We start from the raw sequence: 181,128 nt of genomic DNA on the forward strand, positions 1-181,128 counted from the left end.
GTGCGCCTCGAGCGCGAGGTAGCCGAGGGAACCGGAACCGGGCACGACCGGCGTGACGCCGCGGTTCAGCAGCTCGCGGACGAGTTCGAGGGTCTGCAGGCGTGTGCCGGAGTACCCGCGACCGAGGTGTCCGAGCATCGTGACGAGGATCGCCCTGACCTGTTCGTCGGGGATCGGCGCGCCGACGGACACGGCGTGGGACACGATGATGTTCTCCTGGAGCCGCCGGGTGTCCTCAGGGGAGATCGTCTCGGTGTAGTTGTCGCCGAACCCGGTCGTGACGCCGTAGACCACGCGCCGGTCGGCGACGAACTTCGTCACGAGTGCCGCCGCGGCCTCGACGCGGGCTTCGTACGCGGCCGAGAACGAGACCGCGGCGCCGTGCCTGGCGACGGCGACGACCTGCTCGATCGACAGTTGCGCGTCGTCGAGGTGCACATCGGTGGGCTGCATCGGACGTCGTTCCTTCCTGCGGGACGGAGGGGGTCAGCGGGCGGGTTCGTACACCGACGCCGCTTCGCGGACGAGCCATCCGCCGATCCGGGCGACGTCGTCGGTGGTGGTCAGTCGGTAGCTCGGGACCAGGCAGGACATCGCGGCGACGACCCGGCTGCCGGCGGAGATCGGCACGGAGACGGCGGTGACGTCCTTCTCGGCGCCCTCGACGACCACGACGTACCCGTCGGGCCCGACGTCACCGAGCAGGACCCTGCCGACCGCCGTGTCCTCCACGGGGATGGCGCGCCCGACCCAGCCGACGTGACGGATGGACTGCGTGCCCTCCGCGATCGCGAGGTGCACCGCGGTGTTCCCCGTCCCGAAGACGCTGAGGTAGCAGGACTCGGTCGTGCCGTCCGCGACGCGTCGCATCGCATCGCGGGCCTGGACGACCAGGGCCGTGTTCGAGAGTGCTGCGGCGCCGAGCTGCACCAGGTGCGGGCCGGCGGTGAACAGCCCGTCCTCGTCGCGGCGGACGAACTCGTGCGACTCGAGCGAACGGAGCAGTCGGAGCGCCGTGCTCGCGGACAGGTCGGCGCGCCGTGCGACCTCGGTGAGGGTGAGTCCGTCGGCGTCGCACACCAGTCCGAGCAGGCGGAGCGCTCGGTCGATCGTCCGCATGCCGGGCCCGCCGGTGGGTTCCTGCTCCATGCTGCCACCCTATGCAAACGTGCTGCCACTGAGTAGCAGTTGTCGTTTCAGGCGGATTAAATCGGATCGCTCACTTCTGCGGTGGAGCATCGGCGCCGCCGATCCGCCGTGACAGCTCCCCCGCGACGCGCGTGACCTCCTGCACCAGACCGTCCGGGGCCGCGCCGTCGTCATCGGACCGGTACGTGCACGCCACGCTCGCCACCGGCCACCCGCTCCCGTCGAGCACCGCGACGCCGACGGAGGCGAGTCCCTGCGTGACGGCGCCGACCTCGGTGGCGACCCCTGCCTCCCGGATCGCGGCCAGCTCGGCCCGGAGCGCGCGACCGTCGGACGGCCCGGTGCCGGTCCGCGACACGAACGCCGAGTCGGACGGGTACAGCGCACGGAGCTGCGCCGGTGGCAGCGCGGCGAGCATCGCCTTGCCGCTCGCGGTGAGGTGTGCCGGCAGCCGGACCCCGACCTCGGTGACGAGCGTCGGCCGGTGCCGCGCACGCTCCTCGACGACGTACACGACCTCGGCGCCGTGCATGACCGCCAGGTGCGCACTCTCCCCGGTCCGGTCCACCAGGGTCGCGAGCAGCGGTGCGCCGAGCAAGGACAGCGGCTGCTGGCGCGTGAACCCGGACCCGAGCTCGAACGACGCGAGCCCGAGCGCGTACCGCCGGCTCTCGGGGAGGTGGATCACGAACCCGTGGTCGACCAGCGTGGCCAGGAGTTGGTAGACGGTGGAGCGCGGGAGTCCGAGCCGCGTCGCGATGACGGCCGCCGCCATCGGACCACGCTGGGAGCCCAGCACGGTCAGGATGCGCAGCGTCGAGTCCGCCGCAGGGGCCTTGGGCACGGTCCTCCTGTCGCCGCCGTGTTTCGTGTCCGGTATCCCGGACACTACCTGCCGTGGAGCACCCTGCGGACCGCGGCGTTCGTGTCGGATGGACGTGGCAGCCCCGGCCACCACACGCCCTGCCCCGGCCCCAGCCACGACGCGACGACGCACAGCCCGAGAAGGAGCACCATGACCCGCACCGGACAGTCCACCCCGAGCACGGTCGGCGCACGCCCCGTCCGAGCGGCGCGCGGCACGGAGATCAGCGCGAAGAGCTGGCAGACCGAGGCGCCGCTGCGGATGCTGATGAACAACCTCGACCCGGAGGTCGCCGAGCGCCCGGACGACCTCGTCGTCTACGGCGGTACCGGCCGCGCCGCCCGCAGCTGGGAGGCGTTCGACGCGATCGTGCACGCACTCCGCGACCTGGACTCGGACGAGACGCTCCTGGTGCAGTCCGGCAAGCCCGTCGGGATCTTCCGCACGCACGAGTGGGCGCCGCGGGTGCTCATCGCGAACTCGAACCTCGTCGGCGACTGGGCAACGTGGCCCGAGTTCCGCAAGCTCGAGGCAGCGGGCCTGACGATGTACGGGCAGATGACCGCCGGGTCGTGGATCTACATCGGCACGCAGGGCATCCTGCAGGGCACCTACGAGACCTTCGCCGCCGTCGCCGACAAGCGGTTCGGGGGCACCCTCGCCGGCACGATCACGCTCACCGGCGGCTGCGGCGGCATGGGCGGCGCGCAGCCGCTCGCGGTGACGCTCAACGGCGGTGTCGCCCTGGTCGTCGACGTGGACGCGAGCCGTCTGCAGCGCCGTGTCGAGCACCGGTACCTCGACGAGATGACGGACGACATCGACGACGCGATCGAGCGGGTCACCCGCGCGAAGGCGGAGCAACGGGCGCTCTCGGTCGGGCTCGTCGGCAACGCGGCCACGGTGTTCCCCGAGCTCCTCCAGCGCGGCGTCGCGATCGACGTCGTCACCGACCAGACCAGCGCGCACGACCCGCTGAGCTACCTGCCGGAGGGCTACGACGTCCAGACGTGGCACGACCGCGCCGAGCAGGACCGCGACACGTTCATCGACGACTCGCGCCGGTCCATGGCGAAGCAGGTCGAGGCGATGGTCGGGTTCATGGACGCGGGCGCCGAGGTGTTCGACTACGGCAACTCCATCCGCCGCGAGGCCGAACTCGCCGGCTACGACCGGGCGTTCGCGTTCCCCGGCTTCGTGCCCGCGTACATCCGCCCGCTCTTCGCCGAGGGCAAGGGCCCGTTCCGCTGGGCCGCCCTGTCCGGCGACCCCGCCGACATCGCGGCGACGGACCGGGCGATCCTCGAGCTCTTCCCCGAGGACGAGAAGCTCCGCCGCTGGATCACCTCGGCGTCCGAGAAGGTGCAGTTCGAGGGGCTCCCGGCGCGCATCTGCTGGCTCGGGTACCAGGAGCGCCACCTCGCCGGCCTGCGGTTCAACGAGCTCGTCGCGGACGGCACGATCTCCGCGCCGATCGTGATCGGCCGCGACCACCTGGACTCCGGGTCGGTCGCGTCCCCGTACCGCGAGACCGAGTCCATGCAGGACGGCTCCGACGCGATCGCCGACTGGCCCCTCCTGAACGCCCTGCTCAACACCGCGTCCGGCGCGACCTGGGTGTCCATCCACCACGGCGGCGGCGTCGGCATCGGCCGGTCCATCCACGCCGGACAGGTCGTCGTCGCGGACGGCACCGACCTCGCCGCGGAGAAGATCGCACGCGTGCTGGTGAACGACCCGGGCACCGGTGTCATGCGCCACGTCGACGCCGGCTACGAGCGTGCCGAGGAGGTCGCCCGCGAACGTGGCCTCCGCGTCCCCATGTGGGAGGTCTGAGCATGACCGACTCGGGCGCGACGGTCCTCCCGGGGCTGGCCGAGATCGCCGAGGTCGGGCGGGACACCGTCCGCGGCGGGTACTCCAGGCACCTGCTGGACGACGCCGAGCGCGACCTCCGCGACTGGTTCGTCGAGCGTGCGGAGCGCCTCGGTCTCGACGTCGAGCACGACCGGAACGGCAACACCTGGGCGTGGTGGGGCACACCGGGGCCCGATGCGTTCGTCACGGGCTCCCACCTCGACTCGGTCCCCGGCGGCGGCGCCTTCGACGGCCCGCTCGGCGTCGTCTCGGCGCTCGACGCCGTCGCACGTCTGCAGCAGGAGGGGCACCGCCCGTCGCGACCGACGGCGATCGCCGTCTTCGCCGAGGAGGAGGGCTCACGCTTCGGCGTCGCCTGCCTCGGGTCGCGCCTGCTGAGCGGTGCCATCAGCCCGGAACGCGCGCTCGCGTTGACCGACGTGGACGGCACCAGCCTGGAGGCAGTGCTCACCTCCGCCGGCATCGACCCGTCCGCCGTCGGTCCGGATCCGGATCGCCTGGCCGGCATCGGCACGTTCGTCGAGCTGCACGTCGAGCAGGGGCGCGGACTCGTCGACCTCGGGTCGCCCGTCGCGCTCGCGTCGAGCATCCTCGGGCACGGCCGCTGGCGCTTCCGCTTCTCCGGGCAGGGCAACCACGCCGGCGCGACGCTCATGACCGACCGGCGCGACCCGGTCGTCGCGGCCGCTGCGGCCATCGCCGCCGTGCCCGGGATCGCTCGTGCGGCAGCGGACGCCCGGGCGACGGTCGGACGGCTCCGAGCGGTCCCGGGCGGGACGAACGTGATCGCGTCGACCGCGGAGTTCTGGCTCGACGCCCGGGCCGGCGAGGACACGGTGACCCGCACCGTCGTCGGGGCGATCGTCGCCGCGGCCGAGGACGCCGCCACCGCGAACGGCTGCGCGCTCGAGGTGACCGAGGAGTCCTGGTCGAGCCGTGTCGACTTCCCGGAGGGACCGCGGGCGGCGATCGACCGCGTGCTCGCCGGCGACGTGCCCGTGCTGCCGACGGGCGCGGGGCACGACGCCGGGGTCCTCTCCACGCACGTCCCGTCCGCGATGCTCTTCGTCCGGAACCCCACCGGCGTCTCGCACGCGCCGGAGGAGTGGTCGGACGCCGACGACTGCGCCGCCGGGGTCGAGGCGCTCACGACCGTGATGCGGGCGTCGACGTGACCGGCGGCACTGCCGGTGCGACCACGGTGCACTGCGCGGCCGCGGTGCACTGCGCGACCGCGGTCGTCGACGGCGTCGCACGGTCCGACGTCCGCCTCGACCTCGACGGAGCCGGTCGGATCACCGCCGTGACGGTCGGAGTCTCGCCGCGCGCCGGGGACCTGCGGCTCGGCACCGTCCTCGCCGGATCGGGCAACGCCCACTCGCACGCGTTCCACCGGGTGCTCCGCGGGCGGACCCACGCGGACGGCGGCGACTTCTGGCAGTGGCGCACCGCGATGTACCGCGCCGCCGCAGCCCTCGACCCGGACACGTACCGCCAGCTCGCGGTCGGCGTCTTCGCGGAGATGCTCGCCGCCGGGTGGACCGCCGTCGGGGAGTTCCACTACGTGCACCACCGCCCGGACGGGTCCCGGTACGACGACCCGAACGCCGTCGGCCTCGCCATAGCCGACGCCGCGCGCGAGGTCGGCATCCGCCTGACCCTGCTCGACACCTGCTACCTCACCGGCGCGCCGGGGCAGCCCCTCGCTGCGGAGCAACGCCGCTTCGGCGACGGGTCCGCAGCGGCTTGGCTCGACCGCTGGCACGCGCTCCGAGCCGCGATCGGCGACGACCCGCTCGTGACGGTCGGCGCCGCGGTGCACTCCGTCCGCGCCGTCGCGCCCTCCGACGTCGCGGTGATCGCGAGCGGGCTCCCCGACGACGTCCCGCTCCACGTGCACCTGTCCGAGCAGCCCGCCGAGAACGAGCAGAGCCTCGCCGCGTACGGCGTCCGGCCGACACGGGTGCTCGCCGACGCCGGGGCACTCGGTCCTCGGCTGAGCGTCGTGCACGCCACGCACCTGACCGACGACGAGATCGTCCAGCTCGGGAGCGCCGGGGTCTCCGCGGTGATCTGCCCCACCACCGAGGCGGACCTCGGCGACGGCATCGGTCCGGCCAGGCGACTCGCCGACGCCGGTGCGACCATCGCGCTCGGGTCCGACCAGAACGCCGTCGTCGATCCGTTCCTCGAGGTCCGCGGGCTCGAGGCGGGCGAACGCCTCCACGCCCGACAGCGCGGGGTCTTCCCCCCGCGGGAGCTCGACGCCGCACGGTCCACCGCCGGCTACCGAGCGCTGGGCGTCGCCGGGGGCATCGGCGTCGGCGCCGTGTGCGACGTCGTCGAGATCGACTCCGCGACCGTCCGGACCGTCGGCGCCCGGCCGGAGCAGCTCGTCCTCACGGCGACAGCGTCCGACGTGCTCCGGGTGGTCGTCGGTGGCCGGATCGTCGCCGACCGCGGCGTGCTCGTCGACGGCCGCTCCCCCGCGGCGCTGCTCCACGATGCGATCGACGTGATCGGCGCTGCCGAACCGACCGACTCCGCCTCGACGAACGGACCCCGCGCATGACGAGCGAACTCATCACGGACATCGGCGAACTCCGCGCGATGGACCCCGCGGACGCCGACGGCTCCGACGCGGCCGCCGCGTCCGTCGTCCGTCACGACCAGGCCGTCGTCGTCGAGGACGGCCGCGTCGCGTGGATCGGCCCGGCCGCCGACGCTCCCGCCGCCGACCACCGCACGAGCGTCGGCGGCCGCGCCTGCCTGCCCGGCTGGGTCGACTCGCACACGCACCTCGTCTTCGCCGGTGACCGCGCGACCGAGTTCGTGGACCGGATGGCCGGGCGCCCCTACGAAGCGGGCGGGATCATGACGACGGTCGCGGCGACCCGGGACGCGACCGACGACGAGCTCAGCCGGAGCGCCGCGGCCCTCGTCGACGAGGCCGTCGCACAGGGCACGACGACGATCGAGGCGAAGACGGGCTACGGCCTGGACGTCGACACCGAACTCCGGCTCGCCAGGATCGCCGCGCAGGTCGCGGACGTCGTGACCTTCCTCGGCGCGCACGTGGTGCCGTCGGGAGTCGATCGACGGACGTACCTCGACCTCGTCACCGGCCCGATGCTCGACGCCGTGCGCCCCCACGTCGGGTTCATCGACGTCTTCTGCGAATCGGGGGCGTTCTCCCCCGACGAGTCGCGTGCCGTGCTCCTCACCGGCCGCGCAGCGGGGCTCGGGCTCCGGGTGCACGGCAACCAGCTCGGCGAGACCGGCGGCGTCGCACTGGCCGTCGAGCTCGGCGCAGCGAGCGTCGACCACTGCAACCACCTGTCGGCGGCCGACGTCGACGCGCTCGCGGGGTCCGGCACGATCGCCACGCTGCTGCCGGCGTGCGACCTGTCGACCAGGGCGCCGTTCGCGCCGGCCCGAGCACTGGTCGACGCCGGAGCCCGGATCGCGCTCGCGTCGAACTGCAACCCGGGCACGTCCTTCACGTCGTCGATGCAGTTCCAGGTCGCCACCGCGGTGCTCCAGCAGCGGCTCACGCTCGAGGAGGCGCTCGGTGCGGCGACCCTCGGCGGTGCGGCCGCGCTCGGCCTCGACACCGGCACGGACGCCGTCGGCAGCATCCGCGTCGGCGGGCCGGCCGACCTCCAGGTGATCGACGCGCCGACGGCCGCACACATCCCCTACCGGATCGGCACGCCGCTGACGGCCGCCGTCTGGCGACGCGGCCGACGGACCACCGGGGTCACCGCCGTGGGCGGGCCCCGGTAGCCCGGTCAGACCGCGACGGTCTCAAGCGTCGCCGCGAACGGGTCGAAGTCCTCGGGGAGCGAGGCGATCGGCTCCACCGTCGACTCGACCTCGACGAACGCCCGCGCGGCGATCGACTCCTCGACCGCCACCATCGTGTCGAGCACGTGGTACCCGACCTCGCCGGTGGCGATGTGCGAGCCACCGCCGCGGATCGCCCGCGCCATGTCGAGGACGCCGAGACCACGACCGACCGTCGGCTCCTCGTCGAGGAGCGTCTCGAACGACTGCTCGAACGGGAACGTCGCGTCCTTCGTCAGCGGCCGCGCGATCCGGATCGGGTGCCCACCGCCGAACGTGTTCGGATCCGGCAGCACGATCGTGCCCTCTGTGCCGTTCACCTCGAACACGCCGTGCCGGAACAGCGGGGTGTCGAAGGACAGCAGCGACTGCGCCTGACCGCCCTGCTCGAAGGCCGTCAGCACGGACACGTGCGTCGGGACCTCGACCGGGAAGGACTGCCCGGCGTTCGGCCCGACCACCAGGTCCCTGGTCTCCCGGGACCGCGAACCGGTCGCGACGACGGACGCCACCGGGCCGAGCAGGTGCACGAGCGCCGTGAAGTAGTACGGACCGATGTCGAACAGCGGGCCTGCACCCTTGGCGTAGAGGAACGACGCGTTCGGGTGGAACACGTCAGGTCCCTGCCACTGCATGCTCGTCACGGCGGTCAGCGGGGTGCCGATCGCGCCGGACTCGATCGCGCGCTTGGCGGTCTGCCATCCGGGGCCGAGCACGGTGTCCGGCGCGATGCCGAGCTGCAGCCCGAGTTCGTCCGCCAGGGCGACGAGCCCCGCGGCTGACGCCCGGTCGACCCCGATCGGCTTCTCGCTCCAGACGTGCTTGCCCGCGCGGAGCGCAGCGGTCGAGACCTCGACGTGGGTGGCGGGGAGCGTCAGGTTGATGACGATCTCGACGTCGGGGTCGGCGAGGACGTCGTCACCGGTGCCCGACGCGGGGACGCCCCACTTCGCTGCCGACGCCGCGGCGCGCTCGGTGTCGATGTCGCCGATCCGGACGACCTCGACGTCCGGGAACGTCGTGAGGTTCGTCAGGTACTGCTCGCTGATCATGCCGGCACCGATGAACCCGATGCCGACCCTGCCCGTGCGCGTCATGCCGACACCGCTTCCTTGTCCAGCGTCGCGGCGAGCCACCGGTAGGACTGCTCGACGGCGTCGAAGACGTCCAGCTCCGAGTGGTCGAACTCGATCACGGCGTACTCGAGGGCTGGCGCAGCGGCGAGGACCTCGGCGATCGGCACGTCGCCCTGTCCGGCCGGGGTCTGATCATGCGGGATCTCGGCGGTGGAGATCCCCGAACGCATCGGGCCGTCCTTGACGTGCACGGCGACGATGCGGTCACCGAGCTCCTGGACGAAGGCGACGACGTCGACGCCGGCGGCCGACGCCCAGTACAGGTCGAGCTCGAGCACGACGCGGGGGTCGAGGAGTTCGGCGAGCACCTGCAGTGCGGGCTTGCCGTCGATCTGCGGCCGGAGCTCGTGGTCGTGGTTGTGGTAGCCGACGCGCAGGCCGTGCTCGGCCGCCTCGTCCGCTGCAGCGTTGAGACGCGCTGCGACGCGCTCGACGCCCTCGCGGGTGGTCCACTCGTCGGGTCCGACGAACGGGTCGATGACGATCTCGAGGCCGAGCTCCTTCGCCGCGGCGAACGTGTCGGCGTGCGACGGTGCGGTCATCGTCGTGCCGTCCGGCAGGGGGATCTCCTGCTGGACGAGGAAGGCGTGGCCGGTCGTGGCGGTGATGCCGTGGGCGTCGAACGCCGACTTGAGCTCCGCGGAGCGGCCGACGAAGGCGAACGCCTCGACGGTGTCGAAGCCGATCGCGGCGAGCCGTGCGACCCCGGCGTCGAGGTCCGGCTCCAGCGCGGCGTTCACCGTGTAGAGCTGCAGCGAGATGGCGGGTGCCATGGGGAGTCCTTTCGTTGGTGCCAGGACCGGCTAGCGGACCGACTTGATCGGGAGGATGACGAGCGCACCGAGGAGCACGGCGACACCGGCGCCCCAGAGCATGAGCGTGTAGTTCTGCCCGCCGCCGATGCCGAGGAGGAACAGGCCGACCGCCGGGGCGAGCGACTGCGGCAGTGCGTTGGCGATGTTGATGACGCCGAGGTCCTTGCCGGGGCGCTCCGGGTCCGGCAGCACGTCGACGACCAGCGCGGTGTCGATGGCGGCGTAGATGCCGTAGGCGAAGCCCATCACGATCTCGGCGAAGTAGAACCCGCCGACGCTGTCGACGTGCGCGAGGATGACGAGACCGACCGCGGTGAGCGCGGTGGAGCTCCACACGAACACCTTGCGGCGGCGGACGCGGTCGGACACCCATCCGGAGACCGATGCGCTGACGAGCAGTGCCACCGTGTAGAGGAGCACACCGAACGCGACGACCCCGACCGCTTCGGCCTGCGGGAGCCCGACGCGGTCCTCCATGTACAGCAGCCGGTAGGTCGTGAACATGAACGTGCCGAAGGTGATCAGGAAGCGGCCCCACCAGGCGAGCCCGAAGTCGGGGTGCTTGATCGGGTTGGTCCAGAACGACGAGATCAGGTTGATCCAGCTGAACGGCTTGATCGTGCTCGTCGGCAGGTCGTCACGGGCGACGAACGAGTAGACGAGGATCAGGGCGATCGCCAGGATGCCAGGTGCGATGAAGAGCAGCGGGAGGTTGCCCACCAGGTAGACGGCGAGGTACAGGCCGGCGAGGATCGCGAGGTTCTGCGCGAGGGCGATGACACTCGACGCCTTGCCGCGCTGGAACTCGGGCACGTTGTCGGCGAAGCTCGCGGTCAGCGCAGCCAGCACGGCGTTCGCGGACACCTGCGCCAGGACCCAGGCCACCGTCAGCTGCGGCACGTTCGGCGCGAAGGCGATCCAGGCGAGCGCGACGACGAAGACCACGATGCCGCCGACCATCCACGGACGCCGACGACCCCACCGGGTGCGGGTGCGGTCCGAGAACGCGCCGACGAGCGGGTTCGCGAAGAGTGCACCCAGGGCACCGAACGGCAGCACGGAGCCGACGATCGTCTCGGGGCTCGCGGGGTTCAGCTCGGTCGCCTTGATGGTCATCCCGACGAACACCGGGGTGAGCAGTGCGGCGAAGAGCCCGAACTGCGCGAGACTGAGCGCCCACATGTACTTCCGCCCGACACGCACGGTGCTGACGGACTGCGTGAGGCCCTCGACCGAGAACGCACGGGATGCCGCTGCCGGATCCGTGCTCGTCGCGCCTGCGGCGGCGGTGACCGGCGGGGTTGCGGTCCCGGCGAGACCGGACTGCGGTTCTTCCTTCGACGTCGGTGTCGACATGACTCCTCCTCGAGCCATCAGGGGCAGATGCCCTCCTGGATTCCTAGCCTCGCTAGGTTTTGAGGGACAGTAGCACCGAAAACATCCGCGCGGAAGTATTGCGTCACGATTCCGTAGCAGTTGCCTTGAGCAACAGGTGTCACCGAGACGGCGCGGCCGTCCGCGGTAGCCTTCGACGGTGAGCTCCAACGACGGATCCGGCGCGCGAGGCCCCTACGCCAAGGGCGTGCAGCGTCGGAAGGAGATCCTCGACCGGACGCTCGACGTCGTGGCGTCGAAAGGCATCGACGGCACCTCGCTCCGGGCGATCGGCGAGGCCATCGGGGTCTCGCACGCGGCACTGCGGCACTACTTCGACTCGCGTGAGGCGCTCCTCCTCGAGGTCCTGCGGGAGCGTGACGCGGATTCGACCCGTCGGCTCGAGGGTGTCGACGGCGTCCTGAACCGGATGGCCGAGGCAGCCGACCACAACGTCAGCGTGCCCGGGCTCGTGACGATGTACACGACGCTCCTCGCGACGTCGGTGGAACCGGGCAACGAGACCTCCCGCGCCTTCTTCGCGGAGCGGTTCGAGATCGCCCGCGCGGACCTCGCCGGGCAGCTGCGCGACGAGCTGCAGGCATCCGGTCGACACTCCGACGCCGATCTCGACCAGGTCGCGTCGCTCATCGTCGCCGCGTTCGACGGCCTCCAGGTCCAGTGGCTGCTGGACCGCAGCGTCGACATCGCCGGGACCCTGCGCCTGCTGGAGCGCGTGCTCTGACGAACCCCCGGACGCCCCAGCCGGCCGTCCGTACTGTCGGGCGCATGAGCACCCCGCCGCGCGCACCCGGCCTGCCCCGGAACACCTGGATCGCGCTCGGCGTGGTGGTCGTGTAGGTGCTGCTCGCTGCTGGACTCGGCAACGCGCTCGACGGACTCGCCCCGAGGACGACGTCCGAGCGCAGTTCGCCCTGGGACACCTGATCCCGCTGCCGATCGGGATCGCGCTCGTCCTGCTGTTCCTCCGCGTCGCCCGATGGGGCAGGGGCGTCTGGCGCAAGACCCCGACGCCGGCACTGACGCCCCGTCGCTGGTGGCTCGTGTCGATCCCGGTCCTCGCGGTGCTGGTGCCGATCAGCCAGCTCGACACGGTGCCGTGGGGTGCGCGGAGCGTCTGGTTCCTGGCGCTCATCGCGCTCGGCACGCTCCTGGTGGGGTTCGGCGAGGAGCTCGTGATGCGCGGCGTGCTGCTCACCGCGGTCCGCGAACGGCACGGCGAGTTCGTGACGATGCTCGTCACCGCCGTGGTCTTCGGCGTGGCGCACGCCCCCGGGAGCCTGATCGCCGGTGTCCCACCGGCGTTCGTCCTCTTCCAGGTCGGCGCGCTCGTCGGGACGGGGGTCGCCTACTACTGGGTGCGTCGGGTGACCGGCCGGATCTGGGTCGGGATGCTCGTGCACGCGTTCACGGACTGGGTCCTGTACGTCGCCTCCGACGCAGGCACGCCGACGGCGGCACTTACCGTGGGCACGGGCGACCTCGGCGGCTCCGTCTTCACCGCCGTCGTCTCGGTCCTGCTCCTCCTCGCGACGCTCGTCAGCGTCATCAGCGTCATCCGCGAGGACCGGCGCACCCGACGCGACTCGAAGTACGGGCGCCCCGCGCCCTGACGGACGTCCGGACACGGACAGGAGGCTCGGTGCCAGCTGGCACCGAGCCTCCTGTCTGTCGCCTGGTCGCGTCAGACCGTGATGGTCTCGCCGTCCGGGACGGTGACCAGCTCGACACCGGTCAGCTGCCCCGTGAACTGCGCGAAGGAGCCCTTGCCGGCGTCGCTCAGCATGAGGTCGTGGATCTGCACGGCACGGGCGGGGTGCACGGCGCGCACGAAGTCGACCAGCTCGCCGAGCTTCGCCCAGGGACCGGAGGTCGGGACGAGGAGCGTCTGGACCGATTCCTCGGGCACGAAGTACGCGTCGCCCGGGTGGTACACGTTGCCGTCGACGACGTAGCCGACGTTGCGCATGAGCGGGATGTCCGCGTGGATGACCGCGTGGTCACCACCGACGACCTGCACGGCGAAGCCGGCGGCCTCGAACGCGTCGCCTGCGGTGACCGTCGTGACGCGGCCGTCCCGATCGCCGAGCTCGGCAGCGACGTTCGCCGGAGCCCAGACGCGGAGGTCGGGCTGGGCGTCGAGCGCCGCACCCAGGATCGTGGCGTCGAAGTGGTCGGGGTGGTCGTGGGTGACGAGCACCGCGGTGGTGTGCGCGACGAGTTCCGCGGAGTTCGGCGTGTAGGCGCCCGGATCGATCACGAGGGTCTGCTCGCCCTTGGTGAGCACGACGGTGGCGTGGGTGTACTTCGTGAGTTCCATGCCCGTAACTGTACAGGCTGCCTGTACAGTTTTCCCATGGGCATCGATGAGCAGACGTTCACGCTCGACGACGCGAACGAACTCCGACGGGCGATCGGCGAGAGCGTGCGCGCGATCCGCCGGACGGAGACCACGCCGGAGGGGCAGATCGAGGTGCTCGGGTTCCTCGCCCGGGACGGCGCCTACAGCATCGCGGCGCTCGCGCGGCTGCGACGGGTGCGCCACCAGACGATGCGGGTGACGGTGGCGGACCTCGAGGAGCAGGGGCTCGTGGCGCGGACCCCGGACCCGGCCGATGCCCGGGGCGTGCTCGTCGCACTGACCGACACGGGGCGGGAGGTGATCGCGTCCTCGCGCATCCGCCGGTCGACGCGGATCCTGGCGGCCGCCGAACGTGCGCTGACACCGTCCGAGCGAGCGGTCCTCGCGCAGGCCGCCGCCGCGCTCGACAAGCTGACGGCGGCGCTGCACGCCGACGGGCAGTGACCGGGGCGCTGCGGCGGCGGCCCGGCACCGCGACTGGTCGGCGACTCCTCAGACGCTGCGGAGACGGCCGGGCCCGACCGGGAGCAGCCCGCCGCGGTACTCGAGGACGTCGTCGGACGCGGTGACGGTCACCGACGCGGCACCGAACCGCCACGCCCGGTTGAACAGGTAGACGCCGAGGGCCGTCGTGCCCTCGTCGGGGACCGCCCACGTGCCCGTCCCCCACTGCGCCGGGTGCCCGACGCCGTCGATCGTCACGGTCGGCCGGGCGAACCACGCGAACGCGGGCTTCACGATCCGGAGCTCGACGCGACGCCTGGTCATCCCCGAGGGCAGCACTGCATCCACCGCCGAAGACTACGGGACGATCAGAGCTGCCGGAGCAACCGTGCGAGCTCGTCGAGGTCGTGCTCGGACCACCGCGAGAGCGCGCCCCGGAACTCGTCCCGAGCGGTACTCCGTGTGCGCTCCATCCGTTCGATCGCGTCCGCGGTGGCCGCGACGATGATCGCCCGCCGATCCGTCGGGTCGGTCGACCGGGACACGAGCCCGAGCTCCTCGAGCTGGTGCAGCTGCCGGCTGAGGACGCTCTTGTCGAACCCGAGGGCCTCGGCGAGGTCGCGCGCACCGGTCGGACCACCGACGACGAGCTCCACCAGTGTCCGGTACCCGGACGGCTGCAGGGCCGGATCGATGTCGTCGGAGCGCTGTCGCATCTGCTGGCGGTACGCGTTGTACAGGGCGGCGAACTGCCGCTCGAGCGTGTCGATGCGGGTCGCGATCCCGTCGGGGACCCCGGGCCCGGCCGACTCCGTTGGCTTGGTCACCTCACGAGTGTCGACCATGTGTCCTGCCACCGCCCTGCGAACCACTGGTCTCGATCACCGGGTTCGAGCCCGTGACGGTCCCGACGCCGGCGAAGTCCTCGGCGGATCCCGCGAGCGGCCCCTGGTCGGTGGAGCGCTCGGCGACGGTCTTCGTGGTGAGCGGCTTGTTCGGCATGAAGACGATCGCCAGGACGAGGAGGATCGCGATCGGAGCGGCGATGAGGAAGATGTTCGCGACCGCCTGGCCGTAGGCGGACTCGATGATCTCGCGGACGCCGTGCGGCAGCTGGCTGACGGCCGGGATGCTGCCGGAGGCGAGCTCCTTCGCGACGGCTGCGCCCTTCTCGCCGAGCGCCGCGATCGCCTTGCCGAGCTCCGCCTGCTTGTCACCGATCAGGTCCGATACCCGGGTGCCGAGGACGGTCCCGAGGACGGAGACGCCGAGCGCACCACCGAGCGACCGGAAGAACGCAACACCGGCGGACGCCGCACCGATGTTCTTCGGCTCGGTGGTGTTCTGCACGACGAGGACGAGGTTCTGCATGACCGAGCCGACCCCGGCGCCCATGACGAACATGTAGACCGCGACGACGACGTACGGGGTGTCGTACTGGATCGTGCCCATCAGTGCGAGACCGACCACGAGTGCGATCGACCCGATCGTCATGATCGGCTTCCACTTGCCCGTCTTCGTGACGAGCATGCCGCCGACGGTCGAGGCGATGAGCAGACCGCCGATCATCGGGATGGTGAGGAGGCCGGACTGCGTCGGGGTCGCCCCGCGGGCCAGCTGCATGTACTGCGCCAGGTAGACCGTCGCGCCGAACATGGCGATGCCGACGGCGATCGAGCCGATCACGGCCATCGTGAAGGTGCGGTTCCGGAAGAGGGTCATCGGGATGACCGGCTCCGTGGCGCGCAGCTCGACGAACACGGTGGCGACGAGCAGGACGACCGCGCCGATCACCATGACGAAGGACGTGGGCGACACCCAGTCGAAGTTCTTGCCGGCCAGCGTGACCCAGATCAGCAGCAGCGAGACGCCGCCCGCGATGAACGCGATGCCGAGGTAGTCGATCGAGACCTTGCGCTTCGGCAGGGCACGCAGCTTCAGGGTGAGCTGGAGCAGGATGATCGCGGCGATCGCGAACGGGACGCCGACGAAGAAGTTCCAGCGCCATCCGAGGCTGTCCGTCAGCAGACCGCCGAACAGCGGGCCGCCGACGGTGCCGACCGCCATGACGGCACCGAAGTAGCCGCCGTAGCGCCCGCGCTCGCGGGGGCTGATGATGTCGGCGAGGATGATCTGGCTCAGCGCGGTCAGACCACCGGCGCCGAGGCCCTGCACCACGCGGAAGGTGATGAGCGTGCCGGGGTTCTCCGAGAAGCCGGCGAGTGCGGAGCCGAGGACGAAGATCACCAGCGACAGCTGGATGAGGAGCTTGCGGTTGAAGAGGTCGGCGAGCTTGCCCCAGACCGGGGTCGACACCGTCGTGGCGAGCAGGGTCGACGTCACCACCCACGTGTAGGCGCTCTCGCCACCACCCAGGTCGCCGATGATGCGCGGGAGCGAAGTGCTGACCACCGTCGACGCCAGGATCGCGACGAACATGCCGAGCAGCAGGCCGGACAGGGCCTCGAGCACCTGACGGTGCGACATCGCGGGTGCTGCAGACTCTTGGTCGTGCACGGCTGCTGGTGGTGTGTGTGACATCGGGCTCCCTCGGTGGAACGGGATGCCACGCTGCATCCGAAAAGTTGACAGACGTCAATCATCGCACATGGTTGACCGATGTCAACGAGTGCGGCCGACATGGTTGGCCGCTAGATTGTTGAACAACTTCGGCGACGACAGGGGGTACGCGTGACGACGATCGACCTGAACAGCGACCTCGGCGAGGGCTACGGCGCCTGGACGATGGGCGACGACACCGCGATGCTCGACGTCGTCTCGAGCGCGAACGTCGCCTGCGGCTTCCATGCCGGCGACCCGACGATCATGCTCGCCACGGCCCGCGCTGCGGCATCGCGTGGGGTCGCGGTCGGGGCGCACGTGGCCTACCGCGACCTCGTGGGCTTCGGTCGCAGACCGGTCCAGGTCACGCCGGACGAACTGCACGCCGACGTCGTCCACCAGCTCGGCGCGATGGCGGCCACCGCACGGGTCGCCGGCACGACCGTGACCTACGTGAAGCCGCACGGCGCGCTGTACAACACCGCGTGCGCAGACCCGGTGCAGGCCGACGCGGTGACCCGGGCGGTCGCCGACGTCGACCCGTCCCTGGCCGTGCTCGCGCTGCCGGGGTCCGAACTCCTCCGTGCCGCCGAACGCCAAGGACTGCGCTCGGTCACCGAGTCCTTCGCGGACCGCGCGTACGAACCGGACGGGTCGCTGGTGTCGAGGAGCACGGCGGGCGCGGTGCTGCACGACCCGGACGTCGTGGCGGCCCGCGTGCTCCGGATGGTCACCGAGGGCGTCGCCACCGCTGTCGACGGCTCGGAGATCCCGGTGCGCGCCGACTCGGTCTGCGTGCACGGTGACTCACCGGACGCCGTCGCGATGGCCCGCGCGATCCGTGCACTGCTCACCGAGCAGGGCATCACGATCGCGCCGTTCGCCCCGGCGCCGTGATGCCCGACGTGCGACCAGCGGGTGGCACCGCCCTGCTCGTCACGTTCGGGTCGCTGGCCGAGGTCGTGGCGTTCCGCGCGGGGATCACCGCCGCGGTGCTCCCAGGCGTGACCGAGGTCGTGTCCGGCGCCCGCACGCTCCTCGTCCGGTTCGACCCGGCCAGGACGGACGCCGGGCGGCTCCGCGCCGACCTCGCGCGCGTTGAGCCCGCGGACACCGAGCGGGCCGGCGACATCGACCCGCTCGTCGTCCCCGTCACCTACGACGGCGACGATCTCGACGCGGTCGGCTCCATCACGGGCATGACGCGGGACGAGCTCGTCGCGTGGCACACGGATCAGGTCTGGACGAGCGCGTTCTGCGGCTTCGCCCCGGGTTTCAGCTACCTCACCGGCACCTCGCCCGCGTTGGACCTCCCCCGTCGCGACACCGCGCGCACCGCCGTCCCGAGCGGGGCCGTCGCCCTCGCGGGCGAGTTCAGCGCGGTCTACCCGCGGGTCTCGCCCGGCGGATGGCAGCTCATCGGCCGCACCGACGTCCCGATGTGGTCGGTCGACCGCGACCCACCGGCGCTCGCCCCCGCTGGCACCCGGATCCGCTTCGTGAGGGCCGACTCGTGAGCACGCTCACCGTCCTGCGCGTCGGCTTCGGCGTCACGACCCAGGACCTCGGTCGCCCCGGCCTCAGCGACATGGGCCTCGGCGCAGCAGGTGCCGCCGATCGCGGGTCCGCAGCACTGGCCAACCGCATGGTCGGCAACCGTCCGGACGCGGCCGTCCTGGAGGCCCTGCTCGGCTCCGTCACGCTCCGCGCCGATTCGCACGTGGTCACCGCCGTCACCGGGGCCGCTCCCGCGGTCCACGTCACGCGGGCGGACGGCTCGGTCCGCGGCGCGGCCGCGCACGAGGTCGTCACGCTCGACCCCGGCGACACGCTCGACATCGGCGTGCCGGACGCCGGGCTGCGCACGTACGTCGCGGTCCGTGGCGGGTTCGGGGTCGCGCCGGTCCTCGGGAGCCGGTCGTGGGATTCACTCGCGCGGCTCGGTCCGGCGCCCGTGGTCGCCGGCGACGTACTCGACATCGGGAACGCCGCGGACGCGTGGCCCGTCGTCGACGCCGTCGCCCCGCCGCTCGGGCCCTGGCCGTGGGAGCCCGTCGTGCTCGACGTCGTGCCGGGGCCCCGCGACGGCTGGTTCACGCCCGGGTGGCGGACGACGCTGACCGGCCAGGACCACCACGTCACGCAGGACAGCGACCGTGTCGGGGTCCGGACGACCGCCGCCGAACCATTGGTCCGGGCGGTCACGCACGAGCTCCCGAGCGAAGGCGTCGAGACCGGCTCGCTGCAGGTCCCACCGGCGGGCTTCCCCGTGCTCTTCCTCGCCGACCACCCGGTGACCGGCGGCTACCCGGTCGTCGCGGTCCTCACGCCGGGGTCCGTCGACCGTGCGGCACAGCTTCGCCCGGGCGACACGGTCCGCTTCCGCGTCAGCGGATGAGCGCGGCGACGGCGTCGACGACGATCTGCCGCCGCCGTGCCGGGGTGACCGCTCGGACGAGTGGCTCGAACCCTGCCGGTGTCGTGCTCCACATCGCCGCCGTGGTGAGGACGAGCGCGAGGAGTACGGCCGGCCGGTAGCTCCGCGGGACGACGCCGGCGCGCTGCGCGTGCTCGATCGCCGACACGACGGCCTCGTTGGCGACGACGACGTCCTCGACGGGGCTGGCGTCCTGGCGTTCCAGGCGGTACCAGGTCGCCAGACGCAGTGCCCAGGGTCGACGGGCGTAGCTGTCGTGCAGTCGCCCGGCGTACTCCGGGAGGTCGTCGGTGTCGAGCGGCACGTCCTCGAGCGTCTCCGCGACGGATTGCGCGACGACCGCGTCGAACAGCCCTTCCTTGCTCCCGAAGTAGTGGAAGATCTGCGCCTTGTTGCTCGACGACGCCGCCGAGATGCGCTCGATCCGGGACGCTGCGAGCCCGACGGCCGCGAACTCGTCACGCCCGGCGAGCAGGAGTCGTGCCCGGACGGCGTCGGCGGGCGGGGGCGTGAAGGCGGCCATGGCCACCACGCTACCGACTCGCGTCAGCGCTTCGCCGCACAGGTGACGGTGGCCGCACTCTGCCCGGAGACGTCGGCCGGGAGCGGCGACGAGGTGGGCGGAGCCGATCCCCCTGGTGCCGATCCCCCTGGTGCTGTTGCTCCCCCCGGTGCGGCCGACCCGTCTGGTGCTCCCGACGGCGGGGCCGACGGGTCGCGGACTGCGGAACGACCGAGGCTCTCCGCTCCGAGCACCACCGGCTGGTCGTGCTGCAGCACGGCGTTCAGGGTGCTCGCCGGCCCCTTCGCGACCAGGACCCGCGCGGGATCCGTCGGGTCGTCGACGACCGGGTACTGGACGAAGGACATGTTCGACAGCCCGACGGAGTTCACGGCGAGGGCCAGCCGTGCGAGCGTCGTCGGGTCGGCCAGCGTGTCGGAGAGCGTCATGTGCTTCGACGCCGTCGTGGCGAGCCGCAGGACCTTGCCGGGGTCGGTCAGCGTGTGGGCGGACACGGTCTGCCGCGCCAGCGCCGCCATGAAGGTCTGTTGGTTGCTGATCCGGGCGAGGTCGCTGGAGTCACCGACCCCGTAGCGCGACCGGAGGAACGCGGCCGCCTCGGCACCGTTCAGCTCCTGGTCGCCCGCCTGCAGGTCGAGGGCCGGGGTGACGTCGGTGTCGTGGATCGGGGTCGCGAGACACACCTCGACCCCACCGACGGCGTCCGCCATCGCCACGACGCCGTCGAAGGTGATCATGCCGGCGTAGCCGATCTGGAGCCCGGTGAGCTGGTCGATCGTCTTCGCGACACAGGCGAGCCCGTGCTGCTCACCCCCTCGGCCGAGCGCGGTGTTGAGCATCGCGGCCGGGACCGCGGGCGTGACCGTGCCCTGGTCGTTCTCGCACGCGGGGATCGGGACCACGAGGTCGCGCGGGAAGCTGACGACCGCCATGTTCGTGTGGTCCGCGGAGATGTGCACGAGCAGGTTCGAGTCGTTGTGCCCGACACCCGAACTCGCACGGCGGTTCGCGGCGTCGTCGAACCCGGCGCCCTGCCCGTCGCGGGTGTCGGTCGCGACGAGCAACATGTTCACCTCGCCGCTCGCGGCCGTCAGCTGCGGCGCACGGGTCTGGTGGCTGCCGGGCATGGCCAGCGAGACCGTCGGCTTCGCATCGCGCACCACCTGCCACGACGCGATCGCGGCGACGGAACCGACGCTCACCAAGCCGATCGCGGCGACCGCGGCGACGGCCTTGACCATCGGTCCGAGCGTGCCGTGCCGTCGCTGCCGACCGTGTCGCGCAGCGGGTACCCCTCCGCGCGTCACCGGATCGTCCCCGTTGCGAACCCCTCATCGTGCATGTCGTCAGTCTCGACCAGCGCCGGCGGACGCCGGATCATCCTTTGGTCGATGATCCGGGACCGATGGTCTGAATCGCTCCGTCCGCGTTGCCGGCCCGGGACGGCGCTCGTAGTGTCGACGTGTCGCTGGCGGACGAGCCGTCGAGCGGACGAGGAGCGTTGCATGTCGAACCGCGAGACCGGCCCCCGGAACACCACCGGAGCGGCGTTCCGACGCTCTGCCGCCACCGTGGCGGTCGCCTGCGCCGTGGCCGGATCGCTCGTCGGCCTCGGTTCCGTGGGCGCGCTCGCCGCTCCGGAACGCACGTCGGCGCACGCTTCGATTCCGACTGCCCAGCCGACACCCGTGCCGAAGGTGCAGTACGGCGATGCGGACATCGCGCGGTTCCGGGCGTCGCCCTACGCGGACGACGCGGTCGCACTGGCCGCGGTGTGGGGCACCGACCTCGCGACGGCGAAGGGCCGAGCGGGTGCCGATCTCCGCACCGGGACCGCGCTGCCCTTCGCGGCGGGGGACGCCGCGAGCTACCCGTTCACGCCGGAGCAGCAGCGGGACGCCTTCTTCCTCGGCTACGGCGACTTCCGACAGGCGCTCGGGCTCGCCGTGCAGTGGGGCGTGCCCGACGTCTACGCCGTGAAGTCGAAGCTCGGGTCGAAGATGCTCGCCCATCTCCCCGTGCCGTTGGCCCCGACCACCTACACCGAGGCCGAAGAGGCCCGGGCGTTCACCGCGAGCGGGTACGACGAGGGCGACGCCGCCCGACTCGCGGCGCTCTGGCAGAGCCCCTCGACGTACAGCGCAGAGGTCCGTGCCGGGCAGGCGCTCCTCGCCGGCGACGCACTGCCCGTCTGAGCGTGCCCGCCCCCGACGCCCTCACCACGCGGACCGGATTCGAGATCGAACTGCTCGCCCCGGTCGGCAGCAGTCGCCGTGCACTGGCAGAGCGCATCGCCGACGAACACGGCGGGAGTGTCCTCCGGGTGTTCCACGTCGACTCCGAGCCGTCGCTCGTACCGGGCATGGGCCAGTTCTGGCACCTGACACCCGGGTACCGGATCGACGACGCGACCGGGACCGAACTCGCCACCCTGGTCGACGACATCACGATCGTCGAGGACATCCGACGCGACCAGCTCGCCGCCCGGTGCGGGGAGACCGGCCACCAGGGGTGCCCGCTCTGTCGGCCGGATCCGGACCCCGACGCGTTCCGGATCCTGTCCGACGACCTCCGGCTCCTCCGGCTCGCCGGGGACACCACCGGCGCGCAGACACGCTTCGAACACGTCCTGGACGGCATCGCCCGGGTATTCGACGTCCCGGTCGAGACGGTCGGCGCGGTGCGACGGGTCCGCGACCGCGCCGGAGCGAGCATCGCCATGGCGACCGCGGTCGCACCGGGGCGTGAACGACCGTGCGAGATCGTGACGCCACCGATCCGCTCCGGGCACACCGAAGCGCTCGAGGCACTGCTCGGACCGGCGCGGGCGCTCGGCTTCCGGGTCCCGGTCGAAGCAGCCGTCCACCTGCACCTGGATGCCGGTCCGTTCCGGAGCGTCCCGGCGTTCGCGAACGTCGTCCGGTTGTTCACCGGGTACCGCAGCGGGATGCACGCCGCCCTCGGGACGAACCCGCACTGTGTCCGGACCGGCGCACTCCCCGAGGCCCTCACCACGGTGGTCGACACCGAGTCGCGGTCCGGCGCGGACTGGCCGCGACTGCAGGAAGCAGTCCGCACGCTCGGACTCACGAAGTACCTCGACGTGAACCTCACCGCGCTCCTGACCGACACCCCGCCCCGTGACACCATCGAGGTCCGGATCCTGCCCGGCATGCTGGACGGCGCAGACATCACGGGGCGGGCGGCGATCGTGGAGGCCCTCCTGGAACGGTGTCTGGATCCGACGCCGCTCCCGCAGCCACCGCGTGGGGTGCCGTCCGAGGAGGCGCTGCTCGTCCTCCTCGCCGACGCTCGGGCCCGACAGCTGCAACGCATCCGTCCGGCGTTAGCGTGAGACCCGTGCGACGGCGACGCGAACCGATGGTCCTGCTCCGGGGACCCTCGCGACGACGGCTCGTCGTCATCGCAGCGGGCACCGCCGCGTACTTCGTCGGACTCGCCGTGGCGCTGCACCTGGCCTGGTACCCACAGGGGCTCCCCGGGTACGTGTTCTTCGGGGTCGCCGCCGCCGTCGCCGCGGCGACCTGTGTGCGATGGCCGTTGGAGACGTTGACGAACCTCACCGCCTTCACGGCGTACGTCTGTCTCGCTCCGCTGCCTGAGGAGATGTACGGCTTGTACGTCCGGCCGCCGGAAGCGCTGATCCCGCTCGCCCTCGTCACCTTCCTGATCATCTCGAACGGCGGTCCGGTGATCGCCCCCGCTGCCACGTTCGGCACGCTCGCGGTCCTGACGATCGTGCCGTGGAAGGACGTCGTGCAACTGGCCACCGAACACCGTCCGTGGTCCGAGGCCGCCCTCATCGACTCCGGGACCGATCGGTCGGTGCTGCTCGGCGAACTGATCGGCTGCGCGCTCGTCGTGCTCGTCGCCGTGATGCTCCGGCGGCAACGGCGGGTCACCGCGCAGCTCGCCGAACAGAACCGCGAGCTGACACGCCTGCAGGCCGCCACGATCGCGCACGCCGCCGAACGCGAACGCACCCGCGTCGCCCGCGAGGTGCACGACGAGGTGGCGCACCACGTCGCCGCACTCGTCATCCACGCCCAGTCCTCCCTGCGGATCGCCGACCGCGACCCCGGACAGCTCGTCGACGCCATGCGGGTCGTCGCCGAGGGCGGCCAGGACGTCCTCGCGCGCATCCGCTCGGTCGTCCGCGTCCTCCGCGTGCCCCCGGAGACGGCACCGGCACTCGGCAGCCTCACCGACGAACTCCTCGCCCTCTCCGAACGGATCCGCGCGATCGGGTACGACGTGGACAGCAGCGTGACGGTCCGTGGAGAGGTCCCCGAGCGCGAACGCGCCGCCATCCTCGGCATCGTCCAGGAGAGTCTGACGAACGTCATGCTGCACTCGTCCGCGCGGACGATCTGCATCACGGTGCAGGAGCAGCAGTGGTCCTGGACCATCGACGTGACCGACCCTGGTCCGAAGCAGGAGCGGTTCCCAAGCGTGCCCCGAGGCGGCTCGGGGATCCCCTCGATGCGGGAACGGGCCGGTACGTTCGGCGGCGGCGTGGTCGCCGGACCGAACGGGGACGGGTCGGGGTGGTCGGTGTCGGCCACGATCCCGATGATCACCCCCTCTCAGAAGGAGACGACCAGATGACGCTGCGGGTACTCGTCGTGGACGACCAGGCGATCGCACGAGCAGGCCTCGCGACGATGCTGGACGCCGAGGACGACATCGACGTCGTCGGCCAGGCGCACGACGGCGAGAGCGCGGTGCGGGCGGCGCTCGCGACCGAGCCCGACGTCATCGTGATGGACATCCGGATGCCCGGCCTCGACGGCATCGGTGCGACGCGGCGGATCCTCGCCGCACAGGCCTGCGCGGTCGTCCTCATCACGACCTTCGACGACGACCAGTACCTCTTCGACGGCATCGCAGCCGGTGCTTCCGGGTTCCTGTTGAAGGACTCCGGACCGGACCTCATCGGCGCCGCCGTCCGCGCCGCCGCCCGTGGGGACTCCCTCATCGACCCGGCGATGACGCGTGCGCTGATCGACCAGTCGATCGCCCCCGCTCCGGCTCGGCGGGCCGACGCGGTCCAGCAAGCCGCTCTGGCGTCGCTCAGTGACCGCGAACGTGACGTCCTCAGCGCCGTCGCCCGCGGCCTGAGCAACGGGGAGATCGCCAGCGAGATGTTCCTCAGCACCGCGACCGTGAAGAGCCACATCTCGAGCGTCTTCGCGAAGACGGGCACGAAGACCCGCGTGCAGGCGGTGGTGTTCGCATTCGCGACGGGCTTCACGGATCCGAGCACCGGCGAGCCGGTTCCACCATCGGGCTGACCGCGAACCGCGGTGATTCCGACGAAGGGAGGAACGCGAGGCCGCCAGGACGCGCACCGTGGAGACATGCGCACCATCCGGATCGGTCTCAGTCTCCTCGCCGCCACCGCAACCCTGGCGGCACTCTCCGCCTGCTCGGGCACCGGCACCCCGACAGCGTCCCCGACCGCCACGTCGACCGCCGACGCCACGACCACGACCGCCACGCAGCACGCGACTCCCCCGACGTCCCCGTCGTCGTCGGCAACAGCACAGGGGTCGTGCGGCACCGAGTCCGCTGCGACGGCCGTGCAGCAGGCGGTCGCGACCCTGCCCCGCCCGGTCCCGAACCTGCCGGACGCAACGTGGGACGCATCCCACGCGGACACATCCGGGTACGACTCGTGCGCCGCGCTCGCGTGGTCCGTCGTCTCGGTGGCCGACGGGACGCCGAGCTCCCCGAACGCCATCCTGCTGTTCCACGACGGCAAGTACCTCGGCACCGCCACCAAGGTGCAGTACCCGTTCGAGCCGACGGTCACCCGGAAGTCCGACACCTCGATCGCGGTCACCTACCGGTATGCGAAGCAGACCGACGCGAACGCGAACCCGTCGGGCACCGCGGACGCCACCTTCACGTGGGACACCGCCGCCGGCAAGGTCGAGATGGCGGGTGCGGTTCCTCCGGCGTCGTCCTGACCCCGTCGGGACGCACGCCGCCCGGGTCGTCAGCGGGCGGCGTGCTCCCGCGCTTCCATCGCGTCCCAGGCGAAGCTCGCGAGCCAGTGCGTCGAGTAGTACTCCTCGCCGACGCTTGCGGCCAACCCCGACGCGAGGAGCCGATCCGCCGCGTCGTCGAGCACCGCGGCGAGCGGCTCGCCGTCACCCAACGCGTCTGCGATGCGACGGGCCGATCCGGCACGCGACAGGTCGAGCCCGAACAGGTGCACCTGCTGCGGGTCGTTCTCGTCGCGGACGGTGGTCGAGCTGAGGATCGCGTCGCCCGGCTGCACCTCGGACAGGAAGGCACGGGCCCAGCGCGCGAACTCCGCCGCCGGCAGCACCGCGCGCATGAGGTCCGCCTCGGCCAGGCCCGCGGACAGGAAGTCGTGCCCGCTGCGTTCCCAGGCGAACGGCCACCCGGCGTCGTCGCCGAACCACTGCCGCGCAGCGCGCTCGCACGTCGCCGCGAGTTCGTCGCGCCCGAGGGACCGTGCCGCCTCGAGCACGAGCAGCAGCCCGAACGCGGAGTTCGCGTGCACGCCGTGTCGCACCGGGTGGGCGGCACCGTCGACCCAGTTCGTGACGAGCTCCTCGACGACGTCGACCAGCGGGACGAACCCGGGCGCGAGGGACCGGATCGCCAGGACCTCTGATGCGGTGACCTCGGCGGCGAGCCGCATCAGCCAGGCCCATCCGTACGGGCGCTCGTAGTGCGGCGTCCCGCGGAGGTACGCCGCTTCCGTCGCGAGGTGATCCGCGCTGAGGTGGGCCTGCAGGACGGAGGTGAGCCGTGCCTCCAGTCCGGTCGGCAGACCGAACGCGACCAGGCGCGCTGCGAGCCAGTGCATGTGCACCGAGGAGTGCCAGTCGTAGGACGTGGCGAACGCGGGGTGCAGCTCGACGGGGAGCGCCCGGTCGTCCGGACCGGACGTCGTGTGGTGCGCCGCGTAAGGGTACTCGCGGGTGGTGTTCTCCACGGCGACGGCCGCGAAGCGGTCGGCCCAGGCGGCGCGGGCCAGATCAGAATGCGACAAGGTACATGACTCCCATGTTGACGACGAGCAGGATGGCGGCGGTCGGGATCTGCGCCTTGATCGGCCCGTACTTGTCCCGCATCTCGAGCAGGGCAGCGGGGACGAGGTTGAAGTTCGCGGCCATCGGGGTGACGAGGGTGCCGCAGAAGCCGGCGAGCATGCCGATCGCGAAGATCGCGGCCGGGTTGCCGTCGAAGCCCTGGACGAGCACCGGCCAGCCGATCGCGGCGGTCATGATCGGGAAGGCGGCGAACGCGTTGCCCATGATGATCGTGAACAGCGCCATGCCGAGGCAGTAGACCACCACCGCGGCGATCAGGGAGCCGCCGGGCAGGATCGTCTTGATGATCGTCCCGACGGCGTCGCCGACCCCGGCCTGGGTGAAGACGATGCCGAGCGTGGAGAGCATCTGCGGCAAGAGCGCTGCCCAGCCGATGGCCTGCAGCAGGCGGCCGCCCTCGCGCAACGGCGTCGCGACCTTCGGCGGCCGCAGGATGAACACCGCGACGACGACCGCGAGCACCGACCCGATGCCGAGTCCGGTCAGGGTCGCGCTGCCCTCGGCGAGGAGCGGCTTGCCACCGATCGACACGAGGGGGCCGAGCGTCGCGACGAGCACCGCCACGACCGGCACGACCAGCGCCGGCACGAAGAGCCGGTTGCCGTACCGCGCGGCGAGGGTCGCGCGTTCCGCGGGGCTGGTCGTCGCGAGCACGCCCGTCGCACTGCTCGGACGAACGGTCACGCCGGTGGGTTCCGCGGGCCCCGTCTCCGCCCCCGCGCCCGCTCCGGGAACGGTCGCGACCCGGGTGCGGCTCGGCCGGCCGCCCCGTGCCGTCGTGCCGGTGAAGCCGAGCCCGGCGAGCGCGACCATCACGAGGACCGCGGCCCCCAGCACCCACGCCGGGGCCGTCTTCGCCGTGACGAACGTGCCGTAGAAGAAGGACAGGCCGAGGATCCCCCAGAAGCCGGCGTTGCCGAGACGCTTGGCGTGCGTGGTGTCCGTCACGATGAGGACCGCGACGGCGATGAAGAACGCCCCGATGAGCCAGTAGAGCCATTCGCTGGTGATCACGCGGTCGCTCCGATGCTCGCCGAGGTGTCCGAGTTCCGCATGTCCGCGGCCATCCGGTCGAGCTTCCGGTCGAACAGCAGCAGCCGTGTGCCGTGCACCAAGAGCGCGGCGATGCCCGTCGGGATCGCCCACAGCGCCAGGTCGATCGGCTCGAGCGACAGCCCGTACGTCGCGTCGACGAAGGTCGTGATGAGCAGGATGGAGCCGACCGCGACGAAGACGTCCTCGCCGAAGAACACCCCCACGGTGTCCGACGACGCCGAGTAGCCCTTGATCTTCTCGCGCATCCGCTCGTCGATCCGGCCGTACTTCTTCGTCGCCGCGCCTTCTGCCATCGGGTGCACGAGCGGACGGACGGTCTGTGCCGGACCGCCGATGCTCGTCAGGCCGACGGCCGCGGTGATCTGCCGGACCGCCAGGTAGCCCGCCAGGATCCTGCCGGTCGTGAGCTTGTCGAGCTTCGCGATGAGTCGCTTGGCCTGGTCCTGCAGGCCGTAGCGCTCGATCAGGCCGATCACCGGCAGGACCAACGCGAAGGTGGTGACGGACCGGCTGGAGGCGAACCCGTTGCCGAACGCGTCGAGGATGCCGACGGGACCGATCCCGCCGATGGCCGCGGTGACGATGCCCGCGACGGTCACGACGAGCAGCGCGTTGACACGCAACGCGAACCCGACGATGACGACGGCGACGCCGATGAGGACGAACATGCGGGACAGTCTGGACGCGATTGTTCAACAATCGCAAGACCCTGCCGGGATCTGTAACACCACGGTCACACGCCTGCCCTGTGGAGGGATCGTGCCAGGATCGTCGGCATGACCCGAACCGTCGGCACCGCTGAGTCCGTCGCCGACCGGCTCCGTTCCGCCATCTCAGCCGGGGACTTCTCCCCAGGCGCGCAGCTGTCCGAGGAACGGCTGAGCGAGCAGCTCGGGGTCTCACGGAACACCCTGCGCGAGGCGTTCCGGCTCCTCGCGAGGGATCGTCTCGTGGAGCACGTGTTCAACCGTGGGGTGTTCGTCCGCCGGCTCTCCGCGGACGACGTCGCCGACCTCTACGCCGCCCGACGGGTGCTCGAGGACGCGGCGGTCCGCGCGATCCCGCCGGACTCCCCCGCGCTGGCGTCCGCCGCTGACGCCGTCGACGCCGCACACGCAGCAGCAGCCGCCGGGAACTGGCGCGCCGTCGGCACCGCGGACATCGCGTTCCACTCGGCGCTCGTCCGGGCCGTGCCGAGCACCCGGGTCCACGCACTCATGGACTCGTTGCTCGCGGAGATGCGGCTGGCGTTCCTCACGACGGACGACCCCGCGTCGTTCCACGCCGGGTTCGTGGAGCGGAACGCCGCGATCGTCGCGGCGCTGCGCGCCGGGGACACCTCGACTGCGTCAGCGCTGCTGACCGACTACCTCGACGACGCGGAGCGGACGCTCCGGACGGCCGCGGGTACAGACGTCACCGTGCGGACGGGAGCCACTCGCTGAATCGGGGGCCGACCACCTCCACGTGACGTTCCGGCACCAGGGCGCCCGCACGGAACGCCCGACCGGTCCGTCCGGGGATCCGGAGTGGCACCGGCACGAGCCCGGGAAGGCGCATGGCCCGCGTCATCTCCCACAGCGTCGTGGTCTCGGGACCGGCGACCTCCACGACCGGGGCCGTCCGCGCGCCGACCACGACGTCCGCGATCACCCCGGCGACCGCGTCGAGGGAGACGGGAGCGATCGTCATGCCCGGGACGAGCACGAACGGCCCGAACCGCATCCGCTCGGTGTTCTGCCGCGCGAACTCGAACCACTGCGTCGACCGGACCACGGTGAGCAGGGGGCTGACCGCGGCTGCCGCCTGCTCCTGCGCCGTCTTGCCCGCGAAGTACCCGTACCCCTGCACCTCGGGTCGCGTGCAGTTGACGATCGAGAGCAGCACGTGCCGCGCGCCGCGTCGGGCGGTCGCGGCACCGATGGCTCGCGTCGACCGTGTGAAGAAGTCCGTCGCACGCCTCCGGCTCGTCGTGAACAGCCCGGTGGCCTCGACGACCACCTCCGCATCCCCCAGGGCGGCGTCGACGTCGTCGCGCACGACGTCGAACCCCGTCGACCGGGACAGCTGCGTCACCGTGCACCCTCGCGCCGCCACCGCATCCGCGATCGCCTTCCCGGAGATGCCCCCTCCGACCACTACCGCACGCATGACACAGTCCGTTCTCTACACATGTAGAGAACACTACGATGGTAGAGACGGAGAGGGAAGTGATGGGACGACGCGAGGACCTCGCCGACGCCGGCGTGCGGCTGACGGCACGAGGGGGAACCAGGGCACTCACCCACCGGGCGGTGGACGCAGAAGCCGGCGTGCCGTCGGGATCGACGTCCTACTACGCGTCGACACGACGCGAACTCACCGCGCTCGTGGTTGCCCGAATCACGTCGCAACTCGCCGAGGACCTCGTCGCCCTGCAGATCCCCGAGCAGGTCGACGAGGACGCGGTGGTCTCGATCGCGGTGGGGTTCCTCGAGCACCTCGCTGCCCGTGACGTGGCACAGTCCGTCCGACTGGCGTTGCTCCTCGAACTCCGGGACGATGCGGAACTCCGCGCACCCCTCACCGCGGCCGACCCGGTCCGGGCAGCACTCATCGACACGGCGCGAACCCTGTTGGAGCGGATCGACGTCGTCGCACCGGAGCGGTGCGCCATCGATCTGGTCGGGCTCGTCGACGCACTCCTGCTGTACCGCACGGCGGCCGTGGCCCCCGTGGACGAGGGGTCGATCCTCGGGGCGTACGTCGCCGGGCTCCCGCGACGTACGGCACCAGGACACCGGACGCACTGATCACCGCGCCGACGACGCGGTCATCTTGATGAGCAGGAGTAATAGGTATGAGCACCTTGACCGGAGCACATCGAGGCGTCGATCATCGGGTCCGTGACGGGCAACGCCGCCCGCCACGGAACGATCCCCGGAGGACGCAATGCCTGCACGATCCACCTCGTTCGGTCTCTCCCGCCGGTCCCTGATCGTCGGTGCCTCTGCCGTCGCCGCACTCGCGACCGCCGACACCGTCGTGGGCCCCTGGCGAGCAGCGGCCGCAGCTCCCACGGACTTCGCGCGGTACCGGTCGCAGTGGCTGGGCACGCTGATCGCGGACTACGACGCATCCGACCCCGTCCTGGTCGCCTACGTGCAGGACACCGCCACGGCAGCGAACGTGTTCTGGCACGGCGCGACGCCGCTCGACACCTCGGCGAACCGCACGACGCTCTGGGCCGACCTGGCGAGCCCCACCACCTCGTCGACCGTGACGAGCACCGCCAACCGACTGCGGCAGCTCGCACTGGCGCTGCGCTCCCCCGGCTCGAGCCTGTCCGGCAACAGCGCCCTGCGCGCCGACCTCGTCTCGGCGCTGGACTGGTTCCTCGCGCACAAGTACGACGCGACGTCGTACTACGACAACTGGTGGGACTGGCAGATCGGGACCCCACTGGCGCTGAACGACTTCGTCGTGCTCATGTACGACGACCTGTCCGCCGCGCAGATCAGCACGGCGATGGCCGCGATCGAGCACTACGAACCCGACCCGAAGGTCACCGGCGGCGCGACCTCGACGGGCGCGAACCGCAACTGGGCCTGCGCGGTGACGATGCTGCGCGGTGCGATCAGCGGCGACCAGGCGGTCATCGACGGTGCACGCCACGACCTCGAGACGATCTTCCCGTACGCGACGTCGGGCGACGGCATGTACACGGACGGCGGGTTCGTCCAGCACGTGACGTACGCGTACACCGCGGGGTACGGCCTGTCCCTCCTGCAGGTCCTCAGTTCGATGATGGTCGCGTCGCTCAGCACCCCGTGGGCGTTCTCGACCGCGCAGGTCGCCGAGGTGTTCGACTGGACGCAGGACAACTTCGCCCCGTGGGTCTACGGCGGCGGCTTCATGGACATGAACCACGGTCGCGGGATCTCCCGGTTCTACGAGACCGACCGCCGGCAGGGCAGGCTCGTTCTCGGCGTCCTGCTCCAGCTCGCCGCCGTGTTCCCCACGACGGGAGCACAGCAGCTCCGGTCCCAGGTCAAGGGGTGGCTCACCGCCTACGACTCGTACACGTTCGCCGGGAGCACGCCGGGGGAACGCCAGCCGGGGTTCTTCACGTACGACCCCGTCCCCATCCAGCAGGTCCTGCTCACGTCGGTGGTCCTCGGGCGCGCGCTGATGGCCGACACGGCTGTGCCGGTCGGCGACGAGTCGACCAGGACCGTCGTCGCGACCTCGATGGCACGAGCGGTGCACCGCCGACCGGGGTTCGCGATGGGGTTCGCGATGGAGACCACCGCGATCAAGCCGTACGAGTGCGCCAACGGCGAGAACCGGATGGGCTGGTACCAGGGCGAGGGAGCGGTCTACCTGTACCTGCCGAACCAGCTCGGGCACTGGGCGAACGAGTGGTGGCCCACCGCGGACAAGACCCGCATCCCCGGGACGACCGTCGTCCAGAAGACCCCGACCGTCGGCGTCGGCGTCCGCTCCACCGTCGCGAACACCTGGGCCGGCGGCGCGGTGCTCGACGGCGACGCGGCGATCGGGATGGGCCTGTCGTTCAAGACACAGCCGCTCCGTGCGCGGAAGTCGTGGTTCTGCATCGGCGACGCGGTCGTCTGCCTCGGCGCGGGGATCACGAGCAGCGACGGCAACGTCGTCCAGACGATCGTCGAACAGCGCAACGTCGGACCGTCCGGCCGCACCGCGCCGATCATCGACGGCGCGACCTTCGACACCGTCCGGAGCACCCCGACCGCGTTCGCACCGAAGTGGGCGTACATCCCGAGCACCTGCGGGTACCTCTTCCCGCAGGATGGCACCACGGTGCAGGTCGTGCGTGAGGACCGCGCCGGCAAGTGGACGGACATGGACGACCGTGGCACGTACGAGGACGGCACGACGTACTCGCGGCGGTTCATCGGGTTCTGGATCGACCACGGCACCGACCCGACCGACGCCCAGTACGCGTACATCCAGCTCCCCGGCGCGACCCAGGCGCAGGTCGCCGGGGCCGCAGCCACGATGGCCGACGTGACCATCGCCGCGAACACCGACGACGTGCAGGCCGTCACCAGGAAGACCGGCGCGGCCACGAGCACCGACCACGTCACGATGGCGAACTTCTGGAAGGCCACCACGCCACCGAAGGCCGCCGGCATCCAGGTCGACCAGCGGGCGTCCGTGGTGCTCAGCCGACAGGGCGACCAGCTGTCCGTCGCCGTCAGCGACCCGACCCAGCGCGTCACCGGCGAGGTCGTCGTCACGCTCGACAGCGCCGTGCTCGAGCGCGACCCGGCGGATCCGGGCGACACCGAGGTCCGCGTGGTCTCGACGAGCCCGCGGCTGCAGATCGCGGTCCCGGTCGGCGGCGCAGCAGGGAGGTCGTTCGTGGCCCGGTTCCGGACCTCCTGAACCGGCGAGGAGATCATTTTCAAGATATTTCGCTGCTCATACGTATGAACGAGCGATATCGCGTACGGTCATCCGTATTACCTCATCGACGAGGTCGACAGCCCCGGAGCAGAGCCCATGCCAGCACCCCACGCACGCGTCACACAGCGCATGATCGCCGACATCGCCGGCGTGAGTCAGTCCACCGTGTCGCTCGTGCTGAACGGCAAGGCGGACGAGACCCGTCGGATCCCGGCGGCGACCCGGGACCGCGTGCTCGACGTCATCCGCGAGACCACCTACGTCGCGAACCCGGTCGCGCGGAGCCTCGTCGGCGCGACGAACGACCTCATCGGCGTCTTCACGTACGAGCCGGCGTTCCCGAACCGCTCGTCGGACTTCTACACGCCGCTGCTCACCGGCATCGAGAGCGCCGCGGAACACGTCAGGGCCGACCTGCTCGTGTTCACGAGCACCCCCGTCGTGAACGGCAGGCGGCGGCTGTTCCACGAGTCGAACCGCCTGCGGCTCGCGGACGGCTGCATCCTGCTCGGCCGCGAGATGGACGCCGACGAGCTCGAACGGCTGCTGGACACGGACTACCCGTTCGTGGCCATCGGCCGTCGCGACGCCGCCGGTGGCCGGGTGCCCTACATCGGTGTCGACTACGCGGCCGCGACGCGGGCGCTCGTCCAGCGTGCGCTCGACCTCGGGCACGCCCGGTTCGGCCTGCTGCGCCTGCCACTCGGTGCCGAGTCGTCCCGTGACCGGCGTGCCGGCATCGTCGACGCCCTCTCCGGAGCCGGGCTCGACACGGCGGACGCCCTGGTGGAGACCACGGTGACCGACCACCGGACGGTGGCCGACGCGTGGGAGGCGATCAGGGCCTCCCGTCCGACCGTCGTCCTCGTCGAGGACCCGGATGACGGCGAGGAGCTGCTCGAACTGCTCGCCGACGACGTCCCTGCCAGGGTGTCGGTCGTCGTGCTCGGTGAGCACACCCGTCACCGCGACCGCGGGACGGACGTCACGCGGCTCAGCGCGCCGCGGACCGAACTCGGCGCCCGCGCCGTCGCCGCGCTCACCGAGCGCATCGCCGCCGTCCAACGCGGCGATGCCCCGGATCCGGTGCAGGAGCTCCTCGCCTGCACACTCGTCGCCGGCACCACACTCGGCCCGCCGCCGCGCTGAGCCGAACGCGCCCGACCGCACGCCGACGCGGCCGCCCGCGCGCACCCGATCCCGTCCGACCCCGCTCACTCCCCGAACCGCCCCGATCCGTCAGGAGTCGCTCCACCATGCCCGGAACCACCCCAACACCGCCGCCGACCGTCGACGCCACCACGGACGCCGTCACGACCGACGTCGTCGTCATCGGCGGCGGCCTCGGCGGCGTCGCTGCCGCGCTCGCCGTCTGCCGAGCGGGTCGACGCGCCGTCCTCACCGAGGAGACGGACTGGCTCGGCGGTCAGCTGACCAGCCAGGCCGTACCGCCGGACGAGCACCCGTGGGTCGAGCAGTTCGGCGTCACCCGGAGCTACCGTGCCCTGCGCGACGGCATCCGCGACCACTACCGCCGGGCGTACCCGCTCCGCGCCGAGGCAGCCGCGCTCGCCGACCTGAACCCCGGTGCCGGCCGCGTGAGCAAGCTCTGCCACGAGCCGCGCGTCGCGCTCGCGGTGATCGAGGAGATGCTCCAGCCGTACCGCACCGCCGGACTCCTGACGGTCATGCTCGACCACCGCCCCGTCGCCGCGACGGCCGACGGGGACCGCGTCACGAGCGTCACCGTCGAACGGACGGACGGTCGCCGGACCGAGCTCCGTGGCGCGTTCGTCCTCGACGCGACCGAGACCGGCGACGTCCTGCCGCTCGCCGGCGTCGAGCACGTCGTCGGCGCCGAGTCGCGCGACGAGCACGGCGAGCCGCACGCACCGGAGGTCGCCGACCCCGCGAACCAGCAGGGCATCACGTTCTGCTTCGCCGTCTCGCACCACGAGGGCGAGGACCACACCATCGAGCGCCCCGAGATGTACGACTTCTGGCGCTCGTACCAGCCGGACTTCTGGCCGGCGCCGCTCATCGGGTTCCTCGCACCGGACCCGCGCACGCTCGAGGCACACCCGCGCACCTTCGAGCCGAACCCCGACACCGACCCCCTCGCCGTCAGCGCCGACCAGAGTGCCGACGCCGGCGACAAGGAGCTGTGGGGCTTCCGGCGGATCGTCGCGCGGAAGCTGTTCGTGGACGGGGCGTTCGAGTCCGACATCTGCCTCGTCAACTGGCCGCTCAACGACTACTGGCTGAAGCCCGTGATCGGGACCTCCGGTGACGCCGAGGCCGACGCGGAGACCACCAGGCAGGCGCTGTACGAAGCACGACAGCTCTCGCTCTCCGTCCTGTACTGGCTGCAGACCGAGGCACCCCGGCCCGATGGCGGAGCAGGCTTCCCCGGTCTCCGACTGCGCGGCGACGTCACCGGCAGCGAGGACGGTCTCGCCAAGGCCGCCTACATCCGCGAGTCCCGCCGGATCCGTGCGGTGACCACGATCGTCGAGCAGGACGTCTCCGCCGAGGTCGTCGGCGTGACCGGCCGGACGCGCTACCGCGACTCGGTCGGCGTCGGGAGCTACCGGCTCGACCTGCACCCGTCCACCGGCGGCGACAACTACGTCGACATCGCGAGCGTCCCGTTCGAGATCCCGCTCGGTGCCCTCGTCCCGCAGCGTGTGACGAACCTGTTGCCTGCCGGCAAGGACATCGGCACCACCCACATCACCAACGGCTGCTACCGGCTGCACCCCGTCGAGTGGAACGTCGGTGAGGTCGCCGGCGCACTCGCGGCCCACTGCATCGCGACCGACTCCACCCCCCAGGCCGTCCAGGCCGACGACGACCGCTTCGCCGCATTCGCCGCCGGTCTCGACCGCGACGGCGTCGAGCGGCGCTGGCCAGCGGTCCAGGGCTACTGACGCACCCTGGCCCAGCGGTCCAGGGCTACTGACGCACCCTGACGCTCCACCTCACCCGAAAGGTCACAACGACGTGAAACCCAACGCACTGCGCATCGGCATCGACGTCGGTGGCACGTTCACCGACGCGGTCGCCATCGACGCCGCCACCCTGCAGCTCATCGGGCAGGCCAAGGTCCCGACCAGCCACGACCACCCCGACGGCGTCGCACACGGCATCGTCGAGGCGCTCCACCAGCTGCTCGAACGGATCGGTCGTTCTGCCGAGGACGTCGTGTTCCTGGCGCACGGCACCACCCAGGCGACGAACGCCCTGCTCGAGGGCGACGTCGACCCGGTCGGCCTCATCGGCGTCGGGACCGGTCCGGCCGGCTTCTTCGCGAAGCGGCTCCGACGGCTCGCGAAGATCGAGATCGCGGACGGCAAGAAGCTCCCCGTCGCGTACGAGCACGTCCCGCGCGCCGACGACGACCGGCACGTCGACGGTGTCCTCGACCGCTTCGAGCAGGCCGGGATCCGTTCGATCGTCGTCACCGAGCCGTTCTCCGTCGACGACCCCATCGGCGAGGAACACATCACCGAACGAGCGCGCGCCCGCGGCTTCCTCGTCACCGCGACGCACGACATCAGCTCGCTCTACGGCCTGAGCAAGCGGACGCGGACGGCGGTGCTCAACGCGGTCATCCTGCCGCGGATGTTCGCGACCGCCGACCTGGTGCAGTCGAGCATCGACGCGGCGGGGATCACCGCCCCGCTGATGGTGATGCGGTGCGACGGCGGCGTGATGTCGCTCGACGAGATGCGGCGGCGGCCACTGCTCACGGTGCTGTCCGGTCCGGCCGCCGGCGTCGCCGGGGCGCTCATGCAGGAGAAGCTCTCCGACGGCGTCTTCCTGGAGACCGGCGGGACCTCGACCGACATCTCGGTCATCCGCCGCGGCAAGGTCGCGGTGCAGTACACCGAGTTCGGCGGCAGCTCGACCTACCTGTCGGCGCTCGACGTCCGCACCGTCGGCGTCGGTGGCGGATCCATGGTCCGGATCCGGACTGGAGGCTCGGCGCAGGTCACGCACGTCGGCCCACGCAGCGCACACATCGCGGGACTCCCCTACGCGTGCTTCGCGACGCTCACCGACCTGGACGGCGCCACGCTGTCCACGGTCGCGCCGGTCGCCGGCGACCCGGCCGACCACGCCGTGGTCGACGCGGCCGGTGGCCGCTTCGCGATCACGATGACGTGCGCCGCGAACGCCCTCGGCCTGGTGCCGGACACCGACTACGCGCACGCCGACCAGGCGGTCGCTCGCGCTGCCCTCGCACCGCTCGCGAGCGCACTCGGCACCGACGTCGACGGGGCCGCACGTGCCGTCCTCGATGCCGGTGTCGCACCGGTGCGTGCCGTCGTCGAGCGCATGGTCGAGGACTACCGGATCCCCGAGGAGACGGTGCAGCTCGTCGGCGGTGGCGGTGGGGCCGCCTCGGTCACGCCGCACACCGGGCAACGAGCGGGCAAGCCGTGGCGGATCGCCGACCACAGCGAGGTGATCAGCCCGATCGGCGTCGCGCTCGCCCTCATCCGCGAGCAGGTCGAGCGGGTGATCCCCGGTGCGACCGACGAGCAGATCCTCGCGGTCCGTCGCGAGGCCGAGCAGGCCGTGATCAAGCAGGGCGCCGCCCCGGCCGAGGTCTCCGTCGACGTCACGGTCGACCCGCAGTCGAACACCGTCCGTGCCGTCGCGACGGGCGCCACCGAGCTCCGCACGCAGGACCGCACGGCACGGCTCACCGAGGACGACCTCCGCGCGGTCGCCGCTGGGAGCCTGGGCGTCGACGCGCGAGCGCTGACCGTCCTCGCGGCGACCGACAGCCACGTCGTGTTCGGGTCGCCGGAGGAGCGTCGCTTCCTCCGGAAGCCGAAGCACCCGGTGCGCGTGCTCGACCGCGACGGCGTCATCCGCTTCGCGTCGAGTGACGCGCTGGTGGACCAGACCACGGCGGGAGCCGGTGCCGAGGCGATCCCCCGGCTCATCACCGAGCACACCTCCTACGGTGACGGTGGATCCCGTGCGCCGGCGCTCCAGCTGCTCGTCGGGCCGCGGATCGCCGACCTGTCCGGGGTGCTCGACGAGTCGCAGCTCGTGTCGCTCGCGCGCACCGAGGTCGAGGGGCACGACCGGGCGGAGTCGCTCGTGGCCGTGCTCGAGGTCCGGTCGTGACCGTCGTGGCCGAGGCGGCGGCGATGCGCGCGCTCGAGGACCTGGACGACGGCGAGCTCGGCGCGCAGCTGCTCCGTGGCGTGCCGACGAACGAGCTCCGCAGCGACGAGGAACTGCTGCGGCACGCTGCCAGGGCGACGGCGTTCGGGACCGAGTTGGCCGGTTCGACGGCTGGTTCGACGCCGTCCGGTTCGACGGCGTCCGGTTCGACGGCTGGCTCGACGCCGGCGATCGTCGAGCACGACGGCGGGCTCGACGCCGCGCTGCTCGCGCAGTACGACTCCAGGCACCACCGGATCGACCTGTTCACCGACACGATCGCGTTCTGCGAGCGGCTCGTCGACGAGCTCGGGTGGCGACACCTGTTCCCGGTCGGCTCGGTGCGTGCAGCGGCCGTCGAGCACGAGCGGGCGCACCACCTCGTCACGGCCGACCGCTCCCGTGGCCTCCGCGCGGCGCTCGACCACCAGGTCTTCCGCCTCGGACGCTTCCGCCGGCTCGCCTACATCGCGGGCACCGACGAGGTGGCCGCACACGCGTTCGCCGCCAGGAGCCTCGGACTCACCCGATCCCCGCTCCTCCTCACCCGAGCGGCGACGGCCGCGATCCGGACGCGCAACGATGCGCGCTCCGCTTCGAACCCGAAGGAGAACTGACCAATGGGCATCGCAATCATCGTCATCATGGCGATCGGGGTCGCCCTGATCCTCACCGGCAAACTCCCTACGGCGTTCGCCCTCGTGCTGCTCGCGGTGGCGATCGCGCTCGCGGGTGGTGCCTCGTTCGTCGGCGCCGAGAACAGCGTGCTGACCACCGTGGTCCAGAACGGGGCGATCACGCTCGCGTCCACGATGGTGGCCATCCTGCTGGGCTCGTGGCTCGGCTCGCTGATGCGGGACACCGCGATCGCCTCGACCCTGGTCCGCAAGACCGTCGAGTTCGGCGGTGACCGTCCCGTCGTGATCGCGCTCGGTGTGCTGGTCATCTCGGCCCTCTGCGGCGCGGTGACCGGCTCGGCCCCCGCTGCCCTGCTCGCCGGCGTGATCGGCATCCCCGCCATGATCGCCGTGGGTGTCCCGAAGGTCACCGCTGCCGGCACCATCCTGATGGGCATCGGTGCCGGGGTGCCGTTCGAGCTGCCGGTCTGGCAGTTCTTCTCGACCGCGCTGCACCTCCCCATCCCGCAGGTGCGCTCGTTCATGATCCTGCTGTTCCCGTTCGCCGCCGCAGCCGCCGTCGCCTACGTCATCGTCGAGACCCGGCGACGCGGCACCGTGCACGCCTGGTCCCTCGCGGCCCCGGCCGACGGAACCCGCGTCGTCACGAGCCGGCGTCGACGACTCGGTGATGCGCCGTGGTTCGCGCTGCTGACCCCGCTCGTGCCGATCGTCCTGGCGCTCGTGCTGCAGGTACCGATCATCCCGTCGCTCCTCGCGGGTGTGCTGTTCGCCGTCGTCACGACGACCCGACCGGCGCTCTGGGGCACCACGATGCTGCGGTCGCTCTACGACGGGTTCAAGGTCGCCGCTCCGCCGATCACGCTGTTCATCGCGATCGGCATGCTCCTCGCCGCCGTGGGCCTGCCTGGTTCGGTCGCAGCACTCCGTCCGATCGTCGAGGCCGTCGCGCCGACGAACATCTGGCTGTACGTCATCGTGTTCTCGGTGCTCGTCCCGCTGTGCCTGTACCGCGGCCCGCTCAACATCTTCGGCCTCGGCGCGGGGATCGCCGGCGCGATGACCGCCATCGGCTTCTACTCGCCGATGGCCGTCCTCGGGCTGATGACCTCGTACAACCAGGTGTTCGGTGTCGCGGACCCGACGAGCACCCAGACGGTGTGGGCGTCGCAGTACGCGGGCGTCTCACCGCAGGCCGTGATGCTCCGTGTGCTGCCGTACGTGTGGGTCGTCGCCATCGCCGGCATCATCCTGTCGGCGGTCAAGTATCTCTGACGGCGGGCCGCGGGCGGCCGGCGGCGGGCGGCGGACGGCGGGCCGCGGGCGGCGGGCGGCCCCGGCTCCGGCTGGCCGCCCGCGCGAGGAGATCGAGTGCGCAGAAATGGGGACGTGCGACGCGAGCACTCCCCCACGTCTGCGCACTCGATGTACCGACGCCGCCCGTCGCCGGACAGCGGACGACCGCCGCCCGTAGTGTTCGGGTGTGCCCACCGATCCGCGTCATTGGTTCCTCGCTCGCGATGAACGCGGCAACCTCGCCACCGACGTGCACGCCGGCGGGGACGACGCCGCACCGTGGTCCGAGGGCAACGCGGTGCGCCCGCTCGTCCACGGCGCCCCGTACTTCGAGCGCATCCACGCGGAACTGTGCGCGCTGCAACCGGGTGACCGGGTGTGGTTCACGGACTGGCGCGGCGACGCGGACGAGCGGCTCCTGCCGGACGGCCCGACCATCGGCGACCTGCTCGCCGAACGCGCACGGGACGGCATCGAGGTCCGCGGCCTGATCTGGCGGTCCCACGGCGAACGCGTCTCGGCATCGATCAGCGCCCGCTCGAACGAGTTGCTCGGCCGGAAGATCAACGACGCAGGCGGCGAGGTCCTCCTCGACCAGCGCGTCCGCGTCTTCGGGTCGCACCACCAGAAGTTCTTCGTGATCCAGCACCGGGACGACCCCTCGCGGGACGTGGCGTTCGTCGGCGGGATCGACCTCTGCCACAGCCGCCGCGACGACGCCGCACACCAGGGCGACCCGCAGCCCGTCTCGATCGACGCCAGGTACGGCGAGCGCCCGGCGTGGCACGACGCCTCGATGGAGCTCCGCGGGCCGGTGGTGGCCGACGTGCTGGCGGTGTTCGCGGAACGGTGGGACGACCCGCACCCGCTCGACCGCAGCCTGCCGTACCGGATGCTGCTGCAGCGCCTCACGCACATGCCCCGTCGGCCGGAGCCGCTGCCCGAGCGAACGCCCCCGCCGCCCCGTGCCGGTGACCACGCCGTGCAGCTGCTGCGCACCTACGGGGTGAAGCGCCCGCCGTTCCCCTTCGCGCCGGAGGGTGAGCGCAGCATCGCCCGCGCCTACGCGAAGGCGTTCTCGAAGGCGGAGTCCCTGCTCTACATCGAGGACCAGTACCTGTGGTCCCGCGAGGTCGCGTCCGGGATCGCCGAGGCCCTCGAGCGGAACCGGGACCTCCGGGTGATCATCCTGGTGCCGCGGTACCCGAACTCCGACGGCCCGCTCGGTGGTCCGCCCAGCCGGCTCGGACAGATCGAGGCGCTGCGCTCCCTCCGTCGGACCGCGCCGGACCGGGTCGGCGTGTTCGACCTGGAGCACGAGTCCGGTCGGCCGATCTACATCCACGCAAAGATCTGTGTCGTCGACGACCAGTGGTTCACGATCGGGTCGGACAACTTCAACCGCCGGTCGTGGACGTCCGACAGCGAACTCACCTGTGCCGTCGTGGACGCCTCGACTGGCGACGGTTCACTCGCCCGGGACCTCCGGCTGCAGCTCTGGGCCGAACACCTCGCAACGACACCGGACGACCCGAGCCTGATCGGCTCCGGGGCCGAACTCCTGGCGCTCTGGCGCACCCGTGCCCGCGCGCTCGACCACTGGCAGGAGGACGGCCGCCCCGGCGAGCGCCCTCCAGGTCGCATCCGGCGGCACGAACCCGAGCCGGTGTCGGCGCTGCAGCGCCTCTGGGCGCGGCCGGCGACGCGCCTGGCGGTCGATCCCGACGGTCGACCGCGTCAGCTCCGCGGCTCGACCCGCTTCTGACTGGAGGCTCCCTACCGACCGGCACCGAGCCTCCCGTCCGATCCGTGGCGGCCCCACGGCCGCCGATCAGAACCAGCGGAGGGCGAACTGCTCGACGACGTTCCGGACCACGCCGACCACCCCGGTCGCGGGTTCGCCGGAGTCGCGGCCGACGGCCCGGCGCAACGCGGCCTGCGCGGCCTCGTACTCGCTCCGTTCCTCAACGGAGAAGTCCTCGGGCGCCGTGGTCCTGACCGTGCTGATCGCCTCGACCCGACGGATCCCGTAGCGGAACCCGATGGGTCGTGGTGCGGCCTGGATGATCTGCAGGAGCTGCTCGTGCGAGTACCGGTCGGGGCAGTCGGCCGCCGCGGCGATGAAGTCCGTCAGCCCTCGGAGCCCGGCGTCGGAACTGACGGACCGGACCTGCACGAGGCGTGCGCGGCTGCAGAGGTCGTACATGAGTGCTTCATCCATCGCGGTCCCCTCCCGACTGCCTGGTCAGAGCCTGCCACACGCCGCCCGGTCGATGCCGTGCGCTCAGGCGGTGACGTGCGCGGCGACGACTGTCTTGATCGCATCGACCACGTGCTCGACCGTCATCCCCCGAGCAGCGAGTGCTTGGTCGGCCGGTGCTGAGAGGCCGAACCCGTCGATCCCGACGACCATCCCGCGCGGACCGGCGATGCCCTCCCAGCCGAACGTGCTCGCGGCCTCGACGACCACGCGCGCGGTCCGGTCGCTCGGCAGGACCCGTTCGCGGTACTCCGCGTCCTGCTCGGCGAACCACTCGCGCGACGGCATCGACACCACCCGCACGGGCAGGCCGACGGCATCGGCTGCCGCGAGTGCCAGCGCGACCTCGCTGCCGGTCGCGATGATCACCACGTCGGCCCCCTCGTCGTCGCGGACCACGTAGGCACCTCGTGCGACTCCTTCGCGGACGGCACCGGCCGGGGTCGATGCGACGGGCAACGGCTGCCGCGCCAGCACGAGACCGGCTGGCGCGTTCCGCTCCAGGATCGCGAGCCACGCGGCGGCGGTCTCGTTCGCATCGGCCGGACGGACGACTGCGAACCCCGGCAGGGCACGGAGCGCGGCGAGGTGCTCGACGGGCTGGTGGGTGGGCCCGTCCGCTCCGAGGGCGACCGAGTCGTGCGACCAGAGGTACGTGACCGGGAGCTGCATCAGCGCAGCCAGGCGGATCGCCGGCTTCTGGTAGTCACTGAAGACGAGGAACGTCCCCGCGAAGAACCGCGATCCCCCGACGAGCGCGATCCCGTTCATCGCAGCGGCCATCGCGTGCTCACGGACGCCCCAGTGCACGTTGCGACCCGTGCGGTCGGCCGGCAGGAACGAACCACCTCCGACGATCGCCGTGCGGTTCGGCTCGGCGAGGTCCGCGGACCCACCCCACAGCTCCGGCATCGCCGACGCGAGCGCCTGGATGGTCGCACCGGAGGCATCGCGTGTCGCGAGGGTGTCGCCCGCGTCCCAGACCGGAAGTGCTTCGGCGAGCGCGGTGGGGAGCCGTCGGGACCGGGCGCGGCTCCGCTCACGGTCCGCGTCGACGTGCGTGCTGGCCCATGCACGGTGGAGTTCGTCCCACGCTGCGTGCAGTCGTCGGCCTCGGTCGACGGCGGCCCGCGTCGTGTCGAGCACCGCTGACGGCACGTCGAACGGCGCGCGGTCGATGCCGAGGACACGCCGGGTCGCCGCCACCTCGTCGGCGCCGAGGGGCGCTCCGTGCGCCGACGCGGTGTGCTGCGCGTTCGGGGCGGGCCAGGCGATCCGGGACTTCAGGACGACCAGGTGCGGCTTCCCCGCGTGCGGACCGACGGACAAGGCCGCGTCGAGCGCGTCGACGTCGACGTCGCCGTCGGGAGCGAGTCCGACCAGGTCGACGTGCCAGCCCTGCGCGCGGAACCGCGCCGCCGTGTCCTCAGAGGAGGTGAGCGTCGTGCTGCCCTCGATCTGGATGTCGTTGTCGTCGTAGACCACGACGAGGTTGTCCAGATGGTGGTGCCCGGCGAGCGCTCCGGCTTCGTAGGAGATCCCCTCCTGCAGGTCCCCGTCGGACACGAGCACGAACACGCGCTGTCCGAACGGCGACTCGTCCGTGCCGGGATCGAGTCGAGCCCGGTCCCGCTGCAGCCCCATGGCCATGCCGACGGCGGTCGCGAGACCCTGGCCGAGCGGCCCGGTCGTGGTCTCGATCCCCGGGGTGTGGCCGTACTCGGGGTGGCCAGGGGTCCGCGACCCGAACGACCGGAAGGCCCGGAGGTCCTCGAGCGAGACGTCGTACCCCGTCAGGAACAGCTGGGTGTACTGCAGGATGCTCGCGTGCCCGCACGACAGCACGAAGCGGTCCCGTCCGGCCCAGTCCGGATCCGAGGGGTCGTGGCGGACGTGCCGCTGGAAGAGCAGGTGGGCGACCGGTGCGAGCGCGGCCGCGGTCCCGGGGTGGCCGGAGCCGGCAGCCTCGACCGCGTCGAGGGCGAGCATGCGGGCGGTGTCGATGGCGAGCCGATCGGCGTCGTTGACCATGCGGGACTCCTTGAGCGTCTGACCCGCTTCGAGGCGGATCGGGCTACCGTAACAACATGGATCATGTCGTCATGACGTATTAGGACGACTCGCCCGCCGGCTTGCATTCCGAACGTGATCGCGACTAACGTCCGAGACGTCAAGTCGTCATGACGACCGAATGACAGTCCTACCGGCGCGACCCGCGCCACACAACGACGTGGAGGAACCCCATGCGCACGATGAGCGGAACGAGCAAGTACGTCGCCGTCCGCGAGCACCTGCTCTCGCGCATCGTCAAGCTCGCGCCGGGGACGCGGCTCGCTCCCGAGCCGGTCCTGTGCGAGGAGTACGGCGTGAGCCGGATCACCCTCCGGCATGCCGTGGACGGACTCATCGCCGACGGACACCTCGTCCGCGAGCAGGGCCGGGGCACCTTCGTCACCGAGCCGCAGTTCCGCACCCACTACCGGGAACGCTTCGCCGACGACGTCAAGGGGTTCTACGTCCAGCAGACCGAAGAGGGCTTCACCGTGACGAGCCAGGTCCTCCGGCAGCGGGTCGTCCTCGCCGGCGAGACCGTCGCCGCGCAGCTGGACCTCTCCTCCGCCGACCAGGTCGTCGAACTCCTCCGGCTGCGGTTCGTGAACGGGTCACTGCACCACCTCGTGACGACGTTCCTGCCGTTCGACCGCTTCCCGGCGACCGAGACCCGCGACTTCACCGACGGATCGCTCTTCGAGTTCCTGCGCAGCGAGTACCAGGTCGCCCTCGGCCGGAACGACCTCCTCGTCTCGATCGCCGCCGCCGACTCGGTCACCGCCGACGCACTCATGCTCGACCCCGGCGAGAAGCTGCTCCGGGTCGCCTCCACCGTCTTCGACCACGACGACCGCGCCGTCGCCTACGGCATCTCCGACTTCACGCCGCAGAACTCCGAACTGTTCTTCGGCCTGCACAGCTGACGACCCGAAGGAACCACTGATGCTCACCGAACTCCTCACCCCCGACCGGATCCGGTTCGCCGACGACGTCGGTTCGTGGCGCACCGCGATCACGCTCGTGTCGGAGCCGCTCGTCACCGACGGGACGATCACCACCGACTACGTCGACGCCGTCACGGAGTCGATCGCGGCACCGGGCGGTACCTACATCGACCTCGGGTTCGGGTTCGCGCTCGCGCACGCCCGCCCCGAGCGCGGCGTGGTCCGCCCTGGCCTGTCGTACCTCCGCGTCCGACCGGCCGTCGACCTCGCCGACGACCCGGCGCACCCGATCGACGTGTTCCTCCTGCTCGCCGCCACCGGGTCGGCCGAGCACGTCCAGACCATGCAAGAACTCGCGATGCTCCTCACGGACGAGGACGCACGCACCCGGCTCCTGGAAGCCGTCAGCCCGGCCGACGTGACGTCGGCACTCCCCCAGATTGGACAGAACGCATGAAGATCCTCGCCGTCTGCAGCACCGGCCTCGGTTCGAGTTTCATGACCCACCTCAACATCGACAAGGCGCTGAAGACCCTCGGCGTCAGCGGGGTCGAGGTCGACCACGCCGACCTCGGATCGGTCAGCGCCGACTCGGCCGACGCGGTCTTCGTCGGTCGCGACATCGCCGAGGCCGCTCAGGGGCTCGGTGACGTCGTCGTGCTCGACAGCCTCATCGACCAGAACGAGATCCAGACGAAGGTGGCCGCGACCCTCGAGCGCCACGGGATCGAGGTCCCCTCGTGAACGGCGTCCTGAGCGTCCTGCTCGACATCTTCCGGCAGCCGTCGATCATCGTCGCGCTCATCTCGCTGATCGGTCTGACGATCCAGCGCAAGAGCGGCAGCGACGTCTTCAAGGGCACCGTCCGCACCCTCGTCGGCTTCCTCGTGCTCGCCGCCGGCGCCGGTGTCGTGAGCAACTCGCTCGCCCCGTTCGGCGAGATGTTCCAGCACGCCTTCCACGTGCAGGGGGTCGTGCCGAACAACGAGGCGATCGTCGGCCAGGTCCTGGTGCAGTACGGGTCAGCAGCCGCGCTCATCTTCTTCTTCGGGATGATCGTCAACGTCGCACTCGCGGCGACGACCCAGTACAAGTACATCTACCTGTCGGGGCACGTCGCCTTCTACATGGCGGCGATGATCGCGGTGATCTTCGGCGTCGCCGGCTTCACCACGTGGCAGGTCATCCTGTGGGGATCGATCGCGCAGGGCCTCGTCATGACGGTCTCGCCCGCGATCGTGCAGCCCTTCATGCGGAAGGTCACGGGCACCGACGACGTCGCGCTCGGACACACCGGGGGCGCCGGCATCGCGCTGTCGGGTCTGGTCGCGACCCTGACCCGCAGCAAGACGAAGCCGTCGAAGTCCACCGAGGACATCAAGTTCCCGTCCGGACTCGGCTTCCTCCGCGACACCACCGTGATCGTGGCTCTGTCGATGGCGGTGATCTACATCATCGTGGCGCTCTTCGCCGGCCCCGAGTTCATCCAGGGCAAGCTGAGCGACGGGCAGAACTTCGTGCTCTTCGCGATCATGCAGGCAGCGACGTTCTCCGCCGGCGTGTTCATCATCCTGGCCGGTGTCCGCGTCGTCCTCGCCGAGATCGTCCCCGCGTTCAAGGGCATCAGCGAGCGCCTGGTCAAGAACGCCAAGCCGGCGCTCGACGTGCCGATCACGTTCACGTTCGCTCCGAACGCCGTGCTCATCGGCTTCCTGTCGAGCTTCGTCGGCGGCATCGTCGGCATGGTGGTCATGGCGGTGTCCGGCACCGCGATCATCATCCCGGGCATCGTCGCGCACTTCATGACCGGCGCTGCCTCCGGCGTCATCGGCAACGGTGCCGGCGGACGACGGGGCGCCGTGCTCGGTGCCTTCACGAACGGCCTCGCGATCACGTTCCTGCCGCTCCTGCTGCTGCCCGTGCTCGGTGACGTCGGACTGTCGAACTCGACGTTCTCGGACGCCGACTTCGGTGTCGTCGGACTCGTGCTCGGCCACATCAGCAGTGGTGGTGGCCAGGTCGCGGTGATCATCGCCCTCGTGGTCGCGCTCCTCGTGGTCTACGGCTCCTCCCTGGTCCTCCGCAACCGCGCGAAGCGTCGTGAGGAACTCGAGACGGTCGCCGCCGACGACAGCCGCGAGGCCGAGACGAGCGCCGCACGATGACGGACCGCCGGGCGCGGGACTCCGCAGGGGGTCCCGCGCCCGCGGTGTTCCCGGTCGACGGCGTCCTGTTCGACTGCGACGGGGTCCTCGTCGACTCGCTCGAGGCCGCCGCCGTCGCCTGGGACCGCTGGTCCACGCGGTGGGCTCCGCACTTCGACTTCCGGACCCAGGTGCGGCACGGCGTCCGGGCGATCGACCTCGTGGCGGAGCTCGTCCCGACCGCCGACGTCGAGCGCGCCGCGGCCGAGCTCGCGTCCGAGGAGCTCGCCACGGTCGCCGGAACGACGGCCGTGCCGGGAGCGGTCGAACTCTCCCGAGCGCTGTCCGACCACGGTGTGCCGTGGGCGGTCGTCACGTCCGGCCTCCGGCCCCTCGCGCTCGGTCGGCTCCGCGCGGCCGGTCTGGCGGTCCCCGACGTGGTCATCACGGCCGAGGACGTCGCGGCCGGCAAACCCGACCCAGAGCCGTACGCCACCGGTGCCGACCGGATCGGAGTCGCACCATCGTCGTGTGCCGTCTTCGAGGACGCCCCGGCCGGTGTCCGCTCGGCACGGGCCGCCGGCGTCACCACCGTGATCGGCGTGGGCCACGCCATCGCGGAGGCCGACCCCGCCGCCGTGGTCCTCGACCTCCGCTCGGTGACGGTCGAGCGCGGCAGGCTCGTGCTCACGCACCCGATCGGCTGAGCGCGCCGACGTTCCTGGACCCGCTCCTGAGCGAACCGGAGGCCCGCGCCCCCGCGCTCCACGGCTTCCTCATCGACGGCAGCGGGACATTCCCGACATGACCACGAACGACCGTGTCGAGCCCCGCCCCGCCCGCTGGCTCCACCAGTCCCGCGGACAGCAGGCCGCCCTCGCCGGGATCGTGCTGCTCGGAGCGGTGCTGACCAGTTGGAACCTCGCCCGTGGCGGCGACTCCGAGTTCTACGCCGCGGCGGCCCGCTCGATGTCCGAGTCTCTGCCGGCGTTCCTGTCCGGGTCGTTCGATCCCGGCGCGACCGTGACGCTCGACAAGCTCGCCGGCTTCGCCGCGCCCCAGGCGATCAGCGTCCACCTGTTCGGCATGTCCACCGCCTCGCTCGCGCTGCCGCAGGTCATCGAGGGTGCCGTCACGACCGTCGCGGTCGCCGTGGTGGCGCTGCGGTGGCTCGGCGCCCGAGCCGGGCTCGTCGCCGCGGCCCTCGCCGCCGGAACGCCGATCTTCGTGTCGATGTTCGGGCACCCGATGGAGGACGGGCTCCTCACCATGGCCCTCGCCGTCGCGCTCGTCTGGTGGCAGCGGGCCGCGCTCACCGGTGCGTGGTGGCCGCTGCTCGTCGCCGGTGCCTTCGTGGGGGTCGGGTTCCAGGCGAAGATGCTGCAGGCCTGGCTGATCCTGCCGGCGCTCGTCGTCGGCACGGTCGTCGCAGCGAGCAGCGGTGGTGCGGGCCGGTGGCGTCGGGCCGTCGCGCACTCGGCGGTGCTCGTCGGCGCGACGCTGGTGGCGAGCCTCGGCTGGTCCGTGGTCGTCTCCCTGCTCCCCTCGTCCGACCACCCCTACATCGACGGGTCCACCGACGACAGCGTCTTCGCGATGGTCCTCGGCTACAACGGCGTCGACCGGTTCCTGCCCGGCCTGTGGCCGGGAGCGGTCGGCGCGATCGGCGCAGCCGTCGGACACGCGGGCACGCACGTCGCCGACCTCTTCCACACGGCCGGCGGAGCGGGTCGCGGCGGCCACTCCGTCCTCCAGCTCTTCTCGCCGCGCTACGCGTCGCAGGTCGGCTGGACCTGGCCCGCTGCGATCACCGGCATCGGGATCGGCGCGGTCCGTTGGTGGCCGCGCCGGTCCGGTCGGGAGGCTCGCCCTGCCTCCGCCGTCTTCCTCACCCTGGTCGTCTGGCTGGCGACGGCGGTCGCGGTCCTGTCCGTCCTGCGGCTCCCGCACACCGCGTACGTCGCCGGCATCGGCGTCCAGCTCGCGGTCCTCGGCGCGCTCGGGTGGTGGGGCGCAGCCGCACTGGTCGACGCTCCCGACCGCCGGCTCCGACTCGTCCCGACGGGACTGCTCGTCGTGCAGGGCGGGTGGTGGATCTGGCTCGCATGGTCCTCCGCCGAACCGGCGGCGCTCTCGACGATCGCGGTCGGTGTGACCGTCGCCGCCCTGGTCGCGCTGCTCGCGCGCCGTCGATCGACGTTCGGGGTCGATTCGGTTCGAGGACGCCGGACGGCCGCAGGACTGCTGGTCGCCGCCGTGGTGCTCGGTCCCGCGTGCTTCTCCATGCAGGCGCTGGACGCGGCACGGGACGGCAGCGGCGCCGACGCCTCGGTGGGGATCGCCACCGGCGCCTTCCCCGGCGCCGGGCACCTCCCCACCCGTGCGTTCGCGTTCGGCAGGTCTCCGTCGCGCGACCGGACCGGCGACACCTCGACGGCGTTCCGGATCTCGGCGCCCGACGTCATCGGCGGCCACACCCGTCTCGACGCGTCGGAAACCGCACTCGTCGCCGACGCCGAGCGGCACGGGGGCGGGAAGGACGGTGCCCCGCTGTTCCTGACGGACTCGTGGCGGATCGCCGCCGACGTCATCGGGGACACCGGCGACGAGGTGCTGACCGACGGCGGGTTCTCCGGCCGGGTCCCGGTGTTCACGACGGCGCAGATCGAGTCGATGATCCACTCGGGGAAGGAGCGGCTCTTCGTCGTCGCGAACGGGACGGCGTCCACCGACCCGGTGCGTCAGGCGACCGCGGCCCTCGGATGTCGGGTCGTCCACCGCTGGGGGTCGACGTTCGCCTCGTCGTCCGGGGCTCCGTGGCGGTCGCCGGCGGACGCGTCGTTCGCGTTGGAACAGTGCTCCTGAGCCGCGGCCGTCCGGCTCAGACCGTCGCCTCCGTGCCCCGCACCCTCCCGATCACGACGTCGACGATGCCGGCGAGGAGCGCCGCGCCGACGAACCCGAGCGCCACGCCGAGTCCGAGCGGAAGCCCGTTCGCGTAGTCACCACGCGAGCTCGCGAGCGCCGAGTAGAAGACGCTGCCGACCGCCGCGATGCCGATCGCCGACCCCACCCGAGCGCCGACCTGGATGAGACCACCGGCCGACCCGCCCTGTGCGACGGGCACCTCGGACAGTGTCAGCGTCTGGTTCGGGGAGATCGTGAGACCGGAGCCGATGCCCGCCACCAGCAGCGGCAGGACCAGCCACCAGCCGAGGTCCGACCGGTAGTGGTTTGCGACGACCCAGATCACCGCACCGAGGCCGATGAGCACGAGGATCGTCCCGATCACGATGAGCTGACGGCCGAACCGGTGCACGATCCGCCCGCCGATCGTCGACGCGATGCCGGAACCGATCGCGAACGGCACCGATGACAGTCCCGCCAGCAGCGCCGAGTAGTGCAGTCCCGACTGCAGCGCGAGCGTCAGGACGAAGAACAGCGGGGTGAACCCGGCGAAGTAGAGCGTCGCGAGCCCCACACCGAGCGAGAACGACCGGCGCCGGAAGAGCGCGAGGTCGACCACCGGCTCCTTCGTCCGGCCGTAGTGCCGCTCCCACAGGACGAACAGCGCGGCGAGCACGACGGCGACCACCACGAGCCACCACTTCGTGCTGCCCTTCCACTCCTGCGACTGCACGAACGGCAGCAGCAGGGCGACCACCGCAGCACCGAGCAGTGCGATGCCGACCGGGTCGAAGTCGTGCTTCTTCCCGCGCTCGTGCGCACTGGCCGCGGGGAGGTACCGCATCGCCAGCAGGATCGTGACGAGCCCGAACGGCAGGTTCACGAAGAAGACGAACCGCCAGCCGTTCTCGGTGCCGAACGCGGTGATGAGCAGGCCACCGACGAGCGGGCCGATCGCGGTGGCGATGCCCACGGTCGCACCGAACAGCCCGAACGCGGTGCCACGCTCCTTGCCGCGGAACAGCTGCTGGATGAGGGCGGTGACCTGCGGCGTGAGGAGGCCGCCCGCAAGACCCTGCACCAGGCGGGCGATCACCAGGACGATGCCGTTCGGGGCGAAGCCGCAGAGGGCGCTCGCGAGGGTGAACAGTCCGACGCCGATGACGAACATGCGCCGGCGTCCGGTCGCGTCCCCGAGTCGCCCGCCGGGGACGAGCAGCAGGCCGAACGACAGCGCGTACCCGGACAGGATCCACTGGACGGCCTCGGGGGTCGCTCCCGGGAGACCAGTCGAGATGGACTGCAGCGCGACGTTGACGATCGACACGTCTAGCAGGACGATGCCGCCGCCGAGGAGGCAGATGACGAGCGCCTTCCAGCGGTTCGGGTCCGGCTGGTCGCCGGAGTCCGCCGGCGTGGCGCGCGGATCGGGCGACCCGCTCGACGGCGCGTCGGAGGTCGCTACGTGATGGGCGCCGTGGTGTTCGACGCTGGGAGCCGCATCGGGCTCGACGGGTTTGCGGTGTTCGGCTGCCATGACGACCCCACGGTAGGCTCGCCAGCCCCGCCCGTCGTCAGCCGAACGGGATGACGCGTACCCCGATCGCCACGCGATGCAGTTGCGCTACGGGGCCGCGGGCTGCGGCTGCCGCAACCCCGTGACCAGGAGCGTCACGCTCGTCCGGACGTCGTAGTCCGGGTCCCGCGGGCTCCACGCGACGAGATCGCCCACGGCACGGAGCAGTTGGTACGGCGCGATCGACGCGACCACCTCCCCCGAGTCCCGAGCGGCCTCGAGCAGCCGGCCGAGCACCGGTACGAGCTCGTCGATGAACAGCGAGTGCAGCGCGGTGAACCCGTCGGCGTCGCCCTCCCAGACCCGCGCCAGCCCGTGCTTCGTCCCGAGGAAGTCGACGAACCGGTGCACCCAGCGCAGGACCGCCACGAACGGCGTGGGCTCCGACGCGAGCAGCGCCGGCCCGGCTTCCACGCAGGCGACGATCTGGTGCCGGTACACCGCGACGACCAGGTCGGAACGGGTCGGGAAGTGCCGGTAGAGCGTCCCCACGCCGACGCCGGCCGCCGCAGCGACCTCGCGCACGGGAGCGCCGACGCCCGATGCGGCGAACACCCCGCCAGCGGCGTCCAGGATCGCCCGCTCGTTCCGCTCGACGTCGCGCCGGCGCCGAGGCGCGTCGTCCCCGGTCGGCAGCGTGCTCACCACTCGATCATCGCATGCCCGGCGCGGAGAACGGAACGGTGCTCCGTTTCCTCTTGCAATCCGGATCAGCGTTCCGTATCGTTCCGGAACGTCGCTCCGTTTCAGCGACCACGGCCTCCGGGAAGGACCATCATGATCACCGACCAGCACCCCATCGGTACCGGCTTCACGGCCGCCACCACCGCGGACGATGTCCTCGCGGGCATCGACCTCACCGGCCGCGACGTCGTCGTCACCGGCGGCCACGGCCGACTCGGTCACGAGACCAGCCGCGCACTCGCCGCGGCGGGAGCGTCCGTGACCGTCGCCGCACGGGACACCGATCGCGCATCAGCAGCGGTCACCGACATCCCCGGCGTCCGAGTGGAACAGCTCGACCTCACCGACCCGGCGTCGATCGACGCCTTCGCCGCACGGTGGTCGGCCTCCGGCCGCCCGCTCCACGCGCTGGTGAACAACGCCTCGACACTCTTCACCCCGGACCGCCAGCTCGACGCGCGCGGGAACGAGCGCTCGTTCTCGACGGCGCACCTGGGGCACTTCCAGCTCACGCGAGCACTCCTCCCCGCCCTCCTGGAGGCTCGTGGTGCGCGGGTCCTCACCGTCACCTCCGGCGCGGCTCGGAACGGGCAGATCCGCTGGGACGACCTGGCGTTCGCCAGCGGGTACGACGCAGGCGCCGCCTACGGGCAGGCGAAGCGGGCGAACGTGCTCTTCACGGTCGAACTCGACCGGCGGTACGCCGACCAGGGCATCAGGGCCTTCGCCGCGCACCCCGGCGTGATCATCGGACCCGGCCCGCACGACCCGAGCCGCGTCGCGTCGTACCGCCAGCAGGGGCTCGTCGACGAGCACGGTGCGACGATCATCGACCCGTCGAACGGCAAGAAGACGATCGAACAAGGCGCGGCGACGCTCGTGCTCGGCGCCGCGAGCCCGTTGCTCGACGGCATCGGCGGGGTGTACCTGAAGGACGGCGACGTCGCCGTGATCGACGACGAGGTCCGACCGCTCACCGCCGACAGCATCCCGGCGGACGCCAACTCGGCGATGCTCGACCCCGACGACGCCCGGCGGCTGTGGACGCTCACGGAGCAGCTCCTCGCCTGACTGGCTCGGGATGCTCTGTTTCGTGGCCGTCAGGCCGCCGCCGCGATCGTCGCTCGGCGTTGACGGGGCGAACCGCGCGCGGCTGACCGGGAGTTCGGAACGGGCCGTGACCGATCCGGTTCTCAGAACCCGGGCTTCGGGTACCGGATCGGTCACCGACGAATCCGAACCTGCCACCTCCGGGGCGGCTGGTCACCGGGATGCCCGGCGCGAGCCGAGCCCTCTATCGTGGACGGATAGGGGAACGACTCGACGCGCGAGCACAGCGGAAGCCGGGCGCAATCGACCTCACCGTGACGATCGCTGCCCTCGCGGTGAGCTACCTCGCCGCGCCGGCCGCGTGGTTCGCCGTGGTCATCAGCCAGATGGCCTTCGACGCCTGCGCGATGCCGTCCCCGGGGTGTGACTACCGCGCCGGCAGCGCCGTGCTCATCTGGCACCCGACCGTGACCGTGCTCGTCCTCGTCCTCGGGACCTGCTGGGCCGTCGTCCGCCGGGTCCGCGGGCGGGCGACGTCACTCGTCGGGCTGGGCACGCTCGCCGGCGTGGTCGTCACGTTCCTCGCGGCCGAGGTCGTGACGCACACCGCGAGTGCGGGCCACCTCTTCTAGGACGACGTCGCGCAGACCCGCGGCAGGGTCGACCAGCACCGCCCGCATCCCGGCAGCACGCGCGCCGGCGATGTCGTGCGCGGGGTTGTCCCCGACGAAGAGACAGTCGGCAGGGTCCACGCCCAACTCGTCGGCCAGCGTCACGAACGCTCGCGAATCGGGCTTCTGGAACCCGATGCGCTCCGACGTGCAGACGACGTCGAACGCGCCGTCGAGGCCGGTCCGCACCAGCTTGTCCCGCTGCTGCTCCTCCGTCCCGTTGGTCAGGACGCCGAGCCGGAACCCGCGAGACCGCAGGTGGTGCAGCAGCGGCAGTGCATCGGGGAACGCCCGCCAGGAGGCCCGGTACGCGCGCACGTAGTCCTCGAACAGCGCGTCCAGCCCGACGTCATCTCCCGGAACGTCGATGCCGAGCGGTGGCAGCACGCTCCGGAGACGCTTCCGTCGCTGCTCCTGGAAGCTGATCTCCCCCGAACGCCACCGCTCGAACTGCTCGTCCTCGGCAGCGAACCACGCGTCGAGTGCCGCCTCGGTGACGTCCAGCCCGAGCCCTCCGAGGAATGCAGACGCGCCGGCACGTGCCGAACCGCGGTGGTCGAAGAGCGTCCCGTCCAGGTCGAACCCGACCGCTCGCAGCGTCCCCACCCCCACAGAGTAGGACCCGGATGGCAGAACGTTGCGCGGGAGCCTCGATACCGCGCGCGACGCCGCAGAATGCGCACGAATCCGCTGGAGATGGGCAACTTTCCGTCCGCCGCTTTTCCCTAGGCTCAGAAAAAGCACGTTCCACGCCGCACCGCAGCGGCCGACCCGATGACGGGAGGTTCGACATGTCGCAATTCGTCCAGAGGTTCACGCAGGACGCCATCGTCGGTGAGCCCGAGGTCGTCGAGGACCGCCTGGACGTGCACGAGGTCGCGGCACTTCCCGTGTGGCACCGCCTCAAGGACGCCGTCGTGTCGTTCCGATCCCTGCAGACGCAGGACGGCTCGATACCCGACCCGTCGGATCACCGGACCGCGTCCGGGTACCTGGCCACGATCCTCCCGGCCGTCGCCGAACTGGCACCGCGCTTTCCGCACGATGCGGCGTACCTCGCTGCATTGCAGCGCGACTTCTCGCGGTGGGAAGAGGAGGGTTTCGGCGTCCCGGACTTCCTGGACTCCCTGAACGCGTTCCAGCCGCAACAGCACCGGGTGGACGGACTCGGCCACCTCGTCGTGTTCCCGATGGTCACGCAGAACGGCAGTTCCTCGCGGCTCGTCGAAGCCGTCCTGGTCGAGGTCATCTGGCCCGATTTCATCGCGGAACTGGAAGCCGGCGACTACGACAACGCACTGTTCGTCGCACTCCGCTTCGTCGACTTCACCCCTGGGTACGACACGAACTCCGCGGTGCTGTTCCCCGAGACCGTGGCGATGCGGGAGATCCCCGCGTTCACATGGGGTGCGATCTTCCAGGACCGCGAAGCCGCACGCTACCGTCGGGTCGTCCGGGCCGCGGCGGACATCACGAAACTCGAGCTGCCTGCCGAAGCGGCCGCGATGCTCGACGACCAGGAACTCACGGAGCGCGTCTTCGTGATGTGGGACATCATCCACGACCGTTCCCACATGCGGGGCGACCTGCCGTTCGACCCGTTCATGATCAAGCAGCGGATGCCGTTCTTCCTCTACTCGCTCGAAGAACTCCGGTGCGACCTGACCGCGTTCCGTGAATCGGTGCGGCTGGATCGGGAACTCTCCGCGCGCCCAGAACTCAGCAGCGCAGAACTCGCAATCCGCGACCATGCGCGGCTCGTGCAGTACGCCGTCGTCTTCGACCGCATCTTCCGGTTCGCGATCACCGGCAGCCGCGTCCGGAACTACGACGGACTCGGCGGCCAGCTGCTCTTCGCGTGGATGCACCAGCACGACGTCCTGCACTGGACGGACACGCAGCTCACGATCGACTGGGACGAGGTGCCGGACGTCATCATCGCGCTCAGCGACCAGATCAACGAGCTGTACTGGCGCTCCATCGACCGGCCGAAGTCGGCGCACTGGCTCGCGGCCTACGAGATGCTGACCCGCACGCTCACGCCGCACCCGGCCTCCCGGTGGGCGCAGGGGCTGCCCGCCGAGACGCTCGCCGGACCGCCCAAGGGCTACACCGACGCGGTGCTCGACGACGAGTTCCCGCTGTCCATGTTCTACGAGGCGCTGAACAAGAAGATGGCCGCGGTCATCGCGTCGACGGCCGGCATCACCGGGGCTTCGTCCGTCGCACCCGCCGACGTCGCGGACGCCGCGTGAGGGCTGGGCCCATGGCCGGCCGCGTGGTGCTGATCGCAGGAGCGACCAGCGCCAGCGGCGCGGCCGTCGCGCGCGCACTCACCTCCGCCGGTGCGGCCGTCGTCGCCGTCGGCACGAGATCCGATGCACTGGAGGCACTGCGCACGTCCGTCCCGGGCGTCACCACCCACACGTGCGACCTCTCGGACCACGGTGCGGTCGTCTCGTTGGCCGCCGCGATCCACGATTCCGTCGGTCCGGTCGACGGGCTGGTCCACCTCGTCGGCGGCTGGCGCGGTGGTGGTGGCCTCGCGGGCCAGTCCGACGAGGACTGGGACTTCTTCGACCGGGGCTTCCGGACCCTGCGGAACACGACCAGGGTGTTCGACGACGACCTCGTCGCGTCGCCGGCCGGTCGGCTCGCGATCGTGTCGTCCACCGCGGTCGACTCCCCCACCGCCGGCGGCGCGAACTACGCCGCCGCCAAGGCCGCAGCCGACGCCTGGGTCCGTGCCGTGGCCCAGGGCTTCCGGAAGCGCGCGCCGCAGGCCGCAGCCGCGATCTTCGTCGTCCGGGCGCTCGACGGACTCGAGGAACGACTCGGCTACGAGGTCGTCCGGCTCTGGTCTGCCGCGCCCGCCGACGTGAACGGCGCTCGTCTCCCCATCTCCCCGTCGGCGCAGCCCCCTGCAGCCCAGCTCCCTGCCGCCCCGCTCCCTAGGATGAACCAGTGACCCTCCAACTCCACGACCTGGACCTGCGGGGCTTCGCCTCCGACAACTACGCCGGCGTCCACCCCGAGATCCTCGACGCGATCGCCGCGGCCAACCAGGGCCACCAGATCGCCTACGGCGAGGACGTCTACACGGCGCGGCTGCAGGAGGTCATCACGGCCCACTTCGGTGCGCAGGCCCAGGCGTTCCCGGTGTTCAACGGCACCGGTGCGAACGTCGTCGGGCTGCAGTCGATGCTGCCGCGGTGGGGCGCCGTCGTGTGCACCTCGACCGCCCACATCCACACCGACGAGGCCGGGGCGCCCGAGCGGGTCGGCGGCATGAAGCTCCTCACCGTCGATGCGCCAGACGGCAAGCTCACGCCCGAGCTGATCGACCGCGAGGCGTGGGGCTGGGGCGACGAACACCGTGCCCAGCCGCTCGTCGTCTCGATCACCCAGACCACCGAGCTCGGCACCGCGTACACCGTCGAGGAGATCCGGGCGATCGCGGACCACATCCACCCGCTCGGCATGACGCTGCACATGGACGGTGCCCGCATCTCCAACGCCGCCGCGACCCTCGGGCTCCCCCTCCGCGACTTCACCACCGACGCCGGTGTCGACGTGCTGAGCTTCGGCGGCACCAAGAACGGGATGCTCTACGGCGAGGCGATCGTCGTGCTGAACCCCGCCGCGTCCGAGGGGCTGCAGTACCTCCGCAAGATGAACATGCAGCTCTCGTCGAAGATGCGGTTCGTGTCGGCGCAGCTCATCGCGCTCCTCACCGACGACCTCTACCTCCGCTCGGCCTCGCACGCGAACGCCATGGCGCAGCGGCTCCGCGGTGCACTCGAGGCGGGGATCGCCGACGGCAGCATCCAGGGCGTCGGGTTCAGCCAGGAGACGCAGGCGAACGGGGTGTTCGCGACGCTGCCGGCAGGCGTGGCCGATCGGCTCCGCGAGCACTTCCGGTTCTACGACTGGGACGCCAGCCGGAACGAGGTGCGGTGGATGTGCTCGTTCGACACGTCGGAGCAGGACATCGACGCGTTCGTGGCGGCCCTCACGCGGGAGCTCGGCTGACGGGCGTCACCGATCAGTCCTGCGCCGTGGGTCGGATGATCACCTCGCCGACATCGACACCCGCCGGCTGGGCGATCGCGTAGGCGACGGCAGCCGCCACCGCGTCGGCGGGCATGGCGATCTCGGCCATCCGGGCCGCGAGGGCGGCGCGCTGCTCGGGGTCGTCCGTCTTCGTGACGCCCTCGGTGGCGGTGAAGCCGGGCGAGACGACCGTGACCCGGAGGTCGGGGCCGGCCTCTTGTCGCAGCGCTTCACTGAGGACCCGCACGGCGGTCTTGGTCGCCGCGTACACACCCTGCGCCGGCACGATGCGGTGCGCCGATGTCGAGGCCGTGTGCACGAAGTGCCCGAACCCCTGCTCGCGGAACACCGGCAGCGCTGCGGCGATCCCGTTGAGGACCCCGACCAGGTTGACGTCGACCATCTGCTGCCAGCCGTCGACGTCGAGGGCGTCGAACGGGGAGACCGCCATGCTGCCAGCGTTCTGGTGGAGCACGTCGAGGCGACCGAATCGGGACCGAGCCGACGCGACCAACGCGTGCAGCGCCTCCCGGCTGCGGACGTCGGTCTCGACCGCGACGGCTTCGCCGCCGGCCGCGGTGATCTGTTCGACGACGGACGCGAGCCGGTCGACGCGGCGGGCACCGAGCACGACCTTCGCGCCCGAGGCGGCGAGGCGGAGCGCTGTCGCCTCGCCGATACCGCTCGATGCTCCGGTGACGGCGACGACCTTGCCCTGGATTCCCTCCATGGTCTTCCCTTCGCTAGAGTGAAGCGGACGCTTGTCCGCTTCATCGAGGGAGACTACCGGACATATGTCCGCTTCGCAATCGCTCCGCCGCGCCGACGCTGAACGCAACCGCGCGCGACTCGTCGACGTCGCGCGGGAGGCGCTGCGCGTCGAACCAGCGACGACCATGCAATCGGTGGCGCGACTCGCCGGCGTCGGTCAGGGAACCATCTACCGTCATTTCCCCAGCCGGGAGGCCCTGCTCGCCGAGGTCTACCGCGAGGACTTCCAGGGACTGGTCGCGTCCGCACGCGCCTCGGCAGGATCGCCCGACCAGCGGACGGCACTCCGGTCCTGGCTCGACGAGCTCGCCGCCTTCGGGTACCAGAAGCACGCCCTGGCCGACGTCCTGGACGCGGCCACCCGTCAGCAGCTGCACGACGAGCAGTACGACGAGATCGTCGACGCGATCGCCAGCCTGCTCGACGCCGGAGTGCGCGCCGACGTCCTCCGTCCGGACGTGTCACCACCCGACCTGCTCGCACTCGTCGCGTTCCTCTGGCAGCTCGGGCCGTCGGCCGCCGACCGGGCACCGCACCTGCTCGACCTCGTCGTGGACGGACTGCGCGCCAGCCGCAACGCAACGTAGAATCCCGTGTGACCTCCGAGCATCCCGAGCCCAGCGGCATCCTCCCCGAGGACCTCCACGCCACCCTCCGGGTCCTCGAGCAGCTGCCGTCGATCGACGAGCGGCACCCCGACTTCGTGCGGGTTCGTCAGGCCACGGCGAAGATGTTCAAGGCGGTGAAGCGGGCCCACCGGCTCGAGAAGCGCGCGGTCATCGCGGAGGCCGACCGCCTGGTGATCGCCGCGACCGCGACCGGCGCCGCCGACCGCATCGACGACGAGACCCGCGGCGTCCCGATCAGTGCCTCGACCAGCGCCTCCACCGCCGGCACCCTGCTGAAGTCCCGCCCGTGCTACATGTGCAAGCAGCACTACACGGTGGTCGACGCGTTCTACCACCAGCTCTGCCCCTCGTGCGCTGCGATGAGCCACGCCAAGCGCGACGCCCGGACCGACCTGACGGGCAAGCGGGCGCTGCTCACGGGCGGACGCGCGAAGATCGGCATGTACATCGCGCTCCGACTCCTCCGCGACGGGGCCCACACCACCATCACGACGCGATTCCCCCGCGATGCGGTGCGCCGGTTCTCGAGCCTCCCCGACTCCGCCGAGTGGATCTCGCGACTCAAGGTCGTCGGCATCGACCTGCGCGACCCGGCCCAGGTCATCGGCCTCGCCGAGGACGTCGCCGCCGCTGGGCCCCTCGACATCCTGATCAACAACGCCACCCAGACCGTGCGCCGGTCGACCGGCGCGTACCAGCCCCTCGTCGACGCAGAACTCGCGCCGCTCCCCGACGGGCCGCTGCCCGAGCTCGTGACGTTCGGGCACACGAACGACCAGCACCCGCAGGCACTCGCCCGCTCCGTCACGGCGCACCCGATCCTCGCGGCCGCTGCTGCCCGCGCCGATGAACTCACCGAGCAGGCCATGGCCCCCGGCTCGAGCTCGCTCGAACGGCTCGCGATGGGGACCGCGATCGACGCCGGTGGTCTCGTCCCGGACCTGCACGACGTGAACTCCTGGACGCAGCACGTCAACGAGGTCGACCCGCTCGAGATGCTCGAGGTCCAGCTGGCCAACACCACGGCGCCGTTCATCCTGATCTCGAAGCTCCGCCCGTCCATGGCGGCGAGCGAGTCGAAGCGCACCTACGTGGTGAACGTCAGCGCCATGGAAGGCGTGTTCGGCCGCGCCTACAAGGGGCCCGGGCACCCGCACACGAACATGGCGAAGGCCGCCGTCAACATGCTGACGCGCACGAGTGCCCAGGAGATGTTCGAGACCGACGGCATCCTGATGACGAGCGTCGACACGGGGTGGATCACCGACGAGCGACCGCACCCCACGAAGGTCCGTCTGGCGGAAGAGGGCTTCCATGCGCCGCTCGACCTCGTCGACGGGGCTGCCCGTGTCTACGACCCGATCGTCCGCGGCGAAGCAGGCGACGACGTGTTCGGCGTCTTCCTGAAGGACTACGCACCCAGCTCTTGGTGAGGCGCTGGCACACGGCGCGCATGGCCGCCCGCCCTCGGTCCTGACGTCGACGCCGATCGACTGCACACGACTTACCGAGACCACAGCCGTGGCTCATGGTCGGCCGATGATGGTCGCTGACGATCGTCGTCATGACCACCCACGCACCCGACGTCACCGCGCCGCACCCACCGTCGGCGAGGGCCGCAGCCAGCGCTGCCCGACCCACGGTCGGCGATCGACTGCGACGACTGGTCCGCGGCCGGGGTGATGCCGCCCGGTGGGAGCGTCCGGCGTTGCTCGGCCTGCTGCTGGCGACGGGTGTGCTCTACGTCGTGAACCTCGACGTGAACGGCTGGGCGAACGCCTTCTACTCCGCGGCGGTGCAGGCCGGAAGCCAGAGCTGGGAGGCGTTCTTCTACGGATCGTCCGACGCCGCGAACGCCATCACCGTGGACAAGCCGCCCGCCTTCCTCTGGGTGATCGGGATCTCGGTCCGGCTCTTCGGGCTGAACTCGTGGGCGATCCTGCTGCCCCAGGCGCTGATGGGGGTCGCGTCGGTTGCCATCCTGTACCGGATCGTGCGTCGCCGCTTCTCAGCCGGTGCGGCACTCATCGCCGGCGCGGTGCTCGCCACCACCCCGGTCGCGACACTGATGTTCCGCTACGACAACCCGGACGCGCTGCTCGTCCTGCTCACGGTCGGAGCGATCGCCCTGGCCCTGCGCGGCATCGAGTCCGGGCGGATGCGCTGGGTCGTGTGGGCCGGCGTGCTCGTCGGACTCGGCTTCCTGACGAAGCAGCTGCAGGCGTTCCTCGTGCTGCCACCCCTGATCGGCGTGTACCTCGTCGCGTCGCCCCGTCCGGTGCTCCGCCGGCTCGGCCACCTCGCGGCCGCTGCCGCCGCGCTCGTCGTGTCCGCCGGATGGTGGGTCGCGATCGTCGAGCTCGTCCCGGCTTCGGCCCGCCCGTACATCGGCGGGTCACAGACGAACAGCTTCCTGGAGCTGACCTTCGGCTACAACGGCCTCGGTCGGGTCACCGGAGACGAGACCGGCAGCGTCGTCCCCGGAGGGACCACCGGCGCGGGCTCCTGGGGCTCGACCGGCCTGACGCGGCTGTTCGGCTCGGAGTTCGGCACCCAGGTCACGTGGCTCCTGCCGACCGCGCTGCTGGTGCTCGTCGTGTCACTCGTCGCCGTCGGCACCCGGCGCCGCAGCGACCCACGCCAGGCGACCGTACTGGTGCTCGGTGGTTCGCTGCTCGTCACCGGGGCGGTCTTCAGCTTCATGGGCGGGATCTTCCACCCGTACTACACCGTCGCTCTCGCCCCCTACATCGCCGGCCTGGTGGGCATCGGTGCAGGACTCTTGTGGCAGCGCCGGGCCGTGCTCGCCTGGCGGATCGCGACGTCCGTGATCGTGGCCGTCTCCGGGGCCTGGTCCTTCGCGCTGCTGACCCAGGCGTCGTCGTGGCAGCCGTGGATCCGCTGGGTGGTGTTGGCCGCGACGGTGGTCGGGGCGGTGCTGGTCCTGGTGCCTCCGCGAGGCCGGCGTGTGGCGTCGGCCACGATCGCGGTGGTGCTCGTCGCGGCACTGCTCGGGCCGACGGCGTTCTCGGTACAGACCACCACGGTGGGGCATACCGGCGCACTTCCCTCCGCCGGCCCGAGCGTGACGTCGGCGGGTCCCGGCGGCGGCGTCGGTGGGCCCGGGGGCGCCGGTGGTGCCGGTGGCGCCGGCGGCGGGCAGCCCGGGCAGCAGCAGGCACCGGGTGGTCAGGCTCCCGGTGGTCAGGCTCCGGGTGGTCAGGCTCCCGGCCAGCTCCAGGGTGATGGCACCGCTGGGGGTGCCGGTGGTGGCACGAACCTGCTCGGTGGTTCGACGGAGGTGTCGGAGAAGGTCGTGGCGGCGCTCTCCGCCGACGCCGACGACTTCACCTGGGCGGCCGCGACCGTCGGCTCGAACAGCGCCGCCACCTACCAGCTCGCGACGGGCGACCCGGTGATGGCGATCGGCGGGTACAACGGCACCGATCCGTCGCCGACGCTGTCGGAGTTCAAGACCTTGGTCGCCGAAGGGCGAGTGCACTGGTTCATCGGCGGCTCCACGAACACCAGCGGCAGCACCGGGAGCGACGCCGCCACGAAGATCGCGGCGTGGGTCGCCGCGAACTTCGACGCGCAGACCGTCGGTGGCGTCACGATGTACGACCTGACGAGCGGTGCTTGACCCGGCAACGGCCGGACAGGAGGCACGGTGTCAGCCCGCACCGCGCCTCCTGTCCGGGGTCGTCAGCGCAGGTTCTCCTCGACAGCCAGGTTCTTCTGCACCGCGAACTGCGTGCGGTGCAGTTCCTCGTACCGGCCGCCGGCAGCCAGCAGTTCCTCGTGCGTGCCGCGCTCCACGATCGAGCCGTCCTCGACCACGAGGATCAAGTCAGCGCTCCGGATGGTGGACAGCCGGTGTGCGATGACCATCGCGGTCCGTCCCTCCAGCGCCTCGCTCAGCGCTGCCTGCACCGCGGCCTCGGACGTCGAGTCGAGCGCCGCCGTCGCCTCGTCGAGGATGACGACCCGCGGCTGCGCGAGCAGCAGCCTCGCGATGGTCATCCGCTGGCGTTCACCACCGGACAGCCGGTAGCCGCGCTCCCCCACCATCGTGTCGAGCTGATCGGGCAGGGACCGGATGAGCGGCTCGAGCCGAGCACGGCGGACGGCGTCCCAGACCTCGTCGTCGGATGCCCCGGGCCGGGCGAGGCGCAGGTTGGAGCGGATGGTCTCGTGGAACAGGTGGCCGTCCTGCGTCACCATGCCGAGCGAGTGCCGCATCGACGCGAAGGTGACGTCGCGGACGTCCTTCCCGGCCAGCCGCACCGCCCCGCTGTCGACGTCGTACAGCCGCGACAGGAGCTGCGCGATCGTGGACTTGCCGGCACCGGAGGTCCCGACGAGCGCGACGGTCTGCCCTGGCTCGATGCGGAAGGAGACACCGTGCAGGACCTCTTCGCCACCGCGGGTGTCCAGCGTGGACACCTCTTCGAGTGAGGCGAGCGACACCTTGTCCGCCGCCGGGTACGCGAAGCGGACGTCGTCGAACTCGACCGACACCGGGCCGTCCGGGACGGTGCCCGCGTCGGGCTTCTCCTGGATCAGCGGTTCGAGGTCCAGCACCTCGAAGACCCGCTCGAAGCTGACCACAGCGCTCATGATCTCGACCCGCGCGTTCGCCAGGCTGGTCAGCGGGGCGTAGAGGCGGGTGAGCAGCAGGGCGAGCGTCACCACGTCGCCGGTGTTCAGCTGCCCACCGAGTGCAAGGGAGCCGCCGACCCCGTAGACGAGCGCGAGCGCGAGTGCGGAGACGAGCGTGAGCGCGGTGACGAAGACGAACTGCAGCAGGGCGCTCCTGACACCGATGTCGCGGACGCGGGCGGCGCGCACCCGGAACTCCTCGGCCTCTTCGTCGGGACGACCGAACAGCTTGACGAGGGTGGCGCCCGGCGCCGAGAACCGCTCGGTCATCTGCGTGCTCATCGCTGCGTTGTGATCAGCGGCCTCGCGGCGGAGCGCAGCGAGCCGGCTGCCCATCCGGCGTGCTGGGATGAGGAAGATCGGGAGCATGACCACCGCGAGCACGGTCACGAGCCACGACGTGCTGAGCATGACGGCCAGGGTGAGGATCAGCGCCACGATGTTCGTGACCACGCCGGACAGCGTGCCGCTGAAGGCCTGCTGCGCGCCGATCACATCGTTGTTGAGACGGCTGACGAGCGCGCCCGTCCGCGTACGGGTGAAGAAGGCGATCGGCATCTTCTGCACGTGGTTGAAGACGGCGGTGCGGAGGTCGAGGATCACACCTTCGCCGATCCGTGCCGAGTACCAGCGGGTCACGAGCGACGCGGCGGCGTCGGCGACGGCGACCAGGGCGATGACGACGGCGAGCCAGACGATCGTGCCGACTGCCCCCTTGGCAGCGATGACGTCGACGACCTGGCCTGCGAGCACCGGCGTCGCGACTGCCAGGAACGCCCCGACGACGGACAGCGCGATGAAGACCACCAACTTGGCCCGGTACGGCACGGCGAACGTCATGATCCGTCGGACGGACTCACGGGAGATGCCGTGCTTGCCGTCCCTGGCGGTCGAGATCTTGTACAGCGAGCTCCAGGCCGCGCCTTCCATGCTCATGGCTGTTCCTTCCGTGGGCTCCGGACCGAGGGGAGTCGGCTCGGCGCCCGAGTGGCAAGGATACGGGCGGCCAGCGACAATCCTGCGACCGCGGCGGGCAACGGACGGGGCCCCGCGTTTCGTGCGCTCGGTAGCATTCCGTCGTGGCACAAGTCGTCGTCTTCGCCCTCCGCGCGTCCCTCGACGCACACCGTGCCGCTCTCTCGGACGCGATCCACGGCGCGATCATGAAGGCGCTCGACTACCCGCCAGAGAAGCGGTTCCAGCGGTTCATCGGCCTTGACCCCGCCGACTTCGTCCATCCGGAAGACCGGGGTCCTCACTACACGATCATCGAGATCTCGATGTTCGAGGGCAGGAGCGAGACAGCGAAGCGAACCCTCATCAGCGAGCTCTTCGCTCGAATCGAATCCGCTGTCGGCATCTCGTCGCACAGTGTCGAGATCACGATCACCGAGACGCCGAAGGTGAACTGGGGCATCCGGGGCCGGAACGCCGCAGACCTCGCGCTCGACTACACCGTCGAGGTCTGAGCCTGGATCGCGCGGTCCTACGCTGTCGACATGGTGGGATCTCGGAACGGGGCGATGACGAGTTGGCTCCGCCGAGCGGCGCTACCGGCTGTGGTCGTCGTCGCCGGCGCAGTCTTCGCGGTCGGGATGTTCAGCCTCGGGAAGATCCGGTACGACTACGTCAGCTGGGGATCGGTGGCTTTCGCATCAGTGGCCGCGATCCCGTTGGGTGTCGCGGTCGCCGCCACCGTCGCGTGGGTCGGGGTCGTCGTGAGGAACCGCGCGGAGCAGAAACTCGCGGCGCATCCGGTGCGCCGCGCATCGGTCGTCGTGGGAGCGCTGGCCTTCGTCGCTGCCGTCATCGGCGGTCTGCTGCTGACTGTCGGCGGGTGGCAACTCGTTCTTCCGGCGGGGGCTGTCTGCGGTTGCCTGGCCGCGGGATGCGCAGGGGTCGTCCTGCGACGACCGAGAGCAGTCACTCGAGACGACGAGTCGGATCGCCACGGGGCAGCGCGAGCCCGTTGGCCGATCGGCCACCGGTCAGGTGGTCAGGTGCCGCTCCGCCACGATCGTCGTGGAGACCAGTGACCTCCACGAGGCTGCGCACGTCGCCGCCCATGCGTCCGAGCACGTCCACGAGGCAATGGGCAACGTCGACGCCTTCACCGTCACTCCCGCGCCGCCGTCACGTCGATGACCGCTCCGGTCGACGACGTCCACCGAGTGCGGTTGCTCCGCGTCGGTCGGGGGTTGGAGTGGTGCACGCTCGCGTGGAACGTGATCGGTGCCGTCGTCCTCGCTGTCCTCGCGGTGCGTGCAGCGTCGGCTGCGTTGGCCGGCTTCGGGTTGGACTCGGTCATCGAGATCGGCGCGAGCGTCGTTGTCCTCTGGGAGCTGGCGGGGACCGGCGCCGCCCGGCAGGAGCGAGCGCTACGGCTTATCGGCGTGGCATTCATCGCCCTCGCCGTCTACCTGACCGCGCAGTCGGTGACGGCGCTGGTCACCGGGCACCATGCCCGTCCGTCCGCGGGCGGGATCGTGTGGTCGGCGATCACGGTCGCGGTCATGTTCAGCCTCGCCGCCCGGAGCGGAGCATGCACACCCGGCACGCCTCCGGCAGCGTTTCGATGTCAGCGACCGGTTCGGTGGTGTCGGCGGACCGGAGGCGGTAGCCCGGGGCGAGGGCTTCGGCCTCGAACCAGTCCAGCAGGAATCGCTCGCCGCGCTGCATCGGTGGGCTGCGCGGTCAGCAGCAGTCGCAGGCGTCGACCTGTCGCTCACCCGTGAGGGCGGAGACGGGTTGCTTGCAGGCGTCGCCCCGCCACGCTTCGAGGCCTTCGCGGACGGCGAAGACGACCACGACTAGGCCGGCGATGGGATCGGCCCAGGTCCACCCGAAGAGGGTGTTCAGCAGCAGGCCGATGAGGACGGCGGCGGAGAGGTAGCTGCACACAAGGGTTTGCTTCGAGTCCGCGATCGCTGATGCGGAGCCGAGTTCCTTGCCGGTGCGGCGTTCCAGGAGGCTGAGGAATGGCATGATCGCCAGGCTGACCGTGGCGAGGACGATACCGACGGTGCTGTGTTCCGGTTCGCGGATGCCGGTGAGTGCCAGGATCGCGTCGACGCTCACGTAGAGGGCGAGACCGAAGAACGAGACCGCGATGACCTTCAACGCGGTGCGTTCGCGCGCTTCGGGGTCGTGGCCGGCGAACTGCCATGCAACAGCCGCGGCGGAGAGGACCTCGACGATGGAGTCCAGGCCGAAGCCGACCAGCGCCGTGGACGACGCGATGGTACCGGCGCTGATCGCGACGATCGCCTCGATGACGTTGTAGGTGATGGTTGCCGCGACGATCCACCGGACCCGGCGCTGCAGGAGCAGCCGCCGCGCGGCGGAGAGTGGCGTGCTGAGCTGGATGGTGGCGCTCATGCGCCGACTCCGCAGCACAGCGGCACGTCGCAGTCCGCGTCGGTGCAGCCGACGCCGTCGTCGACGGCGAGGACGACGTCGACGAGCGCTTCGAGGGCACGCGTGAGGTGCGGGTCGGCGATTTCGTACCGGGTGCTGCGTCCCTCCGGTGCGGCGACGACGATGCCACACCCACGCAGGCACGCGAGGTGGTTCGACACGTTCGTCCGCGTCAGTTCGAGCTCGTCCGCCAATCGCGCCGGGTAGCCGGGGCCGTCCAGTAGCCGGAGCAGGATCCGCGACCGAGTCGGGTCGGCAAGCGCCCGCCCCAGTCGATTCATGACGTCGAGCCTCGGCGCTATGGTCAGCATTCGCTGACTATACAGCGCACGGTGACATGAGGTGAACGGTGAGCGATCGGTCATCGGATCGTTCGGCCGGTGTTCGCCTTGGCCCGCGTCAGCGCGGGCCGCGGGGATCGCGATCCGCGATCCGGGATCGAGAGAAGGCCGCACGAGCACGATTGGAGCAGGGTCTCCTGGTTGACCGAGCATCGTTGCTGTCGCCGCCATGGCTCGAACCGGTCTGCGCTGCACTGATCACCTGATTCGCCGTCGGCCTCGGCCTCTTGCTCAACGCACTGTTCGGACATCGGACGTTCGTCACGGTGCGTGTCGGCCTGAGCTTCTCGGTCAGCAGTTCACTCGGCTTCCTGCTGTTGCTCATCGTTCTTCGCGCGCTGCGTCGACGGGGACGGACATCCGCCTGGAACCCCGATCCGTCTCGCTCACCACTCGGTGAGCGAGACGGCGGCGCGGCCCCTCAGTATTCGAGCGCTGGCCACTCCGACAGACGGGAGAAGCGAGGACGCAGCGGTGCGGGCTCGTCATCGTCCATCACTCGGACCTCCGTGAGCACCGTGACCTCGCTCGTGCCGTACCAGCGGTGCGCGATGCCGTCCCCTTCGTCGATGACCACCGTCACGCGGTCCGCCGGATCGCGCTCGTGCTCGCATGTCACAAGCAGCCAGTGCCCGCGGATCCGTTGCACCAGGATCGGCACGAAGCTCGCGGGCGAACCCCACATCGGCAGGAGCTCCGGGGTGAGCAGCCGAACCGGAGGCGCTACCGTGCCGCTGCGGGCGAAGCCGACTTCCACCGGCCCGTCGATCGAGTGGAGGACACCATCCGCGTACTGATCGCGGTGGCGGTCGCCTTGCCGGTCACACGTCCAGCTCTCGTCGCGCTCGTCGACGACGAGCTGGAACTGCCGCGCCTGCGCCGAGCCGCCCCGCATCATGGTCACCCCGCGAGCGAGTCGTCGAGCAGGGCGCCGAAGCGCGGCGACCTCCGCCAGGAGGTCCGGGGTGTCGGTTGGGGCCAGAACGGTGTCGAAACGCACGACCTCGATCTTGCGCCAACGGGCGCTGACGCGGCGAGAACGGGGTCTCGACAGCCGGTCGTTCACCGGACGTCTGAAGCCGGTCGGCAAGAGGCCATCAGGTGAGGAGTTCGACCGCCACGCGAAGGCGCTCGAGGTACTCCTCGCGTGTGGAGACCTGATGGATCAATCCGACCGACACGCTGTTCAGGGTCTGCGCGACCGACGCACCGTTCGTCATCTCGCGGCACACAGCGGCCTCCACGAAGTCGGCAAACCGGCTTGGCGCTGCGCAGGCAACGTCGTCGAGCAAGAACGGGTTGTCCGCGATGACTGTCGGCACGTCACGCACCATCGGACCGACATACCTCCCCGCCCAGCGATCGAAGGCGGCCACGAGCCGATCCTGGAACCGCATCGTGTCGTCCGCGAAGGTCGCTTCGACGGCGGCGAGATCCGACGACAGTACGTGCGACACGGCCTCGCGGAACAGGGCTTCCTTCGACTCGAACAGGAAGTACAGGCCCGGTCGCGAGATCCGTGCGGCCCTCGCGATCGCTTCCATCGACGCGCCTCGGTAGCCCACGCGAGCGAATGTCTCGAGCGCGGACTCCAGCACCGAGCGTCGGCGGCTGTCTTCGATGTGAGGAGTGGAAGCAGGCACGCCACAAGCCTACCCGCAGCTATGCTTACTTTACAGATAATGTCTACTGTGTATAGTGACGGTATGACCTCCCCGTTGATCACCACCCGGTTCGCCGCGAGCAGCACCGCGGCCGACGTCGTCAAGGGGCTCGACCTCCATGGAGTCCGAGCTGTCGTCACCGGGGCCTCCTCCGGACTGGGGGTCGAGACTGCCCGTGCGCTCGCGGCCGCCGGTGCCTCCGTGACGCTCGCAGTGCGAAACCCCGCCGCCGGCGCGAAGGTCGCGGCCATGATCGAGGCATCGACGATGCGCCGTCCGGTCGTCGCCCGGCTCGACCTGGCCGACGTCGGCTCCATCACGGCCTTCGTCAACACATGGGACAAGCCGCTGCACCTGTTGGTGAACAACGCCGGGCTCGTCGCGGCCGACCTCGAACGCACCATGGCCGGCCGCGAGCTCCAGTTCGCCACGAACCACCTCGGACACCACGCACTCACGTCCGGTCTGCACCGGGCCCTCGCAGTAGGCGCCATGGACCGTGGCGAAGCCCGCGTCGTGGCACTCAGCTCGACCGCGCACATGCGCGCGGGGATCGACTTCGACGACCTCGACTTCGACCACCGCCCCTACAACCCCCAGACTGCATACGCGCAGTCAAAGACCGCGAACTCGCTCTTCGCAGTCGAAGCCACCCGAAAGTGGGCAGATGACGGCATCACTGCCAACGCCGTCAATCCCGGCGGGATCGTCACCGGACTGCAACGCCACTTCTCCGAGCAGCAGAAAGCGTCCCTCAACGCAGCCGAGGCAGCAGGCGTCTTCACCTACAAGACCGTCGAACAGGGCGCCGCGACGACGATGGTCGCCGCGGTCTCGGATGAGTTCGCCCACACGGGCGGCCACTACCTCGACGACTGCCGAGAGGCATACACCGTGCCCGACGACGCAGCGATGGCGGACCACCCGCACGGCGTGAAGGCGTGGGCACTCGACCCCGCACTCGCGCAGCGGCTCTGGACCGTCTCGGACGAGCTCCTCAGCAGCTGAACCGACCCAGCCAGCAGCGTCCCCACGGAGAATCGGTCACCGAGACGGCGGTTCAGGAGAGTGTTCGCTTCCACCCAGGTGCAGGATCGCCCGCTCCTCGGACTCAGTGAGACCTGACCGACGAGGCCGGGGGACGCCACGGGACCGTTCGTCAGCGAGCACATCGGCGAGTGTCTCGTCCAGTGGCCGAGCGACTCCGCCCGTCTCCTGGAACGCGCGAGCCGACCGCTGGGCGAACGCCGCGTCCGAGTGCGGGAGCCACAGTGGCAGCGAACGAGGACCCGCCCAGTACCGGACGTCCTGGGCGAGCAGTGCGTCGTCGTCGACTTCCACGAGGTCATCGTCGAAGCCCGCGATGTCGGCCGCGCTGCGGAAGAAGTCGCGCATCGGGTGCGCCTCCCCGACGGCGTTGACGACACCCGTGCGGCCCGCTCGTCCCGCCTGACCGATCCAAGCGGCGAGGTCGTCGACGTCGATCACCTGGACGAACCGACCGGAGGCCGTCGGCACCAGGGCCGGACCGCTCCTGCTGAACCGCGCTGGCCAGTACCCGAACCGGTCACTGGGATCGCCTGGCCCGACGATGAGCCCGGGCCGTCCGATCAGGAGACGGGAACCGAGACGGGCGGCACTGCTTCGCTCCGCTGCGACCTTCGCATCCGCGTACTCCGTCAGGTTGGTCGGCTCCACGAGCAGTGCTGATTCGTCAGCATCCGGCTCGTCGTTCCGGGCGTACACGGACACGGAGGACACCAGGGTCCAGTGGGCCGCGCGATGCGCGAGTGCGTCGAGGGCGGGCTCGACGAGATCAACGTCGTACGAGAGCTCGATGACCTCGTCCCAGTCGCCACCCAACGCCTCGTACGCGCCTGGTCCTCGACGATCCACGCGGATCAGTTCGGCTCCGTCGGGCACACCGCCCGACTCACCTCGAGCGAGGCAGGTGACATCGGCTCCTGCACCGAGGAGGTCGCGGACGATCGCGCGACCGAGCCACCCTGTTCCGCCCAGCACCAGCGCACGCATACGCGGAGTCAATCGTGCTGGGCGTCGATTCGTCCGCCAGTCCGCGATGAGCGAAACTCGGCTGTCTCGTTCGCGATCGACCGACGGACAGCGAGCTGAGCCTTGCAGCCGCGGTCAACGGAGTGCTACCCCCACTGGTCTCGTTCGTGTGCTCGCTGTCGGACTGGCGGTGATCGGCGTTGTCTGGACCTTCCTCTCCCTCTTTGGCCATCCCGAGTGAACGGTCAGTCGTCGGCGCGAAGTAGTCGACGGCGGCGTCGTCGTCGTCGGACGGCGAGGACCATCGCGAGCAGCGCGCCACCGCTGACGGCGAGCAGGACCCCGCCGACCACGGCACCGGCGGCCGCGTTCCCCCGTTGGTCGTCACTGAAGGACAGCCCGACAGCCCCGAGGAGCAGCCCGAGTCCGACGAACAGGGCGACGGAGCAACCGGCCGCGACCCAGTGCCCGCGACTCGCCCGAGCGGCCGTCTGCCCGCGGCCCCTCCACGCGGCGCCGACGCTCGATCCGTAGCCGGCGAGCACTGCCATGGCGACGGGGAACACCTCGCTGAGGGCGATGAGTGCTGCCGCGCTCACGAGGAAGCCCACGAGCCACGGGACCCACCAACGGGCCCCGTCCGCGCGTTCCGTGCGGTCGTCCGGAGCTGGTTCCATGCTCGGAACCTACATCGCGGTAGCGCTCACCCGAGCGGCTCCACCCCGTAGCCGGTGACCACCGCCCGCAACTCATCCAGGTACGTCTGCGCCTGCACCGTGAGCGGAACCGACGCGTGCGCGATCCAGCCGATCTCGATGCGTTCGTCGACGTCGAGCGGGATGGCGACGATCTCGGGGTCGAGGTCGTCGCTGATGAGCCCGGTCGAGATCGTGTACCCGCCGAGGCCGATCATCAGGTTGAAGATCGTCGCCCGGTCGGACACCCGGATCTCCCGCTTGCTCGACATCGTGGACAGGATCTCCTCCGCCAGGTAGAAGGAGTTGTTCGCACCCTGATCGAACGTCAGCCGAGGGAGGTCGGCGAGGTCGTCAAGGGTCGCACGCGCCTGGGACGCGATCGGGTTCCGCCGGGACACGAAGATGTGCGGCTGCGCGACGAACAGCGGCGTGAACACGACTCCGGCGTCCCGCAGCAGCTTCCCGAGGACCTGCCGGTTGAAGTCGTTGCGGTAGAGGATGCCCACCTCGCTCCGCAGCGTGCGGACGTCCTCGATGATGTCCCACGTGCGCGTCTCCCGGAGCGAGAACTCGTACTCGTCCGCGGCGGCGCCCTCGACCATCCGGACGAAGGCCTCCACGGCGAACGAGTAGTGCTGGGCGGAGACCCCGAGCAGCCGACGTGACGGCTGCCCACCGACGTAGCGCTGCTCGAGCAGGGAGACCTGCTCGACCACCTGGCGGGCGTACCCGAGGAACTCGACGCCGTCGACGGTGAGGACGACACCACGCGCCGAGCGCACGAAGAGCGCCCGGCCGATCCGAGCCTCCAGGTCCTTCATCGCAGCCGACAGCGTCGGCTGCGCGACGTAGAGCAGGTCGGCCGCCGCGCTGATCGAGCCCTCCGTCGCGACCTCGATGAAGTACCGGAGCTGCTGCAAGGTGATGTCGTTCGAGACACGAGCCATAGGCGGAGGCTATACCAGCGCATAGCGTTTGGGGATTACCCGATGGCCGTCGAATCGCGACATCATCGAGGTACCCCTTCCCCAGTGCCTCCGGGCGCTCGACGTACGGACTGCCGACCATGGCGAACGACCTCACCTTCAGCATCACCAGGACCCGCTTCGACGAGGACTACTCCCCTGCCGACAGCTCGCGCTTGACCACGAACTTCGCCAACCTCGCACGCGGGGAGCAGCGTCAGCAGAACCTTCGCCGTGCCATCGCCATGATCGACCGTCGGTGCAACGACCTCGCTGTGGGCGACCCCTCGAGCGACCGGTACCGGGTCGAGCTCGACATCGTCTCGGTCGCCGCTCACTTCGTCGACGGAGGTTCGGACGAGCAGTTCCCCCTGCTCGAGATGCTCGACGTCACGATCGTGGACCAGCACACCGGCGAGCGCCACCAGGGGATCCTCGGCAACAACTTCTCGTCGTACCTCCGCGACTACGACTTCTCCGTACTGCTGCCCACCCTCGACAAGAGCGCCGGCATCCCTGAGCACTTCGGGTACCTGCACGGCCAGCTCTTCCAGCGCTTCCTGGAGTCTCCTGCGTTCCAGGACCACTTCGACGCCGAGCCCGTCGTCTGCATCAGCGTCTCGACGAGCCAGACCTACCAGCAGTCGGGCACCGTCCACCCGGTCCTCGGCGCGGAGTACCTGCACGAGCACTCGTCGCTGACCGACGACTACTTCGGCCGCATGGGGATGCAGGTGCGCTACTTCATGCCCGCCGGCGGGAAGGCTCCGCTCGCGTTCTACACGCGTGGTGACCTGCTGGGCGACTACACGGACCTGCAGCTCATCGGCACGATCAGCACCATGGAGACGTTCCAGAAGATCTACCGGCCCGAGATCTACAACGCGAACACGCCCGCGCCGAGCACCTACCGTCCGACCCTCGAGCACACGGACTTCTCCTCGACCGGCGTCGCCTACGACCGCGAGGAACGCAGCCGCCTCGGCGTCACCCAGGGCCGCTACACCGAGGAGCACCTCGTGAAGCCGCACCGAGCACTCCTCGAGCGGTGGGCAACGCACCCCGCCGCCCTGACCCACTGAACCGTGAGGAACTCCACGAGTATGAGCACCCTTCTGCCCACCTCCATCGTCGGCAGCCTGCCGAAACCGTCCTGGCTCGCCGAGCCCGAGAAGCTCTGGTCCCCCTGGCAGCTCGAAGGGGCAGCACTGACGGAGGGCAAGCAGGACGCACTCCGCGCCGCGGTCCACGAGCAGGAGCGCGCCGGCATCGACATCGTCAGCGACGGCGAGCAGACCCGCCAGCACTTCGTCACGACGTTCATCGAGCACCTCGACGGCGTCGACCTCGACCGCAAGGAGACCGTCCGCATCCGCGACCGGTACGACGCGGCCGTCCCGACCGTCGTCGGTGCCGTCAGCCGCCGGAAGCCGGTCTTCGTCGAGGACGCGAGGTTCCTGCGCGCCCAGACCGACCGCCCGATCAAGTGGGCGCTGCCCGGCCCGATGACCATGATCGACACGCTCTCCGACCAGCACTACAAGAGCCGCGAGAAGCTGGCGTGGGAGTTCGCCACGATCCTCAACCAGGAGGCCCGGGAGCTCGAAGCGGCCGGCGTCGACATCATCCAGTTCGACGAGCCCGCGTTCACCGTCTTCCACGACGAAGTGCAGGACTGGGGCGTGGCCGCGCTCGAGCGCGCCGCCGAGGGCCTCCGCGCCGAGACCGCCGTGCACATCTGTTACGGCTACGGCATCGAGGCGAACAACAAGTGGAAGGAGACCCTCGGGGCGGAGTGGCGCCAGTACGAGCAGTCCTTCCCGCTGCTGCAGCAGTCCTCGATCGACATCGTGTCGCTCGAGTGCATCCACTCCCACGTCCCGCTCGACCTCGTGGACCTCATCCGCGGGAAGAAGGTCATGCTCGGGGCGATCGACGTCGCGACCGAGACCGTCGAGACGCCGGAGGAGGTCGCGGAGGTGCTCCGTCGTGCACTCGACTTCGTCGACGCCGACAAGCTCATCCCGAGCTCCAACTGCGGGATGGCGCCGCTGGCGCGGGGTGCTGCGCTGGACAAGCTCGGCGCACTGGCCGCTGGAGCGGACATCGTCCGGACTGAACTCGCGAGCATCGCCGCACCTGTGGCGCACTGACCGCTGCGAGCCGTCGTCTTCGTTGCGTTGGTCAGGTGCTCGGCTCGCGACACAGCCGGGAGGCTCGACCTGCGTTCGGCTTCCGCGTCGCGTTGCTACGGGGCTCGCCTACCGACGAGCCGAGACCGCCGTCCGGGCGGGTGCGGCTAGAGTTCGAATGATCCGCTCCGAAGCCAACTCGGACGCCAGGTCGGTCATCGTCTGCGTCCGTGCGACACAGGGAGACCAGATGAACGCCAACACACGGACCGCGCTGTGGTTCGCAACACCCGTCGTGCTGATCGCCATCGCGGTGGCGATCCTCCTGTTCGACCTTCCCGGCCTCGCGTGGCTGTCGGTCCTGGTCGTGCTCGGCATCGCGGCCGCAGTCTTCGTCGTCGCGGCACGACGTCAATGACTCCGTCAGCCTCGTGACGCACATCGCTATCTGACCGGCTACCGCGGGCGCAGGGCGTTTACTACGCCCATGATCACGAAGAGCACGATCCACGAGATCGAGAACGCGACCGTCCGGGACCGCGACGGCGCATCGGTCGGCAAGGTCGCGCAGGTGTTCCCCTCCGACTCGGACGGCAGCGCTGCGTTCGTCAGTGTCGCGACCGGGCTCTTCGGAGGACACACCACCCTCGTCCCGGTCGAGGACGCCACGTTCGACGGCACCGACCTGCACGTCGGGTACGCAAAGAGCGCGATCAAGGGCGCACCCTCCCCCGGAGCCGGAAACACCCTGTCCCTCGCCGAGGAAAACGCCGTCCGCAAGCACTTCGGGCTGTCCCCCGCGGGCAAGGCGACCGGTGACATGGGCGATCCACACGAGAACCTCGACCAGGCCGGCACCGGTCCGGCGGGGGCGGACGACACCGAGGGCGCGGGAACGACGCCGCCAGCGTGACGACGCTCCCCACCTCGGCCAGGCTCCAGATCCGACCTGGAGGCTCGACCCGACTCCGCCAGGTGGGCCGCGTTGGTCTCATGGTCACCCGTCAGGCGTCCTCCGCACCTCCTGCTCGACAAGCGCCGCGGCGATCCGATCCGTCGCGCCCGGAGCCTTCGCGAGCGCGTGGACAACGGCGGTGACACCACCCGCACTGGCGATCACCGCCCCCGCAGCTCGAACCTCACCGTTGATCCAGATGGACGTTACGGAGCGCTGCCAACTCACCGTGCGAGAACGCGGAGCACCTGATTCGAGCGCCCAGTCGGCATAGCGGCAGAGATCGTCGAATGTCGACCACACTCCACCTGCCGCCGCGAATGACGACGCACCGAGCGCCCACGGCCGGATCGCGCGGCCGAGGAGCCTCGGCATGACGCGATCCGACGGATCGGGAACGAGCGCGGCCGACGTGATGCCGGCTGGCTGCAGGACGTGATCCCGCACTGCGGCGAACCAGTCCCCGTGCACCTTGTCGAGGACGGCACCCAGGAGCGCGTACCCGAGGTTCGAGTACACGTACTGCCCGCGAGGCGAGACCGGGAGCGCGGCTGCCAGGTCCAGCGGAACACCCACGGCCGAGCGGTACGGGTCGCGGAAGAGACTGTCCCGGATCGTTGCCGGTACCCGTGGAAGCCCGGAGGTGTGGTGGACGAGGTCGGCAACGGCCATCGCGGCATCGGGCACACCGGGGAGGTAGTACGCGACCGGTCGCTCGACCTCGAGGGTGATCGAAGCTGTCGTCCCGACGAGCCCTTTCGTGATGCTGCCCCACTCGAGCAACGATGCGTCAGCGTAGGGCCCTCGGGGCGCGCTGACGGTTCGCCAGCCACCAGTTGTACGAAGACTCCCTCGCCACCGGTCGCCCGGTACTTTGCCGTTCACACTCCAGCACGCTAGCGTCGGCGCCGTGTCAGGAGCAATGGTGTTCGCATTGATGGTGGAGATCGGTGCAGCGGTACTCGTCGCCTGGGTGACGTGGCGAGCCGCAATCGGATCGCTGGGTCGGAACGGGTTCGCGGGGGTCCGGACCAGGAGCACGATGTCCAGCGCCCGGGCCTGGCAGACAGGGCACCGTGCCGCGCTGCGTCCGACGCTGATCTCCGGGACGCTCACCGTCGTCTGGTGCGTGTTGAGCATCCTCATCACCCCGCTTCGTACGCCGTCGTCGGTGATCATCGCCTCGGTCCTGCTCGTGGGCGGAGCTCTCCTATCGATCCCGGCGGCACACAGGGCCGTGCGCCGAGCGACGAGCGACGAGGTCGACACGCCTCAGCCCCCACGCCGCGATGTGTGATCGCTGAACGCCGGAAGCGAGGCGGCCAGGAAGATGGACGAGACCACGCGGACGCGTCGGTCGGAGAGGGCACCGTGACGGACACCACCAGCAACGCCGGACTGCAGGCGATGATCGCCCGCGCCGGGCAGATCACCGCCGAAGAGGCAGAGGCACTCGACGTCACCTGGAAGGCCGACGAGGGCATCCTGCTGCCGGAACCGAGCGCATCGCTCGCGATCCAGGGAGGCGCCGACGGACGGATGGTCACGAACGCTGACCTCGTTGCCGCGTGGCAGCACGCACTTGAGGCCGCTGGCGCTGCGGGACGCGTCGAGGAGATCGAGGCTGCGCAGGAGGCCGGACGCGCGGTGCGGCACTCGGACGCGCACTTGCGGGACCGCGCTGGCGCCGAGGAAGCCGTGCGGTCCGCGGTGCTCGCGACCGGGGTGCGTGATCTCGTCTCCGACGAGGAATTCGCCATTCTCACGGCGGCCTGGCGGAAGGTGCTCGGCGAGGTCTGACCCGTTCGACACACCGTGGGCGCGCCGTGGACAGGTCCTCAAGCCAAGAGCGCTCTGCCATCCGGTCTGAACCTCCACGTTCGGACAAGCACACCGACCTCGTCCGCGCAGTCCCGATCGCTCGGCCGGTTGCCCACCGAAGGCGTCCTTGCACATCGTGAAGTTTCAGCGTTGACACTCTAATCACGAGCCGAGAAGATGAGCTTCCGGTATCCGGGCCGGCATTGGAAGGAGACTACGATGGAGTCGTTCGCCTCGATCACACCGACCAAGTCGGCGATCGTCGCGGCCGTCATCAAGAAGCTCTTCGACGGCCTCGGAGGCGTCGCAAAGGCTGTGCAACTGTTCTGGGGTGCCTCCTTCAAGTGGGAGAAGATCCAGGCCCTCGTTGGGGCAGCGGCAGCTCTCGGGGCCGAGCTCCTCGGAATTGCGGCCGTCAAGCAGAGGTGCTTCTCGTGAAGCGGCGAACGTCAGCGCTGATCACGCTCGGCGGTCTCGCAGCGGCGATCCTGGCGTACTCGCTCTTCGGACCGATGTACGCAGGGATCCTCGCGCTCGCGACGCTCTGCTTCACGGCCTTCGGTTCGCCCATCGTCGGAAGTACCACCACCCTGACGAGGGGACCGATTGACCCCGAAGCAGTCCGACGGTACCGGGAAGCTCACCCCGGCGTCACCATCAGTGAGGCTGCGGCAGTCGTAGCGCGAAAGTAGTCCGCTCTCCATCCGGTGGTCAGAGGGCCAGCAACTGCTGGCCCTCTGACCTGACGCAGATGAGCGGCTCCACGGTCCCGATCGCCGCCGCACCTGGTGCTCGGTGAGCACGGCAGTAAGCCTGTCGGCCGCGTGCAGAGCTCTGGCAAGCGTGTGCGTTGTCAGCGTCACGGTCTGCGCAAGAACTCAGCACGTGCTCAAACTACAAGCCCTCCGCGGCGACGATCCCTGTCGTGATGAGGCAAAGTCCACCTCGACCATCATCAGCACGGTCAGCCTTGCTGCCTGCGTCAGCAGCAGGCTCAGCGCCGCCCTCCGCTCACCATGAACGCGCGGGGATCCCGATACACGCACCCGTGGGCGGGCGCGGCAACCTGGGCCACCGCAACCACAACCACAACCTTGATCGCGGTGCGAGGACCTCGTCGTCGCAGTTCGGATTCTCGCGGTCGGACTAGACGTCGGCGGTGCTCTCTTCGCGATCGGAACCCTGCGCGGACTCACTCGGGAACATCCGCATTACGCGCAGCAGCTCGTCGCGGGGGTTCGGGACCGCACGCGCCGGGGTGCTCGGCCTCGCGGTGAGCGCAACCGACAATCTCACCGCGGGCAACCAGGCGCCTCGTAACCTCGTCACCCGGCATACCCGGTCGAGCACCACGACCTCGTTGTCATGCCCCGCGAGGATTCCGTCGGCGTCGTCCACGGTAGGCGACTTCGACGGCCATATCCGCCGGGTCGATCCCCTCGCGACGATTCAGCGAGAGCGACCTCATCATCGACGACAAGTACGCGCATAAGCGGGAGTCCAGGAGTCGGTAGGGGCGACGGAGACCGTACCCAGAGCTTCGTAGGTACGGACTAGGAGATTCACGGCAGTGATCGACTGCCCGATCGGCCCGAGCACGAAACACTGGGTCGGGACCATTCCCGCCGCACCGACCTTGCGTTGCGTCAGTCGGGGCAATCGTGACGACACACCACCGTCGACCCGCCTCGATCAGTGCACGGCTCGAAGCCACGATCAGCGGTCCTGCTCCGGCTGCATCACAGTATCGGGCTCAACAATCGATGCGCAGGCCTAACCGAGGATGTCGGCACGCTACTGTTCGAACTGTGAAGGTGTTCATCAGCTGGTCCGGGGAAGCCGAACGTCGTGTAGCCGAGGCGCTGCGCTCCGCGATCACGACGGTCTGCGCTGGACGAGCTCAGCCTTTCGTCTCGAGCCAGGACATCCCGAAGGGCGAGCGCGGCGTTCCGTTCATCGATGCACAGCTAGCCAGCAATGACTACGGGATCGTCGTCCTCTCCGCCGCGAACCACACAAAGCCCTGGATCAACTACGAGGGCGGTGCGATGGCCAGCACCCTCGACAACCCCGTTGCCACAGTGCTGCTTGATCTGAGCCTTGCTGACTTCGATGGTCCGCTACGACCGCGTCAGGCGACGAAGTTCACCGACCGCCAGGACATGCGCGACCTATTCATACAGATCGCAGCAGCGGCGGACCCAGGTATGCCCGTGAGCGCAACCGAAATCCTCTTCGACAGCGCATGGCCAACGCTTCAAGCGTCGTGGACCCCTGACTCGAACGCACCCCACCAGCCGCTGCGCACTTCGGCTGACATGCTTGCCGAAGTTGTTGATCGCGTCAGGAACATCGAAGCGCTCCAGCGCCGGTCCAGCAGTTCGTCCGCCCGTGCGCGCGAAGCGAATCGACGAAGCCACTTCGGCTTTGCGGGAGAGGCAGTGTTGCCTGATCGAATCGCGTTTGGCATATCGAACACGATTGATGAGATCACGGCTGCGAAAGTCCGTCTCGTCTCGGTTGGTACGGCCGAATCGGGCTCAATCCGAGTGCGGCTCGCTGGCACTGCCGACGACCAGGCCACCTACGGCCCCATCCTGCAGCATCGCCTGCGCCGGCTACATCCCGAGGCGTTGTGGCACTTCAGCTGGGAACTGCTGCTCCCCGAAGTCGACGACCTCGTCGAGCCTGCCGACACCGACGTTCCAGCCGAGGGGCAGGACGAACCTGAGCTCGGATGAGCTTTCCCGTAGTGACTCCCTGAGCGGCAATGAACTGCCGGTTCCGACGCGGGTTGTAGACCCGCCCCTTGGACTTCGGAAGGCTCTGCACGAAGGTGGGGTTCTATTGCACGCATGCGCCGCCAGGCTCAACTCGACGACGATGCTCTACACAGCCGTCCCCGACGGCAAACAGAAACCTGACCGGCGACAGAATCCGATCCCGCGGCCGATGCGGCAGAGCTCGCAACACCCGCGCGAACCGCCCGATAGCGATCCCTCTACAGGCAGGCTCCCTGATTAGCCTGAGCCCATGTTCCTTGCGTCGGCGTCGGCGTCTGCGCGGGCCAGGGCGGTGCGGTACTTGGGACACTCGCGGTGCTTGTGTGCGCTGGCGGCAGCTAATTCCTCGCTTCCAGGTGGGCTGTAGCGATCAAATCGAGAGCCGGGGGTGCGCCTCGCAGCCGAGTAACGATCGGGGCTTGGGTCGCTTTCGGCCTAGTCGCAGCCTTCTTCATGGTGACTGTTGTCCTCAACCTCTCTGGGATGTGGTGAGTTCGGACCGTCCGCTCGCCGATCGACAGCCGGACGGTCGGGGCGCTGTGCCCCGCTTTCGTTGGCGCCGGTAACGGCGCCTCTCACGCCGGTATGGGTGGCCACTATCAGCCGAAAGCGCCTTGCAGAGCAAGTTCAGTGATCGCGGACACGACGCTGCTCGTTGCTGCCGTCAAAGCGGCACCACCAAGCTTTTCGGTCAAACTCCGGAGCTTCCCGGTGCGTCGCAAGACTTCACCCGACTCAGCTCCCTCTGTAGTCATCGCGGCCTCGAGGTCTCGCACAGCAGCTTGGACATCAGCTTGATTTGACTGCTCCAACTGATTTGCAGCCTTGGCTACCTCCTTGAGCAGGGTTACCGCATCCGCGATGCTCAGACCTGGGTTGGCCGACGACTGCCGCCCGATCGCCGTTGGGCCGCTCTGCTGAAGCACTGTGGTGTTGTAGACATCACCCACATGCTCTCTCACCGCGGCGTCCACGCTTGCTCGCCCAGGCAACTCCGTTAGGGGAGTGCTCGCTGTGAGGTCAGCGATCATATCGACAAGATTCGTGCGCACCTGCGCCAAAATCCCACTCAAGAAAGAGCCAGGGACAACAAACGCAAGCGAAACGACACTTTGATACGGCCCGAGTTCGCTGTTCCATACAGTCTGCGCCATCGCGAGGCCTGCGTGTCCAAAGTTGAGATGCTTTTGCTGCGCAAGCTGCGCCAACTCCTCAACCGGCTGCACGAACGAGATGAACTCCGGGACGTATTCTCGAGCCTTTGCCGGGACTTGAAGGAGGGCTAGATTCTGCCCTTTTGCCCAAGTATTTCCACTCATCGAATCCATGACCATTGGCACTCCGTGGAGCTTTCGGTAAGCCGGAACGTCGTCACCCTCGGGCGGGTAGCCCTTGAGCTCAGCTCGCGCCCACGTCCTCAAAGACTCCGACCCAGTCTCGGCACCGAGCAAGAGACACTTTCGCAGCAGACCGGCCAATGACTCAGTCTCGTCGAGCATCACTTCGCGGAGGGAGCGAAGAAGAGGTTCGGTCATGGTCGGATGCTATCCGTGACCACGGACATCCATGGCGGCACAATGAAGCGCATCCATGGGGCCACCGCTGCATCGGTGATGCCTCTGCCTCAGTCCTCGAGGCGGCGAGGTCGCTGGCCTGCAAAGCGGATAGCGCCAGCGCCAGGAGCGATCCCGGCGTAGCGGGCGTCCGTTAGCCGGTCGCTCAACGGACGCTCCGCGGCTCGTCGCTCAGCCCTACTTGCTCCGCTGACGAACTGAGTGCCAGCGAAGCGACGCCGTCAGCGGTGGCGTGCGTCAATCCGGTCGATAATCACCTGCAGCTCCCTACGGAGCTGCGCCGATCTGGTGATGAAGCCTCCTCGACGTTCGTCGAAGAGCGCAAACGCTGCATCGACGTCTTCGCCGCTCCGCCAGAGGCCTTCGTTCTCGGGATCTTGTCGAGCCTCGTCCCACCACTCCCATGCGTTGATTGTCTCGACCCAATGAGCGCCCACGGTGTCGATCGACGTGGCTAGTTCACCGACCGCCTTGCGATCTTCGGCCGCTCGAAGCCGCGGGGCCAGGGCGTGCAGTCCATTCGTCTCGAACTCCGCGAAAATCGACGGAGGCTTCTCGAACTCATACGCCAACTGCGCCGAGCTCTCGGCATACTCCAGAGGCCGAAGCGCTGCGAACGCGATGTCGCGCACTTGCTCTTCGACTCGCATTCTCCGCTGCCTGCGAGACTCACGCCACGTGTAGAGGGCACTGCTCGCTGCCACGGCCAGCGCTAAAAACGCGATGCCGTTCGATAGCCAATCCACTCCGCCATCCCATCACGCGTCGCAGTAGCTGAGCCACGGCTGAATGTACGCATCTCAGCGCCGCCAAGGTGCTGGCGCAGCCTACGGCCGCGACTCCGACTTCACCGGCCGTCGCGATAGCCGGAAGACCAGCGGACTACCCGCTCAACGGCTCAGATTGTCGACGAGCCCCGTCTCAGATAGCCCGTCCGCTCCCGTTCTCGTTGACGGGACGACACACGGACACGGAAAACGCCCCGCCGGCCGAAGCCAACGGGGCGTCGCCACGAGTCAGATCAGGCTCAGAAGTCCCAGTCCTCGTCCTCCGTGCTCTCCGCCTTGCCGATCACGTACGACGAACCGGACCCCGAGAAGAAGTCGTGGTTCTCGTCCGCGTTGGGCGACAGCGCCGACAGGATCGCCGGGTTCACGTCCGTGGCCTCCTTCGGGAACATCGGCTCGTACCCGAGGTTCATCAGGGCCTTGTTCGCGTTGTAGTGCAGGAACTTCTTGACGTCCTCGGTCAGCCCGACCTGGTCGTAGAGGTCCTGCGTGTACTGCACCTCGTTCTCGTAGAGCTCGAACAGCAGGTTGAACGTGTAGTCCTTGATCTCCTGCTTGCGCTCCTCGGAAAGGCCCTCGAGGCCCTTCTGGAACTTGTACCCGATGTAGTACCCGTGGACGGCTTCGTCACGGATGATCAGGCGGATGAGGTCAGCGGTGTTGGTGAGCTTGGCGCGCGAGGACCAGTACATCGGCAGGTAGAAGCCCGAGTAGAACAGGAACGACTCGAGCAGCGTCGAGGCGACCTTGCGCTTCAGGGGGTCGTCACCGGTGTAGTAGTCGAGGACGATCTGCGCCTTCTTCTGCAGGTTCGGGTTCTCGACCGACCAGCGGAACGCGTCGTCGATCTCGGGCGTCGACGCCAGGGTCGAGAAGATCGACGAGTAGCTCTTCGCGTGCACCGACTCCATGAACGCGATGTTCGTGTAGACCGCTTCTTCGTGCGGGGTGATCGCGTCGGGGATCAGGCTGATCGCGCCGACGGTGCCCTGGATCGTGTCGAGGAGCGTCAGGCCGGTGAACACCCGCATGGTGAGCTGCTGCTCTTCCGGCGTGAGCGTGTTCCACGACTGAACGTCGTTCGACAGCGGCACCTTCTCGGGCAGCCAGAAGTTGTTGACGAGGCGGTTCCAGACCTCGACGTCCTTGTCGTCCTGGATTCGGTTCCAGTTGATCGCGCTGACCGCGCGGATCAGGGGAACGGCCTTGCCGGTTGCGTGGACCGGATCGGTGACTGTCATTGCGTGCTTCCCGGGATGTGGTGTGGAACAACGGAGCGGACTGGAGGCTCGTGGCGGGCTCGCCACGAGCCTCCAGTCCGGAAGGTGATCGCGTCAGCGATCAGAGCATGCAGGAAACGCAGCCCTCGACCTCGGTGCCCTCGAGCGCGAGCTGGCGGAGACGGATGTAGTAGATCGTCTTGATGCCCTTGCGCCATGCGTAGATCTGCGCCTTGTTTATGTCGCGCGTGGTGGCGGTGTCCTTGAAGAACAGTGTCAGGGACAGGCCCTGGTCCACGTGCTGCGTCGCCGCGGCGTAGGTGTCGATGATCTTCTCGGCACCGATCTCGTACGCGTCCTGGTAGTAGTCCAGGTTGTCGTTCGTCATGAACGGCGCCGGGTAGTAGACGCGACCGAGCTTGCCTTCCTTGCGGATCTCGATCTTCGACGCGATCGGGTGGATCGACGACGTGGAGTGGTTGATGTACGAGATCGAACCGGTCGGCGGCACGGCCTGCAGGTTCTGGTTGTAGATGCCGTGCTCCTGGATGGACGCCTTCAGCGCCTTCCAGTCGTCCTGCGTGGGGATCGCGATGCCGGCGTCAGCGAACAGCGACTCGACGCGCGAGGTCGCGGGCGCCCAGACGGCGTCGGTGTACTTGTCGAAGAACTCCCCCGACGCGTACTTCGAGTCGCGGAAGCCGTCGAAGGTCTCCCCGGTCTCGATGGCGATGTTGTTCGAGGCGCGCAGGGCGTGGAACAGCACCGTGTAGAAGTAGATGTTCGTGAAGTCGATGCCCTCTTCGGAGCCGTAGTAGACGCGCTCACGAGCGAGGTAGCCGTGCAGGTTCATCTGGCCGAGGCCGATGGCGTGCGACTTGTCGTTGCCGTCCTCGACCGAACGCACCGAGTTGATGTGCGACATCTGCGAGACCGAGGTCAGGCCGCGGATGGCGGTCTCGATGGTCTTGCCGAAGTCCGGCGAGTCCATCGTCAGCGCGATGTTCAGCGACCCGAGGTTGCAGGAGATGTCCTTGCCGATCTCCTTGTAGGACAGGTCCTCGTTGAAGGTCGTCGGGGTGTTGACCTGCAGGATCTCCGAGCACAGGTTGGACATGTTGATCCGGCCCTTGATCGGGTTCGCCTTGTTCACCGTGTCCTCGAACACGATGTACGGGTAGCCCGACTCGAACTGGATCTCCGCGATGGTCTGGAAGAAGTCGCGCGCCTTGATCTTCGTCTTCTTGATACGCGAGTCGTCGACCATCTCGCGGTACTTCTCGGAGATCGGGACGTCGCCGAAGGGCACGCCGTAGACCTTCTCGACGTCGTACGGCGAGAAGAGGTACATGTCCTCGTTGTTCTTCGCGAGCTCGAACGTGATGTCCGGCACGACGACGCCGAGGGACAGCGTCTTGATGCGGATCTTCTCGTCGGCGTTCTCGCGCTTGGTGTCGAGGAACCGCATGATGTCCGGGTGGTGCGCCGACAGGTACACGGCGCCGGCGCCCTGGCGAGCACCGAGCTGGTTGGCGTACGAGAAGGAGTCTTCCAGCAGCTTCATCACGGGGATGATGCCGGAGGACTGGTTCTCGATCTGCTTGATCGGGGCGCCGGCCTCGCGGATGTTGGAGAGCAGCAGGGCCACGCCGCCGCCGCGCTTCGAGAGCTGCAGCGAGGAGTTGATGCCGCGCGAGATCGACTCCATGTTGTCCTCGATGCGGAGGAGGAAGCAGGAGACGAGCTCGCCGCGCTGCGCCTTCGCGGTGTTGAGGAACGTCGGGGTCGCTGGCTGGAAACGGCCGGCGATGATCTCCTCGACGAGGTCGATCGCGAGCTGCTCGTTGCCCTGCGCGAGCCCGAGCGCGGTCATCACGACGCGGTCCTCGAAGCGCTCCAGGTAGCGCTTGCCGTCGAACGTCTTGAGCGTGTACGAGGTGTAGTACTTGAACGCACCGAGGAAGGTCTGGAACCGGAACTTCTTCGAGTAGGCCAGGTCGTTGAGCTTCTGGATGAAGTCCAGCGAGTACTGGTCGATCGTCGCCTGCTCGTAGTACTCGTTCTCGACCAGGTAGTCCAGCCGCTCCTTCAGGTTGTGGAAGAAGACGGTGTTCTGGTTGACGTGCTGCAGGAAGAACTGCTTGGCGGCTTCCCGGTCCTTGTCGAACTGGATGTTGCCGTCCGCGTCGTAGAGGTTGAGCATCGCGTTGAGGGAGTGGTAGTCCATCCCCGTCGTCGGCGACGTCAGATCGACGTCTGCAACTGCTGCGTCCAAAATGCATCCAATCCTGAGTTGACCGCCTGCACGTCGTCAGGCGTTCCGAAGAGTTCGAATCGATAGAGCACGGGGACGTGGCACTTCTGTGCGATGACGTCCCCCGCGAGGCCGTACGCCTCGCCGAAGTTCGTGTTGCCGCCGACGATGACTCCCCGGATCAGTGACCGGTTGCGTTCGTCGTTGAGGAACTTGATGACCTGCTTGGGGACCGCCCCGTCGCCGTTGCCGCCCCCGTAGGTGGGCAGCACGAGGACGTACGGTTCGTCCACGTGGAGGAACGGTTCGCTCGGGTAGAGCGGGATCCGGTCAGCATCGCGACCGAGCTTCTCGATGAAGCGTGCGGTGTACCCGGACACGCTCGAGAAGTAGACGAGTCGGCTCATGGTGCGCTCCTTACGACAAGGTGCGTGGCTGACGGACCGGAGGGTGTCTGCGGGTCGTGATCCGAGCCTCCTGAGCGGGCTCGGATCGACCACCCGGCGGACTAGGCCAGTTCGGCGCTGAGCGTCGCGATCTTGTCGGGGCGGAAGCCCGACCAGTGGTCGTCGTCCGTGACGACGACGGGCGCCTGCAGGTAGCCGAGGCTCTTGACGTGCTCGAGCGCTGCTTCGTCCGTCGAGACGTCGTGCACTTCGTACTGGATGCCCTTGTTGTCGAGCGCGCGGTACGTCGCGGTGCACTGGACGCAGGACGGCTTGGTGTAGACGGTGACGGCCATGATCTCCCCTGGTTCTTGCTGGTTGTTTCGTGCTGTGGAGGTGGTGCTGATGCCTGTGCGCAGACGTGTCCGGGAAGGGGCCGCTGCGATGGACTCCACACTACATCTAGTGGCCGACCACGGCACCGACCACAAGAGGAAGTGTTACAGCCGTGTAGTTCTCCACAACGCCCTCCACAGTCTGTGGATTCCCGCGAGCCCCGTGATTCCGCCAGTCTGCGGCCGACCACCGACATTTCCCCACACCCGTGGACAGCCTCGATCCACATGTGTGGAATGAGCGCATCGGCGTGTCGCCGTCGTGCCGGATCGGGGTCGCGGCCGAGGCCTCCCCCGGACGGGTGACACCCGACCCACGGACCTCCCGTCCGGTCCGTACACTCGACCCGTGAGCGCGTACGGCAACCTGCTGAAGACCCCCGGTGTCGGCCGAGTGATCGCTGCGCAGCTCACGGCGAGGTTCCCGTTCGGGATGCTCTCGCTCGCCTACCTGCTGCACGTCGAGCACGTGTTCCACTCGTACGGATCCGCTGGTCTCGTGCTCGCGACGACGAGCGTCGGGCAGGCCATCGCGGGACCGCTCACCAGCCGGTGGATGGGCAGCTGGGGCATGCGCCCGGTCCTCATCCTCACGAGTCTCGTCGCGCTCGCCAGCATGGGCGTCATCGCGTTCGTGCTGATGCCGCTGTGGGCCTACGTCGTGATCGGGTTCATCGGCGGTCTGGCCGTCCCACCCGTGCAGCCGGCCGTCCGCACCATCTACCCGAAGATGGTCACGTCGACGCAGCTGACACCCCTGTTCTCCCTCGACGCCAGTGCGCAGGAGCTCATCTGGGTCGCCGGCCCGGTCATCACCACGTTCGTCGCGACGCAGATCGGCACGGTCGAGGCGATCGTCCTCGCGATGGTGTTCCTCGTCGTCGGCGGCGTGTGGTTCATCGCCTCCCCCGAGCTCGGCCGCGTCCGCATCCCCCGCTCCAAGCGCGCGTTCGGCGTGGTGCTCAAGCGCCCGTCCGTCGTGGTCGCCACCCTGACCGGCATGCTCCTCATCGGTGCGTGCGCCGCGGTCGAGGCCGGGGTCACCAGCGCGTTCGGCGAGGGCAGCCCGAACGCCGGCATCGTCCTGGCGATCTTCGCGATCGGCTCCCTGGTCGGCGGTCTGGCGTTCGGCCACCGTCCGATCTCGCCGAACACGCTGTGGACCCGCATGCTCATCGTCTTCATCGGCCTGGGGCTCGCCACGTTCGGCACCGGGTTCTGGTGGCTGTCGTTCGCGCTCCTCATCGCCGGTGGTGGGATCGCGCCCGCACTCGCGGTGATGTTCGGCTCGGTGTCGGCGACGGTGAAGTTCTCGGACACGGCAGAGGCGTACGGCTGGATGGGGACGGGGCAGCTCATCGGCGCTGCGCTCGGTTCCGCGGTGGCCGGGTTCCTCATCGACCTGCACGGTGCGACGGGCGGCATGCTCGTCGGGGCCGCTGCGGCGTTCGTGGGCGTGCTGCTGCCGCTGTTCGCGAAGCGGTGGCTCCCCGACCTGCGTGGTCGCGACGCGAGCCCCATCCCCGACACCGAGCCGGTGAACATCCCGACGTAGGGGCGCTGTGCTGCCCCGCCCCGTCCCCGGTCCCCGGCCCCGTCCCCGGCGGTGGCGTTGGGCCATTTCACGCGTAGGAAGCGGAATGGAGCGTAGTCGGTCGGAACTTCCGACCTCCTACGCGCGATTCGGCTTCCTAATGCAGGCGTTGTGGGTCGGAACGAGCGTCCTCCACAGCGATGCGCGCCGGTCCGGTTCTCCACGGAACGGACTGGAGGCTCGGCTCGGCCCCGCCTCGACCGGCAGGATGGACGCATGGTCACCTCCATCCCCCTCCGCGACGGTCGTTCCGTCCCCGCCATCGGGTTCGGCGTGTACAAGGTCGACGACGCCGAAGCCGAGACTGCGGTCGGAACCGCACTCGACAGCGGATACCGCCACGTCGACACCGCCGAGATGTACGGCAACGAGAGAGGCGTCGGGAAGGCGATCCGGGCCTCCAGGCTGGACCGTGACGACGTCTTCGTGACCACCAAGGTGTGGAACAGCAACCAGGGGCGCGACGCGACCCTGCGGGCGTTCGACGCCAGCCTCGACCGGCTCGGGCTCGACGCGGTGGACCTGTACCTGATCCACTGGCCGGCCGCGGCGAACGACCGCTACGTCGAGACCTGGCGGACGCTGGTCGAGCTGCGGGAGTCCGGGCGGGCGCGCAGCGTCGGGGTCTCGAACTTCCAGGTGCCCCATCTGGAGCGGATCATCGCGGAGACCGGTGAGGTCCCGGCGGTGAACCAGGTCGAGCGACACCCGTGGCTGCCGCAGCGGGAGCTCATCGCCTTCCACGAGCAGCACGACATCGTGACGGAAGCGTGGTCGCCGCTCGGTCGTGGGCGACTCATGGACGAACCGGTGCTCGCGGGGATCGCGGCGACGCACGGGGTGAGCGTGGCGCAGGTGCTCGTGCGGTGGAACGTGCAGCAGTCCGTCGTGGTGCTGCCGAAGTCGGTCACGCCCTCACGCATCGCGTCGAACATCGACGTGGACGGCTTCGCACTGACGGACGACGAACTCGCGGCGATCGCCGGGCTGGAGTCGGGCGATCGGACGGGGTCGCACCCCGACTCGGTCTCCTAGCCGCGGCGGTCGTCCTCGGATTGCCACGGCAGGTGCAGGTCCTCTGGTGCCGGCTCGACGTCGCCGGCGTCGTCCGCACCGCCGGTGCCCGGAGCCGCGGTGACCTTCGAGGGGTCGATACCGTCCGCGCGCAGGTCGTCGTCGTCGCGCTGCAGATGCTGCGACGCCTCGGTCTCGCGCTCGCTCGACGGGCTGTACGCGGTGTCGTCGTTGCTCATGTCCGTGACGGTAGCCCGCGGTACCTGGCGGGCTGCTCGGCAGGGATCAGCGCTCGGGCAGCACGCCGGAAAACGCCAGGACCGCGATGACCGTCCCGAGGACGGCGAGGAAGATGCCGATGACCCGCACGAACCGCGGCGTGATCGGTCGGCCGTTCATGAACTCGTCGCCGCCGATGGACTGCGCCCAACGGTTGAACACCGCGATCGTGATGCCCCAGAGTGCGACCACCACCGCCCCGATGCCGAACCAGGTCACCGGGGTCATCGACCGCGCCGCCTGGCGAGCTGCTGCCGCAGGTTCCGGATGAACACGACCTCCAGGGTGACCGCGATCGCCGTGAGGAACACCGCGAACGCGATGTGTGCGAGGTCGTGACCTTGCGTCACGGTGATCACGGGGAGCGCCACCACCAGACCGGCGCACACGACGACGTTGAACCACGCTCCGATGACTCCTCCGGGAGTCCGACCTGAGCGTTCCATCCATGGGATCGGCATGCAGAGCACCGTACCCAGCGATGCTGGCCGTGTCGCAACGCTCCGTTACGGTTGACCTCGAACTCGCCCCACCACAGGAGGTACCCCCGTGACGATCGTCGCTGCCGCTGACGGCTCCGCCCTCGGCAACCCAGGCCCAGCCGGCTGGGCCTGGTACGTCGACGACGATCGGTGGGCCGCCGGAGGCTGGCCGAAGGCCACGAACAACATCGGTGAGCTCACCGCCGTGCTCCAGCTGCTCCGCGCCACGAAGGGCACCGACGAACCGCTGCACATCCTCTGCGACAGCCAGTACGCGATCAAGGCCTGCACCGAGTGGCTCGCCGGGTGGAAGCGGAAGGGCTGGCGGAAGGCCGACGGCAAGCCCGTGATGAACGTGGAGATCATCAAGGAGCTCGACGAGGAACTCCAGGGCCGCAAGGTCACGTTCGAGTGGGTGCGCGGCCACGTCGGTCACGAGATGAACGAGGCCGCCGACGTCCGTGCCCGTGGCGCAGCGACCGCCTACCAGAACCGCACCGAGGTCCCGCACGGGCCGGGGTGGCCCGGCGTCGAGGTCACCGAGCCGGCTCCGCTGCCCGAGGCGACCCCGCCGGCGACCCTGTTCTGATCACGACCCCGAGGAGCTCGTCTTGGCAGTCACCACGATCGATCTGGACCAACCCCTGCTCGACGACGCCAAGCAGCTGACCGGCGCTCGCTCCAACCGGGAAGTCGTCCAACGTGCACTCGAGACGCGCATCGCGGTCCGTCGTCAGCCTGCAGCAGTCGAGCGCATCATCGCCCGGGACTTCGCGGAAGACCCCACCGCGGCGGACGAACTCCGCCCCTGATGGCGACCTACTTCGTCGACAACTCCGTCTGGTGGAGAGCGGGACGCTCGAGCGTGGACGAGTTCCGGCACGAGTACCTCGCCGAGCAGGCCTGATCAGGACCCGACGACCGCCTGGACGGAAGCAGCGAGGAGCGCCAGCTTGTCGGCATCGGGGCTGCCCGCATCGGCGTGGTAGATCGCCACGGTGAGGTTCTGCGCCTCGGCGGGCACGAGCTTCTCCCGGTGCAGGTTGATCTCGCCGACGACCGGGTGGTCGAACCGCATCAGCGCACCACGGCGCCCGCCGATGTCGTGTCGTCCCCAGAGCCGCTGGAACCGCGGACTCGCGATGGACAGCTGCCCGACGAGCTCGACACACCGGGGGTCGTCGATGGAGGTGCCGACGGACTGCCGGAACGACGCGACGAGCCCCTCGGTCGCGGCCTCCCAGTCCACGAACAGCGCCCGCTCCTCCGCGTCGAGGAACACGTCGCGGAGCCGGTTCGCCCCGACGACCAGGCGCGGTGACAGTGCCGCGGCGAGCGGGTTCGCGGCCAGCACGTCGAGGTAGCGACCCTCGATGAACGCGGGCGTGCCGAGGCCGTCGACGAACGCCCGGAGGCTCCCGGGGACGGTCTCTCGAGCGGGACGGCGCCGGCGTGCGACGTGCGGCTGCGCCACGACGAGCCCCAGCAGGTACGCGGTGGTCTCCTCGTCGAGCTGCAGCACCCGCGCGATCGCCTCGAGCACCTGCACGGACGGGTTCCGGTAGCGCCCCTGCTCGAGCCGCAGGTAGTACTCGCTGCTGATCCCCGACAGCATCGCGACCTCCTCGCGACGGAGCCCGGCGACCCGGCGAACTCCGACGACCGGGATGCCGGCCTGCTCCGGGGTCACGAGCTCGCGCCTGGCGCGCAGGAACTCGCCGAGGGGGTTGGTCGCGCCGGTCATGGCTCCCACGCTAGGCCGGATGCCGTCCTCGCTGCCTGGTCGCCCCGCTACCAGGAGCGGAGCGGTCTGGAACACCCGACGGTGCCGCGCGAGGGTGGGACTCATGTCCACGACTCCCAGCACCAGCACTCGCGTCCTCGTCACCGGCGGATCTGGCTTCATCGCCGGCCACTGCATCCTGCAGCTCCTCGACGCCGGGTACGAGGTCCGCACGACGATCCGTTCGCTGTCACGTGAACCAGACATCCGGGCCGTGCTGCACGACGCGGGGATGACTGCTGACGACCGGCTGGAGTTCGTCGCTGCCGACCTGCTGTCCGACAGCGGCTGGGCAGCAGCAGTCGACGGTGTCGACACCGTCCTGCACGTGGCGTCCCCCGTGATGCCCGGTCACGTGGAGGACGAGGACGCGGTCATCCGCCCCGCTGTCGAGGGAACGACCCGCGTGCTCAGCGCCGCGCGGGCCGCCGGGGTCCGCCGCGTGGTACTGACGTCGGCGTTCCACGCGGTCAGCTGGGGTCACCCGCACACCGACCACGTGTTCACCGAGTCCGACTGGACCGTGCTCGACGGCCCCGGAGTCGACGCCTACGGCAGGAGCAAGACCCTGGCCGAGCGCGCCGCGTGGGACCTCGTCGAGGGAACCGACCTGGAACTCGTCACCATGTTGCCCGTCGCGGTGATGGGTCCGGCGATGGGCGGCACCGCGTCCGGGGCGAACCACATCCTGCAGTCGATGCTGAACGGTTCGATGCCGGCGACGCCGCGCCTGTTCATCCCGATCGTCGACGTGCGGGACGTCGCCGCCGCGCACGTCAGCGCCATCGACGTCCAGGACGCCGCCGGCAAGCGATTCCTGCTGTCGAACGGACCGGCACTCGAGCTGCACGAGATCGCGACCACGCTCCGCGAACACCTCGGCGACGACGCGGCGAAGGTCCCGACGGAGGTCCTCCCCGACGACGCCGTGCGCGCGGCGGCGGAGACCCAGCCGCAGTTCCGCGCGATGGTCCCCGATCTCGGCTACGCCAAGCGGACGTCGAACGAGCGGGCACGCACGGTGCTGGGATGGACGCCGCGGGACGCGCACGAGGCGATCGCGGACGCAGGACGCAGCCTCGTCCGACGCGCGCAGGCCGGAGAAGGACCCGCGGTCCCGGCTCAGTAGGTCCGGCTCAGTAGGTCCGGGTCAGTAGGTCCCGGGTCAGTAGGTCCCGTCGCGCCGGTCCTGACGCGTGATCTGCTCGCCGGACGCCGGGTCGACCCCGGAGCGCGTGGTGGTCGTCGTCCGACGCCCCCCGAACGCCACCGCGAGGCTGATGATCAGCAGGACGACCCCTGCGGCCATCAGGATGTAGCCGATGAGCCGGAGGTCCACCCCGGCCAGCTGGATGTTCAGCGCGAAGGCGACGATCGCGCCGATCACGATCAGGGCGATGCTGGATCCGATGCGCATGGCGCGTTCCTCTCGATGGTGGTCCACGAGACGCTACCCGGAAGCGGCACCGCCCGGTCGCTGCTGCGCACCGGGGATGGTCAGCGCCTCAGTCGACGTCGACCTCGGCCCACCCGTCGAACCGCCCGATCTCGGTGACCCGCACGACGGCCTCGCCCGCCTCGTCGGACGCGTCGAGGTCGATCGTCGCCGAGAACCCGAAGTCCTTGTCCCCGGAGGGGTCGGCGAAGATCTGTCGAGCGCGCCACGTCCGGCCCTCTTCGGACAGCACCAGGTACTGCATCGACCGCGCGTCAGCGTCCGTCCCGACGTCGTCGTGCGCCTCGTAGTACTCCTCGAGCACGGCGTCCCACGCGTCGGCGTCGAACCCGGCGGCGCCGTCGAGCGCCCCGAGCCCCTCGACGTCGTCCCGCGCGGCGAGGAGCACCCGCTGGAACAAGGCGTTGCGCACCAGGACCCGGAAGGCCCGCACGTTGCCGGTGAGCCGGGCGGGCTGCGGCGGGGCGATCTCCTCGTGCTCCGCCGCCGCGAGCGACAGATCCCCGTTGACCAGCGCCTCCCACTCGTCGACGAGCGAGGAGTCCACCTGCCGGACGAGCTCGCCGAGCCACTCGATCAGGTCGTCGAGCTCGTCGGTCCGCTGCTCGTCGGAGATCGTCTGCCGCATCGTCCGGTAGGCGTCGGAGAGGTACCGCAGCACGAGCCCCTCGGAGCGGGTGAGCTGGTAGAACCGCACGAAGTCCCCGAAGGTCATCGCCCGTTCGTACATGTCGCGGACGACAGCCTTCGGCGACAGCGTGAAGTCGAGCACCCACGGTTGCTCGGCCGCGTAGGCCTCGTACGCCGCTTCCAGCAGCTCGGACAGCGGACGCGGCCAGGTGACCTCCTCGAGGAGCTCCATGCGTTCCTCGTACTCGATGCCCTCCTGCTTCATCCGCGCCACCGCCTCGCCGCGCTCCTTGAACTGCTGCTGCGACAGGATCGCGCGCGGGTCGTCGAGGGTGGCTTCGACGATGGACACCATGTCGAGGGCGTACGTGGGCGACTCCGGGTCGAGCAGCTCGAAGGCGGCGAGCGCGAACGGCGACAGTGGCTGGTTGAGGGCGAAGTTCGCCTGCAGGTCAACCGTCAGCCGGTAGGTGCCGTCGGCCTTCTCGATCACGCCGGCGTTGATCAACGTCCTGGCGATCGTCAGCGCACGCCTGGCCATCGCGAGCTGCCTGGCACGGGGCTCGTGGTTGTCGAACACCAGCGACCGGACCTCGTCGAAGGCCGAGCCACCGCGGGCGACGACGGACAGCACCATCGCGTGGGTGATCCGCATCCTGGACACCATCGGCTCGGGCTCGGCCTGGATGAGCCGCTCGAAGGACGCCTGCCCCCACGAGACGAACCCGTCCGGGGCCTTCTTCTTCTTGACCTTGTTCTTCTTCTTCGGGTCGTCCCCGGCCTTGGCGACTGCCCGGGCGTTCTCGATGTCGTGCTCGGGCGCCTCCGCGACGACGTCGCCCTCGGTGTCGTACCCGGCCCGTCCGGCACGACCCGCGATCTGGTGGAACTCCCGCGCGGACAGCTGCCGCATCTTCGTGCCGTCGAACTTCGTCAGCCCGGTCAGCAGCACCGTGCGGATCGGCACGTTGATGCCGACGCCGAGGGTGTCAGTGCCGCAGATCACCGGCAGGAGCCCGCGCTGGGCGAGCTGCTCGACGAGCCGACGGTACTTCGGCAGCATGCCCGCGTGGTGCACCCCGATCCCGGCGCGGATCAGCCGGGAGAGCGTCTGCCCGAACCCGGCGCTGAACCGGAACCCGGCGATCGCCTCCGCGATGGCATCCCGACGCGCACGATCGGCAACGCGGACCGACATGAGCGCCTGCGCACGCTCGAGCGCCGCTGCCTGCGCGAAGTGCACGATGTACACCGGTGCCTTGCCCTCCTCGAGCAGGCGTTCGACGGTCTCCTGCACCGGCGTCACCACGTACTCGTACGACAGTGGCACCGGACGGGACACCCCGGTCACACGAGCGGTCGGCCGCCCGGTGCGCCGCGAGAGGTCGTCCGCGATGGTCGTCACGTCGCCGAGGGTCGCCGACATCAGCAGGAACTGCGCCCGCTCGAGCACCAGGAGCGGCACCTGCCAGGCCCAGCCGCGGTCGGCGTCGCCGTAGAAGTGGAACTCGTCCATCACCACGACGTCGACGTCGGCGTCCGGCCCCTGTCGCAAGGCGAGGTTCGCGAGGATCTCGGCCGTGCAGCACACGATCGGGGCGTCGGCGTTGACGCTGGAGTCGCCGGTGACCATGCCGACGTTCTGGGCACCGAACAGGTCCACGAGCTGGAAGAACTTCTCGGACACCAGCGCCTTGATCGGCGCGGTGTAGTAGCTCCGCTTGCCCTCGGCGAGCGCCGCGAAGTGCGCACCGGCGGCCACGAGGGACTTCCCGGTGCCGGTCGGGGTGCTGAGGATCACGTTCGCGCCGGACACGAGTTCGATGACGGCCTCGTCCTGCGCCGGGTACAGCGGGCGGCCGCCGCTGGCGGCCCAGTCCGCGAAGGCCTCGTAGACGGCGTCGGGGTCGACGGCGCCGCCGACGGCCGCAGGGATCGCGGCGACGAGCGGGGCGTGGACGGTGACGTCGGTCATGTCCCCATCCTCCCAGCATGGTGGCGTGGCGACGGTCGGGAGGTCCGGCTCGATACGCGCGCATAGACTCACGTCGTGCGCGAACTCGGCTTCCTCTCCTTCGTCCCGAACCACGGTGGTCCGGCCGGTGCTGCCGCCGCCCTCGAGGACGGCCTGCGGCTCTTCGAGACCGCCGAACGCCTGGGGTACGGCACGGGGTGGGTGCGCGGACGGCACTTCGAGCCCTTCCTCACGAGCCCGATGACCTTCTTCGCCGCGGCCGCGCAGCGGACCAGCACGATCGGCTTCGGCACGGCGGTGCTCGGGATGCGCTACGAGGACCCGGTGCGTCTCGCCGAGGACGCCAGCACCGTCGACCTGCTCAGCGGCGGCCGCGTGCAGCTCGGGATCAGCACGGGGATCGCCGGGTACGGCCCGATCCTCGACCCGGTGTTCGGCGCGACCGAGCGGAGCTTCCGCGACGAGGCAGAAGCCCGCGCGGCTCGGCTGCTCGAGGTCCTCGACGGGGAGCCCCTCGGCACCTCGGGCAAGGGGTACGAGAGCATCCCTGCTGACACGGACCTGACGCTGCAGCCAATCAGCCCGGAACTGCGGAGCCGTGTGTGGTGGGGCGGCGGCAGCATGGGCACCGCGGTCCGGACGGCCGAGAAGGGCCTGCTGCTGCACTGCTCGACCCTGAACACCGAGGACACCGGCGAGCCCTTCGCCGTCGCGCAGGCCGCGCAGATCGCGGCGTACCGGGAGCGCTTCGCCGAGCTGCACCCCGATCGCACGCCGAAGGTCGCCGTCGGCCGCATCGTCGTCCCGCTCCTCGACGACCACGACTGTGCCGTGCACGAGGAGTTCCTCACCGGCTACGCGTCGGGGATGGACGACGATGGACGGCCGCTGTCCGGCAACCCGCCGTTCCGGTTCAGCAAGGTGCTGTCCGGCGAGCCGGCGGCGATCGTCGAGGCCCTGCGCGCCGACCCCGCCGTGGCCGCGACCGACGAACTCGTGATCACCCTGCCGGCGAACGGCGACGCCGCGTCGCACGAGCGGATCCTGACGGTCATCGCCGAACAGATCGCCCCGCACCTGGGCTGAACCCACGAGCCGACGGACCACAGGACGGATCTCAGGCATCCGGCGGAGCCCAGCACGAGTTGGTGAGTCTCGGGGCTCCCGCCGGATGACCATCTCGTCCCTGATCCGTACGGGATGGTGCACTCATCGTTCCACCATCCGCGTTGTTTGTCACAACCCGGACGCCCCGATTCAGCGAATCGTGATGATTCGTCACGACATATTCCGCATACGGAAAAACCTCCGCGTGGAAGAAGAGATGCGCCCCCGCAGAAGCGGGGGCGCACCATGACGCACCGGGACCGCCGGGGCTCCATCGGCCGGATCAGGAGGCCGTGTCGCTCACGCGGCGATCCCATGTCGGTGCGCGCGTCGACGGTAACCAGCCGCCTGACGCTCTTTCCATGCTACTGAACACACCTGACCGGTGCGCGGAAACCGGATGCGACCGGGCTCACTCCAGTTCGAGGGTCACCGTTCCCGCCGCATCTGCGACCGACGCGCCGACGTGCAGGGTGAAGGTGCCCAGCTCGTACGCCCACGCGCCGTCCCAGTGCGCGAACGCCCTCGCCGGCACCTCGATCGAGACCTCGGTCGACTCCCCCGCGCCGAGGCGCACGGGGGCGAACCCCACGAGCCAGCGGACGGGACGGTCGATCGCGGACGTCTCCCGCGAGGCGTAGACCTGCACGACGTGCTTGCCGGCACGCGATCCGGTGTTCGCGACGGTCGCGGTCACGATCACCGCGTCCCCCTCGCGCACGGTCGGCGTCGCGGTGACGCCGTCGATCGTCCAGGTCGTGTACCCCAGACCGTGGCCGAACGGGTACGCGGGCTGTACCCCGGCGCGAAGCCAGGCCCGGTACCCGATGTGCACGCCCTCGTCGTAGCGGACGACACCGTCGACCGGCGTGACGTCGAGCACGGGGACGTCCGACATGGCGACCGGCCACGTCGTGGGGAGGCGCCCGCCCGGCTCCGACGCGCCGGTGAGCACGTCGGCGACCGCGTTGCCGTACTCCTGCCCGCCGAACCAGGTGAGGAGGACCGCGGCGACGTCGTTCCGCCACGGCATCTCGACCGGGGAGCCGGCGTTGACGAGCACGATCGTGTTCGGGTTCACGGCGGCGACGGCGGCGACGAGTTCGTCCTGGTGCCCGGGGAGCGACAGGGACGAGCGGTCGTAGCCCTCGGACTCGACCTTGGAATTCGTCCCCACCACGACCACGGCGACGTCGGCGCCACGAGCGGCATCGACGGCGGAGGCGATGAGCACCGACGGGTCCTCGTCGGAGGGCTCGGTGCCGAACTGGTACGCGAGCACCCCGCCCAGCGTCTCGTCCTGGATGACGTCGTACTCGATGCGGATCGCGACCTGCTGGCCGGCCGTCACCGAGACGGGCACGGAGCGTGCCGGCGGGTTGAGGAACGCCGCGCCGAGCTGGTCGCCCTCGAACGGCACGTCCTCGTCCAGGACGAGCGACCCGTCGATCCACATGCGCGATCGACCAGCAGCGCCGATGCCGATCCGGACGGTGCCGGTCGTCGGTGCCGTGTAGGTCGTGGTGATGTCGAGGCGGTCGGCCTCGCGCGTGGGGGCGTCGCCGCCGAACCAGAAGAGCGCCGTCGCGCGGCGGTCCTCCACGTACAGCTCGGATCCGTCGCGCACGAACGCCACGCGCGCGCCTGGCTGCCCGGTGGCCGGGTTCGTGATCGTGGACAGCGGGAACTCCGCGATGCCCTCCTGCACGACGGCGCCGATCGCGTAGTCGACGGTCGCGGACGGGAACGCCGCGCGGATGCCGTCGAGCGGCGAGACGACCTGCGACGGCACGACCGTGGCCGAGCCGCCACCCTGCGTGCGGGCCTGGTCGGCGTTGTGGCCGATGACGGCGATCCGGGCGAGCGCGGGCGCATCGAGCGGCAGGATCCCGGAGTTCCGGACGAGGACGGTCCCCTCGGCCTCGGCCTCGCGGACGAACGCGATGCCGTCCTCGACGTTCACTGGCTCCGCCGCGACGGCATCGAACCCGGACAGCGCTCCGACCCGGGCGGCCAGGGTCAGGATGCGACGGACCTTGCGGTCGATCGCCGCGATCGGGACCTCGCCGGACTCGACGGCGGCCAGCAGCGGCCCATCGCTCCACCACTGGTTCGGTCCGGGCATCGCGACGTCCTGCGACGCCTTCGCCGAGTCGACCGAGCGGACGCCGGTCCAGTCGGACACGACGATGCCGTCGAAGCCCCACTCGGAGTTCAGCGGCGTCTCGAGCAGCTCGTTCTCGGACGCGGTGACGCCGTTGATCGAGTTGTAGGAGGACATGATCGCCCAGGCGTGCGCCTCGGTGACGGCCTTCTCGAACGCGAGCAGGTAGAGCTCGCGGAGCGCACGGTCGGACACCTCGGTCGACGCGGTGAAGCGGTCGGTCTCGTAGTCGTTCGCGATGTAGTGCTTCGGGGTCGCGGCGACGCCGTTCTCCTGCACCCCGTCGACGTACGATGCGGCGAGGTCGCCGGTGAGCACCGGGTCCTCGCTGAACGCCTCGAAGTGTCGACCGCCGAGGGGCGAGCGGTGCAGGTTGATGGTCGGGCCGAGGACGACGTCGACGCCCTTGCGGCGGGCCTCGACTGCCGCGGCGGCGCCGTAGCGCTTCGCGATCGCACGGTCCCACGAGGCGCTCAGGGCGGTGGCGGACGGCAGGTTCAGCGACGGGTCGCGCTCGTCCCACACCTCGCCGCGGACCCCGGACGGACCGTCCGACATCAGGATGCGCCGCAGCCCGATCTTCTCGATCGGCCAGGTCGTCCAGAAGTCTCGTCCGGTGAGCAGCTGCACTTTCTCCTCGGTGGTCAGCTGGTCGACGAGCGCGCCGATGCGCTCGTCCAGCGGGGCCGCACCGGAGGCTGTGCTCACGTCGTTCACGGTGGTCACGATGGTCGTTCCTTTCGTTCAGAGCCAGGAGGAGTCGGTCAGCGGACGCCGCGGATGCGCGAGACCGAGGCGATCCCGAGTAGTCCGACGACCGCGCCGGTGATGAAGAAGCCGCTGTACCCGCCGGTCAGGGCGATCACGCCCGGGGCCGCCGCCGGCACGATCGACTGGGGCAGGGCCTGCGCGATGTTCACGACGCCGAGGTCCTTCGCATTGTCCTCGTCGGACGGCAGCACGTCCGTGATCAGCGCGAGGTCGACGGCGTAGAAGACGCCCATTCCGGCACCCATCACGAACTCGCCGACCAGCACCGTGCCGAGCGACGGCGCGGTCGCGATGAGCACGAGTCCGACGACGCCGACGATCCCGGCGACCGCCACGAAGAGCTTGCGGCGCCCGAGCCTGTCGGACAACCACCCGGCGATGAGCGAGGTGAGGACGATGCCGACGACGTTCCAGAGCGTGCCCTGGAAGACGGCGTTCGCGACGTGGGCGGGCTCGACCCCGATGTCGTCGCGGAGGAAGTAGGTGAGGTAGCTCACGGCGGTGTACTGCGCGGCGACCATCATGAACCGGGTGAGCCAGGCCCAGCCGAGGTCGGGGTGCTTCACGGGGTTGAACACGAACGACCCGAAGAGCTGCCCGATGCCGAGGCGCGTCGACGGCCGCTCGGTGAGCACGCGGTCGCGGAAGAGCAGCGCGTAGAGGACGACCACGGCCGACCCGATGGCCCCGGGGACGATCATCTGCGTCGCCGACGTCGAGAAGAGCTGCACGAGGAACGTGCCACCGACCAGCGCGAGGTTCTGCGAGAGGCCGAGCAGCGCCGCGACCCGTCCGCGCTGGGACCGCGTGACGTGGTCCGGCATGACGGCGGTCAGCGCCGCGATCGTGGCGTTGTACGCGATCTGCGTGACGCCCCAGGCGAGCACCAGGACCACGGTGGAGGACGTCGTCGCGACGACCACGAGGCCTGCGAACCCGACCACGGTGCCACCGATGATCCACGGACGACGCATGCCGAGCCTCCCGGCCGTGCGGTCGCTGAAGCGACCGGCCAGGGGGTTGGCGACCATCGCCGCGAACGCGCCGACGCCGAGCGCCAGGCCGAGCACGCCCGCCTGGTCGTCCGGCGCGATCTCCGCGACCTTCAGCGCCATCGCCACCAGCACGGGCGGGAGGAGGGCGATGTACAGGCCGAGCATCGCGATCGGCATGCCGAGCGTGTACATGAGCGAGCTGCCTCGACCGCGCGTGGGTGCGACTGCGGTCGGGGTGTCGGAAACGGTCAGGGCATCGTTCGCCACTGCAACCTCCATCGGGTGCGCCGCCGGCGTCGGCGACTCGCACGCCTTCGTCGGCGGCTCGTGCCACCGTACCACCAAAACCTATTGACGCTAGGTTTTCCGAGATCGTCCGGGAGCGGTACAGTCTCGCCATGACACGACGGGGTTCGTACGCGAAGGGCATCGCGAAGCGCGAGGAGATCCTCACCGTCGCCCTGGACCTCGTCGCTCAGCAGGGGTTCCGGCGCACGAGCATCAAGGACATCGCCGACGCGGTCGGGCTGACGCAGGCCGGGCTGCTGCACTACTTCGACTCGAAGGACGAGCTCTGGGTCGAGATCCTCCGGCGCCGCGACGACATCGACAACGCGGCGGACTGGCACGCGAACGACCCCGGTGAGCTCCTCGCCGCGATCGTCCGGCACAACGCGGAGGTCCCTGGGCTCGTCCAGATGTTCGTGAACCTCTCCGCCGCGGCTGCGACCGACCCGGACCACCCGGCGCACGAGTACTTCCGGCAGCGCTACGAGAACTCCCGACGCACGATGGCCGCGGACTTCCGGGCGATGCAGCAGGACGGCCGGCTCCGCGCCGACGTCGACGCCGAGGAGCTGACGAGCGTGCTGCTCGCGGTGTCCGACGGTATGCAGATCCAGTGGCTGTTCGACCCCGCGCGCGACATGGCCGCACACGTCGAGCTCGTCGTGCGCCTGGCGGTGGCCCAGGCGGTCCCCTCCGTCTGACACGCGCTGCGCGGACAGGTACCGCTGGTGCCTGGTTGCGGCGGTCCCGGCAGTGCAGGATGGACACCGACAGCACGACTCGACGATGAGCGGAGGCGCGATGACGCGCGTAGTGGTGACCGGCGGCAGCGGCAAGCTCGGACGAGCGGTGGTGCGTGACCTCGACGAACACGGGTACGACGTGGTCCTCCTCGACCGCGTCCCGTCTCCTGACAAGCCCGAGCGCGTGCAGTTCGTGCGGATCGACCTCACCGACTACGGGCAGGTGGTGAACGCCCTGCTCGGCATCGACGACCGGTACGACCACGTCGACGCCGTCGTGCACCTCGCGGCGGTGCCGGCTCCCGGGCAGGTCCCCGACGTCGCGCTCATCACGAACAACGTGACCGCGTCCATCAACGTCTTCCACGCCGCCCGTGCCGCGAAGATCACGAACGTGGTGTGGGCGTCGAGCGAGACCCTGCTCGGCATCCCGATGGGCGAGCACCACCCGCCCTACCTGCCCGTGGACGAGGAGTTCCCGGTGCGCCCGCAGTCCTCGTACTCGCTCGGCAAGGCCGTGGAAGAGGAGATGGCGCGGCACTTCACCCGCTGGGACCCGACGTTGAAGATGATCGGCCTGCGGTTCTCGAACGTCATGGACGAGACCGACTACCCGTCGTACCCGTGGGACGCCACCCCCGAGGCGAAGACGTTCAACCTGTGGTCCTACATCGACTCCCGCGACGGCGCCCAGGCCGTGCGCAAGGCGCTCGAAGCGGACCTGACCGGCTTCGAGGCGTTCGTCATCGCGAGCCCCGACACCGTGATGGACACCCCGACCATCGAGCTCGTCGAACGGTACGTGCCGGACATCGAGCGTCGTGCGGACATCGACGGGGTCAGCTCGCTGCTGTCGTCGGAGAAGGCCCGCGAGCTCCTCGGCTACGACCCACAGCACAGCTGGCGCGACCACCGGTCCTGAGCAGCACCGGCACGGTGGGCTGCATCACACCGGGCTGCGTCAGGCCGGGGTGAGCAGCCCGTCGAGCACCAGGTCACGGGCGGTCGGCAGCAGGTCGGCGGCGAGCACCTGCTCGTCGACGCCCGTGATCTGCGCGAGCGCACCGATGATCGCCGCGACCGAGAGTTCCCCGTCGCACGCGCCCACGAACGCGGCGAGCGCGGTGTCCGCGTCGACCCGCCGGCCGAACCCGCCGCCCTGCACGAGCGTCATGACCGTGGGGTCGTCGTTGCCCGGCCAGTAGTACCGCTCCTCGGTGACGTCGCCGGCGACCGTCAGGTGCGCGGCCGCGAGTGCGACGTCGTCGTGCGCTGCCAGCCAAGCGGCCGCGTCGAGGACGCGGGCCACCGTCGCGCCGAGCCCCGCTGGGTTGGAGCCGAGCGTCTCGGGGACGCGCTCGAAGCGCCGGAGCTCCACGGAGCCTCCCGTCTGTGCCCTGCGGACCACGACGTAGCCGAAGCCGACGCCGGTGACCCTGCGCTCCCGGAAGTCGTCGAGCCACGCGCCGACCAGCTGGTCGAACGCGGCCGTGCCCGGCTTCGTCCCGCCGTCGCGGATCCAGGTCTCGGCGTAGGCGTTCGGGTCCTGCCGCTCGCGCTCGATCACCCATGCGTCGAGGTCGGTCCCCTCGAACCAGGCGCGGACGCGGTCGAGCCCGTCGACGCCCCAGTGGTACTCCCAGTTGCCGAGGAGCTGCGCGGTCCCGCCGGGTTCGAGGTGCTCGGCCAGGCCACGGAGGACCGTCTCGACGAGGGCGTCGCCGACCATCCCGCCGTCGCGGTACTCGTAGGACGGGACGCCTTCGGTGCGTGGGGTGATGACGAACGGCGGGTTCGACACGATGCGATCGAAGCGCTCTCCGACGACGGGCTCGAACAGCGACCCGAAGCGGAAGTCGATGCCGTCGATGCCGTTCAGCTGCGCGTTGAACCGTGCGATGTCCAGGGCGCGGCGGGAGATGTCGGTGGCGACGACCTCGTCGGCGAAGCGCCTGGCGTGCATGGCCTGGATGCCGCAGCCGGTCCCGAGGTCGAGCACGCGGTGGACGGGCACGGGCACCTGCAGGCCGCTCAGCGTGGTGGTGGCGCCACCGATGCCGAGCACGTGTTCCTCGTCGAGCGCGCTGCCGAGGGCGAGTTCCCCGAGGTCGGAGACGATCCACCAGCTGCCGGCGCCGGCGTCGTCGACGAACGCGTACGGGCGGAGGTCCACCGTCGGGTGCGCGCGGTCGTCGTCGACACGGAGCAAGCCGGCGGACACGACCGCGTCGAGCCCGGCCGTCGGGAACGCCTGCTCGGCGTCGGTGCGCGGCACGGGGAGCCCGAGGACGAAGAGCATTGCGAGCGTCGTCAGCGGCGTCGTCGGACGGGCGTCGAGCGCACGGACGGCGGCAACGCGGTTCCCACGGTGCAGCGCGGCCGCGGCGTCGACCCCCCAGAGCGCGTCGACGCCCTCGACGGAGAACCCGGCGGCGTCGAGGTCCGCGGCGAGCGCCGTGGTGACGGCCGGGTCGGCGACGATGGTGGGCAGCGTGTGGGTGCCAGCGGTCACGCGGGGACCTCGTCGCGCATCAGGCTGGCGGGCACCGTCCAGTCGAGCACGAGGTCGAGGAGGCCGGGGAACCGCTGCTGGACGTCCTCGACGCGAGCACGGCTGCTGCGGGTGAGTCCTTCCTGGTGCTGCTCGAGCAGGCCGGCCTCGCGCAGGACACGGAAGTGGTGCGTCAGCGTCGACTTCGGCCGGTCGATGCCGACCCAGCCGCAGCTGCGGATCCCGCCGGCAGCGTCGACGAGGTACCGGTGCAGGATCGCCAGGCGGATCGGGTCCGACAGGGCGTCCATCACGACGGGGAGGTCCATCTCGGCCACCGTCGGCTGCGGGAGCCGTTCGGGGGCAACGGTGCGCTCGGGCATGGACGGGACGCTACCACCGTTCACCTCCCAGTACGACTTGCGTCGTACAGCGGAGTGCGGTACGACTTTCCTCGTACTGTTCGTCATCGAAGGGGCACCCATGCAGTCAGCTCGCTCGGTCGCCGGGTTCTGGATCCTCGCGGCCATGCTGCTCGTCTCGGTCGCGTCGTCCGCCGTGCCGTCGCCGATCTACCCCGTGTACGCGGCGGAGTGGCACCTGACGCCGCTCATGCTCACCGGGGTGTTCGCGATCTACGTCGCGGGGCTCCTCACCAGCCTGCTCGTCGCCGGCCGCCTGTCCGACCACGTGGGGCGGAAGCCGGTGCTCGTCGTCGGTGGGCTCGGCGTTGCGCTCTCGCTCGGGCTCTTCTCGGTCGCGGACGGCCTCGGCGCGCTGATCGTCGACCGCATCGTGCAGGGCGTGTCCGTCGGACTGCTCATCGGTGCCCTCGGTGCTGCGCTGATCGACAACTCGCTCGAGGCGCACCCGTCCCTCGCCGGCGTCCTGAACGGTGTGATCCCACCGATCGCCCTCGCCACCGGAGCTCTGTCGAGCGGTGCACTCGTCGAGTGGGGTCCGGCGCCGGAACAGCTCGTGTACGTGCTCTTCGGGGTGCTGCTCGTCCTCATGGTGATCGCGCTCGTGGTCGTCCCGGAGCGGGTCACCCGCCGTCCGGGAGCCCTCCGCTCCCTCCGTCCGACGATCTCCGTGCCCCGGTCCTCGCGTCGACTGTTCCGCGGCGTCGCCGGCTCGCTCATCGCCAGCTGGGCGCTCGGCGGGATGTTCCTGTCGCTCGTGCCGTCGGCGCTCGGGGCGGTGTTCGGGATCACGAACCACTTCGCGGCCGGAGCACTCATCGCCGTCGTCACCGGCGTCGGAGCGCTCACCGGGTTGGCGATCCAGCGGCTCGACGCCCGCATCGGCGTGCTCATCGGGCTCGTCGCACTGATCCTCGGGCCGGTCGTCACCGTCGCGTTCGTCTTCGCACACTCCCTGCCGGGGCTCGTCGTCGGCAGCGCGATCGCCGGGGTCGGCTTCGGCGCCGGCTTCCAGGCGCCGCTCCGGATGCTGCTCGCCACCGCCGCGCCCACGCACCGCGCGGGACTCCTCTCGACGATCTACGTCGTGAGCTACCTGGCCTTCGGTGTCCCCGCCGTCATCGGCGGCCTGCTCGAGCCGACCGTCGGACTCGTGCCCGTCATCGCCGGGTACGGCGCGTTCATCGTGCTCGCCGCGGCGATCGCCCTCGTGCTGCAGCTCGTGTCGCGCGACGCCGTCGAGGTCGAGGAGCAGGCGTCCGAGCGCATCGCGACGGGCTCGGTCCGCGTGCAGGCGTGCCCGGCCCCCGCCGCGGACTGAGCCGCGCTGCCGCTGCCGCTGCCGCTTCCGCTGCGCACGGCGGCGGTGGTGGTGGCGGCGGTGGCGGCGGCGGGTCGATTCGCGCGTAGGAGGTCGAATCGCGCGTAGGTGGCCCGGATTTCCGACCTCCTACGCGCGATTCCGCTTCCCATCGCACACGTTGTGGGTCAGAAGCGCCGGGTCACAAGCGCAGAAGCGCCGGGTCAGAAGCGCTAGGAACTCAGTGCCCGGGACGAGCGGGGCGCCGGCCGATGCTCCGGTGTGCGTCGTCGTGCGCTGCGTCGACGTCGGCCTTCCCGCGGTCGGCGATGTTCCGGAGCCACTGCGGCCCGTGCGTCTTCGCCCAGTCCCAGAAGCGGTGCAGCTGCGCCTTGAGCCACGTGATGATCTTGTGGAAGAAGTGGAACTCGCTCGCCAGGATCGTCAGTCCGATGAACACCACGAGCCACCCGGGCCCGGGCAACGGCACGAGGATCAGCCCGATGATGACGACCAGCCCGCCGACGATGCCCACGACGACCTTGTAGAAGACGTGCAGGTGTGGGCGGGCGTGGATCCACTCGCGGGCCTGGTGGAACCAGCGGAAGCGGTGCCGCAGCGCGGACTCACCGGAGTCCGCTTCCGCGGGTCGGTGGTTCGGGTCGCCGTCCATGCCGAAACGGTAGGGCGCGCGGCTGGGAATCCGCGGCGCGCGCGGTGCACGGACGCCCGGCAATCGGACGGGAGGCTCGTCATGCGTGCGCGACGCAGGTCGCGGCCCACGGGACTGCCGCCAGTCGTGCCTCCGGGATCGGTTCGCCACCGACGGCGCACGTCCCGTAGGTCCCCTTGTCCAGCCGCGCGAGCGCTGCGTCGACCTGTTCGATGCGGCGCCGTGCGTCGTCGCGGACCGCGCCGAGCGACCCTCGCTCCCACGCCAACGTCGCTCCTTCGGGATCGTGCTCGTCGTCCGTGTTCGCACCGTCGCGGGCGTCGCTGACGTCGCGCATGCTCCGCTCGACGTCGGCGATGAGCTTCGTCGTCCTCGCTCGCTCCGCGCTCAGCGCCGCACGTGGATCGTCCATGCCCTCCGAACCTAGTCCGACGGAATGGGCGACCTCTCGAATGCGTTCGCATGGACATGACCAAGATCGGGTTCCTGTCGTTCGGACACTGGCGTGACGTCCCCGGATCGAAGGTGCGCAGCGGCCGCGAGGCACTCGTGCAGGCGATCGACCTCGCGGTGGCGGCGGAGGAAGCGGGCGTCGACGGCGCGTACTTCCGCGTGCACCACTTCGCCCCGCAGCAGGCCGCGCCGTTCCCGCTGCTCTCCGCCATCGCCGCGAAGACGAGCCGCATCGAGATCGGCACCGGGGTGATCGACATGCGCTACGAGAACCCGCTCTACATGGCGGAGGAGGCGGCAGCGACCGACCTGATCTCCGGCGGGCGACTGCAGCTCGGCGTCTCGCGGGGATCACCTGAGACCGCTCAGGCCGGTTACCAGCAGTTCGGGTACGTGCCCGACGCCTCGGATCCGAACGGCGCCGACCTCGCCCGTGCGCACACGAGCGTGTTCCGCCGCGCGATCGCCGGCGAGCCGATGGCGAACGCGAACCCGCAGGTGACGGGTGCCGCGGGGTCGTTGCCGGTCTTCCCGCTGTCCGACACGCTCCCCGACCGCATCTGGTGGGGTGCCGGAACCCGCGCCACCGCCGAGTGGACCGCCGAGCAGGGCATGAACCTGATGTCGTCGACGCTCTTGACCGAGGACACCGGCGTGCCGTTCGACGAGCTGCAGGCCGAGCAGATCGAGCGCTTCCGGCGGGTCTGGGCCGAGTCGGGCTGGGACCGTGAGCCCCGGGTCTCCGTGTCGCGCAGCATCATCCCGATCATCGACGACGAGTCCCGGCACTACTTCGGCGTGCGCGCGCAGGTCGAGGGAGCCGACCAGGTCGGGTACCTCGATGGTGGGCTCGCTCGCTTCGGGCGGTCCTACATCGGGTCTCCGGAGTCCCTCGTCGAGGAGCTCGCGGCGGACCAGGCGGTCCGCGCTGCCGACACCGTGCTCGTCACCGTGCCGAACCAGCTCGGCGTGGACTTCAACGCCCGGCTCCTCGAAGCGGTGAAGGACGTCTTCGCCGAGGTGGACGCCGCGCCGGCGCGGGCGTAGACGTCCCCCTTCCTGCCGACACCCGGGTTGGGACTGGGGAGCGCGCACGGCGGCACGTAGCGTCGGAGCGCACCATCCCCCGTTCTCAGGAGCACCTCGTGACGCTGCCGGCCGCTGGCTGGTTCCCGGACCCCCGGGATGCCGGTCGTCTCCGTTGGTGGGACGGCCACGCCTGGGGTGAGGCGACGCGTGCGGTTCCTACTCGCCACGTCGAGCCGGTGCTGCCGATCGTGGTGGCGCCCACGGGCCCGGCCTTCTCGGTGCGGACCGGCACCGTCGAACACCGTGCGTGGGCGTACGGCGCGGGCACGTCCCGGAAGCTCTGCGCGTTCGCGATCTCCGCGGTGCTGCTCGCCGTCGCGTCCCTGCTGCTGAACCCCTACGGCGTCCTCAGCGTGCCCGCTGTGGTCGCGGGCGCCATCGGGATCGTCCGCCCCGGTGCGACGGGCCGGTGGCGGGTCCTCGCTCGGAGCCTGGCGGCGTCAGCGCTGGTCCTCGCCGTCGCGACGGGCATCATCGCCGCCGACGTCCACTTCCCGTTGGCCTGATCCCGCGCCGTCCCTCTCCCGCGCTCCTGCTCCGGCTCCCCCGCGCTCCCCTTTCTCCCGCGCTCCCCCTCTCCCTCGCTTCCCCGCGATCGAGTGCGCAGAAGATGGGGGATGTCTGACCCGCGGAGCCCCTTTTCCGCGCACTCGATCGGCCGACGCGACGCGCACCGCCACGACCGCGCCGCCGTCGGCGTCCCCTCAGCGCCGGGCCCGCGGGTGCGACGTCTGGTACACGTCGCGGAGCATGTCCGCCGTGACCATCGTGTAGATCTGCGTCGTCGCCACGCTCGCGTGCCCGAGGAGCTCCTGCACCACCCGGACGTCCGCGCCACCCTCGAGCAGGTGCGTCGCGAACGAGTGCCGGAACGTGTGCGGCGACACGTGGGCGGACAGGTCTGCCCGGTCGGCCGCGGCCTGGATCACGAGCCACGCGCTCTGCCGTGACAGCCGTGCCCCGCGGGCCCCGAGGAAGAGCGCCGGCGTCGACGGCCCCCGCGTGGCGAAGACCGGTCGCGCACGAACCAGGTACGCATCGATCGCGGCCCGCGCGTAGCTGCCGAGCGGCACGATCCGCTGCTTGTTCCCCTTGCCGGTGACCTTCACGACGGACACACCGGTCCCGTCCGGGTCGTCGGTCACGTCGTCGACCGAGAGCCCGACGGCCTCGGAGATGCGCGCCCCGGTGGCGTACAGGAGTTCCAGGAGCGCCCGGTCGCGCAACTGTACGGGATCGTCACCGTCGACGGCCTGCAGCAGCCGGTCCATGTCGTCGACCGAGATCGCCTTCGGGAGCCGCATCGGGGCCTTGGGCGGACGGACGGACGCGCCGGGGTCGAGTGGCATCCATCCCTCCCCAGCGGCGAACGTCGCGAAGGACCGCACAGAACTGAGCATGCGGGCGACGGACCGTGGCGCCAGCGGTGATGCTGCTCGCGTGGCCAGATGCGAAACGAACCCCGCGAGATCCGCTCGCGTCAGTCGAGCGACGTCGTCGACGACCGACGCACCCCCGGCCCGGTCGGCGCCCTCGGAGTCGACCACCGGCTGGGTGCCGACCCACGTGGCGAACGTCACGAGGTCCCGCCGGTACGCCGACAGCGTGTGCTGCGACAGGCCCCGCTCGATCGCAACGTGCCGCAGGTACGTCTCGGTGGCGGCAGCGAGCGAGACCATCCCCGAAGGCTACCGGCGCGACGCCGCGTCCACGGCGAGCGCCGCCACGATGAGCGCCGAGTTCCGCAGTCGCCCCTCCAGGATCCCCGCGACGATCTCCGACCGCGGCACCCAGCGCTTCACGATGTCCGCTTCCTCGTCGGAGCGATCGAACGCCGACGCCGTCGCTCGGACACCGCGTGCCCGGTATATCTGGATGAACTCGTTGCTGCCGCCAGCAGAGGTGTTGTACCGCACCAGGGGTTCCCAGTCGTCGGCCTCGACGTCGGCTTCCTCGGCGAGCTCCCGCTGCGCGGCGACGAGCTCGTCCTCACCGGAGATGTCGAGCAGCCCGGCCGGCAGCTCCCAGTCGCGCAGGTGCACGGGGTGACGGTACTGCTGGATGACGAGCACGCGGCCCTCGTCGTCCTCGGCGTAGACCGCGACGGCCCCGGTGTGGTCGATGTACTCACGCACCATGCTGCCGTCGCCGTACGCCACGGTGTCACGCCGGACGTCCCAGACGGCGCCGTCGTACACGAGGGTCGAGTCGGTCACGTCGAAGGATGCTGGCTCGTCGGAGATGAGTGCGTCGGTCACCCGTCCATCCAACCAGCGTCCGCCATCACCGCCGGACGAAACCAGGTTCCGTGCTCGACGCCCGGCCACAGACGGGAGGCACGGTGCCAGCTGGCACCCCTCCCTCGCAGGCTCGGTCGGCGCGCCCCGCGTGCCGCTGGCGCGTCACTGCTGAGCGGGACGCGCCCGTCCGATCGTGGGTGCGTTACGACGCGACCTGCTCGCTCTCCGGGTCGAAGAGCCGGGTCGACTCGTTGCGCGCGATCGCCGCCTCGACGAGCCCCGCGAACAGCGGGTGCGCGTCGTTCGGACGCGACCGCAGCTCCGGGTGCGCCTGCGTGCCGATGTAGAACGGGTGCTGCGCACGGTCCAGCTCGACGTACTCGACCAGGTTGCCGTCGGGCGAGGTGCCCGAGAACACCAGGCCGGCGTCCGCGATCTGCTGGCGGTACTTGTTGTTCACCTCGTAGCGGTGACGGTGCCGCTCGGACGCTTCCGGCGCGCCGTACAGCGACTCCGCGAGCGACCCGGACGTAAACGTCGCCGGGTAGAGGCCCAGCCGCATCGTGCCGCCCATGTCGCCGCCGGCGATGATGTCCACCTGCTCCGCCATCGTCGCGATGACCGGGGTCGGGGTCTCCGGGTCGAACTCGGAGCTCGACGCGTCGTGCAGGCCGGCCTCGTGTCGGGCGTACTCGATGACCATGCACTGCAGGCCGAGGCACAGGCCGAGCGTGGGGATGTGGTTCTCGCGCGCGAACTTCAGCGCACCGAGCTTGCCCTCGATGCCGCGCACGCCGAACCCGCCGGGGACGCAGATGCCGTCGACGTCGCCGAGCTGCTTCGCCGCGCCCTCTGGCGTGGTGCAGTCGTCCGAGACGACCCACTTCAGCGTGACCTTCGCGTTGTGCGCGAAGCCACCGGCACGGAGCGCCTCGGTGACGGACAGGTACGCGTCCGGCAGGTCGATGTACTTGCCGACCAGGGCGATGGTGACGTCCTTCTTCGGCTCGTGCACGGCGCGGAGCACCGGGTTCCACGAGGTCCAGTCGACCTCGTTCGCCTCGAGGTGCAGTGCGTCGACGATGACCCGGTCGAGCCCCTGCGTGTTGAGGAGCGTTGGGAGGTCGTAGATCGACGGGACGTCGACCGCGTTCACCACGGCGTCCTCGTCGACGTCGCACATCAGCGCGATCTTGCGCTTGTTCGAGTCCGAGACGGGCCGGTCGCTGCGGAGCACGAGTGCGTCGGGCTGGATGCCGATCGAGCGGAGCGCGGCGACGGAGTGCTGCGTCGGCTTGGTCTTCTGCTCACCCGATGCGTTCATGAACGGCACGAGCGAGACGTGCACGAAGAACACGTTGTTGCGGCCGAGCTCGTGCCGCACCTGGCGCGCCGACTCGATGAAGGGCTGGGACTCGATGTCGCCGACCGTGCCGCCGACCTCGGTGATGATGACGTCGGGCTGCGGGTCGTTCGATGCCTGCTCGCGCATCCGGCGCTTGATCTCGTCGGTGATGTGCGGGATCACCTGCACGGTGTCGCCGAGGTACTCGCCGCGACGCTCCTTGGCGATGACCGTCGAGTAGACCTGCCCGGTCGTGACGTTGGCCGACTGCGACAGGTTGATGTCGAGGAAGCGCTCGTAGTGCCCGATGTCGAGGTCCGTCTCGGCGCCGTCGTCGGTCACGAAGACCTCGCCGTGCTGGAACGGGTTCATCGTGCCCGGGTCCACGTTGAGGTACGGGTCGAGCTTCTGCATGACGACCTTGAGGCCGCGTGCCGTGAGCAGGTTGCCGAGGCTGGCCGCCGTCAGGCCCTTGCCGAGAGACGAGACGACCCCGCCGGTCACGAAGATCTGCTTCGTCACCTTCGGGGTCGGGGAGCTTGCCTGGGTACCGCTGCTGAAAGTGTCCGCCACGGGGTTCCATCGTACGTCAGAACTGCCGGGAGACGCGACCCGCGTTCGCCTGGCGCGTGTCGCCCGGGCGCGTGGCCGGGTTCACGGCCCGGCTCGCGCCCGCCACTGCGGCGTGCGTCCGTCAGGCGGACTGGGCGGCGACGTCGAGCAGCTCGCGCGCGTGCTCCATGCCGCTCGCGCTGTCGCCGAGCCCGGAGAGCAGACGAGCCATCTCCTGCAGCCGCTCGTCCCCCTCGAGCCGCCGGACGCTCGACGACGTCACCGCGCCACTGGCGTCCTTCACGACGTTGAGGTGGTTCGTCGCGAACGCCGCGACCTGGGCCAGGTGCGTGACGACGATGACCTGCGTGCGCTCGGCGAGCTTCGCCAGGCGCCGACCGATCTCGATCGCCGCGGCACCACCGACCCCGGCGTCGACCTCGTCGAACACGAACGTGGGAACCGTCGTCGACCCGGCCATGACGACCTCGATCGCGAGCATGACGCGGGAGAGCTCGCCGCCCGACGCCCCCTTGCCGATCGGCCGCGGGTCCGTCCCAGAGTGCGGCTGCAGCAGGATCGCGACCTGATCGCGTCCGTGCCGCCGGTACTCGCCGGCGTCGGTGACCTCGACCACGAGCGTCGCGCCGGCCATCGCGAGGGTCTTCAGCTCCGTCGTCACCCGCTTCGCGAGGTCTGCTGCCGCCTTCGTGCGTGCCTGGGTCAGGGTCGTCGCCGCATGTTCGAGCGCCTGCTCGTCCTGCGCGACCGCTTCCTGCAGGGCGACGATCCGGTCGTCGTCGCCGTCGAGCTCGAGGAGCCGATCGCTCGCTCGCTGGCCGAACGCGATGACGTCGTCGATCGTCTCGCCGTACTTGCGCGTGAGCCCGGCGAGGAGTGCTCGGCGCTCGTTGATGAGCTCGAGGTCGTGCCCCGCGTCGGGTTCGAGCGAACCGAGGTAGCTCGACAGGCTGGCGGATGCCTCGCTCGCCTGGATGCCCAGCTCCGTGAGCTGTTCGAGCACCGGCTGCAGCGTGCTGTCCGCGCCGGCCACCCGCTCGACTGCACGGCGAGCGGCCTCGACCAGGCCGATGACGTCGGTGCCGTCGAGAGATTCGGACGAGATGGCTTCGTGTGCGAGGCCCGCGGACAGGCGCAGTTCCTCGAGGTTCCCGAGGCGGTCCGAACGCTCCTGGAGCTCGGCGTCCTCGCCGGGCTGCGGATCCGCCGCCTCGATCTCGTCGGAGGCCTCGCGCAGACGAGCGGCTTCGGCCAACCGGTCGTCCTGGTCGCGCGTGAGCGTCTCGAGGTCGGCGGCGTGCTGCTGCCACGTGTCGTACGCGGCGACGTACCTGCCGAGGGCCTTCTCGACCGCCGCGCCACCGAAGCCGTCCAGGGCGGCGCGCTGCGCGGTCGACGAGGTCAGGCGGATCTGGTCGGACTGCCCGTGCACCGTGACGAGTTGGTCCGCGAGTTCACCGAGCACCGCGACCGGTGCCCCGCGTCCGCCGACCGTGGCGCGGCTGCGCCCCTCGGCCGAGACCGTGCGGGTCAGGATCAGCTCGCCGTCCTCGACCGCTCCCCCGGCGTCCTCGACGCGCTCCGCGACGGTGGCGTGGTCCGGGATGTCCCAGCGGCCCTCGACGACGGCGCTCGACGCACCCCGACGGACCGAGCCCGCGTCCGCCCGCGCGCCGAGCAGCAGCCCGAGTGCCGTGACGATCATCGTCTTGCCGGCACCGGTCTCACCCGTGACGACGGTGAACCCGGGGCCGAGCTCGAGGGTCGCGTCACCGATGACCCCGAGGTCGTTGATGGAGATCTCCTGGATCACAGGCGGTCCTCGTCGTCGTGCTGCGGCCCGCGCCACCCGGCGACTGGCAACTGGAACTTCGCCACCAGGCGGTCCGTGAACGGGGCGTCCTTGAGCCGTGCGACCCGGACCGGTTCCGGCGACCGGCTGACCTCGATGCGCGCTCCAGGGGGGAGGTCGTGGGTGCGTCGGCCGTCGCACCAGAGCACGCCGACGCCGCTCGTCCGCCGGAGCACCTCGACGGCGAGCACGCAGTCGGGTCCGACGACGATCGGCTTCGAGAAGAGCGCATGGGCGCTCAGCGGCACCATGATGAGCGCGTCAACGTCCGGCCAGACGATCGGACCGCCGCCGGAGAAGGAGTACGCCGTCGAACCGGTCGGCGTGGAGATGACGACGCCGTCGCAGCCGAACGAGGACAGCGGACGCCCGTCCACCTCGGTGACGACCTCGAGCATGCGCTCGCGGGAGGCCTTCTCGATGGTGGCCTCGTTCAGGGCCCACGACGAGTAGACGACCTCGTGCCCGACGACGACGTCGACCTGCAGGGCCACGCGTTCCTCGACGTGGTACTCGCCGGACAGGGCGCGCTCGACCGTCTCGGAGAGGCCGTCCCGCTCACTCTCGGCGAGGAACCCGACGTGGCCGAGGTTCACACCGACGAGGGGCGTGCCGGTCCCGCGCACGAGCTCGGCCGCGCGGAGGATCGTGCCGTCGCCGCCGAGGACGATGACGATCTCGAGGTCCTGGGCCTGCACGTCGACACCGAGGATGTCGACCTGGCCGACGGACGCTTCGGCACGGCGGATGTCGGCGTACTCGTCGAAGGGCATCACCGGGACGAGACCGGCCGCGTGCAGGAGGTCGCAGACCTCGACCGCGGCGTCGATCGAGTCGCGCCGACCCGTGTGCGACACGAGCAGGATGTGCCGTTCGTCGCTCATGGGGTTCCTTCCGCCAGTTCCGTCGCCCGGTCGATCCATTCTGTCGGATTCGACCCTGCGCCCCGCTGGAGACGCGCGAGGTACTCGTGGTTGCCGTGGGTGCCGATGATCGGGGACGCTGCGAGCCCCGAGGTCCCGAGACCGAGGTCCCACGCCGCCCACAGGACGTTCATCAGTGCGTCGTTCCGGAGGTCGGCGTCGTGCACGATGCCTTCACGGACACCGCCACGGCCGACCTCGAACTGCGGCTTCACCAGCAGGACGAACTCGTCAGCGGGCACGGATGCGACGAGTGCCGGGAGCACGATCCGGAGGCTGATGAACGACAGGTCCCCGACCACGAGGCTGGTCTGCGACGCGGAGGCATCGAGCGCCAGGTAGTCGTCAGCGGTGAGGTTCCGCGCGTTCAACCCTTCGACCACGGCGACGCGGTCGTCCATCGCGACGACGGGGTCGAGCTGTCCGTGCCCGACGTCGAGCGCCACCACCCGGCGGGCACCGCGGGCGAGGAGCACCTGCGTGAACCCACCCGTGCTCGCACCCACGTCGAGCGCCACACGACCGCTCGGGTCGACGCCGAACGTGTCGAGCGCTCCGACGAGCTTCAGTGCAGCGCGGGAGACCCACTCGTCCCCGGCGTCCACCACGATCGCGGCTTCCGGGAGCACCGGGGTCGACGGCTTGACGACCGCAGTGCCGTCGACGCTGACACGGCCGCCCTGGATGAGCTTGGCGGCGGCGGTCCGGGACCTGGCGAGCCCACGAGCGGCCACGGTCGCGTCCAGGCGCGCTGGAACGGACACGGTCTGGGTCGACACGTCGGGGTCAGGCACTCGCGGTGCCACCACTCTCGAGCCGCGTGCGCAGCTCGTCGTGCAGGCCGGAGAAGGCATCGGCGCGATCCGGCAGTGGGAGGTCCTCAGCCGCACGTGCACGGCGCGCGACGTCGGTCACGGACGGCTGCTCCTGCTCGTCGTGCTGTGGTTCCCCGGAGTCGTTCGACACGACATCCACGCTACTCGCCGCCGTAGAGCTGGGGGTCGACGTCGAGCCCGTAGATCGCCAACCCGGAGTCCCAGATCGCGGTCGCGCCGGCGCGCAGCAGGTCCATGGGGTCCGCTCCTGCCCGCTCCACCCGGACCACGTGCTGGCGCATCCGGACGGTGGCGTCACCGACGCTCACGAACCGGGTGCCGTCCTCGGCTTCGTGCCGGTGGGTCATCGGGTAGGGCTCCGAGAGCCCACGGAGGTCCTGGAGGACGAACGTCGGACGCGAGCGCTGATCAGCCGCGAGCACCTGCTTCGCCTGGTCGATGCCGGTGAGCACGAGCACGCTCGGGATGCCGGCGTCGTTCGCACCCTTGATGTCGGTGTCGAGTCGATCCCCGATGAACAGTGGACGCTCGCCACCGAACCGGGCGAGGGCGGCGTCGAAGATCGGTCGCTCGGGCTTGCCGGCGACGACCGGCATCCGTCCGACGGCCTGGTGGACCGCTGCCACGAGCGTGCCGTTGCCGGGAGCGATGCCCCGTTCGACCGGGATCGACCAGTCCATGTTCGTCGCGACCCATGGGATCTCCGGGTCCGCGAGCGCGAAGGATGCCTCTGCCAGCTGCTGCCACCCGAGGTCGGGCGAGAAGCCCTGGATGACGGCCGCCGGGGAGTCCTCGGCGCTCGACGTCACGGTGAACCCGGCCTGCTCGACGATGCTCGTCAGTCCGATGCCGCCGATCACGAGGACCGTGGAGCCCTCGGGGACGAGCGTCGACAGGAGCCGGACACCGGCCTGTGAGCTCGTGACGACGTCGTCGGGCGTGACCTCGAGCCCGTAGCGCTCGAGGTGCTCGGCGACGTCGGACGGCCGACGGGAGGCGTTGTTCGTGATGTACCCGACCCGAGCCGTGAGCGACGCCCGCGTCAGCGACTCGACCGCGTGCGGGATCGCGTTCCGCCCGCGGTAGACGACGCCGTCGAGGTCGGTGAGGACCAGGTCGACACCGTCCGTCGGTGGACGCGGGGTGTCAGTCGGCTGCGGAGCCGTCGACGTCGCGGGGGTTGTCGTCGTCGATCTCCCCGAGGTCGTCGTCGGGCTCGTCCGCTGCGGGCTCGTCGAGGGGCTCGAGCTGGTCGGGCTCTCCGGGCTCGTCGTCGACGGGTCCATCGAGTCGCTCGGGCTCGTCTCCGAGTTCTTCGACTTCGAACGCTTCCTCGACCACATCAACTGTCTCCCAAGAGTCTTCATCGGCGGCTTCCGCGAGGGCCTCCGCCGCGCGGTCGACACGGGCCCACCACTCGTCGGCCTCGTCCTGGCGGCCGAGCTCCTCGAGCGTGGCCGCGTAAGCACTGTAGAGCGCGGGCGACCAGCTGTACGCCGTCGACGGGTCGAGCTGTGGAATCTCCAGCTCGCCGAGGGCAGCTGTGGGATTCCCGAGGTCGATCCGCGCGCCGGACATGGCGATCGCGAGCTCGACCTGGACGCCCGGCTCGAGCGACGCACGGTCCGTCGAACGGCCCAGCTCCAGCGCACGCTCTGGACGGCCGAGGCCACGCTCGCAGTCGACCATCATCGGCAGCTGGTCGTTGCGTCCGGAGATCCGACGGTACGTCCGCAGCTCGCGCAGCGCCGTGCCGAAGTCACCGAGTCGGTAGGCCGTGATCGCAGCGGTCTCACGGACCACCGCCACACGACCGGCACGGCGCGCCGCACTCAGCGCGTGCTGGTTCGCGAGCTCGGGATCCTCGTCCACGAGCAGCGCCGCAGTCACGAGGTGCCGCGCAACCCAGTCGGCGTTGTCCTTGCTGAGGGTCTTCAGCTCCGCGCGGGCCTGCGGGTGGAGGTCACGCGCCTGCACGTCCTCGGGGATCTCCGGGTCCTCGTGGCGCGGGCGGATCGACTTCGTGCCGTACGGGTCGCGGTCCTCGAAGTCGTCGCGCGCTGCTTCGCCGAAACGGGCGCCCGGACCACGGGTGCCGTCGCCGAAGCGTCGACGCTCGTCGCCCCCGCGGCCGCCGAACTGTCCGCGCTCGGGACGGTCCCCGTCGCGGCGGGGACGATCCGAGTTGAACGGACGGTCTCCGTCACGACGAGGACGATCGCTGCCGCCACGGAACGGCCGGTCGCCGTCACGGCGGGGACGGTCGGAGTTGAACGGACGATCCCCGTCACGACGAGGACGATCCGAGTTGAACGGACGATCCCCGTCACGACGCGGACGGTCGGAGTTGTAGGGACGATCCCCGTCACGACGCGGACGATCGGAGTTGAACGGACGATCCCCGTCACGACGCGGACGGTCGGAGTTGTAGGGACGATCCCCGTCACGACGCGGACGATCGGAGTTGAACGGACGGTCGCCGTCACGACGCGGCCGGTCGCTGCCGCCACGGAAGGGACGGTCACCGTCACGGCGGGGACGATCGGAGTTGAACGGGCGATCCCCGTCACGACGCGGACGATCCGAGTTGAACGGACGATCCCCGTCACGACGCGGACGATCCGAGTTGAACGGACGATCCCCGTCACGACGCGGACGATCCGAGTTGAACGGGCGATCCCCGTCACGACGCGGACGATCCGAGTTGAACGGGCGATCCCCGTCCCGGCGAGGACGATCGCTGCCGCCACGGAACGGCCGATCCCCATCCCGACGAGGACGATCCGAGTTGAACGGACGATCCCCACGGGGTCCACCGGTACGCGGCGGTCGCTCCGAGGAGTCGCGGTCGCCCCGCCACGCCGGACGATCGGAACGCTGACCACCATCGCGGAAGCCACGACCGCTCGTGCTGTCGCGCGGTCCCCGATCGCCACGGAAGGGGCGGTCACCATCGCGCTGCGGGCGATCACGCCGGTCACCTTCACGGCGCTCGAACTCACGGGGCCCGGACGACCATCCGCCGCGGCTGCCACCGCGGTCGTCACGGCGAGGAGCGCCATCGCGACGCGGGGATCGGTCACCGTCTCGGGGCGGGCGTCCGCCACGCTCGTCGTCGCGGTCGTTCCGCCGTTCGTCGTCGTTCGCCACCGTTGTGCTCCTCGTTGCGTGCCGGAGCTCTCGCGCCGGCTGTCGTCCGCTGTGTCGTTGTGGTTGTGCGCCGTCCCTGGCCTCGAGCGACCCCAGTCCATCACGAACCGGGCCCGGCGTCGAGCCGTCGAGTGCACGGCAAAAACAGAAATGGCCACCGGCCTCCACGAGAACGAGGGTCTCCCCTGCGAGTTCTCGATGGAGGGCCGATGGCCACATCTTCTTACGTTGAGTCCGGCGGCGTCCTACTCTCCCACAAGGTCCCCCTTGCAGTACCATCGGCGCTGAGAGGCTTAGCTTCCGGGTTCGGAATGTGACCGGGCGTTTCCCTCTCGCTATGACCACCGGAACACTGTCGACCATGATCTGGTCTCAACATGTTCCTTCAAGCCGTTGCTGAAGTATTCAGTTGATTCCCGATCGTCTGTCGGGAACCACAAAGTGGACGCGAGCCCCAACACCGAAGTGTCGGGAAATAGTTGTGTTGTCAAGTCTTCGGCTTATTAGTACCGGTCAGCTCCACGGGTCGTTAGTCCCCGCTTCCACATCCGGCCTATCAACCCAGTAGTCTGCTGGGAGCCTCTCACACTCAAGGTGCATGGAAATCTCATCTCGAAGACGGCTTCCCGCTTAGATGCTTTCAGCGGTTATCCGGTCCGAACGTAGCTAATCAGCGGTGCCCTTGGCAGAACAACTGACACACCAGAGGTTCGTCCATCCCGGTCCTCTCGTACTAGGGATAGATCTTCTCAAATTTCCAACGCGCGCAGCGGATAGGGACCGAACTGTCTCACGACGTTCTAAACCCAGCTCGCGTACCGCTTTAATGGGCGAACAGCCCAACCCTTGGGACCTACTCCAGCCCCAGGATGCGACGAGCCGACATCGAGGTGCCAAACCATGCCGTCGATATGGACTCTTGGGCAAGATCAGCCTGTTATCCCCGAGGTACCTTTTATCCGTTGAGCGACAGCGCTTCCACAAGCCACTGCCGGATCACTAGTCCCGACTTTCGTCCCTGCTCGACCTGTCAGTCTCACAGTCAAGCTCCCTTGTGCACTTACACTCGCCACCTGATTGCCAACCAGGTTGAGGGAACCTTTGGGCGCCTCCGTTACTCTTTGGGAGGCAACCGCCCCAGTTAAACTACCCATCAGGCACTGTCCATGAACCCGATCAGGGTCCTACGTTAGACATCCAAAGTGACCAGAGTGGTATTTCAACAATGACTCCACGAACACTAGCGTGCCCGCTTCACAGTCTCCCACCTATCCTACACAAGCCACTCCGAACACCAATACCAAACTGTAGTAAAGGTCACGGGGTCTTTCCGTCCTGCTGCGCGTAACGAGCATCTTTACTCGTAGTGCAATTTCGCCGAGTTCGCGGTTGAGACAGCTGGGAAGTCGTTACGCCATTCGTGCAGGTCGGAACTTACCCGACAAGGAATTTCGCTACCTTAGGATGGTTATAGTTACCACCGCCGTTTACTGGGGCTTAAATTCAGAGCTTCGGTCGAAACCTAACCCCTCCTCTTAACCTTCCAGCACCGGGCAGGCGTCAGTCCGTATACATCGTCTTGCGACTTCGCACGGACCTGTGTTTTTAGTAAACAGTCGCTTCCCACTGGTCTCTGCGGCCTTCAACGCTCACGGAGTAAATCCGGTCACGTGTCCGGCCCCCCTTCTCCCGAAGTTACGGGGGCATTTTGCCGAGTTCCTTAACCACGATTCTCTCGATCTCCTTGGTATTCTCTACCTGACCACCTGAGTCGGTTTCGGGTACGGGCGGCTGCAACCTCGCGTCGATGCTTTTCTCGGCAGCATAGGATCACTGATTTCCCCTAACGGGTACGCGTCGGATCTCAGGCACACAGACGACGGATTTGCCTATCGTCAGCCCTACATCCTTACACCAGGTTCACCTTACGGATACCATCGCCTGGCTCAGCTACCTTCCTGCGTCACACCTGTTCATACGCTAACCGCACCAGCATGGGGTCGAGCGTTAGACCGCACCGCTTCACCCCGAAGGGATCCGCTGGATACGGGTTAGGACTCTTAGCACCACTGGATTAGCTTGGGCGGTTGTTCGCCGGTACGGGAATATCAACCCGTTGTCCATCGACTACGCCTGTCGGCCTCGCCTTAGGTCCCGACTTACCCAGGGCGGATTAACCTGGCCCTGGAACCCTTGGTCTTTCGGAGGACGGGTTTCTCACCCGTCTTTCGCTACTCATGCCTGCATTCTCACTCGTGTGGCGTCCACGGCTGGATTACTCCGCCGCTTCACTCGCCACACGACGCTCTCCTACCACTCCGCACGACTGAACCACGAAGGCTTGTCTAACATGCGAAATCTACAACTTCGGCGGTGTGCTTGAGCCCCGTTACATTGTCGGCGCGGAATCACTTGACCAGTGAGCTATTACGCACTCTTTCAAGGGTGGCTGCTTCTAAGCCAACCTCCTGGTTGTCTATGCAACTCCACATCCTTTCCCACTTAGCACACGCTTAGGGGCCTTAGTTGGTAGTCTGGGTTGTTTCCCTCTCGACGATGAAGCTTATCCCCCACCGTCTCACTGCTGCGCTCTCACTCACCGGCATTCGGAGTTTGGCTGACGTCAGTAACCTGTTGAGGCCCATCGGCCATCCAGTAGCTCTACCTCCGGCGAGAAACACGCAACGCTGCACCTAAATGCATTTCGGAGAGAACCAGCTATCACGAAGTTTGATTGGCCTTTCACCCCTATCCACAGCTCATCCCCTCCATTTTCAACTGAAGTGGGTTCGGTCCTCCACGACGTCTTACCGTCGCTTCAACCTGGCCATGGATAGATCACTTCGCTTCGGGTCTAGGACATGCGACTGAATCGCCCTATTCAGACTCGCTTTCGCTACGGCTGCCCCACACGGGTTAACCTCGCCACATATCACTAACTCGCAGGCTCATTCTTCAAAAGGCACGCCGTCACCCCTACAAGGAGGCTCCGACGGTTTGTAAGCAAACGGTTTCAGGTACTATTTCACTCCCCTCCCGGGGTACTTTTCACCTTTCCCTCACGGTACTTGTCCGCTATCGGTCATCTGGGAGTATTTAGGCTTATCAGGTGGTCCTGACAGATTCACACGGGATTTCTCGGGCCCCGTGCTACTTGGGATACACATCCGGCCATAACACCATTTCGTCTACGGGGCTGGCACCCACTACGGCCCGGCTTTCAAACCGGTTCGACTATGATGCGCTGTAACCGCCCCAGTCCGGCAGAACTGAGTGACGTGTCCCACAACCCCGACCATGCAACGCCCGCCGGCTATCACACATGATCGGTTTAGCCTCATCCGCTTTCGCTCGCCACTACTCACGGAATCACATGTTGTTTTCTCTTCCTGTGGGTACTGAGATGTTTCACTTCCCCACGTTCCCTCTACCCGCCCTATATATTCAGGCGGGAGTCACCAGGTCGACAAGTCGCCTGGCGGGGTTTCCCCATTCGGAAATCCTCGGCTCACAGCTCGATTATCAGCTCCCCGAGGCTTATCGCAGATTTCTACGTCCTTCTTCGGCTCCAGATGCCAAGGCATCCACCGTTTGCTCTTAGAAACTTGACCACAAAGATTAAAATTGCGATCGACTCGACAACACGACCACCCAGAGGGCAGTCCTTGTTGCGAGCGATCTAAGATGCTCGCGTCCACTGTGTAGTTCTCAACATACGATCGGCACCACACTCCCCCAGCCGTAACAGCTAGCTTCATGTGGCCCATCGAAGAACCGAAACGGATTCCTCCGCCGGCCCAACCCCCACCACCACTCTCGTGGGAGGCAGGAAGCCTGGTCCCTCAGGACCCAACAACGTGCACCAGCCAGCCCGCTCACCCCCGACCCCTTCCAACCCGACCCGAAGGCCTGGCGTACTAAGACCGGAAGCTGCGCTCCCGACTGCACTGTCAATGTTCCACCCATGAGCTACCCGTCGGACACGTTCGGTCCGAATCGGGCGCCTGGACACCGCAAGCGGTGCCAGATGCTCCTTAGAAAGGAGGTGATCCAGCCGCACCTTCCGGTACGGCTACCTTGTTACGACTTAGTCCTAATCACCGATCCCACCTTCGACGGCTCCTTCCACAAGGGTTAGGCCACCGGCTTCGGGTGTTACCGACTTTCATGACTTGACGGGCGGTGTGTACAAGGCCCGGGAACGTATTCACCGCAGCGTTGCTGATCTGCGATTACTAGCGACTCCGACTTCATGAGGTCGAGTTGCAGACCTCAATCCGAACTGAGACCGGCTTTTTGGGATTCGCTCCACCTTACGGTATCGCAGCCCTTTGTACCGGCCATTGTAGCATGCGTGAAGCCCAAGACATAAGGGGCATGATGATTTGACGTCATCCCCACCTTCCTCCGAGTTGACCCCGGCAGTCTCCTATGAGTCCCCGGCATAACCCGCTGGCAACATAGAACGAGGGTTGCGCTCGTTGCGGGACTTAACCCAACATCTCACGACACGAGCTGACGACAACCATGCACCACCTGTACACCGACCACAAGGGGGCGACCATCTCTGGCCGTTTCCGGTGTATGTCAAGCCTTGGTAAGGTTCTTCGCGTTGCATCGAATTAATCCGCATGCTCCGCCGCTTGTGCGGGCCCCCGTCAATTCCTTTGAGTTTTAGCCTTGCGGCCGTACTCCCCAGGCGGGGCGCTTAATGCGTTAGCTACGACACAGAAACCGTGGAAAGGTCCCTACATCTAGCGCCCAACGTTTACGGCATGGACTACCAGGGTATCTAATCCTGTTCGCTCCCCATGCTTTCGCTCCTCAGCGTCAGTTACGGCCCAGAGATCTGCCTTCGCCATCGGTGTTCCTCCTGATATCTGCGCATTCCACCGCTACACCAGGAATTCCAATCTCCCCTACCGCACTCTAGTCTGCCCGTACCCACTGCAAGCCCGAGGTTGAGCCTCGGGATTTCACAGCAGACGCGACAAACCGCCTACGAGCTCTTTACGCCCAATAATTCCGGACAACGCTTGCACCCTACGTATTACCGCGGCTGCTGGCACGTAGTTAGCCGGTGCTTTTTCTGCAGGTACCGTCACTTTCGCTTCTTCCCTACTAAAAGAGGTTTACAACCCGAAGGCCGTCATCCCTCACGCGGCGTTGCTGCATCAGGCTTTCGCCCATTGTGCAATATTCCCCACTGCTGCCTCCCGTAGGAGTCTGGGCCGTGTCTCAGTCCCAGTGTGGCCGGTCACCCTCTCAGGCCGGCTACCCGTCGTCGCCTTGGTGAGCCATTACCTCACCAACAAGCTGATAGGCCGCGAGTCCATCCCCAACCAAAAAATCTTTCCACCACCAGACCATGCGGCCGGCGATCATATCCAGTATTAGACGTCGTTTCCAACGCTTATCCCAGAGTCAGGGGCAGGTTACTCACGTGTTACTCACCCGTTCGCCACTAATCCACCCAGCAAGCTGGGCATCATCGTTCGACTTGCATGTGTTAAGCACGCCGCCAGCGTTCGTCCTGAGCCAGGATCAAACTCTCCGTAAAAAAATTACAACCAACACCGAAGTGCCAGCGAGTTGATCTTGACTGTTGACTGTCTACTGACAATCTTCAATCCAAAAGGAATTGTCTCCGACTCGACCAGCAAAACCGGCCGAGCACGGGGTCAATAAATTGGCATTGACAATGTGCACGCTGTTGAGTTCTCAAGGACCAGACGCGCTCCCCGCTCGACCCCGAAAGAGGTTCCGCCAGAGAGGCATTCGTTCTTGGTTTGACCACCGGTGTCGTCGGACTCGAGGTCCAGTGGGCTCATCCCCGAGGGGAGAGAACCGGTGGAGTAGTCATCCTAGGCGTCGAAGCCGTCCAGCGCAAGGCCGGATCTGAACTTCAGTGGAGGATGGTCCCGCTTGAGGGCCGACGTGCTCTGGGCTTTCGCTCCAGCCGCTCCGCCGCACCTTTGGGGTGACGAGTAAGAACTATACGCAGCGCTGGACGGGTGCGCCAAGGCGGGCCACATCCCGGGCGTGTCGCATCGTGCAACACGTCACCCGGGACGCACGGAAGCCCGGTCCCACACTCGTGGAACCGGGCTTCGCGCGTCCGAATGGATCAGCCGACGACGGTCACGCCAGCGAGGGTCTTCTTGCCACGACGGAGCACGAGCACTCCCCCGGGCAGGGCGAGGTCGGACAGCGAGGCCGTCGGGTCTTCGGCTCGGGCGTTGTTCACGTAGACGCCGCCTTGGTCGATGGCACGTCGGGCTTCCCCGAGGGACTTCACCAGCTCGGTCTCGACGAGCGCCTTCGCCAGGTCGGCATCCGGCGCGAGCGAGATCGAGCCGGGGAGTTCCGCGATCGCGGACCGGAGCGTGGGTTCGTCGAGCGCCTCCAGGTCACCGTTGCCGAACAACGCCGCCGAGGCATCGATCGCCGCCTGGGTCGCCGGGACACCGTGCACGATCGACGTCACCTCGAACGCGAGGGTCCGCTGGGCCTCGCGCCGGAAGGGTTCATCGGCCACCGCCTGCTCGAGCCGTTCGATCTCGGCCCTCGGCAGGAAGGTGAACTTCTGCAGTCGGTCGACGACGTCGGCATCAGTGGTGTTGAGCCAGAACTGGTACAGCGCGTACGGCGACGTCATGTCGGCGTCGAGCCAGATGGCGTTGCCCTCGCTCTTGCCGAACTTCGTGCCGTCGGAGTTCGTGATGAGGGGCGTCCCCATCGCGTGCACGGTGGCGCCTTCGGCTCGACGGATGAGCTCCGTCCCCGAGGTCAGGTTGCCCCACTGGTCGGAGCCACCCGTCTGCAGCGTGCACCCGTACTGCCGGAACAGCTCGCGGTAGTCCATCCCCTGCAGGATCTGGTAGCTGAACTCCGTGTAGCTGATCCCGGCGTCCGAGTTCAGCCGGGCAGCGACCGCGTCCTTCTTGAGCATCGAGTTGACGCGGAAGTACTTGCCGACGTCGCGGAGGAAGTCGATCGCGGACATCGGCGACGTCCAGTCGAGGTTGTTCACGAGCCGCACGCCGTTGTCGCCGTCCGGGCTGAGGAACCGCGACACCTGCTCCTGCAAGCGGGCCACCCACTCGGACACGGTCTCCCGGGTGTTCAGGGTGCGCTCTGCCGTCGGACGCGGGTCGCCGATCAGGCCGGTCGAACCACCGACGAGTGCGAGGGGCTTGTGCCCCGCGAGCTGCAGCCGCCGCATCGTCAGGAGCTGGAGCAGGTTGCCGCAGTGCAGTGACGGAGCCGTCGGGTCGAAGCCGCAGTAATAGGTGATCGGCTCGCCGTCGAGGGCCTCTTTGAGTGCGGTCTCGTCGGTCGAGACGTGCACCAGACCACGCCAGCGCAGCTCGTCCCACACCGAGGCGAAGGTGGGATCGTTCTGCTGACGCGTCAGGACATCGAGAGCGGTATCACTGGACACCCAGCCATCGTAGCGGCGGCCAGTGATGCACACAGCACACGGGAGGCCCGGTGCTGGTCCGTCAGCCGAGGGCGCGCTGGTGCCGTCGGTACGTCGAGACCGTGGGCTCGCCGGGCAGCCAGAAGCGCCACGGGAAGCCGGCACCGCCGGCGATGCCGGCGACCCCGGTGCGGGGCCCGCGACCGATCAGCGGGTCGGCAGCCAGCCCGGCGAGGACCGCAGCGGATCCGTCGGAGGCGAGCCGAGCCTCCAGGCCGGGTGCCAGGGCGAGTACGTACGGGCCGCGACCGTCGGTGACGGAGGTGCCGTCGTCCGTGCCGAGGACCGCACCGAGCGCGCTGCCGAGGTTGCCGGGTCCACGAGCCAGCTGCACGTCCGACACCGAGGGGCCCCGCCGCTCGCGGGCGAGGTCGATGCCCTGGACGACCTCGGCGCCACGGAGGAGCGATCCGGACGACGTCCCGGTCGGCCCGCTGACGACGTTGACGCACGTGTGGATGCCGTACGACCGGTACGCGTAGAGGGTGCCGGGTGGACCGAACAAGTGCCTGTTCCGCTCGGTCAGCCCGCGGTGCCCATGTGAACCGGGGTCGGTCGGGCCGAAGTACGCCTCGACCTCGGTGATGCGGATCGTCACGCCCCTTCCCGTGAGCGTCGCACCGAGCAGGGCCGGCGCGGAGACCGGTGCCGGCTCCGCCAGGAGCGCGAGGAGGCCCTCCGTCATCGGGTGAACGGCGCCCCGCTCGCCAGGTCGTGGACACGCTGCGTCAGGCCCGTGAGCTGCTCGGCGACGCGATCCGGGGCCGTCCCGCCGACGCCCGAGCGGGACGACGTGCTGCCCTCGATGGTGAGGACGGCGCGGACGCCGGGGGTGAGGTGCTCGGAGACGGCGAGGTACTCGTCGTCGGACGGGTCGTCGAGCTCGACGCCGCGCTCCTCGCAGTACCGGACCAGGGAGCCCGAGATCTCGTGCGCGTCGCGGAACGGGACGCCCTGGCGGACGAGCCACTCGGCGACGTCGGTCGCGAGCGAGAAACCCTGCGGTGCCAGGTCGGCCATGCGCTCGGTGTCGAAGGTCAGCGTCGCGATCATGCCGGTGAACGCCGGCAGCAGGACCTCGAGCGTGGCGACCGAGTCGAAGACAGGCTCCTTGTCCTCTTGCAGGTCGCGGTTGTACGCGAGCGGGAGGCCCTTGAGCGTCGTCAGGAGGCCGGTCAGGTTGCCGACGAGTCGACCGGACTTGCCGCGTGCCAGCTCGGCGATGTCCGGGTTCTTCTTCTGCGGCATGATGCTCGACCCGGTGGAGAACGCGTCGTGCAACCGCACGAAGCCGAACTCCTTCGTGTTCCAGAGGATGACCTCTTCGGCGAGGCGCGACACGTCGATACCGATCTGCGCCAGGACGAACGCGAACTCCGCGACGGTGTCGCGGGCAGCGGTGGCGTCGATCGAGTTCTCCGCCGGGCGGTCGAACCCGAGCTCGCGGGCGATCGCCGCGGGGTCGAGTCCGAGGGAGCTGCCGGCGAGGGCGCCGGCGCCGTACGGGCTGACGCTCGCGCGGGTGGACCAGTCGCGGAGTCGCTCGAGGTCGCGCACCAGCGGCCAGGCGTGTGCGAGGAGGTGGTGCGCGAGGAGCACGGGCTGGGCGTGCTGCAGGTGCGTGCGGCCGGGCATGATCGCCGCCGGGTGTTCGCTCGCCTGCTGGCTGATCGCGTCGACCAGGTCGATCACCAGGCGGCCGATGCGGCGCCCGTGGTCGAGCATGTGCATCCGGCCGAGGGTGGCGATCTGGTCGTTCCGGCTGCGGCCGGCGCGGAGCTTGCCCCCGAGCTCGGGGCCGAGGTCGGCGATGAGCAGGCGTTCCAGCGCGCCGTGGACGTCCTCGTCGCTGTCGGCGGGCTGCAGCTGGCCCGTGGCGTGGGCCTGCTCCAGGCGGTCGAGGCCGGCGGTCATCTGCTCGAGCTCGTCGGCGGTCAGGTACCCGGCCGTGTGCAGGGCGCGAGCATGGGCCCGGGAACCGGCGATGTCGTACGGCGCGAGCTGCCAGTCGAAGTGGGTGGACTTCGACAGGGCGGCGAGTTCGGCGCTCGGGCCGTCCGCGAAGCGGGCGCCCCACAGTGCGCCGGTGTTCGTGGCGTCGGTCTTGGCGTTCGTCTGGTCCGTCATGTCGTCCTGCGTTCGTCCTTCGGTGGGTCAGTTGGCGCGGTCGCGGCGGGCCGCGATGCGGCTCGGGAGCGACCAGATGTCGATGAAGCCCTTCGCCTGCTCCTGGTCGAAGGTGTCGCCCGTGTCGTTCGTCGCGAGCTCGAAGTCGTAGAGACTCTGCTCGGAGCGGCGCCCCGTGACCGTCGCACGGCCACCGTGGAGCTGCAGTCGGACGTCCCCGGACACGTGCTGCTGGGTGTGGTCGATGAACGCGTCGAGACCCCGCTTGAGGCCTCCGAACCAGAGCCCGTCGTAGACCAGCTCGGCCCAGTCGGCCTCGACCCTGCGCTTGTAGCGGGCGACGTCACGCTCGAGGGTGAGGCTCTCGAGTTCCTCGTGCGCGGCGATGAGCGCGATCGCTGCAGGGGCCTCGTACACCTCGCGCGACTTGATGCCCACGAGGCGGTCTTCGAGGACGTCGATGCGACCGACGCCGTGCCGGCCGGCCAGGGCGTTCAGCTCCTGGACGATGCGCAGCACGCTGAAGCGCTGACCGTCGATGGCGACCGGGACGCCCTGCTCGAACGTGATCGTGACCTCGTCCGGGTCACGTGGGAGCGTCGGGTCCTGCGTGGACGCGTAGAGGTACTCAGTCGGGGCGGTCCACGGGTCCTCGAGGGAAGCGGCCTCCACCGCGCGTCCCCAGACGTTCTGGTCGACCGAGTCGCCCCGGTGCCGGATCGGGAGACCGTGCGCGTCGGCGTAGGCGATCACCTTGTCCCTGGTCAGCGCGAGGTCACGGACCGGGGCGATCGACGTCAGCTCGGGGGCGATCGCGGCCACCGCCGCCTCGAAGCGGACCTGGTCGTTGCCCTTCCCGGAGCACCCGTGCGCGACGGTGTCGGCGCCGAGCTGCTTCGCCGTGGCCGCGAGGTGCTTCGCGATGAGCGGGCGGCTCAGGGCGGAGACCAGTGGGTACCGCTTCTGGTAGAGCGCGTTCGCCTTGATCGCGGGCACGACGTACTCGTCGGCGAACTCGTCCTTCGCGTCGATGACCACGGCTTCCACCGCGCCGCAGTCCAGGGCGCGCTGGCGGACGGTCTGCAGGTCGTCGCCGCCCTGACCGAGGTCGACCGTCAGCGCCACGACGTCCTTGCCGGTGGCCTCGCGCAGCCAGCCGATGCCGACGGACGTGTCGAGTCCGCCGGAGTAGGCCAGGACGACGCGGTCTGCCACGGGTGCTCCTAGGCGCCCGTGTTCGCGGCGAGGAGCCAGGCGAGGAGTGCCTTCTGGGCGTGCAGGCGGTTCTCCGCCTCGTCCCAGATGATGCTGCGCGGACCGTCGATCACGTCGGCGGTGACCTCGTACCCACGGTCGGCCGGCAGGCAGTGCATGAACACGGCGTCGTCCGCGGCGTGCGCCATCATCGCGTCGTCGACGCGGTAGCCGTTGAAGGTGTCGAGACGCTGCTGCTTCTCGTCCTCCTTGCCCATCGACACCCAGGTGTCCGTCACGACGACGTCCGCACCGGCCACGGCGGCGACCGGGTCCGTCACCACGAGCACCGATCCACCGGTCTCGGCAGCCCGGCGTTCGGCGTCCGACACGACGTCGACGGCCGGCGAGAACGCAGCAGGGGAACCGACACGGACGTGCATGCCCGCGGTGGCTCCGGCGAGCAGGTACGACTGCGCCATGTTGCTCGCGCCGTCGCCGACGAAGGCGACCGTCTGTCCGGCGAGTGCACCGCGGTGTTCACGGATCGTCAGGAGGTCGGCGAGCAGCTGGCACGGGTGGAAGTCGTCGGACAGGGCGTTGACGACGGGGACCGTGGTGCCTTCCGCCATCTCCTCGAGTCCGGCCTGACCGTAGGTGCGCCAGACGATGGCCGACACCATGCGCTCGAGCACACGGGCCGTGTCGGACGGGGTCTCCTTGCCGCCGAGCTGGCTGTTCGCCGTCGAGATGATGAGCGGGCTGCCACCCAGGTCGCTGATCCCGACGTGGAAGGACACCCGGGTGCGCGTCGACGACTTGTCGAAGATCACGGCGACGCTCTGCGGGCCCGCGAGCGGCTTCGCGCCCCAGCGGTCGCGCTTCATCCCGACCGCGAGGTCGAGGATGGCGGACTGCTCGGCCTGCGAGAGGTCGTCGTCGCGGAGGAAGTGGCGGGTCATGCGGAGGTCTCCTGGTCGGCGCCCTCGACGGCCGCCATGCTCTGGGCGAGGATCGACAGGAACTCGTCGATCTCGGCGTCGGACACGATGAGCGGCGGCGCGATGCGCAGGCTCGCCTCGTTGGGGGCGTTCACGATGAGACCCCGCTCGAGTGCGGCAGCCGAGATGGCTGCCGCGACGGGGCGGTGCAGCCCGACCCCGATGAGCAGGCCGCGCCCGCGGATCTCCTCGACCAGCGGCGAGGCGATCGCGGCGATGCCCGCACGGATCCGCTCCCCCTTGACCAGGGCGGCCTCGACGAGACCGGCGTCCTCGATCTCGCCGAGGACCGCGTTCGCGACACGGGTGCCGAGCGGGTTGCCACCGAAGGTCGAGCCGTGCTGCCCGGCGGAGAAGAGCTCAGAGGCGCGACCGAAGGTCACGAGCGCCCCGATCGGGAACCCGCCCGCGATGCCCTTCGCGATCGTGATGGCATCGGGGACGACCCCGAGGTGCTGGAACGCGAACCACGACCCCGTCCGGCCGACACCGGTCTGGATCTCGTCGAGGATGAGCAGCGCGCCGTGCTCCTCGGTCAAGCGACGAGCGGCGGCGAGGAACCCGTCGGGCAGGTCGACGACGCCGGCCTCGCCCTTGATCGGCTCGAGGATGAGCGCCGCGACGGTGTCGTCGATCGCGTGCTCGAGCGCCTCGATCGTGGTGTCGACGTGGTCGACCCCCGGGATCATCGGCAGGAAGTCCTCTTGCAGTGCGGGCTTGCCGGTGAGCGCGAGCGCACCCATCGTGCGGCCGTGGAAGCCCTGCTTGAGTGCGAGGATCCGGGTCTTCCGACCATCAGCACCCTTGTTCAGCCGGGCGAGCTTGAACGCGGCCTCGTTCGCCTCCGCACCGGAATTGCCGAAGTACACGCGACCCGCGTCGCCGGCGCCGGTGATGCGCTTCAGCCGCTCGGCGAGCTCGAGCTGCGGGGGCGTCGCGAAGTAGTTCGACACGTGCACGAGTTTGGCGGCCTGGTCGGCGATCGCCTCGACGAGGACGGGGTGCGCGTGCCCGAGGGAGTTCACCGCGATGCCGGCGAGGAAGTCGAGGTATTCCTTGCCGTCGACGTCCCACACGCGGCAGCCCGACCCGCGCTCGAGCATGACCTTCGGCGGGGTCAGGGATCGCATCAGCGACGCCCCGAACCGGTCGTTCCAGGTCTCGGTCTGCGTCTCGGTGTTCACCGTGCGGGTCCCTTCGTGTTCGTGCCGTGCGTGGTGTCGTGCGTGACCGCCGGGCCGCGTCGGCCGATCTCGGCGTGGGTGTTCTGGTTCTCGGTGCGCCGGCTCGGGTCCGGGATCACCTCGGTGCCCGCGCCACGGAGCGTGAAGACCTCGAGGAGGATCGAGTGCGGGATCCGGCCGTCGATGATCGTCGCGCCGCCGACCCCGCCGACCACGGCGTCGAGGCACGCGGTCATCTTCGGGATCATCCCCGACTCGAGCGACGGCAGGAGTTCGCGCAGTTCCTCGACCGCGATGAGGTCGATGATCGAGTCGCGGTCGGGCCAGTTGCGGTAGAGCCCGGGGACGTCGGTCAGCATCAGCAGCTTCGAGGCGCCCAGTGCGATCGCGAGTGCGGCCGCCGCAGCGTCGGCGTTCACGTTCAGCGCCTGGTCGGGGTCGGCGTCGTCGATCGCGATGCTCGACACGACGGGGATCTGGTTCGCCCGGATCGCCGCGAGCACACCCGACGGGTCGACGTGGGTGATGTCACCGACGTGCCCGAGGTCGAAGTGCTCGCCGTCGACGACGACGCCCTTCTGTTCGCCCGTGAACAGCGAGCCGCCGTCGCCGAACACGCCGACGCCGATGCCGTCGCCGTGCTCGTTCATCAGGTCGACGATCTCGCGGTTCACCTCGCCGGCCAGGACGTCGCGGACGACGGTGATCGCCTCGGTCGTGGTGACGCGGTAGCCACCGCGGAACTCGGACTCGATGCCCTGTTCCTTGAGCGCGGCGGAGATCTGCGGACCGCCGCCGTGCACCACGACCGGGTGCAGGCCTGCGTAGCGGAGGTAGACCATGTCCTCGGCGAAGGCCCGCTTGAGGTCGTCGTTCACCATGGCGTTGCCGCCGAACTTGACGACGACGATCTTGCCGGAGAACCGCTTGAGCCAGGGCAGGGACTCGATGAGCGTCGCGGCCTTGACGGCGGCGAGCTCGTGCTCGTGCTGCTTGGTGTGTGCGTCGTCGGCCATCAGCTGGAGTACGCGCTGTTCTCGTGGACGTAGTCGTGCGTCAGGTCGTTCGTCAGGATGGTCGCCGAGTACGGCCCCACCCCGAGGTCGATGAGCACGTCGGTGTCGCGCGGTGTCAGGTCGACCTCGTCGATGGGACGGTCGGGCGCACCCGCGTGGCACACCCGCACGCCGTTCATCGAGACGTCCACCGCGTAGGGGTCGAACTCGGCGTCGGTGGTTCCGATCGCCGCGAGCACCCGGCCCCAGTTGGGGTCGTTGCCGAACACGGCCGCCTTGAAGAGGTTGTTCCGGGCGACGCTGCGGCCGACCGTGACGGCGTCGTCCTCGTTCGCGGCGTTCACCACGTGGATCGCGATGTCGTGGCTGGCACCCTCGGCGTCCTGCTGGAGCTGGCGGGCCAGGTCGGCACAGACGACGGTCAGGGCCTCCTGGAAGTCGCCCACCTCGGGTGTCACGCCGGACGCGCCGGAGGACATCAGCACGACGGTGTCGTTCGTCGACATGCAGCCGTCGGAGTCGACCCGGTCGAACGTGACGCGGGTGGCTGCCCGCAGGGCCTGGTCGAGTTCGTCGGAGGTGAGGAGCGCGTCGGTCGTGATCACGACGAGCATCGTCGCGAGCCCCGGCGCGAGCATGCCCGCGCCCTTGGCCATGCCACCGACGGTCCAGCCGTCCTCGGAGACCGACGCCTGCTTGGCCCGGGTGTCCGTCGTCATGATCGCGGCGGCGGCGTCGGGGCCGCCGGTCTCCGACAGGGCGTCCGTGGTGAGTGCGACGCCGTGCAGGACGTGGTCGCGGAACGTCTGGTCGCCGCGGCCGATCAGACCGGTCGAACAGACGACCACGTCGCCGGCACCGATGCCGAGGGACTCGCCCACCGCCTCGGCCGTCATGTGCGTGGTCTGGAAGCCGAAGGCCCCGGTGAAGCAGTTCGCACCGCCGGAGTTCAGGAACACGGCCCTGGCGATGCCGTCGCCGACGACCTGGCGGGACCAGATCACCGGATTGGCCTGTGCGCGGTTGCTGGTGAACACCGCGGCGACGGCCGATTCCGGACCGTCGTTCACGACGAGTGCCACGTCCGGCGTTCCGCTCGCCTTGAGTCCGGCGGTCGCGCCGGCGGCGCGGAAGCCGGCAGCAGCGGTCACGCCCTGCAGGTCCGACCCGGCTTGGAGGCTCGGTTCGGCCCCGCCCTGCTTGCTTGCGTCCGTCACGGTGCGACTCCGTCCACGCTGAGGCCGAGTGTCTCCGGCAGGCCGAGGGCGATGTTCGCCGACTGCACCGCGGCGCCGCCGGTCCCCTTGGCGAGGTTGTCGAGGGCGCTGACCGCGACGACACGGCCGGCGGCTTCGTCGACGGCGATGCCGACGAGCGCGGTGTTCGCACCGATGGTGTCCGCGACCCGCGGGAACGCACCCTCCGGCAGCAGGTGCACGAACGGCTCGTCCGCGTACGCCTGCTCCCAGGCGAGGCGGACGTCGCGTGCGGTGACGCCGGGCGCGAGCTTGGCGGTCGTCGTCGCGAGGATGCCACGAGACATCGGCACGAGGACCGGCGTGAACGAGATGGTCACGTCCGAGGCCCCTGCCGCGCGCAGGTTCTGCTGGATCTCCGGGATGTGCCGGTGCTTCCCGCCGACGGCGTACGCGCTGGCAGAGCCCATGATCTCCGACGCGAGGTAGGTCGTCGCGAGCTTCTTGCCTGCCCCCGACGGCCCGACGCTGAGCACCGCCACGATGTCGTCCGCCTGGACGAGACCGGCCTGGACGCCCGGCTGGATGCCGAGCGTGACCGCGGTGACGTTGCATCCGGGAACGGCGATCCGCTTGGTGTTCGCGAGCTCGACCCGCTGCCGACCCTGCGCGACGATGTCGTCGACGTCGCGCCATTCCTCTGCCGACCCCGGCTTCGGCGCTGCGTGCAGGAGTTCCGGCAGCCCGTAGGTCCACGCGCCGAAGTAGTCGCCGCCGTAGAACGCTTCCCAGGCCGCCGGGTCCGTCAGCCGGTGATCGGCGCCGCAGTCGACGACGAGCGTGTCCGCGTCGAGCTCCGCCGTGATCGCGCCGGACTGTCCGTGCGGCAGCGCCAGGAACACCACGTCGTGCCCGCGGAGGTTCTCCGCCGTCGTCTCGACCAACGTCAGGTGCGACAGCGAACGGAGGTGGGGCTGCGTCGCGATGAGCGGCTGTCCGGCGTTCGAGAACGCCGTCACCGTCCTGACGTCGAACTCGGGATGTGCGGAGAGGATGCGCAGCAGCTCACCGCCCGCGTAGCCGCTGGCTCCCGCCACGGCGACGGATACGGACATGGGATTCCACCTTAGGTCGGACTGTTCGTCGAGAGATCGGAGGCGGCGGCCCCGGGCGGTGCTGGTCCCAGTGGGATCAGTCGCGCAGGGTCGCCCCGAATCGCTCGCCGGCACGTCGGACGGCGCCGTCACGGGCCTCAGAGGCCTCGGCAGCGGTCAGGGTGCGGTCCGTGGCACGGAAGCGCAGCGCGAACGTCAGGGACTTCTGTCCCTCGTCCACGCCGGAGCCCCGGTAGTCATCCACGAGGCGAGCATACTCCAACAGCTCTCCGGCACCAGTCCGGACGACGTCGAGCACATCACCCGCCGGAACGTCGATGCCGACCACCAACGAGAGGTCCTGCGTCGCCGCCGGGTAGGTCACGATCGGTGCAACGGCGGGGATCTCGGGCACGGCTCCGACGAGTGCGTCGAGGTCGAGCTCGACGACCGCGACGACCCGGGGCAGGTCCGCAGCGGCGGTCAGCTCGGGCAGGAGCTCCCCCGCGACACCGACGACGACGTCACCGACGAGCAGCGACGCCGCACGGCCGGGGTGCAGCGACGGGTGCGTGGTCTGCGCGACCGTGAGCTCGGTGCCGGCTGCCCACGCCGCGGTGCGTGCGACGTCGAGGGCGTCCGCGATGCCGAACGGCTCCGGTTGCACGCCGGGCTGCTTGACGACGCGGTTCCCGGTGAGGAGCGCTGACACGTGGAACGGCTGCGCCGGCAGTGCGGCGTCGAGCGCACGGAGCGTCTCCGCGCCGGGGTGCGCGGCTCCGGCCGGGACCGCGGTGGTGCCGAGCTCGGTGCCGTCGACCGGCAGGAACACGCGTGAGGTCTCGTACACGGCGACGTCGACGAGCCCGCGGGACACGTTGCGGCGCGCGACGTCGACGAGCGCGGGGAGACCGCTCCGGCGGAGGAGGCTCTGCTCGCTGTCGAGGGCGTTCGCGAGCGCGACGCTCGGTCCGCCGGCCGGGTCGATCCCCGGGTAGGCGGCGGTCGTCGCTGCGGACACGAACGGAGCCGTGACGACCTCGACGAGGCCGTCGGCAGCGAGCGCTGCGGCGACGCGACGGAGTGCCTTCTGGTGTGTCGTGAGACCGCGTCCGGGCGGAGCGACGGGCAGGACGCTCGGGATGCGGTCGTAGCCGACGATGCGGGCGACCTCTTCCACCAGCGTGGTGTCGTCGGTGAGGTCCGGGCGCCAGGTGGGTGCCGTGACGACGAGCTGCTCGCCGTCGGCCTCCACCGAGGCGCCGATCGCACGCAGGGTGTCGATGACCTCGGCGTCCGTGTAGGGCACGCCGATGAGTTCCTCGGCGCGGGACAGCCGCATCGTGACGGCCGGGCGGGACGCGTCGTCGACGAGCGTCGATCCGAGGGCGTCCGCCGTGCCGCCGGCGAGCTCGACGAGGAGCTCGACGGCACGGTTGGCAGCGGCTTCGGCGACGAGCGGGTCGACACCGCGCTCGAACCGCCGGGACGCCTCGCTCGGGAGCTTGTGCCGACGGGCGGTGCGTGCGATCGACACCTGGTCGAAGCCGGCGGCCTCGATCAGGACGTCGGTGGTCGACGCCGTGATCTCGGTGCGGGCGCCGCCCATCACCCCGGCGAGGCCGACGGGGCCCTGGTCGTCGGTGATGACGAGGTCTTCCGGGTCGAGCTTCCTGGTGACGTCGTCGAGCGTGATCAGGGTCTCCCCCGCGGCCGCACGACGGACGCCGAGCCCGCCGACGACCGTCGACAGGTCGTACCCGTGCAGGGGCTGGCCGAGCTCGAACATGACGTAGTTGGTGATGTCGACGGGCAGCGAGATCGAGCGCACACCGGCGAGGGCCAGTCGAGACACCATCCAGGCCGGTGTCGGTCGGGTGGCGTCGACACCGCGGACCACCCGGGTCACGAACGTGCTCGCACCGACGCGGCCGCGGATCGGGGCATCGTCGGAGATCGACACCGTGAAGCCCTCGCCGCTGCGGGGAGCGACGCGGTCGACGGGGTCGTGGAACGAGGCACCGGTGGCGTGCGCGTACTCCCGTGCGACACCGCGCATGCTCAGGGCGTACCCACGGTCCGGCGTCACGTTGATCTCGACGGCGGCGTCGTCGAGGCCGAGGAGCGCGATCGCGTCCTGTCCGACCTGCGGCTCCATCCCGAGGTCCGCGAAGCGCAGGATGCCGTCGTGCTCGTCGCCGAGTCCGAGCTCGCGCGCCGAGGCGATCATGCCGTCGGACACGTGGCCGTAGGTCTTGCGCGCGGCGATCGGGAACGGTCCGGGGAGCACGGCACCGGGGAGCGTGACGACGACGAGGTCGCCCACGTCGAAGTTGTGCGCGCCGCAGACGATGCCGCGGGGCTCGGACTCGCCGACGTCCACCTGGCACCAGTTGATGGTCTTGCCGTTCTTCTGCGGCTCCGGGACGCGCTCGAGCACCCGACCGACCACGACGGGCCCGGTCAGGTCGAACGTGTGGACCGCTTCTTCTTCGAAACCGACCGACACCAGCGCCGCGTGGACGTGCTCGAGGGTGGCGTCCTCGGGGAGGTCGACCGACTCACCGAGCCAACGGAGTGGGACGCGCATCAGACCACCGTTCCGAACTGCTGCGAGAAGCGGAGGTCGCCCTCGAGGAAGTCACGCATGTCGTTCAGGCCGTTGCGGAACTGCAGGGTCCGCTCGATGCCCATGCCGAACGCGAAGCCCTGGTACTCGTCGGGATCGATGCCGGCGGAGCGCAGGACGTTCGGGTTGACCATGCCGCAGCCGCCCCACTCGACCCACCGTGCGCCACCCTTGGCGTTCGGCTGCCAGACGTCCATCTCGGCGGACGGCTCGGTGAACGGGAAGTAGTTCGGACGCAGACGGATCTGTGCCGCTGCGCCGAAGACCTGGCGCGCGAAGTGCTCCAGCGTGCCGCGCAGGTGCGCCATCGTCAGGCCCTTGTCGATCGCGATGCCCTCGACCTGGGTGAACACCGGCAGGTGCGTCGCGTCGAGCTCGTCCGCGCGGTACACGCGCCCGGGAGCGATGACGTAGAGCGGCAGTTCGCGCGACAGCAGCGACCGCACCTGCACCGGAGAGGTGTGGGTGCGCATCACGAGGTGCCGGTCCACTGGTTCGACGAAGATCGTGTCGGCCATGGCGCGCGCGGGGTGGTCCTCGTCGAAGTTCAGCGCGTCGAAGTTGAACCACTCGTGTTCGAGCTCCGGGCCCTCTGCCACTTCCCACCCCATGCCGACGAAGATGTCGGCGACGGCTTCGTTCAGGAGCGAGAGCGGGTGGCGGGAGCCGGGCGTACGGGTGGACGGCAGCGCGGTCACGTCGACGCGTTCGGCCTCGAGCCGGGCACGCTCCTCGGCCTCGGCCAGCACGGACTCCTGCTCGGCGACCGCACCGTTCACGCGGCCCCGCGCCTGCCCGACGAGCTTGCCGGCCTGGGCCTTCTGCTCCGGCGGCACACTGCGCATCGAGGCGTTCATGCGCGCGAGCACGGACTGTTCGCCCGTGTGCTCGGCCCTGGCCTGCTTCAGTTCGGCGACCGTCGTCGCGGCGCGGACTGCGGCGAGGGCCGCGTCGACCGCGTCGGCGACCGCCGATTCGCTGATCTCGAGAGGTTCTGACACAGCAACCGATCCTACCGGCCCCTGGGATACCGCCGTTCTGTCCTGCGCCGGCCGTGCACAGAGCGGCCCCCGGACCGACTGGGCCCACGCGAGCCGGTACCGACACGTCGCGGAGCTAGCGGAGCGGCGTGTCGGCCGAGCTCGTGGGGAGGGAGGACTAGGCGGTCCGGAGCGCGAACGCCGACTCGTACAGGCAGACCGACGCCGCAGTGGCGAGGTTCATCGACTCGGCCGCGCCGTAGATCGGGACCTTCACGGCCCGGTCGACCAGTGCCAGGTCCTCGGCGGTGAGGCCGCGGGCCTCGTTCCCGAAGACCCACGCGGTCGGCCCGTCGAGCAGCCCCTCCGCGCGGACCTGCGGGAGGTCGTCGCCCGAGACGTCAGCGGCCAGGATCGTGTACCCGAGCGCGCGAGCACGGGACACGGCGTCGACGAGCGACACGCCGACCGACACCGACACGTGGAAGAGGGACCCGGTCGTCGAGCGGACCACCTTCGGGTTGTACGGGTCGACGCTGCGGCCGGTCAGGACGACCGCGTCGGCGCCGGCGGAGTCGGCGGCGCGGATGATCGTGCCGGCGTTCCCCGGGTCACGTACCTCTTCGAGGATCGCGACCAGTCCCGGCAACGGACGGTTCGTGGCGGGGTCGACCCGAGCCTCCAGTCCGGTCGCACCGGGGTCGGGGAAGACCTGCCGGACCGACGTCGGGAACTGCTGGCAGACCGCGACGACGCCCTGCGGGGTGACCGTGTCGGCCATCGCGGCGAGCACCTGCTCCGTCACGAACCAGGTGTCCACCGGCGCGTCGTGCAGGTCGTACCGCTCGGCTGCGGTCGGCGTGACGTAGAGCTCGCGGAGGAGCTCCGGCGCGTACTCGATCGCCTCGCGGACGGCCTGCGGCCCCTCGAGCAGGAACAGGCCCGTCTCGGCACGCTGGTCCTTCTTGGACAGGGCGGCGACGGCCTTGACGCGGCCAGCGCGGGGGTTCTCGAGGAGATCAGTCACGCCACAAGTGTCGCAGCATGCACGAAGCCCCCGGTCCGCGGACGGAACGGGGGCTTCGGTGAGGGCAGTGACGACTACGCAGCGGCCTTCGGGGCCGAGGTGTCGGCCGGCAGGGCCTTCTTGGCCGTCTCGACGAGCGCGGCGAAGGTGTCGGCGTTGTTCACGGCGAGGTCGGCGAGGATGCGACGGTCGACCTCGACGCCGGCCAGGTTGAGGCCCTGGATGAGGCGGTTGTAGGTCAGGCCGTTGGCGCGGGACGCAGCGTTGATGCGCTGGATCCAGAGGCGACGGAACTCGCCCTTCTTCGCGTGACGGTCGCGGTACGCGTAGACGAGGGAGTGGGTGACCTGCTCCTTGGCCTTGCGGTACAGACGCGAACGCTGGCCGCGGTAGCCCTCGGCGCGCTCGAGGATGACGCGGCGCTTCTTGGCGGCGTTGACCGCTCTCTTTACTCGTGCCATTGCACTATTCCTTTACGATCCGGGGGCTCAGTGGCCGAGGAGCTTCTTGACGTTCTTGGCGTCACCCTTGGCGAGGACCTGGTCCTCGTTGAGGCGGGCCTTGCGCTTGGAGGACTTGACCTCGAGGTTGTGACGCATACCGGCCTGCTGCTTCATGATCTTGCCGGTGCCGGTGACCTTGAAGCGCTTCTTCGACCCGGAGTGGGTCTTCTGCTTGGGCATGGTGGTGCCTTTCCGTGGGGTGGATGGGGAGCCGCTTCGTTGCGGGGTCGGTCTGGTGGGTCTGAGTGGGCCAGAACCTATTCGGCCGGGGACTCGGCGGGTGCCGTTTCCTTCGACTCGGCAGGTGCCGCGTCGTCCGGCTTCGCCTTCGAGGCGTGCTCCGACGCACGACGCTCGGCCTTCTCGGCCGCGCGCTTGGCGTTCTGCTCGCCCTTGACGTCGGACTTGTTCTTGAGCGGAGCGATGATCATCGTCATGTTCCGGCCGTCCTGCGTCGGACGCGATTCGACGACGCCGAACTCGGCGATCTCCTCGGCGAACTTCTGCAGGAGTCGGACACCCTGTTCCGGACGCGACTGCTCGCGGCCACGGAAGAGGATCATCGCCTTCACCTTGTCGCCACCGAGGAGGAAGCCCTCGGCGCGCTTGCGCTTCGTCTCGTAGTCGTGCACGTCGATCTTCAGGCGGAAACGGACCTCTTTCAGGTCCGTGTTCACCTGGTTGCGACGGGCTTCCTTGGCCTTCTGAGCGGCTTCGTACTTGAACTTGCCGTAGTCCATGATCTTGGCCACGGGCGGCTTCGAGTTCGGCGCGACCTCGACCAGATCCAGCTCGGCTTCCTGCGCGAGGCGCAGTGCGACGGCGATGGGGACAACGCCGACCTGCTCGCCCTGGGGTCCGACAAGACGGACCTCGGGGACGCGGATTCGGTCGTTGGTACGGGGATCGGGAATGCGGAGCTCCTTCAATCAGTGATGGCCGTCCGGGGCGTTTGCCTGGACGACGGCACGAGAGGAGATCTGACGCACGGATCGGGACCCGTTCGGCAGCCGCCCGACTCCTGCACCACTGGACGCTGCCAGTCGTGCCGGACTGCCGAACGCTGGCGCTCGGCGGAGCGGTGGTGACCCGGTAGCCTGGTGGTTCGTGGCCGCGGGTGGGAGTGACTCCTCTTCGTGATGTTGTCCGCCGGTCCGGTCAGGTTCTCGCGAATCGTTCCGGGCACACGGACAGCATCTGCCGCGAAGAGTCTAACAGAGGAGCACCGTGACCGACACCCCGCCCAACATCCCCGTCGACGACGCCGACGACGCCGCCCGGGACATCTCGGAGGTACCGGCCGTCGAGTTGATCAACACGGTGGCCGTGCACCTGCTGAGCGCCGCCGCCGTGAAGGTCGGACTGGCGGACGACCCGCAGGAGCAGACCGACCTCGACGAGGCGCGCAAGCTCATCACCGCCCTGGCCGGCCTGGTCACCGCGGCCGCCACCGAGATCGGCGACCACCACGCCCGCCCGCTGCGCGACGGGCTCCGCTCGGTGCAGCTCGCCTTCCGCGAGGCATCGGCCATCCCGGACGCGCCGGGCGCCGGTCCCGGCGAGAAGTACACGGGTCCCGTCAACTGACGACGTGACGGACGGGAGGCCCGTGGCGGCGTCGCCACGAGCCTCCCGTCCGTCGTGTGGTCCTGGTCAGTGCGCGGAGCGCGCGGCCAGGCGCGTCACGGCCGCCACCGGGATGCCGACCCAGGTCGGGCGGTTCCGCGCCTCGTAGACCACCTCGTAGACGGCCTTGTCGATCTCGAAGGCGTCGAGGACCTCGCGGTGTGCGCGGAGGTCGACGCCGATGCCCCGTTCGTAGCCGTCGAGGAACGCTGCGCGGGCCTCGTGCGCCCACGCCCCGGCGTCGACGGGGTCGTCGTCGTGCGCGAGGGCTCCGGCGACGTAGTCGAACGAGCGCAGCATGCCGGCGACGTCACGGAGTGGCACGTCCGGCAGCGAACGCTCGTGGAGCGGTCGGAGCGGCTCGCCCTCGAAGTCGAGGAACACCCACCCGCGCGGCTCCGGCGCGGACAGGACCTGCCCGAGGTGCAGGTCCCCGTGGATCCGCTGGAGCGGCGGCCACGCGACGTCGGCGGCCCTCGCGTAGACCGCCCGGACGGCGTCGGCGTGTTCGGCGATCTCCGGCACCTCGGCGGCGGCGGCCTCGAGCCGGGCGTGCATGGTGTCGATCGCGGTCCGGATGCGGGCCGGGGTCGCGGCCTCGGTCGGCATCACGCCAGCGAGCGTCACGTGCACGTCGGCGAGCGCCGCACCGAGCCGGTCGGCTCCTGCCGCGAAGGAGTCTCCTCGGCGGGCGTCGTCGAGCGCCACCCGCCAGGCGTCGTCGAGGCCGGGGAGGAACTCCTGTGCGAAGGCCAGGTGGCCACTCGCCACACCGTCGGCGCGTCCGACGTCCGGCCACTCGCCGTGGAGGGCGCCGAAGACCTTCGGCACGCGTGACGAGCCCGCGGCCGAGAGTGCCTGCTGGGTCGTGACGTCGGGGTTGTCGCCGTGGTGCAGCACCCGGAACACCTTCACGATGACGGTGCCGCTGTGCTCGGTCTCGCAGATGATCGAGGTGTTCGACTGCTCGCCGCGGAGGACCCGGGCACTGCGGACGGGGCCGACCGGGGTGAGGGACTCGGCGCCGGCGTCGATCTGCGCGAGGAGCCAGCGGGCGTAGGCGGGGTCGTGGGGGGCGTCGTAGGTCGTGGTCGCGTCCGGGGCTGCGCCCGGTGCGTCGGGGGCTGCGCCTGGCGCGTCGGCGCCTTCGGCGTCTGCCGTGTCGATGCGCGCGTGCTCCAGACCGGCCACCGCGTGCGCGTGCTCCGTCGTGGGCACCTGGTACAGCACGGCCCCGGTCCGGGCGTCGTCGATCACGAACCGGGTGGTGATCTGCGCCCCGTCGGTGGCGTCGTCGGTCCGGGCGATCGTCCGGAGGTTCGGCGTCCCGCCCTTCGCCGCGTACCAACGTTGGCGGGCCATCCACTGTGCGACGTCGCTCATGCGTCAGGAGGCTACGCGAGCGCTCGGTTCGCCGTCCCAGGTCCTCCACAACGCGCGACTTCGACAGGGGTGTCCACATGATGCGGATGCCGACGCACCGGTGCCGGTCCGCGGACGACACTGGCGTGCATGGAGACCTCGCCACCCGCCCCTGACCCTGACCCCGACACCGACACCGCCACCGCCGACGTCCTCGCCGACCCACGCCACACCTGGCGCATCCCGGACGACCGACGACTGCCGGCGATCGACCCGTACTCGGACGCGGTGCACCGGACTCCCCCGGTCACCGTGCGCGAGACCCTCTGGGACACCGACGACCGGGTGCTCGCGTTCGAGGGCGTCGAGCTCCTGCGCGCCGAGGACGGATCGCCCACCTGGAGCATCGACCGCGGCGACGGTCCGACTCCCGTCCCGGACGACCTCGACCGTGCGACCGCGCCGTCGGCCGACGGTCCGGTGGTACCGCGCGACGTGGTGGAGGTGTTCCTCCGCGGTCGCACCGTCCGACCCGTCCGGGTCCGGGACACCACGACGACCCTGGTGGTGGTCCGCGGCAAGGACGGGAAGGTCCGCGTCGAGGTCGCCGACGTCCGCATCGACGAAGGCGACTCGGACACCACGCTGGTGGCGAGTGGCCGGTGGTGGGCACTCACCGACGACGGGCATCCCGGCTCGATCGCACGCGCGGTCGAGCGAGCGCTGACGGACGCGGCGGACGATCCCGGCCGGTCCGACCGCGGGCCGGTGCCGCGCCTGGCACCGGTCCGCCGTCCGGCAACCGCACGGGCGCACCTGCCGCATTCCGGGACCGCAGCGGCCTTCGTCCGGGAGACCCTCGTCGGGTTGCGGGCCGATCTCGTCGCCATCGACCCCCTGGTGCGTGCCGACGAGCGCGATGCGGTGCACGCGTTCCGCAAGGTCCTGCGCCGGACCCGCAGCGTGCTCGCGGCGTTCCGCGGCGCCCTCGACCGCGACGCCACCGAACCGCTCCGTGCCGCACTCGCGCAGATCGGTCGAACGGCGGGGACGGCTCGCGACGCCGAGGTCCTGCGTGACCGGCTGCTCCGATCCGCGGCACGGACCGCGGCGGGCTACGTCGACGCCCGGACGCTCGATCGACTCGGTTCGCGGTTCGAGCACACCCGGGCGACGTCCGCAGCGGAACTCCGGCGGACCCTCCGGACGGCGGCGTGGTTCGACGCCCTCGGCGCCCTCGACCGGTTGGTGGACTCCGCGCCGACGGGTGGGCACGCCCGCGATGACGCATCGGCCTTCGTGACCGCACGGATCGAACGGGAACGCGCGCGGCTGGCGAAGACCCTCGACCGGAGCACGGGTGACCTCGTGTCCCTGCACGAGATCCGGAAGGCCGCGCGTCGGTTGCGGTACGCCCTGCAGGCCGCCGGCGGGCTCGCGGACGTCGGGAAGCGGCGACTCGGACGACTCCGGCGGATCCAGGACACCCTGGGCGACGCACTCGACGCCGCACACGCCGCGGATGCGTACCGACTGGCTGCCGTGGATGCTGCGGCCGACGGCGAGGACACGTTCGGGTACGGGGCGCTGGCGACGTCCGAGCGCGCGGTGGTCGAGCAGCGGATCGCGGAGGGGCGTCGGCTCCTCGCGGGACTCTGACCGGCCGCGGGTGCGGGCTCTGCGAAGATGAGCGAGTGCCGCACTACCTCGAGGACCTCGCCGCCGGACAGACCTTCACCACCCCTGGTCGCACGATCACCGAGACGGACGTCATGTCGTTCGCCTCGTGGACGAACGACAACAACCAGGTGCACACCGACGTCGAGTTCGCCGCTCGGACGCGGTACGGCCAGCGTGTGGTGCACGGCATGCTCGGCGCGTCGCTCTGCCTCGGCCTGATCGCCCGCACCGGTGTCTTCGAGGGATCGGCCGTCGCGCTGCTCGGCATCGACCAGTGGCGGTTCACGGCCCCGGTGTTCATCGGGGACACCGTCACCTGCGAGGTCGAGATCCTCTCCACCCGGCTCACCAGCTCCGGCAAGACGGGGATCGTCGAGCGCACGGTCACGCTGCGGAACCAGCACGGCGAGGTCGTGCAGCAAGGTCGGATGGACGTCATGGTGCTGACGCGGGACGCAGCGATCGGCTGAGCCGTCCCCGAACGGTCCCGGTAATCGGAGCGCGCCGGTTTACAACGATGTAGGACTGGTCCACCATGGAGGCATGAGCACGCTCGACGGCACCGTCGCCGCACCCAACAGCACTCCAGCGCCCGTCCTCCCGCTCGCCTCTCGGCAGGACGGCACGTACCCCCGCCCGCAGATGCTCCGCGAACAGTGGGCCGACCTCGACGGGACGTGGTCGTTCCGGAACGACGGCGACGACACCGCCTGGCGTGCTGGCTTCCCGGACGCCAGGGACATCGTCGTCCCGTTCCCGCCGGAGTCCGTCGCGTCCGGCATCGACGAGGCGGGCTTCCACCCGGTGGTCTGGTACTCCCGCACGATCACCCCGTCCGACCTCGAGGCCGCCGGGTACGGCACGAGCAGCCCGCGACTCCTGCTGCACTTCGGCGCCGTCGACTACCGCGCCTCGGTCTGGATCGACGGCGCGTTCATCGGGTCCCACGAGGGCGGCCACACGCCGTTCGGCTTCGACGTGACGGATGTCCTCACCGGGGACGCCGACGCCGCGCACACCCTGGTCGTCCGTGCCGAGGACGACCCGCACGACCTCACCCAGCCCCGCGGCAAGCAGGACTGGCACGAGGACCCGCACGCCATCTGGTACCGCCGGACCACCGGGATCTGGCAGACCGTCTGGCTCGAAGCCGTGCCGACCGCGTCGATCGAGTCTCTGCGCTGGACGAACGTCGACCACGAGACCCTCCGTCTGACCGTCCGGGTCGCCGGTGTCCGGGCCGGCGGCGACCGCATCCGCGTCGAGGCGTGGTGGGACGAGCGGGACGAGCACCTCGCGACGATCGAGGCGACGCTCGGCGACACCGCGGACGAGTTCGACGTGGTCGTACCGATCGCGCGGCAGTCGAACGGGCAGGCCGAGGACGAGCTGCACTGGACGCCGGAGACGCCCCGGCTGGTCGACGCCACGGTGACGCTGCTCGATCGCGCCGGCACCACGGTGGACACCGTGGCGAGCTACTTCGGCCTGCGGACGGTCGGCGTCGACGGCGGCGTGTTCGTGCTCAACGGCCGGAGCTACGACGTCCGCAGCGTCCTGAACCAGGGCTACTGGCCGGACTCGCACATCGCCGCCCCGTCGCGAGCGGCCCTCCGGCGCGAGGTCGAGCTGATCAAGGAACTCGGCTTCAACGCCGCGCGCAACCACCAGAAGATCGAGGACCCGCGGTTCCTGTTCTGGGCGGACCGCCTCGGTCTGCTCGTGTGGGGCGAGGCACCCGGCGCGTACGCGTTCTCGCCGCGCGCCGTGCAGCGACTGATGCGGGAGTGGATGGACGCCGTCGAACGCGATGCGTCGCACCCGTCGATCGTGACCTGGGTACCGGCCAACGAGAGCTGGGGCGTCCAGCACATCAACACCGACCCGGCGCAGCAGGCATACGCCAGGTCGCTCGCCGACGTCACACGGGCACTCGACCCGACACGTCCGGTCATCTCGAACGACGGTTGGGAGCACACCAACTCCGACATCATCACCATCCACGACTACGACGGGAACGGCGAGAGCCTCGCGCGTCGGTACGCGGACGACACCGCGCGCACGGAGTTGTTCCACGGGATGGGTCCTGCGGACCGCTGGGTGCTCGTCGGCGGCGCCGAGGACCACGGTCAGCCGGTGATGCTGACCGAGTTCGGCGGCGTGAACTACCAGCCGGGTGCGCAGCGCGAGGACGGGTGGGGCTACACCTCGGCCTCGGACGGCGACGACTGGATCGTCCGCATCACCGCGCTGTACGACGCGATCCGCGCGAGCTCGTTCCTCGCCGGCTCCTGCTACACGCAGCTGACCGACACGATGCAGGAGACGAACGGGCTCTTGAACGCCGACCGCACCCCGAAGGTGCCGATCGAGCAGATCCGGCGGGCGGTGACGGGGCGCTAGCCGAGTTCTCCACAGTCACCGGTCTGCGGTCCCGGCCGCGGTGTCGGGTCTGGGAGGATCGCCTCCGTGACCAACGTGGCGGAAGCGAGCCGGGCCTCCCGGCCGGTGCCGCGGTCCCTGCTGTCCGGGCCGCGCAGCGCGTGGAGCGCGCCGCTCGTGATCTGGGCGGGGTCTCGGATCCTGAGCACGCTGCTGCTCGCGACGATGTACGTCGTCGCGACGGCGAACGGGTGGGACTTCGCCTCGTACCGGAAGGACCCGTCGTTCTTCACGTTCTCCGGATCATGGGACGCGTCGTTCTACCGGACCATCGCGGAGCACGGGTACCCGTCGACGCTGCCGACGGACGGCGACGGGCACGTGCTCCCCAATCCGTGGGCGTTCCTGCCGGTGTTCCCCGCACTGGTGCGTGTCGTCATGTCCGTGACCGGTGGGTCGTTCTGGGTCGCGGGCGTGCTCGTCGCGACGGTCGCCGGTGCCGGGGCGTGCGTGCTGCTCTACCGTCTCGTCCTCGCCGTCGGGTGCGCGCACCGGGCGCGGTGGGCGACGGCATTGTTCGCGTTCGCGCCGACCGGGTTCCTGTTGCAGGTGGCGTACGCCGAGACCACGTTCCTGGTGCTGCTCTTCGGCGGGCTGCTCGCACTCGTGCACCGGCGCTACTGGCTGGTCGCGGTGCTCGGGACGGTCGCCGCGTTCACGAAGCCCGGCGTCCTGGCCCTCGCCGTCGCGCTCGCCGTGCACCTCGTCGTCCGCTGGGTGGGGTTCGTCCGTCGGCGTGGCCCGTTCCCGTGGCGGGACCGGATCGCGATCGTCGTCGCGGGGCTCGTCGTCGCGGTGGCGGGACTGGCGTGGCCGGTGATCGCGAGCGCGGTCACCGGTCGGCCGGACGCGTACCTCGACACCGAGTTGTCGTGGTGGGTCGGGTTCGTGGGACGCCAGCACTTCGCGCCGCTGACCCCGTGGTTCGTGATGGCGGGGCGGTGGCTCGGGCCGATCGGCATCGTGCTCGTCGTGCTCGTCCTCGTGGGCGCGCTCTGGTTCTTCCGGCGACGCGACGTGCGCGCGCTCGGGCCGGAGGCGCTTGGGTTCACGGCCTCGTACGCGCTCTACCTCGTCGCGGTGTTCCTGCCCCAGCAGAGTCTGCCGCGGTTGCTCATGCCGATGGCGCCCCTGCTCGGGTCGGACGTGTTCGTCCGGACGCGGCGGCGGGCGCTGACGTGGCTGGTCGTCGGCGTGTGCCTGCAGCCGGTCGCGATCGTGCTGCTCTGGTTCCTCGGGTACCCGTAGGGCTGGCGGCGGGCCGTGGTGCGGATCGCATTCGCACAACCGAAAGCACGCGGCACCACGGCGTCTCGTGGCGCGAGGTGACTTCGGTTGTGCGGATGGCCCATCCGCCGGACCGACCGAGCGCCCGAGCCGCCCGCCCGACCCGCCAGCTCAGGCGTCGAACGTGTGGAACCAGGCTGTGCCGCCGGGGTGCTGCACCGTGATCATCTCGTCGAGGTCGCGGTACGGGCCGTCCTGGTTGTGGCTCGCCGACTTGATGCGGATCGTGCCGTCCGGCTCCGTGAAGACCTCGGACACGATCGTCGTGTGGTCCGGGGAGTCGTTGTGGTTCCAGTCGAAGAACACGATGTCCCCGACCTTGACCTTGTCGCGCTCGTCGAGGGTCCGGCGCGTGAGCCCGAACGTCGCCGCGTTCGTCGACATCCACGGGTCCATCGCCGGGCAGTACGTCCACGTCGCGGAGTGCGAAGCGCCTGCGGAGCGGCTGTACCAGTCGTCGCGCTGCTCCCAGCCACGGGCGATCAGCGTCTGGCTGACGTAGTTCGCGCAGTCGCCACCGATCGGGTTCATGGTGCCGTACTCGGCGAGGTTGTAGTCCTTCCAGTACCGCATCGCGTACTCGAGCTGCCGGTCCACCGCGGTCAGCGCGGCGTAGGCGAGCGACGTGGTGGCGAGCGCCTTCGAGGCCTCGGGCGCCGGCGACGCGGTCGGCGTGGGCGTCGCGGTCGACGAGTCCTGCGTGGCTCCGGACTGACCGTCGTTCGCGGCACTGCCGTTGCCGTCGGAGCTCTGGTTCGCCGACGCGACGGGCGTCAGTTCCGAGTCGAACAGCGCGACGTCCGCGGATCCGGCCGTGTACATCGCCTGGTGCGGCGCCGTGAAGGTCACCTTCGTCGCGGTGGCCTGCACGTCGCGGGCGACGATGCCGCCCACGGTGACACCGCGGACCGCAGCGAGACCGCTGCCGGTCACGGTCACCGTCACACCGCCGGCGAGGGGGACCTGCGCAGGCTCGAGCGCGGTCGCGGCGGGCGTGGCGGCCGGAGCACCGGACGCCGACGGGGACGACGACGGACGGGCCCCGTCGTCGGACGACTTCGAGCACGCGGCGACGGCGAACCCGACTCCGGCGACACCGGCGAGGGACAGGAGCGAGCGGCGCGTGAACGAGGAAGCCATGACGGGACCAGGCTACGTGATCCCGTCCGGGAACCGGCGGGAATCAGCGACCGGTGATGTTCACCAGCCAGCTCACCCCGAACCGGTCGGTGAGCATCCCGAACTCGTCACCCCACGGCGCCTTGGTCAACGGTTCGATCACGGTGCCGCCCTCGGAGAGCCCGGTGAAGAAACGGCGCATGTCCTCGGCGTCGTCGCCGGACAGGGACACCGAGATGCTGCTGCCCGACGTGTACTCCATGCTGTTCGGGGTGTCGGCGCCCATGATCAGGTACCCGTTCGGCGTCTCGAGCTGGCCGTGCATGATCTTGTCCGCCTCGGCAGGGTCCTCGGAGGCGTGCATCTCCCCGAACGTGCTGAGCGTCAGCTCACCACCGAACACCGAGTGGTAGAACTCCATCGCGGCCCTGGCGGTGTCGCGGAAGCCGAGGTACGGGTTCAGTCGCGAGGTCATGATGGACTCCTTCGTCCGCCCGCGGCGGGCGTCGCGGCGCGCACGGTCATCGTGGCACCGGCCACACGGCCCCGCAACGATGGTTCCGTCCCGGCACCATCCACGCCAGACTGATGCCATGCCCGAGAGCCACGACTTCTTCGCGTCCACCTCCCCCGACCAGGTCCGCGCGACGGTGCGCGAAGCGTTGGCGTCCGAGGGCTACACCGTCGAGGACGGCGAGCAGGGGTCGCTCCGCGCCAGCCGCGGCAAGCTCGGGCTGACGCTGCTCATCGGCGGACTCGCGAACGACCGGACGTTCCACACGACGCTCGCGGTGCAGATCATGGTGACGCAGGATGGGCAGACCGTCGCGCGCCTGCTGCGCGGCTCGGGCAAGTCGGCGCTGAAGGGCGGCGCGATCGGTGTCTCGCGCGGCAACCGGGCGTTCGAGCAGGCAGCGAACGCGATCCACGGACGGCTCGCCGCCACGGGCGCGCTGACGGCCAGCGTCCCGAGCTGAGTCATGTCCTCGACGTGACCCAGGTGACGGACGGGAGGCTCGTGGCGGTGTCGCCACGAGCCTCCCGTCCGTCACGATCCAGTCTCGAGCCGATCTCGATTCCGCAACCACGTCCCGCCGCCCGCCCGCGATCCGTCAGGATCGGCACATGGGGAACCTCCGATCCGTCCGCCCGTCCGTCCTCGGTGCAGCGCTGCTGGCGTGCGCAGCGCTCGCCCTCGCCGGGTGCTCGTCCGCCGACACCGCCGGCGCCGTCCGCACGCCCTCGTCCACGCCCGCGACGCCGACCGCAGCCGCCGAGCCGGACCCCGTCGTCATGGACGAGGACCAGAGCGCCCCGGCCGTCTGCGGCCAGCTCAGCGCACTCTCGACGGTGACGCTCAACGCACGGGTCGGGCTCCAGCAGGGCGACGTGACCCAAGCCGAGCTCGAGGCCCTGCTCGCAGCCGCACGGTTCGGCTACGAGCACCTGTCGAGCACGGACACGCGCCTGTCGAACGCCATCGCGTACACGCAGCGGTACCTCGAGGAACACCCGGCCCCGGCGTCCGGACCGGCGCTCGACGACTCCCCGGAATGGGACCTCGCGATGCGGTCGCTCAACACCGCGTGCCAGGAGTCCGGGTCCTCGGTCGTGTCGACCGCACAGTACGGCGGCTGACCCCCGACGACACAGCAGGCCCGGACCGTGTGGTCCGGGCCTGCTGTGTTGCGGTGCCTTGCTGTCGTGCCGTGTCTTGCTGTCGTGCCTTGGTGGAGCTAAGGGGATTCGAACCCCTGACCTTCTCATTGCGAACGAGACGCGCTACCAACTGCGCCATAGCCCCAAGTGCTCGACCACACTAGCACCCGCCAGGCCCGCACCGAAATCGATCGGAGCCGGCCGGGCGTGCCGCGATCTCAGACCGCGCGGCGGCGACGCATGATCGCGTCGAGGTCGGCCTGCTGGTACGCGTCGTCGCCGATGACACCCATACCGGCCCACTTGCTGGGCTGCTCCGGCGCGGCCTGCGGAGCCGGCGCTGACCGCTCCGGCTGCGGCGCCGTCGGTGCGGCCCGCAGCCCGAGCCGCTCGGCGAGCCGACCCTGGTCGTGCGCCGACAACGAGGCGACCGCTTCCTCGACGTCCGGGCGCATCCGCGACACCGTCGCGAGCGACGGGTCGGCGTCCCCGGCCCGGATCGCCGCGGCCTCGGCGTCCGCTTCGGCCTTGGCTTCGGCGACGCGCTCCTTGAGCCGCGCGGCGAGCTCCGCCGACGACTCCGGGGACGCCACGGGGGCGGCCGGCCGCTCCACGTAGAGCGGCTTCGGCACACGGCCGGGCGTCCAGGTCCGCTCCGTCGCCGGCGCCTCGGTCGGCTGTTCGCTCGTGAGCGGCGGGGCAGGGTCGGTCCAGGCCGTCGCCGGACGGGAGGCACGGGTCGCGCTGGCAGGAGCCGCTGCGGCCCGCGCCTTCCGCGCCTGGGCCACCTGGTGCAGCTGGGCGAGGACGGCTGCGGACCCGCCCGCGGCGACGATCCCGGCGACGGCGACGAGCCACGCGCCGGGTGCGGCGACGAGCACCACGAGCGCGACGACGAGGCCGAGCACGCCGAGGCCCGTCGCGCCGAGCCGCGAACGACGCATGCGCATCGCGGTCAGCGCGGGGACCGCCGAGGCCCGCTCGAGCGCCGGAGCCTGCTCCGCGAGTCGTCGGGTGATCTCACGCTGCCGTGCGGCTTCGTGCGCGCGGACGATCGCCGAACGCTTCGCCTCTTCGGACTTCGCGACCTTCTGCGCCTCGGCGAGGGACTTCGCGTTCATCTCGATGCGGACCTCGTCCGGGAGCTCGGCCGTCTGCGCGAGGATCCGGAGGGTCTGCTGCAGCCGGATCGCGTTCCGCTCGGTGGCGAGGTACTGGCGACGGGCTGCCCACGAGGGCATGAGGTAGACGAGCCACAGCACTGCGGCGACCAGCAGGACGATGCCGCCGCCCCATGACCCGATTCCCATGGGGAGAGGCTAGGGGCGGGGATACTTCGCACTCGTGATTGCGTCGCGTGTGTTGCGCGTGTCGTCGGGAGATTCGGGGTCCCGGGGCGGTTCAGGCGCGCGGGCCGGTGATGATCGGCATGGCGGCCTCGTCGCGCGCGGCGAGGGGGACGCTGCCCACGCCCGGGGGCACCTGTCCGCGGACCCAGCGCTCGAGGATGCCCTCGCGCACCTCTTCCGCGACGAGCGCGAAGCAGAAGTGGTCGCGCCAGTCCCCGTTGATGTGGATGTACCGCCGGCGGAGTCCCTCGTACCGGAACCCGAGCTTCTCGACGACCCGGAGCGACGGCGCGTTCTCGGGTCGGATGCAGATCTCGATGCGGTGGATGCCGACGGTGCGGAAGCAGTGGTCGGCGGCGAGTGCCACGGCGATCGGTGTGACGTTGTGGCCGGCGGCGTTCTCGACGACCCAGTAGCCGATTGAGGCGCTGGCGAGCGATCCGTACGTCACGCCGGAGACGTTGAGCTGGCCGACGAAGCGACCGTCGAGCTCCATGGCGAACGGCAGTCCGAGTCCCGCGCGGGCATTGGCCTGGAGCGCGCGGATCGAGCCGCGGACGTCGGTGGACACGTGGCCGGACGGGTTCGTCGCCTCCCAGGTGCGGAGCCAGGAGCGGTTCGTCGCGAGCGCTGCGTCGAGGTCGCGGGTGTCACGGAGCCGGAGGGGACGGATGGTGACCCGCCCGTGGGACAGGGTCGGGATCGTCGTCATCGCTCAGGTTCCTCCGGTGCCCCGGGGAAGCTCCGGAGCGGGGTGTCCCGCACGGGTCCGGCGGTACCGGACCCGTGCGGGATGGGTCGACTCATTCGCCCGCGTTGAACTCCTTCAGCCACGACTTGAGGTCGGGGCCGAGGTCATCGCGGTCCGAGGCGAGCTGCACGATCGCCTTGATGTAGTCGAGTTTGTCACCCGTGTCGTACCGGCGTCCACGGAACACGACGCCGTACACGCCGCCGGTCCACTCCTCCGCGCTCGCCATCTTCATGAGCGCGTCGGTCAGCTGGATCTCGCCGCCCTTGCCCGGTTCCTGCTTCTCGAGGACGTCGAAGACCTCGGGACGGATGACGTAGCGGCCGATGATGGCCAGGTTCGAGGGCGCCTCGCCCTGCGCCGGCTTCTCGACGAGGCCGGTGATCTTCACGACGTCGTCGGTGTCGGTCTCCTCGACCGTGGCGATGCCGTAGAGGTGGGTCTGCGACTCGGGGACCTCGAGGAGGGCCACGACGGTCGCGTTCTTCTCGCCCTGGACCTCGATCATGCGCTGGAGCAGCGGGTCGCGGGCGTCGATGATGTCGTCGCCGAGGAGCACGGCGAACGGCTCGCGGCCGACGTGCATCTTGGCGCGGAGCACCGCGTGGCCGAGGCCGAGCGGGTCGCCCTGTCGGACGTAGTGCATGTCGGCGAGGTCCGTGGACTGGTTCACCTTCTGCAGCTTCTCGTGGTCACCCTTCTTCTTGAGGGTCTCCTCGAGCTCCGACACGTGGTCGAAGTGGTTCTCGAGTGCGTTCTTGTTGCGCCCGGTGATCATCAGCACGTCGGTGAGTCCTGCGCCGACTGCCTCTTCCACCACGTACTGGATGGCTGGCTTGTCGACGACGGGGAGCATCTCCTTCGGCATCGCCTTGGTCGCGGGGAGGAAGCGGGTGCCCAGCCCTGCCGCTGGGATCACCGCCTTGGAAATCTGGAAGCCCATGCCAATGACCGTATCGGATGCCCCCATTACGGGGACGTAAACGAAGAGAGGACACGGGATGAGGACACGATCAGTCGGAAAGCCGCATCGACGCGATCGTTAGACTCCCTCGCATGATCCCCGATCTCGGCAACGAGAAGCGTGCGCTGCGGGCCGAGCTCCGCCAGCGCCGACGCACCAGGACCACGACCGAACGCGACGAGGACACGACGGCGCTCACCGAGACCCTGCAACGGTTCGCCGAGGAGCGTCAGGTCGAGTCGATCGCCCTCTACCTCTCGGCCTCGGACGAGCCGAACGTCCGACCGTTCCTGAACTGGGCGTTCGAGCGCGACATCCGCGTGCTGCTGCCCATCACCCGCGAGGACGGGTTGCTCGACTGGGCGGTCGGCGACGGGTCGAGCGAGACCGAGGGGATCTTCGGCATGCCCGAGGTCGTCGGCGAGGTGCTGTCCCCGCTCGCGATCAACGACGTCGACGCGATCCTCACCCCGGCCGCCGCGGTCGGACACGACGGCGTCCGGATGGGCTGGGGTCGCGGGTACTACGACAAGACCCTCGGGTCCATGGCGAAGCGTCCGCCCGTCTATGCTGTGATCTTCGACGCGGAGTACCTCGACGAGGTCCCGCGCGAACCCCACGACGAACCCGTGGACGGCATCATCACGCCGTCGCGCATCATCACGTTCCGGAGCTGACGTGCCCACCTACTCGTACCGCTGCACCGAGTGCGACACCGCGTTCGACATCAAGCAGTCGTTCTCCGACGCCACGCTCACCGAGTGCCCCACGTGCGGCGGTGTCCTGCGGAAGGTGTTCTCGCCGGTCGGCGTGACGTTCAACGGCGGCGGCTTCTACCGGACCGACTCCCGCCCGGCACCGAAGTCCGAGGGCTCGTCCAGCAGCACGCCCGCGAAGTCCGAGTCCGCGAAACCCGCGCCGGCCGCCGCGCCCGCTGCACCCGCTGCACCCTCGAAGCCCGCCGCGTCCTGACGCCCGTCGCGCCTCCTCGCTAGGTTTGACTGGTCGCCGCCCGGCGGCCGTCCTCGACCCGGAAGGAGACCCGTGAAGGGCTTCAAGGAGTTCCTGCTCCGCGGAAACGTGATCGACCTGGCCGTCGCTGTGGTCATCGGTGCTGCGTTCACCGCGATCGTGACCTCGATCGTCACGAACGTGATCAACCCGCTCATCGGCGCCGTGTTCAACGCGTCGATGCTCGACAAGACGCTGATCGTGCACATCCCGACCGTCTCCGGAGGGGACGCCTCCCTGAAGTTCGGCGCGGTCATCGGCGCGGCGATCAACTTCATCATCATCGCCGCTGTGGTCTACTTCGCGCTGATCCTGCCGGTGAACCACCTGATCAAGCGCACGTTCGCCAAGCTCCAGAAGGACGAGGAGCAGACGCCGCAGGACGTCCCGCCGACCGACGTCGAGGTCCTCGTCGAGATCCGCGACCTCCTGCGCTCACAGCAGGGCCGCTCGCTCGACGGTGGCGCGCACGTCGCACCGAACGACGCCCCCGAGGGCCCGGGGCTGCCGAGCACGACGAAGCTCTAGCGCCCGCGGAACCGCGAGACGGACACAGCACCACGCGATTGCGTGGTGCTGTGTCCGTTTTTCGGCGTGGTCGGCCGCTACTCGGTGTGACCGCCCCGGCGCCGGAACCGACGGAGGGCGACGAGCGCACCGCCGAGCCCGAGCAGGGCGATCGCCGCCGAGGCAGCCCCGGCCAGGTCCGCGCCGGTGAAGGCGAGCTCGGGTGCAGGCGCACGGAGTCGGACGGCAACGTCGACCTCCTCCGAGGCGACGGTGCGCTGCTCGACACCGGACTCGATCGGAGCCGATCCGGCCAGACCCTCGACGTGGACGGTGCGCTTGACCGACCCGGACGCCAGATCGGCCGCGGTGACGACGTGCGTCGCGGTGCAGGTGCCCTGCGAGCCCGGGTCGAGCATCTCGGTGCCGCAGGAGAACTCCTCCGTCGGCGTCGAGAGCGCCCGGAGGTCCGATGCGCGGACGGTTCCGGTGTTCTCGACCCCGAGGTCCCACTCGACGACGTCTCCGACCGAGGCCGTGACCACGCCGTCGTCACCCGGCTCCAGGACACGCTCGCCCGACCGGACCGTCGCCTTCGCGGTCACTCGAAGCGCCGGGTCCGCTGGCAGGTCAACGGCGATGCGCGCCTCGGCGATCGGCAGGGACTCCCCGGACGGGGTGGTCGCCGAGCCGCTCGCTGCGATGGTGACGACACCACGGTCCAGATCGTCCTGGGTGAGCACGACCTCCCGAGCCGAGCAGTCGCGCTCCGCCCCCGGTGCGAGGGTCTCCTCGCCGCAGTCGATCGCATCGCCGGACGCGTCCACGAGGTCGATGTCGCGCAGGGTCACGTTGCCGTCGTTGCGGACGACCGGCGACACTCGGACGACGTCGCCAGCGGTCAGCCGGTCGTCGTCGCCGGTGTCGTACGCCGCGTGCAGGGTCAGCCCAGCCGCCGCCGCGTGGTCGAGCGCCACGGTCGACTCCGCCTCCGGCAGCTCGAGCTCCGCGCCGGCAGGCGTCGTGGCGGTTCCGGTGAGGACGACACGCCAGGATCCGGCGTCGACGTCCGCCTGGGTGAGCGCGTGCTCCACCGTCTCGCACTCGACGATCTGCCCGGGCGCGACGGCCGACGGGCAGTCCATGGCGCTCCCGGCGTCCGTGCGCACCTGCAGGTCCCGCAGGGTGACGTTGCCGGTGTTCGTGATCGCACCACGGACACGGACGAAGTCGCCCGCGTGCGGGGTCCCGGCGTCGATCACCGCTTCGACCTGGGCCGTCGCGGTGGCGTCTGCGGGCAGCTCGACGGAGGCCTTCTGGCGTTCGAACGACAGACGGCCGCTGGTCGGGGTCGCTGCTGAGCCGTCGACCGCGACACCGTACGTACCGGCATCGACCTCGTCCTGCGTGAGGGTGTGCTCGAGCACGGTGCACTCGACGGTCTGGCCCGGCACGAGGTCGGACGGGCACGCGATCGGGTCACCTGCCACCGTGGTCAGACGGCTGTCGGACAACGTGACGTTGCCGGTGTTGACGATCGACGCGGACACCCGGACGACGTCGCCGGCGCGCGGCGTCCCGACCGCGGTCGAGGACTCGACCCGGACCTGGACCGACGCAGCGGCAGCGGCCGGCAGCTCGACGTCCACCGTGCGCCGGTCGAACTCGATGCGGTCTCCGGCCGGGGTGGACGCCCCGCCGGTGATCGCCACGGTGATCGTGCCGGCGTCGATGTCCGCCTGGGTCAGGACCCGGGTCGTCTCGCACTCGACCGACTGACCGGGAGCGACGTCCGATGCGCAGTCGAGCGGCGTTCCGGCGTCGACGGCCAGTTCGGCGGCGGAGAGCGTCACGTTGCCCGAGTTGCGGACGACGACGTGCGTCACCACCGCGTCACCGGCGTCGGCTCGCCCGTCACCGCCGTCGTGCAGCACGGCGTCCGCGGAGACGACCGCGCGTGCGGCAGCGGCGATGGGGGTGGTCGCCGTCACCGGAGTCGTGACGGTGGACCCGTCCGGCGCGCGGGCGGCGAGGTTCGCGTCACGCACGACCTTGCCGGCGTCGATGTCGGCCTGCGTGATCGTGTACTCGGCGAGAGGGCAGTCAGCCTTCCGCCCCGGCGCGAGCTGCGCCGCACACTCCTCCGTGCCCTCCACGCCGATCGCGGTGAGCGTGGCGTTGCCCGAGTTCGTCACCTTGGCGACGTAGGAGATGGTGTCGCCGACCTGGACGTCGTCACCGGACGTGCGCAGCTCCGCGCGGAGCTCGGCGTCGAGGGCGGGTGCGCGGACGATCTCGGTGACGACGGCTCCGGTCTCGCCGTCCGCCGTCGAGCCGAACGGCGTCGACGCGATGACCGACGCGTCGTTGCGGATCGAACCGCGGTCGACGTCTGCCTGCGTGACGGTGTGGGGTTCGGCCGACACGAAGGTCACGGACGCACCCGGTGCGATCGGCAGGTCGTCGGAGTGGAGCGCAGTCCCGAGGACGTCGGTCACCGCGACCGTCGTCAGCGGGGCGTTGCCCGTGTTTCGCACGGTGGCGGAGTAGACGATCCGGCTCCCGACGCGGAGCTCGCCGCCGTCGGCTGGTGCAGCCGTCATCCCGATGTCGACCCCGGCCTGGTCGGTCGTGATCTCGACCGACACGGGCTTCGTACCGTTCACCCGGACGTTCGACGCCGCCGTGATGTTCGACTCGTCGAAGGTCTTCGTGCCGCCGGTCAAGAACGTGACGTCGACGGACCAGTCACAGGACGATGCCCCGCTGACGACCGACGCACCCGAGACGACGATCTCGCGCGAGCCGGGCTCGGCCGTGATCGTCGCACCGCAGCCGGAACGGATCTTCGGGTCGTCCGCGACGACGACACCCGCGGGGAGACGGTAGGTGTACCCGATCTCCTCCACCCGCGCGTTCCCGGCCGAGTTCTGTATCGCCGACGTGAGCGTCGTGGTGTCACCCTGGTGCCCGGACGAGATGGACACCTGCGGCTGGACACATGCCTGCGGGACGCTGGGCGGGACGAACCAGAAGCCACTCCCGGATGAGGAGCTGTACGTCATCTCCAACCGCTGGACCGGAGCGTCCGAGTCGTATGCGAAGAAGACCGAACCCGAGTTGTCGGACACACCGCCGTTCACCTTCGAGGCGTAGGTGTTCTCGGCGGTCTTCTCGACCTTCGCCTGGTTGAACACGTACGCGGTGTTGCCGTCGTGCGTCTCCGTGGACGCGAGTTCAGGGATCGTCGCCGGGGCATCCAGCAGCTTCGTGTCCAGCGGGATCGCCTGTCCGCCGCTCCGGCTCGAGAATGCATCCATGCGCACGACCTCGTTCCCGACGTCCAGGTCCGTGATCGCCGTCCGCATGCCGTAGACCGGCTTGTCGTAGGTGATCCGGACGGTGTAACTCGAGCTCCCGCCGCTCTTGTCGAGAGCCCATGCAGGGACACCTCCGGCGCCGTGCGTCGCACCGTCCTCAGCCCATGGCACACCCTGCGATCGGTCGGTCGGGAGGGTCCCGAACTTCACGGACTCCTGCGCGGAGACCACCTCGACGTCGTACCCGACCCCGGAGGGGTTCGAGCCCTGACCCTCAGGACTGTTGGCGTTCCCGGCGTCGTAGCGGAGGAGATAGGGCAGCGGGACGTCCTTCTCCCCGATGGTCGTCGCGTCGAGTGTCGGGACGTACCCCGCGTCGCAGGTCACCGCGGTCGGGCGGTCGACACCAGGACCGTCGGCGACAGGATCCGCCATGGAGGGAGCCGGGGCGAGGACGGAAGCGAGGATGCCGCCGGTGAGTACGGAGGCTCCGGCAGCTTTGCGGACATGGGGATGCGGACGACGAACCATGTCCGCAGTATGACATATCGTATTTGTATTTCGGTAGCCCGGCTCGCTACGCCGCGGTCACACGCCGCTTCTGCACCATCGCTGCGAAGTACTGCGCACCCGCGAGGACGTGCCCCGCGGTGCCGAGCCACACGAACACGAGGGCCGTGATCCGGATCCAGGAGTGCTCCGACGCCCACGACGTCTCCGAGAACAGCAGCACGGGCAGCCCGACGAAGAGCAGTGCGGAGCGGATCTTCCCGGTCCACGACACCTTGAGGTCGGGGTCCCCCTTGAACCACACGCTCGACAGCACCGCGAGCAGGGCGTCGACCACGACGATGATCACGACGACGATCCACGGCAGCAGCCCGACGAGCACCAGGGAGAGCACGACGGCGATGATCGCGAGCCGATCGGCCACGGGGTCGAGCGCGGTGCCGAGCTTGGAGCCCTGGTCGAACTTCCGCGCGATGAAGCCGTCCGCCCAGTCCGAGACGCCCAGGACCACGAGCGAGACCAGCGCCCAGCCGGGGTGCCCCTGCACGACCAGGATCACGAACACCGGGATGAGCAGGAACCGGACCAGCGTGATGAGGTTCGGCCAGGTCTGCCAGTCGGGGCGCTCGCGCACTGCGGGGTCGGTCATCAGCTGCTCTCGTCGGGGGCCGGGGCCTCCAGCGTACCTACCCCCAGTGGGGAGGGCGGTCGCCGAGCAGGCGGGCGTCGTTCTCGCCGCGGTCGTGCCGGGGCGCCTCCGGGGCCGGGGACGGGTCGGAGCCCGGCACCGGCTGGGTGGTGACGCGCCTGCTGCGCCGCACCGAGCCTCCCGTCCGCTCCGGAGCCGGGTTCGGACCGACGGGAGGCTCGGGTGCGGCCGCGTCGTCGGCTCGCGACCACGTGCCCACCAGCTGGTCCGTGCCGGGCGTCACCGGACCGGCGGGCCGGGAGGCCCTCCGACTCATCGGCGTGCCGGGACCGGGGGGATGCTGATCTCCTGCGTTGCCCCGCGGTCGACGCCGAGGACGGCCGCGACCGTGTTCGCGACCCGGTCCGGGTCGGAGAACAGCTGGAAGGCGTGCACGCGCACGTAGTGCCAGCCGAGTCGACGGAGGACCTCAGGACGGAGCCGCAGCGACTCACGCAGCGAGCCCTCCTGGAGCGTCGCATCCGTCTCGATCGTGACGCAGACGCCGCCGTGCGCGGCCACCAGGCCGAGCTTGCCGCGGTGCCCGAGCGCGACGGGGATGCCGCGCATCTCGAGCCGGCGCGCCAGGTCGACGAGCAGCGGGTCGGAGTCGTCGGGGACGTACTCGGCAGTGGTGCGGGCGCGGACCTCGGCGAGGATCTCGGCCAGCGCGACGGTGCCGTGGCCCATGCGCTCCGCCTCGATGTCGGACGGCTGGAAGCACGTGACGATGACCATCGAGCGACGCGCACGGGTCATCGCGACCGCGAGGAGCCGCTCGCCGCCGGGCTTGCCGAGCGGACCGAAGTCGCGCAGGACCCGGCCGTGCGGGGTGCGGCCGTAGCCGATCGAGAACACGACGCGGTCGCGGCTCTGCGCCACCGACTGCTCGAGCGTCGCGACGATGAACGGCTCCGCGCGGTCTCCGATGACGAACTCGGTGAGGTCCTTGTGCCCCTGCGCTGCGGTGAGCACCGCCTGCTCGACACGCACGGCGTGCTTCGCCGATGCCGTGATCACCATGAGCGACTCGGTGGGACGCGTCCGGGCGTGGTCGATGACGAGCCGGACCACGCGGTCCACCTCGGCGTCGACGCTCTCCACCGCGCCGGACTCGGGGTCGGGAACGGCCTTGCCGTCGCTCACGTAGTCGAGTGCGATCGAGCCGTGGCCGAGGAAGGAGCCGGCCCACGGCAGCGACTCGATCCGGCCGCCGTAGAAGCGACGGTTCACGAGCTCGGCGAGGTCCTCACCGCCGGCACGGTACGACGTCGTCAAGGACAGGGTCGGCAGCAGGGTCGAGAGCTTCGCGAGTGCGGAGTCGGCGTGCAGGGCGTCGAGGGTCTCCTCGTCGACCTGCAGTGCGCGGTGCGTCGGGTCGACGGCGATCCGGAACGGGGACGGCGTCTGCGTCACCGGGTCGCCGAACACGACGGTCTGGCGGGCACGGCGGACGGCGTCGACGGTCTCCGCGATGGTGACCGCACCGGCGTCGACGAGGATCACCGTGTCGAACGGCATCGTGTCGGCGATCTGCGGGACCTCGTACGGGGACGCCAGCCACACCGGCGCGATCGAGCGGGACAGGTGCGGCGCGGAGTCCTGCAGGAGTCGCGAGCTGATCGCGCCCGCCTTCAGCTGGGACTTCAGCGCCGCCGCCTCTTCCGGCCAGTCGACGAGGCCGACCTTCCAGTTCTCGGCGAGCTGCCACGCGAGCCCCTGCGAGACACCGGCGGCGTGCGCGTCGTCGACGAGTCGGAAGTCGGCCTCGACCCGGTCGAGCATGTCGGTGTTCGCGCCGAGCAGTGCCCGGTCGGACTCGAGCATCGTCTCGAGCGCCGACTGCCACCAGGCGAGTTCGAGCTCCGCGGGCACCTGGGTGTCCGGGACGTGCCGGTTCGCGAGGTCGGTGATGAGCGGCTCGAGCTGCAGGTCGCGGAGCGTCTGCATGAGCTCGGTGCGCTCCTGCAGGTTGTGCAGGACGTCGGAGTCGGCCGCGAGCGTGCCGATGTACGGCACGAGGTCCTCGACGGGCATGTTCGCGAGCTGCTCGTCGCGGCTGGTGCGACCGAGCGGCTCGTCGAGGCGCGCGAGGTCCTCGACCACGTTGGAGAACAGCACCTGCACGTCCGCGATGCCGGTGGGGACCTCGGGGTTCACGCCGGCGGCGACGTAGCGCTGCCAGAGCACACGCTGCTGCTGCACGCGGGAGAGCGCTTCGTGCAGGTCGGACACGTGCACACCCGGTCGGACGTACTCGCGCGCCAGCTTCTTCAGCCGGCGACGGTTGGTGCTCGACATCGGGGCGCCCTCGCCGCGGGGCGCGGTGGCGGCCACGAGCTCCGAGACCGAGCGGTCGAACACCACCGGCAGGAAGCGGTCGAGGGTGTCGCGGATCTCGGTGAGCAGGCGCAGGTAGATGCCGAGCTCGTTCACCGTGGTGAACTGCCGCATCCGGGTGGACGCGATGAGCTCGTGCGCCCGCTGGAGCAGCGTCGGCAGGGCGCCGTCGTGCAGGTCCTTCGCGATCTTGTGCGCGCGCTGGGCACCGTCGCTCGACGAGAACTTCGCGCCGTACCAGGGCGAGTCGTCCGGGCCGTAGCGGAACTCCCCGAGGTTCGCGGCGCTGACCATCGTCTCGGCGACGCGGGAGCGCCCCTGGACCATGGCGGCGACGGACTGCTTCGAGAGCCGTGCCGTCGTCGACGGCGGGACGGGCAGGAGCGACAGGCGCGAGAGCTCGACCAGGCAGTCGAGGACGCTGACGCCGAAGTCGCGGTCGGTGCGGGAGAGCGCGCCGCGGTAGTCCTTCAGGACCTTGCGGAGGCGGACCAGGGCGTCGTCCACCTCGCGGAGGCTCGGACGGGTCGCCTTCTCGTTGCGCGCGATGGCCCGGACGACGTCGCGGCGGAGCGTCGAGGGCGTCACGGCGACACCGGGGAGCTGCACCTCGGCGAAGCGCGCGGCGATCCCGCGGAGCGTCGCGCGACGGGGACTCACCACGAGGACGCGCTTGTTCGCGGCGACGAGGCCACCGAGCGCGTTCACGATGGTCTGCGTCCCGCCGGTACCCGGGAGGGTCTTCACGACGATCGAGTTGCCGGCCGTGATCTGCGCGATCACGTTCTCCTGCTCGTCGTCGGCGTCGAGCAGGAGCGTGTCGGTGTCGGGGCTGCGCTCGTCCGACGGGGTCTGCTCGACCGGACGGTAGGACTGTTCGACCTGCCACTTTGCGCTGGGGTTGCCGGCGAGGGCGTCGAGCACCGGGTGCGACAGGTCCTTCGTGTCCTCGACCAGGCCGGTGGCGACCTCGGCGAAGGTCGACACGACGAGCCGGGCGTGGACGGAGAAGCCGGGGATGTGCGCGGTCAGCCCGCGGAGGCGGTCGATCACCGGGTTCGGGGTGAACGAGCCGTCCTGCTGTGCGAGCGCGACGAACGCCTGCGCGTCGAGCGTGACGCCGAACTGCTCACGGAGCGCATCGGCGAGGGCCGGGTTGAGGACGGGCTCCCCGAGCAGGCGGACCTCGAAGTCCCGGCCGTGACGACGGATCGCGAGCGGACGGAGGAGCACCGGGCCGCGGTACTGCTCGTCGCCGTGCTTCCAGTCGGCCATGCCGATGCCGAGGTTCACGGCGTCGATGCCGCGCACGGTGGCGAGCTCGGTGCCCTTCGCCTCGACGTGTCCGGCAGCGATGCGCGCCGCACGGAGGGCGACCTCGTCGCGGATCAGGCTGGAGAGGAGGGTGGTCTTGCCGGTGATGAACTGCGCGAGTCCGCCGGGGTGCGTCGTGGAGAGCTCGATGCGCGCACGCGGGTGGTCAGCGAAGTGCACGAGCGGGCTGGTGCCGCCGACGCCGGCGAGCTGGGAACGCCAGGCGTCCCAGACCGGCTCGGCCGCGTTCGTCGCCGTGAGCCGCGGGTCACCGAGGCTGATCGCGTGCGGGCTCGTCATCTGGAGCTCGGGTCGGAGCGAGCGGTCGAGGTCGTCGTCGTTCGGGTCGGTGGTGGCGTCCGCGGTGCTCGTGGTCTCGTCCTGCCCGTGCTGCTGCTGCTGGTCGTCGTGCTGCTCGTCGCCCCCGACGTGCTGGTCGCCCCCGGACGCGCGCGTGTCCTCGGCGGAGACGTCGTCGTTCACGTCGTCCTCGCCGCCGGTCACTCTGTCCGCGCGCCACACAACGCCCACTGTAGGCGGAAGGATCCCGCGTCTCTGGCAATGAACCGAGGTTTCGGGCAGATCGGGCGACCGGCGGGCGATCCGCGAGGGCGGTGTGTGGTACCAACGTGGCATGGCCATCGACGACCGCACCGCCCCGCCCACTGCCGCTCCGTCGCGGCGTCGAACGGTCCCCGCCGAGATCTCGCGCTCGTGGCTCCTCGTCGCCGGGACCGCGTCCGACCGCTTCGAGTCCGCCACCCGGTCCCGCGCGGACCAGGTGATCCTCGACATCGAGGACGCCGTCGACCCCGCCGCGAAGCCCGCCGCACGGTCCACCGTGGCCGAGTGGCTGACCGGTGGCGGCGACGCCTGGGTGCGGATCAACGACGTCACGACCGACTTCTGGGCCGACGACGTCGAGGAGCTCCGCGGGCTGCCCGGTCTGCAGGGCGTGATGCTCGCGAAGACCGAGAGCCCGGCGCAGGTCACCGACACCTGGCACCGTCTCGGTGGACAGACGCCGGTGATCGCCCTCGTCGAGTCCGCCCTCGGCATCGAGGAGGCGACGTCGATCGCCCGGGCGCAGGGCGCGTTCCGGCTGGCCTTCGGCAGCGGCGACTACCGCCGCGACACCGGGACCTCGGCGGACACGCTCGCGATGGCGTACCCGCGGTCCCGGCTCGTCGTGGCGTCCCGCGTCGGCGACCTGCCCGGTCCGATCGACGGCCCCACGGTCGGCTCGTCGCACCCGATCCTCCGCGAGCAGTCGCAGGTCGCGGTGTCCCTCGGGCTCACCGGCAAGCTGTGCCTCGACACCGAGCAGCTGCCGGTCATCAACGAGGTCATCTCCCCCACCCCGACGGACGTCGCCTGGGCGCAGGACTTCCTCGACGACTTCGAGGCGCGCGGGCGCGTCATCCGCGACGGCTCCGACCTGCCGCGACTCGGCCGTGCACAGAAGATCCAGCGACTCGCCGAGGCCTTCGGCGTCGAAGCACGATAGGGGTACCGCGATGACATGGTCAGCACCCGATCCCACACCGGGCCGCCCGACGCCCACCGAGTGGCAGCAGGGCGCGACGACCCTGTTCCCGCCCGGGAAGATCGCCGACCGGATCACCACGATCCTGCTCCTGGTGTTCGGCGCGCTCATGACGATCGTCGCCGCGATCGTGGGGCTGATCGCGACGATCTCCGCGACGGCGGCGTGCGACGCCGCCACGGGGTGCTCCCCCGGCGGGTACTTCGGTGGCGCGGCGCTCGCGGTCGGCGGCGCGTTCGTGATCGGCGTCGCGACGGTGGTGCTCGCGATCGGTGCCTGGATCCGACGCCGGACGTCGTGGTGGATCGCGGCGGTCGGCTTCGTGCTCGCGGTGGCGTGCATCACGTGGGGCGGCGTCGTGTTCGCGGGCGCCGCGGACGACACGCCCTCGTCGAGCTCCAGCAGCGGCATCGCCTGACGCGTTCAGCCAGCCGAGTACCGCCTCGGAACGACAGAGTCGCAGTCGTACGACATCGGTTCTGTCGCCCGTTGCGGACGCACCGGACGCGCCGCGGGCCGGACGGGAGGCTCGTGGCGGCCCCGCCACAAGCCTCCCGTCCGTGTCCTGGTCGCGCCGCAGGGCCGCACTCGCGGGGGGCGGGCCGCGTAGCCTCTGCACCATGGTCACGGTGAGCCGGACGACGGTCGCGATCGTGGGCGGCGGGCCCGCCGGCGTGGTGCTCGGGCTGCTCCTCGCCCGAGCGGGGATCCGGGTGCGCGTCGTGGAGAAGCACGACGACTTCAACCGCGACTTCCGCGGCGACACGGTGCACGCCTCGACGATCCGGTTGCTCGACGAGCTCGGGCTGGGCGACCGCTTCCGAGCGATCCCGCAGTCACGGCTCGACGACTTCTCCCTGCCGATGCCGGACGGCTCCCGGCTGCTGCTCGGCGACTTCTCGCGCCTGGACCCGCCGTACGACCACGTGGCGATGGTCCCGCAGTGGGACCTCCTCGACATGCTCGTCAGCGCAGCACGACAGGAACCGTCGTTCGAGATCTCGATGGGGCAGGCGGCGTCGGCCCTGATCGTCGAGAACGGCGTCGTGGCCGGCGTGCACCTGCACCCGTACCGCGGTGACGGCGAGCACGAGGAGCTCCGCGCCGACGTCGTGGTCGCGTGCGACGGACGCGACTCCGTCCTCCGCGCTGCCGCCGGCCTCCGCCCGAAGCAGTTCCCCGTGCCGTTCGACACCTGGTGGTTCCGGCTGCCGAAGGAGCCGAGCGACGCGGAGACCGCACTCGTCCCCGCGTTCGACGGCACCGACGTGCTGCTCAGCTTCCCGCGGCGCGACTACCACCAGGTCGCGTACTTCGCGCCGAAGGGGTCGGACGCCGCGCTCCGGGCCCGCGGCGTCGAGGACTTCCGTGCCAGGGTCGCCCGACTCCGGCCGTCGTTCGCCGACCGGGTGTCCGCGATCGGGTCGATGGACGACGTGCACGTGCTCGACGTGCGGATGGACCGCCTGCGCCGGTGGTGGCGACCGGGGTTCCTGTGCATCGGCGACGCCGCGCACGCGATGTCGCCGGCCGGCGGCGTCGGGATCAACCTCGCGGTCCAGGACGCCGTCGCGACGGCCGCGATCCTGGCGCCGGCGATCGTCGGGGGCGTCCGCGGACGGGCGCTGAACCGGACCCTCGCCGCGGTCGAACGCCGTCGGACCCCGCCGGCGGTGCTGGTGCAGGGCGCGCAACGCGCACTGCACCGCATCGTGTTCGAGCGCGCGTTCGCGGGGAAGCTGCAGGACGGACCGCCGCTGCTGCCGGTCCTGCTGGCGAAGTACGTGCCGCCGGCCAGCGGGGTCTACGCACGCGGGATCGCGTTCGGGCCGCTCCCCGAGCACGCCCCGGCGTGGGCTCGACGAGGCTCCTGAGTCCGGCGATCGGGCATCGGCGCATGCTGGGCGGATGAAGCAGCGAACCATCGGGGACACCAACGTCAGCGCGATCGGACTCGGCGGCATGCCGATGTCCATCGAGGGACGACCGGACGAGCGCCAGGCGATCGCGACGATCCACGCGGCACTCGAGGCCGGCGTGACGCTCATCGACACCGCGGACGCCTACCACCTGGCCGCACACGACGAGGTCGGGCACAACGAGGAGCTCATCGGCCGGGCGGTGCGGGAGTACCACGGCGACGCGTCCCAGGTGCTCATCGCGACGAAGGGCGGGCACCTCCGACCGGAGCCGGGCGCGTGGGCGCAGAACGGTCACCCGGAGTACCTCAAGGAGGCGGCCAAGGCCTCCGCGAAGCGCCTCGGCGTCGAGACGATCGACCTCTACCAGTTCCACCGCCCGGACCCGGCGGTCCCCTACGCGGACTCGATCGGAGCACTCGCCGAGCTCCTCGACGAGGGCGTGATCCGGATGGCCGGCATCTCGAACGCCGACGTCGACCAGATCCGTCTCGCGAACGAGGTCCTCGACGGACGGCTCGTGTCCGTGCAGAACCAGTTCTCGCCGGCGTTCCGGTCGAGCGAGGCCGAGCTCCAGCTCTGCGACGAGATGAGCATCGCGTTCCTGCCGTGGAGCCCGCTCGGCGGCATCGCGGGAGCGGCTGACCTCGGGTCGACCTACGCGGACTTCGCGACCGTCGGGCGGGACCGCGGCGTCACACCGCAGGTGATCGCTCTGGCGTGGGAGCTCGCGAAGAGCGACGTCGTCATCCCGATCCCGGGCGCGTCACGGCCGCAGTCGATCCTCAACTCGGTGACCGCGGCGACCGTGAAGCTCCGACCGGAGGACATCGCACGACTCGACGCCGCGCAGGCGGCTGCGGCCTGAGCGTCAGCCGCAGACCTCGCTCATCTTCTGCGTCGACTTCTGGACGTCGGTGATCGAGTCCTGCAGCTTCGTCGAGTCCACCGACTGCGGGTCCTTCGAGTAGGCCTCGAGCTGCGACACGAGGTTCGAGAACGACTGCTCGAACCCGGAGGCCGTCTCGTGGACGTCCTCGTTCGTCACCTTGTCGGTGGCCGCCTTGAGCTTGCCGTCGAACTCCTTGAGCTTCGCGACCGCCGTGGTCGGGTCGCTCTGGATCTTCGTCATCTGCGACTGCAGCTCGCTGGAGACCGACTTCATGTCGCTCTCCAGCGTCTTGCAGGCCTGCGCCTTGGTCTGTGCCTTCGGCGTCGGCGTCGATCCGCCGCCGGCCCCGCCGGACGCGCATCCAGCGAGCAGGACGACGGCGACGGCGGCTGTGGTGAGTGCGGCGAACTTCTGCATGGTGATCCCCCAGGTTCTGATGTCGTGTCCCTCGAACGGGAACACGGATGCGCGACCGAGCGTACATGGGAAACCCACAGGGTCGGATGGCGAGGGTGTCGGGTCCGCACCACCGCCGGGCGACGTCGCCGCGCGTACCGTCGTGGGCATGCAGGCCATCACGTACGACGAGCACGCACTCTCCCTGACCGACCTCCCCGACCCGACGCCCTCCGACGGCGAGGTGCTCGTCGAGGTGGCGGCGTCCGGGGTGAACAACGCCGACCTGCAGCAGCGGCAGGGGAACTACCCGCCGCCTCCCGGAGCGTCCGAGATCCTGGGGCTGGAGGTGTCCGGCACGATCCGTGCGCTCGGCAACGGCGTCTCGGGGTGGGCCGTCGGCGACCGGGTCTGCGCGCTCCTCGCCGGCGGCGGGTACGCGACGCACGTGGTCGTCCCCGCCACGCAACTGCTCCCGGTGCCGGACGGCATCGACCTCGTGGAGGCCGCTGCACTTCCAGAGGCCGCGTGCACCGTGTATTCCAACATCGGCATGCTCGCGGGGCTCCGTCCGGGGCAGACGCTGCTGGTGCACGGGGGTACCGGTGGCATGGGGTCGCACGCGGTCCTGTGGGCGAAGGCACTCGGCGCGACGGTGATCGCGACGTCCGGCGGCGACCGCAAGGTGGCCGCGTCGCGTGACCTCGGTGCGGACCTGGTGATCGACCACCGCTCCGAGGACTTCGTCGCCCGTGCGCTCGACTTCACCGACGGTCGGGGCGTCGACGTCGTGCTCGACGTGGTCGGACCGGACTACCTGGCGCGGAACCTCGAGGTCCTCGCGCCGAACGGGCACGTCGCCGTGATCGCATCGGGTAGCGGGACCGAGGCACCGCTGCCGTTCGGGTTGCTCATGCGCAAGCGTGCGACGATCAGCGGGACGACGCTCCGCGCGCGGCCGCTCGCCGAGAAGGCCGCCATCGTCGAGGCCGTCCGGTACAACGTGTGGCCGTTCGTCGCCGACGGTCGCGTGCGTCCGGTGGTCGACGCCGTGCTGCCGCTCGCCGAGGCGGGCGAAGCGCACCGCCGCATGGCGGCGGGCGAGGTCATCGGCAAGCTCCTGCTGCAGCCCTGACGCGCGCCGGGAACCGGTCAGGCGGCTGCGCGCGCCAACGCGACGACCTGCATGCACTTCTCGCCGAACGTCGCGCGGAGCAGCGCCGCCGCGTCCTCGTCATCGTCGAAGCGGGCGGGCATGTCGATCGCGAGCATCACGCTGAAGATCATCCCGGAACCGAGGAAGCCCTGGACCTGCTCGTCGGGGATGCCGGCCTCGTCACGGAGGAACCGGTAGATGCCGAGGAATCCCTCACGGGCAGCCCGGCCGATGGCCGGCTCGGCGCCGGAGACGAACGCCTGCAGGAGCATCGTGTGCAGTCCGCGCGTCGCGGCGAGGTCGACGAACTGTTCCCCGATCGCGCGCGCCCGCTCGTGTTCGTCCGCGCCGGACGGCAGTCCGTCGAGCGTCTCCCGCCAGGCGTCGACGAGTGTGGCGAGCGTGGCGTCGAGCACCTCGAGGAAGAGCGTCTCCTTCGCCCCGAACATCCGGACCACGTACGGCTGGCTGATGCCGGCGGCCTTTGCGATCTGGTCCGTCGTCGTGCCGTGGTAGCCCTGTCGGCCGAACAGGTCCCGCGCGGCGTCGAGGATCATCGCCCGGCGTTCAGCAGCCGGCATCCGACCGGTCCGCGACACTGCGGCATCTGCTCCAGAAGTCATGGTTGACAGGTTATCAGTCGATTACTACAGTCGCCATCGTTAGTAATCATCCGATTACCTCAGAACGGATCTCCCGATGAAACGACGCATCCCCGTCTGGCTGGCGATCACCGCCGCGTCCCTCCCGATGTTCATGGCGACCCTCGACAACCTCGTCGTGACGAGCGCGCTCCCCGCGGTGCACGCGGACCTCGGTGCCTCCGTCGAGGAGCTGCAGTGGATCACCAACGCCTACACACTCGCCTTCGCCGCGCTGATGCTCCTCGCCGTCGGACTCGGCGACCGGCTCGGCCGACGGCACCTCTTCGTCGCGGGCATCACCGTGTTCACGATCTCGTCGGCCTTCGCCGCGATGAGCACCGATCCCACCGCACTCATCGTCTGGCGTGCCGTCGAGGGCGCTGGAGCGGCGGCGATCATGCCGCTCTCGCTCACCCTGCTCGTCGGCAGCGTCCCCGACCGCACCCGAACCGTCGCGATCGGCGCGTGGGGCGGGATCTCCGGCCTCGGCGTCGCGCTCGGTCCCCTCATCGGCGGCGCCGTCGTCGAGGGCTGGAGCTGGCAGGCGATCTTCTGGCTCAACGTCCCCGTCGGGATCATCGCGATCCCGCTGGCACTGCTCGCCCTGCCGAACACCCTCGGCGCCCGGGTCCGCGCGGACGTCCTCGGCGTGGTGCTCGCCGGGCTCGGGGTCCTCGGTGTCGTGTTCGGCATCGTCAGGGGCAACGACGCCGGGTGGGCCTCGTTCGAGGTCCTCGCCGGGCTCGTCGGCGGCGGTCTGCTGCTCGTGGCGTTCGTCGTGCGCCAGGCCACGACCGACGCACCGCTCCTGCCCCTCCGCTTCTTCCGCGACCGCAGCTTCACGCTCGCGAACATCGTCGCGATGACGTTCTCGTTCGGGGCGTTCGGCGCGGTGTTCATCCTCATCCAGTTCCTGCAGGTCGTGCAGGGCCGCTCCCCGCTCGAGGCCGGAGTCTGGACGATGCCGTGGACCCTCGCGCCGATGGTGGTCGCGCCGCTCGCGGGCATGGTCGCACCTCGGATCGGCACCCGCGTGCTGATCGCCGGCGGGATGGCGTTCCTGTCCGCCGGACTGTTCTGGATCGCCGGTGCCATGTCCGCCGACGTGACGTTCACGGGCCTGCTCCCCGGGTTCCTGCTCGCCGGCATCGGCATGGGCGCGGTCTTCGGGCCGATCTCCACCGCGGTGCTCGCCCGGATGCCGCAGGAGGACCACGCGAAGGCCTCCGGCTCGAACTCCACCCTGCGGGAGATCGGCGTGGCCCTCGGGATCGCCGTGCTGACCGCGGTGTTCACCGGGGCCGGCGGGCAGCTGACGCCGACGGGCTACGTCGATGCGGCGCAGCCGGCGGTGCTCGTCGGGGCAGCGGTGGTCGCGGTGTCGGCCCTGGTCGCCGTGTTCCTGCCCGCCGGGCGCGGGGTGGCGTCGGCGGAGCCGGCAGCGGCGGAGCTCGCACCGGAGCCGGCGCTCGCGGCCTGACCGGCCGCACCCCGTTGCGGACATCGCGCCCTGTCACGACGGGGCGCGATGTCCGTGACGGGGCGCGGCGCCGCGAAGGGCGGTGAACGCGCTACGCGCCGACGCGGGAGAGGAACTCGACCAGTGCCGGGTGCGCGGGAGCGTCGAGGACCTCGGCGGGTGTGCCCTGCTCGACGACCTCACCGCGGTGCAGGAACACGATGCGGTCGGCGACGTTCCGCGCGAAGTGCATCTCGTGCGTCGTCATCAGGATCGTGGAACCCTGGCGCTTCAGCTCGGTGACGAGGTCGAGCACCTCGCCGACGAGCATCGGGTCCAGGGCACTCGTGACCTCGTCGAGGAGCAGCAGCTCCGGCTCCGACGCGATGGCCCGGACGATCGCGACACGCTGCTGCTGCCCGCCGGAGAGCCGGTCCGGGTACGCACCGGCGAAGTCCCCGAGCCCGATCCGGTCGAGCAGCCGGCGCGCGGTGGCCTCGGCGGTGGCACGCGGGACGCCGTGCACCTTCCGCGACGCGAGCGTCACGTTGTCGAGCACGGTGATGTGCGGGAACAGGTTGAACTGCTGGAACACCACGCCGATCCGGGCCCTGGTGGCGTCGACGTCCACGCGCGGGTCCGAGATGTCGGCTCCCTGCAGGAAGATCTGCCCGTCGTCGATGCCCTCGAGGAGGTTCACCGTCTTGAGCAGCGTCGACTTGCCGGAGCCGGACGCACCGATGACGCAGATGACCTCGTGCCGGTCGACGGTGAGGTCGATGCCGCGCAGGACCTCCTGGTCGCCGAAGGACTTGCGGAGTCCCTGGAGCTCGAGCACGGCGGTCATACGGTGCCCCCGATCTGCTCGCGGCGCTGCTGCCGGCGGGCGATGGCGTCGGTGACGCGGATGAGCGGCAGGCTGATCACGACGAACAGCAGACCCGCGACGAAGTACGGCGTGAAGTTGTAGGTCTCCGCCTGGGCGATCTGCGCCGAGCGGACGGCGTCGACCGCGCCGAGGATCGATACCAGACCGACGTCCTTCTGCATCGACACGAAGTCGTTCATGAGCGCCGGCGTGACCTTCCGGATCGCCTGCGGCATCACGACGAGCCGCAGCGTCTGCGCGTGGGACAGCCCGAGCGACCGGGCGGCGAGCCGCTGCGAGGGGTGCACGGCCTCCATGCCGGCGCGGAGCACCTCGGCGATGTACGACGAGTACGTCAGGATGATCGCGACCGTGCCCCACACCTCGGCGGGCAGGCGCGGGAAGATCCCGAGCCCGGGGATGCCGTAGCCGACGAGGTACAGCACGATGATGAGCGGCAGCCCGCGGAACAGGTCGGTGTACCCGGTGGCGAGCATCCGCAACGGGAAGAACACCGGGTTGCGCAGACCCCGGACGACGGCGAGCAGCGTGCCGAACACCGCGACGCCGACGGCTGCGAAGAACAGGATCCGGATGTTCAGCCACAGACCGAGCAGGATGTCCGGGAACGTCGACACGGCGGTGCCCGGGTCGAAGAACGACTGCTGGACCGCAGCCCACCCCGGGGTGTTCACGACGCCGAAGTAGACGACTGCCAGGACGACGACCGTCGACACGACGGACGCGAGGACCGCTCGGCGGCCGCGCTGACGGCGGTAGATCCGTCGCTCGAGCTCGACCTGACTGGGAGCCGCCGCGACGGCGGTGGGGACCGTCACCTGCGCTACTTCAGGACGGGGGTGTTCGTCTCGGACGACAGCCACTTCGTCTGGAGCTGCTTGAGCGTGCCGTCGTCGTCGAGCGTCTGCAGTGCCTTGTCGACCTTGCTCGTGAGCTCGGAACCCTTCGGCAGCACGAACCCGAACTGGTCGCCCTTGTCGTCCGCCGGGAACTGCGCGGACACGGTGCCGTCGTCGAGCTGCGCTGCGGCCATGTAGAACGCGGTCGGCAGGTCGGTGACGATCGCGTCGATCTGGCCCGACTTCAGTGCGAGCACGGCGTCGTCGTTCGAGTTGAAGACCTGCGGGGTGACCCCGAGGGTGTCCTTCACGCTGGCGATGCTCGTCGAACCGGTCGCGACACCGATCGCGTCCTTCTTGAGGGAGTCGATCGTGGTGTCGTCGACGGCCTTCGACCCCGACGTCGTGACGACGGCCTGTGTGGTCGTGTAGTACGCCGAGGACATGTCGACGGCCTTCTTGCGCTTGGCGTCGATCGAGAACTGCTGGATGTTGAGGTCCCAGTCCTTCGGGCCGGGAGCGATCGCGCTGTCGAAGGTGCTGCGCTTCCAGACGACGTCCGACTTCGCGTAGCCCATCTCCTTCGCGACGGCGTACGCCACGGCCGACTCGAAACCCTTGCCGGACTGCGGCTTGTTGTCCTCGACCCAGGGCGAGTAGGCGGGCTGCCCGGTGGCGATCGTGAGCTTGCCGTCGGTGACCGTGCCGTCGGCGCTGTTCCCGCTCCCCGATGCGCAGGACGACAGGGCGAGGGCTGCGACCGCGGCGGTCGCGACGGCGATGGAGATGCGGAGGGGACGAGTCACGGTCGGGCCTTCGTGCAGGGGGTGGGGGCAGGGAGAATCGTACGGGGAACTGGTACACCACCGCGACCCGGCCCGTCACCGAGCGACCCCGCCGCCGGCACGCGACGCTGCCGGCTCAGTCGGCCAGGGTGAAGTCCTCGAACGAGAACCCCGGCGAGACCAGGCAGCTCAGCAGGACCTCGCCGGCACCGGGGAGCGTCCGCTGCCACACGCCCCCGCGGACGAACGCCTGCGCGTCGTTCACCCGGTCGCGGCCGGCATCGGCACCGAGGGTGATCTGCGCGCCCGGTTCCGGCTGGTCGCCGTCGCCACCGAGCTCGAGGACCACCGAGTCCGGCCCGTGCCACATCCAGATCTCGTCGCTCGTGACCCGGTGCCACGCGGACGCCTCACCCGGGGGCAGGAGGAAGTGGATGAGCGTCGCGGCCGGCCGCTCGCCCGCCGGGGTCGACACCGTCGCGGGCGAGGTCCAGGTGCGGACGTACCAGCCGCCCTCCGGGTGCGGCTCCATCCCGAGTGCCGCGGCCCGCTTCGGGACGTCCAGCCACTCGATGATCTCGCCGTCGACCGTCCGCCGTGCCATCTGCCCGTTCATGCCACCATCATCCCGCGAGACGGCCGTCGTCTGCGAGACGGCCGTCCTCCGCTCGCACACGCCCACGGATCACCGTCGCCGCGGCCCGTCCGGCACCGTCCTCGACGAGCTCCGCGAGCGCGTCCGGCACCGTGCGGGCGTCCACGTCGAACACGGCGAGGTCCGCTCGGGCCCCCACGGCGAGGTGCCCGATCCGGTCCGGACCGACGGCGAGCCCCATCGCGTGCGCTCCACCGAGCGTGGCCGCCGCGAGCAGTCGCTCGTGCAGGTCGTGGTCGCCGTAGCCCTGCGCGCGGGCGATCCGGTGCAGCGCGGTGACGTCGGCCATCAGGTCGAGGGACGGCGACGAGGACAACGAGTCCGTCCCGATCGCGATCGGGCTCCCCTCGCGGAGGTAGTCGGCGACGGGCGGCGGGTCGAGGCCGATGACGGCGTTCGAGCGCGGGCAGAGCGCGACGGCGGTGCCGCGGGCGCGGAGCAGGGCTCGGTCGGCTGCGGTCATGTAGACGCCGTGGGCGATGTGGCAGTCCGGCCCGAGGACGCCGAGCCGGTCCACGAACGACGTCGCGCTCGCGCCGAACCCGAGCGCGCGCATCGCCCGGAACGACGGCACGTTCGCGAGGTGCCAGTCGGATCCGTGCTCTGGTGACGTGGCGAGGCGCTCCCCCTCGAACGCCGCCTCCCCCAGGTGCAGGTGCAACCGGAGCCCGCGCTGGCGGACGATGTCCGGGAGTTCGAGGAGCGGCGCGACGTCGAGCGAGTACGGCGCGTGCGGGGAGAGTCCTGCACCCGGCGTCGTCGGGATCCGGGCGAGTTCGTCGAGCACCTGGTCGCGCCCGTGCTCCTGCCACGCCGCGTTCTCCCAGTCCATCACCTCCCAGTAGGCGATCCCGCCGAGGCCGTACGTCTCGAGCGCGGTGGCGGCCTCGATGTCGGTGACGATGTCCGCGATGCTCGTCACCCCCGCCACGATCGACTGCGCAGCCCCGTCGGCAGCTTCGGCCCGCCAGTCGTGCGGTTCCGCGTACTCCTCGTTGAACGCCGCGGCCCAGTCCTCGAATCCGCCGTACTGGCCCCGTCCGACACTGGCCATGCCGGTGTACTGCAGGTGGGAGTGGGCGTTCACGAGCCCGGGGAGCAGCGCCCCTTTCCACCGCCGCTCGATGAACGTCGTGCCGTCGAGCTGGTCCACGACCCAGGCACGCTCGCCGACGTGCAGGATGCGTCCGTCGCGGACCGCGACCGCGCCGTCGGCGATCGGCGGCGCGGTCATCGGCACGACGATGCGCGCCGAGTGGACGGTGGTCTGCTGGTCGCTCATGCAGGGTCTCCGAACCGGCGGGTCCGGACGTCCGGCTCGCGTTCGGCGGGCTGTGCGGCAAGGCTGCCGGGAGGCTCGGCGCGCGTCCCGAAGGCGGCCAGCGCCGCGCGGGCGGTCGCCTGATCCACCGCGGGGTCGATGGGCACGACGGCACGCGGCAGCTCGTCACCGCGCTCGAGCAGCATCCGCACGGCGCCGAGCTGCGCCGCGAACGAGAGGTCCATGATCTCGACGGGGTTGCCCTCGGCAGCGGTGATGTTGATGCACCCACCGTCGTCGAGCACCACGACGCCGTGGCCGTCCGGGAACGTGAACCGTTCCGCCTGCGGCCCGACCGTCGACCGGGAGGCACCGGCCGCGAGCGCGTCGTCGATCGCGATCTCCTGGTCGACGCCGCCCGCAACCGCGACGACCGCGTCGGGAGCGCAGGAGCGGAGGACGTCGACCGTGATCGTGTCGCGGACGCCCGTCGCGCTCATCACGAGGTCCGCGCCCTGCACGGCGTCGGCGAGCGGAGCGACGGCGTGCCCGGCGAACAGCGCCTGCAGGGCGCGGACCGGGTCCGTCTCGGCGACCGTCACGGTGAAGCCGAGCGCGCGGAGCACCAGGGCGACCCCTCGCCGACGTGTCCGTACCCGGCGACCGTTGCCGAGCCTCCCGACCGGATCCGGTGCGCGACGGCGGACGGGAGCCCGTCGACCAGGTCGAGCGTCGCGAAGACCGTCGACTGCCCGGTGCCGTACCGGTTGTCGAAGAACGTCTTCGTGCGTGCGTCGTTCACCGCGACCACGGGGATGCCGAGCTGCCCGCGCTCGGCCATCACGCGCAGGGACCGGAGCCGCTCGTCGTCTCCTCGGCGGCACCGAGCATCGTCGGCAGCAGGTCGGGACGCTCCTGGTGTGCGAGGCGGATCAGGTGCGAGCCGTCGTCGAGCAGGATGTGCGGGCGGGTGTCGAGCATCGCGAGTGCGAGCGCCTTCTGCTCCGCGAGCGTCGCGGTGCTGCTGGCGTGGACCGTCAGTCCTGCGTTCCGGAGGGCGTCCGCCACGGCGTCGTCGGTCTCGTCGGCATGGCGTAGACGACGACCTCGGCACCGGCGTCGCGGAGCAGCAGGCTGAGTACGGCGGTCTTCGGCTCGAGGAACATCGCGACGCCGATGCGGGTGCACGGAGGAGTCCGCCGTCGCCGAGCTCGGCGGCGACGGCGCGGGAGACCGGCATCGAGCGGCGGCCCAGCGCAGGCGGGCCTCGGCGGCGGGGTCGGCCTCGGGGTCGCGGCCCGTCGAGACCAGGAACACGTCGTCGGAGGTCATCGGCACCCCGAGCACGCCAGGTCGGGCGGGGGCGACGGGGCCGAACGCGTCCTCGTCGACTGCCGGGGTGTGCCGGCCGGCGTCGATCACGATCAGGGTCGCGCCGCGGGGGCGGTCGGACTCCCGCTCGATGACGGGCGTGCTGTGCTCCGGCGTGCCGAGGCACCAGAGCTGGTCGATCGGCTCGTGCTCGTCCGCGCGAAGCGCGCCGAGACCGGTCAGCAGCGCGTCCAGCGCGGCGACGTCACCGCGCTCGCCCCCGACGATCCGGAAGCGGCGTGCGGCGACGAGCATGTTCGTCGTCCGCGCGAAGTGCCGGACGGCCGCGGATGCCCAGGCCGCCGTGTCGGGGTCGGAGCGCAGCGGCATGGTCCCAGGGTAGAGCCGTGCGATGGCCGGTCGTCCGTCTCAGCGGTCGCGGTCTCAGCGGAGCACGTCGGGGCGCGGGCGTCCGCCCAGCCGGGCGCGGCGGGGCACCGAGCTGCCGCGTGCGCTTGCGGTAGTGCACCTGGATCCCGATCAGCACGGCGACGCCGATCGCGGAGACGATCGCGAGCCGACGAGGTACAGCGTCGACGAGAGCCCCACGATCGACGCCGGTACCGCGCCGTTCTGCGCCACGGAGATCGGCGTGCCGGTGATGAGGAACGCGAGGAGGGTCGAGATCGTGGAGTTCGAGTCGTAGAGCCCGTGAGCAGCGCGACGACGACGTAGGTGATGAGGATGCTCCAGGCCCAGCGGAACCGCGGCCGACCGTGCGCGGCACCGAACAGCACCGCCCGAGGATCGCGGTCCAGAGCACGTGGCCGACCGGGGAGAGGATCGCGCGGAGGACCTCGGTCTGCAGCAGCGACACCAGGTCGATCCCCCGCGAGGTGATCGCGGCGTTGAAGGCGTACCCGGCGACTCGAACGCGGCGAACCGGCGCCGACGGTCGCGCCGAGCAGGGCTCCCTGCCGAGCCGTCTTCGGCGGACGCGCCATCCGACGACCACGAGGAGCACGCCCTTGACGAACTCCTCCACGAAGCCGACCACGACGTAGACCAGCGCGTTCTGCTGCAGGTCCGACTCGAGCAGCGACGCTCCGAGGACCCCGAGGATGCCGCCGACGAAGAACGCCGTGACGAGCTGCATCGTGCTGACCGTGCCGGTGACCCGTTCGATGAGAAGAGGACCACGGTGAAGGGCACGAGGAAGCTGCCGAGCAGGATGATCGTCGGCACCCAGGTTGGTGTTGCTCGTGTACACGGTGACGACGATCGTCACCGCCCAGAGCACGAAGCCGAGGAGCAGCGTCTTCCACCACCAACCACGGCGGTGGTGCGGTGGGCAACGGGTTCGCTGGCCGTGGACATGGGACCATCGTGCATCGTCGGCCAGCGCCGTGCCCGGATCGGCGCCGACCTGAGGAATGTCTCCGGCGCTC

At 70.0% G+C, this 181,128-nt stretch carries 169 protein-coding genes, 1 tRNA gene and 3 rRNA genes (1 of these 173 running past the window's edge); 76 read left to right on the plus strand and 97 right to left on the minus strand.

Annotation, left to right across the window (positions count from 1 at the left end):
* From QK288_RS17955 to QK288_RS17965, 3 genes are all read right to left on the minus strand, one after another.
* A protein-coding gene (locus QK288_RS17955) for an aromatic amino acid ammonia-lyase (protein ID WP_281265631.1) crosses the window boundary here: on the minus strand, positions 1-453 show its beginning. Its footprint begins 1,083 nt before the window's first position; the window shows 453 of its 1,536 coding nt (coding positions 1-453); the start codon lies at positions 451-453; the stop codon falls past the left edge of the window.
* A gap of 33 nt (positions 454-486) precedes the next feature.
* The gene (locus tag QK288_RS17960; RefSeq protein ID WP_281265632.1) at positions 487-1,149 is read right to left on the minus strand and encodes a helix-turn-helix domain-containing protein; all 663 of its coding nucleotides are present in this window, start codon (positions 1,147-1,149) and stop codon (positions 487-489) included.
* 70 nt (positions 1,150-1,219) lie between these two features.
* On the minus strand, positions 1,220-1,993 hold the full coding sequence (locus tag QK288_RS17965; RefSeq protein ID WP_281265633.1) for an IclR family transcriptional regulator: 774 nt from the start codon (positions 1,991-1,993) through the stop codon (positions 1,220-1,222).
* A 171-nt stretch (positions 1,994-2,164) separates the two neighbouring features.
* Between QK288_RS17965 and hutU the strand changes: the two genes are divergently transcribed.
* From hutU to hutI, 4 genes are read left to right on the plus strand one after another with little or no spacing between them, the layout of a single operon-like run.
* Positions 2,165-3,850: a urocanate hydratase gene (gene hutU / locus QK288_RS17970; RefSeq protein WP_281265634.1), complete on the plus strand. Its 1,686-nt coding sequence runs from the start codon at positions 2,165-2,167 to the stop codon at positions 3,848-3,850.
* 2 nt (positions 3,851-3,852) lie between these two features.
* A complete protein-coding gene (locus tag QK288_RS17975) occupies positions 3,853-5,067 on the plus strand; it encodes an allantoate amidohydrolase (protein WP_281265635.1) in 1,215 nt (404 codons plus the stop codon).
* Positions 5,064-6,464, plus strand: coding sequence for a formimidoylglutamate deiminase (locus QK288_RS17980; RefSeq protein WP_281265636.1), 1,401 nt, complete (start codon positions 5,064-5,066; stop codon positions 6,462-6,464). The genes QK288_RS17975 and QK288_RS17980 overlap by 4 nt, the downstream gene beginning before the upstream one ends.
* Positions 6,461-7,678, plus strand: coding sequence for an imidazolonepropionase (hutI, locus tag QK288_RS17985; RefSeq protein WP_281265637.1), 1,218 nt, complete (start codon positions 6,461-6,463; stop codon positions 7,676-7,678). Before QK288_RS17980 ends, hutI begins: the two co-directional genes overlap by 4 nt.
* Positions 7,679-7,683: 5 nt before the next feature.
* Here hutI and QK288_RS17990 read toward each other — a convergent pair whose 3' ends face one another.
* The 3 genes from QK288_RS17990 to QK288_RS18000 are packed head-to-tail and all read right to left on the minus strand — an operon-like array spanning position 7,684 to position 11,045.
* Entirely contained in the window at positions 7,684-8,835 is a 1,152-nt protein-coding gene (locus QK288_RS17990; RefSeq protein ID WP_281265638.1) for a Gfo/Idh/MocA family oxidoreductase, read from the minus strand.
* Positions 8,832-9,647 (minus strand): sugar phosphate isomerase/epimerase, encoded by an 816-nt coding sequence (locus tag QK288_RS17995; protein WP_281265639.1) that lies wholly within the window; start codon positions 9,645-9,647, stop codon positions 8,832-8,834. Before QK288_RS17995 ends, QK288_RS17990 begins: the two co-directional genes overlap by 4 nt.
* Positions 9,648-9,677: 30 nt before the next feature.
* Positions 9,678-11,045 (minus strand): MFS transporter, encoded by a 1,368-nt coding sequence (locus QK288_RS18000; protein WP_281265640.1) that lies wholly within the window; start codon positions 11,043-11,045, stop codon positions 9,678-9,680.
* 178 nt (positions 11,046-11,223) lie between these two features.
* Between QK288_RS18000 and QK288_RS18005 the strand changes: the two genes are divergently transcribed.
* Entirely contained in the window at positions 11,224-11,808 is a 585-nt protein-coding gene (locus QK288_RS18005; RefSeq protein ID WP_281265641.1) for a TetR/AcrR family transcriptional regulator, read from the plus strand.
* Between the two features lie 319 nt (positions 11,809-12,127).
* Complete coding sequence (locus QK288_RS18010) at positions 12,128-12,697, plus strand: CPBP family intramembrane glutamic endopeptidase (protein WP_281265642.1); 570 nt, start codon at positions 12,128-12,130, stop codon at positions 12,695-12,697.
* A 71-nt stretch (positions 12,698-12,768) separates the two neighbouring features.
* Here QK288_RS18010 and QK288_RS18015 read toward each other — a convergent pair whose 3' ends face one another.
* Complete coding sequence (locus QK288_RS18015; RefSeq protein ID WP_281265643.1) at positions 12,769-13,404, minus strand: MBL fold metallo-hydrolase; 636 nt, start codon at positions 13,402-13,404, stop codon at positions 12,769-12,771.
* A 36-nt stretch (positions 13,405-13,440) separates the two neighbouring features.
* On the opposite strand from QK288_RS18015, the gene QK288_RS18020 reads away from it, so the two are divergent.
* Positions 13,441-13,890, plus strand: coding sequence for a MarR family transcriptional regulator (locus QK288_RS18020; protein ID WP_281265644.1), 450 nt, complete (start codon positions 13,441-13,443; stop codon positions 13,888-13,890).
* A 48-nt stretch (positions 13,891-13,938) separates the two neighbouring features.
* Here QK288_RS18020 and QK288_RS18025 read toward each other — a convergent pair whose 3' ends face one another.
* The 3 genes from QK288_RS18025 to QK288_RS18035 are packed head-to-tail and all read right to left on the minus strand — an operon-like array spanning position 13,939 to position 16,431.
* Positions 13,939-14,238 (minus strand): hypothetical protein, encoded by a 300-nt coding sequence (locus tag QK288_RS18025; protein ID WP_281265645.1) that lies wholly within the window; start codon positions 14,236-14,238, stop codon positions 13,939-13,941.
* 20 nt (positions 14,239-14,258) lie between these two features.
* Entirely contained in the window at positions 14,259-14,717 is a 459-nt protein-coding gene (locus QK288_RS18030; RefSeq protein ID WP_281265646.1) for a MarR family winged helix-turn-helix transcriptional regulator, read from the minus strand.
* Position 14,718: 1 nt separating this feature from the next.
* Positions 14,719-16,431 (minus strand): MDR family MFS transporter, encoded by a 1,713-nt coding sequence (locus tag QK288_RS18035; protein ID WP_281265647.1) that lies wholly within the window; start codon positions 16,429-16,431, stop codon positions 14,719-14,721.
* Between the two features lie 150 nt (positions 16,432-16,581).
* On the opposite strand from QK288_RS18035, the gene QK288_RS18040 reads away from it, so the two are divergent.
* The 3 genes from QK288_RS18040 to QK288_RS18050 are packed head-to-tail and all read left to right on the plus strand — an operon-like array spanning position 16,582 to position 18,850.
* Positions 16,582-17,349 carry a 5-oxoprolinase subunit PxpA gene (locus QK288_RS18040; protein ID WP_281265648.1) on the plus strand — a complete coding sequence of 256 codons (768 nt, stop codon included), beginning with the start codon at positions 16,582-16,584 and terminating at the stop codon, positions 17,347-17,349.
* Entirely contained in the window at positions 17,349-17,969 is a 621-nt protein-coding gene (locus tag QK288_RS18045) for an allophanate hydrolase subunit 1 (RefSeq protein WP_281265649.1), read from the plus strand. The genes QK288_RS18040 and QK288_RS18045 overlap by 1 nt, the downstream gene beginning before the upstream one ends.
* Positions 17,966-18,850: a biotin-dependent carboxyltransferase family protein gene (locus tag QK288_RS18050; protein WP_281265650.1), complete on the plus strand. Its 885-nt coding sequence runs from the start codon at positions 17,966-17,968 to the stop codon at positions 18,848-18,850. Before QK288_RS18045 ends, QK288_RS18050 begins: the two co-directional genes overlap by 4 nt.
* Here QK288_RS18050 and QK288_RS18055 read toward each other — a convergent pair.
* Both QK288_RS18055 and QK288_RS18060 read right to left on the minus strand, forming a co-directional pair.
* Positions 18,840-19,412: a TetR family transcriptional regulator gene (locus QK288_RS18055; RefSeq protein WP_281265651.1), complete on the minus strand. Its 573-nt coding sequence runs from the start codon at positions 19,410-19,412 to the stop codon at positions 18,840-18,842. The two genes, QK288_RS18050 and QK288_RS18055, sit on opposite strands and share 11 nt — an antisense overlap.
* A gap of 23 nt (positions 19,413-19,435) precedes the next feature.
* Positions 19,436-20,653: an LCP family protein gene (locus QK288_RS18060; RefSeq protein WP_281265652.1), complete on the minus strand. Its 1,218-nt coding sequence runs from the start codon at positions 20,651-20,653 to the stop codon at positions 19,436-19,438.
* A gap of 264 nt (positions 20,654-20,917) precedes the next feature.
* Between QK288_RS18060 and QK288_RS18065 the strand changes: the two genes are divergently transcribed.
* The 5 genes from QK288_RS18065 (at position 20,918) to QK288_RS18085 (ending at position 25,405) form a co-directional block, all read left to right on the plus strand.
* Entirely contained in the window at positions 20,918-21,607 is a 690-nt protein-coding gene (locus QK288_RS18065; protein WP_281265653.1) for a hypothetical protein, read from the plus strand.
* A 2-nt stretch (positions 21,608-21,609) separates the two neighbouring features.
* Positions 21,610-22,767, plus strand: a complete 1,158-nt coding sequence (locus QK288_RS18070; RefSeq protein ID WP_281265654.1) for an amidoligase family protein — start codon at positions 21,610-21,612, stop codon at positions 22,765-22,767.
* Positions 22,768-22,772: 5 nt separating this feature from the next.
* Complete coding sequence (locus QK288_RS18075; protein ID WP_281265655.1) at positions 22,773-24,041, plus strand: histidine kinase; 1,269 nt, start codon at positions 22,773-22,775, stop codon at positions 24,039-24,041.
* Positions 24,038-24,727, plus strand: a complete 690-nt coding sequence (locus QK288_RS18080; RefSeq protein ID WP_281265656.1) for a response regulator transcription factor — start codon at positions 24,038-24,040, stop codon at positions 24,725-24,727. The genes QK288_RS18075 and QK288_RS18080 overlap by 4 nt, the downstream gene beginning before the upstream one ends.
* A gap of 66 nt (positions 24,728-24,793) precedes the next feature.
* The gene (locus tag QK288_RS18085) at positions 24,794-25,405 is read left to right on the plus strand and encodes an LppP/LprE family lipoprotein (protein ID WP_281265657.1); all 612 of its coding nucleotides are present in this window, start codon (positions 24,794-24,796) and stop codon (positions 25,403-25,405) included.
* A gap of 29 nt (positions 25,406-25,434) precedes the next feature.
* On the opposite strand, the gene QK288_RS18090 is transcribed toward QK288_RS18085, so the two are convergent.
* From QK288_RS18090 to QK288_RS18100, 3 genes are read right to left on the minus strand one after another with little or no spacing between them, the layout of a single operon-like run.
* Positions 25,435-26,463 carry a DUF2891 family protein gene (locus QK288_RS18090; RefSeq protein WP_281265658.1) on the minus strand — a complete coding sequence of 343 codons (1,029 nt, stop codon included), beginning with the start codon at positions 26,461-26,463 and terminating at the stop codon, positions 25,435-25,437.
* Complete coding sequence (locus QK288_RS18095) at positions 26,450-27,538, minus strand: DUF979 domain-containing protein (RefSeq protein WP_281265659.1); 1,089 nt, start codon at positions 27,536-27,538, stop codon at positions 26,450-26,452. The genes QK288_RS18090 and QK288_RS18095 overlap by 14 nt, the downstream gene beginning before the upstream one ends.
* Positions 27,535-28,248, minus strand: a complete 714-nt coding sequence (locus QK288_RS18100; protein ID WP_281265660.1) for a DUF969 domain-containing protein — start codon at positions 28,246-28,248, stop codon at positions 27,535-27,537. The genes QK288_RS18095 and QK288_RS18100 overlap by 4 nt, the downstream gene beginning before the upstream one ends.
* A 108-nt stretch (positions 28,249-28,356) precedes the next feature.
* Between QK288_RS18100 and QK288_RS18105 the strand changes: the two genes are divergently transcribed.
* Complete coding sequence (locus QK288_RS18105; RefSeq protein WP_281265661.1) at positions 28,357-29,025, plus strand: GntR family transcriptional regulator; 669 nt, start codon at positions 28,357-28,359, stop codon at positions 29,023-29,025.
* On the opposite strand, the gene QK288_RS18110 is transcribed toward QK288_RS18105, so the two are convergent.
* Complete coding sequence (locus tag QK288_RS18110) at positions 28,997-29,731, minus strand: hypothetical protein (RefSeq protein WP_281265662.1); 735 nt, start codon at positions 29,729-29,731, stop codon at positions 28,997-28,999. The two genes, QK288_RS18105 and QK288_RS18110, sit on opposite strands and share 29 nt — an antisense overlap.
* Positions 29,732-29,793: 62 nt before the next feature.
* Between QK288_RS18110 and QK288_RS18115 the strand changes: the two genes are divergently transcribed.
* The 8 genes from QK288_RS18115 (at position 29,794) to QK288_RS18150 (ending at position 41,893) form a co-directional block, all read left to right on the plus strand.
* Positions 29,794-30,372: a hypothetical protein gene (locus QK288_RS18115; RefSeq protein ID WP_281265663.1), complete on the plus strand. Its 579-nt coding sequence runs from the start codon at positions 29,794-29,796 to the stop codon at positions 30,370-30,372.
* 139 nt (positions 30,373-30,511) lie between these two features.
* A complete protein-coding gene (locus QK288_RS18120) occupies positions 30,512-32,989 on the plus strand; it encodes a polysaccharide lyase 8 family protein (protein ID WP_281265664.1) in 2,478 nt (825 codons plus the stop codon).
* Between the two features lie 117 nt (positions 32,990-33,106).
* Positions 33,107-34,159 (plus strand): LacI family DNA-binding transcriptional regulator, encoded by a 1,053-nt coding sequence (locus QK288_RS18125; protein ID WP_281265665.1) that lies wholly within the window; start codon positions 33,107-33,109, stop codon positions 34,157-34,159.
* 107 nt (positions 34,160-34,266) lie between these two features.
* Positions 34,267-35,940 (plus strand): FAD-dependent oxidoreductase, encoded by a 1,674-nt coding sequence (locus QK288_RS18130; protein ID WP_281265666.1) that lies wholly within the window; start codon positions 34,267-34,269, stop codon positions 35,938-35,940.
* Positions 35,941-36,013: 73 nt separating this feature from the next.
* Complete coding sequence (locus QK288_RS18135) at positions 36,014-38,155, plus strand: hydantoinase/oxoprolinase family protein (protein ID WP_281265667.1); 2,142 nt, start codon at positions 36,014-36,016, stop codon at positions 38,153-38,155.
* Positions 38,152-38,811 carry a hypothetical protein gene (locus QK288_RS18140; RefSeq protein WP_281265668.1) on the plus strand — a complete coding sequence of 220 codons (660 nt, stop codon included), beginning with the start codon at positions 38,152-38,154 and terminating at the stop codon, positions 38,809-38,811. Before QK288_RS18135 ends, QK288_RS18140 begins: the two co-directional genes overlap by 4 nt.
* Positions 38,812-38,814: 3 nt before the next feature.
* Positions 38,815-40,107, plus strand: coding sequence for a hypothetical protein (locus QK288_RS18145; RefSeq protein WP_281265669.1), 1,293 nt, complete (start codon positions 38,815-38,817; stop codon positions 40,105-40,107).
* A gap of 208 nt (positions 40,108-40,315) precedes the next feature.
* Positions 40,316-41,893, plus strand: coding sequence for a phospholipase D-like domain-containing protein (locus QK288_RS18150; RefSeq protein WP_281265670.1), 1,578 nt, complete (start codon positions 40,316-40,318; stop codon positions 41,891-41,893).
* A 66-nt stretch (positions 41,894-41,959) separates the two neighbouring features.
* Here the strand turns inward: QK288_RS18150 and QK288_RS18155 are convergent, their stop codons facing one another.
* Both QK288_RS18155 and tkt read right to left on the minus strand, forming a co-directional pair.
* Positions 41,960-42,349, minus strand: coding sequence for a hypothetical protein (locus tag QK288_RS18155; protein WP_281265671.1), 390 nt, complete (start codon positions 42,347-42,349; stop codon positions 41,960-41,962).
* Between the two features lie 63 nt (positions 42,350-42,412).
* Positions 42,413-44,419 (minus strand): transketolase, encoded by a 2,007-nt coding sequence (gene tkt, locus QK288_RS18160; RefSeq protein ID WP_281265672.1) that lies wholly within the window; start codon positions 44,417-44,419, stop codon positions 42,413-42,415.
* Between the two features lie 221 nt (positions 44,420-44,640).
* Between tkt and QK288_RS18165 the strand changes: the two genes are divergently transcribed.
* The 6 genes from QK288_RS18165 to QK288_RS18190 all read left to right on the plus strand — a co-directional run bounded on the left by QK288_RS18165 (position 44,641) and on the right by QK288_RS18190 (position 50,393).
* Entirely contained in the window at positions 44,641-45,363 is a 723-nt protein-coding gene (locus tag QK288_RS18165) for a GntR family transcriptional regulator (RefSeq protein WP_281265673.1), read from the plus strand.
* A gap of 19 nt (positions 45,364-45,382) precedes the next feature.
* On the plus strand, positions 45,383-45,841 hold the full coding sequence (locus QK288_RS18170) for a PTS sugar transporter subunit IIA (RefSeq protein WP_281265674.1): 459 nt from the start codon (positions 45,383-45,385) through the stop codon (positions 45,839-45,841).
* The gene (locus QK288_RS18175) at positions 45,838-46,128 is read left to right on the plus strand and encodes a PTS sugar transporter subunit IIB (RefSeq protein WP_281265675.1); all 291 of its coding nucleotides are present in this window, start codon (positions 45,838-45,840) and stop codon (positions 46,126-46,128) included. Before QK288_RS18170 ends, QK288_RS18175 begins: the two co-directional genes overlap by 4 nt.
* Entirely contained in the window at positions 46,125-47,549 is a 1,425-nt protein-coding gene (locus tag QK288_RS18180; RefSeq protein WP_281265676.1) for a PTS ascorbate transporter subunit IIC, read from the plus strand. Before QK288_RS18175 ends, QK288_RS18180 begins: the two co-directional genes overlap by 4 nt.
* Complete coding sequence (locus QK288_RS18185) at positions 47,546-48,235, plus strand: HAD-IA family hydrolase (RefSeq protein ID WP_281265677.1); 690 nt, start codon at positions 47,546-47,548, stop codon at positions 48,233-48,235. The genes QK288_RS18180 and QK288_RS18185 overlap by 4 nt, the downstream gene beginning before the upstream one ends.
* A gap of 97 nt (positions 48,236-48,332) precedes the next feature.
* Entirely contained in the window at positions 48,333-50,393 is a 2,061-nt protein-coding gene (locus tag QK288_RS18190; protein WP_281265678.1) for a glycosyltransferase family 39 protein, read from the plus strand.
* 16 nt (positions 50,394-50,409) lie between these two features.
* Here the strand turns inward: QK288_RS18190 and QK288_RS18195 are convergent, their stop codons facing one another.
* Positions 50,410-51,972 carry an MFS transporter gene (locus QK288_RS18195; protein ID WP_281265679.1) on the minus strand — a complete coding sequence of 521 codons (1,563 nt, stop codon included), beginning with the start codon at positions 51,970-51,972 and terminating at the stop codon, positions 50,410-50,412.
* 87 nt (positions 51,973-52,059) lie between these two features.
* Positions 52,060-52,656, minus strand: a complete 597-nt coding sequence (locus QK288_RS18200) for a TetR/AcrR family transcriptional regulator (RefSeq protein WP_281265680.1) — start codon at positions 52,654-52,656, stop codon at positions 52,060-52,062.
* A gap of 132 nt (positions 52,657-52,788) precedes the next feature.
* Here QK288_RS18200 and QK288_RS18205 point away from each other — a divergent pair, with 132 nt between their 5' ends.
* Positions 52,789-53,766: an SDR family NAD(P)-dependent oxidoreductase gene (locus tag QK288_RS18205; protein ID WP_281265681.1), complete on the plus strand. Its 978-nt coding sequence runs from the start codon at positions 52,789-52,791 to the stop codon at positions 53,764-53,766.
* A gap of 293 nt (positions 53,767-54,059) precedes the next feature.
* Entirely contained in the window at positions 54,060-54,377 is a 318-nt protein-coding gene (locus QK288_RS18210; RefSeq protein ID WP_281265682.1) for a hypothetical protein, read from the plus strand.
* Here QK288_RS18210 and QK288_RS18215 read toward each other — a convergent pair.
* Positions 54,282-55,022 carry an HAD family hydrolase gene (locus tag QK288_RS18215; RefSeq protein ID WP_281265683.1) on the minus strand — a complete coding sequence of 247 codons (741 nt, stop codon included), beginning with the start codon at positions 55,020-55,022 and terminating at the stop codon, positions 54,282-54,284. The two genes, QK288_RS18210 and QK288_RS18215, sit on opposite strands and share 96 nt — an antisense overlap.
* A 185-nt stretch (positions 55,023-55,207) precedes the next feature.
* Between QK288_RS18215 and QK288_RS18220 the strand changes: the two genes are divergently transcribed.
* Genes QK288_RS18220 through QK288_RS18230 form a run of 3 tightly spaced genes read left to right on the plus strand, consistent with a single transcriptional unit; the run spans position 55,208 to position 58,448 of the window.
* Positions 55,208-56,671 carry a DUF6421 family protein gene (locus QK288_RS18220; protein WP_281265684.1) on the plus strand — a complete coding sequence of 488 codons (1,464 nt, stop codon included), beginning with the start codon at positions 55,208-55,210 and terminating at the stop codon, positions 56,669-56,671.
* A gap of 11 nt (positions 56,672-56,682) precedes the next feature.
* A complete protein-coding gene (locus QK288_RS18225) occupies positions 56,683-57,384 on the plus strand; it encodes an SDR family NAD(P)-dependent oxidoreductase (RefSeq protein ID WP_281265685.1) in 702 nt (233 codons plus the stop codon).
* The gene (locus QK288_RS18230; RefSeq protein WP_281265686.1) at positions 57,381-58,448 is read left to right on the plus strand and encodes a low specificity L-threonine aldolase; all 1,068 of its coding nucleotides are present in this window, start codon (positions 57,381-57,383) and stop codon (positions 58,446-58,448) included. The genes QK288_RS18225 and QK288_RS18230 overlap by 4 nt, the downstream gene beginning before the upstream one ends.
* Before the next feature lie 13 nt (positions 58,449-58,461).
* On the opposite strand, the gene QK288_RS18235 is transcribed toward QK288_RS18230, so the two are convergent.
* A complete protein-coding gene (locus tag QK288_RS18235) occupies positions 58,462-59,199 on the minus strand; it encodes an SDR family oxidoreductase (RefSeq protein WP_281265687.1) in 738 nt (245 codons plus the stop codon).
* 166 nt (positions 59,200-59,365) lie between these two features.
* Here QK288_RS18235 and QK288_RS18240 point away from each other — a divergent pair, with 166 nt between their 5' ends.
* The 3 genes from QK288_RS18240 (at position 59,366) to QK288_RS18250 (ending at position 63,512) form a co-directional block, all read left to right on the plus strand.
* Positions 59,366-59,827, plus strand: coding sequence for a TetR/AcrR family transcriptional regulator (locus QK288_RS18240; protein ID WP_281267628.1), 462 nt, complete (start codon positions 59,366-59,368; stop codon positions 59,825-59,827).
* A gap of 8 nt (positions 59,828-59,835) precedes the next feature.
* Positions 59,836-61,302, plus strand: a complete 1,467-nt coding sequence (locus tag QK288_RS18245; RefSeq protein ID WP_281265688.1) for an SDR family oxidoreductase — start codon at positions 59,836-59,838, stop codon at positions 61,300-61,302.
* A 131-nt stretch (positions 61,303-61,433) separates the two neighbouring features.
* Complete coding sequence (locus tag QK288_RS18250) at positions 61,434-63,512, plus strand: glycosyltransferase family 39 protein (RefSeq protein WP_281265689.1); 2,079 nt, start codon at positions 61,434-61,436, stop codon at positions 63,510-63,512.
* A 62-nt stretch (positions 63,513-63,574) separates the two neighbouring features.
* Here the strand turns inward: QK288_RS18250 and QK288_RS18255 are convergent, their stop codons facing one another.
* Positions 63,575-65,467 (minus strand): ABC transporter ATP-binding protein, encoded by a 1,893-nt coding sequence (locus QK288_RS18255; protein WP_281265690.1) that lies wholly within the window; start codon positions 65,465-65,467, stop codon positions 63,575-63,577.
* Between the two features lie 143 nt (positions 65,468-65,610).
* Here QK288_RS18255 and QK288_RS18260 point away from each other — a divergent pair, with 143 nt between their 5' ends.
* Positions 65,611-66,000, plus strand: coding sequence for a tautomerase family protein (locus QK288_RS18260; RefSeq protein ID WP_281265691.1), 390 nt, complete (start codon positions 65,611-65,613; stop codon positions 65,998-66,000).
* A gap of 90 nt (positions 66,001-66,090) precedes the next feature.
* Positions 66,091-66,567, plus strand: coding sequence for a hypothetical protein (locus QK288_RS18265; protein ID WP_281265692.1), 477 nt, complete (start codon positions 66,091-66,093; stop codon positions 66,565-66,567).
* A 658-nt stretch (positions 66,568-67,225) separates the two neighbouring features.
* On the opposite strand, the gene QK288_RS18270 is transcribed toward QK288_RS18265, so the two are convergent.
* The 4 genes from QK288_RS18270 to QK288_RS18285 all read right to left on the minus strand — a co-directional run bounded on the left by QK288_RS18270 (position 67,226) and on the right by QK288_RS18285 (position 69,932).
* Complete coding sequence (locus QK288_RS18270) at positions 67,226-67,909, minus strand: cation transporter (protein WP_281265693.1); 684 nt, start codon at positions 67,907-67,909, stop codon at positions 67,226-67,228.
* Positions 67,906-68,259, minus strand: a complete 354-nt coding sequence (locus tag QK288_RS18275; RefSeq protein ID WP_281267629.1) for a metalloregulator ArsR/SmtB family transcription factor — start codon at positions 68,257-68,259, stop codon at positions 67,906-67,908. Before QK288_RS18275 ends, QK288_RS18270 begins: the two co-directional genes overlap by 4 nt.
* Positions 68,260-68,710: 451 nt before the next feature.
* Positions 68,711-69,355 carry a hypothetical protein gene (locus tag QK288_RS18280; protein WP_281265694.1) on the minus strand — a complete coding sequence of 215 codons (645 nt, stop codon included), beginning with the start codon at positions 69,353-69,355 and terminating at the stop codon, positions 68,711-68,713.
* Positions 69,356-69,386: 31 nt separating this feature from the next.
* Positions 69,387-69,932, minus strand: coding sequence for a TetR/AcrR family transcriptional regulator (locus tag QK288_RS18285; RefSeq protein ID WP_281265695.1), 546 nt, complete (start codon positions 69,930-69,932; stop codon positions 69,387-69,389).
* Positions 69,933-69,995: 63 nt separating this feature from the next.
* Between QK288_RS18285 and QK288_RS18290 the strand changes: the two genes are divergently transcribed.
* Positions 69,996-70,961 (plus strand): SDR family NAD(P)-dependent oxidoreductase, encoded by a 966-nt coding sequence (locus tag QK288_RS18290; RefSeq protein ID WP_281265696.1) that lies wholly within the window; start codon positions 69,996-69,998, stop codon positions 70,959-70,961.
* Positions 70,962-70,997: 36 nt separating this feature from the next.
* On the opposite strand, the gene QK288_RS18295 is transcribed toward QK288_RS18290, so the two are convergent.
* The 3 genes from QK288_RS18295 to QK288_RS18305 form a co-directional block, all read right to left on the minus strand.
* Positions 70,998-71,987: an NAD-dependent epimerase/dehydratase family protein gene (locus QK288_RS18295; RefSeq protein ID WP_281265697.1), complete on the minus strand. Its 990-nt coding sequence runs from the start codon at positions 71,985-71,987 to the stop codon at positions 70,998-71,000.
* A gap of 224 nt (positions 71,988-72,211) precedes the next feature.
* Positions 72,212-72,643, minus strand: a complete 432-nt coding sequence (locus tag QK288_RS18300; RefSeq protein WP_281265698.1) for a hypothetical protein — start codon at positions 72,641-72,643, stop codon at positions 72,212-72,214.
* A gap of 26 nt (positions 72,644-72,669) precedes the next feature.
* Positions 72,670-73,611: a LysR family transcriptional regulator gene (locus QK288_RS18305; protein WP_281265699.1), complete on the minus strand. Its 942-nt coding sequence runs from the start codon at positions 73,609-73,611 to the stop codon at positions 72,670-72,672.
* 119 nt (positions 73,612-73,730) lie between these two features.
* Here QK288_RS18305 and QK288_RS18310 point away from each other — a divergent pair, with 119 nt between their 5' ends.
* From QK288_RS18310 to QK288_RS18325, 4 genes are all read left to right on the plus strand, one after another.
* On the plus strand, positions 73,731-74,711 hold the full coding sequence (locus tag QK288_RS18310; protein WP_281265700.1) for a putative oxygenase MesX: 981 nt from the start codon (positions 73,731-73,733) through the stop codon (positions 74,709-74,711).
* Positions 74,712-74,732: 21 nt separating this feature from the next.
* Positions 74,733-75,782, plus strand: coding sequence for a methionine synthase (locus QK288_RS18315; RefSeq protein WP_281265701.1), 1,050 nt, complete (start codon positions 74,733-74,735; stop codon positions 75,780-75,782).
* A 229-nt stretch (positions 75,783-76,011) separates the two neighbouring features.
* Entirely contained in the window at positions 76,012-76,179 is a 168-nt protein-coding gene (locus QK288_RS18320) for a hypothetical protein (protein ID WP_281265702.1), read from the plus strand.
* 69 nt (positions 76,180-76,248) lie between these two features.
* Positions 76,249-76,674 carry a PRC-barrel domain-containing protein gene (locus QK288_RS18325; RefSeq protein WP_281265703.1) on the plus strand — a complete coding sequence of 142 codons (426 nt, stop codon included), beginning with the start codon at positions 76,249-76,251 and terminating at the stop codon, positions 76,672-76,674.
* An 84-nt stretch (positions 76,675-76,758) separates the two neighbouring features.
* Here QK288_RS18325 and QK288_RS18330 read toward each other — a convergent pair whose 3' ends face one another.
* Positions 76,759-77,895, minus strand: a complete 1,137-nt coding sequence (locus tag QK288_RS18330) for a serine hydrolase (RefSeq protein ID WP_281265704.1) — start codon at positions 77,893-77,895, stop codon at positions 76,759-76,761.
* A gap of 192 nt (positions 77,896-78,087) precedes the next feature.
* Here QK288_RS18330 and QK288_RS18335 point away from each other — a divergent pair, with 192 nt between their 5' ends.
* The 3 genes from QK288_RS18335 to QK288_RS18345 all read left to right on the plus strand — a co-directional run bounded on the left by QK288_RS18335 (position 78,088) and on the right by QK288_RS18345 (position 81,278).
* Positions 78,088-78,516, plus strand: coding sequence for a hypothetical protein (locus QK288_RS18335; RefSeq protein WP_281265705.1), 429 nt, complete (start codon positions 78,088-78,090; stop codon positions 78,514-78,516).
* A 240-nt stretch (positions 78,517-78,756) separates the two neighbouring features.
* A complete protein-coding gene (locus QK288_RS18340; protein ID WP_281265706.1) occupies positions 78,757-78,975 on the plus strand; it encodes a hypothetical protein in 219 nt (72 codons plus the stop codon).
* Between the two features lie 1,370 nt (positions 78,976-80,345).
* The gene (locus QK288_RS18345; RefSeq protein WP_281265707.1) at positions 80,346-81,278 is read left to right on the plus strand and encodes a TIR domain-containing protein; all 933 of its coding nucleotides are present in this window, start codon (positions 80,346-80,348) and stop codon (positions 81,276-81,278) included.
* 641 nt (positions 81,279-81,919) lie between these two features.
* Here the strand turns inward: QK288_RS18345 and QK288_RS18350 are convergent.
* The 6 genes from QK288_RS18350 to nrdH all read right to left on the minus strand — a co-directional run bounded on the left by QK288_RS18350 (position 81,920) and on the right by nrdH (position 87,898).
* Positions 81,920-82,855: a hypothetical protein gene (locus QK288_RS18350; RefSeq protein ID WP_281265708.1), complete on the minus strand. Its 936-nt coding sequence runs from the start codon at positions 82,853-82,855 to the stop codon at positions 81,920-81,922.
* A 260-nt stretch (positions 82,856-83,115) separates the two neighbouring features.
* Positions 83,116-83,526 carry a hypothetical protein gene (locus QK288_RS18355; protein ID WP_281265709.1) on the minus strand — a complete coding sequence of 137 codons (411 nt, stop codon included), beginning with the start codon at positions 83,524-83,526 and terminating at the stop codon, positions 83,116-83,118.
* A 395-nt stretch (positions 83,527-83,921) separates the two neighbouring features.
* Entirely contained in the window at positions 83,922-84,923 is a 1,002-nt protein-coding gene (gene nrdF, locus QK288_RS18360) for a class 1b ribonucleoside-diphosphate reductase subunit beta (protein WP_281265710.1), read from the minus strand.
* A 100-nt stretch (positions 84,924-85,023) separates the two neighbouring features.
* Positions 85,024-87,129, minus strand: a complete 2,106-nt coding sequence (gene nrdE / locus QK288_RS18365) for a class 1b ribonucleoside-diphosphate reductase subunit alpha (RefSeq protein ID WP_281265711.1) — start codon at positions 87,127-87,129, stop codon at positions 85,024-85,026.
* A 17-nt stretch (positions 87,130-87,146) separates the two neighbouring features.
* Positions 87,147-87,563: a class Ib ribonucleoside-diphosphate reductase assembly flavoprotein NrdI gene (nrdI, locus tag QK288_RS18370; protein ID WP_281265712.1), complete on the minus strand. Its 417-nt coding sequence runs from the start codon at positions 87,561-87,563 to the stop codon at positions 87,147-87,149.
* A 101-nt stretch (positions 87,564-87,664) separates the two neighbouring features.
* The gene (gene nrdH, locus QK288_RS18375) at positions 87,665-87,898 is read right to left on the minus strand and encodes a glutaredoxin-like protein NrdH (protein WP_022904483.1); all 234 of its coding nucleotides are present in this window, start codon (positions 87,896-87,898) and stop codon (positions 87,665-87,667) included.
* 388 nt (positions 87,899-88,286) lie between these two features.
* Between nrdH and QK288_RS18380 the strand changes: the two genes are divergently transcribed.
* Positions 88,287-89,492, plus strand: a complete 1,206-nt coding sequence (locus QK288_RS18380; RefSeq protein ID WP_281265713.1) for an MFS transporter — start codon at positions 88,287-88,289, stop codon at positions 89,490-89,492.
* Positions 89,493-89,747: 255 nt separating this feature from the next.
* Positions 89,748-90,566: an aldo/keto reductase gene (locus QK288_RS18385; RefSeq protein WP_281265714.1), complete on the plus strand. Its 819-nt coding sequence runs from the start codon at positions 89,748-89,750 to the stop codon at positions 90,564-90,566.
* Here QK288_RS18385 and QK288_RS18390 read toward each other — a convergent pair.
* From QK288_RS18390 to QK288_RS18400, 3 genes are read right to left on the minus strand one after another with little or no spacing between them, the layout of a single operon-like run.
* Complete coding sequence (locus QK288_RS18390; protein WP_281265715.1) at positions 90,563-90,784, minus strand: hypothetical protein; 222 nt, start codon at positions 90,782-90,784, stop codon at positions 90,563-90,565. The genes QK288_RS18385 and QK288_RS18390 overlap by 4 nt on opposite strands.
* A gap of 46 nt (positions 90,785-90,830) precedes the next feature.
* Entirely contained in the window at positions 90,831-91,052 is a 222-nt protein-coding gene (locus QK288_RS18395) for a hypothetical protein (RefSeq protein WP_281265716.1), read from the minus strand.
* Positions 91,049-91,285 (minus strand): hypothetical protein, encoded by a 237-nt coding sequence (locus QK288_RS18400; RefSeq protein ID WP_281265717.1) that lies wholly within the window; start codon positions 91,283-91,285, stop codon positions 91,049-91,051. The genes QK288_RS18395 and QK288_RS18400 overlap by 4 nt, the downstream gene beginning before the upstream one ends.
* An 88-nt stretch (positions 91,286-91,373) precedes the next feature.
* On the opposite strand from QK288_RS18400, the gene QK288_RS18405 reads away from it, so the two are divergent.
* The gene (locus QK288_RS18405) at positions 91,374-91,895 is read left to right on the plus strand and encodes a ribonuclease H (protein WP_281265718.1); all 522 of its coding nucleotides are present in this window, start codon (positions 91,374-91,376) and stop codon (positions 91,893-91,895) included.
* A 22-nt stretch (positions 91,896-91,917) separates the two neighbouring features.
* The gene (locus QK288_RS18410) at positions 91,918-92,118 is read left to right on the plus strand and encodes a type II toxin-antitoxin system VapB family antitoxin (RefSeq protein WP_281265719.1); all 201 of its coding nucleotides are present in this window, start codon (positions 91,918-91,920) and stop codon (positions 92,116-92,118) included.
* Positions 92,119-92,213: 95 nt separating this feature from the next.
* On the opposite strand, the gene QK288_RS18415 is transcribed toward QK288_RS18410, so the two are convergent.
* Positions 92,214-93,050: a helix-turn-helix transcriptional regulator gene (locus tag QK288_RS18415; RefSeq protein WP_281265720.1), complete on the minus strand. Its 837-nt coding sequence runs from the start codon at positions 93,048-93,050 to the stop codon at positions 92,214-92,216.
* A gap of 103 nt (positions 93,051-93,153) precedes the next feature.
* Here QK288_RS18415 and QK288_RS18420 point away from each other — a divergent pair, with 103 nt between their 5' ends.
* Positions 93,154-94,218, plus strand: coding sequence for an aldehyde reductase (locus QK288_RS18420; RefSeq protein WP_281265721.1), 1,065 nt, complete (start codon positions 93,154-93,156; stop codon positions 94,216-94,218).
* A gap of 36 nt (positions 94,219-94,254) precedes the next feature.
* Here the strand turns inward: QK288_RS18420 and QK288_RS18425 are convergent, their stop codons facing one another.
* The gene (locus QK288_RS18425) at positions 94,255-94,506 is read right to left on the minus strand and encodes a DUF6458 family protein (RefSeq protein WP_071291234.1); all 252 of its coding nucleotides are present in this window, start codon (positions 94,504-94,506) and stop codon (positions 94,255-94,257) included.
* A gap of 88 nt (positions 94,507-94,594) precedes the next feature.
* Entirely contained in the window at positions 94,595-97,150 is a 2,556-nt protein-coding gene (locus QK288_RS18430) for a DEAD/DEAH box helicase (protein WP_281265722.1), read from the minus strand.
* 75 nt (positions 97,151-97,225) lie between these two features.
* Between QK288_RS18430 and QK288_RS18435 the strand changes: the two genes are divergently transcribed.
* Positions 97,226-98,236, plus strand: coding sequence for an LLM class flavin-dependent oxidoreductase (locus QK288_RS18435; RefSeq protein WP_281265723.1), 1,011 nt, complete (start codon positions 97,226-97,228; stop codon positions 98,234-98,236).
* Between the two features lie 433 nt (positions 98,237-98,669).
* Here QK288_RS18435 and QK288_RS18440 read toward each other — a convergent pair whose 3' ends face one another.
* Both QK288_RS18440 and QK288_RS18445 read right to left on the minus strand, forming a co-directional pair.
* The gene (locus QK288_RS18440) at positions 98,670-101,147 is read right to left on the minus strand and encodes a glycoside hydrolase family 3 C-terminal domain-containing protein (RefSeq protein ID WP_281265724.1); all 2,478 of its coding nucleotides are present in this window, start codon (positions 101,145-101,147) and stop codon (positions 98,670-98,672) included.
* Between the two features lie 38 nt (positions 101,148-101,185).
* Positions 101,186-102,454 (minus strand): MFS transporter, encoded by a 1,269-nt coding sequence (locus QK288_RS18445; protein WP_281265725.1) that lies wholly within the window; start codon positions 102,452-102,454, stop codon positions 101,186-101,188.
* 131 nt (positions 102,455-102,585) lie between these two features.
* Here QK288_RS18445 and QK288_RS18450 point away from each other — a divergent pair, with 131 nt between their 5' ends.
* Both QK288_RS18450 and QK288_RS18455 read left to right on the plus strand, forming a co-directional pair.
* Positions 102,586-103,176 carry a TetR/AcrR family transcriptional regulator gene (locus tag QK288_RS18450; RefSeq protein ID WP_281265726.1) on the plus strand — a complete coding sequence of 197 codons (591 nt, stop codon included), beginning with the start codon at positions 102,586-102,588 and terminating at the stop codon, positions 103,174-103,176.
* Between the two features lie 100 nt (positions 103,177-103,276).
* Positions 103,277-104,140 carry an NAD(P)-dependent oxidoreductase gene (locus QK288_RS18455; RefSeq protein ID WP_281265727.1) on the plus strand — a complete coding sequence of 288 codons (864 nt, stop codon included), beginning with the start codon at positions 103,277-103,279 and terminating at the stop codon, positions 104,138-104,140.
* A 39-nt stretch (positions 104,141-104,179) separates the two neighbouring features.
* Here the strand turns inward: QK288_RS18455 and QK288_RS18460 are convergent, their stop codons facing one another.
* On the minus strand, positions 104,180-105,730 hold the full coding sequence (locus QK288_RS18460) for a methyltransferase (RefSeq protein WP_281265728.1): 1,551 nt from the start codon (positions 105,728-105,730) through the stop codon (positions 104,180-104,182).
* Positions 105,727-106,092 carry a helix-turn-helix domain-containing protein gene (locus tag QK288_RS18465; RefSeq protein WP_281265729.1) on the minus strand — a complete coding sequence of 122 codons (366 nt, stop codon included), beginning with the start codon at positions 106,090-106,092 and terminating at the stop codon, positions 105,727-105,729. The genes QK288_RS18460 and QK288_RS18465 overlap by 4 nt, the downstream gene beginning before the upstream one ends.
* 100 nt (positions 106,093-106,192) lie before the next feature.
* On the opposite strand from QK288_RS18465, the gene QK288_RS18470 reads away from it, so the two are divergent.
* On the plus strand, positions 106,193-107,452 hold the full coding sequence (locus tag QK288_RS18470) for an MFS transporter (RefSeq protein WP_281265730.1): 1,260 nt from the start codon (positions 106,193-106,195) through the stop codon (positions 107,450-107,452).
* A 220-nt stretch (positions 107,453-107,672) separates the two neighbouring features.
* Here QK288_RS18470 and QK288_RS18475 read toward each other — a convergent pair whose 3' ends face one another.
* Both QK288_RS18475 and QK288_RS18480 read right to left on the minus strand, forming a co-directional pair.
* Positions 107,673-108,104, minus strand: a complete 432-nt coding sequence (locus tag QK288_RS18475; RefSeq protein ID WP_281265731.1) for a TIGR02611 family protein — start codon at positions 108,102-108,104, stop codon at positions 107,673-107,675.
* A 79-nt stretch (positions 108,105-108,183) separates the two neighbouring features.
* Positions 108,184-108,516 carry a TraR/DksA C4-type zinc finger protein gene (locus tag QK288_RS18480; protein WP_281265732.1) on the minus strand — a complete coding sequence of 111 codons (333 nt, stop codon included), beginning with the start codon at positions 108,514-108,516 and terminating at the stop codon, positions 108,184-108,186.
* 50 nt (positions 108,517-108,566) lie between these two features.
* On the opposite strand from QK288_RS18480, the gene QK288_RS18485 reads away from it, so the two are divergent.
* Positions 108,567-109,604 carry an LLM class flavin-dependent oxidoreductase gene (locus QK288_RS18485; protein ID WP_281265733.1) on the plus strand — a complete coding sequence of 346 codons (1,038 nt, stop codon included), beginning with the start codon at positions 108,567-108,569 and terminating at the stop codon, positions 109,602-109,604.
* A gap of 230 nt (positions 109,605-109,834) precedes the next feature.
* Positions 109,835-110,152 carry a hypothetical protein gene (locus QK288_RS18490; RefSeq protein ID WP_281265734.1) on the plus strand — a complete coding sequence of 106 codons (318 nt, stop codon included), beginning with the start codon at positions 109,835-109,837 and terminating at the stop codon, positions 110,150-110,152.
* Between the two features lie 198 nt (positions 110,153-110,350).
* Here the strand turns inward: QK288_RS18490 and QK288_RS18495 are convergent, their stop codons facing one another.
* The 28 genes from QK288_RS18495 to infC all read right to left on the minus strand — a co-directional run bounded on the left by QK288_RS18495 (position 110,351) and on the right by infC (position 142,928).
* Positions 110,351-111,325, minus strand: a complete 975-nt coding sequence (locus QK288_RS18495) for a site-specific tyrosine recombinase XerD (protein WP_281265735.1) — start codon at positions 111,323-111,325, stop codon at positions 110,351-110,353.
* Positions 111,326-111,334: 9 nt separating this feature from the next.
* Positions 111,335-111,904 (minus strand): NUDIX hydrolase, encoded by a 570-nt coding sequence (locus QK288_RS18500; RefSeq protein WP_281265736.1) that lies wholly within the window; start codon positions 111,902-111,904, stop codon positions 111,335-111,337.
* 184 nt (positions 111,905-112,088) lie between these two features.
* Positions 112,089-113,804, minus strand: a complete 1,716-nt coding sequence (locus tag QK288_RS18505) for a CTP synthase (protein WP_281265737.1) — start codon at positions 113,802-113,804, stop codon at positions 112,089-112,091.
* Between the two features lie 121 nt (positions 113,805-113,925).
* Positions 113,926-115,617 (minus strand): DNA repair protein RecN, encoded by a 1,692-nt coding sequence (gene recN, locus QK288_RS18510; RefSeq protein WP_281265738.1) that lies wholly within the window; start codon positions 115,615-115,617, stop codon positions 113,926-113,928.
* Positions 115,614-116,540: an NAD kinase gene (locus tag QK288_RS18515; protein WP_281265739.1), complete on the minus strand. Its 927-nt coding sequence runs from the start codon at positions 116,538-116,540 to the stop codon at positions 115,614-115,616. Before QK288_RS18515 ends, recN begins: the two co-directional genes overlap by 4 nt.
* The gene (locus QK288_RS18520) at positions 116,537-117,373 is read right to left on the minus strand and encodes a TlyA family RNA methyltransferase (RefSeq protein ID WP_281265740.1); all 837 of its coding nucleotides are present in this window, start codon (positions 117,371-117,373) and stop codon (positions 116,537-116,539) included. The genes QK288_RS18515 and QK288_RS18520 overlap by 4 nt, the downstream gene beginning before the upstream one ends.
* Entirely contained in the window at positions 117,366-117,545 is a 180-nt protein-coding gene (locus QK288_RS18525) for a hypothetical protein (protein WP_281265741.1), read from the minus strand. Before QK288_RS18525 ends, QK288_RS18520 begins: the two co-directional genes overlap by 8 nt.
* Positions 117,546-117,555: 10 nt before the next feature.
* Positions 117,556-118,530, minus strand: coding sequence for an HAD-IIA family hydrolase (locus QK288_RS18530; protein ID WP_281267630.1), 975 nt, complete (start codon positions 118,528-118,530; stop codon positions 117,556-117,558).
* Between the two features lie 31 nt (positions 118,531-118,561).
* Entirely contained in the window at positions 118,562-119,392 is an 831-nt protein-coding gene (locus QK288_RS18535) for a hypothetical protein (RefSeq protein ID WP_281265742.1), read from the minus strand.
* Positions 119,350-120,522, minus strand: a complete 1,173-nt coding sequence (locus QK288_RS18540) for a hypothetical protein (RefSeq protein WP_281265743.1) — start codon at positions 120,520-120,522, stop codon at positions 119,350-119,352. Before QK288_RS18540 ends, QK288_RS18535 begins: the two co-directional genes overlap by 43 nt.
* A 275-nt stretch (positions 120,523-120,797) precedes the next feature.
* A 5S ribosomal RNA gene (gene rrf / locus QK288_RS18545) occupies positions 120,798-120,914 on the minus strand.
* Between the two features lie 134 nt (positions 120,915-121,048).
* Positions 121,049-124,176 (minus strand): 23S ribosomal RNA (locus QK288_RS18550).
* Between the two features lie 427 nt (positions 124,177-124,603).
* Positions 124,604-126,125, minus strand: a 16S ribosomal RNA gene (locus tag QK288_RS18555).
* Together the 16S, 23S and 5S rRNA genes form the textbook arrangement of a ribosomal RNA operon.
* A 567-nt stretch (positions 126,126-126,692) precedes the next feature.
* Positions 126,693-128,009 (minus strand): tyrosine--tRNA ligase, encoded by a 1,317-nt coding sequence (gene tyrS, locus QK288_RS18560; RefSeq protein ID WP_281265744.1) that lies wholly within the window; start codon positions 128,007-128,009, stop codon positions 126,693-126,695.
* 61 nt (positions 128,010-128,070) lie between these two features.
* Complete coding sequence (locus QK288_RS18565; RefSeq protein WP_281265745.1) at positions 128,071-128,733, minus strand: DNA-3-methyladenine glycosylase; 663 nt, start codon at positions 128,731-128,733, stop codon at positions 128,071-128,073.
* Positions 128,730-130,175: an argininosuccinate lyase gene (gene argH / locus QK288_RS18570; RefSeq protein WP_281265746.1), complete on the minus strand. Its 1,446-nt coding sequence runs from the start codon at positions 130,173-130,175 to the stop codon at positions 128,730-128,732. Before argH ends, QK288_RS18565 begins: the two co-directional genes overlap by 4 nt.
* A gap of 27 nt (positions 130,176-130,202) precedes the next feature.
* Positions 130,203-131,390 carry an argininosuccinate synthase gene (locus QK288_RS18575; protein ID WP_281265747.1) on the minus strand — a complete coding sequence of 396 codons (1,188 nt, stop codon included), beginning with the start codon at positions 131,388-131,390 and terminating at the stop codon, positions 130,203-130,205.
* An 8-nt stretch (positions 131,391-131,398) separates the two neighbouring features.
* The gene (argF, locus tag QK288_RS18580) at positions 131,399-132,331 is read right to left on the minus strand and encodes an ornithine carbamoyltransferase (RefSeq protein WP_281265748.1); all 933 of its coding nucleotides are present in this window, start codon (positions 132,329-132,331) and stop codon (positions 131,399-131,401) included.
* On the minus strand, positions 132,328-133,554 hold the full coding sequence (locus QK288_RS18585; protein WP_281265749.1) for an acetylornithine transaminase: 1,227 nt from the start codon (positions 133,552-133,554) through the stop codon (positions 132,328-132,330). The genes argF and QK288_RS18585 overlap by 4 nt, the downstream gene beginning before the upstream one ends.
* Positions 133,551-134,570: an acetylglutamate kinase gene (argB, locus tag QK288_RS18590; protein WP_281265750.1), complete on the minus strand. Its 1,020-nt coding sequence runs from the start codon at positions 134,568-134,570 to the stop codon at positions 133,551-133,553. The genes QK288_RS18585 and argB overlap by 4 nt, the downstream gene beginning before the upstream one ends.
* Complete coding sequence (gene argJ / locus QK288_RS18595; protein WP_281267631.1) at positions 134,570-135,730, minus strand: bifunctional glutamate N-acetyltransferase/amino-acid acetyltransferase ArgJ; 1,161 nt, start codon at positions 135,728-135,730, stop codon at positions 134,570-134,572. Before argJ ends, argB begins: the two co-directional genes overlap by 1 nt.
* A gap of 53 nt (positions 135,731-135,783) precedes the next feature.
* On the minus strand, positions 135,784-136,881 hold the full coding sequence (locus QK288_RS18600; protein ID WP_281265751.1) for an NAGSA dehydrogenase family protein: 1,098 nt from the start codon (positions 136,879-136,881) through the stop codon (positions 135,784-135,786).
* 76 nt (positions 136,882-136,957) lie between these two features.
* Positions 136,958-139,450 carry a phenylalanine--tRNA ligase subunit beta gene (pheT, locus tag QK288_RS18605; protein ID WP_281265752.1) on the minus strand — a complete coding sequence of 831 codons (2,493 nt, stop codon included), beginning with the start codon at positions 139,448-139,450 and terminating at the stop codon, positions 136,958-136,960.
* Positions 139,450-140,490, minus strand: a complete 1,041-nt coding sequence (gene pheS, locus QK288_RS18610) for a phenylalanine--tRNA ligase subunit alpha (RefSeq protein WP_281265753.1) — start codon at positions 140,488-140,490, stop codon at positions 139,450-139,452. Before pheS ends, pheT begins: the two co-directional genes overlap by 1 nt.
* A gap of 157 nt (positions 140,491-140,647) precedes the next feature.
* Entirely contained in the window at positions 140,648-141,496 is an 849-nt protein-coding gene (locus QK288_RS18615) for an RNA methyltransferase (protein ID WP_281265754.1), read from the minus strand.
* 74 nt (positions 141,497-141,570) lie between these two features.
* Positions 141,571-141,957, minus strand: coding sequence for a 50S ribosomal protein L20 (gene rplT / locus QK288_RS18620; RefSeq protein ID WP_243562817.1), 387 nt, complete (start codon positions 141,955-141,957; stop codon positions 141,571-141,573).
* 27 nt (positions 141,958-141,984) lie between these two features.
* Positions 141,985-142,179 carry a 50S ribosomal protein L35 gene (rpmI, locus tag QK288_RS18625; protein WP_071298709.1) on the minus strand — a complete coding sequence of 65 codons (195 nt, stop codon included), beginning with the start codon at positions 142,177-142,179 and terminating at the stop codon, positions 141,985-141,987.
* 77 nt (positions 142,180-142,256) lie between these two features.
* Entirely contained in the window at positions 142,257-142,928 is a 672-nt protein-coding gene (gene infC / locus QK288_RS18630) for a translation initiation factor IF-3 (RefSeq protein WP_281265755.1), read from the minus strand.
* A gap of 298 nt (positions 142,929-143,226) precedes the next feature.
* Between infC and QK288_RS18635 the strand changes: the two genes are divergently transcribed.
* On the plus strand, positions 143,227-143,586 hold the full coding sequence (locus QK288_RS18635; RefSeq protein WP_281265756.1) for a DUF1844 domain-containing protein: 360 nt from the start codon (positions 143,227-143,229) through the stop codon (positions 143,584-143,586).
* A 66-nt stretch (positions 143,587-143,652) separates the two neighbouring features.
* Here the strand turns inward: QK288_RS18635 and QK288_RS18640 are convergent, their stop codons facing one another.
* Entirely contained in the window at positions 143,653-145,008 is a 1,356-nt protein-coding gene (locus QK288_RS18640) for a phosphotransferase (protein WP_281265757.1), read from the minus strand.
* A 129-nt stretch (positions 145,009-145,137) separates the two neighbouring features.
* Here QK288_RS18640 and QK288_RS18645 point away from each other — a divergent pair, with 129 nt between their 5' ends.
* The 4 genes from QK288_RS18645 to QK288_RS18660 all read left to right on the plus strand — a co-directional run bounded on the left by QK288_RS18645 (position 145,138) and on the right by QK288_RS18660 (position 150,357).
* Positions 145,138-146,646: a CHAD domain-containing protein gene (locus tag QK288_RS18645; RefSeq protein ID WP_281265758.1), complete on the plus strand. Its 1,509-nt coding sequence runs from the start codon at positions 145,138-145,140 to the stop codon at positions 146,644-146,646.
* A 35-nt stretch (positions 146,647-146,681) separates the two neighbouring features.
* The gene (locus QK288_RS18650) at positions 146,682-147,137 is read left to right on the plus strand and encodes a MaoC/PaaZ C-terminal domain-containing protein (protein WP_281265759.1); all 456 of its coding nucleotides are present in this window, start codon (positions 146,682-146,684) and stop codon (positions 147,135-147,137) included.
* A gap of 73 nt (positions 147,138-147,210) precedes the next feature.
* Complete coding sequence (locus tag QK288_RS18655; RefSeq protein WP_281265760.1) at positions 147,211-149,070, plus strand: glycoside hydrolase family 2 TIM barrel-domain containing protein; 1,860 nt, start codon at positions 147,211-147,213, stop codon at positions 149,068-149,070.
* Positions 149,071-149,136: 66 nt separating this feature from the next.
* Positions 149,137-150,357: a hypothetical protein gene (locus QK288_RS18660; protein ID WP_281265761.1), complete on the plus strand. Its 1,221-nt coding sequence runs from the start codon at positions 149,137-149,139 to the stop codon at positions 150,355-150,357.
* A 150-nt stretch (positions 150,358-150,507) separates the two neighbouring features.
* Here the strand turns inward: QK288_RS18660 and QK288_RS18665 are convergent, their stop codons facing one another.
* Together QK288_RS18665 and QK288_RS18670 are read right to left on the minus strand one after the other, a co-directional pair.
* Positions 150,508-151,536, minus strand: a complete 1,029-nt coding sequence (locus QK288_RS18665; protein ID WP_281265762.1) for an amidase domain-containing protein — start codon at positions 151,534-151,536, stop codon at positions 150,508-150,510.
* Positions 151,537-151,579: 43 nt separating this feature from the next.
* The gene (locus QK288_RS18670; protein ID WP_281265763.1) at positions 151,580-151,990 is read right to left on the minus strand and encodes a VOC family protein; all 411 of its coding nucleotides are present in this window, start codon (positions 151,988-151,990) and stop codon (positions 151,580-151,582) included.
* A 118-nt stretch (positions 151,991-152,108) separates the two neighbouring features.
* On the opposite strand from QK288_RS18670, the gene QK288_RS18675 reads away from it, so the two are divergent.
* The gene (locus QK288_RS18675; RefSeq protein ID WP_281265764.1) at positions 152,109-152,492 is read left to right on the plus strand and encodes a hypothetical protein; all 384 of its coding nucleotides are present in this window, start codon (positions 152,109-152,111) and stop codon (positions 152,490-152,492) included.
* Between the two features lie 148 nt (positions 152,493-152,640).
* Positions 152,641-153,153 carry a hypothetical protein gene (locus QK288_RS18680; protein WP_281265765.1) on the plus strand — a complete coding sequence of 171 codons (513 nt, stop codon included), beginning with the start codon at positions 152,641-152,643 and terminating at the stop codon, positions 153,151-153,153.
* Positions 153,154-153,243: 90 nt separating this feature from the next.
* Here the strand turns inward: QK288_RS18680 and QK288_RS18685 are convergent.
* From QK288_RS18685 to galU, 4 genes are all read right to left on the minus strand, one after another.
* A tRNA-Ala gene (locus QK288_RS18685) sits at positions 153,244-153,319 on the minus strand.
* 73 nt (positions 153,320-153,392) lie between these two features.
* Positions 153,393-154,484: a hypothetical protein gene (locus QK288_RS18690; protein WP_281265766.1), complete on the minus strand. Its 1,092-nt coding sequence runs from the start codon at positions 154,482-154,484 to the stop codon at positions 153,393-153,395.
* 91 nt (positions 154,485-154,575) lie between these two features.
* A complete protein-coding gene (locus tag QK288_RS18695; protein WP_281265767.1) occupies positions 154,576-155,235 on the minus strand; it encodes a GNAT family protein in 660 nt (219 codons plus the stop codon).
* A gap of 91 nt (positions 155,236-155,326) precedes the next feature.
* The gene (galU, locus tag QK288_RS18700; RefSeq protein ID WP_281265768.1) at positions 155,327-156,217 is read right to left on the minus strand and encodes a UTP--glucose-1-phosphate uridylyltransferase GalU; all 891 of its coding nucleotides are present in this window, start codon (positions 156,215-156,217) and stop codon (positions 155,327-155,329) included.
* 113 nt (positions 156,218-156,330) lie between these two features.
* Here galU and QK288_RS18705 point away from each other — a divergent pair, with 113 nt between their 5' ends.
* The 3 genes from QK288_RS18705 (at position 156,331) to mscL (ending at position 157,777) form a co-directional block, all read left to right on the plus strand.
* Positions 156,331-156,915 (plus strand): 5-formyltetrahydrofolate cyclo-ligase, encoded by a 585-nt coding sequence (locus QK288_RS18705; RefSeq protein WP_281265769.1) that lies wholly within the window; start codon positions 156,331-156,333, stop codon positions 156,913-156,915.
* A 1-nt stretch (position 156,916) separates the two neighbouring features.
* Positions 156,917-157,210 carry an FmdB family zinc ribbon protein gene (locus QK288_RS18710; protein ID WP_281265770.1) on the plus strand — a complete coding sequence of 98 codons (294 nt, stop codon included), beginning with the start codon at positions 156,917-156,919 and terminating at the stop codon, positions 157,208-157,210.
* Between the two features lie 72 nt (positions 157,211-157,282).
* Entirely contained in the window at positions 157,283-157,777 is a 495-nt protein-coding gene (gene mscL / locus QK288_RS18715; RefSeq protein WP_281265771.1) for a large conductance mechanosensitive channel protein MscL, read from the plus strand.
* A gap of 77 nt (positions 157,778-157,854) precedes the next feature.
* On the opposite strand, the gene QK288_RS18720 is transcribed toward mscL, so the two are convergent.
* From QK288_RS18720 to QK288_RS18730, 3 genes are all read right to left on the minus strand, one after another.
* On the minus strand, positions 157,855-161,511 hold the full coding sequence (locus QK288_RS18720) for a hypothetical protein (protein ID WP_281265772.1): 3,657 nt from the start codon (positions 161,509-161,511) through the stop codon (positions 157,855-157,857).
* A gap of 142 nt (positions 161,512-161,653) precedes the next feature.
* The gene (locus QK288_RS18725; protein WP_281265773.1) at positions 161,654-162,235 is read right to left on the minus strand and encodes a CDP-alcohol phosphatidyltransferase family protein; all 582 of its coding nucleotides are present in this window, start codon (positions 162,233-162,235) and stop codon (positions 161,654-161,656) included.
* 312 nt (positions 162,236-162,547) lie between these two features.
* The gene (locus tag QK288_RS18730; protein ID WP_281267632.1) at positions 162,548-166,228 is read right to left on the minus strand and encodes an AAA family ATPase; all 3,681 of its coding nucleotides are present in this window, start codon (positions 166,226-166,228) and stop codon (positions 162,548-162,550) included.
* A gap of 334 nt (positions 166,229-166,562) precedes the next feature.
* On the opposite strand from QK288_RS18730, the gene QK288_RS18735 reads away from it, so the two are divergent.
* From QK288_RS18735 to QK288_RS18750, 4 genes are all read left to right on the plus strand, one after another.
* Positions 166,563-167,435, plus strand: coding sequence for a CoA ester lyase (locus QK288_RS18735; RefSeq protein ID WP_281265774.1), 873 nt, complete (start codon positions 166,563-166,565; stop codon positions 167,433-167,435).
* A 10-nt stretch (positions 167,436-167,445) separates the two neighbouring features.
* The gene (locus QK288_RS18740; RefSeq protein ID WP_281265775.1) at positions 167,446-167,892 is read left to right on the plus strand and encodes a DUF6264 family protein; all 447 of its coding nucleotides are present in this window, start codon (positions 167,446-167,448) and stop codon (positions 167,890-167,892) included.
* Positions 167,893-168,094: 202 nt separating this feature from the next.
* A complete protein-coding gene (locus QK288_RS18745; protein ID WP_281265776.1) occupies positions 168,095-169,348 on the plus strand; it encodes an FAD-dependent oxidoreductase in 1,254 nt (417 codons plus the stop codon).
* A gap of 34 nt (positions 169,349-169,382) precedes the next feature.
* Positions 169,383-170,261, plus strand: coding sequence for an aldo/keto reductase (locus tag QK288_RS18750; protein WP_281265777.1), 879 nt, complete (start codon positions 169,383-169,385; stop codon positions 170,259-170,261).
* A gap of 3 nt (positions 170,262-170,264) precedes the next feature.
* Here QK288_RS18750 and QK288_RS18755 read toward each other — a convergent pair whose 3' ends face one another.
* Positions 170,265-170,702: a hypothetical protein gene (locus tag QK288_RS18755; protein WP_281265778.1), complete on the minus strand. Its 438-nt coding sequence runs from the start codon at positions 170,700-170,702 to the stop codon at positions 170,265-170,267.
* Between the two features lie 148 nt (positions 170,703-170,850).
* On the opposite strand from QK288_RS18755, the gene QK288_RS18760 reads away from it, so the two are divergent.
* Positions 170,851-171,816 (plus strand): NAD(P)H-quinone oxidoreductase, encoded by a 966-nt coding sequence (locus QK288_RS18760; protein ID WP_281265779.1) that lies wholly within the window; start codon positions 170,851-170,853, stop codon positions 171,814-171,816.
* A gap of 17 nt (positions 171,817-171,833) precedes the next feature.
* Here QK288_RS18760 and QK288_RS18765 read toward each other — a convergent pair whose 3' ends face one another.
* Positions 171,834-172,460: a TetR/AcrR family transcriptional regulator gene (locus QK288_RS18765; RefSeq protein ID WP_281265780.1), complete on the minus strand. Its 627-nt coding sequence runs from the start codon at positions 172,458-172,460 to the stop codon at positions 171,834-171,836.
* Between the two features lie 76 nt (positions 172,461-172,536).
* Between QK288_RS18765 and QK288_RS18770 the strand changes: the two genes are divergently transcribed.
* Complete coding sequence (locus QK288_RS18770; RefSeq protein ID WP_281265781.1) at positions 172,537-173,961, plus strand: DHA2 family efflux MFS transporter permease subunit; 1,425 nt, start codon at positions 172,537-172,539, stop codon at positions 173,959-173,961.
* Between the two features lie 91 nt (positions 173,962-174,052).
* Here the strand turns inward: QK288_RS18770 and QK288_RS18775 are convergent, their stop codons facing one another.
* The 8 genes from QK288_RS18775 to QK288_RS18810 all read right to left on the minus strand — a co-directional run bounded on the left by QK288_RS18775 (position 174,053) and on the right by QK288_RS18810 (position 180,070).
* On the minus strand, positions 174,053-174,787 hold the full coding sequence (locus QK288_RS18775; RefSeq protein WP_281265782.1) for an amino acid ABC transporter ATP-binding protein: 735 nt from the start codon (positions 174,785-174,787) through the stop codon (positions 174,053-174,055).
* Entirely contained in the window at positions 174,784-175,647 is an 864-nt protein-coding gene (locus QK288_RS18780) for an amino acid ABC transporter permease (RefSeq protein ID WP_281265783.1), read from the minus strand. Before QK288_RS18780 ends, QK288_RS18775 begins: the two co-directional genes overlap by 4 nt.
* Positions 175,648-175,652: 5 nt before the next feature.
* Positions 175,653-176,474 (minus strand): ABC transporter substrate-binding protein, encoded by an 822-nt coding sequence (locus tag QK288_RS18785; protein WP_281265784.1) that lies wholly within the window; start codon positions 176,472-176,474, stop codon positions 175,653-175,655.
* A gap of 115 nt (positions 176,475-176,589) precedes the next feature.
* Positions 176,590-177,069 (minus strand): cupin domain-containing protein, encoded by a 480-nt coding sequence (locus QK288_RS18790; protein WP_281265785.1) that lies wholly within the window; start codon positions 177,067-177,069, stop codon positions 176,590-176,592.
* 7 nt (positions 177,070-177,076) lie between these two features.
* A complete protein-coding gene (locus QK288_RS18795; RefSeq protein ID WP_281265786.1) occupies positions 177,077-178,390 on the minus strand; it encodes an amidohydrolase family protein in 1,314 nt (437 codons plus the stop codon).
* Positions 178,387-178,995 (minus strand): hypothetical protein, encoded by a 609-nt coding sequence (locus tag QK288_RS18800; protein WP_281265787.1) that lies wholly within the window; start codon positions 178,993-178,995, stop codon positions 178,387-178,389. Before QK288_RS18800 ends, QK288_RS18795 begins: the two co-directional genes overlap by 4 nt.
* Positions 178,968-179,213 carry a hypothetical protein gene (locus QK288_RS18805; protein ID WP_281265788.1) on the minus strand — a complete coding sequence of 82 codons (246 nt, stop codon included), beginning with the start codon at positions 179,211-179,213 and terminating at the stop codon, positions 178,968-178,970. The genes QK288_RS18800 and QK288_RS18805 overlap by 28 nt, the downstream gene beginning before the upstream one ends.
* Entirely contained in the window at positions 179,210-180,070 is an 861-nt protein-coding gene (locus QK288_RS18810) for a hypothetical protein (protein ID WP_281265789.1), read from the minus strand. Before QK288_RS18810 ends, QK288_RS18805 begins: the two co-directional genes overlap by 4 nt.
* Before the next feature lie 433 nt (positions 180,071-180,503).
* On the opposite strand from QK288_RS18810, the gene QK288_RS18815 reads away from it, so the two are divergent.
* Positions 180,504-181,128 (plus strand): hypothetical protein (locus QK288_RS18815; RefSeq protein WP_281265790.1); only part of this gene is annotated, 625 nt, incomplete at its 3' end.

This window comes from Curtobacterium sp. 9128 (assembly GCF_900086645.1).
GTDB lineage: Bacteria > Actinomycetota > Actinomycetes > Actinomycetales > Microbacteriaceae > Curtobacterium.

Excerpts from the sequence above, each read along its gene's own strand:
- galU (WP_281265768.1), bottom strand. The coding sequence starts at position 156,217 with ATGGGCTTCCAGATTTCCAAGGCGGTGATCCCAGCGGCAGGGCTGGGC.
- QK288_RS18395 (WP_281265716.1), bottom strand. The coding sequence starts at position 91,052 with ATGACCCCGGTGACCTGGTTCGGCATCGGGGCGGTGGTGGTCGCACTC.
- QK288_RS18255 (WP_281265690.1), bottom strand. The coding sequence starts at position 65,467 with ATGAGCATGGAAGGCGCGGCCTGGAGCTCGCTGTACAAGATCTCGACC.
- QK288_RS18170 (WP_281265674.1), top strand. The coding sequence starts at position 45,383 with ATGCTCACCGAACTCCTCACCCCCGACCGGATCCGGTTCGCCGACGAC.
- QK288_RS18455 (WP_281265727.1), top strand. The coding sequence starts at position 103,277 with ATGACGCGCGTAGTGGTGACCGGCGGCAGCGGCAAGCTCGGACGAGCG.
- QK288_RS18340 (WP_281265706.1), top strand. The coding sequence starts at position 78,757 with ATGGAGTCGTTCGCCTCGATCACACCGACCAAGTCGGCGATCGTCGCG.
- QK288_RS18735 (WP_281265774.1), top strand. The coding sequence starts at position 166,563 with ATGGCCATCGACGACCGCACCGCCCCGCCCACTGCCGCTCCGTCGCGG.
- QK288_RS18100 (WP_281265660.1), bottom strand. The coding sequence starts at position 28,248 with ATGTTCGTCCTCATCGGCGTCGCCGTCGTCATCGTCGGGTTCGCGTTG.
- QK288_RS18515 (WP_281265739.1), bottom strand. The coding sequence starts at position 116,540 with ATGAGCGACGAACGGCACATCCTGCTCGTGTCGCACACGGGTCGGCGC.
- QK288_RS18310 (WP_281265700.1), top strand. The coding sequence starts at position 73,731 with ATGGCGAACGACCTCACCTTCAGCATCACCAGGACCCGCTTCGACGAG.
- QK288_RS17995 (WP_281265639.1), bottom strand. The coding sequence starts at position 9,647 with ATGGCACCCGCCATCTCGCTGCAGCTCTACACGGTGAACGCCGCGCTG.
- QK288_RS18645 (WP_281265758.1), top strand. The coding sequence starts at position 145,138 with ATGGAGACCTCGCCACCCGCCCCTGACCCTGACCCCGACACCGACACC.
- QK288_RS18110 (WP_281265662.1), bottom strand. The coding sequence starts at position 29,731 with ATGCGTGCGGTAGTGGTCGGAGGGGGCATCTCCGGGAAGGCGATCGCG.
- QK288_RS18390 (WP_281265715.1), bottom strand. The coding sequence starts at position 90,784 with ATGAGCAACGACGACACCGCGTACAGCCCGTCGAGCGAGCGCGAGACC.
- QK288_RS18795 (WP_281265786.1), bottom strand. The coding sequence starts at position 178,390 with ATGAGCGACCAGCAGACCACCGTCCACTCGGCGCGCATCGTCGTGCCG.
- QK288_RS18740 (WP_281265775.1), top strand. The coding sequence starts at position 167,446 with ATGACATGGTCAGCACCCGATCCCACACCGGGCCGCCCGACGCCCACC.
- QK288_RS18105 (WP_281265661.1), top strand. The coding sequence starts at position 28,357 with ATGACCCGAACCGTCGGCACCGCTGAGTCCGTCGCCGACCGGCTCCGT.
- QK288_RS18565 (WP_281265745.1), bottom strand. The coding sequence starts at position 128,733 with ATGACGGAGGGCCTCCTCGCGCTCCTGGCGGAGCCGGCACCGGTCTCC.
- QK288_RS18690 (WP_281265766.1), bottom strand. The coding sequence starts at position 154,484 with ATGGGAATCGGGTCATGGGGCGGCGGCATCGTCCTGCTGGTCGCCGCA.
- QK288_RS18420 (WP_281265721.1), top strand. The coding sequence starts at position 93,154 with ATGTCCACGACTCCCAGCACCAGCACTCGCGTCCTCGTCACCGGCGGA.
- QK288_RS18705 (WP_281265769.1), top strand. The coding sequence starts at position 156,331 with ATGATCCCCGATCTCGGCAACGAGAAGCGTGCGCTGCGGGCCGAGCTC.
- QK288_RS18270 (WP_281265693.1), bottom strand. The coding sequence starts at position 67,909 with ATGAGCGCCACCATCCAGCTCAGCACGCCACTCTCCGCCGCGCGGCGG.
- QK288_RS18145 (WP_281265669.1), top strand. The coding sequence starts at position 38,815 with ATGGGCATCGCAATCATCGTCATCATGGCGATCGGGGTCGCCCTGATC.
- hutI (WP_281265637.1), top strand. The coding sequence starts at position 6,461 with ATGACGAGCGAACTCATCACGGACATCGGCGAACTCCGCGCGATGGAC.
- QK288_RS18765 (WP_281265780.1), bottom strand. The coding sequence starts at position 172,460 with ATGACTTCTGGAGCAGATGCCGCAGTGTCGCGGACCGGTCGGATGCCG.
- QK288_RS18465 (WP_281265729.1), bottom strand. The coding sequence starts at position 106,092 with ATGCCCGAGCGCACCGTTGCCCCCGAACGGCTCCCGCAGCCGACGGTG.
- QK288_RS18810 (WP_281265789.1), bottom strand. The coding sequence starts at position 180,070 with ATGCCGCTGCGCTCCGACCCCGACACGGCGGCCTGGGCATCCGCGGCC.
- QK288_RS18015 (WP_281265643.1), bottom strand. The coding sequence starts at position 13,404 with ATGGAACTCACGAAGTACACCCACGCCACCGTCGTGCTCACCAAGGGC.
- QK288_RS17975 (WP_281265635.1), top strand. The coding sequence starts at position 3,853 with ATGACCGACTCGGGCGCGACGGTCCTCCCGGGGCTGGCCGAGATCGCC.
- QK288_RS18185 (WP_281265677.1), top strand. The coding sequence starts at position 47,546 with ATGACGGACCGCCGGGCGCGGGACTCCGCAGGGGGTCCCGCGCCCGCG.
- QK288_RS18175 (WP_281265675.1), top strand. The coding sequence starts at position 45,838 with ATGAAGATCCTCGCCGTCTGCAGCACCGGCCTCGGTTCGAGTTTCATG.
- QK288_RS18350 (WP_281265708.1), bottom strand. The coding sequence starts at position 82,855 with ATGACCGAACCTCTTCTTCGCTCCCTCCGCGAAGTGATGCTCGACGAG.
- QK288_RS18055 (WP_281265651.1), bottom strand. The coding sequence starts at position 19,412 with ATGGCCGCCTTCACGCCCCCGCCCGCCGACGCCGTCCGGGCACGACTC.
- QK288_RS18235 (WP_281265687.1), bottom strand. The coding sequence starts at position 59,199 with ATGGAGGGAATCCAGGGCAAGGTCGTCGCCGTCACCGGAGCATCGAGC.
- QK288_RS18000 (WP_281265640.1), bottom strand. The coding sequence starts at position 11,045 with ATGTCGACACCGACGTCGAAGGAAGAACCGCAGTCCGGTCTCGCCGGG.
- QK288_RS18155 (WP_281265671.1), bottom strand. The coding sequence starts at position 42,349 with ATGGATGAAGCACTCATGTACGACCTCTGCAGCCGCGCACGCCTCGTG.
- QK288_RS18035 (WP_281265647.1), bottom strand. The coding sequence starts at position 16,431 with ATGTCACACACACCACCAGCAGCCGTGCACGACCAAGAGTCTGCAGCA.
- argH (WP_281265746.1), bottom strand. The coding sequence starts at position 130,175 with ATGACGGACCAGACGAACGCCAAGACCGACGCCACGAACACCGGCGCA.
- QK288_RS18080 (WP_281265656.1), top strand. The coding sequence starts at position 24,038 with ATGACGCTGCGGGTACTCGTCGTGGACGACCAGGCGATCGCACGAGCA.
- QK288_RS18065 (WP_281265653.1), top strand. The coding sequence starts at position 20,918 with ATGTCGAACCGCGAGACCGGCCCCCGGAACACCACCGGAGCGGCGTTC.
- QK288_RS18675 (WP_281265764.1), top strand. The coding sequence starts at position 152,109 with ATGCCCGAGAGCCACGACTTCTTCGCGTCCACCTCCCCCGACCAGGTC.
- QK288_RS18295 (WP_281265697.1), bottom strand. The coding sequence starts at position 71,987 with ATGCGTGCGCTGGTGCTGGGCGGAACAGGGTGGCTCGGTCGCGCGATC.
- QK288_RS18770 (WP_281265781.1), top strand. The coding sequence starts at position 172,537 with ATGAAACGACGCATCCCCGTCTGGCTGGCGATCACCGCCGCGTCCCTC.
- QK288_RS18450 (WP_281265726.1), top strand. The coding sequence starts at position 102,586 with ATGACACGACGGGGTTCGTACGCGAAGGGCATCGCGAAGCGCGAGGAG.
- QK288_RS18775 (WP_281265782.1), bottom strand. The coding sequence starts at position 174,787 with ATGACCGCCGTGCTCGAGCTCCAGGGACTCCGCAAGTCCTTCGGCGAC.
- argF (WP_281265748.1), bottom strand. The coding sequence starts at position 132,331 with ATGACCCGCCACTTCCTCCGCGACGACGACCTCTCGCAGGCCGAGCAG.
- QK288_RS18165 (WP_281265673.1), top strand. The coding sequence starts at position 44,641 with ATGAGCGGAACGAGCAAGTACGTCGCCGTCCGCGAGCACCTGCTCTCG.
- nrdI (WP_281265712.1), bottom strand. The coding sequence starts at position 87,563 with ATGAGCCGACTCGTCTACTTCTCGAGCGTGTCCGGGTACACCGCACGC.
- pheT (WP_281265752.1), bottom strand. The coding sequence starts at position 139,450 with ATGCGCGTCCCACTCCGTTGGCTCGGTGAGTCGGTCGACCTCCCCGAG.
- QK288_RS18470 (WP_281265730.1), top strand. The coding sequence starts at position 106,193 with ATGCAGTCAGCTCGCTCGGTCGCCGGGTTCTGGATCCTCGCGGCCATG.
- QK288_RS18120 (WP_281265664.1), top strand. The coding sequence starts at position 30,512 with ATGCCTGCACGATCCACCTCGTTCGGTCTCTCCCGCCGGTCCCTGATC.
- QK288_RS18330 (WP_281265704.1), bottom strand. The coding sequence starts at position 77,895 with ATGATCACCGACGACGGCGTACGAAGCGGGGTGATGAGGATGCTCAAC.
- QK288_RS18400 (WP_281265717.1), bottom strand. The coding sequence starts at position 91,285 with ATGCCGATCCCATGGATGGAACGCTCAGGTCGGACTCCCGGAGGAGTC.
- QK288_RS18670 (WP_281265763.1), bottom strand. The coding sequence starts at position 151,990 with ATGACCTCGCGACTGAACCCGTACCTCGGCTTCCGCGACACCGCCAGG.
- QK288_RS18325 (WP_281265703.1), top strand. The coding sequence starts at position 76,249 with ATGATCACGAAGAGCACGATCCACGAGATCGAGAACGCGACCGTCCGG.
- QK288_RS18060 (WP_281265652.1), bottom strand. The coding sequence starts at position 20,653 with ATGGTCAAGGCCGTCGCCGCGGTCGCCGCGATCGGCTTGGTGAGCGTC.
- QK288_RS18425 (WP_071291234.1), bottom strand. The coding sequence starts at position 94,506 with ATGCGCATCGGATCCAGCATCGCCCTGATCGTGATCGGCGCGATCGTC.
- argB (WP_281265750.1), bottom strand. The coding sequence starts at position 134,570 with ATGGCCGACGACGCACACACCAAGCAGCACGAGCACGAGCTCGCCGCC.
- QK288_RS18680 (WP_281265765.1), top strand. The coding sequence starts at position 152,641 with ATGGGGAACCTCCGATCCGTCCGCCCGTCCGTCCTCGGTGCAGCGCTG.
- hutU (WP_281265634.1), top strand. The coding sequence starts at position 2,165 with ATGACCCGCACCGGACAGTCCACCCCGAGCACGGTCGGCGCACGCCCC.
- tkt (WP_281265672.1), bottom strand. The coding sequence starts at position 44,419 with ATGGTCAACGACGCCGATCGGCTCGCCATCGACACCGCCCGCATGCTC.
- QK288_RS18655 (WP_281265760.1), top strand. The coding sequence starts at position 147,211 with ATGAGCACGCTCGACGGCACCGTCGCCGCACCCAACAGCACTCCAGCG.
- nrdE (WP_281265711.1), bottom strand. The coding sequence starts at position 87,129 with ATGGACTACCACTCCCTCAACGCGATGCTCAACCTCTACGACGCGGAC.
- QK288_RS18225 (WP_281265685.1), top strand. The coding sequence starts at position 56,683 with ATGGCCGGCCGCGTGGTGCTGATCGCAGGAGCGACCAGCGCCAGCGGC.
- QK288_RS18195 (WP_281265679.1), bottom strand. The coding sequence starts at position 51,972 with ATGGCAGCCGAACACCGCAAACCCGTCGAGCCCGATGCGGCTCCCAGC.
- QK288_RS18720 (WP_281265772.1), bottom strand. The coding sequence starts at position 161,511 with ATGGCGGATCCTGTCGCCGACGGTCCTGGTGTCGACCGCCCGACCGCG.
- QK288_RS18600 (WP_281265751.1), bottom strand. The coding sequence starts at position 136,881 with ATGTCCGTATCCGTCGCCGTGGCGGGAGCCAGCGGCTACGCGGGCGGT.
- rpmI (WP_071298709.1), bottom strand. The coding sequence starts at position 142,179 with ATGCCCAAGCAGAAGACCCACTCCGGGTCGAAGAAGCGCTTCAAGGTC.
- QK288_RS18760 (WP_281265779.1), top strand. The coding sequence starts at position 170,851 with ATGCAGGCCATCACGTACGACGAGCACGCACTCTCCCTGACCGACCTC.
- QK288_RS18315 (WP_281265701.1), top strand. The coding sequence starts at position 74,733 with ATGAGCACCCTTCTGCCCACCTCCATCGTCGGCAGCCTGCCGAAACCG.
- QK288_RS18475 (WP_281265731.1), bottom strand. The coding sequence starts at position 108,104 with ATGGACGGCGACCCGAACCACCGACCCGCGGAAGCGGACTCCGGTGAG.
- QK288_RS18130 (WP_281265666.1), top strand. The coding sequence starts at position 34,267 with ATGCCCGGAACCACCCCAACACCGCCGCCGACCGTCGACGCCACCACG.
- QK288_RS18275 (WP_281267629.1), bottom strand. The coding sequence starts at position 68,259 with ATGCTGACCATAGCGCCGAGGCTCGACGTCATGAATCGACTGGGGCGG.
- QK288_RS18485 (WP_281265733.1), top strand. The coding sequence starts at position 108,567 with ATGGACATGACCAAGATCGGGTTCCTGTCGTTCGGACACTGGCGTGAC.
- QK288_RS18220 (WP_281265684.1), top strand. The coding sequence starts at position 55,208 with ATGTCGCAATTCGTCCAGAGGTTCACGCAGGACGCCATCGTCGGTGAG.
- QK288_RS18755 (WP_281265778.1), bottom strand. The coding sequence starts at position 170,702 with ATGCAGAAGTTCGCCGCACTCACCACAGCCGCCGTCGCCGTCGTCCTG.
- QK288_RS17990 (WP_281265638.1), bottom strand. The coding sequence starts at position 8,835 with ATGACGCGCACGGGCAGGGTCGGCATCGGGTTCATCGGTGCCGGCATG.
- QK288_RS17960 (WP_281265632.1), bottom strand. The coding sequence starts at position 1,149 with ATGGAGCAGGAACCCACCGGCGGGCCCGGCATGCGGACGATCGACCGA.
- QK288_RS18725 (WP_281265773.1), bottom strand. The coding sequence starts at position 162,235 with ATGACCGACCCCGCAGTGCGCGAGCGCCCCGACTGGCAGACCTGGCCG.
- QK288_RS18415 (WP_281265720.1), bottom strand. The coding sequence starts at position 93,050 with ATGACCGGCGCGACCAACCCCCTCGGCGAGTTCCTGCGCGCCAGGCGC.
- QK288_RS18205 (WP_281265681.1), top strand. The coding sequence starts at position 52,789 with ATGATCACCGACCAGCACCCCATCGGTACCGGCTTCACGGCCGCCACC.
- QK288_RS18115 (WP_281265663.1), top strand. The coding sequence starts at position 29,794 with ATGGGACGACGCGAGGACCTCGCCGACGCCGGCGTGCGGCTGACGGCA.
- QK288_RS18495 (WP_281265735.1), bottom strand. The coding sequence starts at position 111,325 with ATGGTCTCGCTCGCTGCCGCCACCGAGACGTACCTGCGGCACGTTGCG.
- QK288_RS18385 (WP_281265714.1), top strand. The coding sequence starts at position 89,748 with ATGGTCACCTCCATCCCCCTCCGCGACGGTCGTTCCGTCCCCGCCATC.
- QK288_RS18430 (WP_281265722.1), bottom strand. The coding sequence starts at position 97,150 with ATGACCGACGTCACCGTCCACGCCCCGCTCGTCGCCGCGATCCCTGCG.
- QK288_RS18190 (WP_281265678.1), top strand. The coding sequence starts at position 48,333 with ATGACCACGAACGACCGTGTCGAGCCCCGCCCCGCCCGCTGGCTCCAC.
- QK288_RS18730 (WP_281267632.1), bottom strand. The coding sequence starts at position 166,228 with ATGACGAGCCCGCACGCGATCAGCCTCGGTGACCCGCGGCTCACGGCG.
- QK288_RS18125 (WP_281265665.1), top strand. The coding sequence starts at position 33,107 with ATGCCAGCACCCCACGCACGCGTCACACAGCGCATGATCGCCGACATC.
- QK288_RS18305 (WP_281265699.1), bottom strand. The coding sequence starts at position 73,611 with ATGGCTCGTGTCTCGAACGACATCACCTTGCAGCAGCTCCGGTACTTC.
- QK288_RS18045 (WP_281265649.1), top strand. The coding sequence starts at position 17,349 with ATGCCCGACGTGCGACCAGCGGGTGGCACCGCCCTGCTCGTCACGTTC.
- QK288_RS18745 (WP_281265776.1), top strand. The coding sequence starts at position 168,095 with ATGGTCACGGTGAGCCGGACGACGGTCGCGATCGTGGGCGGCGGGCCC.
- QK288_RS18320 (WP_281265702.1), top strand. The coding sequence starts at position 76,012 with ATGAACGCCAACACACGGACCGCGCTGTGGTTCGCAACACCCGTCGTG.
- nrdF (WP_281265710.1), bottom strand. The coding sequence starts at position 84,923 with ATGACAGTCACCGATCCGGTCCACGCAACCGGCAAGGCCGTTCCCCTG.
- QK288_RS18790 (WP_281265785.1), bottom strand. The coding sequence starts at position 177,069 with ATGAACGGGCAGATGGCACGGCGGACGGTCGACGGCGAGATCATCGAG.
- QK288_RS18480 (WP_281265732.1), bottom strand. The coding sequence starts at position 108,516 with ATGGACGATCCACGTGCGGCGCTGAGCGCGGAGCGAGCGAGGACGACG.
- QK288_RS18085 (WP_281265657.1), top strand. The coding sequence starts at position 24,794 with ATGCGCACCATCCGGATCGGTCTCAGTCTCCTCGCCGCCACCGCAACC.
- nrdH (WP_022904483.1), bottom strand. The coding sequence starts at position 87,898 with ATGGCCGTCACCGTCTACACCAAGCCGTCCTGCGTCCAGTGCACCGCG.
- QK288_RS18300 (WP_281265698.1), bottom strand. The coding sequence starts at position 72,643 with ATGGAACCAGCTCCGGACGACCGCACGGAACGCGCGGACGGGGCCCGT.
- QK288_RS18695 (WP_281265767.1), bottom strand. The coding sequence starts at position 155,235 with ATGACGACGATCCCGACCCTGTCCCACGGGCGGGTCACCATCCGTCCC.
- QK288_RS18250 (WP_281265689.1), top strand. The coding sequence starts at position 61,434 with ATGACCACCCACGCACCCGACGTCACCGCGCCGCACCCACCGTCGGCG.
- QK288_RS18750 (WP_281265777.1), top strand. The coding sequence starts at position 169,383 with ATGAAGCAGCGAACCATCGGGGACACCAACGTCAGCGCGATCGGACTC.
- QK288_RS18290 (WP_281265696.1), top strand. The coding sequence starts at position 69,996 with ATGACCTCCCCGTTGATCACCACCCGGTTCGCCGCGAGCAGCACCGCG.
- QK288_RS18240 (WP_281267628.1), top strand. The coding sequence starts at position 59,366 with ATGCAATCGGTGGCGCGACTCGCCGGCGTCGGTCAGGGAACCATCTAC.
- rplT (WP_243562817.1), bottom strand. The coding sequence starts at position 141,957 with ATGGCACGAGTAAAGAGAGCGGTCAACGCCGCCAAGAAGCGCCGCGTC.
- QK288_RS18020 (WP_281265644.1), top strand. The coding sequence starts at position 13,441 with ATGGGCATCGATGAGCAGACGTTCACGCTCGACGACGCGAACGAACTC.
- QK288_RS18640 (WP_281265757.1), bottom strand. The coding sequence starts at position 145,008 with ATGAGCGACGTCGCACAGTGGATGGCCCGCCAACGTTGGTACGCGGCG.
- QK288_RS18665 (WP_281265762.1), bottom strand. The coding sequence starts at position 151,536 with ATGGCTTCCTCGTTCACGCGCCGCTCGCTCCTGTCCCTCGCCGGTGTC.